The sequence below is a fragment of the Rhodovarius crocodyli genome (genome assembly GCF_004005855.1).
In the GTDB taxonomy this organism is placed as follows: Bacteria; Pseudomonadota; Alphaproteobacteria; order Acetobacterales; family Acetobacteraceae; genus Rhodovarius; species Rhodovarius crocodyli.
This window is the reverse complement of the sequence record NZ_SACL01000001.1, coordinates 280,009-503,244: the sequence shown is the minus strand read 5'-3', so window position 1 is coordinate 503,244 and position 223,236 is coordinate 280,009. Positions and strand designations below refer to the sequence as shown.

Here is a 223,236-nt window from a genome sequence, read left to right as displayed (position 1 = left end):
TCACGCTGAAACCCAATCGCTCTAACCCCCGGCTCCGGCAGTTCGGGATGATTCGATGCTCAGGCTACAGGGCGTTTCCCGCCGGTTCGGTGCGGTGCATGCGGTGCAGGATGTCTCGCTGGAAATCCCGGCGGGGCAGATGGTGGGCGTGATCGGCCGTTCGGGCGCGGGCAAGTCCACCATGCTGCGCATGATCAATCGCCTGGCCGAGCCCAGCGCCGGCCGCATCACCTTCGAGGGCCAGGACATCACGGCCCTGAAGGGCCAGGCCCTGCGCGACTGGCGCACCGGCTGCGCCATGATCTTCCAGCAGTTCAACCTGGTGCAGCGGCTGGATGTGCTGACCAATGTGCTGATCGGCCGGCTGAACCACCGCCGCGGCCTGTTCGCGCATCTGTCCAGCCTGTTTGCCCAGTTCAGCGCCGAGGAGCGCGCGGAGGCCCTCTCCACGCTCGACCGTTTCGGTCTGCTGGCCACCGCGCTGCAGCGCGCGGACACGCTGTCGGGCGGCCAGCAGCAGCGCGTCGCGATCTGCCGTGCCCTGATGCAGAAGCCCCGGCTGATCCTGGCCGACGAGCCCATCGCGAGCCTGGATCCGCAGAATGCGCGTCTGGTCATGGACACGCTGCGCCAGGTCAACCGCCAGGATGGGCTGACCGTGCTGGTCAACCTGCATCACCTGGACGTCGCCCGTGCCTATTGCGACCGGCTGGTGGCCATGCAGGCCGGTCGTGTCGTGTTCGACGGCACGCCCTCCGAGCTGAACGCTGCCCGGATCGAGCAGATCTACGGCGTCTCCGAGGCCGAGTTCCACGGCGAGGCCCATGCGCCCGCCGCCGAAGCCCCCGCTTTCCCCGTTCAGGCCGCAGCTGTCGCCTGAACTTCCCAGGAGCAATCCCATGACGATCTCCCGCCGTCTTCTTGGCGCTGGCCTGGCTGGCGCTTCCCTGCTGCCGGGCCTGGCCGCCGCGCAGCAAGCCGCCCAGCCCCGCATGCGCCGCACGGTCGATGCCGATGTCGCGATGCCGCGCGCCGGCCGCCGCGAATGGGCCGCCCAGGTCCAGCAGATCCGCATCGGCCTGCTGGGCGGCGAGAACGAGGCCGACCGCCTCGGCCGCTTCGACGGCTACCGCAAGCTGATCGAGGACACCTTTCAGGTGCCCGTCCGCCTGTTCCCCGCCAGCGACTACGCCGGCGTGCTGCAGGCCTTCTCCGCCAAGCAGATCGAGATGTCCTCGCTCGGCGCCTCCGGCTATGCCGGCGCCTGGCTCGACACCAACGGCGGCCTGGAGCCGATCGTGGTGCCCGAGGAAAATGACGGCTCCGTCGCCTATGTCTCCGTGCTCGTGGTGCGCGCCGACAGCGGCATCGAGAACCTGGAGCAGATGCGCGGCAAGACCCTCGCCTGGGCCGACCCGAACTCCACCTCCGGCTACCTGATCCCGCGCTTCGCGCTGCGCCAGGCCGGCATCGGCGTCGAGAGCGGGCAGTATTTCTCCCGTACCGGCTTCGCCGGCGGGCATGAGCAGGGCGTGGTGGCCGTGCTGCAGCGCCAGTACGACGGTGCGGTGACCTGGGCCTCGGGCCAGGGCGACGTGGCCCAGGGCTACAGCCGCGGCAACCTGCGCGCCATGGTCGACAAGGGCATGCTGAACATGCGCGACCTGCGCATCATCTGGACCTCCTCGCCGATCCCGAACGGCCCGACCGCCGTGCGCACGGACTTGCCGGCCGCCTTCAAGGAGGACATGAAGATGCTCCACCTGGCGATGCCGAAGTCCCACCCGCAGATCTATGAGCAGGTCGAGCGCGGCGGTGGCATGGGCTATCGCGAGGCCACCCACGACATGTTCCAGATGATCGTCGACCTGCGCCGCGAGGAAGCCTCGCAGCGCCGCCGCCGGAGCTGACTTGATGGGCATCGGATACGCGGATTCGGGCGCCATTACCTCGCTTGAGGCCGCGTTCCGTGCCCAGCGTGCGGAGCGTCGGCGCGCAAGCGTCGTCGCCCTGGCGATCCTGGCCGTCTGCCTCGTGGCGGCGGCCTGGGTCAGCGAGTTCTACCCCTCGACCCTGATCGCGGGCGTGCCGCGCATCGGCGAGTATTTTCATCGCATCGCGCCCACCCTGGATTGGCGCCATCTTTTTGGCGGCGTGGATACCGACGGCAGCCTGGCCGCCTGGTTCTATCGCCTGGATTCCTGGGTGCTACTGCTGCTGGAAACGGCGAACATGGCGGCGCTCGGCACGCTGGGCGGTGTGGTGCTGGCCTTGCCGCTGGCTTTTCCCGCCGCGCGCAACCTGGGCGCGCCCAACCCGATCCGCATCGCCTGCCGCCGGCTGCTGGAAGCCATGCGCACGGTGCCTGAGATCGTATTTGCCCTGATCTTCGTCTGGGCCTTCGGCGTCGGCGCACTCGCCGGCATCCTGGCCATCGCGCTGCATACGGCCGGCGCGCTCGGGAAGCTGTTCGCCGATGCGATGGAGAATGTGGAGATGCGCCCGTGGGAGGGCGTGCATGCCTCGGGCGGCAGCTGGTTCCAGGCCTGCCGCTATGCGGTGCTGCCGGCGGCCCTGCCTGACCTGCTTTCCACCAGCCTGCTGCGCTTCGAGATCAACATCCGTTCCGCGAGCGTCATCGGCTTCGTCGGCGCCGGCGGCATCGGCGAGGAGCTCTACCAGGTGATCAGCTTCAACTATTACGAGGAGATCAGCGCCATCGTCGTGCTGCTAATCGTGACCGTCAGCCTGGTGGATCTGCTCTCCGAGAAGCTGCGCCGCCGCGTGATCGAGGCCGTGTCGTGAGCGCCTCTCCTGCGGAAGTCGCTGCCTGGCGCGCGCGCATGCCGGCTGCCTTCGGCCCCAGCCCCACCGGGCGGGCGCTGCGCATTGGCGCGGGTGTCGTGTTCCTGGCCTGGCTGATCTTCTCGCTGTGGCACTTCAACGTGACCCCGCAGCGGCTGTGGAACGGCTTGGGCGGGCTGCTCGTCATCCTGAAGCTGATGATCCCGCCCTCGCCCGGCGAGATGTGGATGGATATCCTGAAGGGGCTGGCCGAGAGCGTGGCCATGGCGTTTCTCGGCACCTTCATCGCCGCGCTGATCGCGGTGCCGCTGAGCTTCCTCGGCGCGCGCAATGTCATGACCAACACGCTGGCGCGCTTTTCGGTGCGTCGGGTGTTCGACGGTTTTCGCGGCGTGGACCAGCTGATCTGGGCGCTGGCCTATGTGCGGGCGGTGGGCCTCGGCCCCCTGGCCGGTGTGCTGGCCATCGCCACGGCCGACATCGCGGTGCTGGCCAAACTCTACGCGGAAGCCATCGAGAACGCCGAGAAGCGCCAAGCAGAGGGCATTGCCGCGGCGGGGGGCTCGCCCAGCCTGATCGTGCGCTTCGGCATCATTCCGCAGGTGCTGCCCGTGATGGTCGGCCACGCCCTGTACTTCATGGAAAGCAACACCCGCAGCGCCAGCATCCTGGGGGTGGTGGGGGCCGGCGGCATCGGGCTGCAGATCGCGGAGCGCATCCGCGTGCGCCATTGGGATGAGGTGGCCTTCATCATCATCATGCTGATCGTGATGGTGGCCGCGATCGACTGGATCTCGGGCAAGCTGCGGCGCCGGCTGATCGGCGGACGGTAGGCTACCGCCCCAGCGCCGCCCGGTTGGCGGCGAAGGCGCGGTCGTATTCGATGACGCGCGCGACCTCTGCCTGGGCTTCCTCGCCATAGAGGCGCCCGATCAGGTGCAGGGTGCCGTCGATGGCCATCGACACGCCGCCCGCCGTGAACGGGCCCGGCCCATCATCCACCAGCTGCGCCGGGCGAGTGCTCGCGCCCATGTCGGCCAGCAGGTCCAGGGGGCTGCGGGCCTCCAGGCCAACGGCCTGGCGCCGCGTGGTGGCGGCGCGTCCGGTCAGCAACCCGGCGGCCCCCAGGATCAGCGCCCCGGTGCAGACACTGGCCAGACGGCCCGCCGGCTGTGAACGCAGGAAGTCCAGCATGACGGGGTTCGAGACTTCACGCTGCCAGCCCGGCCCGCCGGTCACGATCAGGGCGTCATAGTCCGGGACGGCATCGAAGCGGTAATCGGCCTTGACCGTCAGCCCGCCCGCGCAGGCCACCGGCCCCGCACGCTCGGCCACGGCCACAGCCCGTATCCCCGGCAGCACGCGCGACGCCATGCTGATGACCCCGATGGTGCCGCCGATGTCGATGGGCTCCACACCATCATAGAGCAGCACGGCGATCACGGCCGGGTCGTCTCGGTTCAGCATGCAGTGCGACCTTTCGGTTCCGGGGCTGGCTGCGGTAATGGCTGTTTCATGTCGGATATCACGGAAGATCGGCGCGATTCGCCTCACGATATCGAGGCACTGGCCACGGAACTGAGGGAGCGCCGGCGCCGCCAGGGCCTGTCGCTGGAGGCGCTGGCCACGAAATCGGGCGTCAGCCGGTCCATGATCTCCAAGGTGGAGCGGGGGGAGGCAGTGCCCTCCACCGTCGTGCTGTCCCGCCTGGCGGAGGCACTGGGTGCCACTTTCGCGCAATTGATGATGCCGGCGCCCGAGCGGGAGATCCTGGTCATTCCGCGCAACCACCAGCCTGTGCTGCGGGACGAGGTGACGGGCTTCACCCGCCGGGTGCTGTCACCCGTGCTGCCCGGGCGAGGGGTGGATTTCGTGCTGAACACCCTGCCCGCCGGCGCGACTGCGGGCGATTTCTCCGCGCACCGCCCCGGCGTCGAGGAATACATCTACGTCCTGGCCGGCCGGCTGGAGGCGCGCATCGGTGACAATGCGGCCCAGCTTTCCGAAGGCGACAGTCTGTTCTTCGATGCCTCGGTGCCGCATGCCTTCCACAATGCGGGGAAGGTGGAGTGCCGGTACCTGCTGGTCATCGACAGCTCTCGCCGGCGCTGAGGCGGATATCCTTGCGAGTGGATTGCTTTCCACTATAGAAGATTGGGCGACACCCGCGAGGAAACGCCCATGCCCGATACCGCCGTGCCCACCCATATCGAGGGCTTCGAGCACCCCGCAGCGCGCATTGCGGCCGAGGTGGAGGGCGGCGCCCGGGGCTGGAAGGGTGAACTGCTGCACATCCACATCGCCGAGGCCGCGAGCTTCGAGATGGAGGCATTGAGCGAGGCGACCTGCGTGGCCGGCCGCGGCATCGAGGGCGACCGCTACTTCCTCGGCAGCGGCACTTATTCCCCCAAGCCCGATGTGCGGGAGGTGACGCTGATCGAGCAGGAGGCGCTGGACGCGCTTTCCCGCAATGATCCGCCGCTGCAGGACGGCCCCATCACCTTGAAGCCGGAGGAGCATCGCCGCAACCTGACGGTGCGCGGCGTGCCGCTGAACCACCTGGTGGGCCGGCGCTTCCAGGTGGGCGAGGTGATCCTGCGCGGCGGGCGGCTGAACTTCCCCTGCAAGTATCTGGAGGAGCTGCTGGGCTCGCCCGTGTTCCTGCCGCTCTACAACCGTTCCGGCCTCAACTGCTCGATCGAGCACGGCGGGGTGATCCGCCCCGGCGACATCATCCTGCCGCTCGATTGAGCCGATGACCGCCCGCATCATCATGCGCCTGCGCGTGGAGGCCCTGGAGGCCGACACGCCCGAGGTGCTGCGCCTGACGCTGCGCCATCCGCGCAGGCCCCTTCTGCCCGCCTTCACGGCGGGGGCGCATGTGGATGTGCGCCTGCCTGACGGACGTACGCGGCAATATTCCCTGTGCGGCGAACCCGGCGAGGCCGAGACCTGGCAACTGGCGATCAAGCGGGAGGATGCCGGGCGCGGCGTCTCACGCTGGCTGCATGGTGAGGTCACGGCGGGCGGGGATCTGATGGTCTCTGCGCCGCGCAACAACTTTCCGGTGGCCGAAGGCGCCGGCCGGCATGTGCTGGTGGCGGGCGGCATCGGCGTCACGCCGCTGCTGGCCATGGCACGGGTGCTGGCAGCGCGCGGCGAGGCGTTCACGTTGCACTTCTGCGCGCGCTCGGCCGCGCTGGCCCCGCTGCTGGCAGAGGCGCGGGCCGTATGCGGCGACAGGCTGGTCACCTGGTTCGCCGATGAGGGCCGGCGCTTCGACGCCGCGCTGATCGGCCCGGCAGAGGCCGGCGCGCATCTTTATGCCTGCGGACCGGAGCGCCTGACCGAGGCCGTGCTGGACCACGCGCGCGCCGGCGGCTGGGCGGAGGAGAACCTCCACGCGGAGCATTTCCAGGCCACCCCGGACGAGAACTTCAAGGCCGAGCCATTCGAGATAACCCTGGCCTCGACCGGGCAGCGCCTGCTGGTGCCGGCTGACCGCTCGGCACTGGAGGTGCTGCGCGAGGCAGGGCTGTCCATGCCGTCCTCCTGCGAGCTGGGGATCTGCGGCGCCTGCATCTGCGAATATCGCGACGGCATCGTGCTGCACCGTGACAAGGTGCTGCCGGTGGCCGCACGTCAGCACCGCATGACACCCTGCGTCAGCCGTGCCCGGGTGGGTGTGACGCTGGAACTGTGATCTGCACGCTTCGCTGGCGGCTTCTGCCCCCGGCATTGGCAGAAGCGATGAGAAGGCCTCGCAAATCATACCGAGGCGGGAATTTTCGGCGCTGCATCCCCATTAGTGGATATGTTTCCATTCTGGTGGAAGAACCGGGAAGGACCTCCACCGATGCAGCGCAGATCCGTCTTGCAGCAGTCCCTGATGGCAGGTGCCGGGGCCGCCACCCTGGCCAGCCCCGCCCTGGCACAGAGCAACCCCGCCATCCGCTGGCGCATGACCTCCTCCTTCACCCGCGTGCTGGACGTGACCTATGGCGCGGCCGACTATTTCTGCCGCCGGGTGTCTGAGCTGACGGATGGCCAGTTTCAGATCCAGCAATTCGCGGCCGGCGAGATCGTGGGCGGGTTGCAGGCGCTGGACGCGGTGCAGCAGGGATCGGTGGAAGCCGCCGCGACCGGGGCGCTGTTCTTCATCGGCAAGGACCCGACCTTCGCGCTGGCCGCCGCCACCCCCTTCATGCTGAACCCGCGCCAGCAGCACGCCTGGCTGTGGCAGCAGGGCGGCAACGAAATGCTCAATGAGTTCTTCGCCAACTACAATGTCGTGGCCTTCCCCTTCGGCCAGACCGGCAACCAGTGGGGCGGCTGGTTCCGCAACGAGATCCGCACGGTGGAGAACCTGCGCGGCCTGAAGATGCGGGTTGCGGGGCTGGCGGGCAATGTGATGCAGAAGCTCGGTACCGTGCCGCAGCAGATCGCGCCCGGCGATATCTATCCCGCCCTGGAGCGCGGCGTGATCGACGCCGTGGAATACATCGGCCCGCATGACGACGAGAAGCTCGGGCTGAACCGCGTGGCCCGCTACTATTACTATCCGGGCTGGGGTGAGGGCGGCACCGTCTTCCACGGCATGTTCAACAAGGAAAAGTATGAGGCCCTGCCGCGCCTCTACAAAACCGCCATCGCCGTGGCCAGCGAGGCCTCCACCCTGATGATGATGTCGGCCTATGACACCAAGAACCCGGATGCGCTGATGCGTCTATTGGCCTCGGGCACGCAGCTGCGGGCCTTCCCGAACGACGTGCTGGCCGCGCTCTATCGCTCGACGGAGGAGATGTACAACGAGATTTCCGCCACCAACGCCAACTTCAAGAAGATCCTGGAGGCGCAGATCGCGGTGCGTGACCGCAACTACGCCTATCACCAGGTGGCGGACTTCCAGTTCGACGCGATGATGTTGCGGCTGCGGCGGCGTTAGAAGGCCGCGAGCATCTCCGTCACGGCTTCGGTGCTGGCGGCGGTCGGGTTGCCGCCGGCCATCTCGACCGGGCCATAGCCATAGGTGACGAAGATGGCCGGGATGCCGGCCCCGCGCGCGGCCAGCATGTCGTTCATGTGGTCGCCGATCATCACGGCGCGGCCACCCCCGGCGGCGCCCATGGTGTGCAGCAGATGCGCGGGGTCGGGCTTGCGGGTGGGGAAGCTGTCGCCCCCGCCGATGGCGCGGAAATAATGGTCCACCCCGAGGTTCGCCAGCAGGCCGCGCGCCGCCTTCTCCGGCTTGTTGGTGCAGACGGCCATGCGCCAGCCTTCGGCCTGCAGATGTGCCAGCAGTTCAGGGATGCCGGCGAACACCGTGGTCAGCGCGCCGCCTTCCAGGTCCGGGTCCTCCAGGAAGGCTTCCAGGGCCGCTTCCTCGAAGGGGCGGTCGTGGAAGGCGAAACCGCGCTCCAGCAACACGCGCGCGCCGTCACCGATCATGCGGGTCACCTTCGGCAGCGGAATCTCCGCTAGGCCGCGTGCCGTCATCTGGCGGTTCAGGGCGGCGGCCAGGTCCGGGGCGGTGTCCACCAGGGTTCCGTCGAGGTCGAAAACGGCGAGGCGTGTCATGGGCCGGCACCCTAGTGGCGCTGCCTGTGGGCGCCAAGCGGGGGCGGGCAGCACCGCGTAACCTTTATTCATCGCCGCCAGGGTTGCAGCGGCACGGTCGCCTGAGGCACCCATGGGCCATGGCAGCCGCTGTGATCCTGGCCGCGGGGATGGGCACCCGCATGAAATCCTCCCTGCCCAAGGCGATGCACCCGCTGGGCGGAAGGCCGATGCTGACGCATCTGCTGGCCGCCGTGTCGGCGGTGTTCGACCGCGTTATCGTGGTCGTCGGCCCGGGGATGGAGGCGCTGGCCAAGCTGGCGGCCCCCCACGCGACCGTGGTGCAGGAAGAACGCCTGGGCACCGCCCATGCCGCGCGCATGGCCGCCCCCTTGCTCGCTGGCTACGCCGGCGATGTCGCGGTGCTGTATGCCGACAACCCGCTGATTTCCGAGGCGACGCTGAAGCGCCTAGTTGCGGCCCGGCAGGAAGCGGGGCTTGCCATGCTCGCCATGCGTCCGGCGGACCCGGCCAAATACGGGCGCGTCGTAACCGATGCGGCCGGGGACGTGCAGCGCATCGTCGAATGGAAGGACGCGACGGAGGCCGAGCGTGCCATCGGCCTGTGCAATGCCGGCGTGATCTGCGCCGAAGGCCCGCTGATGCTGCGCTGGCTTGACGCGGTGACGAACGACAACGCGGCCGGCGAGTATTACCTGACCGATGTGGTGGCCCTGGCGGCCGCGCAATCGCGTTGCGTGGCGGTGGAAGCGCCCGAGGCGGAGCTGGCCGGCATCAACAGCCGGGCGGAACTCGCGGCGTCCGAGGCTCGGCTGCAGGGGCAGTGGCGCAGCGCCGCGCTGGATGCCGGCGTCACGCTGCTGGCGCCCGAGACGGTGTTCTTCAGCCACGACACCGTCATCGCGAATGACGTGCTGGTTGAGCAGAACGTGGTGTTCGGCCCCGGCGTGCGGGTGGAATCCGGGGCGGTGATCCGCGCTTTCAGCCATCTGGAAGGCTGCGTGGTGCGCGGCGGGGCCATCATCGGCCCCTATGCCCGGCTGCGCCCCGGTGCCGATGTGGGTGAGGGCGCGCATGTCGGCAATTTCGTGGAGCTCAAGGCCACGACGCTGGGTGCGGGGGCCAAGGCCAACCACCTGACCTATCTGGGCGATGCCAGCATCGGCCCGGGCAGCAACATCGGCGCGGGGACCATCACCTGCAACTATGACGGGGTGAACAAGCACCGCACCGAGATCGGGGCAGGTTCCTTCATTGGCAGCAACACGGCGCTGGTCGCACCTGTGAAGGTGGGGGACCGCGCCCTGGTCGCCGCTGGATCAACCATTACCGAGGATGTGCCCGCGGACACGCTGGCCCTGGCGCGGGGGCGCCAGACCAACAAGCCCGGCCGCGGCTTCAGGGGAAAGAAGAAGTGATGCGAATGATCAGCCAGCCGTCCGATCGCCGGAGCGCCCAGGGGCGCGTAGGCGTGAATCGGCCGGGAGCTGCGTCCGATCGCCGGAGCGCCCAGGGGCGCGTAGGCGTGAATCGGCCGGGAGCTGCGTCCGATCGCCGGAGCGCCCAGGGGCGCGTAGGCGTGAATCGGCCGGCGCGCCCGGAGGGCGCCGTTTAATGTGCGGGATCGTAGGGGTTATCGGCGGCACCACCCTGGCCGCGCCGCGTCTGTTGGACGCGCTGCGGCGCCTGGAGTACCGCGGCTATGACAGCGCAGGCATCGCCACCCTGGTCGACGGCAAGATCGACCGCCGCCGGGCCGAGGGTAAGCTGGACCGGCTGGCCGGCGTGCTGCAGACGAACCCGCTGCCGGGCATGACCGGCATCGGCCACACGCGCTGGGCCACCCATGGCGGCCCGACCGAGCGCAACGCCCACCCGCACGCCACCGCCCGCGTCGCCGCCGTGCATAACGGCATCATCGAGAATTTCGCCGAATTGCGCGCGGAGCTTGAGGCCGCCGGCCAGGTCTTCCAGTCCGACACGGACACGGAGACCGTGGTGCAGTTGCTGGACCTGCTGCTGGCCCAGGGCATGGCGCCCGAGGCCGCGGCCCATGCCGCTCTGAAGCGCCTGCACGGCGCCTTCGCCATGGCCTTTCTGTTCGCCGACCACCCGGACCTGCTGATCGTGGCCCGCCACGGGCCCGCGCTCGCGGTCGGTCACGGAGAGGGCGAGATGTATGTCGGCAATGACGCGCTGGCGCTCGCCCCGCTGACGCGGCGGATCACCTATCTCGAAGACGGCGATTGGGCCGTGATCACGCCGACGGGCGTGCGCTTCATGGACATGGCGGGCCGAGAGGTCCGCCGCCAGGAAAAGCCCACCCATGTGTCGGGCGCGCTGACCGGCAAGGGCAACCACCGGCACTTCATGGAGAAGGAACTCCATGAACACCCCGCCGTGCTGGGCGACACGCTGCGGCAGTATCTGGAGCCGTCTTCGCGCAGCGTGGCGCTGCCGGAACTGCCGTTTGACGCCGCCGCCATCCCCAGCCTGACCATTTCGGCCTGCGGAAGCGCCTTCCTGGCGGGGCAGGTCGGCAAATACTGGATCGAGCAATATGCCCGCGTGCCGGTCGAGGCCGATGTGGCCAGCGAATGGCGCTATCGCGACCCGCCGCTGCCCAAGGGCGGGGCCGCCATCCTGGTCAGCCAGTCGGGCGAGACGGCCGACACGCTGGCCGCGCTGAAGCTGCTGAAGGAACGCGGCCAGACCACCCTTTCGGTCGTGAACGTGCCCGAAAGCAGCATGGCGCGGCTGGCGGATGCCGCGCTGCTGACGGTGGCGGGGCCTGAGATCGGTGTCGCCTCCACCAAGGCGTTCACGGCGCAGTTGATGGTGCTGGCGTGCCTCGCGCTCGGCATGGGGCGCGCGCGCGGCACCATCGACGACGCGACCGCCGCCACCCTGACCGCCGCGCTGCTGGAAGTGCCTGAGCACGCGGCCGAGATCCTGGAGCGCGACCAGGAAATCCAGGCCCTGGCGGTGGAAGTGGCCAAGGCGCGGGACGTGCTGTTCCTCGGCCGGGGCGCGCTGTTCCCCATCGCCATGGAAGGCGCGCTGAAGCTGAAGGAAATCAGCTACATCCACGCTGAGGGTTACGCCGCCGGCGAGATGAAGCACGGCCCCATCGCGCTGATCGACCAGGCGGTGCCCGTCATCGCGCTCGCGCCCTCGGGCCCGCTGTTCGAAAAGACGGTCAGCAACCTGCAGGAAGCCGCCGCGCGCGGCGGGCGCATCATGGCCTTTACCGATGCCATCGGCGCGCCGGTGCTGCGCGGCTTTGCCGAGCATGTGGTGGAGCTGCCGGTGGTGGACGCCTTCGCCGCCCCCATCCTGCACGCCATCCCGGTGCAGCTGCTGGCCTATCATGTCGCGGTGCTGAAGGGCACGGATGTGGACCAGCCGCGCAATCTGGCGAAAAGCGTGACGGTGGAATGATCACCCCGGCCGAATGGCCGCGCGACCTCGATCTGGTGCGCGGCCTGTTCCGGGAATACGCGGCCGGGCTCGGCTTCGACCTGGGTTTCCAGGGCTTCGAGGAAGACCTGGCGGCCCTGCCCGGCAAATACGCCCCGCCGCATGGCCAGGTGCTGCTGGCCTGGGCGGATGGTGAGGCTGTGGGGATCGTCGCGCTGCGGCCCGTCGAAGGCACGACCGGCGAGGTAAAGCGACTTTACGTGCGCGGCACCGCCCGTGGCGGCCGCTGGGGCCGGCGGCTGATGGAAGCGCTGATCGAGCAGGCCCGCGCCCTCGGCTACACACGGCTGTGCCTGGATACCCGGCCGATGATGGCCTCGGCCGTCGCGCTGTACCGTGACCTCGGCTTCACCCCGACTGAGCCCTATGTGTTCAACCCGTATCCGGACGTGATCTATCTCGGTCGCGACTTGTGACGCCGGGCACATGGGGGCAACCTGCCGGCCAAACCGGAGGACCCTCCATGGGCTATGCCATCCTGGCGCGCGACGGCGCCGACCCTTCCCTGCGCATGAACGCCCGCGACCGGCATCTCGCGGTATTGCAGAGCTGGTGCGCCGACGGGCGCATGGCCTTCGGCGCGCCCATCTTCGACAAGGATTGGAAGGTCGCCGGCAGCCTGATGATCCTGAACGTGCCCGATGAGACGCATGTGAAGGAGTACATCAGCGAGGAGCCCTTCGCGCGTGAGGGCGTCTGGACCGGCTTCGACGTGTTTCCCTATGCCATCGCCTCGCTGCCCTACCGGCCGTTGCCGCAGCCGGGCGCGCCGGTTTCCGCCAGCCGCACGCACACGGTCTCCATCGGCTGGGATGCCGATGATGCCGAGGCCCCGGCGCGCCGTGCCAAGGCCCGCCCCCCGCATTTCGAGCGCGTGACCCAGGCCGCGCGTGACGGTATCATTACCATCGGTGGGGCCATCCTGGACGGCCAGGGCAAGATGCGCGGCTCCATCGCCGTCACGGCCCATGCCTCCGATGCCGAGGCCGAGGCCTGGTGGGCCGAGGACCCCTATATCAAGGATGGCGTCTGGTCGCGGGTGGAACGCTGGGGCACCCGGCTGGTCGGCCTGCCCTACAAGCCGCTTCCCGGCGCCGAGTAGCCCTTGCGCGCGGCGCCGCGCTGCCCCATGCCGTGCCCATGACGACGGCGAATGATCTGGTGGCGCGCGGCGCGCAGCGCCACAAGCAGGGCAAGCTGATGGAGGCCGAGAGCCTGTATCGACGCGCCCTGAAGCTGAACCCCAATCAGCCCGATGCGCACAACCTGCTGAGTGTCGCCCTGCGCTCACGCGGGGCGCTGGAGGAAGCACTGGCTGCCTCCGCCCGCGCCGTGGCGCTGGCGCCGGGGCATCCGCTGATGCTGGCCAACCACGGCGCCGCGCTGGCCGAGGCCGGGCGCCTGCCCGAAGCCATCAGCGCCATGCAGCAATGCCTGGCCGCCGCCCCCGGCGATGCCGTCACCTGGCGCAATCTGGGCCAGGCACTCGCCGCCGCCGGGCGTGCCGCCGATGCGGTCGGCCCCTTGACCACCGCCACCCAGATCGCCCCCACCATGGCCGAGGCCTGGCTGGGCCTGGCCCATGCCCAGTCCGAGGCCGGCAACCCCTCGGCGGCGCATCCCGCCGCGGTTCGCGCCCTGGAACTGGCCGGGCGCGACAAGAGCCTGGCAGAGCAGGCGCGCTTCCTGCTGGCCGCCCTCGGTGGTGGCGAGGCGCCGGACCGTGCGCCTGCGGCCTATGTGCGCCAGCTGTTCGATGCCTTTGCACCGCGCTTCGATGCGGAGCTGGAAGGTAATCTGGAATACCGCACGCCCGCGCTGCTGGCCCAGGCCATGCTCGCGGCCGGTGTGCCGGCGGATGGCTCTGCGGCTGTTCTGGACCTGGGCTGCGGCACCGGCTTGTCCGGTGTGGCGCTGGCCCCCTTCGCCCGGCGCATGGAAGGGGTGGACCTGTCACCACGCATGCTGGATGCGGCCCGCGCCCGGGGCCTCTATGCGGCCCTGCATGAGATGGACCTGCTGGCCTTCCTGCCGCGCAAGCCTGCGGCGTGGGACGTGATCGCGGCAGCGGATGTGCTGAACTACCTGGGTGATCTGGGCCCTGTGCTCGGCGCGATGCGGGCCGCGCTTCGCCCCGGCGGCATCATCGCCTTCAGCCTGGAGACGGGTGAGGCCGTGCCGTATGAGCTGGGCCAGGGCATGCGCTATCGCCACAACGCCGCCCATGTGCGCGCCCTGGCCGAAGCCGTGGGCCTGACGCCGCGGGCCGAGAGCGAGGTGACGCTGCGCATGGAACGCGGCAAGCCTGTCGCCGGCACGCTATTGGTTCTGGGCTAGTTCCTCGGGGGTCGCCGCCACGCGGCGGCTGCGCAGCCGGGCGGAGAAGCCGGGCGAAGACGTCATCACACAGAAGGGGACGGCCAGCACAAGCCCCAACGCCCAGGGTGCCAGCCATGGCCAGGCCGCCACGGGCACCAGCGCGAAGCACAGCGCCCCGAACAGCGTATGCGGCCACAGCAGCCGCGCGGCATCGCCCCAGCCCACGCCGCGGTCGGCGCGGTTCTGCGGCGCCCAGCCGCGCAGCCGCCTGAAGGGCAGCACCGCCAGGAACAGGGCCTTGTTGAAGGTGCTGACGGGGTCCAGCAGGGTGGTGAACAGCAGCTCCGCCGCCGCCCCGCGCAGAAAGCGCGCCCGCCCGCCATACCGGGCGGCCAGGCCCGGCTTCAGCAGCACCTCGGCATAGCCGCAGAGTTTCGGTGCGTGGATACAGGCCCAGCAGCCGGCCATGGCGGCGGCGAGCCAGGCGCTGTCTGTGCCCAGTCCGCCGCCGGTCGCGGCGTTCAGCACGGCGAAGAGCAGGGCCAGCGTCCAGAGCGGGGTGCCCGCGAACAGAAGAATGGCCTGCACCAGCTGCCAGCGACCGAGGGCGGTCAGCCGGGGCAGCTTCAGCAATGCCCAGTACTGCATATTGCCGGCACCCCAGCGCATGTCGCGCGCCATGAATTCGGGCAGGGCGGGCGGGTTGCCTTCCATGCTGCCGTCCTCGATCGGCAGGGCCATCACCTTCCAGCCCGCATGGGTCAGGCGGGTGGCCTCCACCTGGTCGTGGCTCAAAATGGGGCTGCCGTCGGGCAGGGGTTCCAGCCGCGCGTGCTGCCGGAAGGGCGCGATGCGGATGATGGCGTTGTGGCCCCAATAGGGGCCCTGGTCAGCCTGCCACCACGCCTGGCCGGTGGCCCAGGCCCTCATGCCCGCCCGCATGCCGAACTGGAACAGGCGCGGAAAGGCCGCGCTGGCCGGGCGGCCCACGATCAGCTGCTGGACGATGGCCAGTTTTGTATCCGCCTCCATGATCGCGACCAGCCGCAGCACGGCCTCGGCCGACATCTCGCTGTCGGCATCCAGGCAGATCATGAACTCGGCCTCTCCGGCGTGATGGTCCAGGAACTCCATCACATTGCCGGCCTTGAAGCCGCTGTTGTCGGCACGGCGGCGATAGCGCGCGCCGGGAATGGTGCGGATGGCCGCTTCCTCGGCGATGGCGGTCGCTGTGTCGCGGGTGTCGGACAGGAACCACAGGGTGAACCGCGCCTCGGCGCCGGCTTCCGCCAGGCCGCAGACCAGGCGCCGCAGCGGGGGCAGCACCTCCGCCATGTCCTCGTTGCGGATGCAGACGGCGATGGCGGTATGCGCGCGCGGCAGGCCGGGCGCGGTGTGGGCAAGCGCGGGAAGGACCGCGCGTGCCGGATCCCGCGCGCCCAGCAGCAGCGCAAGGCCGATCAGCGCATTGGCGCCGCAGAGCGCGGTCCACGGCGCGGTGCCGGCAAAGGCGATGAGCGTCAGCCATTCGAACGTCGTCACGCCGCCCGGCGCCACGGCGCAGGCCGCCAGCGCCACCAGCACGGTCGCCAGCACCATCACCAGAACGAAGAACACGGCGCGTCGCACAGCCAGCATGGCCCCGACATAATGCCTTCCATGCATGATTGCGATTGCCTGGGTGACAAATCCCGCCCGAGGTTGCATGACATCAGGCAGAGGAAATCCAAGAAGGTATGTCTATGTCAGGGAGCCACAGCACTTTGCCGCCCGACATCGACCCGAACTCGGTCGATGCCGCTACAGCGGAACGCCTTACGGAGCTGATCGAGAGCGAGGAAGGCGTCACCAACAAGTACACGGGGTGGCTCGGCTATACGTCGGTCGGTATCGCGGTGGCGATGTCGTTGTTCCATCTCTGGGCGGCCTGGGACATCGTGCCCACCACCACGCTGCGCTTCGCGCATGTGGGCTTCACCCTCGTCCTCGGCTTCCTGCTGTTTCCGGCCGCGCGGCGGTTCCGTCACCGCTTCATGCCTTGGGACTGGGCGCTGATCGCGGCGGGTGCCTATGTCACCTGGTATCTCATTTCCGGCGGCGATGACCTGCAGGACCGGGTGATCTTCCCCGAGCCCATGGACATCGTCGTGGGCTGGCTGCTGATCGCCCTGGTGCTGGAGGCCGCGCGGCGCGCCACCGGCTGGGTGATGCCCGTGGTCTCCATCTGCTTCATCCTCTACGCTTTCTTCGGCAATCACCTGCCGGCGCCTTGGACGCATCGGGGCTATGACGCGGAACGCCTGGTGCCGCATCTATCCATCACGCTGGAAGGCATCTTCGGCTCCGCGGTGGACGTCTCGGCCACGCTGATCATCCTGTTCACCATCTATGGGGCGATCCTGTCGGCCTCGGGCGCGGGCAAGTACTTCGTGGATTTCAGCTTCGCGGCGACGGGCGGCAAGCCGTCCTCGGCGGGGCGGACCGTGGTGCTGTCGGCCTTCCTGCTGGGCGGGCCCTCGGGCTCCGGCGTGGCCACCACCGTCACGATCGGCACCGTGGCCTGGCCGATGATGCGGCAGGTGGGCTATCGCGCCGATGACGCGGGCGGCCTTCTGGCGGCTGGTGGTCTTGGTGCCATCATCTCGCCGCCGATCATGGGCGCGGCTGCCTTCCTGATCGCTGAATACCTCAAGATCAGCTATCTTGAGGTGCTGCTGATGGCGACGGTGCCGACGGTGCTGTACTACGCCGGGCTGCTGTTCATGGTTGAGCTGGACCAGCGCCGGATCGCGGCGCGCGGGGGCAACCCCAACGCGGCCAAGGGCATGGTGGTCGAGAGCGTGGGCGCCATGTTCCGCCGCGGCTGGTACCACTTCACGAGCCTGGTCGCGATCATCGGCTTCATGGCGATCGGCTATTCCGCCACGCTGTCCGTGCTTTACGCCATGCTTCTGGCGGTCGCGCTCTCCTTCCTGTCGAAGGAGCATGCGCTGTGGCCCCGCAAGCTGATCAAGACGCTGGCCGACGGCGCCTATCAGTCCATCGGCATCGCGGCCACCTGCGCCTCGGCGGGCATCATCGTGGGCTGCATCACGCTGACCGGGCTCGGGCTCAAGTTCAGCGACATCGCCATCCAGGCGGCCGGTGGCTCACTGGTCATCACGGCCATCTATACGGCGCTGATCGTTTGGGTGGTGGGCCTCGCGGTGCCGGTGACGGCCAGCTACATCATCTGCGCCGTCGTGGCGGCGCCGGCGCTGATCAAGCTGGGCGTGCCGGACTACGCGGCGCATATGTTCGTCTTCTACTATGCGGTGCTCAGCGAGGTTTCGCCCCCCACGGCGCTCAGCCCCTTCGCGGCGGCGGCGATCACGGGGGCGGGGCCCTACCGCACCACGCTGATGGCCTGGAAGTACACGCTGCCGGCCTTCGTGCTGCCCTTCATCTTCGTGACCGATCCGGACGGCGTGGGCCTGCTGTTGCGCCCGACGGAAGGCATGGGCTGGGGCGACGTGGCCTGGCAGATCTTCCTGGCGACTGCCGGCCTGGCGGCGCTGGCCGCCGCCGCGCAGGGCTTCGCCCGGCATATCCTGGCCGGGTGGGAGCGCGGGGTGCTGACCCTGGTGGGTCTGCTGCTGCTGTTCCCCGCCCTGTTCGAGGCGGTACTGAGCCTGCCGCACCCGCATTGGTGGGGTGTTCTGGCCGGGGCAGTCTTCATGGCCTGGCAGATCAAGCGGCCTGAGCCGCGCTTTGCCTAGCGGAACACACTGAGCAACCGGGCCAGCGGGGAGACCCGCGGTGCCGGCGGCGGGGCCGGCTCAGGCGCCGGCCTCGCCCGCCATTCGCCGTAGCACATGCCGATCGCCTCATAGAGGCGCAGATACACGGCCCTGTCGAAGTGCAGGTAGATGTCGGCGTTCACCTCCGCGATGTCGCGGATCAGGGCGCCGGCCTCGATGAAGACCACATTGGCGCGCCCGGCGCCGGCCGCCCGAAACGCATCGTTCAAGGCCCGTTGCGGCGCCACTTCCGTTTCCTGGCCGTTGCCCAGGTTAAGCCGATGGTTGGGCAGGATCACCACCAGCAACGCCCCCTTGGGGACGGCATCCAGGATGGCCTCGTAATGCGGGCGGAAGGCCTCGACGTCACCGAACGGGATCTGGTCGAACTCCGCCGCCAGCAGGCCGGTGATGGAGGCGTGCAGCGCCGCCCGTTCGGGCGTGCGGTTCGGGTGATCGGGCTGCAGGACATCGCGCAATCCGATGGGGCAGCTGAAGCCGCTCTGCCGGTGCCGATACGCCGCCAGCGCCGCATCGGCCGCCGGGCTGAACACGATCAGCGTTCCGGGCGGGCAGGGCGCCAGTGTTCGGGATTGGTAGAAGTCGTCCGTCATGCCCAGCCGATGCGCCAGGTCGCGCTCGCCTTCGCTCAGGCCCTTCAGCGCATAGCTCAACATCATGCTGTGGTTGCGGTGCAGATAAAGGGCGGGTTCCGGTGTCACGACCTCCATCGCGACGCTCTCGGCCTCCGCGCGGAAGAAGTGCTCCAGCACCTCCAGCTCACAGCCGCCGCGAATGCGGACCTGGCCGAAACGTCGCTCGGCGGCGCCTGGGGCATCCGCCTCGCCGGGCTGATTGATCCAGTCCACCGGTGAGCCGGGGTCGGACAGCACGTCACCCACCACATGCAGTTGCGGCCGGCCGAGCAACTCATAGACCCATTGCTCCACCCCCATGCCGAGCGTGCGGCAGGAGAAGCAGAAATGCCGCAGGCGCGGCTGGCCCCAGGTTACGAGCCCCTCCAGCAGGAAGAAGCCGACCAGCCCGTAATCGCCATAGCGGTCCTGCGCGGACACCAGACCGGCGCGCGCATAGTAGCGGCCGGCCTGCTCACGCAGCGCGGTGCGGGCGGCCGCCGCGTCGTCCGGCAGGCGTTCCTTGGTGAAGTTCAGCTGGTTGGTGCGGTTCACCAGTTCCACCGCGCGATCAATGTACGGTTCGATGTCATGGACCAGCGTGACGCGGATATGGCTGCGGCGCAGGAAGTCCCGGCTGTCGACGGTCTGGCGCATCTCGTGCTGCTTCTGCTCCAGCAGGCGATACTGGTTCAGGCGTGTCAGCGCGCGGTCGTCCTTCCCGCGAAAGCCTGGGTCGGCGAGGAAGTCCGCGATCATCGTCTCATCAGCGACCTGGATGCCGGGAAGCGCATCGGCCACCGCTGCACGATTGCCGGGATGGTCGTCCACGAACAGCACGGTGGCGGGGCGCAGCTGGGCCGCTTCCACGATTTCCGCCACGCGTTCGGGCTTCGGGCGCCAGTCGACGCTGGGGAAGACGAAATAATCCCACAACTCATGCTTTCGCATGATGTCGCGGACAGGTTCCATGTCGTTGCGTGAGCAGATGGAACTGATGATTCCGCGCTCGGCCAGGGTCTTGACCAGGGCGGCGTGATCCTCACGCCAGGCGATGCCGCCCTCGGTCAGGGTGCCGTCCCAGAAGGTTTCGTCGAGATCCCAGATGACGAGCCGCACATCTTGGAACATGGATCGCCACCTCGCCCCGGCCTGCTGCGGCTCATCATGGGCGGAAGCGGACGGCGCGACAAACAGGCGGATGAGTGACGTTGCCGTGTGCTTCGTCTGCCTCCGCCGGGATGCAGGGGCGCGGATGTCGCATCTGGTCTGATGGCGCATGCTGGCGTATCCATTCGGGGATGCGTTTCCCGATCCCTGCCGTGACGATGCTGGCCGTCCTGGTCGCGATGCCTGCCGCGCTGCCCGCCTGGGCGCAGAACCGCCCCGCGCAGCCCAGACCACTCGGTACCTATCAGAGCTGGACCGCCGCGACCCACACGGAAAACGGCCAGAAGATCTGCTTCGCCTTCACGCGGGCGACGCGTGCCGAGGGCGTTCCCGGCCGCAATGCCCAGAACGTCACGCTGATGGTCACCCACCGCCCCCAGGGCCGGGACCAGGTGGCCATCCGCAACGGCTACACCCATGGGCGCGGGGCCGAGGCCCGGCTGATCGTCGGCCAGACCGACCTGCCCGCCTATACCAGCCGCGACAGCGCCTTCCTGCGCGACGGTCGCGCGGCGACGACGGCCATGCGCAGCGGCCGCGAGGCCATGCTGCGCGCCCCCGGCCCGAACGGGCGCGGTCAGGCGCAGGACCTGTTCCCGCTTGCCGGTTTCTCGGCGGCCTATGACGCCATCAGCCGCGAATGCCCGGCGTCTCCTGCCCCCGCCCCCGCTGCCCCAGCCCGCAGATGAGCATCGCCGCCCCCCACCCGCAGGGCCACAAGGCCTTTCCCGCTGCACCGCGCCCGCTCTCGCCCGAGGCGCTGCTGAACGAGGAGGAGCGCGGCCGCATCCTGGCGAAATCCGCGCTGTTTGCCCCGCCCGAGGCAACGCTGCCCGACGGCCGCAAGGACCTAGTGGGGCTGTCGCGTGAGGAACTGGCCGCCGAGATGGTGGCCATGGGCGAGAAGGCGTTCCGCGCCAAGCAACTGTGGCACTGGATCTACCACCAGGGTGAGCGCGATTTCTCGCGCATGTCCAACATCGCCCGCCCCTTCCAGCAGAAGCTGGCGGAGCGTTTCGTCATCGGCCGCCCCGATGTGGGGACCGAGCAGACCAGCACCGACGGCACCCGTAAGTGGCTGTTCAAGTTCCGCGACACCCAGCAGGTCGAGACGGTCTACATCCCCGACGACGATCGCGGGTCGGTCTGCATCTCGACCCAGGTGGGCTGCACGCTTTCCTGTTCCTTCTGCCACACCGGCACGCAGAAGCTGGTGCGCAACCTGGGCGCGGCCGAGATCGTCGGCCAGTTCATGGCCGCGCGCGACAGCTACGGCGAATGGCCCACCCCCACCGGCGGCGAGGATGAGGACGGTAGGCGCCTGTCCAACATCGTCGTCATGGGCATGGGCGAGCCGCTGTATAATTACGAGGCCGTCCGCAAGGCCCTGATCATCATCATGGACCATGAGGGCATCGCGCTGTCGCGCCGGCGGATCACGCTGTCGACCTCGGGCGTCGTGCCGGTGATGGACATCTGCGGGCAGGAGTTGGGCGTGAACCTGGCGGTGTCGCTGCACGCCGTGCGCAACGACCTGCGCGACATACTGGTCCCGCTGAACCGCAAATACCCGATCGATGAATTGCTGGCGGCCTGCCGTCGCTATCCCGGCGTGTCGAACGCGCGGCGCATCACCTTCGAATACGTGATGCTGCGGGGCGTGAACGACAGCGCGGCCGAGGCGCGTGAATTGGCCCGGCTGCTCAAGGGCATCCCCGCCAAGGTGAACCTGATCCCGTTCAACCCGTGGCCGGGCAGCGACTATCAGACGAGCCGCCCGGAGCAGATCCGCGAATTCTCGGAGATCCTGCTCGCGGCCGGCATCTCCTGCCCGGTGCGGCGCCCGCGCGGGCGTGACATCCTGGCCGCCTGCGGTCAGCTCAAGACCGAGTCCGAGAGGGCGCGGAGGGCGTGAGCGCAGCGCCCCGGGTCAACATCTGGCTGATCGCGCTGGCGGGCTTTGCCTCCGGCATCGGGATGCGGATGGTGGACCCGTTGCTGCCCATGATCGCGGGCGATTTCGGGGTACAGACCAGCCAGGCCGCCATCCTGATCGCGGCCTTCCAGCTGACCTATGGCGGCAGCCAGCTCGGCACCGGGCTGATCGGGGACCGCTTCGGCAAGTTGCGCCTGGCCGCGATCTCGCTGCTGGCTTTCGGCATCGTCTCCATCCTGGGTGAATTCGCCGGCGGGCTGAATGAGCTGGTGTGGATGCGCATGATCGCGGGCCTCGCTTCGGGCGCGATCATCCCCATGCTGATGGCGCATATCGGCGACACGGTGCCGTATAATGAGCGGCAGGCGGTGCTGGGCCAGTTCCTGATGGGCAATGTCATGGCCCAGCTGCTGGGCGGGCCGATGTCGGGGCTGATCGGCGAGCATTTCGGCTGGCGCGGCACCTTCATCTGCTTCGGCGCCTTCACCGCCTCCATCGGGCTGGTGCTGATGGCGCTGCTCGGGCGGTCCATGCTGGCGCCCATGGGCACGGGCGGGGCCGGGGGCTTCGCGGGCTATGCCCGTCTGCTGAAAAGCCCGTTTGCGCGCCGCCTGATGCTGGCCGCGGCGCTGGACGGCGCGCTGCTGATGGGGGGTGCCTTCCCCTTCATCCCCTCCTTCCTCATTGAGGACTTCCACCTCTCGGCGGCCTGGGCGGGGCTGATCGTGGCCAGCTTCGGGCTGGGGGCCATGATCTACTCGCGCATGGCGCGGCGCCTGGTGGGGCGGCTGGGCGAGTCCAACCTCCTGGTCATGGGCGGGCTCGGCCTGGCGATCTGCCTGTTCATCACGGCGGCTGCCCCGCATTGGGGCGTGATCCTGGTGGCCGAGATCGCCTCGGGCTTCCTGTTCTATTCCTTCCATGGCGTTCTGCAGGCGCGCGGTACCGAGGCGCTGCCCGATTCCCGCGCGACCAGCATGGCGGCCTTCGCCATGTCGCTGTTCCTGGGGCAATCGCTGGGCGCGCTGGTCTTTGCCGGGGTGATGGCGATGGCCGGTTATCGCGCCGCCTTTGCGCTCGCAGGGCTCGGGATGGTTGCGGTGGCGTTCTGGTGCCGCCAGGCGCCGGTGCGCGAAGCCGCCTGACGTAAAAAATACCCGCGCTTTCCGCTCCAGAGGCCGCCAGGCGCGCATTCCTGTTGCGGTAACGGAATGACAGCAGTCATCGAGTTCGACAATCGCTGTCATAGGTTAAGAAATATCCGTTAAGTCTTGCCTAGCGTCACGTCATAGCGAAGATGCCGCCGGTCTTCCGGGCGGCGTTCGAATCCACCCGGCATCAATTTCAGCGTCCGGGACGTTCATCATGGTCAGCACCCCATTCCTGCCGACGGATCCTCTGTATCTGTACGCATGGCACCTCAAGAACGTCGGCGGTGCGGACCAGGGTAACGGCGTGGCGGGGGTGGACATCCGCGCCGAGCAGGCCTGGATGCGCTATACCGGCAAGAATGTGCTGGTCGCCGTGCTGGATGACGGCGTGGAGGCCAGCCACCCGGATCTGGCCGCCAACATGTGGACACGGCCGGGCAGCATCGCCACCCCCAGTGACCCGAACCTGGCAAACGGCCTGCCGGTCAGCAGCGGGCGCGACGCGGCGGGCGACAATCACGGCACCTCGGTCGCCGGCGTCATCGCCGGTGTCGCGAACAACGGCATCGGCGGGGTGGGCGTCGCCCCGGATGCCCAGATCGTCTCCTACCGCATACTGGGCGAGGAGCCGGCCGACACGGACAAGGCCTTCCTGCAGGCCCTGGCGGACGGCGTGCAGGTGCTGAACAACTCCTGGGGTGCCACCGCGGGGATGGTGCTGAACACCGCCGACCTGTTCGCGGCGATTCGGGTGGTGACGGAGGGGCGCGCCGGGCTGGGCGCGGTGATCGTGAAGTCCGCGGGCAATTCGCGCACCATCATGCTCGAGGATCAGCCGGCCCCGGCCGACGCCAACCTCGATATCGTCGCCGCCTCCCATGCCTCGATCGTCGTGGCCGCGCTCGACAACACCGGGGTCATTTCCAGCTACTCGACACCTGGCGCGAATGTCTTCGTCTCGGCCTTCGGCGGCCCGGGCGACAGCGAACTGACGGCCAGGAACAGCATCGTCTCGACCGACCGGGCGGGGCCCGTGAACGGGTATAGCGATGGCGACTACACGGGCTTCAACGGCACCTCCGCCGCCGCGCCGATCGTGTCTGGCGTCGTGGCGCTGATGCTGGAAGCCAATGCGCGGCTCGGCTATCGGGACGTGCAGGAGATCCTGGCCTATACCGCGCGCCAGACCGACTACAATGCGGGCATCGGCGCGGACGCTTCCATGAGCCGCACGCCCTGGCTGACCAACACAGCCACCAACGCGAATGGCGGCGGGCTGAACTTCAGCCGCGACTATGGGTTCGGCATCGTCGATGCCGGGGCGGCGGTGCGCCTGGCCGAAACCTGGACCCTGCAGCGGACCGAGACGAACTACATCACGACTGCGCTGGGGCCGGTCTCCACGCCCTCCGGCACCAGCATCACGGCGGGTGGGCTGCCCGCCGCGCAGACCCTGACGCTGACCTTCAACGCGACGGCGCCGGTCGGGGCCTCCACCGGCTTCCGCATCAATTCCGTCGAGCTGGGGCTTGAGCTGTCCACGCTGAAAGCCGCCGATATCAGCCTGGTTTTGACCTCGCCGGGCGGCACCAGCGTGACGATGCTGCTGGCCAACAGCGGCCTGCTCTATGCGCAGCTGGCCGAGGATGTGGCCGACCCGACGCGGCCGGTCGCCTGGGAAAGCAACGGCTGGCTGTTCTCCTCGCCGGCCTTCTGGGGGGAGAGCGGCGTCGGCGAGTGGCAGCTGGTCATCACCGCCGCCGCCGGCGCGCAGGCCGCCAGCTTCACCGGCGCCGAGCTGAAGCTGCTGGGCGACGGTGCCGCGCAGGATGCGGCGTCGAAGATGCAGGTGTTCACCGATGATTTCGCGCGGCTCGCGGGGCTGGACGCCAGCCGCGCCATCCTGGGCCGCTTCGGTGAAACGGGGCTGAACGCGGCGGGTCTCAGCACCGCCGTCACCATCGACCTGGGCGCGCTGGACGGCAACCAGACCCTGCCTTCCTACATCGGCTCCCAGGCGGTCACCTTCTCTGGCAGCACCATCACCGACGCCTGGGGCGGCGCGGGCAACGACATGCTGATCGGCAGCGGCGCGGCGAACCGCCTGTTCGGCGGCTGGGGCGACGACTACATCCACGGTGGTGCCGGCGACGACGCGCTGGATGGCGGCATCGGGCATGACACGCTGCTGGGCGGCACCGGCGACGATACCCTGACCGGCGGGGAAGGCGACGACCTGCTCATCGGCGGCACCGGGCACGACACGCTGGTCGGCGGCAGCGGCAACGACACCTACGCGCTGGATGACGCCGATACGGTGGTCGAGGCCGCCGATGGCGGCACGGACACCGCCTATGTCGCCTTCAATGACTGGGTGGCCGCAGCCCATGTCGAGATCCTGTACCTCGCCATCCTGGCCACGCGGCTGACCGGCAATGACACCGGCGCCATTCTGGTGGCCAACCCCACCATCGCCAGCACGCTGACGGGGGGCATCGGCCATGATGTGCTGTGGGGCGGCAGCGCGGATGACGTGCTGAACGGCGGGGGTGGTGACGACGTGCTGATCGGCGGTGCGGGGGCCGACACCATGACCGGCGGCACCGGTGACGACACCTATGTCGTCGACGACATCGGCGACCGCGTGATCGAGGAAGCGGGCGGCGGCAATGATACCGCCTTCGTCACCGTCAACGGCTTCACGCTGGGTGCTGGTATCGAGCTGACCTACCTGTACGGCGCGACCAGCATCACCGGCAGCGCCAGCGACGAGGTGATCGTCGCCGACGCCGTGCTGGGCGGCACGTTGCATGGCGGCGGCGGCCAAGACGTGCTCTGGGGCCAGGCCGGCAACGACAACCTGTTCGGTGACGAGGGCAACGACATCCTGCGCGGCGGCGCCGGCGATGACGTGCTGAATGGCGGGGCGGGCAACGACCAGCTGGTGGGCGGCACCGGGGCGGATACCTTCGTGTTCAGCGCCGGCCATGATGAGCTGTTCGACTTCAGCCGGGCCGAAGGCGACCTGATCAGCGTAGGCGCGCGCGGCGTGACGGGCCTGGAGGGCATGTCCATTCAGGTCATCGGCGGGAACACGGTGATCCTCATCGGTGAGGACCGGATGGATGTGTATGGGGTGACGAACCTGGCCGCCCAGGACTTCATGTTCGCCGCGTAGCCGCCCACCCCTGGCCGATCCGGCCTTCGCGCCTCATATTGCCCCTCGAACGAATGCACTCTCTCGTATCGAGGGGCCCCAATGAGCCAGACCAATATCCCTGTGACGGTGCTGACCGGTTATCTCGGCGCCGGCAAGACGACGCTGCTGAACCGCATCCTCTCGGAGGATCACGGCAAGAAGTACGCCGTGGTGATCAACGAGTTCGGTGAACTCGGCGTGGACAACGACCTCGTGGTGGATGCCGACGAGGAAGTGTTCGAGATGAACAACGGCTGCATCTGCTGCACCGTGCGCGGTGACCTGATCCGCATCATCAACGGCCTTGTGAAGCGCAAGGGCCAGCTGGACGGCATCATCGTCGAGACGACGGGCCTCGCGGACCCCGCGCCGGTGGCGCAGACCTTCTTCGCCGACGACGATGTGAAGAAGGCCGCCCATCTGGACAGCATCGTGACCGTGGCGGACGCCAAGAACCTGATCGCGCGGCTGGGTGACAGCAGTGAGGCCGAGGAGCAGATCGCCTTTGCCGACCTGATCATCCTGAACAAGATGGATCTGGTGACGCCGGAGGAGGCCGCCGAGGTCGAGCGCCGCATCCGCGCCATCAACCCTTGGGCCGAGCTGCGCCACAGCGTGAAGTCCGACGTGCCGGTCACGGCCGTGCTGGGCCGCGAGAGCTTCAACCTGGAGAAGGTGCTGGAGCGCGAGCCGGAGTTCCTGAACGGCGAGGACCACCACAGCCACGACAGCGAGGTGATGAGCATCTCTCTGTCCACCGACAAGCCGCTGGACCCGGAGCGTTTCAACGCCTGGATCGGGCAGGTGCTGGCGGTGAAGGGGCAGGACCTGCTGCGCACCAAGGGCATCCTCTCCTACCAGGGTGAGGACCGGGTGTTCGCCTTCCAGGCCGTGCACATGCTGGCCGACGGTGACTTCATCCGCGACTGGAAGGAAGGCGAGCCGCGCGTCAGCCGTATCGTCTTCATTGGCCGCGACCTGAACCGCCCGAAGCTGCGCAAGGGTTTCGAGAGCTGCACGGCCGAGGCCGCGACCGCGGCCTATGAGAGCGAGCTGGCGCGCTGGAGCCCGGAGGCTTGAGCACCACCACGCAACCCGAGTTCCTGATCGACAGCCGCGGCACGACGCGCGAAACCGATGCCTATGTGGTGGGCCTCGGTTTCTGCCGGGCCACCGGTACGTTGGGCGCGGGGCTGGGTGACGGCACGGTGCGGATCGGCACCGACCTCGTCACCCATCAGGCGCATGAAGGCGCGGTCCTGGCCTTCTGCCCGGATGCCAAGGCCGGCTTCCTGACCGGCGGCGACGATGGCCGGCTGGTATCCACCGCCGCCGAGGCGGTGACGCTGGCGAAATACGGTTCCCGCTGGGTGGACCAGGTGGCGGCCCACCCGGACGGGCTGCGTGCGGCCAGCGTGGGCAAGGCCCTGCATCTGCTGGACGGCAAGGGCGAGGCGCTGAAAAGCCTGAACCACCCGTCCTCCGTCGCCGGTATCGCCTTCGATGCCAAGGGCAAGCGCGTGGTGGCCAGCCATTACAATGGTGCCTCCGTCTGGTTCGTGAACGCGAAGGAAGACAAGCCGCGCTTCCTGGAATGGAAGGGCAGCCACGGCCTGGTGCGCTTCAGCCCCGACGGCACTCATGTGGTGACGGCCATGCAGGAGAACGCGCTGCACGGCTGGCGCCTGGCCGATGGCCAGCACATGCGTATGTCCGGCTACCCCACCAAGACGCGCAGCATGGAGTTCACCGCCAAGGGCCGCTGGCTGGCGACGGCGGGTGCCGAATCCATCGTGATGTGGCCCTTCTTCGGCGGCGGGCCGATGGGCAAGCCGCCCACGGAGCTGGCGGGCGGGGACGGCGTGTTCTGCTCGGCGCTCGCGTGCCATCCGCAGCATGAGGTCGTGGCGGCCGGTTTCGATGACGGGCTGGTGCTGATCGCGGAGATCGGTTCGGGCAAGGTGCTGCCCGTGGCGCCGCCCTCGGAATCTCCGGTCTCGGCCATTGCATGGAATGCATCCGGCAACATGTTGGCCTTCGGAACCGAAAAGGGATTGATCGGATGGCTGGACTTCTCGGCGCGGTGAAGCTGCTGGAAACCTCGCGGATGCGGATGCCCTCGATCGGGCTCGGCACCTGGCCCATGAAGGGCGCGGAATGCGAGGCGGCGGTCGAAGGCGCGCTGGGGCTCGGCTATCGCCACCTGGATACGGCCGAGATGTACGGCAATGAGGTGGAGGTGGGGCGCGGCCTCAAGGCCTCCGGCCTCAAGCGTGAGGAGGTGTTCCTCACGACCAAGGGCTGGTGGGACAAGTCCACCGGCCCCGCGCTGCGGGCGGCGGCCGAGGCAAGCCTGGACCGGCTGTCGACCCCTTATCTGGACCTGTACCTGATCCATTGGCCCTCGCCGCAGATGGATCTGCCTGGGCTGCTGGAGGCGCTGGCGAAGCTGCAGCAGGATGGTCTGGCCAAGGCCGTGGGCGTGGCGAACTTCCCCGCCGGGCTGCTGTCGCGCGCGCTGGCGCTCGGCATCGCGCCCATCGCCTGCGACCAGGTGGAACACCACGCGCTGTTGAGCCAGGAGAAGCTGCTGAAGGTCTGCGCCGCGCATGACGTGGTGCTGACCAGCTACACCCCGCTCGGCAAGGGGCGCGTGGGTGAGCATCCGGTGGTGGCCGGCATCGCGGCGCGGCTGGGCGTCATGCCGGGCCAGGTCGCGCTGGCCTATGCGCTGGCCCAGGGGCCGCGCCACGGGGCGCAGGTTTCCGTGATTCCGAAGGCAGCCGGTACCGCCCGGCAGACGGAAAACCTGGGGGCCGCCGGCGTGTTTCTGTCGGAGGCCGACCTGGCCGCCATCGATGCCCTGCCCAAGGACCAGCGGATGGTGAACCCGGACTTCCGGCCAAACTGGAATGACTGAACGTCTTCCAGCCGTCGCCTGAACCCGCTTGCGCGGCTACCCCTCCCCAGGGCATTAGCCGCGCAGGCACACGGAACAAGGAATGCACCATGGCCGACATGGATGACGACGACACCCCCGACCTCGGCGTGCCGCTGGAAGTCGTCGCTACCATCGCGGAGCTGCTGACCGCGCTGGAAGAAGACGACGACGAGGAGCTCGACCTCGACGATGACGAGGACGAGGAGGCCGATGAGGGCGGCGATGACGCTGACGATGAGCTGACGCCCGAACTCGTCGAGGAAATCATCAACGAGCTGACCGAGGACGAGCAGGCGGCCCTGGTGGCGCTGGCCCTGATCGGCCGCGGCGACCATGAGGCCGAGGAGTGGGAGAACGCGGTGAAGGCCGCCGCCGCCCGCAACCGCAAGTCCGATCCCGCCCAGTATCTGCTGGGTCTGGAAGGCGCCGGTGAGCTGCTGGAGGAAGGGCTTTCCGCCTTCGGCATCAGCATCGAGGATATCGAACGGTGAAAGGCTTGAACGGCGGGCGCCCTGGCCCCATCCTGGCGCCCATGCGCGCCCTGCCGTTCCTGCTGATGCTTCTCATGCCCGGGCTGGCCCCGGTGGGTGCATCTGCCCAGGCCTGGCCGAATGACGGCGGGCTCGGGCGTGACAGCTTTCGTGGCGCCGTCGGCGCCTTCGATCGTTTCGCGGCGGACGACAACCCCCGCACCTCGGGCGAGGAAGCCCGGGAAGCGGTGGGCGGCATTCTCGGCGCCGCCCGTGAGTGGGTTGAGCGCCAGACCGACAAGATCGGTGAGCGCGACCGCGACGTCGCGCCTTATTTCAACCTCCGCCGGGACTGGGAAGGCGACCTGATTCGTCGCCGTTGATCGACATGCGTGTTCTGCTTGCCATTCCTGTGGTGCTGCTGGCTGCCTGCAGCGACACCGCGCCGCCGCCCGCCAGCGCCCTGGTCGGCGCGCCGCCACCGCCGCCGTCTCGCTTCGACGGTGTGTGGTCCGGCACCATGACGCGCGTCTATGCCGACCAGCGTGCAAGCTGCGGCCCCGAATCCTTCCCCATGACCATGACGATCGCGCAGGGCCGCGCCCGCGCGGGGCTGCCGGGGCAGGGGCCCGCGGGCGGCACCGTGCTGGCCGACAACACCATGATCCTGCGCGGCAATCTGGACGCGTCGGAGCGCGCCCCGGGCCGCTTCAACGACAACACCTTCTCCGCCCGCTACCAGACGCGTATCTGCGCCTGGGAAATGCGGCTGACCCGTAGCGGCGCGCCCGGCTGATCAAGGATCACGATGACCGAAGCCCTTTCCTCCGAAGCGCTGGACCAGCTGTTCCGCACCGCGCGCACCCAGAACAAGTGGCAGGACAAGCCTGTCAGCGATGAGCAGATCCAGGAGCTGTATGAGCTTCTGAAATGGGGCCCGACCAGCGCCAACAGCAGCCCCGCGCGCTTCGTGTTCATCCGCACGCCGGAAGCCAAGGCCAAGCTGAAGCAGGCCCTGTCCGCCGGCAACATCGAGAAGACGATGACGGCCCCCGTGACCGTGATCGTCGCCCATGACCCCAAATTCTACGACCAGCTGCCGGGGCTGTTCCCGCATGTGGATGCCAAGCCCTGGTTCAGCGGCAACTACACGCTGGCCGAGCAGACCGCCTTCCGCAACGGCAGCCTGCAAGGCGCCTATCTGATGTTGGCGGCCCGCGCCATGGGCCTGGATGTGGGCGCCATGAGCGGCTTCGATTCGGCGAAGGTCGAGGAGGTTTTCCTCTCCGAGACCGGCTGGAAGGCGAATTTCCTGGTGAACCTGGGCTATGGCGACGCCGAGGGCGTGCAGGAGCGCCTGCCGCGCCTCGGCTTCTACGAAGCCTGCCAGATGGTCTGAGGCCGGCGGGTCAGGTGACCCGCTGAAGGTCTTCCGGCGTCATGCCCGGCGGCACGATGGTCATCGGCACCTTGAGCCGGTTGGCGTGCCGCCCCGTCAAGGCAGAGATCAGTGGGCCCGGCCCGCTGCCGCCGCTGGCAGCCGCCAGCACCAGGATCGACATGCGTGGATCCTCGCCCAGCAGCTTCAACAGTTCCTCGCGCGCATCGCCCTCGCGGATCAGGATGATCGGCAGGCCGCCGGTGATCTCATTCACCTGGGCCGCCAGGCCGTTCATCAGCTGTTCCGCCTCGGCCCGGCGTTCCTCGGCCATCAGCGCGCCGATGCCGGCCCATTCGGTCTGCCCTGCCGGTTCCAGCACGCGCAGCAGCGCGACATGGCCGCCCGAATGCTTCACGCGCAGGCAGGCGTATTGCAGCGCCACCGCGCGCTCTGGGCTGTCATCCACCACCACCAGGAAGACGCGATTCCTGCGGGCCTCGTTTTCGGGCACTCAACCTCTCCGGAACAACACGCTGCCGAGCCAGCCGGCGACGGCCGCCAGCAGCACGCACATCACACCGTAGAGCAAGGGGCGCTCTCGCGAAACATCCGCGATGGTGGCGGCCGTGCCGACGCGCTCGACGGCGAAGGCGAGTTCCTGATGCGCGATGACCTGCTGGTTCCGCACCAGCATCACCTCCACCCCATAGCGCCCGGCGGGAACCGTGGCCGGCAGCGGCAGGCGCACATAGAACAGGCGGTTGCCCTCCACGCGCACGGGCGCGCTGTCCTCGAGCCAGAGCTGCTGCTCGCGATGCAGTTCCTCCAGGGCCTCTCGGAAGTTGCCGCTGCTGGCGCCGCTGCGCTGGAACTCCAGCGCATCCAGCCCGATGCCGTAGCGCCTGCGTAGATCCTCCGGCAGCACGTGCCAGGCAGGCATGGTCCCGGCCACGCCGTAGAAGCCGGGCACGTTCTCGAACCGCGTCGACGGTCCGTTGAACCACATGCCCAGCACACGCACCTTCCGGCGCACCGTCACGGCATCGGTCGGGCCGCGCACCACCACCACGATGTCCCCGCCATCCAGGCCGAGCGGCACCGCAGAGGTGCCGAAGACGAAGATCGAGGAGCCGGAGAAGGTGGTCGAGATCTCGGCCGAGGCTTGGCTGAGATGGGCGATCAGGGGTGATTCCGGAGCGGCGGCGGGGCGCGCGGCGGCCAGGGGCGGGTCGAGCGGCAGCACCACCCGAGGCTCGCCCGGCGGCGTCTGGGCGGCGACCGGCAGCGCCCAGAACAGCATGAGGGCGAGAAGCAGCCGCCTCATTTGTCGAAGCTGAGGCTGAACAGGCGGTCCGGTGCCTCGACCAGGCCCCAGCCCAGCAGAAGGGCCACGGCGAGCACGAGCAGGCCCAGCAGGAAGCGGGTTTCCTCGCCCCGCAGGCGCCCGCCCAGCGCCGCGCCGAACTGCGCGCCCACCACGCCGCCGATCAGCAGCAGCAGCGTCAGCACGATGTCCACCGACCCCATCTGCACCGAGGCCAGGACCGTGACGCCGGCCGTGACGCACACGATCTGGAACAGGGAGGTGCCGATGACCACCGAGGTCGGCATGCCGATCAGGTAGATCATGGCCGGGACCAGCATGAAGCCGCCGCCCACGCCCATCACGGCCGAAAGCAGGCCGATGACGACACCGACCAGCGCCGGCGGAATGACCGAGATGAACAGGCGCGACTTGCGGAAGCGCAGCTTCAGCGGCAGGCCGTGCATCCAGAAATGCTGGTGCAGGCGGCGCGGCACGCTGGCACGGCGGCGCAGGATGGCGCGCACGCTTTCCATCACCATCAGGCTGCCCAGGCTGCCCAGCACCACGATGTAGAAGATGGCGACGACCGCATCGACCAGGCCCAGCGTGCGCAGCCAGGCGAAGAACTGGGTGCCGATGGCGCTGCCGATCAGGCCGCCCACCACCAGCACGATGCCCATCACCCAGTCGACATTGCCGCGCCGCCATTGGGCGATCAGGCCAGAGACGGAGGCACCCAGCACCTGGTTGGCGCCCGAGGCCACGGCGACCGGCGCGGGCACGCCCAGAAGCAGCAGGGAAGGGGTGAGGAGGAAGCCGCCGCCGACGCCGAACAGCCCCGACAGCCAGCCCACGCCGAAGCCGATGCCCATCAGAAGAAAGGCATTCACGCTCATTTCGGCGATGGGCAGATAGACCTGCATCGCTAACCGGCTCCGGCACACTCGGGTGGTTTGTTATGCGCCCATCATTGCGGCGCGATAAGGGCAGCGGGTGCCGAAAATTCATATGGGATACCGGAAGACTTGCACGGGCGGGGCGGCTTGCGCTTGATGCAGGCATGGTTTCGTTCAACGTCGCGCGTCGCGCTGCCCTGGGGCTGCTGGCCTCTCCCTTCCTGGCGCCTGCGCGGGCCGAGGCGGCGCATCGCCTCAGCCTGCTGCACATGAACGACTTCCACAGCCGGCATGAGCCGATCAGCGCCAGCAGCACGGCCTGTGTCGAGGGCCGGCCCTGCTACGGCGGCGCGGCCAGGCTGGCCACCGCCATCCGCCAGGGGCGGGAGGCCGCGACGGCCGAAGGCCGCGCACCCATCCTGCTCGACGCCGGCGACCAGTTCATGGGCAGCCTGTTCTACACGCGCTACCGCGGCGAGGCCGAGGCGAGGGTGCAGGCCCTGCTGCGCCCCGCCGCCATGACCACGGGCAACCACGAATTCGACAACGGGCCCGAAACCCTGGCGCGCTATGTCGATCGGGTCAGCCACCCGGTGCTGGCCGCGAATATCGACGCCAGCACCGAACCCGCGCTGGCCGGCAAGCTGCGCGCCGGCATCACGACCATGCTGGGCGGGATGCGGCTGGTGGTGGTGGGGCTGGCCACGCCCGAGACACCGGGCCTCTCCTCTCCGGGGCCCAACCTGCACTTCCTGGACCCGGCCGAGACCATGGACCGCGCGGTGTTCGAGGCCCGCCGGCAAGGGCCCTGCGTGGTGGTCGCGCTCAGCCATCTGGGCCTGACCAACGACCGCCGCCTGGCGGATGACGTGCAGGGCATCGACGTCATCATCGGCGGGCACAGCCACTCCCTGCTGGCGAACGGGCTGGCGGGGGCGGAAGGGCCTTACCCCGTCGAGCAGCACGGCGCGCGTATCCTCCAGGCCGGTTGCCATGGGCGGTATCTGGGCCGGCTGGACCTGGACGTGGCGGCCGACGGCAGCATCGCGGCGACGCATGGCGTGATGCGCGAACTGACGAGCGATATTCCGCAGGACCCGCAGGTGGCCGCGCTGGTGGCCGAACTGGCGGCACCGCTGGAGGAATGGCGCCGCCGCCCCGTGGCACGGCTGCCCGGTGAGCTTTCGCTGGCGCGCTGCCGCCTGGAGGCCTGCGAACTGGGCATCCTGACCGCGGAGGCGGTCCGCCAGGCCGTGCCTCATGCGCAGATCGGCTGGATGAACGGCGGCGGCATGCGCGCGGGCCTGCCGGGCGGCACCGTCACCTGGGGCGATGTGCTGACCATGCTGCCGTTCCAGAACACGGTCGCGCGCATGGTGCTGCGCGGGCATGTGGTGAAGGACGCGCTGGAATCCGGCCTATCACGCCTGCCCGACCCCGACGGGCGTTTTCCGCAGGTGTCCGGTCTGCGCTATCGGCTGGTGGCCGAGGCGCCAATCGGCCAGCGCGCCCAGGAGGTGGAAGTGCGCGAGGACGGGCGGTGGCGGCCGCTGGAGATGGAGCGCGCCTATGTGGTCGCGACCAATGACTTCAGCCGCAAGGGTGGCGACGGCTACACCATGTTCCGCGACCAGGCGCTGGAGGCCTATGACCAGGGCCCCGCGGTAGAAGACGCGATGGTGGAGCAATTGGGGCGGTAATTCGCCGTGGCGGCTAAACGCGTTCCTGTTCCTCTATCGGAACGGAATTGTCTTGCTCGCGGCTTCGTGAAGTAGGCATGCTGGAATGGCATACGGGAAGGCTGGCCGATGCCGCTCAGTCCGATCACGGCTTATGTCCTGGAGGGCTTCGTGAAGAAGCTGATCAGCTTCAGCGAGGCCGCATTCTTCATGCCCGTCGCCAAGCCCATTCTGCGTGAGGATGATATCGTCTTCGACAAGGCCCATCCGAAATCGGCCGGGCAGCTTGCCTCCTGGAAAGGTGCGACTTTCGGCATGGTCCGCGCTGGAGGCACCCGAGCGCATCAGGGCTGGGATTTCTTCGCGATGAGCGGCACGCCTTGTTACGCAGTCTCCGGCGGCATCGTGACGAAGGTTTATGAGTCAACCGACTACGGGAATGTACTGGTCATCAGATTGCTGGGACTGAAGCAGTATTCCGGCGAGATCTACGCGGCCTATGCGCATCTGTCGAATGTCTGCGTGGGAACAGGAGACTTCGTGCGTGGAGGGCAGGAGGTGGCGGAAACGGGATTAAGCGGCAATGCCGGCAAGTATCCCCGCTACCCGCATCTGCACTTCGAGTTCCGTACGACTCCCCGCCCTGGGAAGGGTTTGGGCGGGCGCGTTGATCCGGCCACCATCTTCGGTGACCCCCAGAGCTTTCGCCCGAGCCGCTTTATCGGGGATGCGGTGCCGGAAAACATCGCCCGTGCCGCCGGCACCGGCTGAGCATCTTCGCCAAGGCGCCAATAGCAGTAGGCGCCGATCAGGGCTCGGTCAGCTCGTTCAGCGGGGAGTCGAAGCGGGCCGACAGCCCTTCCGGCGCATATTCCAGGCTGACGCCGCCATTGCCGACCAGACCCATCTGAATGAGCGCGGAGCCGAAGCCCTCCTGGGCCGGCGGCTGGGTCGGCGGCCCGTTGCGTTCCCGCCAGGAGAGACGGAAGCGCTCGCCTTCGATCGCCCATTCCAGCGCGACCGTCCCGTGACGGGTCGACAGCGCGCCGTGCTTGATGGCGTTGGTGCTCAGTTCGTGCAGCAGCATCGTCATCGACATGGCGGCGCGCGGCGCCAGCGTGACGGCCGGGCCCTTGAGCGTGACGCGCCCCTGCAGGCTCAGCGCGCGCAGCATGCGGCGCACGACATCCAGGATGCAGGCGCCCTGCCAGCTTTGCTGCAGCAATTCATCATGGGCACCGCCGAGTGCGACCAGGCGCTTCTCCAGCGCCTCCACCTGGGTGCGGGGTTCCACCGTGGCCAGCGTCTGCCGCACCAGGGCCTGCACCATGGCAAGCGTGTTCTTCAGCCGGTGGCTGAGTTCCTGGTTCAGCACGCGGCGGGCCGCGTCGCCGCGCAGCCGAGCGATGGTGGTGTGGATGCGCTCGGCCACGCCGCGCGCGAAGCCGATTTCCTCGCCCGTCCAGTCGCGTGGCGCGGAATCATGCACGAACAGGATTCCCACCAGCTCCCCACGCAGGCTGACGGGCACGTTCAGCTTGGAACGGATGCCGAAGCGCCGGTAGCGGGCGAGCTTGTCGGCAAGAAACTCCTCCTCCTCCACATCCGGCACGGTCAGCACCTCGCCGGCACGCATGCGGGCCAGACGGTCGGCGATGACCTCCAGCGCGGGTTCACCATGCATGCCGGGGTGGCCGGGCGCGTTCCAGTCGTGGTGGATGATGAAGGCGCCGCCGACCAGATCAGCCTCGGCATAGCCGGCGCGGGCGGCACCCAGCGTGGTGCCCAAAGCCTCACCGGCGGCGGCCAGCACTTCGGTTTCGGTCTCGGCCTGGTGCAGGGCGTCGCCCAGCCGCACCAGCGCGCGCAGGCGCAACTCGGCCAGCTTGCGTTCCGTGATATCCTGCACGGCGCCGAACATCCGAACGGGCCGCCCTGAGCCGTCGCGGGTGAATTCGGCCCGGCGTGAAATCCAGCGCAGGGCGCCGTCATCGGGGCGGCGGATGCGGTATTCCGTGTCCAGACTTGCGCTGCCGTCGGCGCGGGTGTGGGTGCTGGAACGGTCCCCGGTGTGCTGGGGCAGCACGATGGGTTCGATCCGCGCGGCGCTCCAGCCGCGGCCGGGCTCAATGCCGAAGATGCGGCAGAACTCGTCCGACACGATCATCGCGCCGGTCGCCACTTCCATCTCGAAGGTGCCGATGCGCCCGGCCTCCTGGGCCAGGCGGGCGCGGGCCACATCCTCGCGCAGGGTGTGGCTGTCGCGCGCGCGGGCCAGGGAGGCAGCGCCGAGGCGCCGGGCTTCCTCGAAGCGCCAGCTGCTTTCGTGCATGCGCCGCCGCATGTCGATCAGCGACATGGCCTGGTCCGCCAGAAGGCGCAGCATGCGGGCCTGTTCGTCCGACAGGCCCTGCGGCCGCGGTGTGGTGTCGATGACGCAGAGCATGCCCAGCGCGTGGCCGCCCGCGGTGCGCAGCGGCGCGCCGGCGTAGAACCGCATATGCGGTTCCTCCGTCACCAACGTATTGGTGGCAGTGCGCGGGTCCTGCGTCAGGTCGGTGATGATCAGCAGGTCGTCCTGCCGCAGCCCGTGGGTGCAGACGGACTGCGCGATGGGCGTCTCGGGCACCATGATGCCCAGCTTGGCCTTGAACCACTGCCGGTCATGCTCGACCAGGCTGACGAGGGAGATCGGGGCCAGGCACAGGGCGGCTGCCAGCTCGACGATCGCGTCGAAGGCCGGGTCGGGTGCGCTGTCGAGAATGTCGTAGGAGAGAAGTTCGGCAAGACGCGCCTCTTCGTCGTCCTGGGAGTCCTTGGGCATGAAGGGCATGTCTACCGGCTGAAAGACGGAGACGTACGCTCCGCAGCATGACAATGCGCGAGCGAGCGTCAGGTTGCGAGGAAAATCAGAAGTTTCTGGGCCGGGAAGGGCGGTGGAGCGGGCGATGGGAATCGAACCCACGACATTCAGCTTGGGAAGCTGACGTTCTACCTCTGAACTACGCCCGCGCGGGAAGCCGTGTCCGCCTTCCCGCCGGTTGTGGCACGGGTTTCCCGAGGCGGCAAGACCGCGCCGGGCTGCGGCTGCGGGGGCTGGGCGCGGAACAAGGCCTGATCCGTGGCATCGGCACTTCCTCCTGATCCGGGGAGTAAGACAATGGCGCGGGAGGGCAGGTCAACGATGTCCGATCCCGCGGACGGACCGCTGATGGTGGGGCGGTAATATGGGCGCTCATCATATGCCGAGGTCATCTTCCTCGGGGTGCCGGCTTCACGAACCGTCTGCTTCGGTCATCGGGCCGCGCATCCCGTGATCGTCGTCATGAAGAAGGATGACCATCCGTGACCTTTGGCCCGCGCGGGCTTGAGCGCATTTAAGGTGCCCGGAAATAGAAAAGCCCCGGAGAAGCTTTCGCCTCTCCGGGGCCGGTATGCCGCGCCGGCGCCAGGGATCAGTCCTGGTTGCGGACGCCCATGAACTGCAGCATCAGCTGGAACAGGTTCACGAAGTTCAGGTACAGGCCCAGCGCGTCCATGACGGAACGCTTCGCGGCCTCATCCGTGCCCTCGGCGTAGCTGTACTCGACGTAGTCGGCCTTGATGCGCTGCGTGTCGTAGGCGGTCAGGCCACAGAACACGACCACGCCGATGATCGACACGGCGAAGGCGAGCGCGGGGCTGGCCAGCCAGATGTTGATCAGCGTGGCGATGATGATGCCGAACAGGCCCATCATCATGATGCTGCCCATGCGGGTCAGGTCCGACTTGGTGGTGTAGCCCCACAGGCTCATCGCCGCGAACATGCCGGAGGTGGCGAAGAAGGTGCTTGCCACGCTGGTCTTCGTGTAGACCACGAAGATGTTGGACATGCTGGCGCCCATGGCGGCCGCGAACAGCCAGAACAGCGCCTGCGCCGTCGTCTTGTTCATGCGGTTGATGCCGAAGCTCAGCACCAGCACGAAGGCGAGCGGCGCGAAGACGGCGGCCCAGCCCAGGATGGTCGGCGCCACGCCGATGCCGCGCGGGGTGCGCACCACGGTGTAGAACAGCTGGGCGACCTCGGGGATGGAGGCGATCGCGTAGGCAACGATGGCGGTCAGCAGCAGGCCGCTGGCCATCCAGTTGTATACGCGCAGCATATAGCTCCGCAGCCCGGCGTCGATGCTGGCTGCGTCGGCGGCGGAGGCGCGGCCCCAGCCAGGAGCGGCGCCGTAGCGGTAGTCGGGTTGAAGAGCCATGGCTCTCGATCTTCCTTATCCAGACGGGGATTCAGCCCCGGTTCAGGTCCATTATATGGAGAACCTGTAATGAGAATCAACGCCGATTAATCGCGATGCATCGAAGCGCCGCTGTAAGCCAGACCCAGATGCGCGTTTTGCCGCTTGTTCTCAAGCGTCGCGGTCGGATTTCCCGCTGAGGTTGAGCCGGAAATCCTACGGCCTGATGAGATGCTGCTCATTCGTTGCGCAGCAGAGGCGCCGGTTTGACCCGCAACGCCAGCGCGGTCCCGGCATAGCCGAAGGCGAGGGTGAGGCCGAGGCACAGCAGCACGGTGGTGCCGAGCACGCCGGGCAGGAACACCCAGTCCTGCCGCATCACGAAACGCACCACCCCCCAGGCGGCGGCGGTGCCGGCCAGTGCGGCCAGCAACCCGGCCACGACGCCCAGCACCCCGAACTCCACCAGGAAGGCATGGCGGATCTGGGCGCGGGTGGCGCCCACGGTCTTGAGCACCACGGCCTCTCGCACGCGGCGGCGTTGGCCGGCCGCGACCGCGCCGCCCAGCACCAGCATGCCGGCCAGCAGCGTGACGCTGCCCACCGCCGTCAACGCGCCGCCCAGACGGCCCAGCAGGCCGGCCACCGCCTCCAGCGCATCACGCACGCGCACGCCCGAGACATTGGGCAGGGCGTCCGTCACGGTCCGCAGCAGGGAGACATCGCGCGCCGGATCGTTGCGGACGGTGGCGATGTGGGTGTGGGGGGCTGCCTCCAGCAGCCCCGGCGAGGCGACCATGGTGAAGTTCAGGCCCAGCCCCCGCCAATCCACCTGGCGCAGGTTCGCGACCTGCAGCGTCACGTCGCGGCCCAGCACATTCACCACCACGGTGCCGCCCACGCCCAGGCCCCAGCCCCGCGCCACCACCGCATCGAAGGAGACGAGCGGCGTGCCGCGATAGTCGGGCGCCCACCATTCGCCCTCCACCAGGCGGGTATTGGCCGGCATGGGGCCGGTATAGGTCAGGCCCCGGTCGCCGTTCAGCGCCCAGGCGGTCTCGGGCGTGGCGCGCACCTGGTCGGCCGGCACGCCGTTCACCGAGACGATGCGCGCGCGCAGGGAGGGCACCCGGCGGATCTCGGTCACGCTCGGCTCGCGGCGGACCAGCCCTTCGAACTGCTCCACCTGGCTGGGCTGGATGTCGATGAAGAAGAAGTTGGGGGCGGCGGCCGGCATCTCGTCGGAAATGGCGGCGCGCAGATTGCCCTGGATCTGCCCGATGGCGGCCAGGGTGGTCAGCCCGATGCCCAGCGCGATGACCATGATGGGCGTGGGCGCGCCGGGCCGATGCAGGTTCGCGAGGCCCATGCGCCAGGCGGCGGTGCGCGGCCGGGGCAGGGCGGTGACACCCCGCATCAGCGCCCAGCCGCTGGCCCTGAACAGCGCCAGCGCGGCGGCGGCGCCCAGGCAGAACCACAGGGCGAAGGCCCGTTGCTCCGCGGTGGCGACCACCAGCCAGACCAGGGCGGCCACCAGCGCCAGGTTCAGCGCCACCAGCCACCAGCGCGGCCAGCCCTTGGCCTCCAGGCTCGCGCCCTCACGGAACAGGGCCGCACCCGGCACTTCCCGCGCGCGCCCGAGCGGCCACAGCGAGAAGGTGAGCGCCGTCAGCAACCCGTAGAGCGAGGCGAGCAGCAGCGGCTCCGGATAGGGCCGCAGAGAGGGCGGCACCGGCAGCACGCCGGACAGCGCCCAGGCGGCCAGCGCCGTCAGCCCCCAGCCGGCGACCAGCCCGATCACGATGCCCAGCACCGCGAGCGCCAGCATCTGCCACAGATAGGTGGCGAAGATCAGCCCGGCGGGGGCGCCCATGCAGCGCAGGGTGGCGATGGTGCGTGCCCGGCTGTCGAGCCAGGCGCGCACCCCGGTGGCGACCCCAATGCCGCCCACCAGCAGGGCCGTCAGCCCGGCCAGCGTCAGGAAGCTGGCGGCGCGGTCCAGGAAGCGGTTCACGCCCGGCTCCGCCTGGCTGGCCAGGCGCAGGCGCCATGGCGCACCGGGGAAGGCCGCGCGCAGGTCACGGGTGAAGGCGGCGGCATCGGCGCCCGGCGGCAGGCGGAAGCGGATCTCGTGGTTGATCAGGCTGCCGGGCTGGGCCAGGCCGCTGGCCGGCAGATCGGCCAGCGACATCATGGCGCGCGGGCCGAAAATGGTGGGGGAGGCGACCTTGTCCGGTTCCTCGGCGATCACGGCGGCCAGGCGCAGCCGGGCCTCGCCCACGCGCATTTCCTGGCCCAGCTGCAGGCCCAGGCGCTCCATCACGGCCGGTTCCACGGCCAGCGTGCCCGGGGCGATATTGCCTGCCGGCTCCAGCGCCAGCGCGCCATAGAGCGGATAGGCGTCATCCACCAGTTTCAGCTCGACCAGCGTGCGCTCGCCCGAGGGCGCGATGAGCATCGCGCGCGTCATCAGCACATGAGAAGGCCGGGCGCCCCGTGCCGTGGCCCAGGCGATCACATCCTGGGGCACCGGCTGGTAGCCGCCGCGGATCTCGAAATCGCCGCCCAGGATGCGGGCGCCATCGGCCTGCATGCCGGCCTGGATGCCGGCGCGAAGCGACCCTACGGCGGCGATGGCGGCCACGCCCAGCGCCAGGCAGGCCAGCACCACCCGCAGGCCGCGCGTGCCGCCGCGCAGTTCCCGCCCCGCGAGCTTCAGGCCCAGAAGCCAGTTCTTCATGCGGGCAGCACCGCCTGCTCGGTCAGGATGCCGTCTTGCATGTGGAACTGCCGGTCGCAGCGCGCGGCCAGGGCCGGGTCATGCGTGATCAGCACCAGGGTGGTGCCGTGGCGCTCCCGCAGGCCGAACAGCAGTTCCATGACATGCTGGCCGGTGGCGCGGTCCAGATTGCCGGTGGGCTCGTCGGCCAGGATCAGGCTGGGCGTGGCGACGAAGGCGCGGGCAACGGCCACGCGCTGCTGCTCGCCGCCCGAGAGCTGGCCCGGGTAATGATGCACCCGATGGCCCAGGCCCACGGAGGTCAAGGCGGCCTCGGCCTTGGCGAAGGCGCCGTCGTCGCCCGCGAATTCCAGCGGCATCGCGACGTTCTCCAGCGCGGTCATGGTCGGCACCAGGTGAAAGGACTGGAAGACGATGCCCACTTCCTCACGCCGGAAGCGGGCCAGCGCATCCTCATCCATGCCGGCCAGGGCGTGGCCCGCCACGGACAGCGTGCCGCCGCTCGGCTTGTCGAGCCCGGCCAGAAGCATCAGCAGGGACGTCTTGCCGGAGCCGGAGGGGCCCACGATGCCCACAACCTCACCGCGTCCGACCTGCATGCCGACACCTTTCAAGATGTTGACGCGGCCGGCCGGGCCCGCCACCTCAAAGGTCAGGTCATGCGCCTGGATGACCGGAGCCACGGCGGAAGGGTCGGATTGCACGATGTCCATGAGGACAGGATATGGGCGGCGCGTTGCGCTGCAAAAGGTCGTGATCGGTTTCTCTGTGTTTCCGCTGGCGGTTTCCGCCCAAGGGACAGGCCAGGAGCCCGTCAGGCTGCTGGCATTGGGTGACAGCCTGACCGCCGGCTATGGCCTGCCTCCCGGCCAGGGCTTCGTGCCGCGGCTGCAGGCCGCGCTGGCCGCCAAGGGCCGCCAGGTGAGGGTGCTGGACGGCGGCGTGTCGGGCGATACGAGCGCGGGCGGGCTCGCGCGGGTCGAATGGTCGCTGGCCGAGAACCCGCAGGCCGTGATCCTGGAACTGGGCGCGAATGACGGGCTGCGGGGGCTGCCGCCGGCCTCCACGCGGCAGAACCTGGCCGGCATCCTGTACAAGCTGGCCGCCCGCAACCTGCCGGTGCTGCTGGCCGGCATGCTGGCCCCGCCGAACCTCGGCGCCGATTACGGCCGTGAATTCAACGCGATCTATCCGGAGCTGGCCGCCGCCCGACCGGGCACGATGCTGTATCCGTTCTTTCTGGAAGGCGTCGCGGGCAATCCGGCGCTGAACCAGGCCGACGGCATTCACCCCAACCAGCAGGGGGTGGGGATCGTTGTGGATGGCATATTGCCCCATGTGGAGCGGCTGCTGGACCGGGTGGCGCGGTAGGACCACTCAATAACTTTGCTTGAACCCTTCCCACCCTGCACCGCACAATCGGGCTGCGAATCGGGTTAAGGAGGCTGCCATGCCACTGCGACTGTTCGTCGCCCTCTCCCTACCGGATCAGCTCCGTGAGGAACTGTCCGCCATCGCCACGGGCATCTCGGGCGCGAAGTGGATCCGCCCCGCCAACTACCACCTGACACTGCGCTTCATCGGCGAGGTCCAGAACTGGCAGGCCGAGGAGATCGACGAGGCGCTGGCCGGCATCCGTGCCCGGGGTTTCGAGCTTTCCCTGCATGGCCTGGGCCTGTTCGAGCGGCTGGGCCGGCCGAGCACCCTGTGGGTGGGGGCCGAACGCAATGACAGCCTGACCCATCTGCAGAACAAGATAGAGACGGCGCTGCGCCGCGCGGGCCTTTCGGCCGAGCGCAGGCGCTTTGCCCCGCACGTCTCGCTGGCAAGGGTGGAGCAGGCCGACCCCGGCAAGGTCGTCTCCTATCTGCAGACGCACAACCTGTTCCGCGCCCGGCCGGTGGAGGTGGAGAGCTTCACGCTGTTCTCCTCGCTGCTGGGCAAGGAATGCGCGACCTATGTGCCCGAGGTCGACTATGAGTTGGCGCAGCGGAGGGAGCTTCCCGAACGGCCCGCCCGGCTGATCCCGCCGCATCCATACGCCTTCGCCGGTTGAGCGCCCCGCCGCATCCCGCTAACAAGGCGGAATGAGGCGCACCCCGCTCCCTCTCGCGCGGCTGCTGGCACTGGTGCTTCTGCTCCAGGCCGTGCTGGCGCCTGCGCTGTGCATCGGGGCGATCAACGCCAACACGCTGCATGGCGTGATCTGCGGGCCTGACAGTTCCGGCCGCAGCATCTCCATCGCGCTGGGCGACCCTGACGACGCGGCCCAGGCGATGCACGGCTTCTGCCCGCTCTGCGCCGCGCTGCCCGCCGTGGCGGACCTGCCGGCGCCCGTGCTGCCGCGCCCGGCCTGGATCCGCCTGGGCATCGCCTGGGTGGCTGCCCCGGCCCATGCGCTGCCGGCGCAGGCGCGCGCCCCCCCGGCCCAACCCAGGGCCCCACCTTCCATCGGCTGAACACCGCTCACCGCGCGATCGCCGCCCTTTCCGGGGTGGGCGGCGCGCCAGTTCAGTCCTGTTGGAAACGCACACACCATGTCCATGCTCAAGCGCGCGCTGCTGGCCGCGCCACTGCCATTCGCGCTGGCTTCCGGCGCTTTCGCCCAGACCGCCATTCCCGCGCTGGAAGTCACCGCCCCCGCCCCCAGCCTGACGAACTATGGCGCGGTGGAGGACAACACCACCGCCCGGCTGCGCCTGTGGTCCAGCCCTGGCAACAACACCGTGGTTCCCGCGCAGGAATTCCAGGAGATCGCCGGCGGGACCGGCGTGCGGGAAATCTTCGAGAATACGCCGGGCGTGTTTGCCCAACCGAAATGGGGGCAGGATTCGCGCATCTCGATCCGCGGCTCGGGCCTGGCCCGCAACAACCACATCCGGGGCATCCGCTTCTATCAGGACGGCATTCCGCTCAACCAGGCCGATGGCAGCGGCGACCTGGCGGAGATCGACCCCCTCGCCTACCAGCGGGCCGAGGTCTATCGCGGCGGCAATGCCTTCTGGCTGGGCGCGAACACGCTGGGCGGCGCGGTCAATTTCGTGACCAACACCGGGTCCTCGGCGCGCGGCTTCTCGGCGCGGGCAGAGGGCGGCAGCTACGGGTTCGCGCGCGGGCAACTGGCCTATGGCGGCGTGTTCGGGCCGGTGGATGCCTATGTCAGCTATACCAACGCCTACGATGACGGGTTCCGCCGGCACAGCTCCGGCCAGCAGCGGCGGCTGAACGCCAATGTGCTGTACCGCTGGAACGATCAGGTCGAGACACGGGTTGTCTTCGGCTACAACAACATCTGGCAGGAAATCCCCGGCGCGGTGTCGCGTCAGGCAGCGCTGCGGGCGCCGAAGCGGCCGCTGGCGAACAATGAGGCGCTCAACTACCAGCGCAATGTCGAAAGCTACCGCTTCGGCACCATCACCTCGATCCGCCCGGCCGAGGGCGTGCGCTTCGAGGTCGGCGCCAGCCTGGTCGACCGCCACCTGAACCATCCGATCTTCCAGGTGCTGGACAACCACACGGTGGATTGGGTGCTGTTCGCGCGCGGCGCGGTCGAGACCTCCATCCTCGGCCTGCGCAACGTCACCACCTTCGGCGTGAACTACACCGAGGGCACGATCAACGACCGCCGCTTCGTCAATGTCTATGGCAGTCGCGGCGCGCAGACCTATGCCGCCGAGAACAGCGCCCGCACGGCGGACGGCTTCTTCGAGAACACGCTATATGTGCTGCCGAACCTGGGCCTGGTGGCCGGGCTGCAGGCCGGTTCCGCCTATCGCTCCAGCCGCAACCTGCTGACGCCGGCTTCCAGCGGCTCGGGCAACTGGGATTGGGTGAACCCGCGTTTCGGCGTGCTGTACCAGATCACGCCGCAGGCCCAGGCCTATGCCAACGTCACCTGGTCCACCGAGGCACCGACCATCACCGACCTGACCGGCATCCTGCCGCTGGGCGGCGGCTTCTCGGGCCTCAAGGCGCAGCGGGCGGCGACGGTGGAGCTGGGCTCGCGCGGCAGCTACGGCGCCGTCAACTGGGAGGTGGCGGCCTATCACTCCTGGCTGCGGGATGAGATCCAGCTGCTGGCGGGCCCGACCTCCGGCAGCAGCTACGCGCAGAATGCCGGGCGCACCATCCATCGCGGCATCGAGCTGGGGCTGGGCGCCACGCTGGGGCGCGGCGTGCTGAGCGAGAACGACACGCTGTCCGGCCGCGTGACCTACACCTACAGCGATTTCCAGTTCGACGGCGACCGGACCTACCGCAACAACCAGCTGCCGGGCGTGCCGCGCCACGTGCTGCGCGGTGAGCTGCGCTATCGCCATGCCAGCGGCTTCTGGATCGCGCCGAACGTCGATGTGGTGCCGGAGGGCTTCTACGCCGACAACGCCAACACCCTGCGCAGCAATCCCTATGCGCTGTTCGGCCTGCGGGCCGGGGCGGATCTGCTCGACGGCCGGGTGGGGGTATTCCTCGATGCCCGCAACCTGGGCGACCGCCGCTACATCTCCTCCGCCTCCGTCACCACGCTGGCATCACCCACATCCGCGCTGTTCGAGGCCGGCTATGGCCGGACCATCTATGCCGGCGTGCAGGTAAGGTACTGAACCATGTGGAAATATCTTCTTCCCCTGATCGTCGCCCTGCCGGCGCAGGCCCATGTCGTGATGGATGCGGCGGAACTGCCCGCCGCGACCTACCAGCGCATCGCCTTCCGCGTGGGCCACGGCTGCGCGGGGGCCGCGACCACGGGCATCGAGATCCGCCTTCCCGAGGGCGTGGTGCAGGCCCGGCCCATGGTGAAGCCGGGCTGGACCATCGCCATCACGACCCGCGCGCTGGAACGCCCGACCTCGACCGGCCACGGCCTGACGCGTGAGGCGCCGGCCACCATCACCTGGCAGGGCGGCCCGCTGCCCGATGCCCATTACGACGAGTTCGTGCTGATGATCCGCACGCCTGACGCGCCGGGCGCCAGCCTGGCCTTTCCGGTCGTGCAGCTGTGCGAGGGCGGCGCCCGCCATGACTGGGTGGAACCCGCCGGCAGCCGCAGCCCCGCCCCCATCCTGCGGATAGGAAACCGCCCATGAAGCGCCTGCCCATGAAGCGTCTGCTGGCCCTGGCCCTGCTGCTCTCCGTCCCGGCCGCCGCCTGCGACCCGGAGGAGATGGACCGTGCCATGACCGAGGTCTGCGCCGCCGGAATCTCGGCCGCGCAGGAGGCGCTGGACGCCGCCACCCCCCATGCCCGAGAGGGGGAGATGGCGCCCATGACCGCCCGGCTGCATGATCTGCGCCAGCAATGCGCCGCCGGTGACCCCATGAAGGCCGCCGCCGACACCGTCCGCCTGGCCCGTGCCGCCGCCCGTATCGAGGCCCGCGGCGACCGCCCGGCCAATGCCAGTTTCTGAAAGGACCACACCATGACCACTCGCCGCCTGCTGCTGGGCGCCACCTTGCTGGCCCCCCTCGCCGCCCAGGCTCAGACCCCCGCCGTGACGGTGGAAAGCCCCTGGACCCGCGCCGCGCGCGCGGGCGGGCAGGGCGCGGGCTTCCTGACCCTGCGCAGCGCCGCCGGTGACCGCCTGCTCTCCGCTTCCTCGCCCGCCGCGAACCGGGTGGAACTGCACACCCACATGCGCGACGGGGACGTGATGCGCATGCGCCCGGTGGAGAACATCGAGCTGCCGGCCGGCACCGCCGTGACTCTGCAGCCGGGCGGGAACCACCTGATGTTCATCGGGCTGAAGCAGCCCTTCGAGCAGGGCGCCCAGGTGCCGGTGACGCTGGTGTTCGAGCGCGCGGGCAGCATCACCGTGCAATTGCCGGTGCAGGGGGCGGGCGCGCGGCACAGCCACTGAGCCGCGCGAAAGTGGAGGGATTTCCATCCGGCGGTTGCGCCCGCCGCCGGGAAAGGCCAATTCTTCCAGCATGAAACGCCGTGCCCTGCTCGCGACACCCCTGGTTGCCCCGTTGGCTGCCCCGTTGGCCACCCCAGCCCTGGCGCAGGGCGGGACGGCACCACGGCGGGTGCACGCGATCTCCCTGCAGGGTGACCCGGCCCTGCCTGCGGACTTCCCGCACTGGCCCTGGGTGAACCCCGCGGCGCCCTCGGGCGGCGATGTCACCTTCGGGGCCGTGGGCAGCTTCGACAGCTTCAACCCCTATATCCTGCGCGGCGCGCCGGCGGCGGGTTCCAGCCTGCTCTACGACACGCTCACCTCCTCCTCCCAGGATGAGGCCAGCACGGAATACGCCCATCTGGCCGCCGTGATCGAGCTGCCGGCCGACGGGCTGGGCGTGACCTATGAGCTGCGGCCCGAGGCTCGCTGGCATGATGGCCGCGCCATCACCGCCGCCGATGTCGTCTGGACCTTCGAGACGCTGGTGCGCCAGGGCCGGCCCTTCTACCGCGCCTATTGGGGCGATGTGGAATCGGTGCGCGCCGAGGGCGAGCGCCGCGTGGTCTACCGCTTCAAGAACAACGAGAACCGCGAGCTGGCCCAGGTGCTGGGCCAGATGCCCGTGCTGCCGAAGCACTGGTGGGAGGGCCGCGATTTCGCCCGCCCGCTGACGGAAATCCCGCTCGGCAGCGGCCCCTACCGGCTGGAGCGTTTCGAAAGCGGCCGTTCCGTCACCTATCGGCGCGTCGACGACTATTGGGCGCGCAACCTGGGCACGGCGAAGGGGCTCAACAACTTCGCCTCCATGCGGTTCGAGTATTTCCGCGACAGCACCGTGGCCTTTGAGGCCTTCAAGGCCGGCCAGGTGGACGCACGGCGCGAGAACGTGGCCCGCGACTGGGCCACGGGCTACGATTTCCCGGCCATGCGCCGGGGCCTTGTGAAGCGCGAGGCGATCCGCCACGAGATCCCGACCGGCATGCAGTCCTTCTCCTTCAACAACCGCCGGCCCATCTTCCAGGATGTGCGCGTGCGTGAGGCGCTGGTGCAGGTCTTCGACTTCGAATGGCTGAACGCCAACATCTTCTTCGGCAGCTACGCCCGCACCACCAGCTATTTCTCGAACAGCGAACTGGCCTCGAGCGGCGTGCCCGAGGGGCGTGAGCTTGAGATCCTGGCGCCCTTCCGCGCGCAACTGCCGGAGCGCCTGTTCACCGAACCCTTCCGCGTGCCGGTCACCGACGGTTCCGGCAACAACCGCGAGGGGCTGCGCCGTGCGCTGGACCTGCTGCGCCAGGCGGGCTGGACGGTGCGCGACCGCAAGCTGGTGAATGCCCAGGGCCAGCAGTTCCGCTTCGAGATCCTGCTGGACAGCCCCACCTTCGAGCGCGTGGCCCTGCCCTTCGTGCAATGGCTGCAGCGCCTGGGCATCGAGGCCAGCGTGCGCACGGTGGACCCCGCGCAGTACCGCGTGCGGATCGACGCCTTCGACTTCGACATGACCGTGGACGTGATGGGCCAGTCCCTGTCGCCGGGCAACGAGCAGCGGGACTATTTCAGCTGCGGCAAGGCCAATGAGCACGGCAGCCAGAACATTCCGGGCATCTGCACCCCCGTGATCGACGCGCTGGTGGAACAGGTGATCAACGCCCCCAGCCGCGAGGAGCTGCTGGTGCGCACCCATGCGCTGGACCGCGTGCTGCTGTGGGGCCACTACGTCATTCCCAACTGGCACAGCCGCGAGTTCCTGCTGGCCTGGTGGGACCGCTTCGGCAAGCCGGAGCGCAACCCGCGCTACGGGCTGGGCTTCCCGTCCGCCTGGTGGGTCGATGCGGCCAAGGACAGGGCGCTGCAGGAAGCCCGGCGGTAATTCCGGGTGGGCGCCTATCTCCTTCGCCGGCTGGCCCTGCTGGTCCCGACACTGTTCGGGATCATCCTGATCAATTTCGCGGTCGCGCAATTCGCGCCGGGCGGGCCTGTGGAACAGGCCATCCAGGAGCTGCGCGGCCAGGGCCAGACCATGGGCCGGCTGACCGGCGAGGGCGGGGGCGAGGTGCGGCGCCCGACCGGCAACAACGAGAACAGCGGCTATCGCGGCGCCCGGGGCCTGGACCCCGCCGTGATCCGCGAGATCGAGCGCACCTTCGGCTTCGACAAGCCTGCCCATGTGCGCTTCTGGGAGATGCTGAAGGGCTATCTGCGCTTCGACCTGGGCCGCTCGCTGTTCCGGGACCGCCCGGTCTGGGACCTGGTGTGGGAGAAGATGCCGGTCTCCATCTCACTGGGGCTGTGGTCCACGCTCATCATCTATCTGGTGTCCATCCCGCTCGGCATCCGCAAGGCGGTGCATGATGGGTCGAAGTTCGATCTCTGGACTTCGGCGGTGGTGCTGGTGGGCTATGCCATTCCGGGCTTCCTGTTCGCGGTGCTGCTGGTCGTGCTGTTCGCCGGCGGCAGCTTCTTCCAGTGGTTTCCGCTGCGCGGGCTGTTGAGCTCCGGCGCCGAGGACTGGCCCTGGTGGCAGCAGGCGCTGGACTATGCCTGGCACATGGTGCTGCCCACCGTGGCGCTGGTGATCGGCGGCTTCGCGGGGCTGACCATGCTGACCAAGAACTCCTTCATGGAGGAGATCGGCAAGCAGTATGTCCAGACCGCCCGCGCCAAGGGCGCGACGGAACACCGCGTGCTGTACGGCCATGTGTTCCGCAACGCGATGCTGATCATCATCGCGGGCTTTCCCGCGGCCTTCATCGGCATCCTGTTCACCGGCGCGCTGCTGGTGGAGATCATCTTCTCGCTGGACGGCCTCGGCCTGCTGGGCTTCGAGGCGGCGATCCGGCGCGATTATCCGCTGATGTTCGGCACGCTGTATTTCTTCACGCTCATGGGGCTGCTGATGCAGATCGTCAGCGACTTCACCTACACGCTGGTGGACCCGCGTATAGATTTCGAAGGGCGGCGCTGAATGATTTTGTGGCCCCAACCCGACGGCAGCACCCTGGCCACCCCGCAGCCCGCCCATGCCGTGATGGCGGGCGCGCTGATGGCGAACCTGGCCGAACGGCCGGAACCCTTCTCCCATGTCGTGAACGCCGCCGTGCAGCACGATGTCGCCTGGCAGGGCTGGGAACAGGCGCCGCAATTCGATGCCTCGACCGGGCTGCCGCGCGCCTTCAACGCCGTGCCCGGCTTCCAGCACGTGCCGATGTGGGAGAACGGGGTGCGCCTCGCCCTGGCCAATTGGGGGCTGTGGGCGGGGCTGCTGGTCCTGCGCCATGGCAGCCACATCTACCGCATGGGCATCCTGCGTGACCCCAGCCCGGAATCGACGGCGGCCCTGCTGGGCTACATCGCGCGCGAAAGCGTCTGGGGCGCCGAGATCATGCAGAAGCTGGGCGTGACGGAGGAGCAGGTGGCGCCCCTGTCGCTGAACCTGGCCATGGTGGATGCGATCGCGCTCGGCCTGTGCTGGGGCAAGCAGAGCTTCCCCTGCGGCGGGCCGACCCTGACGCGCGTGTCGCCCTTCCATGCCGTGCTGGACCCCTGGCCGCTGGCGGTGCCCGAATTCACCGTCTCCTGCGAGGCGCTGCGCCTGCGCGGCCCCTATGCCGATGCCGAGGCGATGCGGGCGGCGTTGGCGGATGCCCCGCGTGAGACCCTCAGCTTCCGGCTGACGCCCGCATGACGCTTTCCCCGCTGACGCGCCGCCGCCTGCAGAACTTCCGCGCCAACCGGCGGGGCTGGTGGTCCATGTGGATCTTCCTGGCGCTGTTCGCCGTGACACTCTGCGCCGAGGTGGTGGCCAATGACCGCCCGCTGGTCGCGCGGGTCGACGGCAACTGGCTGTTCCCGGTCGCGGTGAACTATGCCGAGAGCGACGTCCTGCCCGACGGCCTGCCCACCGATGCGGACTGGCATGACCCCGAGCTGCAGCGCCAGGTGGCGGAGCACGGCTGGGCGCTGTGGCCGCCCATTCGGTATTCCTACGCGACGGTGGTTCGGGACCTGGGGCGCCCGGCGCCGAGCCCGCCCAGCGCCCGCAACTGGCTGGGCACGGACGACCAGGCGCGTGATGTCGCGGCCCGGGTGATCTACGGCTTCCGCATCTCGGTGCTGTTCGGCTTCACGCTCACCATCATCGCCAGCGCCATCGGCATCGCGGCGGGCGCCGTCCAGGGCTATTACGGCGGCACGACGGATCTGCTGTTCCAGCGCTTCATCGAGATCTGGTCCGGCATGCCGCAGCTGTTCCTGCTGATCATCCTGTCCAGCGTGATCCAGCCGGGGTTCTGGACGCTGCTGGTCTTCCTGCTGATCTTTTCGTGGATGAGCCTGACCGGGGTGGTCCGCGCGGAGTTCCTGCGCGGGCGCAACCTGGACTATGTGCGCGCGGCCCGGGCGCTGGGCGTGGGGGACCGTTCCATCATGTTCCGCCACATCCTGCCCAACGCCATGGTGGCCACGCTGACCTTCCTGCCCTTCACGCTGTCCGGCTCCGTCACGGCGCTGGCCTCGTTGGACTTTCTGGGCTTCGGCCTGCCGCCGGGGTCGCCCTCGCTGGGTGAGCTGCTGAACCAGGGCAAGAACAACCTGCAGGCGCCCTGGCTGGCCTTCACCGGCTTCGTGGTGCTGGGCGGCGTGCTGTCCCTGCTGACCTTCGTGGGCGAGGCCGTGCGTGACGCCTTCGACCCCCGCAAGACAGGAGGGCTGTGATGACCCTGCTCTCGGTCGAGAACCTCTCCGTCGCTTTTCGCGGCCGCACCGTGGTGGAGGGCGTCTCCTTCACCGTCGAACCCGGTGAGGTGGTGGCGCTGGTCGGCGAATCCGGTTCGGGCAAATCCGTCACCGCGCTGTCCTGCCTGGGCCTGCTGCCGCAAGGCGGCAGCAACCCGCAGGGGCGCATCACCCTGGATGGGGTGGAGGTGCTGAAGGCCGATGGGGCCGCCCTGCGCCGCCTGCGCGGCGGCGTGGCCGGCATGGTGTTCCAGGAACCCATGACCAGCCTGAACCCGCTGCACAGCATCGGCCGCCAGGTCTCCGAAGCCATCACCTTGCATCGCGATGTCTCCGGCGCCGCGCTGGAGGCCGAGGTGAAGGCCGCCCTGACCCGCGCGGGCCTGCCGCAGCTGACGGACCGCCTCGGCGCCTTTCCGCACCAGCTGTCTGGCGGGCAGCGGCAGCGGGTGATGATCGCGGCGGCGCTGGCCAACAACCCGCGCCTGCTGATCGCGGATGAGCCTACCACGGCGCTGGACGTGACCATCCAGGCGCAGATCCTGGCCCTGCTGAAGCAGCTCAAATCCGAGCTGAACATGGCCATGCTGCTCATCACCCATGACCTGGGCATCGTCCGCCGCCAGGCCGACCGGGTGGTGGTGATGAAAGATGGCCGCGTGGTGGAGCAGGGCGTTGTCGCCGAGGTCTTCGCCAACCCGCAGCACCCCTATACCCGCATGCTGCTGGCCACTGAGCCCAGCGGCCGCCCGGAGCCGGTGCCCGCCGACGCCCCCGTGGTGATGCAGGCACGCGAGGTGGCGGTGCATTTCCCCATCAAGCGCGGGCTGCTGCGCCGGGTGGTGGGGCATGTGAAGGCGGTGGACGGCGTCTCGCTCGACCTGCGCGCCGGCGAGACACTCGGCATCGTGGGCGAATCGGGCAGCGGCAAGACCACGCTGGGCCTGGCGCTGCTGCGGCTGGAGGACAGCACCGGCGCCATCACGCTGGAGGGGCGCCAGACCCAGGGCCTGTCGCGCGCGGAGCTGCGCCCGCTGCGCTCACGCATGCAGATCGTGTTCCAGGACCCCTATGGCAGCCTGTCCCCCCGCATGTCCGCCGGGGAGATCATCGGCGAGGGGCTGGCCGTGCATGAGCCCGGCCTGTCGGCGGCGGCGCGCGAGGCCCGCGTGGTCGAGGCGCTGCGTGAGGTCGGCCTCTCACCCGAGATGGTGCATCGCTACCCGCATGAGTTCTCGGGCGGGCAGCGCCAGCGTATCGCCATCGCCCGCGCCCTGGTGCTGAAGCCGCGCCTGCTGGTGCTGGATGAACCCACCTCGGCGCTGGATGTCTCGGTGCAGGCGCAGGTGGTGGAACTGCTGCGCGGGCTGCAGGCGAAGCATGGGCTGGCCTATCTGTTCATCTCCCATGACCTGCGCGTGGTGCGCGCCATGGCGCACCGGATCATGGTGATGAAGGACGGGCGCATGGTGGAGGAAGGCGAGGCCGTGGCGCTGACCGCGACCCCGCGTGAGGAATATACCCAGCGCCTGATGCAGGCCGCTTTCCTCTAACGCCGCACGATCACGGCGACGGGCCCGCCGCCATCCGGCCCCTGGTGTTCCGCGCCGCCCGAGACGAACAGCTCCGTCCGGCCCACCGCCGCCGCGATCACGCCGCCCACCAGCGCGCGGGCATGGCGGGTGGCGTTGATGTCGCTGTCGTCGTTCATGATGTGGCGCGCGCCGCGGATGCGGCCGGTGGTGCTGGGTTCGGCCTTGGCCAGCACCGCCACCGCCTGTGCCTGCTGTGCCTCGGAAAGCTGGCCGGGGGCGCCGAGCCCGGCGGCGGCCAGCGCGCGCTGCACGGCGGGGAAGTCGATGCCATCCGCCATCACGTCATGGGCGATCGCCAAATCCCCGCCCCAGCCCGGGGCCATGCCCATCACCACCACCTCGTTCCGTGTCAGCTCCACCCCGGCCGAGGCGCTGGCGACGCCGGAGAACAGCGACCAGTCCTCACCCACCACGGCGTCCGACAGTGCGGCCTCGTCCACCTCGCCCAGCGCCAGCGCCACGCCCAGCGCCGAGGCACCGCGCGACAGGCCCATGGAGGCATAGGTGTCGGTGGTGGCCACGCTCTGCCCGCGCGCCGCGGCATCGGCCATGCGCTCATTGGTCAGCAGGGGGCATTTGACCTGCACATAATGGGCCCGGGTGATGCCGGCCTGGGCGATGGCCGCGCGCACGGCGGCAGCCGTCTCCCGGATCTGGGGCATGCGGCCCAGCTCCTCGGGCAGGAAGTCGCGGGTGAAGGCGCTGGCGATGGCCAGGGCGCCGCCCGGCGCGGGGGCCGCTGCCTCACCCACCGCGAACACGATCCAGTGTGGGGAAAGCCCGCCCTCCGTGCCGCCGGACATGACCAGGGCGACGTCGGCCGTGACCCCATGCCTGTGCAGCATCATCTCCAGCGACTGCACGGCGTAGGCGCGGGTGAAGTCGTTCACGCAGCCGTTGCCCTCGGTCTTGGCCAGGATGGCTACAACCTGGGCGGGAATCGCAGCCCCCGCCTCGAACAGTGCCTCGATGCCCGAGACATCGCCCGGATGGCGCATCGGCACACGGAAAACCTGGGCTGCGGGCACGGTCATGGGGCTCTCCTTCAATGATCACGCGGCTTTGCGGGTTTGTGGCACCAGCCATGTGGTTGCCCAAGGCCCATTGCGCCGCTACTAGAACCGCGCGCACCCGAGAGAGTGATGAATTTGGCCGCCTCCGACATCCCCTCTGACAACAGCGCCGCTCTGGCGGCCCAGGCCGTGCTGCTGGCCCGACCCGTGACCGAGGAACGCCGCATGGCCGATGCCATCCGGGTACTCGCCATGGATGCGGTCGAGAAAGCCAAGTCCGGCCACCCCGGCATGCCGATGGGCATGGCCGATGCCGCCACCGCCCTGTTCACGAAGGCCCTGAAGTTCGACGCCGCCGACCCGCGCTGGCCCGACCGGGACCGCTTCGTGCTGTCGGCCGGCCATGGGTCCATGCTGCTGTATTCCCTGCTGCACCTGACCGGCCATGCCGGCATGGGCATCGAGGACATCAAGAACTTCCGCCAGCTGCACAGCCCGACCGCCGGCCACCCCGAGTTCGGGGAGCACCCGGCCATTGAGATGACGACCGGCCCGCTGGGCCAGGGCATCTCCACCGCCGTGGGCATGGCGATGGCCGAGCGCATGCTGGCCGCGCGCTTCGGCAAGTCTCTGGTGGACCACCGCACCTGGGTCATCGCCTCCGACGGTGACCTGCAGGAAGGCATCAGCCACGAGGCCGCGTCGCTGGCGGGCCACTACAAGCTGAACAAGCTGTGCGTGCTGTGGGACGACAACCACATCTCGATCGACGGCGACACCGCCGTCTCCTTCACCGAGGACGTGCTGAAGCGCTTCCAGGCCTATGGCTGGGCGGTGAAGCGCATCGACGGGCATAACCCCGAGGAACTGGCCGGCGCGCTCGGCTGGGCGCAGCGCAGCAGCAAGCCCAGCATCATCGCCTGCCGCACCATCATCGGCTTCGCCGCGCCGAAGAAGGCCGGTACCGCCGGCAGCCATGGCGCGCCGCTGGGTGCCGAGGAAATCGCGGGCGTGCGCACGGCGCTGGGCTGGAACCACCCGCCCTTCGAGATCCCGGAGGGTATCAAGGCCCTGTGGGAGCAGGCCGGCAGCCGTGGCAGCGGCACCCGCCGTTCCTGGCTGAAGCGCCTGGCCAAGCACCCGATGCGCGCGGAGTTCGAGCGCGCCATGGCCGGCAAGCTGCCGGACAACTGGCAGGAGGCGCTGACCGCCCACCGCCAGAAGCTGGCCGAGACCAAGCCCAAGCTCGCCACCCGCGTGGCCAGCCAGCAGGCCCTGACCGCCCTGGTGCCGAACGTGCCGGAGATGGTGGGCGGTTCCGCCGACCTCACCGGTTCCAACAACACGGACGTGAAGGGCATCCCGCCCGTGCGTCCGGGCGATTTTTCCGGCCGCTATGTCCATTGGGGCGTGCGCGAGCACGGCATGGCCGCCGCGATGAACGGCATGGCGCTGCATGGCGGCATCATCCCGTATTCCGGCACCTTCCTGATCTTCTCGGATTACCTCCGTCCCTCCCTGCGCCTGGCGGCGCTGATGGGCACGCGGGTGATCCATGTCGGCACGCATGACAGCATCGGCCTGGGCGAGGATGGGCCGACCCACCAGCCCGTCGAGATCCTGCCCGCCCTGCGCGCCATTCCGAACCTGCATGTGTTCCGCCCGGCGGATGCCATGGAGACGGCCGAGTGCTGGGAACTGGCGCTGCGCCGCGCGGATGGCCCGTCCATCATGGCGCTGTCCCGCCAGGGCCTGCCGGCGTTGCGCGACGATGCCGGTGAGAACCGCTCCGCCCGCGGCGGCTATGTGCTGGCCGAGGCTTCGGGCCCGCGCCGCGCCACGCTGATCGCGACCGGCAGCGAGGTCTCGCTGGCCATGACCGCCCGCGCGACGCTGGAGGCCGAGGGCATTCCGACCGCCGTCGTCTCTCTGCCCTGCTGGGAGCTGTTCAACGCCCAGGCGCCCGAATACCGCGCCGAGGTGCTGGGCACCGCGCTGCGCGTCGGCATCGAGGCAGCTCTCGGCTTCGGCTGGGACAGCCTGCTGGGCCCCGATGGCGTGTTCATCGGCATGACCGGCTTCGGTGCCTCGGCCCCGGCCGAGACCCTGTACGAGCATTTCGGAATTACCCCCGCCGCGGTGGTCGCGGCGGTACAGAAACGACTCTGAGGAGAGACGGACTATGGCTGTGAAGGTTGCCATCAACGGCTTCGGCCGCATCGGTCGTCTGGTGCTGCGCGCGATGATCGAAAGCGGCCGCACCGATGTGGAATGCGTGGCCATCAACGATCTCGGCTCGGTCGAGGCGAATGCCCATCTGTTCAAGTATGACAGCGTTCACGGCCGCTTCGACGGCGAGGTGAAGGTCGAAGGCCAGACCATCACCATCACCCGCAACGGCCGCACCTATGGCCCAATCACCGTCAGCGCCCAGCGCGATCCGTCCCAGGTGCCGTTCCAGGGCGTGGACGTGGCGATGGAGTGCACGGGCATCTTCACCAGCCAGGAGAAGGCCGGCCAGCTGATCAAGGCCGGCGCCCGCAAGGTGCTGATCTCCGCCCCCGGCGACGATGCCGACGCGACCATCGTGTACGGCGTGAACCACAAGACGCTGACGGCGGACATGAAGATCGTGTCCAACGCGTCCTGCACCACCAACTGCCTGGCGCCGGTCGCGCATGTGCTGCACAGCAAGTGGGGCATCCTGCGCGGCTACATGGTCACCATCCATGCCTATACGGGTGACCAGAACACGGTGGACACCCTGCACAAGGACCTGCGCCGCGCCCGCGCCGCCGCCGTGTCCATGATCCCGACCAGCACCGGTGCGGCGAAGGCCGTGGGCCTGGTGCTGCCGGAGCTGAAGGGCAAGCTGGACGGCACCGCCATCCGCGTGCCGACGCCGAACGTGTCGCTGGTGTCGCTGGACGTGAACCTGGCGGTCGACGGCGTGACCAAGGAACAGGTGAACGCCGCGATGAAGGAGGCCTCCGAGGGCTACCTGAAGGGCATCCTGGGCTACGAGACCGAGCAGCTGGTGTCGATCGACTTCAACGGCAACACGCATTCCTCGACCTTCGACGCCACCCAGACCCAGAGCCTGGACGGCGGCAAGCTGATCCGCGTGATGAGCTGGTACGACAACGAGTGGGGCTTCTCGAACCGCATGTCCGACACGGCGGCGCTGTTCGGCAGCCTGTAAGACGGAAGGGGGCGGAAACGCCCCCTTTTCTTTTGGGGGGACTGGCGATGCGCCTGGGCCTGCTGCTCGTTTTGGTGCCCGTGGCGGCCTTGGCGCAGGGCACCCCCGAGAGCACCTCTGAACGGGGTGCCGCCACCTTCGTCACCCATTGCGTGCGCCATGCCGGGCGTCCGGACACGCTGCGGGACATGCTGGCCCGCACCGGCATCCGCCCGGTTCCGCCGGAATACGCCCAGCGCCTTTGGCGCGGCGTCATGCCGCCCACCGTCTACAATGTCTCCGTTCCCGATGCGGGCATGATCCTGGCGGTGGAGGAGAACGGCATCTGCACCCTGATCGTGCCGCGCGCCGATGCGGGCGCGGTCATCACCCAGCTCGAGGCACGGCTGCGCGAGGCGAACATCCGCTTCCAGATCGGAACGGTGGGCAACAGCCCGCATGTGCGGTCCCAGCAATTCCTGCTGGAGGCCGGGCGGCCTTACAGCGCGGTGGTCAACGGCAACACCGCGGGGCAATTGCAGACCATCCTGCAGCTGACGCCGCGGGCTACGCCTGCCCCGCAGGCACCGCGCGATCGCGCGACCTAGCCACCGCTGGCAGCCCCCCGGCGCGAATGCTACTGCCTTCTCACCAAGAAAATCCTCATTCCCGGATGGAAGAACCCATGGCCTTCAAGACCATCGATGCCCTGAACGCCCAAGGCGCGCGCGTGCTGCTGCGCGCCGACCTGAACCTGCCCGTGCGCGACGGTCGCATTACCGACCTGACCCGTATCGAGCGCCTGGCGCCGACCATTCGGGAATTGGTGGGCAAGGGCGCCAAGGTCATCGTGTGCAGCCACTTCGACCGCCCCAAGGGCCAGCGCGTGCCCGAGATGTCGCTGAAGCCCATGGCCACCGCTCTGTCCGAAGTGCTGGGCCAGCCCGTCGCCTTCGCCGATGACTGCGTGGGCCCGGATGCCGAGGCCGCCGTCGCCGCCATGAAGGACGGCGATGTGCTGGTGCTGGAGAACACCCGCTTCCATAAGGGCGAGGAAAAGAACGACCCGGCCCTGGCGCAGGGCCTGGCCAAGCTGGCCGATGCCTTCGTGAACGACGCGTTCTCGGCCGCCCACCGCGCCCATGCCAGCACCGAGGGTGTGGCCCGCATCCTGCCCGCCTATGCCGGCCGGCTGATGCAGGCCGAGCTGGAGGCGCTGGATGCGGCCCTCGGCAGCCCGCAGCGCCCGGTGGCGGCCATCGTGGGCGGTGCCAAGGTCTCCACCAAGCTGGACCTGCTGGGGAACCTGTCCGCCAAGGTGGATGTGCTGATCATCGGCGGTGCGATGGCCAACACCTTCCTGGCCGCGCAGGGTGCCGATGTCGGCAAGTCCCTGCAGGAAGCCGAGATGCACGACACCGCGCGCGAGATCCTGGAAAAGGCCAAGGCGCGCGGCTGCGAGGTGATCCTGCCGGTGGACCTGGTGGCCGCTGCCGAGTTCAAGGCGAATGCCGCCAACACCGTGGTGCCCGCCAACGCCGTGCCCGCCGGGCAGATGGCCCTCGATGTCGGCCCGGCCTCGGTCGCGGCGGTCATCGCCAAGCTGGCCGAGTGCAAGACGCTGGTGTGGAACGGCCCCTTCGGCGCCTTCGAGATCGAGCCCTTCGACAAGGCGACCGTCACGGTCGCGCAGGAAGTGGCGAAGCTGACCGAGGCCGGCAAGCTGGCCAGCATCGGCGGCGGCGGCGACACCGTCTCCGCCCTGCGCCATGCGGGTGTGGCCGAGCGCATGACCTATGTGTCGGCCGCCGGCGGTGCCTTCCTGGAGTGGCTGGAAGGCAAGGAACTGCCGGGCGTGGCCGCGCTGAACGCCTGAAGTACCGGGGGCGCTTGCGCCCCCAACCCCACCCACGCACAATGGCCGGGTCACCACGGGGAGCCCGAGACAGGGCTGAGAGGCGAGTGTTACCTCGCGACCCGCGGAACCTGATCCGGTTGATACCGGCGTAGGGATGGGGACGCAGCGGCCGCCACGATCCGCCCCTCCTGTCGTCGTCGTTGGGAGGGAAGCGCGCATGCTGCGCCGTTCGATTCTGGGGGCCGCGCTCGCTGCCCCCGCTGCCTGGGGCCAGACCGTGGGCCCGCGCCAGCGCACCTTGCGCTTCATGCCGCAATCCTCGCTGGCCGTGCTGGACCCGATCTTCAACCCCAGCACCATCATCACCACCCACGGCTATTGCGTGTTCGACACGCTGTATGGCGCCGACCGCGCGCTGCGCGCCCACCCGCAGATGGCCGAGGGCCATACGGTGGAGGATGGCGGCCGGCGCGTGACCATCACGCTGCGCGACGGCCTGCGCTGGCATGATGGCGAACCGGTGCGCGCCGCCGATTGCGTGGCCAGCATCCGCCGCTGGGCCAGCCGCGACGGCTTCGGCGGTGTGCTGATGCGGGTGACGGAGGAGTTGAGCGCCACCGGCGACCGCACTATCCAGTTCCGCCTGCGCCGGCCCTTTCCCGCGCTGTTCGATGCGCTGGCCAAGCCCGGGGCCTCACCCTGCTTCATGATGCCGGAACGCTTCGCTAGCACGCCCGGCGACCGCGCGCTGGGGCCGGATGCGATGATCGGCAGCGGCCCCTGGCGCTTCCAGCCCGCCGAATATGTGCAGGGCAGCCGGTCCGTCTATCTGCGCAACGAGGACTACAAGCCGCGCGACGAGCCCGCCGATGCGGCCAGCGGCGGCAAGCGCGTGCATTTCGACCGGCTGGAGCTGGTCTGGATCCCGGATGGCGGCACCGCCGCCGCCGCCCTGCGCACCGGCGAGATCGACTGGATCGAGTACCCGCTGCCTGACCTGGTGCCGGTGCTGGAGCGCGATCGCGGCACTCGCACCCAGATCTATGATCCCAACGGGTTCCTCGGCTTCCTGCGCTTCAACCATCTGCACGCGCCGTTCAACGATGTGCGGGTGCGCCGCGCCATCCGCGACGTGATCGTGCAGCCGGACTTCATGCAGGCGGTGGCGCTGCCGCAGGACTGGCAGGAATGCCATTCCATGTTCCCCTGCGGCCTGCCGGGTGCGATGGAGTTCCCGCCCGCGCCCCGTGGTGACGCCGCCATGGACCGCGCCCGCGCGGCGCTGCGGGAGGCCGGCTACAACGGCGAGCCCATCATCCACATCAACCCCACCGACTTCCCGGCCGTGACCCAGCAGGGGCGCATCACGGTGGAGCTGATGCGCCGGTTGGGGGTGAACATCCAGCCGGTCGAGAGCGACTGGCCCAGCATCCTGGCCCGGCGCGCGAACCGGGCCCCCGGGCCGCAGGGCGGCTGGAACCTGCACAACACCAACGCGCCCGCCGCCACCATCGCCAACCCGGCCGTCAGCTGGGTGATCCGCATGAACGGCGCCAATGCCTGGCCCGGCTGGCCGGAGGATTCAGGGGTGGAGGAGCAGGTCCAGGCCTGGATCGACGCACCGGATGCCGCCGGCCAGGCCCAGGCCATGCAGCGTTTGCAGGAACTGGCGTGGGAGGCGGTGCCCATCGCGCCGACCGGCTTGTTCCGCCTGCGCACGGCCTTCCGCCGCGAATTGCAGGACGTGCTGCAGGGGCCGAACCCCTTCGTGTGGAATCTGAGGCGCGCCTAGGGTCCACGCCCATCCCGGACCTGAATGGGCGTGGACTCTACTCCGCGCGCCCGCGGCTTCTCATGATCTCGGCAAAGCCGAACAGCAGCAGCAACTGGCCGGTCACCATTTCGATGGCCGCCAGGATGCGGATGCCGTCATCCACCGGCATGATGTCGCCGTAGCCCACCGTTGTCAGCGTGACGACGGAGAAGTGCAGCGCCTCGGAAAAGTCGATGCGCGCCATCACGTCGTGGGAGCGGAACAGCGGCTCACGCGAGAGCCCGTCCGCGATGCGGTAGAAGCAGCCGAAGGCCACTGCCATCATGGTGAACAGGCTGACATAGGTGGCCATCGGCACCATCAGGAAGCGCAGGCGGCGCGCGACCAGCGTCAGGATGGCGGCCACATCCACCAGCAGCCGCACCACATCGCGCACCGACACGATGGAAATCAGCGAGATCACGCCCATCGCCAGGAACAGCGTCGCGGTCTGCACCTGCGGGCTCTCGCGGTTGAAGGGCGAGGACAGCGACAGCACCCCCACCACGCCGCACAGCACGAACCAGCGCAGGAAGCGCGGCAGATGGGTGATGTCGGCCTCGTTCAATCCCTCGGAGGCGATCTGTCGCAGCGAACTGCGCCAGTACAGGCAGGCGCTCAGAAAGGCGGCGACGGGCATGACGAAGCCCACCGGCCGTGCCCAGGGCAGGGCATCGGGAAAGGCGCTGCGGCCGATCACGACATAAAGGCACATGTACACGGCCAACCCGTTGGCCACGCCCAGGGCGAACAGCATGCCCTGGGGGAACACGACATACAGCGCGAGCACGGTGGCAGCGGCCACGCCGAGCGCCGCCACGCTGAACAGCCAGCCCTGGTCGCCGGCGGCGGCCGCCACCAGCAGCATCAGCGATGCCGTCACCGCCCCGTTCATCAGGGCGGTGCGGCGGTGCTTCCGGCGAAGGTGGTGGCCTTCAGCCACCTGTGCCGACGTCGGCCTTGGGCGGCAGCGCGGCCGCACCCGGAATGGCGGCGATGCCCGTGATCTCGACCTTCCAGTCGGGGTTCACCAGCGGCGCCTGGATGGTCATGCGGGCCGGCTTGTTGGCCTTGTCCATCCAGCGGTCCCAGGCGGCGTTCATCTTGGGGGCGTCCTTGATGTCGGCCAGCACGCAGGTGATGGACAGCAGCTGGGACTTGTCGGTGCCGGCATCGGCCAGCAGCACGTCGATCTGCGCCAGGATGTCGGCGGTCTGGCCTTCGGTATCCAGCGTCGCGTCGTCGGCCACCTGGCCGGCCAGGTACAGCACGCCGTTATGGGCGACGGCGCCGGACAGGCGGGGTTCCTCGGCGTAGCGCGTGATGGTCATGCAGGGCAGTCCTTTCATTGGTCCCGTCCGGTGTAGGGCAGGGGGCGGGACTGCCGCCAGGGGTAAGCGCATGAAAAAGGCCGCCGCGCCAGGAGCGCGACGGCCTTCAAAAGCGGCAGAACGCCCGGCTGGTCAGCCGAACCTGCCCGCGGCCTTCAGCCGACGATCTCGGAGCCCGCGAAGAAGTACGCGATCTCGATCGCGGCGTTCTCCAGGCTGTCGGAGCCGTGCACGGAGTTGGCTTCGATGCTCTCGGCGAACAGCTTGCGCACGGTGCCCTCGGCGGCGTTCGCCGGGTTGGTGGCGCCCATCAGCTCACGGTGGTGGGCCACGGCGTTCTCACCCTCGAGAACCTGCACCACCACGGGGCCGGAGATCATGAAGGACACCAGGTCCTTGAAGAACGGACGCTCCTTGTGGACGCCGTAGAAGGTCTCGGCCATCGCCTGGCTCATCTGGATGCGCTTCTGGGCGACGATGCGCAGGCCGGCCTTCTCGTACACGGCGTTGATGGCGCCGGTCAGGTTGCGGCGGGTCGCGTCGGGCTTCAGGATGCTGAAGGTCTGCTCGGTGGCCATGGGAAAGTCCTCGGGTTTTCGCGCGGGGGCATAGCCGCATGGCGGGTTTTGGGCAAGTGCGCCCGGCGTGAAACCCCTATTGCGCCTCGAAATTCACGCGTGCCAGCAGTTGCGTGCCGCGCGCTTCCTCCTGCCGGATGGCGGCATCGAAGGCCGCGGCGTCCTCGTCCACCGGCTCGAAGGCGAGCGCCGCGAGGCGCTGCATCACGTCGGGCTCGCGCATGCCCTCGGCGAGCGCGCGGTTCATCCGGGTGACGATGGCGGGCGGCATGCCCTTGGGGCCCCAGATGCCGTACCAGGAATGGAAGACGAAATCCGGCATGCCGGCTTCGGCCATGGTCGGGATCTCGGGCGCGGCCGGAATGCGGCGCTCATTCGTGATGGCCAGGCCGCGCAACTGCCCGCCGCGCACCATGGGCAGCGGCGCCAGCACGGGGTCGAACATCAGCGAGACATTGCCCGCCGCCACATCCGTCAGCCCCGCCGAGGAACTGCGCTGCGGCACCATCAGGATGTCCGCCCGCGCCGCCTGACCGAAGGCGATGGCCGCCAGATGCCCGGCCGAGCCCAGGGAGGAGGTGGTGAAGGTCCAGTCCCGCGCATTGGCATGGGCGGCGGCCGCGACCTCGGCCACGGTGCGCTGCGGCTTGCGCGGGTCCACCACGAACAGCAGCGGCCCCTTGGCGGTGCGGGCGATTGGGGCGAAATCGTTCAGCGGGTCGAAGGGGATGTTCCGCAGCACCCGGTGCAGCACGGCATGGATGGAGGCGGAGGCCATGATGGTCAGCCCATCCGGCTGCGACTGGATCAGCGCCATGCCGCCCACCACGCCGTTGCCGCCGGCGCGGTTCTCGACCACCACGGTCTGGCCCAGCTTTTCCTGCAGTTTCTGGGCGGCGATGCGGGACAGCGCATCGGTGGCCCCACCCGGGGGGAAGGGCACGATCATGCGGATGGGCCGCATGGATTGCGCCGTCACGATGCCGGGTGCGGCCAGCAGCCCGGCGGAAATGACGGCGCGCCGGCGCATCAGCGCGCGATCACCTCGCGGTTGCCGTAGCTTTCCTGCGGCACGCCGCGCTCCAGCGACATGTGGCTGTGCACACCCACCCAGCCCTCGCCGGTCTTGAGCAGGATGATGCTGGCGCGGCCGGGCCGGTCGAAGGGCGTGCCGTCCTGGTTATAGCCGGTGCTGTCCCACGGGGTGATGGCGACGGCCATCTGCCCGTCCGGGCTGGCCAGCACGCGGGTCTGGTCATGGATGAAGGTGAAGCCCGAGGTCTTGGGCCACACGCTGTCCCACTGGCGGTCGCGCCAGTCCCACAGGCCTTCCAGCACGCGCTTGTGGGTGCCGAAGGCCAGGGCCTGCTCGTGCCAGAAGGGATAGGCGCTCTTGTAGTCCACCTTCTGGACGCAGGCCGCGAAGGCGTCGAGCCAGGCGAGGATCTCGTCGCGCAGTTCGGGGCTGGCTTCGGGCAGGGCGGGAATCGTCACGTGGGTAAGCTCCGGCTAATCGATACGGCAAAGCTACGGTGCCCCCCTTGCGGTGTGCAAGCGACCGGGCAGCATGGGCAAAGGCTTATCCGGAGAAACCCATGTCAGACCGCCCCCGCGTCATTCTCGTCACCGGCGCTGCTTCCGGCATCGGGGCCGCGTGCTGCCGCGCGCTGGCCGGGCCCGGCACGGCCTTCCTGGTGCATACCCGCAAGAACGAGGAAGGCGCGGCCCGCACGGCCGCTGCCATTGAGGAACGCGGCGGCCGGGCCGTGACCGCCCTGGGCGACATCGGCGCGCCCGACGTGCCGGCGCGGCTGGTGGAGCAGGCGGTCGCGACCTTCGGCGGGCTGGATGTGGTGGTGGCCAATGCGGGCTTCGCGGACCGCACGCCGCTGATGGCGCTGGAGGATGAGGTGATCACCCGCAGCCTGGATACCATCCTGTGGGGCTTCATCCGGCTGGCCAAGGCGGCGGCGCCCGCGCTGGCTGCGAGCGAGAACGGGCGGCTGATCGCCATATCCTCCTTCGTGGCGCATGTGTTCCGGCCGGATGTGACGACATTCCCGGCGACCGCCGCCGCCAAGGGCGCGCTGGAGGCCACGCTGCGCGCCGTCGCCATCGAGCTGGCGCCGGCCGGCACCACGGTGAATGCGGTGGCCCCCGGCTTCACCCAGAAGGACCCTGGCACCCACACCGCCATGACGGCCGAACAGTGGAAGGCGATCGCCGCCAAGATCCCGATGGGCCGCATCGGCACGCCGGAGGACGTGGCGCAGGCGGTGGCCTATTTCGCCTCGCCCGGCGCGGCCTATGTCACCGGGCAGCTGCTGCACGTCAGCGGCGGGCTCGTGGCCTAGTTCAGCGGAACCAGGCGCCGGACTTCACCGCCCCCGCGATGGTGGTGCCATACACCACCAGCGCCAGGGCCAGCATGGTGTAGAGCAGCGCGATGGAGCCGGTGGCCTGGATCGCGATCCAGCCGCCGCCCAGCGCGATGGCCAGGCGGATGAACCCCGCCGTCAGCGGCCAGAACAGCTTGCCCGCCCCCTGCGAGGCGAAATACAGCGTCAGCCCCAGCCCGAAGAAGCCATAGGCCGGGCCCACGATGCGCAGGTACTGCGCGCCGGCCGCCAGCATCGCGGGCTCATCGCTGAACAGGCGCAGCCACAGCTCGGGCCGGATGGCGGCGGCCAGGCCCAGTGTCTCGGTGATGAGGAAGGCGATGCCCCCGCCGGTCAGGGCGATGCGCAGCGCGCGGTCGCGCTGCCCGGCGCCGATATTGGTACCGACCAGGGCCACCAGCGGCGCGCCGATGCCGAAGCTGAGCGGCACCAGCAGGTATTCCAGCCGGGCCCCGGTGCCGAAGCCGGCGATGGCGCCCGCGCCGCCCGTCATGGCCACCAGCCCGGTGGCGCCGCCGATCGTGATGTTGGTCAGCACCGAGGTGATGGCCGAGAAGGCGCCGATGCGCAGGATGGCCTTCAGCGGCGCCCAGCGCAGCCGCACCCAGCGGAACCGCGCCACATTGCGCCCGGACAGGATGTACCAGGCCATGGCGATGGTGCCGCCCACGAAGAACAGGATCAGCGCCACGCCGCCGCCCGCGATGCCCATGGCCGGGATGGGCCCCCAGCCGAAGATCAGCAGCGGCGACAGCGGCACCAGGAACACCACGCCCACGCAGATGACCGTGGCCGGAAATGCCATGTTGCCGGTGCCGCGGATGACGCTGGCCAGCCCGTTCATCAGCCAGACGAAGATGACCCCGCTGAACACGGTGTTCGAGTAGACCATGGCGGCGCGCAGTTCCTCGCCCTCGCCGCCCATGGCGCGATAGATATCCTCGCCGAACAGCAGGAACAGGGCGGAGAAGAACAGCCCCAGCACCAGGCTGATGAAGCCCGCATGCAGCACCAGCGCATCGGCGTCGTCCCGCCTGCCGGCGCCCAGCGCGCGCGCGACGGCGGCGGAGATGCCGCCCCCCATCGCCCCGCCGGAGATCATGGTCATCAGCATCACGGCCGGAAAGGTCAGGGCCATGCCCGCCAGCGCGTCGGTGCCGAGATGGGAAACCCACCAGGTCTCGATCAGCCCGGTGGAGGCCTGGGCGAGCATGATGAGGATGTTGGGCCAGGCCATGCGCAGCAGCAGCGGCACGATGGGTGCTTCGAGCAGGCGGCGGGTGCGCAGGTCGGTCGAGAGGGTGGTGGCGCTCATGCCCCCATGATCGGGCGGGGCGTGCCTGGCCGGAATGACGCAGACGCCTCATTTCCGGACAAATAGGGGCATATGCCTCTAATTCTCGGGCGCGCCATCCATCAGGAAATCGCGGTCCGCGCGCAGCGTCTCCTCCAGGAAGCGCACGGTTTCCCGCACGCGAGGCACCCAGGCAAGATCCTCATGCACCGCCAGGTAGATCGGGCGTTCAGCGCGGATCTGCGGCTTCAGCACCGGCACCAGCCGCGGGTCGGATTCCCCGGCGAAGGAGGGCAGCAGCACCAGCCCCGCGCCATTCGCCGCGGCCGTGGCCTGCGCGTACATCGAGGAGGACCGGAACGCCACGCGCGGCGCCGGCACGGCGTCCAGCAGCCAGTGGACCTCCGGGATCTGGACCAGGTCCTCGACGTAATCGACGAAGCTGTGTTCGGCCAGCGCTGCCGGCGTTTCCGGGGTGCCGTGCTCGGCCAGATAGGAGGGCGCGGCATAGAGGAACAGCCCGAAGCCGCCCACCTGCCGGATGGTCAGCTTCGGCCCGCGCACCGGCGCGAAGGAGAGGCTGATGTCGGCCTCGCGCTTGGTCAGGTTATACAGGGCGGGGCTGGTCACGATCTCGACCATCAGCCCCGGATGGCGGCGGGCCAGGCGCGGCAGCCGGCGGGCGAGATACTGGGCCGCGATGCCTTCCATGCTGGCGACCCGCACGCGGCCCTGCACGCCCGCGGAGGCATCATCCCGGCCATCGGTCATCGCCAGGGCCTGGGCTTCCATGGCCTCCGCATGCGGCAGCAGGCCACGCCCGGCCTCGGTCAGTGAAAACCCCTCGGCCGAGCGGTCGAACAGCTTGAGGTCGAGCGACTTCTCCAGCTCGGCCACGCGGCGGCTGACGGTGGTGTGGTCCACGCGCAAGCGGCGCGCGGCAGGGGCCAGCCGGCCCTGGCGCGCCAGTTCCAGGAAGAAGGGCAGGGTGCTCCAGTCGAGCTGTCGCGGCATGGTCCGGTCTGCTCCCGCATCGCAGGGCGATCCGTCCAACACCGCGCAGCGCCGGTCAAGCGGCCTGTTCGGGCGGCGGCGGGGCTTCCGGCGCCAGGTCCTGGAAGCGGATCGGCGGGCGGGGCGTGCGGTCCACCGTCAGGCGGAAGATGTCGAAGCGGTTGTAGTAGCCGACGACATCGTGGAACTGCTTGGGCTCCACGCAATCGGCCAGGTTCATCTCGACGAACAGCAGCCCCTCGTCGCGCTGGCTCTGGCCGATCTGCCGGCCATCGGGGCCGATGGCCAGGCTGACGGCGCGGGGCGTGCCCTCGATCACCCGCGCGGCCTCGGGCGAAAGCGCGGCCAGCGCCCGGGCGGCCGGTGCGTCGAGGTAGGAGGAAGCGACCAGCGTGAAGCATTTCGCCTCGAAGGAATGCGCGCCGCAGCGGATGCGGATGGCTTCCTCGATGTCGTAGGCGGCGGCTTCGCCCGGCATGCGGGTGGGCCAGATGGGGGGGAAGGAAGCCAGGTGCAGCTGCTCGCCCTCGGCCATCAGCGCGAAGCGGGCCAGCGGGTTGGTGTTCTCGCCGCAGATCAGCGCGCCGATGCGGCCGATGGGGGTCTGCGTCACGCGCAGGCCCTCGGCATCGCCGGGCGCCCAGACCAGCTTCTCGTAATAGGTCGGCACCAGCTTGCGGCGGTGGTTCAGCACCGTGCCGTCGGGGCCGATCAGCATGTTGCTGTTCCACAGGCAGCCGAGCGATGCCTCCGTCGCCTCACTGAAACCCACCGAGACATGCACGCCATGCCGCCGCGCGGCCTTGCGCAGGCTGTCGAGCTCGGGCCCGTCGGCGCGGATGGATTGCGCGGCGAAACGGGCGAAATGCTCATGCGTCAGGATGGGGGCGGCCAGCGCCGTCCAGGCCGGGAAGCCCGGGATGTAGCTTTCAGGGAACATCACCAGCTGGGCACCTGCCCGCGCGGCCTCGGCCACGGCATCGCAGGCCTTGGCGGCGGTGGCGGCCGCATCCATCCACACGGGGGCGAGATGCGCGGCTGCGACCTTGATATGGGGCAGGGACATGTGGGGCTCCTGAAGCGTCGGCGCATCATGCGGGGGGGCAGGGGCGGGGCGGCACCCCGAATTCCTGCAACACCCGCTGCGCGATTTCGGGATTCCCGCGATGGGGGCCGGGCGGCTAGCAATGGCCATCGACCCGGAAAACCGGGCGGCTTTTCAGGGAAACGCCGGCGCGCGGCCGGCATAACGGGTGCGACCATCGCCCCAACAACGAGGCACGCGCATGACCATTTCGAGGCGCCACCTTCTCGCCGCCGGGGCCGGCACGCTGCTGGCGACGCCCGCCCTCGCCGCCTGGCCTGAGCGGTCGATCCGCATCATCTCCCCCTATAACGCCGGGGGGGTGAACGACATCCTGGCGCGCGGGCTTTCGGTCCCCATGTCCGGCATCCTGAAGCAGTCCGTGGTGGTGGAGAACCGCGCGGGTGCGGGTGGCGGCATCGGCGCGGCGGTGGCCGCGCGCTCGGCGCCCGATGGCTACACGGCCTTCCTGGCCAATGTGGACACCCAGGCCATCAACCAGTTCATCTACCGCAACCTGCCCTATGACCCGGAGAAGGATTTCGCCCCGGTCACGCTGGTCACGACCATTCCCTTCGCCATCGTGGTCGGGCCGTCCAAGCCGCAGATCCGTGACCTGCCGGGGCTGATCGCGGCGGCCAAGGCCGATCCCAACGGGCTTTCCTTCGGCAGCTGGGGCGTGGGCAGCACCTCTCACCTGGCCTTCGAGCGCGTGGCGCGCCATGTCGGCATGGAGCTGCTGCATGTGCCCTTCACCGGCCAGGCGCCGGCCATGCAGGCCGTGATGGCATCCCAGGTGGATGTGATGGCCGTGCCCGGCGGCGGTGCGGAGGCCATGGCCCGCGACGGCCAGACCCGCATCCTGGCGGTGGTGGAGGCCGAGCGCCTGGCGCTGCTGCCGAATGTGCCGACGGTGAAGGAGTTCGGCGTCGACCTGAACATCGGCCTGTGGCAGGCGCTGTACATGCCGGCCCGCACGCCGCAGCCCGTGGTCGCGCAGTTCCGCGAGGCCGCGCATGAGGCGATGCAGTCCACGGGCTTCCAGGAAGTGCTGCGCGGCCAGGCCGCCAAGGCCGAGCCCACCACCCCCGAGGGCCTGACCGAGCTGGAGCGGCGCGAACGCCCGGCCTGGAGCGCGATCGTGCGCCAGCTGGGCGTGCGGATCGAGTAGGGCACCCAGTATCACGGCTTCGTGAGTATGGGTTCGGATCGGGGGCACGCGCCCCTACCTGCGGGGGATGCGCTTTCAGTCCTTTTCCCTCTCGCGCCGGGGGGCCGTGTTCCTCGGTGCGGCGCTCGCTTCCCCCGCCATTCCATCCCGTGCGCAGGAGGCCGACGCGCTGGCGCCGGTTTCCGCCTCTCGCATCGCGGCGATCTCGGATGGGGATTTCCTCGCCTCGACCTTCACCGATGGGGTGCTGCCGCCTTTCGGCGCCCATCGTGACCTGCTGACCCTGTTCACCCGCAGCGGCCAGGGCTTCACCCGCGCCGCGCTCGAAGTTTCCAACTCAGCCACCGCCGGGCCGGATACCATGGCCGCGTCGCCCGACGGGCAGACCCTCTATGTGGTGGACCGGCTGGAGCGCGCGACTCCGGAGGCGACCCGGGTCACCGAGCTGGCTCCGGGCCGGACGCTGACCACCATCCGCCCGGAGCCCAGCAGCGCCCTGGTCGCGACGCGCGCGGTGCCGCCGGGCTCAGAGGCGGTGGCGGCGAGCCCGGATGGCGCCTGGCTGGCCGTCGTGGGAAATGGCGCGGAGCAGGCCACCCTGGCCCTTCTGCCGGTGGGAGACGGACCACCGGGCGAGGCGGTCGTCTATGGCCATGCCGCCCTGGGCTTTGCTGCGGCCGATGAAGGGCCGCGCGGCGGCGTGACGCTGACCGGCGTGCAGTGGTTGCCGGACGCCAAGGCCCTGGCCCTGACCGACGCGGGCGGCAAGCGCCTGGGCTTCTTCCGCTTCGACGGGGGCACGCTGACGCCCTGGGGCGGGCTGGTGGCCACGGGCGGCGGCCCGCTGACCGGTCGTTTCGTGCCGGGTGGGCGGTTCTACGTCACGGCCGAGGGGCCGGGCCGGGGCGTGCTGGGCGTCATGCAGATGGCTGAGGATGGCCGGCACCGGCGGATCGCGGAGGTGCCCGCCGATATGGCCCCGCGCGGCCTGGCGGTCAGCCGCGACGGCCGCCTGCTGGCCATGGTGCATGTGCGGGGCACGGCCGAGGCCTCGGTCAGCCTGCTGGCCTTCGACCCGGAGAGCGGCGAATGCCGCAAGCTGCAGGAAGCCCCGCTGGAGGGGCTGCTGCCGGCGGGTGCCGCCTTCGACGCCACCGGCAGCCACCTGCTGGTGACGCTGTTTCAGGGCAATGGCGACCAGGGCGCCTTGGCCGTGTTCCGTACCGCGCAGCAGCAGCTCGTCCCCGCCGGGCGGGTGCCGCTGCCGCATGGCGCACACCATGTGGTGGTGTGCGCCTGAGGGCGCGCCCTCAGTTGCCCAGCCGCGCGAAATCCGCGTTCAGCGTGGCCAGCGCGCCGTCGATGCGTTCGCGACGCTCCCTGATCCAGCCTTCCTGGGCTGCCAGGGCCTGGCCGGTGGCCGCGATCATGCGGGCCATTTCGGCCGGCTGCGGCCCGCCCGCCGTGCGGCGGTTGCGCACGATGGCCACGGGGTCCAGCGCGGCGCGGAACTCGGCCTCGCTCAGCGGCAGGCTGCCTTCCTGGTGCATTTCGTGGCGCACCGTCTCGGCATAGATCCGCTGCGCCTCGGCATAGGGGAAGTCGCTGGGGCGGATGTCATGCGCGCGGGCATAATCCACGATGCCGGAGGCGAAGTGATGCCCGACGCGGAACGGCAGGCGATGGTCGCGCATCAGGATATCCGCCACCTCCTGCGATGCGGTCCAGTCGAGGTTCAGCTCCTCCAGCGCGCGCTCGGGGCTGATGACCATGGCGTTCAGCACCCGGTCGAAGCCGTCCAGCATCCGCACGGCGGCCGAGGTCATGGCGACATTGTCGCTGGTCACCTTGGGGTCGTTCATGCCGGGGGTGATGTTGTGCGCCATGATGGAGCGGCCCACGCCCAGCGACAGCACGCGCGATGCCTCCGTGCGGACGTTGATCAGCAGGCCCGGGTTGCGCTTCTGCGGCATGGCCGAGGAGACATAGGTGTTGCCGTCGCCCTCACGCAGCAGGATCCACGGCCGGGGCTGGGAATACTGCGTCATCACGTCCTCGATGAAGGCGCCTATGTGCAGGGCCATGCTGCCGGTCAGCGCGCCGATCTCGACCGGGATCTCTGACGACAGGATCTGCGCGGCGTCATAGGCGTTGTCGACGGTGGCGGGGAAACCCAGGTAGCGCGCCATGCGGTCGCGGTTCAGCGGCCAGCTGGTGCCGTTCAGCACCGTGGTGCCCATGGGCGAGTGATCCAGCCGCGCGAAGGCCTGGCGCAGGCGCTCCGCATCGCGCTCGAACCCCGCCAGGTGGCCCAGCAGGTAATGGCCATAGCTGTTGGGCTGGGCCGCAACGCCGTTGGTGTAGTTGGGCACCACGGTCGCGGCGTGCTGCTCGGCCAGCCGCAGGATGGTGGCGTTGACCCGCCGCAGGGAGGTGGCGATGCGCAGCATCTCGTCGCGCAGGATGGCGGCGCGGACGGTGGCCAGCATGTCCTGGCTGGAACGACCGGCATGCAGCAGCGTGGCCTCGACGCCCGCGGCCTCGATCAGCAGCGGCTCGAAGGTGATGACCAGGTTGGGGCGGGGGCCGCCGGGGCGGTTGCCGGCGTCGAGGACCGTGCGCAGCCCGGCCGCGATTCGCGGCGCGACGGCGCGGTCGAGCAGGCCTTCCTCGGTGTTGATGACGGCGCTCGCCTTGTTGATCTCACCCAGCCAGAAGAACTCGTCCCGGCGCTGGGCGGCGGGGGCGGCATTCGGGTTCTGGGCATAGGCAGGCAGGGAACAGGCACACATCAGCAAGGCTCCGATGCTTCGACGCAAGATGGACATGTTCAACTCCCTTGGCTTTGCTGTGGTGATAGGAGTTTCCCCGCCCGGCGGCGAGTCCGCCCTGAAGGAGCAGCATGGCCCACCACACCCTCAAAGCCTCACCACAGACCGTGCGCGCGGGCGTGTTCAGCGCGGAATTTCCCCCGGTGCTGCACATCGCCTCGGGCGACACGGTGGCGGTGCAATGCGTCTCCGGCCGCGCCGCTGTGCTGCCGCCGCCCGACAGCGGGCTGACCATCCCGCCCGAGCTGACGGCGATCATCGAGGCGAATGCGGGGCTCAAGAGCGGGCATCTGCTGACCGGGCCCATCGCGATCGACGGCGCGGAGCCAGGCGACACGCTGGAGATCCGCATCGACAGCATCGAGCCTGGTGCCGACTGGGGCTACAACATGATCGCGCCCCTGGCCGGCACGCTGCCCGAGGATTTTCCCGACTTCCACCTGATGCACATCCCGGTGGACCAGGCGCGCCGCACCTGCCGCATGCCCTGGGGCACGGAACTGCCGCTCGCGCCCTTCTTCGGGGTGATGGGCGTGGCGCCCCCGCCGCGCTTCGGGGTGATCGCCTCCAAGGAGCCGCGCATCCATGGCGGCAACATGGACAACAAGGAACTACAGGCCGGCAGCACCCTGTTCCTGCCGGTGCATGTGCCCGGCGCGAATTTCTCGGTGGGTGACGGCCACGGCATCCAGGGCGACGGCGAGGTGTGCGTGACCGCGCTGGAAATGTGCCTGGACGGGCGCTTCGCCTTCATCCTGCATAAGGGCCAGAAGCTGGAGGTGCCGCGCGCCGAGACGCCCACGCACTACATCAGCATGGGCATGAACGAGGACCTGGACCAGGCGATGAAGCAGGCCCTGCGGGAGATGATCGCCTTCATCTGCGCGCGCACGAACCTGTCGCGGGAGCAGGCCTACAGCTTCTGCTCCATGGCCGTGGATTTCCACGTGACGCAGACCGTGAACGGCGAGAAGGGCGTGCACGGCATGCTGAAGAAGGGCCTGCTGTTCTGAGGCAGGGCAGGCGGGGAGATCGCGCCCCCCGCCGCCATCCGTCAGGCCGGCAGCATGCCGACGGCGCGATAGACCGCCGGCAGGTCGCGCATGGTCGTCTCGACATGGCGGGTATAGGCCGCCGTGCCGCGGGTGAAGGGGCCGAGGTTCAGCCGGTTCAGCAGCACCAGATGCTCCGGGTCCTCGGCGGCCTTCAGGAAGGCGGCCTCGAACAGCGCGGTCAGGGCCGGGTTCATGCCGTGCGGCGCGATGAAGCCGCAGGGCAGGTCGGTGACGACATCGAAGCCCTGCTCGCGTGCCGTGGGCACGCCGGGCCAGCGGGGGAAGCGGCTCTCGGCCGCGATGCCCAGGCAGCGGAAGGTGCCGCCGTCGATCACGCCCGCCAGCGCGCCCAGCGCGTCGTAGACGAGGTCCACGTCACGGGCCATCACGGCGTTGATCATCTGCCCGCCGCCCGCGAAGGGCACGAACAGGAACTTGCTGTCGGTGCGGTGTTCCAGCACACGCAGGCCGAAGGGCGGGTTGGCGGGGGTGCCGCCGCCGGCGACCGAGACCGTCTCGGGCCGCGCCTTCGCGCGTGCCACCAGATCCGCCATGTCCTTGATCGGGCTGTCGTTCAGCACGGCCCAGCCGAAGTTCAGCGTGCCGGTGGTGGCGATATAGGTGAAGTCCTTCACCGGGTCGTACTGCACGGGCTGGGTGATGGCGATGCGCACCGAGGCATCGGTGATGCCGGCGATCACCGCCCCATCCGGGCGCTGGGCCTTCAGCCAGGCCATGGCCACGGCGCCCGAGGCACCGGCGCGGTTCTCCACCACGATGGACTGGCCCAGATGCTTCGCCACGATGGGCGCGATGCCGCGCAGATAAGTGTCGGTCGTCCCGCCCGGCGCCCAGGGGCAGACGAGACGGATCGCACGGTCCGGCAGCAGGGATTGCGCGCCGGCCGCCAGGGCGGGCAGGGCAAGGCCGGTGGACAGCAGCAGGCGACGCTTCATGCGGGGGCTCCTTGGGCGGCGAGTTCGGCGCAGGTGACGAAACGGGCGCCGTGCACATCCCGCGCGCGGTCCAGCAGGCGCAGCAGCACGGGCAGGCGGGCCTCCCGCGCCAGGCCGATGTCGGCGCGCGGGTGCAGGGTCAGGCAGGCATAGCCGGCGGCGGGCAGCAGGGCGTCCAGCTCCTCGACCAGGAAGGCTTCGGCGCGGGACTGGGTCAGTCGGCGGCGGAAATGCGTGGCGTCGCAGAGCCCCTCGGAGAAGGGCAGGGCCATCATGCCGGGCCCGCCGTCTGGCGTGAGGTCATAGGGCGCGTCGTCATCCACCGCGCTGGCCTCATACCGGTAGCCGAGGCGCTGGAGGGTGGGGATGGTCGCGGCCGACAGCGTGCCGGTGGGCGCGCGGAAGCCTACGGGCGCGCGGCCGGCGCGCGCCGTCAGCGCGGCGTGCATTTCCTCCAGCAGCGCCTTTTCCTCGGCGGGCGGGAGGGACATGTGGTCCTCGAAGGCGCGGCCATGGGCCGCGATCTCGTGTCCTTCGGCCACGCAGCGGTCGAACAGTGCGGGGGCCTGGGCCAGCTCATAGCTCGGCCAGAAGAAGGTCGCCTTGATCTCCAGCGCCTTGAATATGTCCATCAGCCGGGCGAGGCCGCGGTGATAGGCGTATTTCCCATGGGCGAAGCGGCCGAACAGCGCGGAGGGCGGTTCCACCGCCGCCTCGGGGCCCAGGCCGTGGACGTTGACGGTGACGGCGAGGACGCGGCTCATCGGGCCCACTCCTGCGGTTGGGCGAGGCAATGCCGCGCGAGGTCCTTCAAGGTGCAGAAATGCACGCCGGGCAGGCGCCGGGCTTCCGCCAGGAAGGCGTCCACCACCGCGGCCCGGGCCGGAATGCCCGAACCGAAGCCTGAACGCGGGTGATAGGTCAGGTGCAGGTAGCCCGCGCCGGCATGGATGGCGTGCAGCTCCTGGATCCAGTTCTCCAGCACCTCCGCGGCGAGCGCCTGGCCCTCGCGATAGGCCGGCACGTCGTCCAGGGAGACGGTGTTGTTGGGCAGGACGATCATCTGGTCGCTGACCGTATCGCCCACGGTCGCGAGATAGGGGGTGTCGTCGTCCTTCTCGGAGGCGTCGTAGATGTAGCCGAGGCGGCGCAGCGTGGGCAGCGTCAGGGCGGATTTCCGGCCCGAGGGCGAGCACCAGCCCACCGGTGCCTCGCCCACGCAATCCGACAGGATGTTGTGGGTACGCTCCAGCAGCTCGGGCTCTGCATCGCCCAGGTCCCAGCCCTCATGCACATAGCCGTGGGCCGCGATCTCATGGCCGGCGGCGTGGACCTCGCGCATCAGGCCGGGTGCGATCTCGGCATCGTAGCCGCACATGAAGAAGGTGGCGGGAACGCCGTGCCGGGCGAGGATGTCCAGATGGCGCGGGATGCCGCGCTTGATGGAGTAGCGCCCCCGGCTGTGGATGCCGAGCGGCACCTGCTTGCGGCCCACTTCCAGGGCGGGGCCGTCCATATGGACGGTGACGCTGACGACGCAGCGGGCGCCATCGGGCCAAACGGGCTTCGGCGCGGCCAGGCCGCGCAGCAGGTCTTCGCGCATGACGCGAAAGCTGCACTTTAGTTGCGCAAAGTGCAATAGGCTTCAGGTGGCGAGGCGCCGCCCGTTCCAGGGCAGGGCCGCGGTGCCGGCCAGGTGGCGGTACATGCGCTCCGCCGCCTCGGCCCTGTCGCCGGCCTCCAGCGCATCCAGGATGCCGATGTGCTCGCTGGCGGAAACCCGCACCCGTTCCTCGCCGCGCTGCCAGTCGTAATTGGAGAAGCGCCGCAACTGGTTCTGCTGCTCGATCGCCTGCAGCACGAAACGATTGCCGGAGGCCTCGGCCAGGCCGGCGTGAAAGGCGGCGTTGGTCTCGAAGAAGGCGACCGGGTCGGTGGCGCCCCATCGGCGTGAGAGAAAGCCCTCATGCTTCTCACGCATCATCCGCGCCCAGCCGGACGGCAGCGCGAAGGCGGGCTCCAGCATGGCCGGGGGTTCCAGCATCAGGCGGAAGCGATAGGAAGCCGCGCGGTCCTCGGGCGAGGAATAGCCCGCCGCGAAGCGCCAGCCATGGCCCCTGTTGCGCGTCACGGCCCCGAGTTCCGACAGGCGCCGCAGCGCATCGGCCACCACGGCGCGGCCCAGCTCATAGCGCGCCTGCAACTGCCGTTCGGAGACCTCGTCCTCCAGCTCTCCCATCCGGCGGTCGCGGGCCAGGCGCATGATGAAGGCATCGATGGCGTCCCCCTCGGCCTCGCCGCCCAGCCTTGCGGGGTCGAAGCCCGGGTCGCGCAGCAGCAGGTGGCGGCCGTCGCTTTCGACCACGCCCAGCGCCTCCAGCAGCGCCATGGCGCCGGCGACCGGCGTGCGGGAAACGCCCAGTTCCTTCGCCAGGGCCAGCCGCGACAGCCGCGCGCCGGGTGCCGCGCCCAGGCTTTGCCAGCGCCGCAGCATGTCGCGCGCCAGGCTGCGGTGCAGGGCGGGTGTGTCGTGAATCGAGGGCTTGGCCATGAATTGCTCTGTGTGCCACCATAATGCAGCAGAAGCCAGGAGTTTGCCATGACCAGCGCCGCCGCCGAACCCTTTCCCCTTCTCGAACTCAGCGGCGCGCCTGAGGCGCGCGGGCGCCTGTACGGCCGGATGGCCAAGGACCGGGTGCACAAGTCGCTCGGCCATTACGGTGCGCAGCTGAAGGGCAACGGGCTGACGCCCGAAGGCGTGCGCGGCATGGCCCGCGCCTTCATCCCCCGCATCGAGGCCTTCGACGCCGATTACGTGGCCGAGATGCGCGGCATCGCCGCGGGCGCCGATGTCGACCTGGCCGACATCGTGCTGGTGAACTGCCGGACCGAGGTGCTGCAACTGGCCAAGCGCGCCGCCCAGCCCGCCGACCCCGATGGCTGCACCGGCGCCATCATCATGCCCGAGGCGAGCGCCGATGGTGAGCTGATCCATGGCCAGAACTGGGACTGGAAAAGCGAATGCGCCGAGACCGGCGTGGTGCTGCGCATCCGCCGTGAGGACGGCCCGGACATCCTGACCTTCGTGGAGGCCGGCGGCCTGGCCCGCTGCGGCCTGAACGGCGCCGGCGTGGCCGTGACGGCCAACTATCTGGAGAGCGACCGCGATTATAAGCAGGAGGGCATCCCGCTCTCCCTGCTCCGGCGAAAGATCCTGGAGCAGGAGCAGGTCGCGCTGGCCTTCCGCGCCATCTACTGCACGCCGAAATCGGCCTCCAACAACCTGATGCTGAGCCAGGCCTCCGGTTTCGGCATCGACGTGGAATGCGCGCCGGACGAGAGCTTCCCGCTGGAACCCGAGCGCGGCCTGCTGGTGCATTCCAACCACTGGCTGTCGCCGGTGGCGCTGGGCAAGCTGAAGGACATGGGCCTGATGGGCACGCCTGACAGCATCTATCGCGCCGCCCGCGTGCGCGCCGCGCTGGAGGCGAAGATCGGCAAGCTCACGATCGACGACATGCGCGAGGCCTTCTTCGACGATTGGCAGAGCCCCTGGAGCGTGTGCCGCCCGCCGCGCATGAATCTGGGCGGGAATCTATCGGCCACGGTCGCGATGATTCTGATGAAGCCGGGCCAGGGGCTGATGGAGATCGCGCCGCTGCCCGCGCTGAACCGCGAATTCACCCGCTACGAGTTGAACCCGGGCGCCCTGAAGGCCGCGGCGGAATAAGGAAAAAGGCCGGCGAAAGCCGGCTTTTTCATGAGCGGGAGAGGGGAGAGAACCTGGTGGAGCTGAGCGGGATCGAACCGCTGGCCTCGTCATTGCGAACGACGCGCTCTCCCAACTGAGCTACAGCCCCGTCCAGGTGGGGCGCTGTTTGCCCTCGGCGGCGGGGGAAGTCAAGCGGGGGGTCTGTGCTTGCTTGCGGGGCGCCCAATCCCTAGTTTCCGCACGCCGCCAACAGGAGCCCCGCCGCCAGATGCTGCTCAACGCCGTGTTCTTCCTGCTGCATGCCGTGCTGCAGCTGGCCTCCTGGGCCATCATCATCGCGGCGATCATCTCGCTGCTGATCGCGTTCAACATCCTGGACACGCGCAACCGCATGGTCTGGTCGATCGCGGATTTCTTTCACCGCCTGACCGAGCCGCTGCTGCGCCCGGTGCGCAACCGCATCCCGAATTTCGGCAACATCGATATCTCGCCCATCGTGGTGCTGCTGCTGATCCAGGCGCTGACCATCCTGCTGGCCGCGATCCAGACCAAGATGATCACCAACGGGCTGTATTTCTGATGAGCGCGCGGATCATCGACGGCAAGGCCGTCGCGGCAGAGCTGCGCGCCGGGCTGAAGGCGCGGATCGCGGGGCTTTCCTTCGCGCCGGGCCTGGTGGTGGTGCGCGTGGGCGACGACCCGGCCAGCGGCGTCTATGTCCGCAACAAGGACAAGGCGGCGAAGGAGGCGGGCTTCGCCTCCCGCACCATCCACCTGCCTGAGGACACGACCCAGGCCGCCCTGCTGGCGCAGATCGCGGAGCTGAACGCGGACCCGGCGGTGGACGGCATCCTGGTGCAGCTGCCGCTGCCCGGCCACATCGACACCCAGGCGGCCATCAATGCCGTGGCGCCCGAGAAGGACGTGGACGGCTTCCATCCGGTCAACGCCGGCAAGCTGGCCTCCGGCCAGCCGGGGCTGGTGCCCTGCACGCCGCGCGGCGTGATGCATCTGCTGAAGGGCACGGAGCTACGCGGGGCGCGCGCCGTGGTGCTGGGCCGCAGCCAGATCGTGGGCCGGCCGATGGCGCAGCTGCTGCTGGCCGCCGACTGCACCGTGACCATCGCCCATTCCCGCACCCGTGACCTCGCGGCCGAATGCGCCCGCGCCGACGTGCTGGTGGCGGCCGTCGGCCGGCCGGAGATGGTGCGCGGCGACTGGGTCAAGCCCGGTGCCACGGTGATCGACGTGGGCATCAACCGGCTGCCCGACGGCAGGCTGGTGGGCGATGTGGCCTTCGCCGAGGCCGCGGAACGTGCCGCCGCCATCACCCCCGTGCCGGGCGGCGTCGGTCCCATGACCATCGCCTGCCTGCTGGAAAACACGCTGGACGCCGCGATCGCCCGTCGATGACCGACAGTATCCCCGCCACCTGGGCCGCCGCCCGGGAGTGGCTGTTCGATGATGCCCTGCCCCTGTGGTTCACCGCCGGCCGCCACCCTGAGCATGGCGGCTTTGTGGACCTGCTGGACGATAGCGGCGCCCCCCTGCGCGGGCCGCGCCGCAGCTTCGTGCAGGCGCGCATGGCTTATACCGCCGTCGAGGCGGGGCGGCTGGGCTGGACCGGCCCCTGGCGTGAGCATGCCGAGGCGGGTCTCTCGCTGCTGCGCGGCCCCTGCCGCCATCCGGACGGCGGCGTCGTCCATCGCCTGACCGACGACGCCCGGGTGGATAAGGCGGACCGCGACCTCTACGACCAGGCCTTCACCGCTTTCGCGCTGGCCGAATGCTCGGGCCCGCTTGGCCGCCCGGAACTGCTGGCCGAGGCGCGGGCGATGCTGGAATGGCTGGAGAGCGCGTGGTCCCGGCCGCCGTCGGGCCTGTGGGAGGGTGAGCTGCTGCCGCAGCCGCCGCGCCGGCAGAACCCCTACATGCATCTTCTGGAGGCCACGGTGGCCATCGCCCGGGCCTCGGGCGGTGCCGCGCAGGATGTCGCCCGCGCCAACCGCTGGGCCGCCTTCGCGCGGGACACGCTGTTCGACCTCGAAGCCGGTGCCCTGCCCGAATATTTCGCGATGGACTGGTCCCCCGCCCCAGGCGAGGACGGCCTGATCACCGAGCCCGGCCATCAGTTCGAATGGGCCTGGCTGCTGTGCCGGCTGCGCGATGTGGGCGGGGACGACCACACGGACCTGGCGCAATGCATCTGGCGGCACGGCCTGGCGCACGGCATCTGCGCCACGCGCGGCGTGGCGGTGGATTCGGTGCTGATTGACGGCACGATGCATTCGGCCAAGGCCCGCCTGTGGCCCCAGACCGAGCGCCTGAAGGCCGCCGTGGCGATGCATGAGCTGGGCGAGGCCGAAGGCACGGCCGAAATCCCCCGCGCCTATGCGGGGCTGGCGAAGTACTTTGAAAAACCGCCGCGCGGCAGCCTGTACGACCGGCTGCTGCCCGACGGCAGCTTCGTCGAGGAGCCCGCGCGCAGCAGCTCCATGTATCACATCATCTGCGCGATAGCGGAGCTGCGGCGGCTGGTTTAACCCAGCAGGCCGTTGGCGCGGCGGGTCAGTTCCTGGGTCAGCCGGCCGGCGCCGCCGTCCCGGATCAGGCCCGCGAATTCGCTGCGGCGGCTGGCCAGCTCGCTGATCGTGCCGGTCAGGTACACATCGACCACACGGCTGTTGCGCACCAGATAGCTCAGGATCACGGGGTCCTGGTTGCCGGTGCGGTTCAGCGTGGTGCGCACCAGCTGGTCGCCGTTCGGCAGGGTCTGGGTGCCCTGGGTGGTGAAGGTCTCGCCGGCGAAGCCGTCGAAGCGCGCGGCATAGGTCGCGATTGACCAGCGGGAGAATGCCTCGGTCAGCGCCTGCTGGTCGGCGGCGGAAAAGCTGGTCCAGGACGGGCCGACCGCGATCCGGGTCATGGCGTTCAGGTCGAAGACCTGGCTCATCACCGGCGCCAGGCGGTCATACCGCCCGCGCGCGCCCAGCCGCTGCGCGTTGCGCATGATGTCGAGCAACGTGGTGTGGAATCCCTCGATCAGCGCAGCCGGCCCCTGCTGAGCGGCCGCCGGGCCGGCCAGTGCCGGGAATGCGAGGAACGGGATGCCCGCAAGGGCGATGCGTCGCGTGAACATGGACAAAAATATAGCAATGGCATTGTGGCGAATCGAGGGTGGACCGCACTGCTTCGGCGCGCGACAAGGCAGCCATGCAGGAAAGCTTTACCACGCTGCTGACGGGGGGCACCGGGTTCCTGGGCTGTTCCGTGGCGCGCGCGCTGGTGGCGCGGGGGCACCGCGTCGTGGTGCTGGCCCGGCCGGAAACCCCCCAGAAGGTGCTGGAGGGCGTGCCCGTCGCCTTCGCCCCTGGTGACCTGACGGACCATCGCTCCCTCTCGCAGGCGCTTCAGGGATGCGATGCGGTGGTGCATTGCGCCGCCGACTACCGCATCTTTGTGCCGGACCCCGCGCGGATGTTCGCGGTGAATGTGGCGGGCACCGAGGCCCTGATGCGTGCCGCCCTGCGGGCGGGCGTGCGGCGGGTGGCCCATGTCTCCTCCGTCGCCACGCTGAAGCCGCGCCGCGACGGCGTGCCGGCCACCGAGGCCGATGCCGCCCGGCCCGAGGAAGCCATCGGCCCCTACAAGCGCAGCAAGACCGAGGCCGAGCGCCTGGTCGAGCGCATGGTGCTGGAGGAGGGGCTGCCGGCGACCATCGTGAACCCCTCCACGCCCATCGGCCCGCGCGACCGCCGGCCCACTCCTACCGGGCGCATCATCCTGGAGGCGATGCGCGGCCGCATGCCGGCCTATGTCGAGACCGGGCTGAACATCGTCCATGTCGAGGACTGTGCCGCCGGTGTCGTCACCGCGCTGGAACGCGGTGCGATCGGGGAACGCCATATCCTGGGCGGCCAGGACGTGACCCTGGCGGCGCTGCTGGGCCATATCGCCGCGCTGAAGGGCCGCCGCGCGCCCTTCCGCCTGCCGCGCGCGCCGCTCTACCCCATGGCCTGGGTGGCGGAGCAATGGGGCCGGCTGGCGGGCACCGAGCCCATGCTGACGCTGGACGGGCTGCGCATGGCCGAGACCCGCATGTTCTTCTCCGCCGCCAAGGCGCGGGACGTGCTGGGCTTCGCGGCCCGCCCCTGGCAGCAGGCGGTGGAGGACGCGATGGCCTGGTTCGAGGCGGAGGACATGCGGTGATCTGGGTTGCCGCTGCCTCGCTGGTCTCCTGGCTCGTGCTGCTGTTCGGGCGCGGCTGGTTCTGGACCGGGCGCGACGATGACAGCACGGTGCCGCCCGGCCCCGCGCATTGGCCGGATGTGACGGTCATCATCCCCGCCCGCGACGAGGCCCCCAGCATCGCCGCCACCGTGCGTTCGGTACTGGCGCAGGATTATCCGGGGCGGATCCGCCTGTTCGTGGTGGATGACCGTTCCAGCGACGGCACCGGCGACATCGCCCGCGCGGCGGGTGACGAGCGCCTGACGGTGGTCGAGGGGCAGGGCAGGGCGGAAGGCTGGACCGGCAAGCTGTGGGCCCTGCAACAGGGGCTGAACGCCGCCAGGCCCACCACCCCCTATATCCTGTTCACCGACGCCGACATCACCCATGCGCCGGACAGCCTGCGCTGCCTGGTGGCGCGCGCACAGGCCGGCGGGCTGGTGTTGACCAGCCTGATGGCCAAGCTGCGCTGCGAGAGCAATGCCGAGCGCTGGTTCATCCCGGCCTTCATCTATTTCTTCCAGATGCTGTATCCCTTCCGCTGGGCCAATAATCCGCGCGCCCGCACGGCCGCCGCCGCCGGGGGCTGCGTGCTGCTGAAGCGCGAGGCCTTCGAGCGCGCGGGCGGGCTGGAGAGCATCCGCGGCGCGATGATCGACGACTGCACCCTGGCGGGAGTGATGAAGCGCCAGGGCCCCACCTGGCTCGGCCTGACCGAGCGCGTGCATTCCCTGCGCGCCTGCGAGACGGTGGAGCCCATCCGCAAGATGGTGGCGCGCACCGCCTATGCGCAGCTGCGCTACAACCCGTTCCTGCTGGTGGGCATGCTGGCGGCGCTGACGCTGGTGTTCCTGGCGCCGCCGGCGCTGACCATCGTCGGCCATGGCTGGACGCAGATCCTGGCGGTGACCGCCTGGCTGGGCATGGCATATTCCTATGCGCCCACCCTGCGCCGCTACGGCCAGCCCGCCTGGCGAGGGCTTGGCCTGCCGGTCGTGGCGGCCTACTACATGGTCTTCACGCTGGACAGCGCCATCGCCGAATATCGCGGGCGCGGCGGCATGTGGAAGGGTGAGGCAGCACCAAGGCGTTCATGAGCGCGGGGCGTTCGTGAAACGCCGGCCACCTCGCCCGTTTTGGCTTCAAAACACCCTGCTGCGGGCCTAGGAAGGGCGTTGTAGGGCGTTCTCTCAAGGGATTTGGGTTTTGTCGGGACTGCATGAGCTGGCCGTGGCGGAAGCGCCTCGCGGCAAGATTCTGGATACCGCCATCGCCAACGCGCGTGAGGCACTGCTGAGCCATCAGAATGCCGATGGGCATTGGGTGTTCGAGCTGGAGGCGGATGCCACCATCCCCGCCGAATACGTCATGCTGCAACGCTTCTTCGGCAAGCGTGACGAGGCGCGGGAGGCCGCGATCCGCCGCTATCTGCGCCGGCTGCAGGAACAGGAGGCGCCCACCGCCCAGGGCGGCTGGCCGCTGTTCCATGACGGCGCGCTGGATATCTCCTGCTCGGTGAAGGCGTATTTCGCGCTGCGCCTGATCGGTGACGCGCCGGACGCGGCGCATATGGTCCGCGCGCGTGATGCCATCCTGGCCAAGGGTGGGGCCGCCCGCAGCAACGTGTTCACCCGCGGCACGCTGGCGCTGTTCGGCATGGTGCCCTGGCGCGCCGTGCCCGTGATCCCGCCCGAGATCATGCTGCTGCCCAGCTGGTTCCCGTTCCATATCGGCAAGATCAGCTATTGGGCACGCACCGTCGTGGTGCCACTGACGGTGGTGAATGCCCGCCGCCCCAAGCCGCTGGAACCGATCGGCTTCGACCTGCGGGAACTGTTCGTGCAGCCGCCCGAGGAAGTGCGCGAATGGCCCGGCGGCGCCCATCAGCAGGAGCCCTGGGCCACGCTGTTCCGCGCCCTGGACTGGGCGCTGCAGCGTGCCCAGCGCCTGTTTCCCCGCACCCATCGCGCCCGCGCCGAGGCCGCCTGCGAGGGCTTCGTGACCGAGCGCCTGAACGGCGAGGACGGTCTGGGCGCCATCTATCCCGCCATGGCCAATGCCATCTGGATGTACCACTGCCTGGGCGTCCCCGACACGGACCCCCGCGTCGTCACCGCCTGGGCCGCCATCGAGAAGCTGGTCTGCGAGCGGACGGACGGCGAGGTGTATGTGCAGCCCTGCCTGTCCCCCATCTGGGACACGGCGCTGGCCAGCCACGCCCTGCTGGAGGTCGGCGGCGAGGAGGCCGCTTCCTCGGTCAAGCGCGGGCTGGACTGGCTGGTGGAGCGCGAGATCACCGATGTGGTGGGCGACTGGGCCTGGCAGCGCCCGGATCTGGCGCCGGGCGGCTGGGCCTTCCAGTACGCCAATGCGCATTATCCGGATGTGGACGACACCGCCGTGGTGGCGCTGGCCATGGACCGCTATCGCCGCGAGCACGGCCCGATCGGCGAGCAGATGGACGCCTCCGTCACGCGGGCCCGCAACTGGGTGGTGGGCATGCAGTCCAAGGGTGGCGGCTGGGGCGCCTTCGACGCCGACAACAACTACCACTACCTGAACAACATCCCCTTCGCCGATCACGGCGCCCTGCTGGACCCACCGACGGTCGACGTGACCGGCCGCTGCCTGGCGATGCTGGCGCAGCTGGAGGAAAACGGCACCAAGCCCGCGCGTGAGGCCGTGGACTATGTCCTGGCCGAGCAGGAGGCCGACGGCGCCTGGTACGGCCGCTGGGGCGTCAACTACGTCTATGGCACCTGGTCGGCGCTGACGGCGCTTAACGCGGCCGGCGTCTCGCACCAGCACCCCTCCATGCGTCGCGCGGTCGCCTGGCTGGAAGGCCGCCAGAACGCCGACGGCGGCTGGGGCGAGGATGGCGATACCTATCCCGGCAAGGGCGGCACCCGACCTGATGAACTGAGCCGGCCGGGCGTCAGCACTTCCTCCCAGACCGCCTGGGCGCTGCTGGCGCTGATGGCCGCCGGCGAGGTGGACAGCGCCGCTGTCGCGCGTGGCGCCCGCTGGCTGCTGGAACACCAGAACGCCGAGGGCGAGTGGGACGAGGACGACTACACGGGCACGGGTTTCCCGCGCGTGTTCTACCTGCGCTATCACGGCTATCGCCGGATCTTCCCGCTCTGGGCGCTGGCGCGGCTGCGGAACCTGCAGAACGGCAACAGCCGCACCGTCTCGGTGGGTCTGTAACGAAAAGCCGCAACCCTTTCGTTACAGCGGTGTTTTCTCTGCACGAGCCCGGAATGGACCGGGCGGGAAACAGGGAAAACACCGATGCGCGCGATCCGTCTGGCGCTTATTCCGATGATCCTCATGGCGGGCCTCACGGCCTGCAACCAGGACAACCGTACCTTCGGTGAGCGCGTGCGCGACACCGTGGACCCGCCGAGCGGCCCGGTGGAGCGCGCCGGTCGCGCCGTGGACCGCGCCGTGGACCGCGTGGCCCCGAACTGAGATGGAGCCCGGCCCGCCGGCCCCCACCGGGGGCCGGGCTTTTTTCTAGTCCATCGGGCTAGTCCATAGGGGCGCGACGCTGCTTTTTCGTCGCGGAATCGCGGGCCTTGCTCGCAAGTCGCCGTTCCTGGCTGCCCTTGGTGGGTTTGGTCGGCCGGCGCTTCGGCGGGGGCGGCTTCGCGGCTTCCCTCAGCAGTTCCAGCAATCTCTCCAGAGCATCTTCCCGGTTGCGTTCCCGCGTGCGGAAACGCTGCGCGGTGATGATCAGCACGCCATCCTTGGTCATGCGGCTGCCCGCGAGCGCGATGGCGCGCGGGCGCACGTCATCCGGGATGCTGGCGCTGGTGCCCAGGGGAAAGCGCAGCTGCACCGCGGTTTCCACCTTGTTGACGTTCTGCCCGCCCGGGCCCGAGGCGCGGAGGAAATCCTCCTCGATCTCGCGCTCGTCCAGCGTGATGCGGCGTGTGACCTGGATCATGGGGCGATTAACGGCACATTCGGCGATTCGTCTTTCAGCGCGACGCCGGTTTCCCCCAATTCCATCGCGGCGCGCACCAGCCAGGCCAGTTTCGGCGCGGCCTCGGCGGGCGGCATGCCCTCGGGGCGGATGTTGCTGATGCAGTTGCGCTCCGCGTCGGTGCGGCCGATGCGCGGCGCCCAGGTCAGGTAGCAGCCGAGGGAATCCGTGGCCGACAGGCCCGGCCGCTCACCGATCAGCACCGCGACGGCGGCCGCGCCCAGCGCCTCGCCCACCGCATCGCCCAGCGCCACGCGGGCCTGTTCGGCCACCACCACCGGGCCGAGCGGCAGCCCCAGCAAGGGCGCGACGGCCCGGATCAGCGCCGGGGCATGCGCCTGCACGCCGGTCGCGCACAGCCCATCCGCGACCAGGAACACCAGGCTGCCGGGCGCCGCGTGGCCTGCCAGCATCGCCGCGTCCTCAGGGTGGAGTTTCCGGCCCAGATCCGGGCGCAGCAGGTATTCGCGCCGGTCGCGCGCCTGGCTGCGCACGCGCAGCACGGGGCCGGGAAGGGCCGCCACCAGCGCCTGCGTATCCAGCAGCGACCACACCGCGTCGCGCGCCGCCGCATGCGCCGCGTTGAAGGCCAGCTGCGCGCCGCTGGGCTGTGCCGTGCCCACGCGCCCCAGCCCGACGCGGGCCGAGGTGAAGCGGCGAAGGCTGCTCGGCAGCATCAGGAAAGCCCGATCAGCGCGGGCGAGAGTGCGGCGGGGATCGCCTCCGTGGCCCCGATCCCCACGCGCTCCATCCAGGCCTCGAACTCAGGCGCGGGGCGCTTGCCGAGTGCCGCCCGCGCATACAGCCCGTCATGGAAGGAGGTGGACTGATAGGCCAGCATCACGTCATCCGCGCCCGGAATGCCCATGATGTAGGTCACGCCCGCGACCCCCAGGCAGGTCAGCAGCGTGTCCATGTCGTCCTGATCGGCCTCGGCGTGGTTGGTGTAGCAAACGTCCACCCCCATCGGCAGGCCGAGCAGCTTGCCGCAGAAATGGTCCTCCATGCCGGCGCGCAGGATCTGCTTGCCGTCGAACAGGTATTCGGGGCCGATGAAGCCCACCACCGTGTTGACCAGCAGCGGCGCGTATTGCCGGGCGACGGCATAGGCGCGGGCCTCGATCGTCTGCTGGTCCACCCCGTGATGCGCATCGGCCGACAGAGCGCTGCCCTGGCCGGTTTCGAAATACATCACGTTCTCGCCGCGCTTCTGGGCGCGGGCGGCGTCATGCGCCTCGGCCAGCAGGGCGAGGGAGACGCCGAAGCTCTCATTCACCCCCTGCGTGCCGCCGATCGACTGGAACACCAGGTCGACCGGGGAGCCGCGTTCCATGGCCAACAGGGTGGTCGTGACGTGGGACAGCACGCAGCATTGGGTCGGGATGTCGAAGCGCGCCCGCACCTCGTCCAGCATGGACAGCAGGCGCTGCACCGTCTCGATATTGTCGGTGGCGGGGTTCACGCCGATCACGGCGTCACCCGCGCCCATCATCAGCCCGTCCAATACGCTGGCGGCCACCCCGCGCGCGTCGTCGGTCGGGTGGTTGGGCTGCAGGCGGATGGAGAGCCGGCCCGGCAGGCCGATGGTGTTGCGGAAGCGCGTGATGACCCGGCATTTCTGCGAAACCTGCACCAGGTCGCTGATGCGCATGATCTTGGAGACGGCGGCCACCATCTCGGGCGTCAGGCCCGGCGCCAGGGCCGTCAGGGCGGCGGTATCGGCCTCGGCCAGCAGCCAGTCGCGGAAGCCGCCGACCGTGAGGTGCGCGACGGGCGCGAAGGCCGCCGTGTCGTGGCTGTCCAGGATCAGCCGCGTGACGTCATCGGCCTCATAGGGCAGCACGGCCTCGTGCAGGAAATGCCGCAGCGGCAGGTCGGCCAGCGCATACTGGGCTGCCACGCGTTCTGCCGCGCTGGCGGCCGCGACACCCGCCAGCGCATCGCCCGACCGGAACGGCGTGGCACGCGCCATCAGCGCGCGCAGGTCGTCGAACACGTATCGCGTGCCGCCCAATGTGTGCGCGAATGCCATGCCGGCATCCTGCATGGTCTGGACAAGCCACGCCAGCGGCCCGAAGCTGTCCGGACAAGCAAGACCGGGGGAAATGGTGAGCACGACGGCAAGTGCGGCCACCGATTGGCCAGAAACCATCTATTCGCTGCTGAAGCAGTACAAGGTGCGCCAGGTGGCGCTGGTGCCCGATGCCGGGCACTCCCGCCTCATCAAGCGCTGCATCGCCGACAACGACATGGATGTCGTGACGCTCACCACCGAGGAAGAGGGCGTGGCGATGATGCTCGGCGGCTGGCTGGGCGGGGCGCGCGGCGTGCTGCTGATGCAGTCCTCCGGCGTCGGCAACTGCATCAACATGCTGAGCCTGGGTGCCCTGCACCGCACGCCCATGCCCATGCTGGTGACGATGCGCGGCGACTACGGCGAGTTCAACCCGGCCCAGGTGCCGATGGGCCAGGCCACCCAGACCGTGCTGGAGGCCATGGGCACGCTGGTGAACCGCGCCGACAAGGCCGAGGACATCGGTGCCGCCGTCGAGGCCACGCTGAAGTTCGCCTACAACACCTATCGCCCCACCGCGACCCTGATCGGGCAGCGGATCATCGGCGCCAAGACCTTCGGGAAGGACTGAGCGGATGCAGACGGAAAGCGGCAAGCTGCACCGCCGCGCGCTGGTGGGCGCGGTGCTGGAGGGGCGGGGCGATCTCGCGGTGGTGGCGGGGCTTGGTGCCCCTGCCTGGGACATCACGGCGGTGGGCGACACGCCGCTGAACCTGCCCCTGTGGGGCGGCATGGGCGGGGCTGCGATGATCGGCCTCGGCATCGCGCTGGCGCAGCCCGACCGGCCCGTGCTGGTCATCACGGGCGATGGCGAAATGCTGATGGGTGTCGGCGCGCTGGCCACCATCGCGGTGAAGGCGCCCAAGAACCTGACCATCCTGGTGCTGGACAACGAGCATTACGGTGAGACCGGCATGCAGGAGACGGCGACGCGCCACGGCGTGGACCTGGCCGCCATGGCCGCCGGCGCCGGCATCAAGAACCCCCTGCGCATCAACACCGCCGAGGACGTGCCGGCGCTGAAGGCCGCGATCCACGCCAAGGCGGGGCTGACCTTCGCGCTCGCCAAGATCGACGCGGCCTCCCTGCCGCTGGTGCTGCCCCCGCGTGAGGGTGCCGTGCTGCAGGCGCGGATGCGCGAAGCCATGCTCGGCCCCCAGGCCGCTTACGAATAAGGAACCCCGATGCCCCATATCGTTCTGCTGCGCGGCGTCCATCAGGACGCCATCGCCCGCATCGAGGCCGAGCCCGGCTTCACCTGGGAAGCCGTGAACCCCGATGACCGGGGCGCGCTGGAAAAGGCCATGTCCAAGGGCGACGCCATCATCGTGCGCGCCACGCCCATCAATGAGGACTTCCTCTCGATCTCGCCCAAGCTGTCCATCGTGGCCCGCCATGGCGTGGGCTATGACGCGGTGGACGTGCCGCAGCTGACCAAGCGCGGCATTCCGCTGACGGTCACGGCCCTGGCCAACGCCCTGTCGGTGGCTGAACACGCCCTGGCACTGATGCTGAGCCTGGCGAAGCAGCTGCCCACCTTCGACACCAACACCCGCGCCGGCAAATGGACCAACACCGACGTGCCCACCTGCTGGGACCTGGCGGGGCAGAAGGTGCTGATCGTGGGCTTCGGCCGCATCGGCGGCAAGGTCGCCCGGCTGTGCAGCGCCTTCGACATGGAGGTGCTGATCCATGACCCCTATGTCGCGCGCAACACCATCCTGGGGCAGGGCTACACGCCCGTGAAGCTCGACGAAGGCCTGGCGCAGGCGGATTGGGTGACCGTCCACTGCCCGTCCAACAACGAGACGCGCGGCATGGTGAACAGCGCCTTCCTGGGCGGCATGAAGAAGGGCGCGCGCTTCATCAACACCGCCCGCGGCACGCTGGTCGAGGAACAGGCGCTGGCCGATGCGCTCAGCTCCGGCCATATCGCCGGCGCCGGGGTAGACGTGTTCTGGGATGAACCTGTGAGCCAGGGCAACAAGCTGCTGCACGCGCCGAACATGATCGTGACGCCGCATAGTGCCGCCGCGACCGTACAGTGCATGCGCCGCATGGGTATTTCCTGCGTCGAAAGCATTGTGGGCCATTTCAAGGGTGATCTGGACCCGGATATGGTCATCAATCGCGAAGTGCTGAAGCGGAACGATTGAAGCACCTTCTTTTTCTGTAGAAGGAGAAGCAAAAAGACTTTTGTCAGTTTGGGTATTTTGGAATTGGCAAAAGTTTTTTGGTTCTTTTTTCCAAAAAAGAACAAGGATTACATGATGCCCGAAGCCCCGCTCGTCTCGACCAATCCCCTCCTGCTCCTGGCGGCCCATGCCGCCACCGTGCAGCCGCCGCGCCATGCGGTGCGGCGCGCCATGGTGGACTGGTTCGCCTGCCTGGTGCCCGGCGCGCGCAACGCGCCCGGCACGCTGATGGCGGCGGCGCTGGCGGGGGAGCGGGGCGCGGGCCGGGCCCGCTGCTACATCGATAACGAGGTGTCGGGCATCCGCCACGCCGCGCTGCTGAACGCCGTGGCCAGCCACACGGTGGAATTCGACGACATCCACCGCGATTCCGGCCACCACCCGGGCAGCGTCACCATCGCCGCCGCGCTGGCGGCCGCGCAGCATCACGGCGCCAGCCTGGAGACGCTGCATCGCGCGATTACGGCGGGCTACGAGGTCGCGTGCCGCATCGGCATGGCGGTCACGCCCAGCCATTACCGCAACTGGCACACCACCGGCACCGTCGGCACCATGGGCGCGGCGGCGGCGGTGGCGGTCATCCTGGGCTGCGACGAGCAGAAGATCGCCCATGCCATCGCGCTGTCCGCCACCATGGCCGGCGGGTTGCAGCAGGCATTCCGGGGCGACGGCATGTCCAAGCCCCTGCACCCCGGCCATGCCGCCGAGGCCGGCACGTTGGCCGCCATGTCGGCCGCCGCCGGCATGACGGGCGCGCTGGACGTGCTGCATGGCCCGGTGGGCTTCGCTGCCGCCACCAGCGACAGCACGGGCCGTTGGGATGTGGCGCTGGCCGGCCTGGACGGCACGCCGCTGATCGACAGCATCACCTTCAAGAACCACGGCTGCTGCGGGCACATCTTCCCGGCGCTGGATGCCGTGACCACGCTGCGCGCGGAACACGGCTTCGGCCCGGATGACGTGAAGCGCATCCACATCGGCGGCTACTCCGCCACCAAGGATGTCACCGACCGCCCCGACGCCCGCACCGAGCAGGAGTGCCGGTTCTCCGCGCAGTACTGCATGGGCGCGCTGCTGGTGCTGGGCGGCGTGCGGCTAGCGGCCTTCACGCCGGACAATCTGGTGAACCCGGCCATCCGCGCCATCATGCCGCGCGTCAGCGTCAGCCTCAGCCCCGACCTGGCCAGCGCCTATCCGCGCCAGCGCGCGGCGCGGGTCGAGGTGGAGCTGACCGACGGCCGGGTGCTGAGCCACTACCAGCCCACCCGCAAGGGCGACCCCGACATGCCGCTGACGGATGAGGAACTGTCCCAGAAGTTCCGGGAGCTGGTGGTGCCGGTGGTCGGGCAAGCCTCAGCCGAGGCGCTGTTGAACCGGCTGTGGCACGACGACGTCCTGCCCGATTAGTGCCCCGATTAGTGCATTGTGGCCAAATCTTGACAAAATCTGTCAGGAACTAGGCAACCAAATGCGTATCTTCCTCATTGTGCTTGATAAGCACAGGCAAAACGCCGGCATGAAAGGGAGTTACGCAGATGCCCATGGAAAGCGCCCTGCTCCTGAAGAACTTCAACGGCCACCCGGTCAGCGCGCAGGGGACCGACACGCACTCGGTCCGTATCCGCGTCGGTGACGGCTACAGGATGCTGCCGCTGGAGCAGTGGGAGCGGCTGCCGGCCTGGTGCGCCCAGACCGGCGCGGGCCATATGGCGGCCCGCGCCGAGTAGCCTATTCGGGCTGCACGCCCAGCTGGCGCAGGATCTCGCGATAGGCCTCGTATTCCGACTGCACGAAGGCCGCGAATTCACGGCGCGGCACATAGCGCACGACCATGCGCGCATTGCGCGCCACCCGCGTCACCGCCTCCTGCCGCATGCCGTCGCGGCATAGTTCCTCCAGCCGGTTCAGCACATTCTCAGGCGTGCCGGCGGGGGCATAGATGCCCACCTGGCTGAACTGCAGCGCGTCGATGCCTTGTTCACGCATCGTCGGCACATCGGGGAAGTCCGGGTGCCGGTTCTCGCTGAACACGCCCAGCAGCCGCATGCGCCCCGACAGGATGAACTCGCTGGCCGAGGACACCACGGTGGTGGAGAAATCCAGCCGCCCGGCCAGGGTCTCGTTCAGATGCGGCGGATCGCCGCGGAAGGGCAGGTGGGTGAACTCCACCCCGGTCGCCTTCGAGACGCGCCACACACCCAGGAAGGGCAGGCTGTTGGGGCCCGCGCTGCCGAAGGTCAGGTTGCGCTGGCGCCCCGCGGCCACCAGCTCCGCCATGCTGCGGATCGGGCTGTCGGCGCGCACGACCACGCCGATGATGTTCTCATGCGTGCCGCAGACCGGCGCGAAGTTGGCGGGCGAGATGCCCAGGTTGCGCACCATGTGCGGCTGCACGGTGATGGCGGTCATGGGCGTCAGCGCGAGCGTCCGGCCGTCGGGCGGGCTGGCGGCCAGCGCCCGCATGCCCACCACCCCCGAGCCGCCGTCGCGGTTGACCACCACGGTGCTGGCGCCGGTCTGGCTGTGCCAGTACTCGCCCAGCATGCGCATCATCACGTCCGTGCTGCCGGGCGAATAAGGGCTGATGAGGGTGATGGGGCTTTCGGGCCGCCATTCCTGCGCCATGGCGGGAGATGCCGCCAGCAGCGCCGCGAGGATCAACCGGCGCATGCGCCTCACTCCTCGATGATGGCCACGGCGCGGACCCAGCCGGCCGAGGCGCGATGGATCTTCACCGGGAAGGCGGCGACCATGAAGCCGGTGCTGGGGATGGCATCCAGGTTCGACAGTTTCTCGATGTGGGAGTAGCCGATCTCCCGCCCCGCGCGGTGGCCTTCCCAGATGATGGAGGGGTCGCCGCCCTGCTCGATGCGGCGCTTGGTGGCAGAGAAGGGGGCGTCCCAGCTCCAGCCATCGGTGCCGACCAGGCGCACGCCGCGTTCCAGCAGCCACAGGGTGGCGGGCTTGCCCATGCCGCAGCCGGCGTCGATGTAGTCATCCTCGCCATAGCGGCTGCCGGCACGGGTGTTCACCACCACGATGTCCAGCGGCTTCAGCTGGTGGCCGATCCGGGTCAGCTCCTCCTCGACCTCATGCGGCTGCACGACATGGCCGTCCGGCTTGTGGCGGAAATCCAGCTTCACGCCGGGGTTGAAGCACCATTCCAGCGGCACCTCGTCGATCCGCAGGGACGGGCGGCCGCCGGGGATCAGGGCCTCATCCTGGCGCGAGAAATAGTGGTACGGCGCGTCCATATGCGTGCCGTTATGGGTCGAGAGGTCGATGCGCTCGACGGCGGCGTATTCGCCCTCGGGCAGGGCGGCGACCGGCACGCCCATGTAGTCGGCCATCTTCGGCGCGGTCATGTGGTGATCCATGTACTGGATCTTGGGCTCGGAACCCGGCGGGTCGGACTTGATGCCGGATTTCAGGGCGCAGGAAATGTCGATGATGCGGCGCATGGCGGGCCTCAGGTCACGGATGCATGGGCGGGAATGACCTCGCCGCGGCATTCGCCGAAGCCGATGGTCGTGGCGCCGGGGGCGCCGGCTTGGGCGGTGAAGACCACCTCGTCGCCATCCTCCAGGAAGCGGCGGGTCTCGCCGTTCGGGAACTGCATGGGGCCGCGCAGCAGCAACTCTGCGATGCAGGCCTCCTGGCCGTCCTTGGGGCCGGACACGGTGCCGGAACCCAGCAGATCCCCCGGCAGCAGGTTGCAGCCGTTGGAGGTGTGGTGCGCCACCATCTGCGCCGGCGTCCAGGACATGGGCGCGAAGGGCGTGTCGGTGACGATATGCGGCGCCGCACCCGCTGCGCGCAGTTTCGGCGTCAGGATGGCGGCGCGCATCTGCAGGTTCAGCGCGTCGGGCCGGGTGCTGGTCAGATGCGCGGGGCAGGGCGGATCGCCGTCCTCACGCGCGGGCTGGGCCACCATGAAGGGCTCCATGGCGGCGGCGGTGATGACCCAGGGCGAGACGGCGGTCATCACGCTCTTGCCCAGGAAGGGGCCGAGCGGGGGCATCTCGTAACGCTGCACGTCGCGCACGGACCAGTCGTTCAGCAGGCCGAAGCCGAACAGCCGGCTGTCGGCCAGCGAGATCGGGGTGGGGGAGCCCAGCTCGTTCTCGCCGGCGATCCAGACGGCCAGTTCCAGCTCGAAATCCATTGCCTCGGTGGGGGCGAAGACCACGCCGTCGCCCTTCGGGTACTGGCCCCAGGGGCGGCGCAGCGGCGTGCCGGAAACCCGCACGGAGCTGGCGCGCGAATGATAGGCCACCGGCAGGTGGTGGAAGGCCGGCGGCAGCGGGTTGTTGGCATCCCGCTTCACGCCCAGCCGGTAGCAGTGCGGGCGGCTGGCCATGAAATCCGAGAAGTTCCGGACAGTGGTGGGCAGGTGCATCGCCACGCCGGACATCGGGTGCAGCAGGGCGGGCAGCGGCTCCGCGCCCTCGGCCAGCAGGGCGGAGACGGCGGCGCGGATCTCCAGCGCGGCGTCGCGGCCCAAGGCCATCAGCCCGTTCAGGGTGGGGGCGGCGGCGGCCTCGGCGGCGGCGCCCTTCAGCTTGCCGGCGGCGACGGCGGCGGCCACGTCCAGCACCTGGTCGCCGATGGCGATACCGCCGCGCGGAGCGGAGCCGGCGGGGCTGAACACGCCATGCGGCAGGTTCTGGATGGGAAAGTCGCAGCCGGGCGCGTTCGCGCCCTGGACCCAGCTTTTCAGGCCGGGCGCATGGGTGGCGTCAATGGGCACTTGGTTTCCTCCTGCGGTCGAGAATGCGACTCTTGATCGAGATTGCAAGAGGAAATATATTTTTTCCAGATGCTCGACGATGCACCCAACACGCTGACCGAAGCCGCCCATGCGCGCCTGCGCGGGGCCATACTGGGCGGCGCCCTGGCGCCGGATGAGAAGCTGCGGCTGAAGGCGCTGTCGGAGCGATTCGGCATCGGCGCCACGCCGCTGCGCGAGGCATTGTCGCGCTTGGCGGCCGAAGGGCTGGTGGTGGCCGAGGGCCAGCGCGGCTTCTCCGTGCCGCCCATCACGCGGGAGAACCTGCTCGACATCACCCGCAGCCGCCAGTTCACCGAGGCCGAGGCCCTGCGCCAGGCCATGCAGCTGGGCGATGCGGCGTGGGAGGACGAGATCGTCGCCAGCTATCACCTGCTGCGGCGGGAACTTGAGCGGCGCGAGCCCACCGAGACCTGGCTCGATGCCTATGAGGCCAAGCACCACCGTTTCCACCGCGCGCTGATCGCCGCCTGTCCGCTGAACGCGCTGAAGGGCTTCTGCGAGGCGCTGTACGGGCAGACCATGCGCTATCGCCGCGTGCTGACCGGGGCCGGGCTGCTCACGCGTTCTGTGGATGCCCACCATGTGCTGATGGAAAAGGTCCTGGCCCGCGCACCCGATGCACCGGCGGAACTGGCTGCCCATATCGGTACCACGGCCGAGGCGGTTCTGGCCGTGCTGGAAGCCGGGGGATAGGAGCCTCCGGAGGAGGTGTCATGGCGACTGATCCCTATGAGGTGCTGGGGGTTCCGAAGACGGCGACGGACAAGCAGATCCGCTCCGCCTTCGTGAAGCTGGCGAAGAAAAGCCACCCCGACCTGAACCCCGGCGACAAGCAGGCCGAAGAACGCTTCAAGGCGATCAATGCGGCGAACGACCTGCTTTCGGACCCCGAGAAGCGGGCGCGGTTCGACCGTGGCGAGATTGATGCCTCGGGCCAGGAAAAGGCGCCTGAGCCGCCGCCCGGCTGGGGCCGCTATCGCCAGCATGCCGAAAGCCCGCAGGGCGGCTTCTACGGCAGCAGCGGCTTCGCGGATGAAGGCGACCTGGGCGACATCATCGAGGAAATGCTGCGCGCGCAAGGGCGCGGGGGCAGGAGGTCGCGCGCCGGGCAGGATTACCAGTACCGGTTGACGGTGCCCTTTCTGGACGCCGTGCGCGGCGGCACCCAGCGGCTGAACCTGCCCGAGGGCGGGAACCTGGATGTGCGGATCCCGGTGGGCCTTGAAAGCGGCCAGACCCTGCGCCTGCGGGCCAAGGGCGCGCCCGGAGACCCGCCCGGCGATGCGCTGATCGAGGTGGAGGTGGCCCCGCACCCGTATTTCCGGCGCGAGGGCAATGACATCCTGTGCGACCTGCCGGTGACGGTGGCCGAGGCGATGCTGGGCGGGAAGATCACTGTGCCGACCATCGGCGGGACGGTGGCGATGAACATCCCGGCGGGCTCGGAAACCGGCACGCGGCTGCGGCTGCGCGGCCGGGGCGTGCCGGCGCATGGCGGGGCGGCCGCCGGCGATGCCTATGTGGTGCTGAAGCTGGTGCTGGGCGGGCCTGATCCGTCGCTGGAGAAATTCCTGCGCGAGCGCCAGGACGCCCCCGCCCATAACCCGCGCGCGGGCATGGAGGACGCGGCATGATCACGCTGGAAACCGTTGTAGTGCGGGTAAAGGGCCTGCAGCCCCGCCAGGTCGAGGCCTGGATCGAGCAGGACCTGGTGCGGCCCGCGGGCAGGCCGGGTGCCTGGCGCTTCCGGGAAATCGACGTCGAGCGGCTGCGGCTGATCCAGGAACTGCGTCGCGACATGGCGTTGCAGGAGGAAGCGTTGCCGGTGGTGCTGAACCTGCTGGACCAGCTGTACGACACGCGCCGCCGGCTTAGGCGGTTGTGCGATGCCGTGGACCGGGTGGCCCCGCAGGATATGCGCGAGGCCCTGTCCCGGCTGCTGAAGAACTGAGGGTGGCGGGGGCGTGGCCCCCGCCCGCCTTCAGATCCTGCCCATCAGCAGCAGCACGATCACGATCAGGACGATGATGCCGAGGCCGCCCGAGGGGTAGGGACCCCAGCCGCGGCTGTACGGCCAGCTCGGCAGCGCGCCGATCAGCAGAACAATAAGGACGATCAACAGGATGGTGCTCATGGCGGCCTCCGTGGGGATGTTGCATCACCAACACGGATCCCGGCCCGGGGTTGCGCTGACATCGTAGCAACCCCACCCTCCCGTCACATGACAGGCGCCGCGCGCCAGCCTATCGTCCCTGAAACGGAGGGAACAACCATGCTCGATACCGTAACCAATCTTGCGCTGAAGGACCCCAAGCTCCTTCGCCAGGCCAACTACATCAACGGCGCCTGGGTGCAGGCGAAAAGCGGCAAGACGCTGACCGTGCGCAACCCCGCCACCGGTGAGGTCGTGGGCCAGGTGCCCGCGCTTTCCGCCGCCGAGACGCGGGAGGCCATCGAGGCCGCCAATGCCGCCTTCCCGGCCTGGCGCAAGCTGCTGGCCAAGGAGCGCAGCGCGATCCTGATGAAGCTGGCCGCCCTGATGCATGAGAATGCGGACGATTTGGCCGCCATCATGACCGCCGAGCAGGGCAAGCCGCTGGCCGAGGCCAAGGGCGAGGTCATCTATTCCGCCAGCTTCCTCGAATGGTTCGCCGAGGAAGGCAAGCGCATCTACGGCGACACCATCCCGCAGAACGCCCAGGGCCGCCGCATCCTGGTGACGAAGGAGCCGATCGGCGTGTTCGCGGCCATCACGCCGTGGAACTTCCCCTCCGCGATGATCACCCGCAAGGCTGGCCCGGCCTGGGCCGTGGGCTGCACCGGCGTGATCCGCCCGGCCAGCCAGACGCCGTTCAGCGCCCTGGCGCTCGCGGAACTCGCCGAGCGCGCGGGCATGCCCAAGGGCGTGTGCAACGTCATCACCGGCCCCTCCGGCGAGACGGGCGGCGAGCTGACGGGCAACCCGCTCGTGCGCAAGCTGTCCTTTACCGGCAGCACCGAGGTCGGCCGCATCCTGCTGAAGCAGTGCGCCGACACCATCAAGAAGACCAGCATGGAGCTGGGCGGCAACGCGCCCTTCCTGGTGTTCGACGATGCCGATCTGGACGAGGCGGTGAAGGGTGCGATGGCCTCCAAGTATCGCAACACCGGACAGACCTGCGTCTGCGCCAACCGCCTGCTGGTGCAGGACGGCGTGTATGACGCCTTCGCCGCCAAGCTGAAGGCGGCCGTCGAGCAGCTGAAGGTGGGCAACGGCATGGAGCCGGGCGTGACCCAGGGGCCGCTGATCAACGCCGATGCCGTCGCCAAGGTCGAGGAGCACATCGCCGAGGCGCAGAGCCACGGCGCGAAGGTGCTGACCGGCGGCAAGCGGCATGAGAAGGGCGGCAACTTCTTCCAGCCGACCATCCTGACCGACGTGCCGAAGGAAGCCCTGATCTTCCGCGAGGAGACCTTCGGCCCCGTGGCGCCGCTGATCCGCTTCAAGACGGATGAGGAAGGTGTCGCGATGGCCAATGACAGCGAGTTCGGCCTGGCGGCGTATTTCTACGCCCGCGACGTCGGCCGCATCTTCCGCGTGGCGGAGGCGCTGGAGGCCGGCATCATCGGCATCAATGAGGGGCTGATCTCGACCGCTGAAGCGCCCTTCGGCGGCGTGAAGCAGTCGGGCCTCGGCCGCGAGGGCAGCAAGTACGGCGTCGAGGACTATCTGGAGATCAAGTACCTGGCCCTGGGCGGGCTGGGCTGAACCGGATGGGCCCCGGCGGGAACGCCGGGGCCCTTTTCGTATTACACCTTGGCCTTCAGCAGGTCCCGGATCTCCTCCAGCAGGACCTCGCTCTTGTTCGGCTTGGAGGGCTTGGCGTCCTCGCGCACCTTCAGCTTGGTCAGCACCTTGATCATCCAGAAGACGGCGAAGCCCACGATCAGGAACTTGATGATCGCATTGATGAACTTGCCGACCGCGAGCACGGCGGCGCCGCCCTGGCGCGTCAGCTCCAGGCTGGGCTTGCGCTCACCCGACAGCACGACGAACACGTTCGAGAAATCGATGCCGCCGATCAGCAGGCCGATGACGGGGTTCAGCAGATCCTCCACGGCGGAGGTGACGATGGCGGTGAAAGCCGCGCCGATGACGATACCGACCGCGAGGTCGATGACGTTGCCGCGCAGGATGAAGGCCTTGAACTCCTTGATCCAGGCCGGTTCGCTCAGGCCAAGGCGGGAGGTCGGCGGGGTGTCGCTGGGCATGACGTGCTCCTTCTCTCGTTGCACCAGCTAACCGGATGCCTTGCGCGTCGCGCAACCCCGGCGCGACAGTGCGCCCATGATCGGCAGCCACATCACCTTCCTCTACGCCGAAAATCCGGCGCCCTGCTGGGACTTCTACGAAGGGGTGCTGGGGCTTGCCCTCGCCCGCGACCAGGGGCGGGTCAGGATCTACGCCATGCCGGGCGGCGGCTATCTGGGCGTCTGCCAGGCCCGCGCGCCGCGCCTCGCGCCCATGGAGCGCCAGGAGGGTTCCGTGATGCTGACCCTGGTGGTGGATGACGTGCCCGCCTGGCACGCGCGGCTGGCCGCGCACGGCCCCTCGCCGGTCATGCTGTCCGAGGCGTTCCGCATCGAGCACTTCTTCCTGCAGGATCCGGCGGGCCATGTGGTCGAGGTTCAGCGCTTCCTGGAACCGCTGCCCTAGCCCGCATCCCCACGCCCCTGCCGCAGCCGGAGACGGACCGAGATGTCGAACGAAGCGCCCCCCATTCCCGAATACCGAACGCCCCGGCTCTGCCTGCTCCCGCTGACGCTCGACGATGCCGCCGGGCTGCATCGCGCCTATGGCGATGCCGCGGCGATGCGCTTCTGGGATGCGCCGCCCAGCCCGGATCTCGCGGAGACCGCGCGGCGGATCGGCCAGTCGCTCGGGGCAAGCCCCGTGTGGCACGCCTGCTGGGCCGTGATGCAGGACGGCCGCTTCCTCGGCATGGTGAACTACCACGCAAGGCAGCCCTGGAACCGGCGGCTGGCCGTCGGCTGGATCCTGGTGCCTGAGGCCCAGGGCCATGGCTACATGCAGGAGGCGATGGCCGCGCTGATCGACCATTGCTTCGAGGTGCTGGAGGCACATCGCATCGAGGCGGAAATCGAGCCTGAGAACGCCCGCTCCCTCGCGCTCGCCCGTCGGCTGGGGTTCAGCCGCGAGGGGCTGCTGCGGGACAGGCTGCAGGTGGGCGGCACGCCGCGCTCGATCGAGATGTGGGCGCTGCTTCGGCCGGACCGGGTGGCGGCGTTACCCTAGCAGGCCGGACAGCACCCGCGCGGTGTAGTCCACCACCGGGATCACGCGGCCGTAGTTGATGCGGGTCGGGCCGATTACGCCGATGGCGCCCAACACCTTTTCCTTGCGCTCGCCCGCCGCTCCCCTGGGCCCGCCCATGATGGGGGCGACCACCATCGACAGGCCGGCCGAGCTGAACAGCGCATTCTCCGCGCCGATGAAGATCTGCACGCCCTGGCCGCGCTGCGCCATCTCGACCAGGCGCAGGGTGGCCTCCTGGGCCTCCAGCCGCTCGAACAGGGTCTGGATTTCCTGCACGCGGGCCAGATGGTCGAGGTTTTCCAGCAGCCGCGCCTGGCCGCGCAGGATCAGGTTGCCGCTGCCCTTGCCCGCGCCGCCGGCCAGCGTGCCCAGCCCCGATTCCACCACCTGGTTGGTCAGCGCATCCAGCGCGGTGCGGTTGGCGGCGATTTCCTCGCCCACCAGCGCGCGCAGCTGTTCCAGCGTGTGGCCGGTCAGGCGCGCGTTCAGGTAGTTGCCGGCCTGGACCAGGGCGCTGGGCGGCAGGCCGGGCGGCGTCTCGATGACGCGGTTCTCCACCTGGCCATCGGCACCCACCAGCACCACCAGCGCGCGGCCCGGGCCGAGGGCCACGAACTCCACATGCCGCACCGCGGCCTCGGATTTCGGGGCCACCACCATGCCGGCGGCACCCGCAAGGCCCGAGAGCATCTGGCTCGCCTCGGCCAGCGTGTCCTGCAGGGAACGGCCATGGGCCGCGCAGCGGGCGGCGATCGCCTCGCGCTCCTGCTCGGTCAGGTCGCCGAATTCCAGCAGCCCGTCCACGAACAGGCGCAGGCCGCGTTCCGTCGGCAGCCGCCCGGCCGAGGTATGGGGGGCATAGATCAGCCCCGCTTCCTCCAGGTCGGACATCACGTTGCGAATCGAGGCGGGGGACAGGCCGAGCGGCAGGCGGCGCGACAGGGTGCGGCTGCCCACCGGCTCACCGGTCTGGACATACAGCTCCACCAGCTCCCGCAATATCAAGGTGCTGCGGTTGTCGAGGAAGGAGCCGGCGGGGCTGCCCATCATCGGCCCCGCATCGGCCCGGAGGCGGGGCGTGTGCATGGCACAAATGTAGGTAGCTTCGGGCCCTTCATGCAAACGCCATGTGCGAATAAGCATGCGCGGCACGCCGGAGGGCTATGCAGCGCCGCCCGCTGGGTTAGCGTGCAGGCCATCGTCGAGGGAGACACAAGCCTATGGACCGTCGTGCCATCCTTGCCGCACCCGCGCTTCTGCCAGCCATGACCGCCCTGATGGGCCGGTCAGCGCAAGCCCAGGCGCCCCAGATCGTCACCGAGGAGTTCATGGTGCCGACGGGAGATGCCGGCATCGAGCTGTTCCTGCGCAACAAGCGCCCCGAAACCATGACCCGGTTCACGCCCGGCCGCACCCTGCTGATGGTGCACGGCGCGACCTATCCGGCCAGCACCGCCTTCGACCTGCCGCTCGGCGGCCTGTCCTGGATGGACTATATCGCCGGCCGGGGCTTCGACGTGTGGATCCTGGATCTGCGCGGCTATGGCCGCTCGACCCGCCCGCCCGAGATGTCGCAGCCGCCGGAGGCGAACCCGCCGCTGGTGCGCGGGGAGCAGGCGGTGGCCGACATCGCCGCCGCCAGCCGCTTCATCCGTGAGAAGCGCTCGCTGCAGAAGTTCCAGCACATGGGCTATTCCTGGGGCACGGCGCTGATGGGCCGCTTCGCCGCGGAGAACCCGAACCTGGTCGAGCGCCTGACCCTCTACGCGCCGGTGTGGCTGCGCCAATCGGCGTCGCTCGCCGATCCGGGCGGGGAGCTCGGTGCCTATCGCTGGGTGACGCAGGCCCAGGCCCGCGCCCGCCGTGGCCAGGGCGTGCCCGAGGCGGCGCGTGCCGGGCTGGTTCCGGCCGGCTGGTTCGAGCATTGGGCCGGCGTGACCTGGGCGACCGACCCGGAGGGGCTGCGCCGCATCCCCAACGCGATCCGCGCCCCCAACGGCAGCGTGGCTGACGGGCGTGAGTTCTGGGCCGCCGGCCGCCCCTTCTACGAGCCCGAGAAGATCACCGCGCCCACCCTGCTGGTGCTGGGCGAATGGGACCAGGACACGCCCCCCTACATGGCGCAGACCCTGTTTCCGCTGCTGACCCGCAGCCCGGGCAAGCGGCTGGTGATGCTGGGCGAGGGCACGCATTCCATGTGGATGGAGCGCAATCGCGGCGCGCTGTACCAGGCAATCCAGGTGTTCCTGGAAGAAGCGCCGGCCGGCTGACGGGAGTATCGGACGCGGCAAGTACCGGGCGGCATGTCACGCCCAGCTTGACCGAAATCGGATACATCTCTGCATCCGGCCTTGTGCGCGGCACCGTAAGAACACGGTGCCGCCACGATTGGGGGCGCCAATCAAAGACGGGCGCGTAACGAACCGCCCGCCAATAAAACGGAGGATGCCACTCATGTTTCGTCGATTCGCGATCCGTCACGCAGCCCTGGCGGCGGTGGCCGCCTGTGCCGTGGCGCTTCCTGCGGCAGCGCAGTCCAGCAACCCGGACTTCCGCCTGAACAACAACAGCGGCCAGACGGTGAACGAGGTCTATGTCTCGTCCTCGTCCGACCAGAACTGGGGCCGCGACCGGCTGGGCCAGAATGTTCTGCCGCCGGGCCAGTCGATCGTGATCTCGCTGCCGGCGGGGCAGTGCGTGAACGATCTGCGTATCGTCTTCGCCAACGGCCGCGCGCAGGAGCGCCGGCAGGTGAACACCTGCAACCTGACGGACATCAACGTTCAGTGAGGTTGCGGCTTTTGAACGGCGTCACCCGATCGGGCGATGCCGTTCGGGGCTATTTCGCCTAAGCACCAATGATAAATCCAACACTAGGGATGCCAACATGATCCGTCGCTCCATCCTGGCCGGCCTGGCCATCGCCGGTTTCGCGCTGCCCGCGGCCGCGCAGTCCACCGACCCCAGCTTCCGCGTCAACAACCGCGGCGCGATGCAGATCAATGAGATCTATGTCTCGTCCTCGGCCGACCCCAACTGGGGCCAGGATCTCCTGGGCGCCAACGTGCTGCCGGTCGGCAATGCCTTCCTGATCCAGCTGCCGCAGGGCCAGTGCGTCAATGACATCCGCATCGTCTGGGCGAACGGCCAGCCGCAGGAGCGCCGCCAGGTGAACACCTGCAACCTGACGGACATCGCCTTCCCGTAAGGCGGTGGGGCGGGGCTTGCCCCGCCCTTCCATCAGCCGAAGGCGTATTCGCGCACGGGGCCGCGGTTGTCGGCCACTTCGCGGATGATCTTGCGCCGGACGGCGGGTTCGAAGGCCTCGAAGCCCTCGGCCACCATCACGAAGGCCCCGGGGCCGCCGATCACGCGTTCCTGGTAATACTCGTCCAGCGGCTGCATCTGCATCAGGCCCGGCGGCGGCGGAGAGCGGTCGAGCACCGCGAGGCCGTTCAGGATGATGCCCTTTTCCAGCGCCTCGCCGCGAGAGAGCCCGATGTCGCGGCCGGAATTGTTCACGCCGTCACCCGAGATGTCGACCACGCGGCGCGTGCCCTCATAGCCCTGGCCGAACAGGTTGGCGGCATAGTCGATGGCGCCCGAGATCGAGGTGTAGAGGTGAACCCGGCGCGGCGCGTTGTCGATCGCCTGGGCGAAGCGCTCGCAATCCGCGGCGGAACCCAGGCGCATCCAGGGCACCAGGTGTTCCTGGATGTTCCAGTCGCTCCAGGTGAAGAAGGTGCACGCGATGGCGCCGACGGGCCCGCCGACGAAGGCCTCGATCATGCGCGGGTCGCGGAAGGCGGCGGCATAGCCGTTGAACTGCATCTCCTGCTCCTCGGCATCGACGGAGCGGGAAACATCAACGGCCAGGATCAGCTCGACATCCACGGGCTCCGGCGCCGAGACGACGGCGCGGGCAGGGCGAGCGGACAACAGGGCTGGGGCTGCCAGCAAGGCGGAACCAGCGAGAAAACTACGACGGCGCATACGAGCCCCTTTTCAGTCACGGCCCGTGCGGCATTCACCCCCAAAACAAGGCGGGAAGCTGCGTGGTGCCATGACGGCGACACGACAGGTTTCCTGCCCTAGCGGCTTCATATGGCTGTAACGCTTCGGACGCAAGGCATTTTTTATTGCGGTGCAGCATAAAGGGAATGGGATGTTCCGAGACATGCCGCGGCGTGCTTTGCGGCTTCCGGAACTGGTAAGTTCCGGTGCATTACTGGATACGGAATGTCGCAAAGCAGGAGGCTAGGGCGCGATGCAGCGGGAAATAGCCAATGTGGCCGCCAGCTGCGCCCTGCAGGGCTTCCGCTACATGGCGTTTCCACCCGTGACCTTCGAGGCCCCGGCCATGGAGCCCGAGCCGCCTGCGGAACCGGTCATCGTCGCCGATGCGCCGGTGGAGGAAGCGCCGGCGCTTGAGCTTCCCTTCCCGACCGCGGCCGAGGAAGCCGCCGAACGGGCCGGCCGTGCAGAGCCGGTGCTGGAATGGCCGCCCCAGGCGGCGGCCGACCCGGCCCCACCCCCGGCCTCACCCCCGCCCGCGCCGCTGCCGGTAGCGCCCATCCCCGTCCTGCCCGCGCCGGTCGTGGCTGCGGCCCCGCCGCCCCAGCCCCAGCCCCCACAGCCGGCCCCCCGCCCCGCACGCGACTTCGCGCTGCTCGACGACATCTCCGCCGAGATCCGGCGCCATCAGAACGGATGACTATCGGATGCCTTTGATCGCCGTGGCCTCTCCCAAGGGGGGCGTAGGCAAGACCACCCTGACAGCGCATCTCGCGGCCCTTCTCGCCGCCAAGGGCTACAGGGTGCTGGCCATGGACCTGGACCCGCAGAACGCCCTGCGTCTGCACCTGGGCGTATCCATCCGCGACGAGGGCGGCTTCCTGGCGCATCTGTCGGAGCGCGGAAACTGGCGCCAATCCCTGCGCCACACCGATTTCGGCGTGCAGCTGCTGCCCTATGGCGCTGCCGACCCGGCCGAGGTGCTGGATATCCAGACCGCCCTGGCCCAGGACCCCGGCCTGCTGGCCGAGCCGGTGCGCGAGATGCTGAAGGACCCCGAACTGCTGGTGCTGGTGGACAGCCCGCCCGGGCCCAGCGCCGCGCTCGCCTCGCTGTATCCGCTGATCGACCACATGCTGGTGGTGCTGCTGGCCGATGGCGGCAGCGCCAGCCTGATGCCGCAGATCGTCTCCGGCCGGTTCATGGGGCGCGGCAGCCTGATCGAGCGCCTGGCCGAGAAATCCATGGTCGTGATCAACCAGTTCGAGCGGGGCGCGCCCCTGCCGGAGGCGGTGCTCGACCTCGCGACCAAGACGCTGGGGCACCGGCTGCTGGGCGTCGTCGCGCGGGATGCCGCCGTGATGGAGGCCCTGGCCAGCAAGCGCCTGCTGACGGAGGGCGGCCGCGGCGCCGCCGAGGACATGGCCGTGCTGGCCGATGCCTTCATCCGCCGCACCCAGCTGCGCCGCCCCGGCGAAAGGCGCAGCGGTGGCTTCTCCGCCCTGAACGAATGGGGGGCATGAGGCCTTGATCCATCCGCTCTCCCTGTTCCAGCTGATCAAGAAGTGGGGGGCGGTGGCGCTGGGCCTCGTCCTGGCGCTGGCCTTCGTCACCCTGCCGATGGAGGCGGAGGGCCAGGCCTGGCTGACGCTGGCCGGCATCGCCGTGTTCCTGGTGCTGAACCGCTATGCCTCCCGCAAGGTGGGCATGGTGCTGGTCTTCGTCTCCATCATGGTCACCAGCCGCTACCTCTACTGGCGCCTGACCGAGACGCTGGAGTTCGAGACCGCGCTGCAGACCTTCCTGGGCGGCGGGCTTTTCGTCGCGGAGCTGTATGCCGGCATCCTGATGGCGCTGAGCTATATCCAGACCAGCTGGCCGCTGAACCGCAAGCCGGTGCCCCTGCCGGCCGACCCCGCGCTGTGGCCCACGGTGGACGTCTATGTGCCCACCTATAACGAGAGCCTGGACCTGGTGCGCCCCACCGTGCTGGCCGCCATGAACATGGACTACCCGCGCGACAAGATGAACGTCTGGATCCTGGATGACGGCCGCCGTCCGGAGTTCCGCCAGTTCGCGCAGGAGGCAGGCTGCGGCTACATCATCCGCCCCGACAACAAGGGGGCCAAGGCCGGCAACCTGAACCACGCGATGGAGCACACGAACGGCGAGTTCATCGCCATCTTCGACTGCGACCACGCGCCCACCCGCGCCTTCCTGCAGTTCACCCTGGGCTGGTTCCTGCGCGACCGGCGCATCGGCATCGTCCAGACGCCGCACCATTTCTACAGCCCCGATCCCTTCGAGCGTAACCTGGCCCGCAAGCGCCCGGTGCCGAATGAGGGCCTGCTGTTCTACGGCACCATCCAGCAGGGCAACGACCTGTGGAACGCTGCCTTCTTCTGCGGCTCCTGCGCCGTGCTGCGGCGGACCGCGCTGGAGCAGGTGGGCGGCGTGCCCCACACCACCGTGACCGAGGACTGCCACTGCGCGCTGAAGATGCAGCAGCTGGGCTGGCACACCGCCTATCTGCGGGTGCCGCTGGCGGCGGGCTTGGCGACGGAGCGCCTGGCGCTGCACATCGGCCAGCGCATGCGATGGGCGCGTGGCATGATCCAGATCATGCGGCTGGAGAACACGCTGTTCGCCAAGAACCTGAAATGGATGCAGCGATTCTGCTACTTCATCGCGGGTTTCGGCTTCCTGTTCGCCTTGCCGCGGCTGATCTTCCTCACCTCGCCGCTCGCCTTCCTGTTCTTCGGCGAAAGCGTGATCGCGGCGAGCCCGCTGGCCATCATGGCCTATGCCGGCAGCCACCTGTTCCATGCGGTGGCCACCACGGCACGGCTGAACGGCCGGCACCGGCACAGCTTCTGGTCCGAGATCTATGAGGCCTCGCTGGCCGTGCCGCTGGTGCCCGTCACGCTGCTGACCCTGTGGGACCCCCGCAAGGGCAAGTTCAACGTGACCGACAAGGGCGGCGTGCTGGAAGCGGGCTACCTGGACTTCAAGGCCGTGGCGCCGAACCTGGTGCTGCTGGTGCTGGTGTTCGCGGGCTTCTGCATCGGCGTCTACGGCACCATCGTGTCCGACACCAACAGCCTGGATTTCCGCGCCTATCTGCTGAACACCATCTGGGCGGGCATGTGCCTCATTCCGCTCGGCGCCAGCGTGGCGGTGGGGCGAGAGCGCGAGCAGATGCGCATCCGCCACCGCGTCGATACCGAGATCCCGGCGACCATCATCCGCGCCGACGGCCGGGTGGTGAAGGGCGCCTGCGACAACCTCTCCCTGTCGGGCATGTCCATGGCGCTGACCGCCGCCGCCGGGCTCGAGGACGATGAGAAGCTGGAAGTCGCGCTGGAAGTGACGGGCGAGGTGATCCCCCTGAAGGCGCATGTCGTGCGCACCGTGGAGCATATGCTGTATCTGGAATTCGAGCTCGACGGCGTGGCCGACGAGGCCGCCGTCGCCCGCGCCTTCTTCGGCCGCCCCGATGCCTGGCTGCATTGGGACGACTGGCCCGAGGACCGGCCGCTGCGCTCCCTGGCGAATGTGGTGCTGGCCACGGCCGATGCCGCCGTGCGGCGCTATCGCTTCGGCATCGTCACCAAGGCGCCGCGCCCTGCGGCCGTCACGGCGGCCGCACCCCAGGCCCCGGTGCGCGTGACCGACGTCGTCCAGCCCCGCCGCGCCGGGCAGATCGCGGCCGCCCTGGCCCTGGCGCTGCTGGCGGCGCCCGCCGCGGCACAGGTGCCGGCACCTGCCGCCGGCCCGGTCGTCGTGCCGGCGGACCCCGGCGCCGTGCCGCCCGCCCTGGCCGTGCCCGCCCCGCCGCGCGCGGCCAACGCGCCCGAGACATTGCCCGAAGGCGCGCGTATCGTGACGCGCACCCTGCGTGAGCTCGGCCTTTCCGGCCCCATGCAGCTGCGCGGCATCGCGGACCTGCAGGGCGTGCTGTTCGGCCTGCGCGCCGATGAGGTGGTGACCGATGCGCGGCTGACGGTGAATGGCGGGGTCTCGGCCCGGCTGATCCCGGACCGCAGCCAGATCGCCATCTCCCTGAACGAGCAGTTCGTGGGCAACATCCCGGTTGAGCCCGCGCGCCAGGGCTTCGGGCCGCTGGAGTTCCCGCTGGACCCGCTGTTCTTCGCCGAGGTCAACCGCCTGAACTTCCGCTTCAGCGGCCAGTACACCGCGGAGTGCAACGACCCGCTCTCGGGCCTGCTCTATGCCACCGTGTCCGACCTTTCGACGGTGCGCATGCGCATCGAGCGCATTCCGCCGACACGCGACCTGGCCCGCCTGCCGGAGCCGCTGTTCGACCGGCGCGTGCTGCGCGGCTCACTGACGCTGCCGGTCGTGATCCCGGAATCCACCGGCCCGGCCGGGCTGCGGGCCGCCGGCATCGCCGCCAGCTGGTTCGCGGTGCAGGCCGATTACCGCGGCGCCCGCTTCCCGGTGGAGCGCGTCATTCCGCCGCGCGGCGATGCCGTGGTGCTGGCGGCCGGCGCTGATACGGTGCCGGGTGTCACGCTGCCGCGCTTCGAGGGGCCGACGCTGGCCCTGGTGGCCCACCCGCAGGACCAGTTCGGCACGCTGCTGGTCATCGGCGGGCGGACCGAGGCCGAGGTGGCGACCGCCGCCCTGGCGCTCGTCGCCTCCCGCCAGGCCCTGGCCGGGGAGGTGGCGCGCGTCGCCGCCCCGCAGCTGGCCGCGCGCCAGCCCTATGACGCGCCGCGCTGGCTGCGCACGGACCAGCCCATCCGCATCGGCGCCGTCGTCCCGCGTGAGGAGTTGACGGCCCATGGCTACCAGCCCGGGCCGCTGCGCCTGCCGCTGCGCACGGCGCCCGACCTGTACACCTGGCGCGGGCGGGGCTTTCCGGCCCGCATCGGCTTCATCGCGCCGCAGGGGCCGGTGATCGATGTCGCGACCTCGCGGCTGGATGCCGCCGTTTCCGGCACCTATCTGCGCAGCTTTACCCTGGCCGAGCCGCCGGGGGTGATGAGCTGGGTGATGGACACGCTGCACACCCAGCTGGGGCTGGGCAGCGAGATGCGGCGCGGCCGCTTCGCCATCCCGCCCTATCTGCTGCTGGGCCAGGACGAGCTGCAGCTGCGCTTCGACATGCGCCCGATGAACCGGGGCGAATGCGCCGCCGTGCCGGGCGACATCCAGGCCTCGATCGACCCCGAGAGCACCATCGACCTGACCGGCGCGCATCGCTTCGCGCGCATGCCGAACCTGGGCTACTTCGCCTCCTCCGGCTTCCCGTTCACCCGCATGGCGGACCTGTCGGGCACCGCCGTGGTGCTGCCTGAGCGGCCGAATGTGGTCGAGACCCAGGCCTATCTGGACATGGTCGGCTGGCTGTCCGCCATCACGGGCCTGCCCGCGACGGGCGTGCAGGTTGCCCCGCCCACCGGCCTGCGCAGCCTGGGCGACCGTGACCTGCTGGTGATCGGCACGCTGTCGCGCCAGCCCACGCTCGGCACGCTGCTGCGCGACAGCCCGGTGCGCCAGGACGGGGACCGCATCACCCTGGCCCTGCCGGACACCATGCAGCACCTGCGCAACGTGCTGTGGGACGCGCCGAGTGCCGCCGACCGCAGCCGTGCCGCCGCCGCCGTGAACGAGGCGGGCGGCGAAGGCATGGGCGTGCTGCTGGGCGCGCAGAGCGCGCTCGCCTCCGGCCGCAGCGTCGTCGTGGTCAGCGGCGCGACGCCGGCTGCCATCGGCGGCGTGGTCTCGGCCCTGCGCGACCCGACGCTGCTGCCCAGCATCCGGGGCGATACCGTCCTGCTCGCGGGCGGCCGGGCAGAGGCCTATACGGTGGCCGATCCCTACTGGGTGGGGCGGCTGCCCTGGTATCTGTGGGCCCAGCATTGGGCGGGGCAGAATCCGCTGCGGGCGCTGATCATTCTGTTCCTTGGTGGGGCTTTGATAGGAATTCCCGCGTATTGGAGCCTGCGGCGTCGCGCACTTTCGCGGTTGCGGGCGCGGGATCAGGCGTGACATGACTAACGGCGACGACAGGAACGGCTCGATGCACGGGGAATTTCCGATTGCTCCGGGGGGAGCAGCGGGAAGGCAGCGTGCCGCCGGTCGCCGAGGGGACCAAGGGTAATGAGGGGAATTCTGCATTTCGGGCCGCTGATGGGCGGGGCGCTGGGCCTGGTGGTGGGGGTCACCACCGGTCATCGCGCCGAAGCCCAGCCGGCCACGACGGAGCAGGCGGCGCCGGCGGCGACGTCCGGCCCGGTCGTCATCCTGATCCGGCAGGCGGAACGCTGGCTGGCGCAGAACCGCGCCGACCTGGCCGCCAGCGCGATCGAGCGCGCGCTGTCGGCCGAGCCGCGCAACACCCAGGCCCTGGCGGTCGCGGCCCGCGTCGCGGCCCTTCAGGAAAACCGCGCCGCCGCCGCCGCCTATGAGGCGCGGCTGCGGGAGGCAGGCGCTTCACCCGAACTGCGCGCCCAGGCCGAGAGCGCCGTGCGCGGCGCCTCCATCGACCGCAACGTGATCGAGCAGGCCCGCGCCTTGGCGCGTGAGGGCCGCAATGACGAGGCTGTGCAGCGTTATCGTGCCGCCTTCGGCCAGGCCGGGCCCATCGAGCCCTACACCCAGGAATACTACGCGGTGCTGTCGGGCACGACCTCGGGCCGGGGCGAGGCCACGCAGGGCCTGCAGCGCCTGGCCGAGGCGCCCAATGCCGGCGCCCGCGCCAGGCTGGCCTTCGCCCAGAACCTGACCTTCAACGCGACGTCCCGCGCGGAGGGCATCCGCCGCCTGTCCCAACTGGTCGACAGCCCGGAGGTGGGCACCGAGGCCCGTGCCGCCTGGCGGCAGGCGCTGGTGTGGTCCGCGAGCGATCCGGCCATGGCGCCGCAGCTGGACGCCTACATGCGGCGCTTCCCGGATGACGCCGAGATCCGCAACGCGCGCGCCGCCGTGCCGGCCCCCGCCGCGCCCGACCCGGGCTTCGCCTCCCGGCGAGAGGGGTTCGAGCGGCTGGAGGGCGGCAGCCTGCGCGACGCGACCCGTCAGTTCGAGGCGGCACTCGCCGCCAACCCGAACGACGCCGACGCGCTGGGCGGCATGGGCATCGTGCGCCTGCGTGAGGGCAAGCCCGCCGAGGCCCGCACCCTGCTGGAGCGCGCCATCGCCCTTGCGCCCGACCGCGCCCGCAACTGGCAGGGCGCGCTGGACGGCGCTTCCTATGGGCTGGAACTGGCCCAGGGGCGGGCGGCGCTGCGCGCGAACCGGCTGGATGAGGCCGACAACCTGCTGCGCACCGCCCTGCGGCGAGAGGTGCAGGACCGCACCGATGCCGAATCGGCGCTGGGTGAACTGCTGCTGCGGCGGAACGACCCGGCGGCGGCGGAGCAGCGGTTCCGTGCCGCGCTGGCGCGCCGTCCGGGCTTTCCGCCCGCCCAGCAGGGGTTGAACCAGGCATTGCGTGCCCAGGGCCGTGCGCCCGAGGGGCCGGTGCGGTCCGTGGCCGCGCCATCCGCGGGCCCTGCCGATGCCGGCGGTGTCGCCCCCACGGGCGGTGAGGCCGGGCGCCTGCGCGCCGAGGCCGCGCGGCTGGACGACCCGGGCGTTTCCGCCGCCCTGCTGCGCCAGGCCAGCGAGATGGCGCCCACCGATCCCTGGATCAAGCTGGATCTGGCCCGCGCCCTGCGCCGCCAGGGCCGCGGCACCGAGGCGCGCCAGCTGGTCGAGGACCAGGCCAACCGCTCTGCCCGGCGCGACGATTTCTATGCCGCCGCCTTGCTGGCCGACGAGGACGACCGCCCCGCCGATGCCGAGGCCTGGCTGGCGCGCATCCCCCCGGCCAGCCGGACGGCGGACATGTCCCGGCTCTCGGCGCGGCTGCGCGCGAATACCGAGGTGCAACGCGCCGTGGCCCAGCTCGGCAGCCGGGCCGGCACCGCCAATGGCCGCACCCAGCTGCTGACGCTGGCCGCCCGGCCCGATCCCTCCGGCGGCACGGGTGCTGCGGTGATCCGCGCCCTGGGCAATGCGGGTGACCGCGTGGGCGCCGGTGAGGCCGCCCGTGTGGCCGAGGCCGCCAACCGCAATGCCGGTGCCTCCATGCGGCTGGCCCTGGCCGGCGCGCTGCTCAGTGCCGGGCTTGAGAACGAGGCCGCGGCGCTGGCCGATTCCGCCGAGGGCTCCAACCCCACCGCGGACCAGCGGCGCGATATCGTCAGCATCCGCCAGGGCATCGCGATCCGCTCCTCCGACCGGCTGAACCAGGAAGGGCGCCAGGCCCAGGCCTTCGAGGCGCTGCGCCCCGTGCTGGAACGCGACGCCGAGAACCCCGGCGCGCAGCTGGCCCTGGCCCGGCTGTATCAGGGGGCGCGGCAGCCCGCCGAATCCCTGCGCATCGCGGAAGGCGTGCTGGCCCGCAACCCGCGCGACATCTCCGCCCGGCAGGGCGCGATCGACGCGGCCATCGCCCTGCGCGACCGCGCGCGCGCCGAGCGCCTGCTCTCCGAGGCGCAGGAACTGTCGCCCCGTGATTCCCGCGTGACGCTGATGGAGGCCCGGGTGGCGCGCGCCTTCAACCAGGAAAGCCGCGCCCTGCGCGCGCTGGAACTGGCCGGGCAGCAGCGCCAGGCGGAGCTGGGCCGGCCGACCGGCACGGTGCTGGGCGGCGGCACCCCCGGCACGGCATCCCAGGGGTTGCAGAACCCCTTCGCCAGTGCCGCGACGCCCTTGCAGCAGATCAGCGCCGCCCCTGCCTCCAACGACCCCGTCCAGCGCGAGATCGCGCAGGAAGTGGCCTCGATGCAGCAGGCGGTGGCGGCGCAATGGACGGCCTCGGCCGGTATCCGGCAGCGTTCGGGCCAGTCGGGGCTGGACCGGTTGCTGGAGATCTCGGCCCCGGTCAGTGCCGAGATCACGCCGGGCGGTATCGGCGGGCGCCTGACCGCCACCGTCACGGGCGTGTCGCTGCAGGCCGGCAACCTGCCGGTGGCGCGCCGCACGCAGGATGGGTTCGGTTCCAACGCCGCCTATGGCAGCAGCCAGTCGCCGCGCAGCAGCGCCTCGGGCGCGATGCTGGGCATCGCCTATCAGCTGGGCGACCATTTCCGGATGGATATCGGGTCGAGCCCGCTCGGCTTCGCCTATGGCACGCAGGTGCTGGGCGGGATCGAGTTCGCGCCGCAGTTGGGCAATGTGCGCCTGCGCGTGACGGGTGAGCGGCGGTCCGTGACGGACAGCATGCTGTCCTGGGCCGGCCAGCGCGACGCCATCCAGGGCCGCCATTGGGGCCAGGTGGTGCGCAGCGGCGGCCGCGCGCAGATCGAGGTGCCGGTGCGCGAGGGCTATGTCTACGCGGGCGGCGGCTACAGCATCTATGAAGGCGAGGGCGTCGCCGACAACAACCGCTTCGAGGCGGGGGCGGGCTTCAGCTATCCCTTCATCCGCGGGCCCGAGGGCACGCTGACCGGCGGGCTCGATCTCGTCTATTTCGGCTTCGAGCGGAACCTGCGCTTCTTCAGCCTGGGCCATGGCGGCTACTACAGCCCGCAGAGCTTCGCGGCGCTGAACCTGCCGGTGGACTACCGCAGCAACCTGGGTGACCTCCGTTACCGCATCGGCGCCACGGTGGGCTATGCGGCCTGGCGCGAGAACTCCTCGCCCATCTTCCCGACGGACCCGACGCTGCAGGGGCTGGTTGAGGCGCGGGCCCGCACCGACAGCACGGTGCTGACGCGCTATGCGGGGCAGAGCCGGCAGAACTTCATCGGCAATCTGCGGGCCGATCTGGACTATCCCATCACCAGCGGCATCAACGTCGGCGCCAGCGTGCGCTACGACAAATCCGCGAACTGGGACGAGACGCGGGTGATGATGCGCCTCAACGGGCGGTTCTGAGGGGGGCATGGCCCCCCTTCGGGGTCACTCGGCCGCGATGTTGTTCTCGCGCACCAGCCGGGCCATCAGGTCCCGCTGCTCGGTCACGAAGCGGGTGAAGGTGGCGGGGTCGCTGCCCAGGCCGATGGCGCCCAGCGCACCCAGGCGGTCCTTCACGCGCGGGTCGTCCAGGGCGGTCTTGGCCGCCTGGTAGATCGCCTGCACGGCGGGCGCGGGCAGGCCGGCGGGGCCATACAGGCCGTTCCACTCGTTCAACTCGTAGCCGGGGTAGCCGCTCTCGGCGATGGTCGGCACATCGGGCACGGAGGACACGCGCGTGGCCGAGGTCACGGCCAGCGCCTTCACACGGCGGTTGCGGATCAGCTCCACTGAGTAGGGCACCGTGCCCAGGGTGAAGGACAGCGCACCGGCCAGCAGGTCCGGCAGGGCGGCGGAGCCGCCGCGATAGGGCACATGCGTCGCCTGCACCCCGGCGCGGGCCAGCATCAGCACGGTGGCCATGTGCGGCGCGGTGGCGTTGCCGGCCGAGCCATAGGGCAGGCCGGGCTCACGCTTCAGCATGTCGATCAGCTCGGCCAGGGTGTTGGCGGGCGAACTCGCCGGCACCAGCACGATCATCGGGATCACCGAGACCTGGCTGATGTAGGAAAACGCGGTGCGGTAGTCGAAGGGCAGGTCCCGCAGCACGGCCGGGTTCACCACATGGGCCGAGGCATCGCACATCAGGGTGTGGCCGTCCGGGGCGGCCTTCGCAACCTCCCCGGCGCCGATGGAGCCGCCCGCGCCGGGCCGGTTCTCGACCACGAAGGGCTGGCCCAGGATCTCGCTCATGGGCTGGGCCAGCAGGCGGGCCAGCGTGTCGGCACCGCCACCCGGGGTATAGGGCGCGATGAGGCGCACGGGGCGCGTCGGGCGCCAGGCCGGCTGGGCGGTGGCGGCGACAGGCGCGGCGGCCAGGCCGGCCAGCAGGGCACGGCGGGAAAGCTGGTTCATGGTGTCCTCCAGGACAGGGGCGTGGGGGCCCCCGATGTTGGGCGCCGGTCGGCGCCATGCTGCATGTGCGAAGTTATCGGAAGCCGAACAGCGCCTTGGGCGTGTCGACCAGGATGGTGCGGCGCTGGGCCGGATCCGGGACCCATTCCGCCAGATCGGCCAGGCAGCCGGCATAGCTGCGGCCTTCCTCATGCGAGATCCAGGGCCAGTCGCTGGCCCAGAGCAGGTGCCCGGCGCCGCCGGCGGCCAGCATGGCCTGGGCCAGCACGGCGGGGTCCTGCCCGCCCAGGCGGTAGGGGGCCGAGAGCTTCACCCAGCATCGGCCGGTCTCCAGCGCCGCCAGAACGGCGCGGAAGCCCGGGCAGTTCACGCCCAGCGCCGGGTCGGGGGCGGCGAAATGGTCCAGCACGATGTCCACGCCGCTGTCCAGCGCATGGGGCAGCAAGGTCGGCAGCAGGGGGCCTTCGAGGAAGATCTCCAGATGCAGCCCGGCCTCACGCGCGGCGGCGAACAGGGCGCGGTATTCGGGGCTGCCCGCGTCGGGGCGCGCCGCCTTCTTCGTCCAGTTCAGGCGGATGCCCGCGATGCCCTGTGCCTTCAGCGCGGCCAACTCGCCCACCGTCGCGCCGGGGGCCACATTGGCGGTGCCGCGCAGGCGGGTGGGGAATTTGGCCAGCGCCTCCAGCAGCACGGAATTGTCGAAGCCATAGAAGCTGGGCGCGGTCAGCACGCCGTAGCCCAGCCCATGGGCGTCGAGGATCGCGATGAACTCCTCGGGCTCCACATCGCGGGCGGGTTCGGAATGGCGCTCGGCGGACAGGGCAAGGCCCCGGCGCATGACGTGCGCGTGCGTATCGACGCCGCCCATTCCGGCGGTGGACGTTTCTGGCATCTGGCTTCTCCTGCCGCGCAGGCTAGGGCAATCGGTTTTTCCTGATCAAACTGGAAATTCCGGCAGGGTTTGATAGGTATTTCCGATGCCGCGCTACACCCTCGCCCAGTTGGAAGCCGTGACCTGGATTGCCCGCCTGGGCAGTTTCCATGCGGCGGCGGCGCAGCTGGGCATCACCCAGCCCTCCATCAGCCAGCGTGTTCGGGAGCTGGAGATGGCGCTGGGCCATGCCGTGTTCCGGCGCGGCGGCGGCGCGGCCCAGCTGACGGAGGCGGGCGAGACGGTGCTGCGCTATGCCGAGCGCGGGCTGGACATGCTGCATGAGATGGAGCGGCGCCTGTCCTCCGGCGATCCGCTGACCGGCACGCTGAGGCTCGGCGCCAGCAATGCGGTGGCGCTGTCGTGCCTGCCGGCCATCCTGGCGGCGCTGGAGGCACGCTATCCCCGGCTGGGCGTGGCCTTGCAGGTGCAGAACAGCTCCCGCCTGGCGCGCATGCTGGATGCGCGGGAGCTGGACGTGGCCTTCATGGCGGAGGAGGTGGTGGAGCGCCATGTCCGCATGCGGCGGGTGGCGCTGTGCGACGTGGTCTGGATGGGCAGCCCCGCCAAGCCCCTGCCGCAGGAGACCCTGCGCCCGGCGGACCTGCTGGGCACGCGGCTGATCACCCTGCCCTCGCCATCCCCGCTGGATGCCATCACCCAGGAATGGTTCGCGCAGGAGGGGCTGCGCATGCCCGAAGTCGCCACCTGCAACGACATGGCGACCGTGCTGCGGCTGATCGCTGGCGGGGTGGGGATGGGCATCGTGCCGCTGGGCACCGCCGGCTACGAGTTGCAGGCGGGGCTTGTGCGCCCCTATCGCGCGCGGCCGGAGCTGCGGCCGCTGGTCATCTGCGCCGCGCACCAGGACAGCGTGCGCGGCCCGGGGCTGGACGCGGTCCTGGCGATCGGCGAGCAGATGATCGGCCGCAGCCCCTATTTCCGGCGCGCCGATCCAGGGTGATCAGTCCAGCGTGATGTTGCGGCTGCGGATGATGCCGGACCAGCGGTTGCGCTCCGCCTCGATCATCTGCCCCAGCGCCGCCTCGTCCCGAACCGGCTGGATCACCAGGCCCAGCGTGCCGAAACGCTCGTGGAAGGCGCTGTCACGCTGCACGGCGGCCAGCCCGTCGCGCAGCTTGTCAGTGATGGGCTTGGGCACCGAGCGGGGTGCGGCCACGCCGAACCATGTGCCCGCCTCATAGCCCGGGAAGCCCTGTTCCGCGATGGTGGGCGTGTCGCGCAGGGCGGGCACGCGCTCCTTCGTCGTCACGGCCAGGCAGCGCAGCCGGCCGGACTGGATGAAGGGCAGGGAGGTGAGGATGACGTCGAACATCACCTGCACATCGCCTGCCATCAGGGCCGTCAGCGCCGGGGTGCTGCCGGGATAGACCACATTGGTCAGTTCCACCCCGGCGGCGATGCTGAACATCTCGGCCGCCAGGTGGATGGGGTTGCCGATGCCGACGGAGGCGGAATTGACCCCGCCGCGCTTGGCGAGTGCGACGAATTCCTGAAGGTTCTGCGCCGGCAGGCTGGGCGGCACGACCATGGCCAAGGGCGTGTCCACCAGCGCGGCCAGCAGCGTCAGGTCCTGGTCGGGGTTATAGGGCAGGCGGCGGTACAGCATGGGGTTGATGACCATGCTGGCGCCGGAGGCCATGAGCAGCGTGTAGCCGTCGCCCTGCGCCTGGGCCACGGCCTGGCTGCCGATAATGGTGTTGGCGCCGGGGCGGTTCTCGACCACCACGGTCTGGCCGATCTCGCGGCCCACGCGCTCGGCCACGAAGCGGCCCAGCAGGTCGGTGGTGCCGCCGGGCGCATAGGGCACGACGAGGCGGATGGGGCGGCTCGGCCAGTTGTCCTGGGCCAGGGCCGGGGTCGCCAGGGCGGCGGCGGCCACCCCCAGCGCAATGCGGCGAGTGATCATGGTGTTTCCCTTTTTTTATCGTTGGGCGCGGTCTGCGGCGTCGCGTTCGCGGATGCGCGCGCGCGCTGCGGTCCATTCCTCATCGCCCCAGCCGAGATACTCGGTGAAATAGGCACCGTTCGCCAGCCAGTCGCCGCCATCCAGCGCGACCGTCTGGCCGTTGATCCAGCCGCTGGAGGGGGCGAGCAGGAAGGCGGCCAGGTCGCCGATCTCCTCCAGCGAGCCCACGCGGCCGAGCGGGTTGCGGGTGGCCATCTGGTCCTCTCGCCGGTCGCCGGGGCGCAGGCGGGAGCCCGCGCCCTCGGTCGGGATCACGCCGGGGGCGATGCCGTTCAGCCGGATGCCGTGGCGGCCCCATTCGACCGCCAGCGACTTCGTCATCGCATCCACCCCGGCCTTGGACATGGCGGAGGGCACCACGAAGGGCGAGCCGGTCCAGACCCAGGTGACGACGATGGACAGCACCGCGCCGCCCGTCTTCTCCGCGATCCAGCGGCGGCCCACGGCGTTGGTCACGTTGAAAGTGCCGTGGAACACGATGTCCGCGATGGCGCGGAAGGCGCGGTGGGAGAGGTCCTCCGTGCGGCTGACGAAATTGCCGGCGGCGTTGTTGATCAGGCGGGTATAGGGGCGGCCGGCGGCCCAGCTTTCGGCCACGGCAGCGTCGATGGCATCGGCATCGCGGATGTCCACCGCGCGCCAGAAGCAGCCGGGGCCCATCTCGGCCGCGGCCTGTTCCAGCACGGGGCCGCGGCGGCCCCAGATCTCGACGGTGGCGCCCAGCGCCAGCAGGCGTTCGGCCATGGCACGGCCGAGGCCCGTGCCGCCGCCGGTCACCAGCACATGCTGGCCCGCGAACAGATCGCTGCGGAACATTCCCGCTTCCTTCCCTAACTTTGAAGCAAAGCTGCACCAACCCGCCTGCATCGACAATTCATTGGTTTGTCACCAGTATGTTGCGATGAACGGGACAATGGACCTGAACCTGGTCCGCCTCTTCGTGGAAATCGTGGAGGCCCAGGGGCTTGCCGAGGCCGCGCGGCGGCTAGGCACCTCGCGGTCCGCCGTCAGCCGCGGCTTGCAGCAGCTGGAGCGCAGCCTGGGCACGCAGCTGCTGCGCCGGACGACGCGGCGGGTGGAGCTGAGCTCCGCCGGCATCGCCTTCCTGGAACACGCCAACAACATGCTGCGGGAGGCCGAGGCGGCCTGGGCCAGCGTGGAGGGGCTGGGCCGCACCCTGCGCGGGCATCTGCGCATCAGCGTGCCCACCGGGCTGGGGCGGATGCTGCTGGGCCCGGCCTTGCTGGATTTCGCCAAGGCGCACCCGCAGGTGACGCTGAGCGTGGCCTTCAACAACCGCGTGCCCGATCTGCAGGGCGCGCCGCTGGATGTGGCGGTGCGTATCATCGCGGACCCGCCGGATGACCAGGTGGCGAGGCTGCTGGGGCAGGTGGCCTGGAAGCTGTGCGCAGCACCGGAATACCTGGCCGGCCGCCGGATCGAGCGGCCCGAGGATCTGCTGGAGCACCACCTGGTCGCCCCGCCGCCGATGGACAGCCGGCGCTATACGCTGGCGCTCTCGGGCGGTGCGCCGGTCGCGCTGGTGCCGCGCATCGCGTCTGAGGACTTCAATTTCCTGCTCTCGGCGCTGGTCGCAGGGGCAGGGTTCGGCGCCCTGCCGCATTACGCCGTGGCGGGGGCGCTGGCGCGCGGTGAACTGGTGGAACTGCTGCCCGGCCACGCGCTGCTGCGCCTGCCGGACCGCATCATCGCCCTGACCGCCCCCAACCGCTATCGGCCTGCCGCCCTGCGCGCGCTGCTCGATTGGCTGGCCGAGGCAGTGAACCCCGCGCCGGTCGGGGGAACCATGTGACACATGCGGTTCCAACAGAGGCCGCTTTCGCGCATATGGGGCCGCCCATGACCCTGACCGCCGCCGATTTCGACTATCCGCTGCCGGATGACCGCATCGCCCAGCACCCCGCCCGCCCGCGCGACGCGGCGCTGCTGCTGGATGCGCGCGCGCCCGCGCTGGTGGATCGCGGCGTGCTGGACCTGCCCGCCCTGCTGGAGCCGGGCGACCTGCTGGTGGTGAACGACACCCGCGTGATCCCGGCGCGCCTGACCGCCCGGCGCGGCCAGGCCCGCGTCGAGATCATGCTGAACCGCGCCGAGGGGAACGGCATCTGGCATGCGCTGGTGCGCAACGCCCGCCGCCTGAAGGCCGGAGACACCGTGGAGATCGAGGGCGCCCCCATCACCGCCCGCGTGGTGGAAGACCCGGCCGAGGGCGCGGTGCGTCTCGACTTCGGCCCGGATGAGGCCGCGCTGGCCGCGGCCCTGGACCAGGCCGGCGAGATTCCCCTGCCGCCCTATATCCAGCGCGCCGCCGGCCCCGAGGACGAGGCCGATTACCAGACGCTGTTCGCCGATCGCCCGGGCGCGGTCGCGGCCCCCACGGCCAGCCTTCACTTCACGCCCCGGTTGATCGAGGCGCTGGAGGCTCGCGGCGTGCGCCGCGCCACCCTGACCCTGCATGTCGGCGCCGGCACCTTCCTGCCGCTGCGCGGCGACAACCCGGCCGAGCACAAGATGCATGCCGAATGGGGGCAGATCACGCCCGAGACCGCCGCGCTGATCAACGAGACCCGCGCCCGGGGCCGGCGCATCGTGGCCGTGGGCACCACCGTGCTGCGCCTGCTGGAAACGGCGGCGACCGGGGATATCGCGCAGCCCGTGCGGCCCTTCGACGGGCTGACCAGCATCTTCCTGCTGCCCGGCCATCGCTTCACCACCGCCGACCTGCTGATGACCAATTTCCATCTGCCGAAATCCACGCTGATGATGCTGGTGGCGGGTTTCGCGGGCCTCGATCACATGCGCGCCGTCTATGCGCATGCGCTGGCGGGGCCGTACCGCTTCACCTCCTACGGCGATTCCTCGCTCTGGGCCCGCGCATGACCCTCTCTTACAGCCTCACCGCCACCGATGGCGCCGCCCGTGCCGGCACGCTGCACACCGCGCATGGAGAGGTGCAGACGCCCGTCTTCATGCCGGTCGGCACCGCGGGCACGGTGAAGGGCATGACGGCGGATGCCGTGCGCAGCACCGGCGCGCGCATCGTCCTCGGCAACACCTATCACCTGATGCTGCGCCCGGGGGCGGAGCGCGTGGCGCGCCTGGGCGGGCTGCACAGGATGATGGACTGGCAGGGCCCGATCCTGACCGATTCCGGCGGCTTTCAGGTCATGAGCCTGTCGGCGCTGCGGAAGATGGACAAGGACGGCGTGACCTTCCAGTCGCACATCGACGGCTCCAAACACCGGCTGACGCCGGAGCGCTCCATCGAGATCCAGCACCTGCTGGACGCCGACATCACCATGAGCTTCGACGAATGCACGCCCCACCCGGCGACGCATGAGGTGGCCGCGAAATCCATGCGACTGTCCATGGCCTGGGCCGAGCGCGGCCGCCGCGCCTTCGTCCCGCGTGAGGGCTATGGTCTGTTCGGCATCGTCCAGGGCAGCACCTATGCCGATCTGCGCGCCGAGAGCGTGAAGGCGCTGACCGATATCGGCTTCGAGGGCTATGCCGTGGGCGGGCTCGCGGTGGGTGAGGGCCAGGAGGCGATGTTCGCCACGCTGGACGTGACCACCCCCCTGATGCCGCAGGACAAGCCGCGCTACCTGATGGGCGTCGGCACGCCGGACGACATCATCGGCGCCGTCGCGCGCGGCATCGACATGTTCGACTGCGTGATCCCCACGCGCTCCGGCCGGATGGGCCGCGCCTATACCAGCCAGGGCGTGCTGAACATGCGCAACGCCCGGCATTGCGACGACGGCAGCGCGCTGGACCCGGCCTGCGACTGCCCCGCCTGCACGCGCCACAGCCGCGCCTATATCCATCACCTGATCAAGTCGCAGGAGATGCTGGGGCCGATCCTGCTGACCTGGCACAACATCCGCTACTATCAGCAACTGATGGCGCGGCTGCGCGCGGCGATCCTGGCGGGCCGCTTCGCCGAGGAAGCCGCCGCCATCCGCGCCGGCTGGAGCACACCCGCATGAGCAAGAAATCGACCGCGACCGAGACCGAGGGCCTCACCCAGCTCGGCCACGCCACCAGCCTGCCGGCCAGCCCCGACCAGGCGGTGCTGGAGCGCGTGCCCAATCCGCATCCGGACCAATCCTACTGCATCCGCTTCGCGGCGCCGGAGTTCACCAGCCTGTGCCCGCTGACCGGCCAGCCGGATTTCGCGCATCTGGTTATCGACTACGTGCCGCGCAAATGGATCGTGGAGAGCAAGTCGCTCAAGCTCTACCTCGGTTCCTTCCGCAACCACGGGTCGTTCCATGAGGCCTGCACGATGGATATCGGGCTGCGCATCAAGGAGCTGCTGTCGCCGCGCTGGCTGCGGATCGGCGGCTACTGGTATCCGCGCGGCGGCATGCCCATCGACGTGTTCTGGCAGACGGGCGAGCCGCCGAAGGGCGTGTGGATCCCCGAGCAGGGCGTCCCCGGCTATCGCGGCCGGGGCTGAGCCTCAGCAGGCGAAGGTCAGCGCCCGCACCGCGAAGGGGCCGGTGCCTTCGACCGGTGCCAGGTTGCGCTGCTGCATGTTGTAGCTGCGGTTCTGCCACACCACGCGCAGGTCGTTGTCCGACCAGGTCGTGCTGTCATCGGCATTGGTCGCGTAGATGTAGAAGGGCATCTGCGTGTTGTGCTGCAGCCAGCTGCCATCGGCCAGGAACAGGTTCTGGTTGCTGCGGGCGGGCAGGTTGAACCAGCCGAAGGTCTGGCGGTTGCCGTTCTCCGGCACGGCGCTGACCAGCAGAGAGAGCCGCTGCGGGCATTCATTGACCACCACGACGGCGGCCATCTGTTGGGCGTGGCCGGTGGTGGCCAGCACCGTTGCCGAGGCGAGCAGGGCGGCTGCGATCATGCGCATTGTGGCGGTCCTCCGCGGCCCCTGCTGTGCAGGCAGCCGACATTGTTGTTTCTCAGACCTTTACGGCAGCCATTCTACGCCGGGCAATCGTTCATTTGAATGGTTGCCGGGCCGGTGCGCCGCGCAGCATGGCTGCCCTACGCTACAAGCCGGTGACATTCGGTGCATATTCCAACGCTGGCGATTGCCCTCCCCGCCACCTGCCGCCAATTACGGCTCGTTTGTCGGAAGGACTTCGATGGAATACTCGCGCCGCTTCAAGTTCCTGGTCTGCGCCCCCGCCTTCGACGAGAGCGACCTCGAAGGGGCGCGGCTGCGCGACATCATCCAGGAGATCGAGCAGGACGGCTATCAGGTCGCCCGCGCCCGCCGGGATGACGACGCCGAGCTGGTGGTCCGCACCGATGCCGCCATCGGCTGCGTGGTGGTGGATTGGGGCAAGAAGGGGCTGCAGGGCAAATCCGCGGCCCTGATCTCGCTGATCCGCAAGCGCGGCCTCGAAGTGCCGATCATCGTGCTGGTCCGCCGCCACCGGCTGCAGGACATCCCGGTGGAGGTGCTGGACGATGTGGACGGCTACATCTTCCTCGCGGAAGAAACGCCCGACTTCATCGCCAAGAACCTGATCAGCCGGCTGCGCCAGTATGCCGACTCGTTGAAGACGCCCTTCTTCGGGCGCCTGGTGGACTATGCCGAGGAAGGCAACCAGCTCTGGACCTGCCCGGGCCATAATGGCGGCGTGTTCTACCGCCGCAGCCCGATCGGCCGCATCTTCGTCGAGCATCTGGGCGAGGCGGTGTTCCGCGACGACCTGGACAATTCCGTGCTCCAGCTGGGTGACCTGCTGACGCATGAAGGGCCGGCGCTCGCCGCCGAGCGGGAAGCGGCCAAGATCTTCGGCGCGGAGCGCACCTATTTCGTCCTCAACGGCACTTCCTCGTCCAACAAGATCGTCCTGCAGGCCCTGCTGGCCGAGGGCGACCTGGTGCTGTTCGACCGCAACAACCACAAGGCCGCCAACCACGGCGCACTGATCCTGGGCGGCGCCATCCCGGTCTTCATCGAAACCGACCGCAACCCGCACGGGCTTATCGGCCCCATGTTCGCCGATGCGCTGGACGAGCAGCGTCTGCGCCAGTCCATCCGCGACAACCCGCTGATCGAGGACAAGTCGCTGGCCGACCGGCCGCGCCCCTTCCGCTGCGCCGTGATCGAACAGTGCACCTATGACGGCACGATCTACTCCGCCGAGGAGATCCTGGCCCGCATCGGCCACCTGTGTGACTACATCCTGTTCGACGAGGCCTGGGCGGGCTTCATGAAGTTCCACCCGCTGTTCAAGGGCCGCTTCGGCATGGGGCTGAAGCTGGACGAGAACAGCCCGGGCATCTTCGTCACGCAGTCCACCCACAAGCAGCTGGCCAGCTTCTCCCAGGCCAGCCAGATCCATGTGCGCGACAGCCATCTCAAGGGCCAGCGGCGGCAGCTGAACCACCACCGCTTCAACGAGATGTTCCTGCTGCACGCCTCGACCAGCCCGTTCTATCCGCTGTTCGCCTCGCTGGACGTCGGCGCGCAGATGATGAAGGGCAAGTCGGGCGAGGTGCTGTGGGACGACACCATTCGCCTGGGCATCGAGCTGCGGAAGAAGCTGCGCGCCATCAAGCGTGAGATCGGCGAGAAGGAGCGCGACCCCGCGCGCCACTGGTTCTTCGAGCCCTTCGTGCCCGAGCAGGTGGACAACACCCCCTGGGAGGACGTGCCGACCGACCGGCTGGCGAGCGACCCCAACTGCTGGGAGATCAAGGCCGGGGACCGCTGGCACGGCTTCCATGGCGTGCCGCAGGGCTTTGCCATGACGGACCCCAACAAGCTGACGTTGCTGACGCCCGGCTTCAACCGCGCGACGGGCGAATATGCCGACCACGGCATTCCCGCCCCGGTGGTGGCCGAATATCTGCGCCAGAACCGCATCGTGCCGGAGAAGAACGACCTCAACAGCCTGCTGTTCCTGCTGACGCCGGGCGTGGAGAGCAGCAAGGCCGGCACGCTGCTGTCGCACCTCGTCACCTTCAAGAAGCTGCATGACGAGAACGCGCTGCTGGAGGACGTGATCCCGACCTTCGTGAACAAGCGCCCGGCCCGCTACGCCAAGCGCCGCCTGCGTGATCTCTGCGCGGAGATGCACAGCTTCTACCGCTCGATGAACACATCGGACCTGCAGCGCCGGCAGTTCCGTGCGGAGCACCTGCCCGAGATGGCCGTGGCCCCGCATGAGGCGGTGCAGGAGATGGTGCGCAACAAGGTGGATTTCCTGCCGCTGGACCAGCTGCGCGGGCGGGTGGCGGCCACGCTGTGGGTGGTCTATCCGCCCGGCATCGCCACCATCATCCCCGGCGAACGCCTGACCGAGGCCAGCCAGCCCATGATCGACTACCTGAAGGTGTTCGAACGCGGCGCGAACCTGTTCCCGGGCTTCGAGAACGAGATCCAGGGCGTGTACCGCGAGGTCCAGCCGGACGGATCGGTGCGCTTCTGCACCTATGTGTTGAGCGAGTAAGACGCGACTCGGCGCCGGGCTGGAATGAAAAAGGAACACGCGGCCGGCCCGGCTTCTCAATCTCCTGATGAATCAATGTAATGATCCGAGTCGCGAGAACGAATCGCTGACATGTGTCATGAAGGGCGTGCAACCACAGTTTGTGTTGCGCGTTATGGGCCGGGCACAAACGCGTTCCGGATTCGTCCGGTGGGCGGCCCGAGTCGCGTAGGGGAGAGATGAATGGCCGGTGCGGTGCGGGAGGATATTCCCTGGTGGTCCTGGGTGGTTCCGGCCGCGGGACTGCTGCTGGTGCTTCTGGGGGTTCAGGGCCTCTCGATCTTCGGCATCGCGCTGGTCGTGGCGCTGTTCACCAGCGTCTTCGCGGCGGTCCTGCATGCCGAGGTCGTCGCCGCCCGCGTGGGTGAGCCCTATGGCACGCTGGTGCTGGCCATCGCCATCACGGTGATCGAGACGGGGCTGATCCTGGCCCTGATGTCGGGCGGCGGGCAGCCGACGCTGCTGCGCGATTCCGTCTTCGCCTCCGTCATCATCTGCCTGAACGGGCTGATGGGCCTGGCCCTGGTGCTGGGCGGGGCGCGGCACTTCGAGCAGGGTTTCGCGGCCCGCGGCGCCACCGCCTTCCTGTCCGTCGTCATCACCATCGCGACCATGACGCTGGTGCTGCCGAACCACACGCGCTCCACCGACGGGGCGCTGTTCAATTCGTCGCAGCTGCTGATGGTGGCCCTGATGTCGGTGGGGCTCTACGCCGTGTTCCTGTTCGTGATGACGGTCAGGCACCGCAATGACTTCCTGCACGGCCACGGCATCGATCCGGCGGGGGACCCGCCCTCCAACCGGCGCAGCGCCATCGCCTTCGGGCTCATGTGCGTCTCCCTGCTCGCGGTGGTGCTGCTGGCCAAGAAGCTGGCGCCGGCGCTGGAGGCAGGGGTGGCGGCGATCGGCGCGCCCGATACGGTGGTGGGCGTGGTGGTGGCGCTGCTGGTGCTGATGCCCGAGGGCGTGTCGGCCATCCGCGCCGCCGCCCGCAACCAGGTGCAGATGGCGCTGAACCTGGTGCTGGGCTCGGCCCTGGCCTGTATCGGCCTGACCATCCCGGTGGTGGCGGCCGTGGCGCTGTGGAACGGCGAGGGGCTGGTGCTGGGCCTGGACCCCGCGAACACCGTCATCCTGGCGCTGACCTTCGTGGTCAGCATCCTGACCCTGGCCCATGGGCGCACCACCTTGCTGCAAGGCGCGGTGCACCTGATGATCCTGGCCGGCTTCCTCATGCTGAGTTTCATGCCATGACCGCTACCAACCCGACCGATGCCGAGATCGCCGCCCTGCTGGCGCGCCGCCCGCGCGTGGCGCTGGTGGGCGCGAGCCCGAAGCCCGAGCGCGCCAGCAACAGCGTCATGCGCTTCCTGCTGTCGCGCGGGATGGAGGTGGTGCCGGTGAATCCCGGCCTTGCCGGCCAGCAGATCCATGGCCAGACGGTGGTGGCGACCCTGGCCGATGCCGGCGCGCTGGACATGGTGGACGTGTTCCGCCGCAGCGAGGAAGCGGGCGCGGTGGTGGATGAGGCCGCGGCGCTGGGCGCCAAGGCCGTGTGGCTGCAGCTGGACATCGTGGACGAGGCCGCCGCCGCCCGTGCCCGCGCCCAGGGCGTGATGGTGGTGCAGGACCGCTGCCCCGCCATCGAGTGGCCGCGCCTGGGTGTTCGCTAAGGCGTCTTCTGGCCCCGCATGAAGTCCAGGATGTGCCCGACCGTGGCGGCGGGCTGCTCCTGCTGCACCCAATGGCCTGCCCCGGGCACCAGGTGGCAGCCGCGCAGGTCGGCGCAGGCCTTGCCCTGCATCGCCTCCAGGTCGCCGGGCTTCTGGTACACGCCCCAGTCGCTGGCACCGGCGATATAGCAGGCGGGCACCTCGATCCGCCGCCCGGCGAACAGCCGCATCTCGGCCGCCACCAGCCCGCTGGTGGTGCAGCGATAGGATTGCAGGCCCCCCTGGAAGCCGGTGCGGCCGTATTCCATGGCGTAGACGGCCAGATCCGCCTCGCTCAGCCAATGATTGGCGGCGATCTGCGCGGGGCCGGGCATTTCCGCCGCCACGGTCTCCGCCATGCCCAGCTCCAGCGGCATGATGTAGTAGGTGGGCATCTTCGCGAGCTCGGACGCTTCCCAGCCGGCCAGGCGATAGGGGCGGTTCGCGGCCCAATCCGCGCTTTTGTGGTGATAATAGGCGCGGATGAAGGCCGGCAGGCCCTGGGCGGCCCGCCACATGTTCGCGTTTGCCTCCCGCGTCGAATAATACCACTGGTAGTGCTTGCGGGGCGGGTCCAGCGCCGCGAGCGCCGCGTTCATGCCGCCCGAGGCCAGGCCCGCCGCCGCTTCGGGCGCGCGCTGCTCGCCGACCGGCCAGGGGCGGGGGCCGCCATAGGGCGCGCTCATCAGCACCACGGAGCGGAAGACGTCGGGCCGTGACAGCGCGCAATTGCCCGCGACCGGCGACCCGAAATCATGGCCGATGACGGCCGCTACCTCCGAATGGCCGAGCGCGGCCACCAGGGCCAGCGCGTCGCGCACATAGTTCAGCGGCCCGAAGCTCTGGATCTCGCCGTCGAACTCAGCGACCCATCCGGTGGTGCGGCCATAGCCGCGCTGGTCGGGCGCCACGACGTGATAGCCGGCCTCGGCCAGGGGCAGCATGACGTGGCGCCAGGAGAAGGCGAGCTCAGGAAAGCCGTGCAGCAGAAGCAACAGAGGCCGGCCCTGCTCCCCGGCTTCGAGCAGATGCATGTCCAGCCCGTTGACGTGGCGCAGGATGCGCGTGCGGATGCCGCGGGGCAGATGCCCGGGATCGAGTGGCTCGGTCATGGTTTCCTCCGTTGCGGCCATCCTAGCCGCCCGTCACCGCCCGGCTAGAGCGGCGGTCGCCCCGATGGTGCCGCGCCCGCGCGGCGTCACGCCGAAGGCGGTGCGATAGGCGGCGCCGAAGGCGGGCGCGCTGGCATAGCCCACGCGCGCCGCGACGCGGGCGGGCGGCATGCCCTCCGCCAGCAGGGCCGAGGCCTCCGCCAGCCGCAGCGCCTGTCGCCATCCGGCGAAGGAAAGCCCGGTGTCGCGCAGGAACAGCCGCGCCAGGGTGCGGCCGCTGGCGCCTACCGCCTCGCCCCATTGTTCCAGGGTGCGGTCGTCGGCGGGGTTGGCGCGCAGGGTCTCGGCCAGGCGGCGCAGGCGGGCGTCGCGGGGTGCGGGCACGCCCAGCGGCAGGGCCACGGCGCCCGCGATCTCGTCCAGGATCAGGGCGGCCAGATGCGCGCCGCGCCCGGCTTCGTCCCATTCCAGCGGCATGGCGCAGGCGGCCAGGATCAGTTCCCGCAACAGCGGCGGCACCGGGAAGGCGGTGGGGGCGGCGGGGCCGACACGGGCCGCGTCCTCGCGCAGGAACAGCGCGCGCATGGCGACCGCGCCTGCCATCCGCACCCGATGCGCCCAACCCGCGGGCATCCACAGCGCGCGGCCGGCCGGCACCACATAGTCGGTGGTCTCGGTCTCCACCCGCATGGCGCCCTGGGTGGCATACAGCAACTGCGCCTTGGCATGGTGGTGCAGGCCGGTGTCATGCCCGCGTGCGTAGTCATGCGAATACCCGGCCAGTGGCCGGTTCACCGCATCCTGTTGGATGTCCCGCCGAGGGGCGATAGACGGTGCAGCCTGTCCGGCTGGCGACAGGGTTTGTCCGGACGACGCCATGCGGACAGGCTATACCATCCGGCAGAGAGGATAAACGCTCATGTCAGCCGTCACCCGCCAGGTGGTGTTCATCAACGCCGCCCACACCATCACCCATTACGCCCTGCTGGTGCTGGCCACGGCCAGCCTGGCCATGGTCTATCAGCAGCCCGACCTGTTCGGCGCCGATTATGGCCCCGTCATCACCATCGGGACGGGCATGTTCGTGGTCTATGGCATGCTGGCGCTGCCCATGGGCTGGCTGCAGGCGCGGCTGGGGCGCAAGGCGCTGATGACGTCCTTCTTCCTCGGCGCCGGGCTGTTCATGATCCTGGCCGGGCTGTGCACCAGCCCGCTGCTGCTGGGCCTGTGCCTGGGCGGGATGGGCGCGTTCCTCGCGATCTATCACCCGATCGGCACGGCCATCATCGCCGAATGCGGTGGTGACAGGGTGGGCCGCGCCATGGGCATCAACGGCGCCTTCGGCAATATCGGCGTGGCGCTGGCCCCGCTGGTCACGGGCGTGATCGCGGCGCAGTTCGGCTGGCGCTGGGCCTTCATCACGCCGGGCGTCCTCTGCATGGCCATCGGCGTGCTGTATGCGCGGGAACCCGCCTTCGACGGCACCCGCCTGCCGGGCGCCAAGCCCTTTCCGGTGATCCCGGCCCCCATCGTGCGCCGCGCCGTGGTGGTGCTGCTGGCGCTGGGGGCCACCAGCGGTCTGGTGTTCAACGCCTTCACCCTGCTGCTGCCCAAGCTGATCGAGGAACGCGTCGCGACCTCACCCGATCTGCTGCCGATGATCGCCTTCCTGGCCTTCGCGGCCACCATCTGCGGCGGCATCACCCAGTTCACCGTGGGCAGCATGATCGACCGCCGCACGCTGAAGGGCGTGTTCATGCCGCTGGCCATGATGCTGGTGCCGGGGCTGCTGCTGCTGTCCTTCCTGGATGGCTGGCTGGTGCTGCCGGTCTCCGCCATGGTCGCCGCCGCCATCTTCGGCCAGGTCACGGTGAATGAGACGATGATGGCGCGCTATATCGCGCCGCCCCTGCGGGCGAAGCTGTATTCCATCCGTTTCACCATCGGCTTCCTGGGCGCCTCGCTCGCCTCGCCGCTGATCGGCACGCTGCATCAATGGACCGGCAGCCTGGCCATGACGCTGGTGGTGCTGGGGTGCCTGGGCATGATCACGCTGGTCTGCGCGCTGGCCTTCCCGAACCGGGAGGAGGAGCTGAAGCCGGAGCTGTGGGCACGCCTCGCCGCGCCGGCCGAGTAGAGGTCAGGCCCGTTTCGGCGTGTGCCCCACCCACACGCCCAGCGCCAGCAGGCACAGCCCGGACGCGATCAGGCACGGCACATAGCCGATGGCCGAGGCGCCGAGCCCGGTCAGGGCCGCGCCCAGGCTCTGCCCGCTGAAGAAGCCGAAGGCATGCAGCGCGATGGCCGACCCGCGCGAGGTGGGCGCCAGTTCCAGCACCCGCACCTGCAACGTGTTGTGCATCAGGAAGAAGCCGAGGCCGAGCGCGAGGCCGGAGGCCACGAACAGCGGCGTGCTGGGCGCGAGCGCAAAGCCCACCAGCGCCAGGAAGCCCATCAGCCCGCCCAGCCGCACCATCCAGGCCTGGCCCAGATAGCGCAGCAGCCAGGTCACGATCAGCCCGTAGAAGAAGCCGCCGGCGCCGAAGCAGGACAGCGCCAGCCCCGCCTCCTGCGTGCCGCCCAGCCCGCGGCTTTGCAGGATGGGCGCCAGATGCGGGAAGGCACCGAAGATCAGCGCGCCTTCCAGCGCCACGGCGGGATACAGCACGCGCGCCTGCGGCAGCCGCAGGATGGTGGCATAGCGCCGCATCGCCTCGCCGGGCCGGAAGGGCTGCATGGGCTCCGCCGGGGCCCGCCTGCGCGCCATGAACATGATGATGACGGCCGTGAAGGTCAGCCCGGCGCACAGCAGCAGCACCCCGCGCCAGCCCAGCAGGGGCTCCAGTATGGCCGAGGTGATGCCGCCGCCGATCTGGCCGCAGATGGTGAACATCAGCAGCCGGCTGATTGCGACCTGGCGCTTGGCGGCGGGCACCTCGTCGCCGAACACCGCCAGCGTCAGCGGCATGGTGCCGCCGGCGGCGGCACCCGACAGCGCGCGCATCAGCAGCAGCGGCAGGAAGGCGGGCGAGATGGCGCAGCCCAGCACCATCAGCGCCACCAGGAACTGGCACAGCAGGATGATGCGCTTCTTGCCCAGCGCATCGCCGATCGGCCCCAGGAAGGGCTGCACCAGCGCATAGGGCAGGGCGAAGGCCGAGCCGAGCAGCGCCACCGTCGCCTCCGGCACCAGGAACTCGCGGGAGATGGCCAGCACCAGCGGGTCCGTCGCGCGCGCCACCATCGAGGCCGCGAAGGCCGAGATGGCGAAGACGGCGATCAGCTTGCGGATGCGCCGGTCCTCGGCACGGGCGTCGTCGATATCGGCCATGGCGGAAGTCTGGACCGGTGCTGCGGCGCGGCAAAGCCGCGGGACCGCATGGCAGGGGGCGCGCCGACCCCGGCTTGCCTCAATCGAAGGCGATCTCGATCGGCTGCAAATCGCCGAAGCACACCAGCACCTGGTCGGCCTGCTTCGCGGGCAGCATGCCCGTCGCACTGCCGGTGCTGATCGTCTCACCGGCATGCAGGCCGACATGGCCCGCGATCCATTCCAGCGGCGCCAGCGGGTGGCCCATCACATCCGCGCCGGTGCCGGTGCGGCGCTCCCGCCCGTTCACCAGCACGCGCACGGGCATGGCGGCCAGGTCGGTGCCGGGCGGGATCTCGGGGCCGAACACATATCGCCCATTCGCGCAGCCATCCGCGATGACGGCGGCGGGGGCGGGCAGGGCGGCCATGGGGAAGCGGCATTCGGCCACCTCCACCCCCGCCTGGATGCGGGCGATGTGGGGGATGATGTCGGCCAGCTTCGTGCCGCGCGGGATGTCCTGCGCGAGGGTGACGAAGAACTCCGCTTCCACCAGCGGGTCCAGCAGCTCCGCATGGCGCAGGCGGGCCGGGCTGGTCACCATGAAGCGGCGGAAGCTGCGGCCGCGGATGGGCTCGGCCATGCGCAGCCGGGCCTGCATCTCGGGCGTGGTGGCCGCGATCTTCCAGCCCAGCGGCTCCCACCCCAGCCGCCGCGTCACTTCGTCCTGGATGGCGTAGGGGTCGGCGGGCGGCTCAACCGCGCGGGTGATCTGGCGGCCCTCGACCCGGGCCGCCAGCAGGGTTTCGACCAGGCTCATGCCGCGGCGCGGGCCAGCACGGCGTCTTCCAGCGCGGCGTCGGCGCCGGCCGCCAGCGGGTCCTTCGGCAGCAGGCGGTGGCGCAGCACCAGCTCCGCCAGGGCGCTGCGCGCGGGGCAGGACAGGCGCGCGCCCTCCCAACGCAGCATCGCGGCGGAGGTGATGTTGTAGAGCGCGGTCGCTGCCGTGCGGGCCAGCGCCGGGTTGCCCAGCGCCTGTTCCATCAGCCCCTGCACCCGCGCCAGCACCGCCTGGAACTGCGGCGCGTCATTGCCCAGCAGCGCCGAGGCATGGGCCAGCAGCGGCGCCAGCGCGTCCTCGCGTTCGGCCGCGCGCAGCACGTCCAGCGCCACGATGTTGCTGGTGCCTTCCCAGATGCTGCCCAGATGGCTGTCGCGCAGCAGCCGGGCATCGGGGAATTCCTCGATGTAGCCGCAGCCGCCGCGCACCTCCATCGCATCGCCGGTCACGCGCCGGGCGTCGCGGCAGGCGCGGAACTTGATCAGCGGCGTCAGGATGCGCAGCAGCTTGCGGGCGTTCCCGTCGCCCGCGTCGCTGCGCCGCATCGCCTCGGCGGTCTGGAACATCATGCTGCGGGCCTGCTCGGCCGGCATGATCAGCTTCACCAGCTGGCGGCGCATCAGCGGCATCTCGACCAGCCGCTTGCCGAAGGCCTGGCGGCGGCTCGCGATGAACAGCGCCTCGGCGCAGGCGCGGCGCATCATGCCCGCCGCCCGCACCCCGTTGGACAGGCGGGAGGAATTGACCATGTCCGCCATCTGCTTGAAGCCGGCCTCGGGCTCCCCGATCAGCCAGGCGGTGGCGCCTTCCAGCTTCACCTCGCCCGAGGCCATGGAGCGCGTGCCCAGCTTGTCCTTCAGGCGGATGATCCGATAGGCGTTCTTCGTGCCGTCCGGCAGATGGCGCGGCAGCAGGAACAGCGACACGCCGCGCAGCCCCGGCGCATCGCCGCGCCGGGCGAGGACCAGCGCCACCTCGGCATCGGCGTTGGAGCAGAACCACTTGTCGCCCGAGAGCTTCCAGGTGCCGGCCTCCGCCGGTTCGGCCACCACGGCGGTGTTGGCGATGTCGCTGCCCGCGCCCTGCTCGGTCATGAACATGGCGCCCTGGCTCAGCGCATCCATGTCCGTGCTGGTCAGGGCGGGCAGATAGCGCGCGACGAGCTCCGGGCTGCCGAACTTCCGCAGCGTGCGGGAGAGGCTGTCGGTCATGTTGACCGGGCACATCAGCCCGAATTCCGAATGGCAGAAGTAATAGGTCAGCGCGTATTTTGCGGCGGGCGGCAGGGGCTCCGCCCAGCCCAGCACACCGCCCCGGTGGCTCATCGCCGCGAAGCCGTAATCGCCGAAGGCGCGCTTCTCCATCGCGCGATAGGCGGGGTGGTAGTCGATCCGCTCGTCTTCCTCACCGCGCCTGTCACGGTGCAGCAGCACGGGCTGGTGGTGGTCGGCGGCATGCGCCTCCTCATCCAGCGCGCCGCCCACCAGGGCGCCCAGCGCCGTGAAATGCGGCTCCAGATGCGCATAGAGGTCGGCGGGCAGATACAGCCCGGCGAGCGCCGCACCCCAGGGGTCGGCGTGAAAGAAGTTCAAGCCGCGGGAATCGGGAACGGCGGCGGCGCCCTTGGGTGCGATGTGCATTCCCGCAACAGGCACAGCCCCGCGCATCCGACGCAATCGAGTTTATCGCAGCCCATTTTGAGAAAAACTCAACCGTTCCATGTTCGTCATAAGGCCTCGGCGGGCAAACTTTGTGCATGTCATTACGAGTTTTTATGGAACGTTTGCATGCCTGGGTGTTTATTACGGGGAAAACAAATTAAGCCCGTCATGCCGTCTCTCAATGCCCTTCGTGCCTTCGAGGCCGCGGCCCGCCACCGGTCGATCACCCGTGCCGCCGATGAGCTCGCCGTCACGCCCGGTGCCGTCAGCCGCCAGGTGAAGGAGGTGGAGGCCATCCTCGGCGTGACGCTGCTGGACCGGCGGACCGACGGCCTGCACCCCACCGTCGCCGGTGCCATCCTGGCCGAGGCCATGGGCCATGGGCTCGCCGCGATCCGCGAGGGGCTGGCCGCGGTGCGCACCGGGCGCCGGCGCCTGTCGGTGGGGGCGTATTCCGCCTTCGCGCATAAATGGCTGATCCCGCGCTGGGCGGGCTTCGCGGATGCGCATCCGGATGTCGAGCTGGCCCTGACCACCACCCACAACGCGGCCGACCTGCGCCCGGAACGCTTCGACGTGACCATCTTCGTCACCGACAAGGGCAGCTGGCCCGGCCATGACCTGCATCGACTGCTGCCGATCGAGACGACGCCGGTCTGCGCCCCGGGCGAGGTGGCTGGCTGGCCGGAGGCACGGCTTCTGCACGCCCGCCCGCGCCCGCAGGACTGGCCGCGCTGGCTGGCGGATGCCGGGATCGAGGGCGTCGACGTGCAGGAGGGGCCGGTGTTCGAGAGCATCACCCTGGCCGCCGAGGCCGCCGCCAAGGGGCTCGGTATGGCCATGGGCATCCGGTCCCTGCTGACGGAGGAACTGTCCAGCGGGCGGCTGGTGGCGCCGTTCAACCATGTGCGGGTGTCGCGCGGGGGCTTCGTGCTGGCCGTGCCGACGTCTCGCGTTCAGGAGCCGGCGATCGCCGCCTTCACCGCATGGGCGCTGGCCGAGGCGGGCATGGCCTGACCACTGGACAAGGGCTGTTCGCGGTCGCAGCATCGGCCCAACGCCCGAGAAGGTCATCATGTCCAGGATCGACGCCCAGGCCAGGATGATCCTGGCCGGCACTGCATTCACCCTTTCCATCGCCATGGGGCTGCGCCAGTCCATCGGGCTGTTCATGCCGGATGTGACGCGTGAACTGGGCATCTCCGTTTCCGACTTCACCCTGGCGATCGCGATGCAGAACCTGGCCTGGGGGCTGGGGCAGCCGGTGGTGGGCGCGCTGGTGCCCCGCATCGGCTTCCGGCCCATCCTGGTGGGCACGGCGGCGCTGTATGTGCTGGGCATGGTGTGCTTCGCGCTGTCCCAGGGGCAGCTGGGCGTCATGATGGGCGCGGGCATCCTGATGGGCCTGTCGCTGGCGGGCACGGCGTCGGCCATGGCGATGGCGGTCGCCTCCCGCCCCGTGCCGCTGGCGGTGCGCAGCACGGTGCTGGGCGTGGTCTCGGCCGCGGGGTCGCTGGGCGCGATGATCGCGGCACCCATCGGGCAGGGGCTGCTGCAGGGCTATGGCTGGCGGGCGGGCGTGTGGGGTTTCGCGGCGCTGGCGGCGCTGATGATCCCGGCGGCCTTCATGGCGTCCCGGGTGGACCGCGTCACGGTCTCGACCGCCGCGCGAGACGCTGAGCGCAACGGGCGTGAGGTGCTGCGCGAGGCGATGCGCAACCCGCGCTACCTGACCATGGTCTTCGCCTATTCGGTATGCGGCCTGCAGCTGGTGTTCCTGACGACGCACCTGCCCAGCTACCTGGTGCTGTGTGGCATGGACCCCATGCTGGGCGCCAAGGCGCTGGCCACCATCGGCGCCTTCAACGTGCTGGGCAGCCTGGCGGCGGGCTGGGCCGGGCAGCGGGCGTCCAAGCCGCTGATGCTGGGCTGCATCTACACCGCGCGCTCACTGGTGCTGCTGTGGTATTTCGCCACCCCGCCCTCACCCGAGGCCACGCTGGTCTTCGCGGCCTTCATGGGCTTCCTGTGGCTGGGGGTCGCGCCGCTGCTGGCGGGCGCGGTGGGTGAGATGTACGGGCTGCGCTGGCAGCCGATGCTGCAGGGCATCGCCTTCATGTCGCATCAGGTGGGCAGCTTCCTGGGCGCCTTCGGCGGCGGGCTGCTGTTCGACTGGCTGGGCAACTACACGCTGGCGGTGCAGCTGGGCGTGGGCATGGGGCTGTTCGCGGGCATCATGCAGATCGGATTTTCCGGCGCCTGGCCGGGCAGGCGACGGGAAAGGCTCGCCTGAAAGGTTGGCCTGAGGCTGCAACCCCCGCTGGCATTTCCCCGCGCCTGGGCGTAAAGCCCCCCTCATGCAGCCGGCATTCCCCCGCAAGGCCGAAATTTCGCGCGATACGGCCGAGACGCGCATCCGCGCCCGCATTGACCTGGACGGTACCGGCAAGGCCGAGATCGCCACGGGCATCGGCTTCCTGGACCACATGCTGCACGCCCTGGCGCGCCACAGCCTGATCGACATGGCCATCGAGGCCGATGGCGACCTGCACATCGACTTCCACCACACGACCGAGGATGTGGGCATCGTGCTGGGCCAGGCCGTGCGCGCCGCGCTGGGCGACAAGCGCGGCATCCGCCGCTATGGCCAGTGCCTGCTGCCGATGGACGAGGCGCTGGCCGAATGCGCGCTCGACATCTCGGGCCGGCCGTTCCTGCACTGGCAGGTGCCGTTCAACGCGCCCAAGGTGGGCGGCATGGACACCGAGCTGTTCGAGGAATTCTTCCACGCCTTCGCCATGCAGTCCGGCATCACCCTGCACATGATGCTGCGGCACGGCCGCAACACCCACCATGTGGCCGAGGCCTGCTTCAAGGCGCTGGCGCGGGCGCTGCGCATGGCCGTCGAGCAGGACCCCCGCACCCCGGGCGCCGTGCCCTCGACCAAGGGCGTGCTGGAGGCGTGATGCGCTCCTTCCTGCTGCATCTGCCGCCCGCGTCCTCCGGCCGGCCCGCCCTGCTGCTGGCGGAACGCTTTTCCTGGTTCGGGCTGCTGTTCGGGCCATTCTGGCTGCTGCGCCACCGGCTGTGGTGGCAGGCGGTGGTGGCCATCGTGCTGATGGTGGCGCTGCCCTGGCCCGCCATTCCGGCGCTGCATCTGCTGGTCGGCCTGCTGGGCGCGGACCTGCGCGCCAGTGCCCTGCGCCGGCGCGGCTGGAAGCTGGAGGCCGTGGTCGTCGCGCGTGACGAAGCCATGGCGCTGCGCCGCCTGCTGGCCGTGCGGCCCGGTCTGGCCGGGACTTTCGCGCCATGAGGCTCGCCGTCGTCGATCCGGGATCAGGCAACCTCGCCTCCGTGCATCGCGCGGTGGAGCGTGCGGCGGAGATGGCGGGCGCGGCCGTGCAGGTGACGGTCACGCGTGATCCCGCCGATGTGGCGGCCGCCGACCGCGTGGTGCTGCCGGGGCAGGGCGCCTTCGCCGCCTGCCGGCACGGGCTGGATGCCCTGCCGGGCATGGAGGCCGCGCTGAACGAGCATATCGGCCCGCGCGCGCGGCCGCTGCTGGGCATCTGCGTCGGCATGCAGCTGTTCGCCGAGCGCGGGCTGGAGCACGGCGTGACGCCGGGCCTGGCCTGGCTGCCCGGCGAGGTCGCGCCGATGGACCCGCGTGGGCCCGACGGCAAGCCGCTGCCGCTGCCGCAGATGGGCTGGAACCGGCTGGACATCAGCCAGGACCACGCGCTGTTCGCGGGCCTGGCGCCCGACGCCCATGCCTATTTCGTGCATTCCTATGCCTGGAGCGGCGGAAGGCCCGAGGATCTGCTGGCCACCACGGATTACGGCGGGCCCGTCACGGCGGTGGTGGGGCGGGCGAACATCGCCGGCACCCAGTTCCATGTCGAGAAAAGCGGGCTGACCGGGCTGACCATCCTGGCCAATTTCCTCACCTGGTCGCCATGAGGGACGGGCTGCCGCATCAGACGGCGGTGGATCGTTGCGATAGCCTCACCGCCCAGGACATCGCCGACCTCGCCGAGGCCACCAACGCCGCGATCATCGAGGGTGGCGGCTTCGGCTGGCTGGAACCCCAGCCGGCCGAGGTGCTGGAACGCCATTTCCGCGGCGTGCTGGCCGCGCCCGACCGTGACCTGTTCCTGGCGCGGCTGGACGGCCGGGTGGTGGGCAGCGCCCAGCTGGTGCGCCCGCCCCGCAACAATGAGGCCCAGGCGGCCACCGCCCAGCTTACCCACGCCTATATCGCGCCCTATGCGCGCGGCCACGGCCTGGCGCGCGGGCTGATCACGCATGCCGAGGATTGGGCGCGGGCCAACGGCATCTGGGTGCTGAACCTGGACGTGCGGTCGAGCCAGGCCGCCGCCATCCAGATCTTCGAGGGGCTGGGCTATCGCCGCTGGGGCACGCATCCGGCCTATGCCCGGGTGCGGGGCCAGCTGGTGGCCGGCTTCTATTACTATAAGGCGCTGGTCGATGCCGCCCGGCTGCGGAGGGGGAAGCACATGTTCACGCTGTATCCGGCGATCGACCTCAAGGGCGGGCAGGTGGTGCGGCTGAAGCGCGGCGAGATGGCCGACGCCACCGTCTATGGCACGGACCCCGGCGCGCAGGCGGCCGCCTTCGCCACCCAGGGCTTCTCCTGGGTGCATGTGGTGGACCTGGACGGCGCCTTCGCCGGCAAGCCCGCGAATGTCGAGGCCGTGCGCTCCATCCTGGCCGCGGCCCCCATGCCCGTGCAGCTGGGCGGCGGCATCCGTTCCATGGAAACGGCCGAGGCCTGGATCGAGGCCGGCGTCGCCCGCATCATCCTGGGCAGCGTCGCCGTGAAGGACCCCGATTTCGTGCGGGAGGCCTGCCGCGCCTTTCCCGGCAAGGTCGCGCTGGGAATCGACGCGCGCGGCGGCATGGTCGCGACCGAGGGCTGGGCGGAGGTGAGCGACATTCCCGCCATCGAGCTGGCCCATCGCTTCGAGGATGCCGGCGCGGCCGCCATCATCTTCACCGACATCGACCGGGACGGGATGCTGGGCGGGAGCAACGTGGCGGCGACGCGAGCCATGGCGGGTGCCGTGGGCGTGCCGGTGATCGCCTCGGGCGGGGTTTCCTCGCTGGAGGAGATCGCGGAGCTGCGGGCTGCGCCCGAGGGAATCGCGGGCGCGATTCTCGGCCGCGCCCTGTATGACGGCCGGCTGTTGCCGGCCGAGGCCCTGGCGGCCGCGCGCGGCGCCTGAACTTCATGCCCTGTTGAGGCGGGCGGCGCGGCGAAAAGCCGCGCCGAACGTCGCCGCATGCCCGCTTCTGTCGGTTGTGTCGTGCGGCTCTGTGGCAAACTCGCCACAGTGTCTCAGGGATGTCGCGCTGAGGCCACATCGGCAGTTGCTCAAACAATAGCCAGACGACAATAGTGTCGCCGGACCCGGGTGTAGCCTTCTGGCTGTGCGTTGGGGGGCACTGCCAGGTATCGGCCTCGCCGATATCGGGGTGGGTCAAGGGAAGTGGTCGGGCAACCGGCCTTTGAGGAGGTTTTTTCATGCGTAAGATCCTGCTGGGCACGACCGCCGTCGTCTCCGCGGCCTTCGGCGCCGCGGTGGTGACCCCCGCCGCCGCTCAGGAAGCGCCGACCGTGCGCCTCGGTGGCTCCATCCAGGCCTACTACGGCTATCACAACTCCACCGGTCAGCAGAACGACCCGGGCACCAACACCCTGAGCCCGGGCGTCCAGGGTGGCGGCGCCAACCCGGTCGCGGCTGGCAACAGCATTGCCCGCCTGGGCAAGCATGACATCGTGACGATCCCGGCCATCAACATCCAGGTCAACGGCAAGCTCGCCAACGGCCTGACCTATGGTGGCGTGATCGAGATCGGCTTCAACAGCATGGAAGGCCGTCAGGTCCAGGAGACGCGCGCGTCTGTTGGCCGTGGCACCGCCGCCGTTGACGAAGCCTACATCTTCCTGGCGCACCCGCGCTTCGGTCAGGTCCGCTTCGGTGACGAAGACGGCCCGATGGGCGGCCTGATGACCTCCGGCTGGGTGACCGGCTTCGGCACGGGCGGCGTGTTCGGCGTGTGGGAAAACTTCCAGAACCGTCAGGCTGGTAACCGCACCCAGACCGCTCCGGGCGGCATCGGCGACAGCTCCAAGATCGTGTATCTGTCCCCGCAGTTCTTCGGCTTCGACTTCGGTGCCTCCTACGCCCCGAACTACGGCGTGATGGGCCAGACGGGCTGCCCGAACAACGTGATCAGCGGCTACTGCGATCGCGCCTATGCGTTCCGTGGCGCCACCTCCGTGGCCATCCCGGCCGCCGGCCCCGAGTTCGCTGCCCGCCGCAACGAGTACCAGGTTGCCCTGCGCTACCGCGGTTCGTTCTCCGGCGTGGGCGTGTCCGCCACCGCTGGCTACATCGGCTCCGGCGCTGCTCTGGACATGACCGATGCCGGTCGCCAGGTCCGCACCCTGAACGACCTGAACATCTGGCAGATCGGCGCGCAGGCCTCCTACCAGGGCCTGACCGTTGGTGCCGCCTACCAGCGTGGTGACTTCAACTTCTTCTGGGGCAACACCGTTCGCGGTGACCGTTCCGGTGAGCAGCTGACCGTCGGCGCGGCCTACACCGCTGGCCCGATCACCGTCGGTGCCAACATGTACTCCGCCCTGGTGGCCGGCTCCACGGGCCGTTCCTTCAGCGCCACGACCGGCCTGATCACCAACTCCCCGCGCGGCATGCAGCGCCGTTGGGGCATGGGTCTCGGCGCCAACTACCGTCTGGCCCCGGGCCTGGACCTGATCGCCGAGTACGTGTTCCACTCGATCCGTCAGCAGAACGTGGACCTCGACTCCGGCCGCGCCGGCGTGCAGGGCCGCGCGTTCAGCAACACCTTCATCGTCGGCTCGCGCCTGGCCTTCTGAGCCAAGCCGAACCTACGGTTCAAAGTGTTACGGGGGCGGCAGGGAAACCTGCCGCCCCTTCTCTTTTGGCTGAACAGCGGCTAAACGGGGCGAATGATCCGTTCGGCTTCCGCCCTCGCCCTCATCCTCCTCGCCACCGGCTGCAGCAGCGGCGGGAGCCGCTTTGTGGAAAACGAGGAATACGGCACGAACAATCAGCGTGAGCTGATCCTGCGGCAGACCGGCGCCAGCTCGCGTGATGCCGGCTTCGTCCTGTTCGGCACCGATCGTGGCCGTGACGCGCGTGAGGCCCTGGCGGCCTCCGGCGGCACCGGTGTGGCCGTGAACGCCTATCTGTGGCGCGCGACGCTTGAGACGCTGAGCTTCATGCCGCTCGCCAGCGCCGATCCGGCCGGCGGCGTCATCATCACCGACTGGTACACGCCCCCCAGCAGCCAGGAAGAACGCTTCAAGGTCACGGCCTATGTGCTGACCCGTCAGCTGCGTTCCGATGGCGTGCGCGTGCAGGTGTTCCGCCAGACCATGCGCAACGGCCAGTGGGTGGATTCGCCCGCCGCCAGCTCCACCGGCGGCGAGATGGAAGACCGCGTCCTCGCCCGCGCCCGGGAACTGCGCAGCCAGACGGCCGCCGCCGGCCGCTGAGCCTTAAACCGTCGGAAGCCGGTGGAAGCCCGGCTCCGTCGGCGCCTCGGCGAAGCTTTCCTCGATATTGCTCACCCGCGCGGCGGGCGGACCACGACGGCACGCCAGCAGCACGGCGGCCACGGCGGGTTCCGGCCCTGCCAGCAGCGCCTCTACCCGGCCATCGGCCCGGTTGCGCACCCAGCCTGCCAGGCCTTCCGCGCCCGCGGTGCGCACCAGCCAGTCACGATAGCCCACCCCCTGCACGCGGCCGGAGATGAGCAGGTGCCGCGCCTTCATGGCCGCAGCAGGGCCAGCAGGCGGCCTGCCTCCAGCACCTCGGCGCCGATTCGGGTGCGCCTTGCCTCGGTCTCCGGGTCGGCGCCCCAGAATTCCTCCTGGTAGCGCTCATCCACGGTCGAGAGGCGGTGCGCTTCCTCGGGCGTGAGTGCGTCGCGCACCACCGCCAGGCTCAGCACCAGGCTGCCGAGGGCCGGCACCAGCACGCCCAGTGCCGCCAGCTGCTCCGGCTCCAGCGCGGCCACGGCCTTCAGCAGCGCGACGCGGGCTGCCTCGGGCTGCTCCACATGGATAATGCCGGTGGCGGTGACCAGCCTGGCCCCGAGCACCTCGGCGCTCCATTCCAGCCAGGGGTCCCATTCGGTGGCCTGGATGGCGGCCAGCCGATGATCGTCGGCGCGGTAGCACAGCAGGTCGGTGCCGCCATAGGCAGCCAGGCCTTCGACCATGGGCGCCGGATCGGGGGCGATGCGTTCCGCCGCCGTGCCGACCAGGCGGGTCAGGGGGATGTGGTGCATCCCGAACTCGCCGCCCTTGCTGCCGCCGGCCGCACGCCATTCCTCGGCCACGGCATCCGCCAGCCGCCGGGAGCGAGGACGGATGGGCGCGCCGCCGGGCAGGCGCACGGGTCGGCCATCGAGCAGAACGGCCAGGCCTTCCTCGGCCTCGGCGACCGTCACGTCATCCCAGAAGCGTTTCATCGACGCAGAAATCCTCTCAGCAGATCCTGTACCTGGGGAACGCGCTGCTGCTGTTGCTGGGGGGCGGCCTGGGCCGGCTGGTCGGCCGGGGCCTGGCTGGCGGGGACGGTGCCCGCGCGACCGCCGCGTGCCACCGGCAGCGCCTGCGCGCAACCCGGCATCGCCACCGCGCCCGCCTGCGCCGCGCCGCCCAGCAACTGCCCGGCGATGCCGCCCAGCTGCTGGCCGAGCTGGCTGGTGACCGCGCTGCCCACCATGGCCGAAGAATCGAGGCGCGGGTTCAGGATGGTGCCGCTGACAGGCACCGGCGCGCGAACGCGCAGCCCGCCGGACAGGCCCGGCACCGGCAGGCGCAGGTCGGTGTTCAGCCGCATCGCCACCGCTTCGTCCCGCAGGCTGACCTGGCCTTGGCCCGCCACCTTGCCCAGCGCGAAGTCCAGGAAGAACGCGCGGCTTTCGGCGATGCCCGCCACCACGTCGAAGCGCAGCGCCAGGCAGGCCACGCCGATATCCTGCGGGATGGCGCCGCGGGCGGCTTCCGGCAGGGCATGGGCGAAGCTGCTGGAGCGGATGTTGCCGTTGATCACCGCAAGGCCGACATGGCCCACGGCGCCCGCCGCGATCTCACGGCTGGTGCGGCCCGACCCACGCAGCTCGACATCGATATCCGCATGGCCCGTCACCGGGGCGGGAATGCCGAAGCTGCCGAGCAGGGGAGCGATTTCCACCGCATCGGAACGAACGGAGACCTGCACGGCCGGCACGGCCTCGGCGCCATCGGCCGCGACGCGCAGCGCCAGCCTGCCGCCCGGCAGGGTGAGGCCCAGCGGGTCGATCCGCAGGCGGCCGTCAGCCAGGTTCAGCGCACCGCGCACGTCACGATAGTCACGCCCGCCATGGCGCAGCGTGCCGATGGTGAAGCGCAGCTCGGCGCGGCCCAGCTTCAGGAAGGACAGATCCACCGGCATGTTCGGAATGATCCGGCCGTCATTGGCGGCAGGCGCGGGCGCGGGCGCGGGTGCCGGTGCCGGCGCGGGCCGCCCGGCCGCCGGGGCGGGCGCGAGCGAGGCGCGGATCGCATCCACATCCACCCGCGTCAGCGCCAGTTCACCCTGCACGCCGGGCACCGGGCCGCGCAGCAGGGTCAGCTCACCCTGGCCCGCCGCGCCCGGGCCTTCCAGGCGCAGATTTGTCAGGCGGGCGCCCTCGGCGAACATGGCCCCCCGCTCGGACAGCCGGGCAGAGAAGGTGCCGTGCCCTTGCGACTCCAGGCGGATGTCGATCGCGACCCCTTCACCGGTCAGCGGCTTCGCCACCTGGCCACTGATGGTCAGGCGCTGGCCCATATGCTGGCCCGTGAGGTTCACGGGAAGCGCGCCGCCGGCCAATGCCGGGGCCAGCGGTCCCGCCTGGCCGGAAACGCTGAAATCCTGCCCGTCGCGCATGCCGGCGATGGAGACGCGAAGCGGCTGATCGAGCGCCGGCATCGCGATCTCGACGCGGCCGAGCTCGATGCCCGGCGCCGGCTGGGCGGAGGCGATGTTCAGCGTCAGCCCCTCGGGCCGGGGCGTGCCCAGCCCGCTGCCGGTCACGCGCCCGCGCAGCGTCAGGCCGTTGACCGGGGGCAGGGCCGTGCCGGCGATGGCCGACAGGCGCCGCAAGTCGGGGATGTCGGCCTCGACGTCCAGGCGATAATCCTGCAGCCCGCGCGGCTCCCGCATCTCGCCACGCAGGTTCAGCTTGGCGCCGGCGGCCTCGACCCGGCCGGTGATCGGCCAGGCGCCGCCGGGCTGGCCCATCACGCGTGCGAGGGACCCGCCGGTGAAGGCGAAGCTGACGGGCTCGGCACCCCAGCGCATATCGCCCTCGGCGGACAGGTTGCCGCTGCCGGAGAACAGCAGCCGTTGCAGCCCCACCCCGCCCTCGGGCGCGCCGGGGAACAGCAGGGAGGCATCGCGCACCTCGATGGTGCCGATCTCGATGGGCGCGGTACGGGCGCGTTCGGCCTGCGGGGTGCTGGGCGCCTCGGCGGTGCCGGCGGGGGCCGCGGCCTCACCCTGGCCGAAGCGCCAGTTGGGCACGCCGTTCACCGCCTCCAGCACGATCTCGGGGCGTTCCAGCACCAGCCGGTGCAGCGCGATCCGCCCGGAGATCAGCGGCAGCAGCTGCATCGACAGTTCGGCCCGGCCGACCGAGACCATGTTCTGGCGGCTGCCGCCGGGCAGGTTCGCCAGGGATGCGTCGCGCACCTCCACCTGGGGCGTCAGCCCAAGGCTGAGCTTCATGGCGCCGATGGTGGCGCGCCTGCCGGTCGCGGCCTCGATGGCGGCGACGATACGCGGCCGATAGCTCTCGATATCCAGCGTGGCCAGGAACACGGCGACGCCGCCCACGACCAGCACCAGCAGCGCGGCAAAGCCCAGGAGGATGCGCTTGATCATGCTTCAGCGCCTCCAGCGCGGCTTGGCTGGGACCGGGTTCGGGAAGTCGAAGAAGCGGAAGGTCTCCAGCATGTGCGGCGGCAGCCCGGCCGCGACCTCCAGCATGCCGCCCTCGGGGTGCGGGATGGACAGGGCGCGGGAATGCAGGTGCAGCTCATGCGGCAGTTCCTCCAGATGCGCATCCTCGCCGCCATATTTGCCGTCGCCGAGGATCGGGCATTTCAGGGCCTCGGCGGCATGAACGCGCAGCTGGTGGGTTCGGCCGGTCATCGGGCGCATTTCCAGCAGCGCCACACGGCGGCGGGCGACTTCCAGCGTGTCGTAGTCGGTGATGGCGAACTGGCCGGCCTTGTCGGCGGGCTGGGCGACGACGGTGCGCTCCCCGCGCGCGCCGCCCTCACGCTTCAGCGGCAGGTTGATGCGGCCGCCCTGGATTTCGGGCTGGCCCACCACCACGGCCCAATAGGTCTTCTTCGCGTCCCGGCCACGGAAGGAATTGGCGAGTGCCGCCGCCGCCTGCGCCGTGCGGCCCAGGACCAGCACGCCGGAAGTGTCCTTGTCCAGCCGGTGCACCAGGCGCGGGCGCTCATCCTCATGCGCCAGCGCATCCAGCAGGCCATCGACATGGCGCGTGATGCCGGGGCCGCCCTGCACCGGCAGCCCATGCGGCTTGTTCAGCACGATCACGCTGGCATCCCGGTACAGCACCAGGGATTCCATGAAGGCCTGGTCTTCCTCGCTGACGCGCGGGCGGATCGGGGCGGGGGCGGTCGGCATGGGCGGCACGCGCACGTCCTGGCCGGTTTCCAGCCTGGTATTGGCCTCGGCCCGTGCGCCGTCGACGCGGATCTGGCCGCTGCGCAGCATCTTCTGGAGCGCGCCCTGTGTCAGGGCGGGATAGTGCCGGCGGAACCAGCGATCGAGCCGGATGCCCGCGTCGCCGGACTGGACGGTAATGTTCTGGACAGTCATGCCCCATCATACCCGGTTTCTGGGCGGGCGCGCATGCGCCGCGCGGATATCACTTGCGCGAGAGGCGCCCCACGGGCAAGCGTGCCGCAATGGAGGATAACATGACGTTCATTTCCCGCCGCGCGCTGTTAGCGGCGCCTGCGCTGCTTGCCGCACCCGCCATGGCCCAGGGCTGGGCGCCGACCCGGTCCATCCGCATGATCGCCCCCTATTCCCCTGGTGGCGGCGTGGACACCACGGCGCGGCTGCTGGCCGGGCCCATGGGGGCGGCGCTGGGCCAGGCGGTGGCGGTTGATAACCGTGCGGGCGCCGGCGGGTCCCTGGGGGCCGCGGAACTGGCGCGTTCTCCGGCCGACGGCCACACCATCATGGTCGATGCCATGGCGCATACCGTGAACCCGGCGCTGATCCGCAACCTGCCCTTCGACTACTCCACCGCCTTCACCCCCATCAGCCAGATCGTGGTGCTGCCGCAGATCATGATCGCGCCGGTATCGGCGCCGGGGCGCACGCTTCAGGAATACATCGCACATCTGAAGACGCTGCCGGCGGGCACGCCCTATGGTTCCTCGGGCAATGCGACGGCAGCGCATCTGGCCGCCGCCCTGCTGTGCCAGCGCGCCGGGCTGCGGATGGAACATGTGCCCTATCGTGGCGGCACCGCGGCCATCCCGGATGTGATCGCGGGCAATGTGGCCTTCGTGTTCGGCACTGTCTCCTCCTCGCTGCAGCTGGTGCGGGAGGGGCGGGTGAAGGCCTTCGCCGTGAGCACCGCGCGTCGCATCGCCTCCCTGCCTGACGTGCCGACCGTCGCGGAGCAGGGCTTCCCCGGCTATGAGCTGAATGAGTGGAACGGCCTGTATGCGCCGGCCGGCCTGCCCGAGGCAGCCACCGCGCGCATCTACCAGGCCATGCAGGCGGCGCTGGCCGACAGCGCGGTGAAGGCCCGGCTGGAGGCGCTGGGCGCCATGCCGGTCGGCACGCCGCCCGCCGAATTCGCCCGCTATGTCGTCGAGCAGCGGACGGCCATGGCCCAGCTGGTGCGAGAGGCCGGGATCGAAGCCGGCTAAACCGCCGTCAGGCAATCCAGCCGCTTCAGGTAGTCCATGTTCAGCTCCACCCCCAGCCCCGGCCGGCTGGGCAGGGGCATGCGGCCGTTCCTGACCTGCTTCTCGTAAGGGGCGTCCACCAGGTCCAGGCGGTCATCCTCCGGCCAGACCGGGAAGATCTCCTGGATCAGGAAGTTGGTGATCGAGAAGGACAAATGCAGGCAGGCGGCGGTGGAGATCGGCCCGCCGCAGTTGTGCGGCTGGATGTACACGCCATGCGCCGCCGCCAGCGCCGCGATGGCGCGCACCCCGGTGAAACCGCCCGCGATGCCCATGTCCGGCTGCGCGACCGACAGCGCCCGCAGCTCGAAGAAGCGGCGGAACTCGATGGGCGTGCACAGCCGTTCGCCGCCCGCGATGGCCAGGCCGCAGCCCTCGGCCACCTGGCGGGCCGCCTCGGCGTCCTCGGCGTCGGCCACTTCCTCCATGAACAGCGGGTTGGTGTGGGCGATGCGCTTGCCGAAGCGGATGGCGTCCATCGGCCAGATATTGCCGTGCAGCTCGACCAGGATGTCGATGTCGGGGCCTACCGCCTCGCGCACCGCCTCCACCCGGGCGGCGGCCAGGTTCTCCAGCGGGCGTTCCAGCCGGCGGTTGGGGTGGGCGGACTTGCCGGCGGCATCCAGCTTCATCGGATCGAACTTCATGGCGTCGAAGCCGCGCGCCACCACGTCCCGCGCGGCCTCGGCATAGGCCTCGGGCGTCGTGCGGCTGCGGTACCAGCCGTTGCAGTACAGGCGCAGCTCGTCGCGGCAGGCGCCGCCCAGCAGTACATGCACGGGTTGGCTCATGGCCTTGCCCTTGATGTCCCACAGCGCCTCGTCGATCGCGCTGACCGCCGCGCCGAAGATGGGGCCCGGCACATGGCCCCAGAAGGTCTTGCGGCGCATGGCGTCGAAGATCGCCTCCGTGCGCATCGGGTCGCGGCCGATGACATGGGCGCGCGCCAGCTCCAGCACGATCTGCGCGGCGCCGCTGCCGCCGGCGCCATAGGCCAGGCCGATCTCGCCCGCGCCGCTGATGCCTTCGTCGGTCTCGATCCGCACCAGCAGCACGGCGTGGGCCGCACCCTCCTTCATCGCGGTCATGGGCGCGCGATAGACGCTGACATTGGTGATCTTCATGGATGGATCCTTCAGCGCATGCGGGCGTAGGCGGCCTGGAAGCCGCGGAACATCTCGTCCACGGCGGCTTCCAGCGGCGCGCCGTGGATGCCGTCGGCCAGGAAGGCATCCTCATTGGCCGAGGCCTGGAATTCGGGGGAGAGCACGGCCTCCCGGAACAGGGAAATCAGCCCCTGCTGCACCGGCGCGGGCACACCCGCCGGGCCGACGAGATAGGTCATCTGCACCATCTTGCCGTGCGGGAAGACATTGATGCCGCGCTCGGCCGTGGTGGGCACGTCGGGCATCTGCCGCAGGCGTTCGTCGGCGAACTGCACGATCGGGCGCAACTCCCCGCTGCGGATCTGGCCGAACACGTCGGCGGGCTTCACCAGGCCGACGCCCAGATGCCCGCCCATCAGCTCATTGGCGATGCGCGAGGCGCCCGAATAGGCGACGTAGATGTACTCGCCCCCGATCGACTGGACGAAGGCATTGAGGTTCAGGTGGCCGAGCGAGCCCTCCGCCCCGGCCGCGGCGGCCGAGAAGGAGCCGCGCGCGGCCCGGATCGCCGCGATCAAATCGTCCAGCGTGCGGATCGGGCTGTTGTTGCCCACCACCAGGATCGCGGGGTCCTGCGAGATGCGGACCAGGTTGGTGAACTGGTTCAGCCGCAGCGGCACCTCGCCGCTGGCGACCAGCGAGAGCAGCCCGCCCGAGGCGAAGCCCAGCGTGCGGCCATCGGGCGGGGAGAGCGCCACGCGGTTCAGCGCGATGGTGGAGCCCCCGCCCGGCACGTTGTCGATCACCAGCCGATGGCCGCGCCGTTCCAGCAGCGGTTGCAGGCGGCGGGCCAGCAGGTCGGTGGCGCCGCCGGCCGCGAAGCCGACATAGAGCCGGATTTCCACCGGCACGTTCGGCACCGCCGCGCGCGTGACGGCAGGCATCGCGAGCGCTGCGCCCGCGACGATGAAGTGGCGTCGTTCCATGTTTCCTCCAAAGCGCCTTGCCCTCTTGCCGGGGCCGGTGCGCTGTTCAGACAGCCAGGCGGGCCGCGTCCTCCTGTGCTTCCAGGGCGGCCACCAGATCGTCCCGTGCCTCACGCAGGTGCCGCGCGGACAGGGTTCGGGCGGTTTCGGCGTCACGCGCGGCCAGGGCGTCGATCAGCGCGTGGTGGTCGACGCTGACGGTGGCCAGGCGGCCTGGGCCATAGCCGAAGCGCGAGCGGAACGCCTTGATCAGCCCGGAATGCACGTCGATCAGGCGCAGCGCCTCGTCATTGCCGGGCACGGCCAGGATGATGCGGTGGAAATCGCGGTTGAGCGCGGAGGCCGCCTGGTGGTCGTCGCGCGCGGCGGCCTGGTCGAACTGCCGCTGCATCACGCGCAGCGCCGCCAGGGTGGGGGCATCGATCAGCAATGCCGCCTCGGCGGTCAGCATGCATTCCAGCGCCTCCCGGATCGCGAAGATCTGGCCCAGGAAGCGGGCATCCATGCGGCGGACGGTGGCGCCGCGATTGGGCAGCAGCACCACCAGCCCCTCGCCCTGAAGCTGTTGCAGGGCTTCGCGCACGGGCATCTGGCTCAGGCCGTGGCGGGCCGCGATCTCCGCGATCTTGAGGCGGCTGCCGGGGGCGAGCGCGCCGGAGAGGATCTCGTTGCGCAGCAGCTCATGCAGGCGCTGGTAGACGGTGCTGCCGAAAGGCAGCTGTGAGGGCTCGGTGCTGTCCACGCCGCCAGCTTTGGTCGATCAGCCGATAGAGTCAATCATCGATTTGATCAAATCTGGAAAGCGCCGCCTCACACCATGGGCTGGTTGAGCATGTCCCTGTCGATCCGCTCCGCTGCCCCTTCCACCGCAACCGTCAGGCCGGGTTCCGCGTAATAGACCCCCCGCACATGCAGGCAGTGCGCCAGGCAGCGCAGGAAGGCGTCGGCCAGCGCAGGGTCGGGCAGGGGTGATGTCCAGAAATCCCGCAGCCGGCCCAGATGCGACAGGCCCTGGATGCGGTAGATCGCCTCCCCCTGCGCATGCACCCGCTGGCCGAGCTGCAACGCGCGGATGCCCACCGTGCTGTTCACCGTTATCACGCCTTGGCTCGCGACGATCAGGTCATCCAGCCGGCCTGTCCCGAAATAATGCACGCGCCCGGCCACCCCATGGCGGGCCGCGATGCGCCCGATGCGGAAGCGCCAGCGCTTCAGCCCGGGGTCGAGCGGGTGAACCTTGACGATCAGGTGGCTGTCGGCCGGGGCGCCCTGCGCGAAGGCCTGGATGGCTTCCTCGATCGGCGTGTCCATGTCCGGATAGGGGCTGTAGGCACGGATGGAGTAGTCGGTCTCCATCTGCATCGCATAGATCCAGAAGGGCGCGCTGGACGGGAAGGCCTGCAGCACGCTGCGGGCGCGGCGGCCTTCTAGCTTCCGCATCAGCAGATGCCAGCCGGTGGCGATGTAGGTCGGGATCGGGTGGAACTTCAGGAAGCGCTCGAAATGCGGAAACGGCCAGGGTGCCATGTTCGCCAGGTGGAACAGCATGTCCCAGCGGGCCTGGGTGGGGAAATCATCCTGGTAGCGCGTGGTCCAGTCCACGGGCGGCAGCTCGCGCGCCAGTTCCATGATGGCGGCGGGATCACGCGGGAAGTGGCTGTCCCGGTTCATGCCGTCGCGTTCCAGGATGATCCAGTCGGGGCGGATGTAGCCGAAATCCGTCACGGCCACCTGGATGCCGCGCTGCCGGGCGGCCGCGATGGCGATGCGGTGATAGGGCCGCTGCTCACCCAGCAGCAGGATGTCCGTGATGCGCTCCCGGTCCAGGTAGTCCGCGATGAAGCCCGGCCAGTCCCGCAGGCGCCCGGCATAATCCGTGGCGGGGCCGGGCCAGAAGATGCGGTCGCCCAGGCAGACATTGATCCGGCTGACGATGTGGCCGCGCGCCGCCAGCGCCTGCCCCAGCCGCCAGAAGAAGGGTGAGATCGGCCCCTGCAGGAACAGGATGCGGCGTTCGGTCATGGTGCTACCAGCCGCGGGCCGGGGCGCGCAGGGCGCGCCAGGCATCGGCCGCGCGCGTCAGCCGCACGCCTCGGGACCGGGCGCGCCGCAGCGCCGCGCGGTCCGGGAAGGGGCAGTAGGGCAGCAGCGGCCCCGTCTCCGCGGCAGGCACGGGAAGGCGTGCCAGCGCCTGTTCCAGCAGCGGCAGGGCGGCCAGGTGCAGGCGGCGTGCGGCCTCGCCGGCGCTGGTGCCGGGGGGCAGCGGCACGGCCTTCTGGGCGACCACGGCGCCCGCATCGATGCGCGGCGCCAGCACATGGACGGACACGCCCGTGTCGCCGTCGCACAGCGCATGGAAGGTGGGAATGGGGCCGCGGTGGCGGGGCAGCAGCGAGGGATGCACGTTCAGCCCGCCGAGCGGCGTCAGTGCCAGGGTCTGCGGCGACAGGATCTGGTCGAAGTGGAAGCACAGGATCAGATCCGCCCCGCTGTCGCGGATGGCGGCAGCCGTATCGGCGCCGTTCACATCGCGCACCCAGCGCGTGGGGATGCGATGCGCGCGGCACAGGTCCGAGAGCCGGCCCTGGCGCCGCAACAGCCCGGGCAGCGAGAAGTTCACCGCCAGATATGGCAGGAAGCCCAGCCCGGATCGGCGCAGGTGGCGTGCCATCTGCCCGGCCATGCCGCCCATGGCGGGGCGGTGCGGATCGCTGATGCCGACCATGGCGATGCGCGCCGGGTCGGCCGCGACGAAGGCATGCACCGCCTCCGCGCTCGCCAGGCTCTCCAGGGTGAGGAGGGCTAGGCGCACGCGGCCGACAGCGCCTCCAGCGTGCGGATGATGTCGGCCTCCTCGTGCTCGGCGCTGATGAAGAAGCGCAGGCGGGCGCCGCCCTCGGGCACGATGGGGTACAGCACGGGCTGCACGTTCACCCCCGCCTCGAACAGCGCGGCGGAGACGCGGCCCGCCTTGATGGAGGACCCCAGCACCACCGGCACGATGCCGAGCCCCGCGGAGGCGCCGACATCGAAGCCGCGCCGGCGCGCCTCGTCCCGGAACAGGGTGGCCATGCGCTGCAGCTTCTCCACCCGCCAGGGCTCGGCCTGCATGATGCGCAGGCTTTCCAGCGAGGCGGCGGCGACGGCGGGCGGCATGCCGACCGAATAGACGAAGCCCGGGGCGGAATGCTTCAGGATGTCGATCAGCATGGCATTGCCCGCGATATAGCCGCCGCAGCCCGACAGCGCCTTGGACAGCGTGCCCATCCAGATATCGACGCGCTTCGGGTCGACGCCCTGCTGTTCGGCGATGCCGTGGCCGGTGGCGCCCAGCACGCCCAGCGCATGCGCCTCATCCACCATCAGCCAGGCGTCATGCGCCTCGGCCATCTCCACGAAGCGGGCCAGGTCCGGCATGTCGCCGTCCATGGAGTAGTGGCCCTCGATATAGATCAGCGCCCGCGTGTGGCGGCGGCGCTGGGAGGCGAGCTCGCGTTCCGCCGCGCGCCAGTCATTGTGCGGGAAGGCCACGCGCCGCGCGCCCGACAGGCGCATGCCCTCGGAGGCGGAGTTGTGCGCCAGCGTGTCGTGCACGATCAGGTCGCGCGGGCCGAGCAGGTTGCCGATGACCGTGACGTTGGTGGCATGGCCCGACACGAAGGTCAGCGCGGCCTCCACGCCGTAATGCGCGGCTAGCGCCGCCTCCAGCTCGGCATGGGCCGGGCGCTCACCGGAGGCGATGCGCGAGGCGGAGGCCGAGACACCGTAGCGGTCGATCGCGGCCTTGGCGGCGGCGGTGACGCGCGGGTCCCCGTTCAGGCCCAGGTAGTTGTAGCTGGAGAAATTGATCAGATCCCGGTTGCCGATGCGGCTGTGGCCGCCGGCCACCCCCTCATGCGCGCGGAAGAAGGGGTTCGGGATCTCCATCTGCTCGGCGCCGGCGCGCACCATGGCGATGTCGCGCGCGGCGGGCAGGGTGGAGAAGTCGCGGCCGGGTGAGGCATTGCCGCGCGGCGTCTCCTTGCGCGCGATGCGGGACAGGAGAGCGGCCCTGGCGGCGGCGGAAAGACCGGATGGCTTCAGTGACATGCGACTGCGGTTATGAGCGGCGCCGCGTCGTGCGTCATCAGTCTAATTTTCTGATTCTGGTCAAAATGCCCGGATCAGATCATCCAGCCCAGCGCCTTGATCGCGACCAGCGCCAGCGCGCCCAGCACGACGGTGGCAAACACGTTGCCCAGCACGCAGGCCAGGATGCCCCAGCCCGTGACCCGGCTGTCGTTCTCGACCACGCCCAGCGCCATGACGATGTTGCCGAAGGCCGGCGGGCCGTTGGTGCCGGGGCCGGGCAGGATCAGCATCAGCGCGGTATAGACCGTGAGCCAGCCCACCACCTTGTCGGCCAGGGGGCCGGTGAAGGGGCCCGGACGCGGCTTCACGAAGTTTTCGATGCGGGTGATCCACTTCGAGCCGCCATCGGAAAGACGCAGCAGGTCGCTGCGCTTGATGGACTGCCGGGCGATGAAGCCGGGCAGCTTGGGCACGCGCCGGCCCAGCCCCATCTGCAGGCCCAGGATCAGCATGGGCAGGCCGAAGACGCTGGCCATGCCGGGCAGCAGGGAAGGAAGGCAAAGCAACAGGATAAGCAGGCCGAAGGCGCGGTCACCGAAGGCATCCGCCATGTCGCCCAGGGTAATGCGCTCGCCAGGGAAGCGGTCCGCCACCTCTCGCACGATGCGGGAGATCGGGGCGGATTCATGCTCGGACGCATGCGTATCATCAGGCCCCGTCGGCGTGCCGTGGGGTGTTGTCATACCGTCCATACCAGGCGTTTCGCCCCTTTTTCAAACGAACGTGAAGCACTCCTCAGATGGTGATGAACGATCGTGCCACCCAGGTCCAGCGGCATTTTTATGGCGCGGCCCGAATCAGCCGCCCATGGCGGGGGGCGGACTTGCCCGGCAGGGGCAATCCCGGCAGAGAGATGTCAGGGAGGAGCTGCCCCTTATGTCCATCGACCTCGAAATCGCCCGCAAGGCCACCCTTCGGCCCATCGCCGCCATCGCGTCCCGCGCCGGGATAGACGAGGAGGCCCTGGAGCCGCACGGGAAATACAAGGCCAAGATCGGGCTGGATTTCGTGGCGGCGGCCCGCGCGCAGCGCCCGCGCGGCAAGCTGGTGCTGGTCACGGGCATCAACCCCACCCCCGCCGGCGAGGGCAAGACCACCACCACCGTGGGCCTGTCCGATGCGCTGAACGGGCTCGGCACCCGCACCATGGTGTGCCTGCGTGAGCCCTCGCTCGGCCCGTGCTTCGGGGTGAAGGGCGGTGCCACGGGCGGCGGCCATGCCCAGGTGGTGCCGATGGAGGACATTAACCTCCATTTCACCGGCGACTTCCACGCCATCACCAGCGCGCACAACCTGCTGGCCGCGATGCTGGATAACCACATCTATTGGGGCAACTCGCTCGGCATCGACACCAGGCGCATCGCCTGGCGCCGCGTGATGGACATGAACGACCGCGCGCTGCGAGGTATCGTGTCCTCGCTGGGGGGTGTGAAGAACGGTTTCCCGCGCGAGGACGGCTTCGACATCACCGTGGCCTCCGAGGTCATGGCGATCCTGTGTCTGGCCGACGACATGCTGGACCTGGAGGCGCGGCTGGGCCGCATCATCGTGGGGTACCGCCGCGACGGCTCGGCGGTCACGGCCAAGGATCTGAAGGCCGACGGCGCCATGGCGGTGCTGCTGCGGGACGCACTCTCCCCTAACCTGGTCCAGACGCTGGAGGGCAACCCGGCCCTGGTGCATGGTGGGCCCTTCGCCAACATCGCCCATGGCTGCAACAGCGTGATGGCCACCAAGCTGGGCCTGGCGCTGTCCGATGTGGTGGTGACGGAGGCCGGCTTCGGCGCCGACCTGGGCGCCGAGAAGTTCCTGGACATCAAGTGCCGGCTTGCCGGCCTCGCCCCCGATGCGGTCGTGATCGTGGCCACCATCCGTGCGCTGAAGATGCATGGCGGCGTGAAGAAGGCCGAGCTGGGGCGTGAGGATGTGGACGCCGTGCGCCGCGGCATGACCAACCTGGCCCGCCATATCGAGAACATCCGCAAATTCGGCATCAAGCCGGTGGTGGCGCTGAACCACTTCACCTCCGACACCGCGGCCGAGGAGCAGGCGGTGATGGAGGCGGTGACGGCGCTAGGCACGGATGCCGTGGTGTGCCGCCATTGGGGCGAGGGCGGCAAGGGCGCGGAGGGCCTGGCCAAGCTGGTGCAGCAGCGCCTGGCCGCCGGCGACGCCGCCTTCAAGCCGATCTACGCCGACGAGCTGCCGCTGGCCGACAAGGTGCGCACCATCGCGCGTGAGATCTACCACGCGGACGACATCGTGCTGGGTGCCGGCGTTGCCGAGAAGCTCGCGCGCTTCGAGGCGCAGGGCTTCGGCCATCTGCCGGTCTGCATCGCCAAGACGCAATACAGCTTCAGCGCGGACCCCACTTTGCTGGGCGCGCCGAGCGGCCACACCCTGCCGGTGCGCGACGTGCGGCTGGCGGCGGGGGCCGGCTTCGTGGTGGCGATCGCGGGCGAGGTGATGACCATGCCCGGCCTGCCCAAGGTGCCCGCCGCCGAGCAGATCCGGCTGGATGAGGCCGGGATGATCGAGGGGCTGTTCTGATGGCCGGGGAGCCGGTGAAGGGGCCGGCTTCCTATTTTCCATCGATCGAGAAGAAGTACGGCAAGCCCATCGCCGAATGGATCGCGCTGGTGCGCAGCCGGATGCCGGCGAAGCACATGGAGCTGGTCGCCATGCTCAAGAATGAGCACGGCATGGGGCATGGCCATGCCAATGCGGTCGTGGCCTATACGCTGGCGGACTGATCGATCGCGGCCTGGGCGTGGATCGCCGTGGTGTCGAACTGCGGCACCGTGCTGTCCTCCGGCTTCACCAGCAGCATGATCTCGGTGCAGCCCAGGATCAGCGCCTGTGCGCCGCGCTCCACCAGCCGGGCCATGACCTGGCGATAGGCCTCACGCGACGCCTCCGTCACGATGCCGGCCACCAGCTCCTCATAGATGATGCGATGGACGGTGGCGCGGTCCTCCTCGCCGGGGATCAGGACATCCAGCCCGTGCTGCGCCATCAGCCGGCCCTTGTAGAAATCCTGTTCCATGGTGAAGGCGGTGCCGAGCAGGCCCACGCGGGTAAAGCCCGCGGCCTTGATGCGTTCTGCCGTCGGGTCCGCGATGTGGATCAGCGGGATGTTCACCGCGCGCTGCACTTCCTCCGCCATCCGGTGCATGGTGTTGGTGCAGATCAGCAGCACATCCGCGCCGCCGCCCTCCAGCAGCAGGGCTGCATCGACCATGCGGGCCGTCAGCGCCTCCCAGTCGCCGCGATGCTGCAACTCCTCGATCTCGGCGAAATTGAAGGACCACATCAGGATCTGTGCCGAGGCGGTGGGGCCCAGCCGGTCGCGCACGCCCTGGTTGATGATGCGGTAGTATTCGGCGGAGCTTTCCCAGCTCATGCCGCCGATCAGGCCGATGGTCTTCATAATCCTCCCAGCCAGCGGCGCTTGCCGCCCTTCACATGGGCCTCACCCAGGCGGCGGGCCGTGTCGGCATCGCGGGCGCGGATGGCATCCACCATCGCCCGGTGCTCGGCATTGCTGTCGCGCATGTTGGCTGTCGAGGCCAGGGTGCGGCGTCGTGTCAGCAGCGATTCCTTGACGAGCGACCGGTAGAGCCCGGCGGTGCGGGCGTGGCCCGCGAGATCCAGCATGGCCTCATGAAAATCGAGGTTCTGGCGGTAATAGGCATCGGCAGTGCCGGCCTCGATGGCGGCGTCCATCTCCGCCACGCGCGCGTCCAGCGCGGCCAGCCCGGCATCAGTGATGCGTTCGGCCAGCAGCGCGCAGGTGAAACCCTGCAACAGGGCGCGGGCGTCATACAGCTCCGCTTCCTCCTGCGCCTCCAGCCGCCGCACCGCCATGCCGCGATGCGCCCCGCCCGAGACGACCAGCCCCTCACGCTCCAGCGCGCGCAGGGCCTCGCGCAGCGGCCCGCGCGAGGTACCGAGCCTGTCAGCCAGCGCCTGCTCGTGCAGGCGCTCACCCGGCGGCAGGGTGCCGTCCAGGATCATCGCCTCCAGCCGCGCGGTGATCTGCGGGGCGAGGGCTCGGGCCAGCCTGTCGGGTGCGTGCTCCACCGGGGCAGGAAGCATGGGGCGGGCGGTTCGGTCAACACATTGTTGACAACATGCCGACATGGCCGCACCTTCCGCCGCGGAAACGCGCAAGCCCGTAAGGAGACGCCATGCTGCCGCTCGCCAAATTCAAGGTGCTCGACCTGACCCGGGTGCGCGCCGGCCCCACCGCCGTGCGGCAGTTCGCCGATTGGGGCGCGGATGTCATCAAGATCGAGATGCCGCCCGAACTGGCCGAAGGCGAAGGTCTGGGCGGCCCGCGTGAGGGCAGCGACTTCCAGAACCTGCACCGCAACAAGCGCGGCCTGACGCTGAACCTGAAATCGCCCGAAGGCGTGGCCGTGCTGAAGAAGCTGGCCGAGACCGCCGATGTGGTGGTCGAGAACTTCCGCCCCGACGTGAAGACGCGCCTCGGCATCGACTACGCCGCGCTGTCCGCCGTGAACCCGCGCCTGGTCTACACTTCGATCTCGGGTTTCGGGCAGGACGGCCCCTATGCCAAGCGTCCGGGCTTCGACCAGATCGCCCAGGGCATGGGCGGGCTGATGTCCATCACGGGTGAGCCCGGCCGTGGCCCCATGCGCGTGGGCATCCCGGTGGCTGACCTCTGTGCCGGCATCTTCGCCGCCATGGGCACCATGGTGGCATTGCTGGAGCGCGAGCAGACCGGCCGCGGCCAGTGGGTGCAGACCAGCCTGCTGCAGGCCCAGGCCTTCATGCTGGATTTCCAGGCGGCCCGCTGGCTGATGAACGGCGAGATCCCCAAGAGCGCGGGCAACGACCACCCGACCTCGATCCCGACCGGCGTGTTCACCACCAGCGACGGCGCGATCAACATCGCGACGACCGGCGGGGCCATCTGGGGCCGCTTCGTGGAAGCCATGGGCCATAAGGAATGGTCCGAGGACCCGCGCTTCGCCACGGGCGGCGACCGCAGCAAGAACCGTCACGCGCTGAACGCGCTGATCGACGAGGCGACCCGCACCAACACCACGGCGTATTGGGTGGAGACGCTGAACGCCAAGGGCGTGCCCTGCGGGCCCATCAACAACATGCAGCAGCTGTTCGAGGACGTGCAGGTGAACCACCTGGGCATCGTCAAGCAGCTGGACGGCATCAAGTATCTCGGCCAGCCCTTCGTGCTGTCGGCCAATGACAGCCCGGTCACGCGCCATCCGCCCAAGGTGGGTGAGCACAGCGACCAGATCCTGGCCGAGGCCGGCTACAGCGCCGAACAGATCGCAGAATTCCGCAAGAACCAGGTGGTGTGAGAATGGACCTCGGTACCGACAAGATGCTGGCGAAGGTGGAGGGCGGCATCGCCCGCCTCACCTTCAACAACCCTGAGAAGCGCAACGCCGTCTCGATGGAGATGTGGCAGGCGGCCGAGAAGGCCGTGACCGCCTTCGCCGCCGATCCCTCCGTGCGCGTGCTGGTGCTGGACGGGGCAGGGGGCAAGGCCTTCGTCTCGGGCGCCGATATCTCGAAGTTCGAGAGCGAGCGTCAGGGCGAGGAAGCCGTCGCCGCCTATCAGGCGCAGACCAAGCGCGTCTATGACGCCATCGCGTCCTTCCCCAAGCCCACCATCGCGCAGATCGAGGGCTTCTGCATCGGCGGCGGCACGGCGCTCGCCGTGTGCTGCGACATGCGCATCTGCGAGGAAGGCAGCAATTTCGGCGTGCCGGCGGCCAAGCTCGGCCTGGGCTACCCGATCGAGGGCATCCGCCGCCTGGTGGACATCGTCGGCATCTCCTTCGCGAAGGAGGTGTTCTACACCGCCCGTCGCTTCACCGCCGCCGAGGCCGCGAGCATGGGCCTGGTGAACCGCGTGGTGCCGAAGGCGGAACTGGCGGCCTATGTGGCCGACTATGCCGCCACCATCGCGGGCAACGCGCCGCTGACCATCGCCGCAGTGAAGTTCATCGCCAATGAGGCAGTGAAGGACCGCGGTGCCGCCGATGAGGCGACCTGCGACACGATGGTGAAGGCGTGCTTCGCCAGCGCCGACTACGTGGAAGGCCGCAAGGCGTTCCTGGAGAAGCGCGCGCCCAACTTCCAGGGCAAGTAAAAAAGAAGCCGGGGCAGGTTTCCCCGCCCCGGCTCTCCGTTGCGCGGAAGCGCCCGGATCAGGTCAGCTTGGCCAGGCCGATGTCGTAGATCACGTGGCCCGTGGTCTTCGCGTTGAACTTGCTGTCGATGTTCAGGTATTCGCTGTCGATCTTGCCGAAGTTCAGGCTGATGCTCTCGCTGGGGCGGTCGCCGCCGGAGGAGATCGAGTAGCCGGACAGCAGGCAGTCATCCAGGATGTACTTCTGGAAGGCGACGTGCTTGCCGCTGTTGTCGGTCTGGGTGAACTCGATCTTCACCTTCACGGCCTTGCCGCCGATCGCTTCCTTCAGCAGCAGCGGGGAGGCGATGTCGAAGCTCTTGGTCAGCACGATCTCGCTGACGGACGGCGCCGTCGCTTCGCGCTTGGAGCCACCGCCCACGCCCATGCTGATGCCGCGGCCCACGCCGAACTGGAACGAGTTGACCTCGATCCACTCCTTGTGGGTGAGCTGCGTGGTCTCGCCCTTGATGTCACCGTACTTCAGGAAAATAGCCATGTGTTCTACTCCGCTCGCCGCGCCTCGTGTCCGACCAAGGCCCGCGGCGGGCTACTGGCCGGTGTTGCACCGATGACGGGTTGCCCCGTCTGTCCCCCTGGCGGTCGGCCCCTGTTCCGGCGCCGCGCAGGGTAGTCGTCACGCCATTGCCGCTCAGGCGATGGCGAAATCAAAGCCGCCGGCGTCGTTCAGCTCGACCTTCACGCTCGTGATGGTCTTGCCCTCGGCCAGCAGTTCCAGCACGCGGCCGGCCAGTTGCGGCAGCAGCGTGTTGTTCAGGATGTTCTCGATGTTGCGCGCGCCGCTCTCGACCTCGCGGCAGCGCTCGACGATCGCGTCCGTCACGGCGGGGTCCACCGTGAAGTCGGCGTCGTAGTTTTCCCGCAGGCGGCGGCCGATGCTGCGCAGCTTCAGCCCGATGATCTGCTTCAGGATGTTGTCCGCCAGCGGGTAGTAGATGACGGTGTTCACACGGCCCAGGAAGGCCGGCTTGAACCACTTCAGCAGGTCGGGGCGCAGCGCCTCGCGCAGCTGCTCGGGGTCCGGCGCGGTCTCGGGGTCGGCGCACAGCTTGGCGATCGTGTCCGTGCCCGCGTTGGAGGTCATGATGATGACGCTGTTCTTGAAGTCGATGTCACGACCTTCGCCATCCTTCATGTTGCCCTTGTCGAAGACCTGGTAGAACACGTCCTGGACGGCAGGATGCGCCTTCTCCATTTCGTCGAGCAAAATGACGGAATAAGGGCGACGACGAACCGCCTCGGTCAGCACGCCGCCCTCGCCATAGCCGACATAGCCCGGGGGCGAGCCCATCAGCAGCGCGACCTTATGTTCTTCCTTGAACTCGCTCATGTTGATGGTGGTCAGGTTCTGCTCACCGCCATAGAGCAGGTCGGCCAGCGCCAGCGCGGTTTCGGTCTTGCCGACGCCCGAGGTGCCGGCCAGCATGAACACGCCGATGGGCTTGCGCGGGTCCGCGAGGCCCGCGCGGCTGGTGCGGATCGCCTTGGCGATGGCTTCCAGCGCATGGTCCTGGCCCACGACGCGCTCGTTCAACTTCTCGTGCAGCTTCTGGATGGTGCGCATCTCGTCGCCGCCCATCCGGCCCAGCGGAATGCCGGTCCAGGTGGCCACCACCTCGGCCACCGCCTGGCCGTCGACCACCGGATGCACCAGCGGTTCCTCGCCCTGCAGGCCGTGCAGCTCGGCCGTGACATCGGCGAGTTCCGCCAGCAGCCCGACCGTGTCCGCGCCTTCCTCGGGCTTCTCGAGCTTGCCGCGCAGCTCGTGGATCTTCTCGACCAGGGACTTTTCCTTGTCCCACCGCTCCTCGAGGCCGGTCAGCTCGGTGCGGTTGATCTCCTCCTCGGCCTTCAGGGCCGCGGTGCGCTTGGCATGGTCGCCGCCGGTCGCGGCCTCGCGGCCGATGGCGCCGAGCTCCGTCTCGATCAGCGCGAGGCGGCGCATGCGGTCCTCGATCGGCGCCGGGATGGCCGCCTGGGACATGGAGACACGGGCGCAGGCGGTATCCAGCAGCGACACGCCCTTGTCCGGCAGCTGCCGGGCGGGGATGTAGCGGGCGGAAAGCCGAACGGCCTCCGTCACGGCCTCATCCAGGATGCGGACGTTGTGGTGCTTCTCCAGCACCGGCACCAGGCCGCGCAGCATGGCCGAGGCCAGGCCCAGGGAGGGCTCCTCGACCTTCACCACCTGGAAGCGGCGGGTCAGCGCCGCGTCCTTCTCGAAGTACTTCTTGTATTCCGCCCAGGTGGTGGCGGCGATGCTGCGCAGCTCACCGCGCGCCAGCGCGGGCTTCAGCAGGTTCGCCGCATCGTTCTGGCCGGCGGTGCCGCCGGCGCCGATCAGCGTGTGCGCCTCGTCGATGAACAGCACCACGGGCTGGGGCGATGCCTTGGCGCCGTCGATCACGCCCTTCAGGCGATTCTCGAACTCACCCTTCACGCTGGCACCGGCCTGGAGCATGCCCAGGTCCAGCGCCATCAGCTTCACCTTCTTCAGCGCATCGGGCACGTCGCCGGCCGCGATGCGCAGGGCCAGGCCCTCGACCACCGCGGTTTTGCCCACGCCGGCCTCACCGGTCAGGATCGGGTTGTTCTGGCGGCGGCGGGTCAGGATGTCGACCATCTGCCGGATTTCCGAGTCGCGGCCGAGAATCGGGTCGATCTTGCCGTTGCGCGCCTGGGCCGTGAGGTCGGTGCAGAACTGCTCCAGCGGGCCGGCCTGGGCGGGCTGGATGGTGGGGTCGGCGGGGGCGCCGGCGGCACCCGGCTGGGCGGCGGCCTGGCCCTGGGCCGCTTCCTCGCTGCCCTCGGTCAGCGTCGCCAGGTTCTTGCGCAGCGCATCGGCCGGGATGGCCGTCAGGCTGGGCGCGCTGTCCTTGGCGATGCGCTGCAGGCTTTCATCGGCCAGCAGGGCCGCCAGCATGTGGCCGGAGCGGATCTTGCCCTGGTTGGCCTCAAGGCTCGTGATCAGCCAGGCTTCCTTCAGCCAGGCCACGATGTCGGGCGACAGCGACGGCGCGCGGGAGTTGCCGGTCTTGAGCCGGTCCAGCGCCTTGGTCAGTTCCGCCACCACGCGGGCCGCGTCGATGCCGGCATTGCGCAGGATGACCGAGACGTCGGAACCCGCATGCTCGATCAGCCGCACCAGCAGGTGCTCGACCTCCACATTGTAGTGGGTGCGGGAAAGGGTGAGGCCGGCCGCGGCTTCGAGCTGGCGGCGGGCCAGCTCGGTCATGCGTCCGACAAGCGATTTCAAGTCCACGGCGACCATAAGCGGCGTAACCTCCTGCACTGCTGCGACGCGCCCGAGAGAGGCGGGAAAAGCGTCGGCACATGGCTTCCCTGACCAGAGCATTGCCCGCGGTTCACCGTCTGGCAATTTGGTTCGTTCTAGCCTTGCACCACGATAGCTAGAAGAAAGCGTTAATGAGGCTCCAGTACCTCGTCAATCAATTATCCGGGAACAAATTCATTGCTAAGCAACATGAATGATAAGGGTTCATTAGTTGCGACGATGCAGAACTCCCCGGTTGTGATAAGGTAAGTTGCAACTCTTGTTAGGGCGACCACGAAGCTCCATGATGACGACCGGCACGTCTCCTGCAGAATCCATCGTTCGTGCCGCACGGGAGGGCTGTGGCGCCGCATGAACGACGTTCTGGACCTTGAGGCGCTGCTGGCGCCGTTGGATGGCGAGAGCCCCAGTGGCACCGATCTGCGGGAGGATTTCAATCCGACCGCTCCCTATCGCGCCCTTAGGGACGCTCGATCGGCCGCGCAGGCCGATGATCGGGCGCGTCGTTCCGCCGACGAACCGGATACCAGCGCCTCCCCCCTCTGGCGCGAGGTCGTGCGCATCGCGACCGAGACCCTGGCCAGTGTTTCCAAGGACTTGGAGGTTGCCTGCTGGCTGACGGAGGCGCTGGTGCGCCAGCACGGGCTGGCCGGGCTGCTGACGGGCGCGCATCTGCTCGACGGGCTGCTGGAACGCTATGGCGACGACGCCTGGCCCCGCCCGGATGAGGAAGACGGCCAGAGCTACCGCGCCTCTCTGCTGGAGGGGCTGTCGGGCGCCGACAAGGACGGGGTGCTGATCCAGCCCCTTCAGTCCATTCAGCTTTTCATGCGCCCGACCGGCATGCCCTTCCTGCTCTATGAGCACGAGGCCGCCCTCGCCGCCGCCGCCCTGCCTGACCCCGAGAAGCGCCAGGCGCGTTATGAGCGCGGCGTGGTGCCGCTGGAGCGGCTGGAGGCCGAGGCGCACAGCGCGCGCGCCTCGATCGGCCAGACGCGGGTCGAGGTCGAGGAGGCGATGGCTGCCTGGCGGGCGCTGGATGACCGCGCAGAGGCGATGTTCGGCGCCTTCGCCCCGTCACTGCGCCGCGTGTCCGAGGCGCTGGGTCGTGCCCTTTCCTTCGCGGAACAATACGGCGATGCGGCGGCCCCGGCCCCCGTCTCGGTGCCCGAGGACGCGGCCGCGGCCGCCGCGCCGGTCATGGGCGCCGCCCCGGCCATGGCCGGCGGCGGCATGGTGCTGGGCGGCGTGCAGGCCTCCATCGCCAATCGCGACCAGGCGCTGAAGCAGCTGGAGCAGATCGCCGAGTTTTTCGCGAGCACGGAGCCGCATTCTTTTCTTGCCTATACTTTGAAAGAGGCAGTCCGCCGCGGCCGCATGTCCCTGCCTGAGCTGCTGGGCGAAGTCCTGGCGGATGAGACGGTGCGCTACGCCATGCTCTCGGCCCTGGGTATCAAGGCCGAGAACTTCCAGGAGACACCGGCGGAGGAGGGCGGCGATGGCTATAGCTGATTCCACTCGCTCCCATTGCCGTGAACGATCGGCGCTGTCGTTGACGCCCAATTTGCGGCGCCCCTACAGTCCGCTCCCGGTTCCCAAGGGTTTTTCGGCGTGCGTCGGCGGTGCTCGCCGCTTCCGCGCGTCTCATCGCAACGGCGCTTCCCACGACCAGTTCGGGACGCTGGCGCATTCCATCGCAACGACCATCGTTGGGGAGAAGTCATGTCTGATATCTATGGCAAGCTGACGCGCGTTCGGAAGCCGCGCGTCCATATCACCTACGATGTGGAGGTGGGTGACGCGAAGATCGAACGCGAGCTTCCCTTCGTCATGGGCGTGATGGGCGATTTCGCGGGCGACAACGCCGCGGCCCAGAAGCCCCTGAAGGACCGCAAGTTCACCCAGATCGACCGCGACAACTTCAACGACGTGATGAAGCAGATCGCGCCGACCCTGTCCTATCGCGTCGAGAACACGCTGGCCGGCGACGGCAGCGAGATGGCGGTGAACCTGAAGTTCAACAGCCTGGATGATTTCGAGCCGACCAAGGTGGTCCAGCAGGTGGAACCGCTGAAGGCGCTGCTGGAAACGCGCGAGAAGCTGCGCGACCTGCTGAGCAAGGCTGACAACTCCACCCAGCTCGAGGAGCTGCTGGAGGACATCCTGAAGGACAACAACAAGCTGGCCGCGCTCTCCTCCGAGCTCGGCATCAACAAGCCGGAGGCCTGATCCCATGAGCGGCACCCAGTCCCAGCCTGCCGGCGCCTCGGCGACGACGACCGAGGAAGGCGGCCTCTCCTTCCTGGAGCAGGTCATCGGCGCCACCCGCCAGACCGAGCGCGACCGCGCCTCGGAGCTGGTGAAGGCGCTGACCGAGGAAGCGATGAAGGGCACCATCACCTTCAACCGCAACCTGACGCAGACCATCAACAAGGCGATTGAGCAGATCGACATCCAGCTGTCCAAGCAGCTGAACGCGATCATGCATCATGAGAAGTTCACCAAGCTCGAAGGCAGCTGGCGTGGGCTTTCCTACCTGATCCAGAACAGCGAGACGGGCGAAGGCCTGAAGATCCGCCTGCTGCAGGTCTCCAAGCGCGAGCTGAACCGCGACCTGACCCGCGCGGTGGAGTTCGACCAGTCGAACCTGTTCAAGAAGATCTACGAGGCCGAGTTCGGCATGCCCGGCGGCACGCCCTATGGCGCGCTGATCGGCGACTATGAGTGGACCAACCACCCCGAGGATGTGGAGACGCTGAAGCTCGTCAGCCAGGCGGCTGCCGCGTCCTTCGCGCCCTTCATCTCGGCCGCCGGTGCGGGCATGTTCGGCTTCAAGGACTACCAGGAGCTGGCCAACCCCCGCGACCTGTCCAAGATCTTCGAGACGGCCGAATACACCTCCTGGCGCGCGTTCCGCGATACCGAGGAAAGCCGCTTCGTCACCCTCGTGCTGCCCCGCACCCTGGCGCGCCTGCCCTATGGCCAGGCCACCAAGCCGGTCGAGGAGTTCGGCTATGAGGAGGCGCCCGCCAATGCCGACGGCACGGCCCGCGCGATGGAACACAGCGACTATTGCTGGATGAACGCGGCCTATGTGCATGCGGCCCGCCTGACCGACGCCTTCGCCCAGTATGGCTGGTGCACCGCCATCCGCGGCGCCGAGGGCGGCGGCAAGGTGAGCGGCCTGCCGACCCACGTCTTCAAGTCCGACGACGGCGATTCGGACACCAAGTGCCCGACCGAGATCGCCATCACCGACCGCCGTGAGGCCGAGCTGTCGCACAACGGCTTCCTGCCGCTCTGCCACTACAAGAACACCGACTACTCCGTGTTCTTCGGCGCGCAGACCACGCAGAAGCCCAAGAAGTACGACCGCCCGGACGCGACCTCCAACGCCGCGATCTCCGCCCGCCTGCCCTACATCATGGCGACCAGCCGCTTCGCCCACTTCCTGAAGGTGATGGCGCGCGACTGGGTGGGCCGGTTCATGGAGGCCACGGACGTCGAGGCCGAGCTGAACCGCTGGATCCAGAACTACGTGAACCCGATGGAGGGTGCCGGCCAGGAGGCGCGTGCGAAGTACCCGCTGCGCGCCGCCCGCGTCGACGTGAAGGAAATCCCGGGCAAGCCCGGCTCCTACAACGCCGTGGCCTACCTGCAGCCCTGGCTGCAGATGGAGGAACTGACCACCTCCATGCGCATGGTCGCGCGTATCCCTGAGAAGGCCTGATGTCGATGCGCATTGATGGGCCTGCATCAATGCGCGGCATCATGCTGGGCGGCGCCTTCTATCGCCGCTCCTCCATGGATTGGACCGAGTATGCGAGGCAGCTTCGCCGCATGGGCGAGGCTGCCTTTCTCGTTCTCTGGTTCGGTGAGGCGCGGCTGCGCGCCATCCTGGCCGGGCCGGATGCGCTGGAGGTCCTGCAGGAGGCCATCGACCGCGACATCGTGGCGATCGACGCGCTGATGGCGCGCCAGCTGGACCAGGTGCTGCACGAGGACAAGCTGCGCAAGCTGGAGGGCGCCTGGCGCGGCCTGTTCTGGCTGGTGGACGGCTTCGTGCAGGACAAGCTGACCAAGGTGCGCATCCTGAACGCCCGGCGGCGGGAGGTGGAGCGCGACTTCCAGCGCGCCAGCGAATTCGACCAGTCGGCGCTGTTCCGCATCATCCACGAACAGGAATTCGGCATGCCGGGCGGCGAGCCCTACGGCATGCTGGTGGTGGACTACGAGGTCCATCCCTCACCCAGCGCGACCGAGCCCGTGGACGACGTGCCGCTGCTGGAGCGCCTGTCGGAGGTGGCGGCCGCCTCCTTCTGCCCGGTGGTGCTGCCGGTCTCGCCGGAGTTCTTCGGCCTGGACAGCTATCACGAGGCCCGGCCCATCACCGCCTTCAGCGCGCTGTTCCGGGGCCCCGAGAAGCAGCGCTGGGCGCGGCTGGCGCAGCGGGATGAGACCCGCTTCGTGGGGCTGGTGCTGCCGCGCACGCTGGGCCGGCGCCGCTGGTCCGCCGACGGCACCCGCGCGGACCGTTTCCGCTATGCCGAGGATGCGGGCCGCGCCGACCAGCGCGTCTGGACCAGCGCGGTCTATTCCTTCGCCTCCGTCGCCGCGCGCAGCTTTGCCCGCTATCACTGGCCCGCCGATGTGCGCGGTGCCGAACCCGGCTGGGATGCGATGGGCGGGGTGGTGGAGACCCTGCCGCATGAACGCTTCCGCGCCGACCCGCCCGGCCCCCCGCCGCGCCCGCCGCTCGAAGTCAGCCTGACCGACGAGCAGGAGCGCGAGGCCTCCGACGCCGGGCTCATCGCCTTCTGCGGGCTTGAAGGGCTGCCGGAGGCGAGCTTCGGCGCCGTGCCGTCCATCCATCGCCCGCCGCGCATGACGACGGAGCTGGCCAATGCCAACCAGCGCCTGTCGGCCCAGTTCAACAGCATGCTCTGCGTCTCCCGCTTCGCGCATGTGGTGAAGCTGATGGGACGCGACATGGTGGGTGGCTTCCTGACGCCGGAGGATGTGGAAACCCGCCTCCAGGCCTGGCTGAACAGCCATATCAGCGGGCTTGCGGGCGGCGGCGACGTCGCCTCCCGCTATCCCCTGCGCGATGCGCGGGTGGAGGTGCGGGAGCTGATCGGCAAGCCCGGCGTCTATGGCTGCACCGTGGTGCTGCAGCCGCATTACCAGCTCGACGATGTGGGGGCCTCCTTCCGGCTGCTCACCGAACTCACCGGCCCGCGCGAAGCGGCCTGACGACAGGAAACGATCATGTCCCAAGACCCCGTGGGCGATGCCTTCAAGAATGGCGACCTGGCCGGCGCCATCGCCGCCGCCACCGCGCTGGTGAAGGCCAACCCGATGGATTTCGACGCCCGCTGGCTGATGGCGGAGATGCTGCTGATCGACGGCCAGGCCGAGCGCGCGGACCGCATGCTGGACGCCGTGATCAGCGAGCAGCCGATCCCGACCGTGCTGGATTTCCGCACCGTGCTGCGGGCGGAGGTGATCCGCCAGCAGGTGTGGCTGGAAGGCCGCGCGCCGAAGTTCCAGGGCGATGACGCGACCCCCGCCCAGCAGGCCGCCCTGCGCGCCGCCGTGCTGGCCCGCACCGGCAATGCCGAGGAAGCCGAGGCCGCCGCCGTCGAGGCCGAGGAGGCGCGCCCCGCCATCCCCGGCACTGCGGAGCTGGTCGACGGCCGCACCATCGAGTTCGGCGATTTCCGCGACGGCGACGACATCTTCGGCCCGATGATCGAGGTGCTGACCACCTCTGCCACCCATATCCTGGTGCCGGTGGAGCGCATCGCCAGCCTGGAGTTCGACGCGCCCAAGCGCCCGCGTGACCTGGTGTGGCGCCGCGCCGCCATCAACCTGAAGGACAGCACCGAGGGCGTGGTCTACCTGCCCGCCATCTACGCCTGCGCGCCCGATGCCCCCGCCGATGTGAAGCTGGGCCGCGAGACGAGCTGGAGCGAGGGGCCGGGCCCGGTGCGCGGCATCGGCCAGCGCGTGTTCCTGATCGGCGAGGAAGACGTGGCCATCAGCGAACTGAAGGCACTGCACTTCAAGTAAGACCATGAGCGACCGCCCCTCCAACCGCAACGCCGCGCACTGGATCCGCCTGCCCCTGCTGGACAGGCTGATCGCGGATGCCGATGACGACAGCGCCATGCCCCGCTCCCCCCAGGAGGCGGTGGAGGCGCTGCGCAAGGCCGTGCGGCGGGATCTGGAGGCGCTGCTCAACGCGCGCCGGCGGCGCTGGCCGCTGCCGGAAACGGCGCCGGAGCTGATCACCTCGCCGCTGAACTACGGCATCCCCGACGCGACCTCCGGCAGCTATGCCCTGCAGGAGAAGCGCGAGGCACTGGCCGCCGAGGTCGAGGCGACGATCCGGCGCTATGAACCCCGGTTGCGCGGGGTGAAGGTGCGGATCGACGATTCGGGCGGTGACCTGGAAAGGCGCCTGAAGCTGCGCGTCGATGCCGTGCTGCGCAGCGACCCGGTGCCGGAGCCGGTGAGTTTCGAGACGGTGATCGAGGCCGTCTCCCATGAAGTGCGGGTGGCGGATCAGGGATGAGCGAGAGCCTTCTCCCCTTCTACAATCGGGAACTGGCGGCGCTGCGGCGCCTGGCGGGTGAATTCGCCGCGGCCTCGGGCAAGGCGGCGGGCCGGCTGCGCATCACCGCCGACGGCACGGTGGACGACCCGCATGTGGAGCGCCTGCTGGAAGGCGTGGCTTTCATGGCCGGGCGGGTGCAGCAGCGGCTTGAGGACGAGCTGCCCGAGATTACCGACGCGCTGCTGGAGCTGCTGTCGCCGCATCTGCTGGCCCCGGTGCCCAGCATGGCGACGGTGCAGCTGGAGCCGAAGCGGGAATCGCGCGGCCCGGCCCTGGCCAAGCGCGGCACCCCGGTCGAGACCGACCCGGTGCGCGGGGAGGCCATCCGCTACATCACCTGCCACGATGTCACGCTGTGGCCCGTCACGATCAGCGCCGTCAGGCTGATGGGCCAGCCGCTGGCCGCCCCCGCCAGCCCGCGCGTGCAGGGCGCGCTGTCCTGCCTGCGCATCACGCTGAACACCTCGGTGCCGGACCTGCTGTTCGCGCAGGTGGGGCTCGACACGCTGCGCCTGCATCTGCGCGGCACCGGCATGGTGGGCCATGCCCTGCACGAGCTGCTGTGCACCGCCTGCATCGGCATGGCGCTGGCCGATGGGCCGAACGACCCCGACGCCACCTTCCTGCCCGCCGACAAGCTGAAGCCCGTGGGCTTCGAGCGGCACGAGGCGGCGCTGCCCTGGCCCAACCGCGCCTTCGACGGCCACCGGCTGCTGACCGAGTATTTCGCCCACCCCGAGAAGTTCCTCTATGTCGAGCTCTCGGGGCTGGAGGCGCGCACGCTGCGCCACGCCTCCAACACCATCGACCTGTTCGTCTATCTGAACCGCTCGATGCCCGAGCTGGAGCGGATGCTGGAGCGCGACAACGTGGCGCTGCACTGCACGCCGGTGGTCAACCTGTTCACCCAGCGCTGCGAGCCCATCGCGCTGGACGGCAGCCAGACCGACTGGCTGGTCATCCCCGACGCCCGCCGGCCCGAGGGGCTGGAGCTGCACTCCATCCTGAACATCCGCGAAAGCCGGCCGGACGGCGCGCGCCGCCATGTGCTGCCCTTCCAGCGGCTGATGCGGGAAGGCGAGGCCGAGGGCGACGCGGCCCCTATGCAGTGGGTGGGGCTGCGCGGCCCGGCGCCCCTGCCGCTGACGGGCACCGAGATGCGGCTGATGCTGCGCGACGAACGGTTCGACCCGCAGGCGCCGGCCGACGGCGTGCTGACCATCACCGCGCTGTGCACCAACCGCGACCTGCCCGCGCTGCTGCCCTTCGGCGGCGGGCAGCCGCGCCTGAGCATCGCGGACGCGACCTGCCCGGCGCAATCCGCCAGCTGCCTGTCGGCACCCACCCCGACGCTGCGCCCGCGCCTGCAGGAACGCGGCGCCTGGCGGCTCGTCTCGCACCTGGCGCTGAACCACTTGGGTGTCACGGGCGGCCAGGACGGGGCGCTGGCCCTGCGGGAGATGATGCGCCTGCATGACCTGCGGGATACGCCCGAAAGCCGCGCCGCCATGTCCGGGCTGATCGCGGCCGAGGCATCGCCCGGCGTGGCGCGGCTGCCGGGCCAGCGCCCGGGCAGCTTCGTGCGCGGGCTTGAGGTGAAGCTGACCTTCGATCAGCAGGCCTGGCCCAGCCATGGGCTTTACCTGATGGGCTGCGTGCTGGAACGCTTCCTGGCGCTGCAGGTCTCGATCAACGGCTATGTCCGGTGCTCGGCCGTGCTGCGCGGGCGCGGCACGGTGCAGGCGCGCTGGCCGGCGCGCAGCGGCACCAGGGTGCTGCTGTGAACCCTGACGACGACATCGACCCCGATGCGACGATGATGGCGCCGCGCCGGGTGGCCCCGCCGCCGGTACCGGTGCCCGCACCTGTCCCCGAGCCGCAGCCCGAGCCCGAGCCCGAGCCCGATCCCGTGGCGGCGGCACCCGCGCCCGCGGCCCCGCCCGAGCCCGCCCCCCCGCCCGCGCCCAGCCCGCGTGAGCTGCTGCGCAAGGAGCCCCAGCGCTTCGACCTGGACCAGGCGGCCTTCGTCGCCGGCTTCTCGGCGGGGCGGGATGTGGTGGCGCTGCCTTACAGCGCGCCCGCCAACCTCTCCCTGCCGCTGGCCGAGGTCAGCGGTTTCGACGACGCCTCGGGCCGCATCACCACGCCGTTGTTCGGCATGATCGGCCCGGCCGGCACGCTGCCGCGCCACTACACCGCCACCGCCGGCGCGCAGCTGCGCCGCCGCCAGGACGCGCTGCCGAAGTTCCTGGAGCTGCTGTCCCGCCGCTTCACCGGCATGTGGGTGCGCGCGGGCGCCAAGTACCGCCCGGCGCGCGACCCGGTGCCTGCCGAGCGCGCGCTGGATGCGGCCATCGGCATGCTCACGGGCGGGCTGTCGGGGCGGGTTTCCGCGGCACCCTCCGTGCTGCGCTATCACGCGGGCAACCTCTCGGCCCGCACCCGCAGCGCCGAGCGCCTGCGCGCCATGCTGGAGGAGGAGATCGGCCGCCCGGTCGAGATCGTGGAATTCGCCGGCGGCTGGCTGCGCCTGCCCGAGGCCGAGCAGACGCGCCTGGGGGCCGCGCATTCCACGCTCGGCATGGACATGGCCATCGGCGCGCGCGTGTGGGAACCGCAGTCCCGCTTCATCGTCCGCGTGGGCCCCATCGGCCGCGCGCTGTTCGACCGCCTGCTTCCGGGTGAGCCGCTGCATGCGCGGCTGTGCTCCATGATCCGCCTGTTCGTGGGCCCGGAGCAGGATTTCGCGCTGAACCCCATCCTGTCACCCGATGCGCTGCCCGAACCGGTGCTGAGCGGGGCGGCGGGCATGCGGCTCGGCCTTACTTCCTGGATGGGCCAGACGGCGCCCCGCACCCAGCCGGTGCGCGACGCCATGCTGCGCCCGCCCCCATTCTGAGGAAATGTCATGACGGCCTGGAGCCAGGGCTACATCGCTGAAAGCCCCTATACCTTCTCCTACCAGGCGGGGCTCGCGCCCACGCAGCTGCAGGCGGTCTGCGCCCTGATGGGCGTGAAGTGGCAGATCCGTCCGGACCTGGTGATGGTCGATATCGGCTGCGGCCGCGGCCTGACGGTGAACACGCTGGCCGCCGCCAACCCCGGCTGGACGGTGGTGGGGCTGGACTACAACCCCTCCCACATCGCGGAGGCCGCCTCGATCGCCGAGCGCTGCCGCATCCCGAACGCGGTGTTCGTGGAGGCCGATCTCTCGACCATGACGGATGAGGAGATCGACCGCCTGCCGCCGATCGACGTGGCCACGCTGCACGGCGTCTGGACCTGGGTGGGCGACCCGGTGCGCGAGGGCATCATGCGGCTGCTGTCGCGCCGGCTGAAGCCGGGCGGGCTGGTCTATGCCGGCTACAACGCGCTGCCGGGCTTCGGGTCCGATGCGGCGCTGCAGCGGCTGTTCCGCCATGCGGCGGCGCTGCACCAGGGCGGCACCAACGCGAAGGTCGAGGCCGCGACCGACCTGGCCAGGCGCCTGCTGGAAACCACCCCGGCCTATCTGCCGCGCACGCCCCTGCTGGATGCGATGGTGAAGGACGATGACCGGCTGAACCCGTCCTATCTGGCGCATGAACTGCTGACGGAGCACTGGCGCCCGGTCTTCTTCGAGGACATCGCCAAGGCCTTCGGTGCCGCCAAGCTGGATTTCGTGGGCAGCGTGACGCTGAGCGAGAACATCCCGGACACGCTGTTCACCCCGGCCCAGCGCGCGATCTATGAGACGACGCCCCCCGGCGCGATGCGCGAGTTGCTGAAGGACCTCTGCGTGCCCCGGCCCTTCCGCCGCGACGTGTTCGTGCGCGGCATGGTCCGCACCGACGCGGATGCCGCGCTGGACGACATCGTGCTGGCCGCGACCATGGAGCCCGGCCAGGAGCCGCCGAAGGTGAAGGTCAATGTCGGCGAGGCCGAGATGGGCGAGGCGATGTGGACCCCCATGGCGGCCGCCCTGCGCCAGGGCCCCTGCCGGCTGGGTGATCTGCGCGGCCTGGCCCCCGGCAAGCCGCCCAACCCCGGTGAGCTGATCATGATGCTGACCGGCGCGGGCCACGCCCAGCCGGTCCAGCGCCCCTCCGGCCCCACCGAGCAGACGGCGGCGCTGAACCGGCTGCTGGCGAAGGAATATGTGGCGGAAGGGCGCGGCGGGTCGCAGCTGTGCATGGCCTCGCCCGTGGCCGGTTCCGGCATCGCCTGCACCTGGCTGGAACTGGCGGTGGCCGTGCAGCCCGAGAGCGAGGGCCGCGAGATGCCCGACACGGTGGCCCTCGCGCGCCGCATCCTGGGCCCGCTGAACGAGGAAGCGGCCGAGGAGGCCAGCGGCGTGATCCAGCGCATGCTGATCGAGCGCCGGCCGGTCTGGCGCCGCTTCGGCATCATCGGGGACTGAGCGGGTGCGGGAGGGACACGCAAAGGTGATGGCCCTTCATCATCGGCATGGAGGATGGCCAAACCCTGGTAGGATTTGCTTTTTCAGGGGCATCCGGTCTCCACTACCGGCAGCTGAATACAGCCGCGGAGGAAAACAGCCTTGTCTGGCACCGTAAGCGTCACCCAGTCGGAACGGATGCTGGAGATCTCCTCGCCCCTCGGCAAGGACGCCCTGATTCTCAGGCGCCTGTCGGTGGAGGAGGAGATCGGCCAGCCCTTCGTCATCACGGCCGAGGTGCTTTCCCAGGACATGGGGATCCAGCCCGGCGCGCTGGTGGGCAAGCCCATCACCTGCACCGTCACGCGTGAACATCTCCCGGCCCGGCATTTCCACGGCATCGTGCGCAGCTTCGCGCGGCAGGCCGCCATCGGCCGCGGCTATGCGGCCTATATGCTGGTGGCGGTGCCGCGCATGTGGCAGCTCGCTCGCACCTCTGACTGCCGGATCTTCCAGCAGAAGTCGGTGAAGGACATCTGCACGGCCATCTTCGGCGAGCATGACGTGGCGCCCGTGACCTGGCGGGGCGGCGTGCCCACCCAGCCGCGCAACTACTGCGTCCAGTTCAACGAGACGGACCTGGATTTCACTCGCCGCATCCTCGAGGAGATCGGCTGCGGCTTCTATTTCGAGCACAAGGCGGGCGACCACACGCTGAACATCTGCGGGGCGAATTCCGACTATCCGCTGGTCCCGGGCGAGGCGCAGGTGGTTCGTTCCGATCACGGGCTGACCGGGTCGCTGACCGCGTGGCAGCCGGAATCCTCGCTGCAGCCGGGCAAGGTGGCCACCGTCGACTTCGACCAGCTGAAGCCCAGCTCCCTGCTGCGCACCCAGGCCGCGACCCTGCTCAACAGCCCGGGCGCCTCGGGGTTCGAGATGTTCTCCTGGCCGGGCGGCCAAGCGATGCAGCCGGAGGGCGACCTGTCCAAGCTGCACATGGAAGGCTTCGAGGCGCAGGCCGATGTCGCGACCGCCCAGGGCACGGACCCCACGCTGTTCGCCGGCGGCCGGGTGAAGGTCAAGAGCGGCATCGAGGGCTCCACCGCCACCTGGCTGGTGACCAAGGCCACCCATTCGGCCTTCGACGAGACCCAGCTCGCGGGGGGCGGCAGTGCCGGCTACCAGTCCAGCCTGCGGCTGATCTCGGCCGAGCGCGTGTGGCGGCCCGCGGTGGTGCGGCCGCGCCCGATGATGCCGGGCATCTTCAGCGGCATCGTCACGGGCCCCGCCGGAGAGGAGATCCACTGCGACAAGTACGGCCGCGTGAAGGTCCATTTCCTGTGGGACCGCGCCGGCAAGAAGGACGACACGTCCTCCTGCTGGGTGCGCGTCATGCAGTCCGTCGCGGGCAAATGGGGCGGCAGCTGGCAGTTGCCGCGCGTGGGCGACGAGGTGATGGTCGCCTTCATGGACGGCGACCCGGACCGCCCGGTCGTGATCGGCAGCGTCTATAACGACGAGGGCATGCAATCCATGGCCCTGCCCGCCAACAAGACCCAGACCTGGATGCGCACGCGCTCCAGCAAGGGCGGCGGGGCGAGCAACTACAACGAGGTCCGCTTCGAGGATAAGAAGGGCAACGAGGACTTCATCGTTCAGGCCGAAAAGGACAAGAACGAGCTCGTCAAGAACAACCGGACCGAGACGGTCAAGAAGGACCACACGGAAGCCATCGGCAACCACTTCACCAGCACGGTGGAGCAGAACCGCAAGGTGACCGTGAGCAAGGGCGATGACAGCCTGACCGTGAAGATGGGCAACGAGACCCGCACGGTCGAGCTGGGCAACATCAAGGAGCAGGCCAAGCTCGGCAAGATCGAGATCGAGGCCATGCAGTCGATCACGCTGACCTGCGGGCAGAGCAAGATCCACATGACGCCCGTCAGCATCTCGATCGAATCCATGCAGATCGACGTGAAGGCGCAGCTGATGCTCAACAGCCAGGGGTTGCTGGCCACCCACAAGGCGGACGCGCTGATGACCATCCAGGGCGGCCTGGTGATGATCAACTGACATGAACACGCCAACGAACAAATTGACGGTCGCGCTGGAGCCACTTCTGCCGCGGCTGGAGCTGGACCCCGAGGGCATGGCGCTGCTGACCGGCCTGCCCGACGCAGCGACGGGCGTGACCACGCTGGTGGAGGCCGGGCGCCTGCCGGAGGCGCTGCGGCTGATCGCGCACGCGATGCCCAAGCGCGAGGCCGTGTGGTGGGGCTGCATGTGCAGCCGCGCCATGCCGGGGCCGCAGAACCTGGCGGTGGACACCGCCGCCCTGCTGGCCGCCGAGGCCTGGGTGCGCAAGCCCGAGGAAGGGCTGCGCCGCGCGGCGATGGAGGCAGCGCAGAAGGGCGGCTTCCGCAGCCCGGAGGCCTGGGCCGCCGTCGGCGCCTTCTGGTCCGGCGGCAGCATGTCGCCCGAGGGCCAGCCGGTGGTCCCGCCCGGCGAACATCTGACGGGCGTGGCCGTGGTGGGGGCCGTGCTGCTGGCCGCCCTTCGGCACAGCCCTGAGAAGGCCGATGAACGCTATCGGCGTTTCCTCGCCTCGGCGCAGGATATCGCGGCCGGCGGCGCGGGCCGCCTGGACGTGGAGCCGCCGCCCGCGGCCTGAACGCGGGCTGTCAGTAGCCCGGACGCGGCACGCCGCGCCGGGGTTGGAGGTTGAGTATGGTGCTGGTTCTTTCCGTGGTGCGTTGCCCCGATCACGCCCTTCCCGAACAGCGGCAGCTGCGGGGTGGCGAATGCGTGCTGGGGCGCGGCAGCCAGGCGGACTGGCAGTTCGATGACCGCGACAGCATGCTGTCCCGCAAGCACTGCGTCATCGAGTTCGCGGCGGGCGGGTGGCAGCTGCGCGACACTTCCTCCAACGGCACCTTCGTGAACGGCGCGGCGGAGCCGGTGGGGCAGGGCGCGCCGCGCCCGTTGTTCGACGGCGACCGCATCCGCCTCGGCGCCTGGGAGATCGAATGCCGGGTGACGGAGGACAGCCACGCCTCCATCCCCACCTTGCAGCCGGGCAGCAACTGGGGCGACCCGATGGCGGAACCGCTGCACCGCCCGCTGGTGGCGCCGGTGACGCATGGCCCCAGCCATGGGCTGGGCAATTTCCCTGAGGACCACAACCGCGGCCCGCTGCTGCCCGATGACCTGGACCTGGGCTTCGACGGCCCGCGCGGTGGCAGCATGCCGGACCACACGCCGAGCATTCATGATTCGCTGCGCGTGCCCCAGGCCCGCACGCCGGACCTGATCCCGGAGGATTGGGACAAGCTGCTGGACGGGCTTTCGCCCGGCAACACCCCCCCGGCACCCGACCCCTTCGCCAGGCCCTTCGCGGCGCCGGCCGATCCCTTCGCGCCCCCGGCACCTCCGCCGCCGCCCCCGCCCTCGCAGGTGCTGCCCCCACAGGCGCCGCCCGCCGAGCCCTTCCCGCCGGCGGCCGCCGCCTTTCCGCCCGATCCCTTTCCAGCCGATCCGTTTCCAGCCGATCCCTTTCCGCCCCGCGCGCCTGAGGCGCTGTCGGAGCAGCCGTTTCCCCCATTCGACCCGCCCGCGATGCCGCCCCCGGCCGCGCAGGAACCGCCGCCCTTCGATCCACCGCCGCCGGAACCTGCGCCCTCCGTCTTCGCGGAACCCGAACGCGACCTGCCGCGCCCGCCGCCGGTGCCCGTGGCCAGCGTGGCGCCCGCGCCGGCCCCCGGCGGGCTGGACGGCGCCCTGGCCCTGGTGCTGGAGGCAGCGGGCCTGCCCCCCGCCGCCCCGGGCACCGATGCGGCCGAGCAGCTGCGCCGCTTCGGCGCCGGGCTTGCCGCCGCCATCGCCGGGGTGCGTGCCCTGCTGATCGCGCGTGACGATGTGCGGCGTGAGTTCCGCATCGAGCAGACCATGATGCGCGCCGCCGGCAACAACCCGGTGCGCTTCGCCGCCACCGACCAGGCGGCGCTGGCCGGCGTGCTGTCGCCGCGCGGGGCAGGGGCCGATGCGATCGGGCAGACCTTCTCCGACCTCACGCGGCATCAGATCGCGAGCATCGCGGCCACGCAATCGGCCGCGCGCGCCATGCTGGAGAAGCTGGCCCCCGGCCCGCTGGAGGAGCAGGTGGGCAGCGGCGGCATCATGCCCGGCGCGCGGGAGAAGAAGCTGTGGGAAGCGTATCGCAAGCTTCACGAACAGGTCACGGACCAGTTCGACGATGACTTCGACAGTGCCTTCGGCCGGGCCTTCGCCAAGGCCTATGAGGAAACACTGCGCGGGGGCGGGCGATGATCGCCTTCATCATGGATTCAGGCGAAGCAGCCAATCGGGGTTCCGGGTTAATGGTGGCGGTAAGCGGGGAGTGGCTGCATGGCGTGGCATGACAAGGTGGTCTGGCAGGAGGGCATGTTCCTCCGCGCGCAGCATTTCCAGCAGCAGGACCGCTACCTCGAACATTTCGTGCAGGACCGGGCGGCGCCGCTGCACCCCCACCCCTGGGGCGTGACCGAGATCGCGCTGGACCGTGACCTGCTGGCGGCGGGGAAGTTCTCGCTGTCCTCCATCGCGGGCGTGATGCTGGACGGCACGCCCTTCTCCATCCCCGGCACGACCGACCTGCCGGAGCCGCTCGATCTGCCGGAAGGCACGCGCAACCAGGTGGTCTACCTGTGCCTGCCGCTGAAGAAGCCGGACGGCATGGAGGTCGCGGCGAACGAGACCGAGGACGCGATGACCGCGCGCTACTCCCTCTCGGGCCATACCGCCTATGACACGCATTCGGACCCGTCGCTGTCGGCGGAGCTGGCCGTGGGCCGCCCCCGCCTGCGCTACATGCTGGAACGCCAGGAACGCGCGGCCTACGCCTGCCTGGGCCTGGCACGCGTGACGGAGGTGCAGGCCGACCGCCGCGTGCTGGTGGATGAGCAGTTCATCCCGCCCGCGCTGCGGGTTTCGGCCACCACGCCGCTGTCCAATGTGCTGGCCGAGATCGTGGGCCTGCTGGGCCAGCGGGCCGAGGCCTTGGCTGCGCGCATCCTTCAGCCCGGCTCACGCGGGGTGGGTGAGGTTGCGGACTTCCTGCTTCTGCAATCCATCAACCGCTGGTCGCCGCTGCTGGCGCACCATGCCGATGCCGGCAATCTGCACCCGGAGACGCTGTTCAAGGATTTCGTGCAGCTGGCCGGGGAGCTTTCGACCTTCACCTCCCCCGACAAGCGCGCGGCCTCCTACCCGGCCTATCGGCACGATGACCTGCAGCGTTCCTTCGCGCCGGTCATCGCGGATCTGCGTCGAAGCCTGGCGACGATGATCGACAGCAACGCCTTCGAGATCCCGTTGCAGGAACGCGCCTATGGCGTGCGCGTCGGCCCCATCACCGACCGCAGCCTGCTGCGCGCCAGCCAGTTCGTGCTGACCGTGATGGCCGATGTGCCGAACGAGCATCTGCGCCGGAACTTCCCCAACCAGGTGCGCATCGGCGCGGTGGAGCACATCCGGGAATTGGTGCAGGTGGCGCTGCCCGGCATCGTGGTGCGCCCCCTGCCGGTCGCGCCCCGGCAGATCCCGTTCCACGCGGGTGCCGTCTATTTCGAGCTCGATCGCGGGTCGCCGCACTGGCAGCACATGCAGAATGCCGGCGCCTTCGCGATCCACGTCTCGGGTGACTTCCCCAACCTCCGTCTCAGCCTGTGGGCGATCCGCGCATGAGCGACAATCCCTTCGACGAGGAAGGCGACGCCGACAAGACCGTCGTCGGCCGCCAGGGCATCCCGGCCAGGGACCCGGGGCAGGGCCTTCACAGCATGGGCACGCCGCCGCCCCGGCCCATGGCCCAGCAGCCCATGGCGCCGCCGCCGCCGTCAGGCCCCGCCCCGCGCCTGGGCGGCGAAGCCGGGCTGGTGCCGCTGGTCGGCATCGTGCCGCTGGCCGCCGCCGCCGCTCCCTTGCTCGAAATCCTCTCGCGTCTGGTGCAGGCCGGTCCCAACGCCAGCATCAACGCGAATGAGCTGCGGGAGCGCACCATGCGCGCCCTGCGCCAGTTCGAGGCCGATGCCACGGGCGTCGGCGCCACCGCCGAGGACATCCGCGCCGCCCATTACGTGATCTGCGCCGCGCTGGACGACGTGGTGCTGGGCACAAACTGGGGTGCCACCTCAGCCTGGGCCTCGCATTCGCTGGTCTCGACCCTGCATGGCGAGGTGCGCTCCGGTGAGCGCGTGTTCGACCTGCTGGGCAACATGCAGAAGGACCCCGGCCGCTTCCGTGGCGCGCTGGAGGTGATGTACCTGGCCATCTCTCTGGGGCTGCAGGGCAAATACCGGCTGATGCAGCGCGGCCCGGCCGAGCTGGAGCGCGTGCGCGAAGGCCTTTACGAGCTGCTGCGCCAGCTGCGCGGCGAGTATGAGCGCGAGTTGTCCCCCCGCTGGCGCGGCGTGGATGCGCCGCATCGCGGGCCGTCCCGCCAGGTGCCGGGCTGGGTCGGCCTGGTGCTGGCCGCCTTCCTGCTGGGTGGCGGCTGGTATTACGTGGCCTCCTCGCTCAGCGCCTCCTCCGAGGATCTGTACGAGCGCATGGCGGCGCTGCCTCCCGGGGCGCTGCCCGCCATCGACCGCAGCGCGCCGCCGGTGCCGCCCGCGCCACCCCCGCCGCCGCCTCCGCCCCCGCCCAACACCCCGCCGCGCCCCGATGCGCTGGCCACCATGCGCCAGTTCCTGGCCCCCGAGATCCAGCAGAACCTGGTCACGGTCGAGGGCGACGCCCAGCGCATCCTGGTGCGCATCAAGGGCGCGGGCATGTTCCCCTCGGCCTCCGCCACGCTGGACCCGCGCTTCCATGACCTGATGCGCCGCATCGGCGAGGCGCTGAAGATCGAGCCGGGCCGGGTGCAGGTGCTGGGCCATTCGGACAACCAGCCGATCCGCTCCGCCCGCTTCCCGACCAATTTCGCGCTGTCGCAGGCGCGCGCGGAGGCGGCGATGGCCATGATCGTGGCGGCCAACGGCCAGCCGCAACGCTTCACCGCCCAGGGCAAGGCGGACAGCGACCCGGTGGCGAGCAACGCCACCGCCGAGGGCCGGGAACAGAACCGGCGCATCGAAGTCGTCCTGCTGCGTGAGGCCCGGTGACATGCGTGCGTTCGTGACCATTCCCGCCCTGGCCTCGCTGGTCGCCGTCATCCTGATCGGCGTGCTCCTGTGGCTGTTCCTGCCGCTGCTGGGCGAGGCCTTCGACGCCATCTGGCTGCGCGCCGTCATCATCGCGGTGCCGGTCGTGCTGTGGGTGCTGATCTTCTTCCTCATCGGCCGCCGGCGCGAGAAGCGCGACGACGCGCTGGTGGAGGCCGTCGCCACGGCCGAACCCAACCGCAAGGAAGAGGCCTCGGCCGAGGAGGAGGCGCAGCTGCGCCAGCGCCTGACCGAGGCGCTGGGCAAGCTGAAGAACGTCGCCGGCAAGAAGGGCAGCTACCTGTATGACCAGCCCTGGTACGTCATCATCGGCCCGCCGGGCTCGGGCAAGACGACGGCGCTGGCCAATTCCGGCCTGGAATTCCCGCTGACGGAGCACAAGCTCTCAGGCGTGGGCGGCACCCGCTTCTGCGACTGGTGGCTGACCGAGCGCGCGGTGCTGATCGACACCGCCGGCCGCTACACCACCCAGGATAGTGACGCGGAGGCTGACAAGGCCGGCTGGGAACGCTTCCTGGACCTGCTGCGCAACAACCGGCCGCGCCAGCCGCTGAACGGTATCCTGGTCGCCTTCGGCATGGACATGCTGTCCCGCCTGGGTGAGGCCGAGCGGCAGGAGCACGCGCGCACCATCCGCCGCCGCATCAAGGAGCTGGAGACGAAGCTCGGCCAGCGGCTGCCGGTATATTTCCTGGTGACCAAGGCCGACCTGCTGCCCGGCTTCACCGAGTATTTCGAGGATCTGGACAAGAACCAGCGCGAGCAGGTCTGGGGCTTCACCTTCCCCATGACCAATACGCCCGAGGGGCCCGTGATGGGCTTCGAGGCGGAGTTCACCGCGCTGATCGAGCGCCTGATCGCCCGCATGCCGGACCGGCTGCAGACCGAGCGCGGCCCCACCCAGCGCGCGGCGCTGGCGGGCTTCCCGGGGCAGTTCGCCTCGGTGCAGGAATCGCTGAACGCCTTCGCGAAGCTGGCCTTCGGCGGTTCCCGCATGGAACCCGCGCCGATGCTGCGCGGCGTCTACTTCACCTCCGGCACGCAGGAGGGCAATCCGCTCGACCGCCTGGCCGGGGCGATGAGCCGCGGCTTCGGTGTGGAGGCGCGCACCGCCACCCGCGTGGTGGCGCAGAAGGGGCGCGCCTATTTCATCGGCGGGCTGCTGAAGAACGTCATCTTCAACGAGGCCCGGCTGGCCGCGACCGACCGTGGCCGGGAGCGCCAGTGGCTGATGCTGCGCCTGGCCTGCTGGCTGGTGGCGCTGCTGGTGCTGCTGGGCGGCGGCGCCTGGGGCTGGACGGCCCTGAATGCCGAGAAGCAGCGTGCCGAGCGCCTGGCCGCCGCCGTTGGCCAGGCCGAGCAGGCGAGCCGCGCCACCCCGCTCGACCGCGTGCAGACCCCCGACCTGGCCGGCGTGCTGGCCTATCTGGAGACCACCCGCGCCCTGCCGCCCGCCGTGGGCGAGGACAGCGGCGCGCTGGGCTTCAACCAGCAGGAAATCCTGCATGCCGGCGCCGATGATGCCTATCGCCGCGCGCTGGACCGCGTGCTGCTGCCGCGCCTGCTGGCCCGGCTGGAGGTGCAGATCCGCGAGGGGCTGCAACGGCCGGACTTCCTGTATGAGGCCGTGCGCGTCTACCTGATGCTCGGCCGCCAGGGGCCGATGGACAAGGCGCTGGTGCGCGAGTGGTTCGTGCTGGACTGGCAATCGGCCTTCCCGGGCGCGGTGAACCAGCCGGGCCGGGACGCGCTGGCCCGCCATCTGGATGCGATGCTGGAGGGCTCGCTGCCGTCCTATCCGCTGGACGGCGCGCTGGTGGATTCGGCGCGGCGCATCTTCTCCCGCCTGCCGCAGGCGCAGCGCAGCTGGGCCAGGCTGCGCGCCATGCCCAACAGCGCGCCGGGCTGGAACCCCGCCCAGGCGCTGGGCCCCGCAGGGCAGCGGTATTTCGTGCGTCCCTCCGGCCGCGCGATGACCGAGGGCGTGCCGGGCCTCTACACCATCGAGGGGCTGTATTCGGGCGTGCTGGCGAACCTGCCGCAGGCCGTGCGTGAGGCCGCGAGCGAGGCCTGGGTGCTGGGCCCCGAGGCGCTGGTGGCCCAGGCCGCCGACCCGCGCCAGCTGGAGCGCGACATCCTCGGCCTCTACGCCCAGGAGTATATCCGCGCCTGGGAAGCCGTGCTGACCGACCTGGTGCTGCCGCCCTTCCCGAACCTGAACGCGGCTGCCGAGGGGCTGAACCTGCTCGGCGCGCCGAATTCGCCGATGAAGGAGCTGCTGCGCAGCGTGGCGCGCCAGCTGTCGGTGGGCACCGCGCCCGAGGGCACGGCCGCCGCCGCCGCCCAGGGTGCCGCCGGTGCCGCGGCTGCCGCGGCCCAGGGTGCGGCCGGCCGTCTGCAACAGGCCCTCGGCGTGACGGCGGCCAACCCGGCCGCGACCGTCGCGCAGCGGGTGGAGACCCATTTCCAGGCCATCCGCGACGCCGCGGGCCAGCCGATGGACGTGATCCTGCCCATCCTGAATGACCTGTATGTGCAGGTCGCGCGTCTGGCCAACGCGCCCCCGGGCACGGTGCTGCCGCCGGCGGCGGGGCTCGACCCCGGCCAGCGCCTGCTGGCCGAGGCGCAGCGCCAGCCCCAGCCGCTGCAGGGCTGGTTGCAGGCGATGGCGCAGTCGGTGAACCGCGTGCGTGCCGGTGGCGCGGCGGCGGCCATCGCGGCGGCCGGCGGGGCCGCCATGGGCCCGCTGTGCCGGGGGCTCGAGACGCGCTTCCCGTTCCGCCGTACCCGCACCGCCACCGACATGCCGTCCGATGACTTCGTGCGGCTGTTCGCGCCGGGCGGGGTGATGGACAGCTTCTTCGCCCAGCATGTGCGCCCCTATGCCGACACCACCCAGCGCCCCTGGCGCCCGGTGGCGACGGACGGGCTGCCGCCGCCGATCTCGCAGAACGACCTGATCCAGTTCCAGCGCGCGCAGGCGATCCGCGACGCCTTCTTCCCCTCGGGCACGGCCAGCGGCTTCCGCTTCCAGCTGATCCCGCAGGGGCTGGGGGTGGGCGCCACGGCTGCCACGCTGGAATCCATGGGCGTGCGCAATGCCCTGACCCCGGGCGGCGGCGGGCGGCCGATCGAGATGATCTTCCCCGCCCTGCATCCGGTGACGCTCACCTTCGATCCGGCCTCCTCGGCGGGGGATCTCGCCTATGATGGTGCGTGGTCGACGCTGAAGCTGGTCTTCCTGGGGCGGCTGGTCGCCACCCCGGCGCCGGACCGCTTCCGCCTGACCATCATCCAGGGCGACCGGGTGGCGGAGTTCACCGTGCAGGCCAGCAGCAGCCAGAACCCCTTCGCCCTGCGGGAGCTGAACGAGTTCCGCTGCCCCACCCTGCAGCCCCCCTCACCGTGATGAGCGGGGCGGTGGGCCTGTTCGGCAAGCTGCCGGCGCACGGGGATTTCGTGCGGCGCAACCTGCCGCGCGACTTCATCGCCGGCTGGGATGCCTGGCTCAGCGAGGGGATCCTGGCGCTGGACGGCGCGCTGGTGCCGGACAGCTGGCGCTTCCGCCTCAGCCCCGGGGAATGCGGCGCCGCCGCCGTCGCGGGGGTCGTGATCCCCAGCGAGGATATGGTGGGGCGGCGTTTTCCCATCACCTTCGCGGTCGCGCTGGAGCCTGACGGGGCTGGCCCCGCGGAGGGCTGGTTCGACGCGCTGGAGGCGGTTCCCCTTCACGGGTCGGCCGACGAGGTTCTGGCGCTGCTGCCCGCGATCATTCCGGGCGATGCCTGCCCGCTGGGCCTGTGGCGCCCGGGCCAGGGTCCCCATGCCTTCGCCGGCGGCTATGCCGCCCTGGCGCCGACAGACGAAACCGCCGCCGAGAGCTAGGTCCATGCCCGAGCCCCCGATCAGCAGCGCTGCCACCGACAAAGGAATGGTCCGCAAGCGCAATGAGGACCAGGTGATCTGCCGCCCGGACATCGGGCTGTGGGCGGTGGCGGACGGCGCGGGTGGGCACGGCTCGGGCGATGTCGCCAGCGCCGCCATCGCCGAGGCGCTGGGCGCCATCCCGCCCGGCCTGACGGCCGCCGAGATGCTGGCCCAGCTGCGGCTGCGCCTGTCCGCCGTGCATCAGGAACTGACCGAGCAGGCGGCGGCGCGGGAGCAGGGCGGCACCATCGCCAGCACCGTGGTCGTGCTGCTGATCCGTGGCGAGCATTACGCGGCGCTCTGGGCCGGGGACAGCCGGGCCTATCTGCTGCGCGGCGGCATGCTGCTGCGCGTCACGCGCGACCATTCCCTGGTGCAGGAAATGGTCGATGCCGGCACCATCACGGCCGAGGAAGCCGAGCATCACCCGCGCGGCAACATCATCACCCGCGCGGTGGGTGGCGGCGATGAGCTGGAACTGGACAAGGTGGTGGGCAGGGTGGAGCCGGGCGACCGCTTCCTGCTGTGCAGCGACGGCCTGTTCAAGGACCTGCCTGAGGCCGAGATCGCCGCCCTGCTGTCCGCCGGGCGGGACGCCGCGGCGCTGATCGCGGCCGCCAATGCCGCCGGCGCGCGCGACAATGTCAGCGCCGTGGTCCTGGCGGTCTGAGATGCATCGTTACCGCCCCGGGGCTTGCCGAAGTGGCGGAATGCGCTCACCTCGGCTGTCATGAGCACCATGCCCTCGCCCGAGGCGATTTCCGACGAGATCCTGCGCCAGACCCAGGCCTGCGGGCAGGGGCGCAGCATCTGCCCCAGCGAGGTCGCGCGCGCCCTGAACCCGCGCGATGAGCCCGACACCTGGCAGCGCCTGATGACGCCGGTGCGCCAGGCCGCCGTGAAGCTGGCGGAGCAGGGGCAGATCAGCATCCTGCGCAAGGGCAAGCCGGTGCCGGTCGAGGAAGTGCGCGGGGTGATCAGGCTGTCCTTGCCGCGCGGGCCCGCCGCGGGCGAGGGGCAGTAGAACTGGCGATGCCGGGCGCGCGGCGTTAGGCTTCGGAACCGGCAGCAGAGGAGGCCAGCGCGAGATGTTCCGCCTGCTCGGCCTGCGTGGCCGCCAGAGCCAGAAAGCACCGGAATTCGGGTGCGACTGGACCGTGCCCGCCCTGCCTGAAACCGCCGCATGGCCGGAGGCGGACCTCACGCTCGAATGCAGCGTGACCCCGCTGTGGCCCTCCACGGAACCGCCGGCCGAACTCGCGGTGGGCTGGTTCGCAACCGAGGACGCGGACCCGTCGGGGCCGCGCATCGCCGAAGGCCGCCTGGCCACATTGCCCCATGATGCCGTGCGCCGGCCCTTCACGCTGCCGCTCGGCGCCATCGCCCAGTCTGTGCCGAGCCGGCCGGCCACCATCTGGGTGGACCTGCTGCAGGAAATGGCCTTCTGGTTCCAGCATCGCGGCGGGGTGCCCCTGCGCTTCGACCTGGAGCGGCCGGGCCGGGATTTCCAGGATTGGGTCCGGCTGGCGCAGCCCCGGCCCCTGGCGGAGCTGCTATGGAGCGCCCGCTGGCTCAACCTCTCCGGCCCGCTGGCGGCGGCCCGGGAACGGGCGGCGCTGGTGCCCCCGCTGGCAGCCCCCGCCGAGCACGCGCCGCAGCCGCGCCCCAGCCCCATCGCGGCCCTGCGCGCCGCCGAGGATCCGGTGGCCGCCCTGGTGCGGCTGGCCGGCGGCTCCGCGCCGCTGGGCCAGCAGCCGGGCGGGCAGGAGGTGGGGCACCGCATGGCCGCCGTCATGGCGGGCACGGCGCGGTGGGAGAACATCCCCGGCCGGGATAACCCCTATTTCCAGCATGTGCGCCTGCGGCATCCGGGCACCAACGCCCCGCTCACGGCCGCGATCCAGGATGCGCTGAGCTGCGTGCCGGCCAGGCTGCTGCCGGAACTGCTGGAAAGCCGTGATGAACTGCGCCGCTGGTGGCTGTTCGATGTGGTGCTGCCGCGCGGCCTGCCGCTTTCCGCCCTCCCTCGGGAGGACCTGCATTGGTGGCAGCAGCCGGTCGAGGATGCGGGCCGCCTGCCGGTCAGCCGTTTCGCCATGGCGCGCGACCGGGAACGCCGCCTGATCTCTCGCGATGAGGAACCCCGCCAGGACGACGATGCGGGCCGGCTGGCCCTGCTGTTCCGCCATGTGCTGCATGATGGGCACGACACCCACGCCATGGCGCTGACGGGCCGCGACAGCCTGGGCGTGCTGCAATCCGAGCTGACGGTGGACGGGCAGAGCGTCACGCTGTTCCAGGCCCTGGTCGCGCTGGCCGACAGCCCGGGCGGGACTGGGTTCGCGGCGGCGCATGGCGGCTTCGGCCTGTCCCTGCGGCAGGCCGCCCGCCTCATCGCCGAGGAACTGCCCCCGCTCTCCGTCCTGTTGCCTGAGGTGCCGAGCCTGCCGGTGCCGTTGACGGTGGTGGGCCATTACAATTCATCCGGCGTGGGCGAGAACTTCCGGATGATGGCCAATTCCCTGGACCGCTCCGGCATCGCCACGCGAATGTTCGACGCGGGCGGGCAGGCGGTGGCCCTCGATGGGCGGGAGACGCTCGTCTCCCTCACGCAGCGGCCGAGGGAGGAGGTGGGCGCGCTTGCCTACCCGCGTGAGGCCACCACGCTGTTCATGATCAACCCCGAGAATATCGGGCTGGTCGCGGCCAACCCGGCCTTCGGGGCCACCATGGCGCGCCGCCGGGTGGGGTTCTTCCTGTCGGAGGCGCAGTCGCTGATGCCGGCCCAGGTCGCCGTCTGCGACACGATGGACGAGATCTGGACCCCTTCGAGCTTCGTGCGCGATATCTATGCGGCCCATACCGCCCGGCCGGTGCGTTGCGTCGGCAAGGCGCTGCAATGGCCGGACACGACGCCGGACCCCTATCACCGCTTCATGCCGGGGCGGCGCAACCGCTTCGTGTTCCTCACCAGCTTCGACCCCAATTCCTGGCTGCGGCGCAAGAACCCCACCGCGGTGGTGGCCGCCTTCATGCAGGCCTTCCCCCCGCAGGAGAAGGACGTGGCGCTGGTGGTGAAGGTGCCGGGCCTGCCGCGCAACCACCCCGGCGACCCCTATGGCGAATGGGCGCTGATCGAGGAGGCGGTGGCGCGCGACCCGCGCATCATCCTGCGGGAGGAATACGCGAGCTTCCTCGACTACCTCGGTTATATCGCGCATGCGGATTGCGTGGTCTCGGCCCATCGCAGCGAGGGCTTCGGCTATCTCTGCGCCCAGGCGCACCACTATCGCACGCCGCTGATCGCCACCGGCTATTCCGGCAACATGGATTTCTGCACGCCCGAGAACACCTGGCTGATCGAGCACGACATGGTGCCGGTGGGCGAGGGCGAGTTCCTGCCCGGCACGCGCGGCGATTGGGCCGATGTGCGGGTGCCGCACCTGGCCCAGCTGATGCGTGACGCGGCCAGCCAGCGTGAGCGCGCGATCGCCATGGCGCGCGCCGGCCGCGACATGGTCCAGAAACTCTACGCGCCCGAGCATTTCGACCGCGTGATCAAGGAGCTGCTTCAGGCGTGATCAAGGTGCTGAAGGATGCCGCGGCCCTCGCCGCCCCCTATTTCAAGGGGGAGGACAAGGTCAGGGGCTGGCTGCTGCTGCTCGCCGTCGTGGCGCTGAACCTGACCCTGGTGGGGGCGAGCGTGCTGCTCTCCTACTGGAACCGGGAGTTCTTCAACGTGCTGCAGGCCCGCGATGCCGAGGCCTTCTGGCAGTTGCTGTTCAGCTGGCGCACGACGGAGGGCGGCACGATGCCGGGCTTCGTCGGCATCGCGGTCATCTATATCCTGATCGCGGTGTATCAGCTGTATCTGCGCCAGGCGCTGCAGATCCGCTGGCGCGCCTGGATGACGGAAAAGCAGATGGCGCGCTGGCTGGCCGACCGCGCCTACTACCGCATCGCGCTGACCATGCCCGGCACCGACAACCCGGACCAGCGCATCGCGGAGGACATCCGCCTGTTCGTGGACACCACCCTGACGCTGGGCCTCGGCCTCATGCGTTCCGTCGTGTCGCTGTTCAGCTTCATCCTGGTGCTGTGGGCGCTGTCCGGCCCGCTGGAGGTCTGGGGCATCTCCATCCCCGGCTACATGGTGTGGGTGGCGCTGGCCTATGCCGTGGTGGGCACCTGGTTCGCGCATCTGATCGGGCGGCGGCTGGTACGGCTGAACTTCACGCAGCAGAAGGTGGAGGCCGATTTCCGCTTCGCCCTGATGCGCCTGCGGGAGAATGTGGAGGCCGTGGCCCTTTCCGCCGGCGAGCGGGACGAGCATGCCTCCCTGCTCACGCGGTTCCGCGCCCTGATAGGCAACTGGTGGGAGATCATGGTCGCCACCAAGCGGCTGACCTTCTTCACCGCCGGCTACACCCAGGTGGCCATCGTGTTCCCGATCGTCGTGGCCTCGCCCGGCTATTTCGCCGGGCGCATGCAGCTGGGTGAGCTGACCCAGACCTCGGGCGCCTTCGGAGAGGTGCAGGGCGCGCTGTCCTGGATCGTGGACAACTACTCCAACCTGACCGAATGGGGTGCGACGGTCGAACGACTGACCACCTTCTCCCGCGCCATCGACGAAGCCGCGGCCGCCGAGGCGACCGGCGTGCGCAGCCTGCATGAGGGCGGCGCGCTGGAGCTGCGTGACCTCTCCATCTCCCTGCCCGGCGGGCGGGTGCTGCTGGAGCCCACGGACCTGACCATCAACCCCGGCGAGCATGTGCTGCTGGCCGGCGCTTCGGGCAGCGGCAAGTCCACGCTGCTGCGGGCCATCGCGGGCATCTGGCCCTTCGGCACCGGCAGCGCCGCGCTGCCGAAGGGCGCGCGGGCGATGTTCCTGCCGCAGCGGGCCTATCTGCCGCTGGGCACGCTGCGCCATGCCCTGTGCTATCCCACCGCCGAGGCGGGCTGCGACGAGGCGGAACTGCTGCGCGTGCTGGAGGCCGTGGGCCTCGGCCACCTGCGGGACCGGCTGGATGCGGAGGACGCCTGGGCCCAGCGCCTGTCCGGCGGTGAGCAGCAGCGCGTGGCCCTGGCCAGGGCGTTGCTGCAGAAGCCCGACTGGCTGTTCCTGGACGAGGCGACGGCCAGCCTGGACCCCGAAAGCGAGGGGCATCTCTATCGCCTATTGAAGCAGGAGCTGCCCGGCACCACCGTTGTCAGCATCGCTCACCGGGAAAGCCTGGCGCAGTATCACGAGAGGCGGATCAGGTTGGCGGAACGGCGGCTGGCGGAAAGCTGAGGCCGGGCACGGGAACTTTCGGGCCGCCGGGGATTTAGGTTTCACATGGATGGAACTGAGGCGATGCCGCGAAAGATACTCCTGACGATGACCCTGGCCCTGCTGCCGCTGGTCGGCTGCGGCGTGGCACCACCGCCGGGCTCCAACGCCCGGCTGCCATCGGACGCGACCCAGGGCGCGGGCGACCCGACAAGGGCCGCCATCCTCGGCAGCGCCTATGCCTTCGGCAACAACACCGGCGGCCCGGCCGCCCTGGCCCGTGCCGCCGCCAACATGGAGTTCCTGGCGGCCACGCTGCCCTATGACCCGCGCTACAGCTTCATGGGCAGTGAGATGATGACGCTGCCGGCGGCGCAGAGCGAGCTGCGCCAGACCCTGCTGATCGCGAGCGACGCCGACCCGCAGCTGGTGATCGACGGGCTGTACGGCGTGTCGCGTGCGCTGCGGGCGGAGAATCCGCGCGCGGCGGCCGATGTGCTGCCGCCCAGGGCCTTCCCGCAGGCGGAGGTGACGGTGCAGCGCCTGGCCGCGATGCCGCCCCTTCCGGCGACGGCGGCCGCGGCCTCCGCCCTGGAACAGGGGCTGAGGCGGCAGGAGAATGAGCGCCTGCGCGGCGGGATACGCGGCCGGTTCTAAGCCGGTTTGTGCGGGTCGTCCGCCGGCAGGATGTCCCGCACATAGTCCCGTGACTTCCAGGCAGGCGCCACGCCAGGGTCGAGATAGGCCGAGGGCGTGCCGGTGCCCAGGTCCGGGATATAGCGCGGGCAGTTGGGGAAGATGTCGGTGGCGGTGACGCGCACCTGCTTGCCCGTGACCTGCGCCTGGCCCCGCACACGCAGCCTGAGCGACGCGCCGTCGAAACGCATGAACAGCAGCGCGCAGCTGGGGTTCACCGCCAGGTTGCCCAGGGTCAGGTACATGGAGTTGCCGTCCAGCTCCTCCCACTCCAGCGTCGCGGGGCCCGTGACGCGCACGAAGCCGGGCGCGCCGCCCTTGAAGCTGACATCCATCCGCCCCTCCGCGCCGCTGGCGATGAAGAAGAAGGGCGCGGCATGGATCAGGGCGATGTCGTCATCCCAGAAGGCCTCGTGCCGGCGGTGCTTCTCCAGCGCATCGGCCACGCGGCGGCCGTCGAACGCGTCCTGGAGGGCCCGGTTGCCGGGGTGATAGAGGCGGGACGGATCCTCCATCAGAACCCCACCCGGTCCCCGCCCTTCAGCGCCAGGATCTGCCGTGCCTCGTCGGGCGTCGCGATGGTGTGGCCCAGTTCCTCCAGGATACGGCGGATCTTGGCCACCTGCTGGGCATTGCTGGTGGCGGGCTGGCCCGGGCCGATCCAGAGCGAATCCTCAAGCCCCACGCGGACATTGCCGCCCAGGATGCCGGCCATGGTGGTGAAGGCCATCTGGTGCCGCCCGGCCGCCAGCACGGACCACACATACTGGTCGCCGAACAGCCGGTCCGCGGTTTCCTTCATGAAGTTGAGGTTGCGGATATCGGCGCCGAGCCCGCCCAGGATGCCGAAGATGGACTGCACGAACAGCGGCCCCTCCACCACCTTGCGGTCCAGCATATGGGCCAGGTTGTACAGGTGGCCGATGTCGTAGCATTCGAACTCGAAGCGCGTGCCGTGGCCCTTGCCCAGCCGTTCCACCACCTGCTCCACATCCGCGAAGGTGTTGCGGAAGATGAAGTTGGTGGTGTTTTCGAGGTAGGGCTTCTCCCAGGCGAACTTCCATTCCTTCACCCGCGCGGCGCTGGGCGCGATGTTGAAGTTCATGCTGCCCATGTTCAGGCTCGCCATCTCCGGGCTGGCGCGCAGGGCGCCGGCGATGCGCTCGTCCAGCGTCATGCCGAGGCCCCCGCCGGTGGTGATGTTCACCACGGCGTTGGTGTTCTGCTTGATGCGCGGCAGGAACTGCATGAACACCTCGGGGTCGGGTGTCGGGCGGCCGTCGATCGGGTCGCGCGCATGCAGGTGGATGATGGCGGCCCCGGCCTCGGCGGCCGCGATGGACTGTTCGGCGATCTGCTCGGGGGTGATGGGCAGGTGCTCGCTCATGCTGGGGGTGTGGATGCCCCCGGTGATGGCGCAGCTGATGATGATCTTGGCCATGCTTCTCTCCCGTTTCCGGGATCATGGCCGGGGTTCAGGGCTCGAGCAACAACAGCCCGAGCCCGGTCACGCCGAAGGGATGATAGGCCGACAGCAGCGGCGAGACGCGCTCGGGCAGGGCGCCGCGCATGACCAGCCACATCATGCTCTCCAGCCCCTCGGAGCCGGCGCCGGCCTCGTAGTCGGCCAGGCTGCGGGCAGCGAGGCTTGCGGGGTCATCCACCATGCGGGCCAGGAAATCGCGGTCCCAGTCCTGGGCGATGTGGCCGGCGGTCGGGCCGTCCAGCGCATGGGACAGGCCGCCGGTGCCGACGACCAGCACGCGCATGTCCTCGGGCAATTCGGCGATGGCCTCGCGCAGCGCCCGGCCCAGGGCGAACAGGCGCGCCGGGCGGGGCATGGGCGCGCGCAGCGTGTTGACCACGATGGGCACCACCGGGGCGGCCCAGGGCTCACCCACCAGCCGCAGCGGCCCGGCGGCGCCGTGGTCGAAGGCCAGCTCCTGGCACAGGGTCAGGTCGAAGTCGCGTTCCAGCAGGGCGGCGGCCAGTTGCGCCGCTGCCGGGTGGCCGGGCACGGGCGGGAAGGGCAGCCAGGCCCCGCCCTCCGGCGCCAGGGGGTATTCGGGGGCGACACCCATCGCCAGGGTCGGATAGGCGTCGAAGAAGAAGTGGTTCAGGTGGTCGTTGAACACCACCACGATCAGGTCCGGCGCTGCCTGCCTCACCCATTCCCGCACCCGGGCCAGGGGCTGGAAGAAGCCCTGCCATTCGGGCTTTTCCGCGTGGCCGTTGTCATGCGCGAAGATGGCGGCGGGGGAATGGCTGATGCCGATGCCGCCGATGATGCGCGCCATTCAGCGCGGCTCCCGGAAGCTCTGGATCACGCGCGGCAGCGGGACGCCCAGCGCGCCGCCGAGCTTCGCCAGCGCATAGATGCTGGCGCCCATGGCCGAGAGGCCCGGCCAGTCACGCGCCTGGATGGCGGCCAGTTCCCGCGGCGCCAGCCCGGCCGTCGCCAGATAGCCGGCCTCATCGGCTTTCAGCCGGGCGCGTTCCTCGGGCAGGCGCAGCCGGTGGCCCAGGCGGTTGACGGCCCAGCCGCGTCGCGCGGCGTCCAGGTCATACATCCGGTACCTCGCGTTCCAGGGCCTCCAGCCAGGCATCGGCCAGCCCATCGGAGGGCGCGCGCCAGTCGCCGCGCGGGGAGAGCGACCCGCCCGAGGAGATCTTCGGCGCATTGGGCACGGCGCTGCGCTTGAACTGGCTCTGCCCGAAGAAGCGGCGCAGGAAGATCCGCAGCCAGTGCTTGATGGTGGGCAGGTCATAGGCGTGGCGGTCCGCGCCCTCGATGCCGCGCGGCCAGGCGCCGCGCGCGGCATCGCCCCAGGCCGATTGCGCCAGGAACGCCACCTTGCCCGGCGAAAACCCCCAGCGCAGGGTCTGGAACAGGTGGAAATCCTGCAGCTCATAAGGGCCGATGATGGCCTGGGTGGACTGGATCACGCCATCGGCGCCGGGGGGCACCAGCTCGGGGCTGATCTCGGTGCCCAGGATGGCTTCCAGCGTGGCGCCCACATCCGCGTCATAGATGCCGGCCCCGATCACCCAGCGTATCATGTGCTGGATCAGCGTCTTGGGCAGGGAGGCATTGACGTTGTAGTGCGACATGTGGTCGCCCACGCCATAGGTGCACCAGCCGAGCGCGAGTTCCGACAGGTCGCCCGTGCCGACCACCAGCCCGCCGGAATGGTTGGCCAGCCTGAACAGATAATCGGTGCGCAGCCCAGCCTGCACGTTCTCGAAGGTGACGTCGTACTGGTTATGCCCCTCGGAGTAGGGGTGGTTGAGGTCCTTCAGCAGCTGGGTCGCCAGCGGCTTGATGTCCACCTCGCGCGCATCCACGCCCAGCCCCCGCATCAGCGCCCAGGCGGAGGTCTTGGTGCCGTCGCTGGTCGCGAAGCCCGGCAGGGTCACGCCGATGATGTTGGAACGCGGCAGGCCCAGGCGGTCCATGGTGCGCGCCGCCACGATCAGCGCCTGGGTGGAATCGAGCCCCCCCGACACGCCGATCACCAGCTTCTTCAGCCCCGTGGAGCGCAGCCGGGTCATCAGCCCCGTCACCTGGATGTTCCAGGTCTCGTAGCAATCCTGGTCCAGCTTTTCCGGGCGCGCGGGAACATAGGGGAAGCGCGCGATCTCGCGCTTCAGCGGCAGGGGGCCGCCGGGCGGGTCCAGCCGGAAGGGGATGCGGCGGAAGGCGAGGTCCTCGCCCAGCCCCGCGTCGCGGAAACTGCCGATGCGGCGGCGCTCCTGCGCCAGCTTCTCGACATCGATGTCCACCACCAGCATCTCGGCCTCATCCGAGAAGCGGGCGCCCTCGCCCAGCAATTCGCCGTATTCGAAGGCGGAGAGCTGGCCGTCCCAGGCCAGGTCGGTGGTGGATTCGCCCATGCCGGCGGCGGTGTACAGATACGCCGAGATGGTGCTGCGGGACTGCGCGTCGGCCAGCGCGCGCCGGTCCTCCGCCTTGCCCACCGTGACCGGGCTGCCCGACAGGTTGCAGAGGATGGTGGCCCCTGCCAGCGCCCCGCGCGAGGAAGGCGGGATGGGCGTCCAGAGATCCTCGCAGATCTCGATATGCACCACCGCGTCCGGGTTGTCCTCGGCGGGCAGGATGATGTCGGTGCCGAAGGGGACGGTCTGGCCGGCGATCGTGATCTCATCCGCCGTGGCGGTCATGGCCGGGGCGATCTGCCGCTTCTCATAGAATTCGCGGTAGTTGGGCAGGTAGGTCTTGGGGATGGCGGCGAGGATATGTCCGCCCTGGATCGCCACCGCGCAGTTGAACACGCCCGGGCCCTGGCGCAGCGGCGCGCCCAGGATCAGCAGGGCAGGGATGTCGCGGCTGGCCTCCGCGATCGTGGCGAGCCCGGCCTCCACCGCATCCAGCAGGGTGGTCTGCAGCAGCAGGTCCTCGATGGAATAGCCGCACAGCCCCATTTCCGGGAACAGCACCAGCCGGGCGCCCTGGGCCGCGGCCCCGCGCGCCATGTCGATGCTGGCGCGCGCATTGGCGGCCGGATGCGCCAGCGCCATCACCGGCGCGCAGAGCGCGGCCCGGACGAAGCCGTGGCGGTACAGATTGTCGAAGGGCAGGCTCATGATGGAGCAGAGTCGGGTGTCCCGCCGCCCCGGTCAATCACCAGCGTATCGAATCCTCGGTGGTGTCCACGATGAAGGGGAAGCGGCGTCCCTTCACATGCAGGGACACGCTGGTGGAGACACTTCCCCGCGCGTTCCAGCTTTTGCCGTTGCCCGGGCGCATGTCCCGGCGCGGGAAGACATGCCGCGCGGGGGCGCCGAACAGCGGCAGCGTCTCGACCACCAGGGTCTGCCGGTCGCCCAGCACGCGGTACACGTAATGGCGGCGGAAGGCGTCCAGCAGCAGGATCACGACGGCCAGCATGCCGGCGACGCCCAGGAAGCTCTCGCGGTCATTGCCGCGGTCGCTGTCGGTCACATGGATCAGCCCCGCGCCGCCGATCAGCCCCAGCATCACGATGATAAAGCCCAGGCACAGCCAGCGCAGCCGCCAGCCGCGGCTGTTCCTGTAGATGATGCGTTCCATGGCATGCAGCTACCGCCATGCCGGCCGCAAGGAAATCACCCGCTTTGATGGGATGGTGCCGGAAACGAAACGGCCCGGAGCGTCTCCGCGCCGGGCCGCCGGGCGACAGGCCTGCCGGGAATTGGCCGCCGCCCCGTTCCTGTCCCCGCCTTGCCGAAGGCCCTGAGGCGGGAGCTGGTGAAGGGAAGACTGCGCGCATCGGCCCTGCAACGAGATGGGCCGGGGATGAAGGCTTTGCCATCTGCCGGCCGGCCGTCAGCCGAAGGCGCGCGGGTCCCGGATGGGCTTGGCATAGCCCCAGTTGCCGCTGCCGGGCGGGTCTTCCTTCAGGTGCCCGGCCTCAAGCTGAACCACGTCCAGCGCGAATTTTCCCCAATCCGTATCATCCCAGCGCACGACCAGGTGCGGACCGTCAGGGGTGAAGACCAGGTCGCCGACGAACAGCCCGCCCGGCCCTTCGCGGTCCAACCGGCACTGCACCGTCTGGACGGCGCCCTCCCAAGGACGGCCTTTCCACTCCTGCCCCATGCGTCAGCTGATCTTTCCGGTTACGTCCGCTACACCTTTCACCGAGAACAAGGTCAGGCCAAGCCCCAATTTCGCTGCGCTGCACCCGGCCGGTCCGGTGCCGGTCGGGGGTGGTCAAAGCCGGGGCATGCGGCATCATCCCCCTCAAGAGAGTTGAGGGACGTCGACATCACATGATCATCCGCAAGCTGGGGGGCGCGATCGGCGCCGAAATCCTGGACGTGACGCTGTCCGGTGACATGCCGCAGGCCGAGGTGGACGCGATCCGCGCCGCCTGGCTGGAGCACGGCGTGGTGTTCTTCCGTGACCAGGATCTGCCGCCCGCGCAGTTCGCCGCCGTGGCGCGGCGCTTCGGCCAGGCGGTGGAATACCCCTTCGTGAAGGGCATCGAGGGCTTCCCCGAGATCATCGAGGTGAAGAAGCTGCCGCATGAGAAGGTGAATTTCGGCGGTGTGTGGCACACCGACACCGCCTATCTGGACCAGCCGCCCATGGCCACCATGCTGGTCGCGCGAGAGGTGCCTGAGGCCGGGGGCGACACGCTGTTCGCTTCGCTGCGGCATGCCTGGGAAGGGCTGTCGCCCGCCATGCAGGCCGTGCTGCGGCCGCTGCGCGCGCACAACACCTCCGCCAAGGCCGATGTCAGCAAGACGCGCGAGGACCGGCTGAAGGACAGCGGCCGCGAGGAAGCCCGCAAGAGCTACGACGCGCTGCACCCGGTGGCCCGCACCCACCCCGAGACGGGGCGGACGGCGCTGTACGTGAATGCCGGCCACACGGCCCGATTCGAGGGGATGACGGAGGAGGAAAGCACCCCGCTGCTCGACTATCTGTACCGCCACAGCGTGCGGCCCGAATACACCTGCCGCTTCCGCTGGGCGCCGGGCAGCGTGGCCCTGTGGGACAACCGCTGCTGCCTGCATTACCCGCTGAACGATTATCATGGCCACCTGCGGCTGATGCACCGCATCACCCTGGCCGGCGATACGCCGGCCTGAGGAAGCTGCGGGCCGAGCAATCCGGCCGCAACATGGCTTTCATGTCAGCCAACCGGGTGATGTGACGCCCGTTAACCTATATTATCCCGTATCGTCGTCATCGGCCCCCGGGATCAACCGGGGGTTGTCAGTCCAGCGTGAAGATCATGCCGCCAGCCCAGAGCCCCGTCGCCCGCCGCCTGTCCCTCCTTCCGTCCAGGCGCCGCGCGCTTCTCGCCGGGCTTCTGGTGGTGCCGGCGGTGCCGCTGATCGGCTGCGGCAGCCAGGCCGTGGCCCAGCGCGGCAGCGTGCTGCCCGACTTCGCGGACCTCGCGGAGCGCGTGCTGCCCGCCGTCGTGAACATCGCGGTGCAGAGCGAGACCACGACCGTGCCGCCCGAGTTCCGCGGCACCCCCTTCGAGCGGTATTTCCGCGGCAGGCGGGAACGCACGCAGGGTGCCGGCAGCGGCTTCGTGATCGACCCCACCGGCTACATCGTCACCAACAACCATGTCGTGGGCTCCGCCACCCGCGTCACCGTCTCGCTGCAGAACGGCACCGAGATGCCCGCCCGCGTCGTCGGCACGGATGAGCTGATGGACCTGGCGGTGCTGAAGGTGGAGCCGCGCCAGCCGCTGCCGGCCGTGCCCTGGGGTTCCTCGGGCGCCATGCGCGTGGGCCAGTGGGTGCTGGCGGCGGGCAACCCCTTCGGGCTGGGCGGCACCGTCACCTCCGGCATCGTCTCCGCCCGTGGGCGAGAGATCGGGGCAGGGCCCTTCGACGACTTCATCCAGACCGATGCCGCCATCAACCCCGGCAACTCCGGCGGCCCGCTGTTCAACCAGGCGGGCGAGGTGATCGGCATCTCGACCGCCATCTACTCGCCTTCCGGCGCCTCGGCCGGCATCGGTTTCGCGACGCCTTCCGACCTGGCGCGGCCGGTGGTGGAGCAACTGCGCCGCGACGGGCGAGTCGATCGCGGCTGGCTCGGCGTCTCGGTGCAGGACCTGGTGCCGGAGGACCCGCGCGCCGGGCGCCGCGCCGTGCTGGTCACTGATGTGGTGCGCAACGGCCCCGCAGCCCGCGGCGGCCTGCGCGCCGGCGACGTGGTGCTGGCCGTGAACGGTGAACGCACCGAAAGCTCCCGCGTGCTGGTGCGCTATGTCGCGGCCCTGCCGCCCGGCCAATCCGTGCGCCTTTCGGTGCAGCGGGACGGCCGCAGCGTCGAAACTTCCATCCAGGTCGGCCGTCGGCCCCCCGGTCCGGGCTGATCGAGCGGATTTTGCTTGCGACGCATGGGCTTGAGGGTCAAAGCGAGATCGTTACAGTCGAGTTAGTTCAAGACGAGGACTCGGATGCGCATCCTGTTGGTTGAAGACGATGCCGAGGTGGCGCGCTTCGTGAAGAAGGGTCTTCAGGAAGCCGGCCATACGGTCGAGCATGCCGGCAACGGCCGTGACGGGCTGTTCCTGGCCGCGTCCGAGCAATTCGACATGCTGGTGCTGGACCGCATGCTGCCAGGCGGCGTCGACGGCGTGCGCATCGTCGAGACCCTGCGCGGGCAGGGCAACCGCACCCCTGTGCTGTTCCTCTCCGCGCTCGGCGCGGTGGATGAGCGCGTGAAGGGCCTGAAGGCCGGCGGCGACGACTACCTGGTGAAGCCCTTCGCCTTCGCCGAGCTGCTGGCCCGCGTCGAGGCCCTGTCCCGCCGCCCGACCGTCGATGCCCCCGCCACCAAGCTGCGCGTGGCCGATCTGGAGCTGGACCTGCTGTCGCGCACCGTTACGCGTTCTGGTCGTAAGATCGACGTGCAGCCGCGTGAGTTCCGCCTGCTGGAGCACCTGATGCGCCACGCCGGCCAGGTCGTGACCCGCACCATGCTGCTGGAGAAGGTGTGGGACTATCACTTCGACCCGCAGACCAACGTCATCGACGTCCATGTCTCCCGCCTGCGGCAGAAGCTGGACAAGGGCTTCGACAAGCCGCTGATCCATACCGTGCGCAACGCGGGCTACATGATCCGCGCGGAACCCTGAGCAGGCAGTGCCGGTCGATTCCCCCCAGGGGCGCATCCTGCCCTATCGGGGGGCTGCCCCGCCGAGCCTGACGCAAAGCGCGGGTTTCCGGTTCGCCGCCTTCTTCACCGTCATGTTCCTGGTGGCGGCGGTCGTGCTCGTCTCCGTCATGTGGTGGGCCACGGCCGGCGCGCTCGACCGCCAGCTGGTGGCGGCCATCCGGGCCGATGCCGTGGCGCTGACGGAACGCTGGCGCGAGGGCGGGCAGCTGGCGCTGCAGGATGCGATCCAGGAACGCATCGCGCTCGATATCTCCAACGAGACCATCTACCTGCTGCTGAGCGAGAGTGGCGAGCGGCTTGCCGGCAACATGGAAGCCTGGCCTGACGAGGCCAATTCCGACGAAAGCTTCCTGCGCATCCGCATCATGCATGACGGCATCCCCACCGATGCCCGGCTGCTGCGGCGTGACCTGCCGGGCATGCGGATGCTGGTGGGCCGCGACGAAAGCGAGCGCCTGCAGCTGCGCCTGACCCTGACGGAGGGCGTGGCCTGGTCGCTCGGGGCCTCGCTGATCGTGGCGCTGCTGGGCGCCTCCATCATCCGGCGGATCATCGACCGCCGGCTGGAACCCACCTTCCGCACCGCGCTGGGCATCGCGGGCGGTGACCTGACGCGCCGCGTGCCGCTGACCGGGCAGGGCGACGAGTTCGACCGGCTGGGCGAGAGCATGAACACGATGCTCGACCGGATCGAATCACTCATGCAGGGGGTGAAAGGCGTCTCGGATGCCATCGCGCACGACCTGCGGACGCCCATCGCCCGGGCGCGGGCCAAGCTCGAGGAAAGTTTAATCGCGGCCCGGGATGCTGACGACCTGCGGGCGGCGATGGAGCAGGGCATCCAGGATCTGGACGGTATCAGCCGCATCTTCCAGGCCCTGCTGCGCATCACGGAGGTGGAGGCCGGGGCGCGGCGCGCGGCCTTCGCCCCCTTCGACCTGGTCGAGACGCTGCGCGACGTGGCCGACTTCTACGACGCCGCGGCCGAGATGCGGGAGCAGCGCCTGGAGACCGACCTGCCGGACACGCTGCCCATGGTGGGCGACCGCGACCTGATGATGCAGGCCACCGCCAACCTGTTGGATAACGCCGTGAAATTCACCCCGCCCGGCGGCGTGCTGCGCCTGTCGGCCCGCCGCGAGGAGGATGGGGTGCTGGAGGTCATCGTCAGCGACAGCGGGCCGGGCCTGTCGCTTCAGGACCGTGCCCGGGCCGGCGTGCGCTTCTTCCGGGCAGAGCCGTCGCGCGCCACGCCGGGCTATGGGCTGGGCCTGTCGCTGGTCCGGGCGGTGGCGCAATTGCACGGCGGCGTTGTGCGGCTGGAGGACGCGATTCCGGGGGCATCGCCGCCCGGGCTCAGCGTCCGCATCATTGTCCGCAGCGGAAATTAACGCTTGCAACGCCCAAACGGCGTCATCAAAATAAACATATGCTTCTCAATAAGGCACTGAGCGCGGCTTTGATGGCAGCGATTGTCATCGGCAGTTTCCCTGCCGCCGCGCAGCGCAACCGCGTCGATAACCGGCCGAGTGCCACTGACGGCGCCTTCATGGGCGGCGGCATCGTGGTGCCGGAATCCGTGGTGGTGGCCACGCCGGCCCCGGCGCGCCCCCGGCTGGAGGCGGCACCCGTGCCCAACGCCCGCATCCAGGCCCCGCGTGAGGCCCCGCGCGCCGACGTTGCCCAGGTGCAGCCCACCTTCATCGCGCCGCGCCTGCCCGGCCGCGGCCATGCGCAGGAAACCGGCTCCCCCGGGGACCTTCAGGACCGGCTGTTCCGGCCTGCCCCCGGCGCGCAGGTCCGCATCCCCGTCATCTGGTGATCACTCGACCCTGAGCGCGCCCATCAGTGCCAGGGCCGCCTCGGGGTCCTGTGCCAGCGCCAGGCGCCTTCCGGCCAGCAGCGCATAGCGCGCCAGCAGCGATTTCCGCCGGGCCGGCGCCAGCGGGTGATGCGGCGCTTCCCTGACCAGCGCCGCCTCAGGCCCATCCGCCACGATCAGCCCGACATCGGTCGGCAGCGCCTCAGGCGGGAAATCCAGGTCCACCGCGAAGTACAGCCGGTCGCACCAGGCGCGGTATTCCGGCCATTTGCGGTCGGTCTGGAAGTCCCGCAGGCCTGATTTGCTCTCGATCACCAGGAATTCGCCGGCAGGCGTCAGCACCCACAGGTCAGCCCGGCGGCCGTCGGGCAGGGGCGCCTCGGCCACCGGCGCCCAGCCGTGCAGCAGGCACAGCCGCGCCGCCGCCCGGCAGACCGGCGTCACAGCGCGTCGATCGCGCGCGCCAGCTTCACGTCCCTGGCCGACAGGCCGCCCGCGTCATGGGTGCTGAGCGTGATCTGGACCTTGTTCCAGACATTCCGCCAGTCCGGGTGATGGTCCTGCGCCTGGGCCAGCAGCGCCACCTTGGCCATGAAGCCCCAGGCCTGGACGAAATCCTCGAAGGTGAAATCGCGGCGGATGGCGTCCTCGCCCTCCACCATGCTCCAGCCGGGCAGGGTGGAGGCCAGCTCCGCCCGTTCCGCCGTGTTCAGCTTCTGCACCATGGGGCGCCTCCGCTATGATGTGTTGATGCGTCATACCACCGCCCCCACCGTCGAGGACATCGTGGCCCTGGCCGAAGAAGCCTTCGCCGCCATGCCTGAAGAACTGCGCGCGCCTGTGAAGGGTTGCGCCATCGTGGTCGAGGAAGCCGCCGACGACGAGACACTCGCCGCCATGGGGATGGAATCCCCCTGGGAGCTGACGGGCCTGTATCGCGGCACGCCGCTCACGCAGAAATCCGTGCTCGACGTCCAGACCCAGCCCGACACGATCTTCCTGTACCGGGAGGCGATCCTGCTGGAATGGATCGACACCGGGGAGGATCTGTTCCGCCTCGTCCGCAACGTGCTGATCCATGAGATCGGCCACCATTTCGGCTTGTCGGACGAGGATATCGAGCGGCTGGAGGCCTAGCTGCGCACCCGCCGCACCGCGTCCAGCCAGGCAGCGTGCCGGGCGGCGGCGTCGGTCCCGCTGCGCGGGGTGAAGCGGCGCTCCAGCCGCCAATGGGTGGGCGCTTCCTCCGGCCCCGGCAGCAGCCCCGCCTGAAGGCCGGCCAGCCAGGCGGCACCCAGGGCGGTGGTCTCGGTCACGGTAGGGCGGTCCACGATGGCGCCGGTGATGTCGGCCAGCTGCTGCATGGTCCAGTCGCTGTTGGCCATGCCGCCATCGACGCGGATGGTGGTGATGGGCCCCCCGGTATCGGCCCGCATGGCGGCCAGCAGGTCCTCGGTCTGGAAGGCCACGGCCTCCAGCGCCGCGCGGCAGATCTCGGCCCGGCCGGCGCCCCGCGTCAGGCCGAGGATGGCCGCCCGCGCCCCGGCATCCCACCACGGCGCGCCCAGCCCGGTGAAGGCCGGCACCAGATGCACCTGCTGCGCCGGGTCGGCCTGGGCGGCCAGCTCTGTGGCCTCGGCGGCGGAGGCGATGATGCCCAGGCCATCCCGCAGCCACTGCACCGTGCTGCCGGCGTTGAAGATCGCCCCTTCCAGCGCATAGGCGCGCTTGCCGCCCAGCTGCCAGGCCAGCGTCGTCAGCAGCCGGTGGCGGGACATGACGGGCTGATCGCCCGTGACCAGCAGGGCGAAGCAGCCGGTGCCGTAGGTGGATTTCATCATGCCCGGCGCGAAGCAGGCCTGGCCCAGTGTGGCCGCATGCTGGTCGCCCGCCATGCCGCGGATGGGCAGGGGCCGGCCCAGCGCCGTGGTCTCGCCGAATTCCGCCGCGCAATCCCGCACCTCGGGCAATATGGTGCGCGGGATGGCGAACAGGCGCAGCAGCTCCTCGTCCCACTCGCCGGTGTGGATGTTCCACAACAGGGTGCGGCAGGCATTGGTGGCGTCGGTGGCGTGGACGCGGCCTTCGGTCAGGCGGAACAGCAGGAAGCTGTCGATGGTGCCGAAGCACAGGCGCCCGGCCTCGGCATCCGCGCGGGCGCCGGGCACATTGTCCAGCAGCCAGGCCAGCTTGCCGGCGCTGAAATAGGGATCGGGCAGCAGGCCGGTGCGCTCCGTCACCATCCCGGCGGGCAGGCGGGCGCAGAAATCGGCCGTGCGGCGGTCCTGCCAGACGATGGCGCGGTGCACGGGCTGGCCGGTGTCGCGCCGCCACAGCACCGTCGTCTCGCGCTGGTTCGTGATGCCGATGCCCGCGATGGGGCGCTGCGCGGCGGCGGCGGCCTGGCGCATCACCTCCAGCGCATGGGCCAGGATCTGCTCGGCGTCGTGCTCCACCCAGCCGGGTGAGGGGAAATGCTGCGGCAGTTCCCGCTGCGCCACCGCGACAGGCGCAAGCCCGGCATCGAACAGGATCGCGCGTGTGGAGGTCGTGCCCTGGTCCAGTGCAAGCAGCATGTTCCGCCCCGTCATTTCGGGCCAGTGAAGCACTTGGCACGGCCCTGGGCGAGATGCAGGCTGCCCCCAAGCAGGGAGATATGGGCATGCCCATCAGCAACAGCATCGCCGCCCTCGCCCCCGAAGTGGGCGAATGGCGCCGCACCATCCACGCCAACCCGGAGCTGGGCTTCCAGGAGCACAAGACGAGCGACCTGGTGGCCGCCAAGCTGGCGGAGTGGGGCATCGAGGTGCACCGGAACATCGCGGGCACGGGCCTGGTGGGCGTGCTGCGCAACGGCAGCGGCCCCAGCATCGGCCTGCGCGCGGACATGGACTGCCTGCCGATGACGGAGGAGACGGGCTTGCCCCATGCCTCCACCACGCCGGGCCGCATGCATGCCTGCGGCCATGACGGGCACACCGCCATCCTTCTGGGCGCGGCCAAGCACCTGGCCGAGACCAAGAACTTCACCGGCACGGTGAACTTCATCTTCCAGCCCGCCGAGGAAGGCGGCGGCGGTGCCAAGGTGATGATCGAGGAAGGCCTGTTCGACCGCTTCCCCTGCGACAGCGTCTATGGCCTGCACAACGACCCCAGCCTGGCGCTGGGCGAGGTGAAATGCGTCTCCGGCCCCATCATGGCCTCGGCCGACGGCGTGATCTTCCGCATCACCGGGCGGGGCGGCCATGCGGCGCGGCCGCACAACGCCATCGACCCGGTGGTGGTGGGCAGCCAGCTGGTGGTGGCGATCCAGTCCATCGTCTCCCGTGGGGTGGACCCGCTGGAATCGGCCGTGATCAGCCTGTGCATGTTCCATGCCGGCACGGCGCGCAACGTGATCCCGGAAACCGCCGAGATCGGCGGCACCATCCGCACCCTGAGCGCCGCCACGCGTGACCTGGTGGAGGCGAAGATCAGGCGCATCGCCGCCGCCGTGGCCGACCAGTACGATGCCGTGATCGAGGTGGATTACCAGCGCGGCTACCCCGTCACGGTTAACCACGCGGCCGAGAGCGAGAAGGCCGCCCGTGCCGCCACCAAGGTGCTGGGCGCGGCCGCCGTCCATACCCAGGTGCGGCCGGTGATGGGCGCCGAGGATTTCTCCTACATGCTGGAAAAGCGGCCGGGCTGCTATTTCAAGCTGGGGCAGAAGGCGGCGGACGGTAAGGGCGCGGTGCCGGTGCACCATCCGAAATACGACTTCAACGACGACGCGATCCCGTATGGCATCGAGGTGTTCAGCGCGATCGTGGAGCAGGAGCTGAAGGCCTAGGCCTTCACTTCGCCCGGGCGGCGATGACCCCGCCGCCCGCCACCAGCGCCATGGCCAGCAGCAGCCGGCCGTCCAGCGCGGCTTCCCCCCACAGCGCCAGCAGCACGGTGGAGGCCACAGGCACCGCATAGCCCAGCGTGCCCAGCAGGCGCGGGTCCCCGCGCTTCATGCCGATATCCCACAGGAAGAACGCCGCCCCCACCGGCCCCGCGCCCAGCAGGGCGATGGCCAGCCATTGCCGGGCATCGGGCCACACCCAGCTTTCGAACAGGGCGTGGGCCGCCAGGCCCAGCACGGCTGAAGCCAGGCAGAAGCCCGCGACTGCCTCGGTCGGCACCTCGGCCAGTCTGCGGGCCAGCACGGAATACAGCGCCCAGGTGAAGGCGCAGCCCAATGCCAGGGCGAAGCCGGCCCAGGCATCGGGCGCGAAATGCGCGCCGCCGGCCAGCAGCACCAGGCTGCCGGCGAAGCCCATCGCCACGCCCAGCAGCCGCCACGGCCCCAGCCGCATGCCCAGTATGGGCGCCGAGAGCAGCACGATCAGCAGCGGCCACAGATAGTTCAGCAGATTGGCCTCGGCCGGCGGTGCCCAGGCCAGGGCCGCGAAATACAGCGCGTGATAGCCGAACAGCCCGCCCACCCCATGGGCCCAGGCGATGGGCGGCTGGCGCAGCGCCGAAAGTCCGCCGCGCGCCAGCGCCCAGGCCAGGCCCAGCGTGCCGCCCACCGCGAAGCCCATCGCCGTCAGCTGCAGCGGCGGGATGCCCGCCGCCGCGCGCGCCAGCACGGCCAGGAAGGCCCACAACAGCAGGGCGCCGCCCCCGGCCAGGGTGGCGGCGTTCACGAACGGCATCCGGCGATCATGCGGCGCATAGGCGCAGCAGCGCGGCGCGGCGGCAAGAGGGAGCAACTTCACGCGCGCGGCAGGGTTTCCGCCACAGTCTTGTCGGTATTGCGGGCTTTCCTTCCCGCATACGGCATTCGAACCATGAAGGCGCTCGGCAGGCCTGTTATGGTGGCCCGAGCGTGAGGAGACAGCCATGCGAAACCAATTGGCCCGTTGCACCGCCCTGACCGGAACATTGCTGACGGGCACGGTGCTGGCCTTCGCGCTGGCCATGCCGGCCCAGGCACAGGTCGACCGCCGCACGCAGGAAATGATCGAGAGCCTGCAGCGCCGCCCCATCGGCCCAGGCACGATCGACGATGATTCCGCGCGCGGCATGGTGCGGCCGGGCGGCGAGAGCACGACCCCGGCGCCGAGCGTCCCGACCCTGACGCCCGCGCCCTCCGTGCCGACGCTGACGCCGGCCCCGCAGGCCCAGGCGCCGCAGCCTCCGGTGCCTCCGCCGCCGCCCTCCGGCCAGGCGCGCCCGGACCCCCCCCCGCCCACGCTTGCCCCGCCGCCGCCCCCGCCGATGGCGGCACCCGGGCCCGAATCCTCGCCGCCCGCCTTCGGGCAGCCGAGGCCGGAGCCGGTGCCCCCCATGGCACGGCCGCGCCCCGAGCCGGCCCCGATGGCGCCCCCGCCGCCCCAGGCGTTCAGCCCGCAGCCGGCACCGCCCCCACCGCCGCCCGTCAGCGTGAAGCCCGGCGCGCCCGTGCGCCCCGTGCCGCCCCCGCCGCCGCCCGGCGGCATGGCGGTGACCACGGCGCCCGCCGATGTGCCCGCCATCAGCCTGCAGGTGAACTTCGCCACCGGCTCCGCCAGGCTGGAGCCGAACGCGGTGGAGGATCTGGCGCGGCTGGGCATGGCGCTGAACTCGCCGCAGCTGCGCGCCTTCCGCTTCCGCATCGAAGGCCACACCGACACGGCGGGCGATGCCTTCGCCAACCAGGTGCTGTCGGAGCGCCGGGCCGGTGCCGTGCGTGACTTCCTGGTGGCACGGGCTGGCGTCGCGGCCTTCAGGCTGCAGGTGGTGGGGCTGGGTGAAAGCCAGCTGCTGATCCCGACCCCGGACGAGATGCCCGAGCGTCGGAACCGCCGCGTGCAGATCCTCAACCTCGGCCCTTGATCCCGCGCGCGGCCTGGCTGGCGGGCGGGGCGGCAGGCCTCGCCCTGGTGGCGGGCCTCGCCTGGCTCGCCTGGCCACGGGCGCGCGTGCTGCCGCCGGTGCCCCACGCGGCCTCGCCGCACGGCTCCCCACCGGCCCCCGCCGGCCAGCCTTCAGCCCCCGCTGCCCTGTTCGTGCCGGTGCTGACGCCCATCGTGCGGGCCGATGCCGCGGCCATCGCGGCGGCGGCGGCGGGCGCCGAGCCCGGCATCTTCCAGCTCGCCGGCCATCCCCGCGTGTTCATCCTGGATTTTCCGGGACTGGCCGAGCAGGCGGCGGCCATGAACCGCGTGGCTGCCCTGCTGGAGAAGGCCGGCGCCCCGCGCGACCGCGTGCTGAGCATGCCCGAGCTGGAGCAGCTGATCGCCGCCAGCAACACCACGGCCGAGGAATTCTATGTCGGCCACAACTATCTGCTGGCGGACATCCGGCGCTTCATCGACCTGGCCCGGCAGGGCGGGCAGGTGCTGACCCAGGCCGAGCAGCGCCTGGCCGGCATGGTGGAGGCCATCGCCGCCGCCGCCCCTGGGCCAGAGCCGGTGGCGGTGCTGACCATCCCCAACCTCGGCCCCCGCATGGATGCCGCCACCCGCGCCGCCGTGCTGGGGCATGAGCTGGGGCACGGGGTCTATTTCACCAATTCCGGCTATGCCCGCCATGTTCATCGCCTCTGGCATGGAAGTTTCACCGAGGCCGAGCGCGCCGCCTTCCGGCGCTTTCTTGGCAGCGTGGGCTATGATGCGCAGAATGAGGAATTGATGATCAATGAGATGCAGGCCTATCTGCTGTTCACGCGGGACGCGCGTTTCTTCGCGCCGGCCATGGTGGACATGGCGGAGGCCCGCGCCGAGGAGTTGCGCGCCATGATGCGACAGGGGCTGCAGGAGCCATGACCGCACCGACCGGCATTCCGGCCGGGCTGCCCGCCCGCTATCGCGTCGAGAGCGAGCTGGGCGTGGGCGCCATGGGCCGGGTGGTCGCGGCCTTCGACGCCACGATCCGCCGCCGCGTCGCCATCAAGATCATGAACGCGCCGCCGGCGAATGACCGGATCGGCCAGGAATCCTTCCAGCGCTTCCGGCGCGAGGCCCAGGCCGCGGGCGGGCTCAAGCACCCCGGCGTCGTCGCCATCTATGACTTCGGTGAGGACGCCGAGGCCGCCTGGATGGTGATGGAGCTGGTCGAGGGCGGCACCCTGCGCGACCTGCTGGACCGGCAGTATCAGTTCGGCCTGCCCGAGACGCAGCGCATCATCACCGAGGTGCTGGACGCGTTGGCCTTCTGCCATGAGCAGGGGGTGGTCCACCGCGACATCAAGCCCGCGAACATCATGCTGACGCGGGCGGACCCGCCCGGCCGGGTCAAGATCGCGGATTTCGGCATCGCGCACCTGAAGCCCGACCAGCAGGACGGCGACGCCGACCTGACCACGGTGGGCGAAAGCCAGCTCGGCACGCCCAGCTACATGTCGCCGGAACAGTTCCGCGGCGATGCCGCGGACCGGCGATCGGACATCTGGGCCACCGGCGTGGTGCTGTACCAGATGCTGACGGGCAAGAAGCCCTTCCCGGGCGGCTATGCCGCCGTGCAGTACAAGGTGCTGCACGAGGATCCGGTGCCGCCCAGCCGCGAGGCCCCCTCGACCCCGCCCGGCCTCGATGCCGTCATCGCCCGCGCCCTGGCCAAGGATGCGGCCGCCCGGTTTCCCGACGCGCGAGAGTTCGCCGCCGCCCTGGCTGCCGCCGTGGCGGCCCCGGTCGCCGCCGCCCCCGCCACGGAGGTGTTCCGCTCCTCCGAGCCGCAGGTGGTGGGGTCCGTCGGGGATGGTGCCAGGCGCATCATCACGGCGCCCAAGCCCGGCACGCCCGCACCCGCCGCGCCGAAGGGCGGTGGCGGAAAGGGCGCCTTGCTGGCCGGTGTGGCGGCGGTGCTGCTGCTGGCCGGTGGCGGCGGTGCCTGGTGGTTCCTGGGCCGCACCCCGGCCTCGGCCCCCGAGCAGCCGCCCGCGCCGCCCATCCGCATCGAGCCGACCCGGCCGGAGCCCGCCAGGCCCGAGCCCCCGAGGCCGGATCCCCCGAGGCCTGAACCGCCCCGCCCCGAGCCCGTGCGCCCCGAGCCGCCCCGCCCTGAGCCCGTGCGCCCCGAGCCTGGCCGGCCGGACACGCCGGGCACCGATGCGCAGCAGTCGCCCGCCGGCCGCCCGGACCCGCGTGAGGCCGCGATCGACGCCGCGATGCGCGGGATGGAGATCCATCTCTCCTGCGGGTGGATGCAGGGCAGCCGCACCGGCACGCGGGTGCGGCTGACGGGCGTGAGCCTGCCGCAGGAACTGTCCACCGTGCACAACAGCCTGGCCGTCGCGGGCGCCACGCTGGACAGCGCGGTGGAGGTGATCGAGCCGCAATACTGCCCGCTGGTGCGCAGCCTGCGCCCCGTGCTGGTCGCCCCGGGCGGCCGGCCGGATGTCGAGCCCCGTGCCCGCCGCGTGCAGGACGGTGACCGGCTGACGCTGAGCATCACGGGCCCCGAGGCCGGCGGCGTGGTGAACCTGTGGTTCGTCATGCATGACGGCAAGGCGCTGCGGCTGCTGACGGATATGCGCATGGCCCCGGGCCAGCGTGCGGCCATGAGCGAGACCGCGCCCAACTTCCCCTGGGTGATCGGCCCGCCCTATGGGCTGGAAATGGTCATGATGGTGGTGACCGAGCAGCCGCTGTTCACCGAGCAGCGGCCTTTCGAGGAAAGCATCGACCAGCTTTCGGCGGCACTGGGCCCGGCGCTGCAGGCGGCGCGGGCGCGCAACGGCCGGGTCTCCGCGCGTGTGACCACGGTGGAGACGCTGGCGCGCTGATCAGCCGATGGTGGCGCCGGCCTGGCCCAGGCCGGGCCAGTCCGCCGTGATGTCGCCGGTGCCGACGGGCGCCGATCTGCCGGCCAGCACCAGCACCACCACGGCCCCCGCCGGCAGGCCGCCTGCGCGGCGCGTGGCGTGGGCCGCCCGCAGCAGCAGCGGCTCCAGCTCCAACTCCAGTGCGGCCGCCTCTCCGCCCAGCGCGCATGCCGTGGGCAGCACGACCGGCCCCGCCGCGCCCGCCACCACATGGCCCAGCCCCAGCAGGTCCGCCACCAGGGCTGCCTCGTCGGGCGGCCCGTCCTGGAAGCGGCTGGCCGACAGATCGAGCCCCGGGTGCAGGGCGGAAAACACGGGTGCGCCCTCTCCGTCAGGGTCCAGCGCCTCGGCCAGCACGCCGATCAGGGCCGGGGCCGCCATGCCATGGGGCAGGGCGCCCAGCGGCAGCGTGACGCCCGAGGTGACGAGCCGCGCCGGCGGCAGCGGGCCCAGCAGCCCGGCCTCCGTGACCCGCACGCCGCAGATCGGCAGGGACAGCAGGCCCGTCAGCTCCGCCGCCATGTCCTCTGCCGCAGGCAGGTCGGCAGGCAGCAGCCCGGCTGGGGGCATCGCCACCGGAATGCCGCTTTCCCAGGCTTCCGCCAGGGCGTTGGGCAGGCTTGTAATCGTCAACAGTGCCGTCATGTCATGCAGAGTACAGGCATTGTCACCTGCACGCATACCTGCCCTGCCTGTACTTGACGACCTGCCCAGTTCACGGGCATTTGAGAAGACGATGAGCGCATCTTCGCAAGCGCCTCTGTGGGCTCAGGCGGAGGCCGAGTCCGGCCAGGCCGCCAACCAACCGCCCGTTCGGGTGCAGTATCCGCTCGAATCCTCGGCGGGGCATCTGCTGCGCCGGGCGCTGCAGCGACATCAGTCTCTGTTCCAGGAATGTGCCGTCGGCCTGGCGCTGACGGCGCCGCAATTCGCGGCACTCAGCAAGCTGGCGGAGCTGGGCGCCACCACGCAGAACCGGCTGGGCAGGCTGGTGGCGATGGACCCCGCGACGGTGCAGGGCGTGGCGCGCCGGCTGGTGCTGCGTGGCCTGGTCCGCACCGACAAGGACCCGATGGACAAGCGCACCCTGGTGCTGGCCATCACCGCCGAAGGTGAGCGCGTGGTGAACGAGGCACGCCGCGCCGGCGCCGGCGCCAACGCCACCCTGCTGTCCGGGCTGACGCCCGAGGAACAGCAGGCCCTTGTAGGCCTGCTGCGCAAGGTCACGGCGACGCCGGAGGAATAGCCCACGCCCTGGGTCACCCCACGGTGGTGACGTTCATCGGTGCCTGGTGCCAGGCGAAGCCCTGGCCTTCCTTCGTGACATGCCCCAGCCCCGGCCAAGGGAAGTGGTAGGAAATCATGGCGTGCCCGTCGGTCGCCACGCGGTCCAGCATGCGGGTGCGCGTGCGGGCCGACAGCGCCGGGTCGGTGTCATAGGCGAATTCCCACATCGGCCGGCGCAGCAGCAGCACATGGTGATGCGCAAGGTCGCCCGAGTTGATCATCGTGCGGCCCTGGCTGGTGATGGCATAGACATGGTGGCCCAGCGTGTGGCCGGGGGCGAACAGCGCGGTCACGCCCGGCACCACCTCCTGCTCATCGCGCACCATCACCAGCCGGTCACGATAGGCGTTCAGGTTCTTGGTCGCGCCGTCGATGAAGGCGCCCATGAATTCCGGGCCGCGCTTGTTGTTGGCATCGGTCCAGTAGCGCAGATCCACCTCACTGAGGGCCACCTGCGCGTTGGGGAAGTTGCGGCGGCCCTGGGCGTCGACCAGCGCCCAGCAATGGTCGCAATGCGGGTGGGTCAGCACCACCATGTCGATCGCGGCCGGGTCGATGCCCGCGGCCCGCAGATTGGCCAGCAGCTTGCCGGTGGTGGGGCCGAACATCTGGCTGGCGGGGCCCATGCTGTCGCCCATGCCGGTGTCGAACAGGATCAGCTGCCGGCCGGTGTTCAGCACCAGGCAGTTCTGCTCCAGCAGCACGTTGTCGGGGCGCAGGAAGGCGCTTTCGAGAAGCTGGCGCGCCTCGCCGGGCGGGGAGGTGGGGAAGCCGCCGGCGGGCTCGCCCAGCGGCAGCGTGCCGTCGGAGACGACGGTGGCCTCGAAATCGCCCCAGCGGAACCGATACCAGCCGGGGGCAGGGGTGTTGGCGAAGGGGGCGGCGGCCTGGGCCGCGAGCGGCAGCATGGCGCCCGCGCCCAGAAGGGCACGACGGTTGATCATGTCACGTCTCCTCTCGCGCCGTCTTTGCGGCGCTGAGGGGAGTGAAGCGTGTGGCGTCAGGGGAGTGCAAGTGACGGTTGCGTGGGGCGCCGCCAGGGGCTTTGCCCTCGAACCCCCAGCCAGGGGCGCTGCCCCCGGCACCCCCGCCAGGAGATAATATCTCCTGGACCTGATAATGGTTTGGTGCCCTATCTTCGTAGGTGAGGCGTCAATTTTTATTATAAATATCAACGTTTTAAGTGTTCGGCGCCAACTCCCCGGGGTCCAGGGCCGCTACGGTCCTGGCGGGGTTCCAAGGGGCGGCGCCCCTTGGTGGGGGCCGGGGTTAAACCCCCGCCTTAAGCCCCCGCCTCCAGCAGCACCTCCAGCACCGCATCGCCATACTTATCCAGCTTGCTCGTCCCCACCCCGGGCACGCCCGCCAGCCCATCCAGGCTGCGCGGCTTGCGATACGCGATCTCGGCCAGGGTCTTGTCCTGGAAGATGACATAGGCCGGCACGCCCTGGTTGCGCGCCTCGTCCCGCCGCCACTGGCGCAGCGCGTCGAACACCGGGTCCTCGCCGCGCTCGGGTGCCGAGCTTTCGCGCGGCGTGCTCGCCTTGCTCACCGTATCGGCGCGCAGCATCAGCTGGGTTTCGCCCTTCAGGATGGGCCGCGCCTGGTCGGTCGGCAGCAGTTCCCCGTGGTTTTCCACCGCCACGTCCAGCGCCCCGCGTGAGACGAGCTGCCGCGCCACCCCGCGCCAGGTATGGTCCGGCAGATCCTTGCCGACGCCGAAGGTGGGCAGCTGGTCATGGCCGTGCTGGGCGATCTTGTCCGTCATGCGGCCGCGCAGCACGTCGATGATGTGCCCCAGCCCGAAACGCTGCCCGGTGCGCAGCACGGCCGAGAGCATCTTCTGCGCCGCCACGGTGCCGTTCCACATCTTGGGGGGCGTGGCGCAGGCGTCGCAGGCGCCGCAATCCTCCTCCAGATCCTCGCCGAAGCAGCGCAGCAGGGCGCGGCGGCGGCAGGTGGCGGATTCCGCGATGCTGACGATGGCTTCCAGCCGCCCGCGCTCGATGCGCTTCTGCTCGTCGCTGGCGGGGGATTCCTGGATGCGATGGCGGCCGAGGGCGATGTCGCCCGGGCCGTACAGCAGCAGCGCCTGGGCCGGCAGGCCGTCGCGGCCGGCGCGGCCGATCTCCTGGTACCAGCTCTCGGGGCTTTTCGGCAGGTCGGTATGGGCCACCCAGCGCACGTCCGGCCGGTCGATGCCCATGCCGAAGGCGATGGTGGCGCACATGATCACGGCATCCCCGCGCGCGAAGCGATGATGCGCCTCGCGCTTGGCGCTGGCCTCCATGCCGGCATGGAAGGCCATGGCGTCATGCCCGTCCTGCTTCAGCCAGGCGGCGGTGTCCTCGGTCTTGCGGCGGGACCCGCAATAGATGATGCCGGCGCCGCGCCCGTCCGAGGCGCGCTTGATGAAGGCGCGCAGCTGGGCGCGCTCGGTCTCGCGCGGCTCCGCGGTGATGAAGATGTTGGGGCGGTCGAAGCCGCCGCGAAACACCGGCGCATCGGCCAGCACCAGCTGGCGGCGGATGTCGTCCACCGTGCGCTCATCGGCCGTGGCCGTCAGGGCCAGGCGCGGCACCAGCGGGAAGCGTTCGGCCAGCACCGTCAGGCCGCGATATTCGGGGCGGAAATGGTGGCCCCACTGGCTGACGCAATGCGCCTCATCGATCGCGAACAGGCTGACCTCGCGCCGGGCCAGATTGTCCAGCGTGCCGTCCATCACCAGGCGTTCCGGCGAGACATAGAGGATGCGCAGCTCCCCGCGCGCCATGGCGCGGCGGATCTCGAAGCGTTCTTCCTCGTCCAGGTCGGAATGCAGGGCGGCGGCGGCAACACCCTGCTGGCGCAGGGCGGCCACCTGGTCTTCCATCAGCGCGATCAGCGGCGAGACGACGACCGCCAGCCCAGGCAGGCACAGGGCCGGCACCTGGTAGCACAGCGACTTGCCGCCGCCGGTCGGCATCAGCACCAGGCCGCTGCCGCCCTCCATCACATGCGCGACGATCCCGGCCTGAAGGCCGCGAAAGCCCTCATGGCCGAAGACCCGGCGCAAGACCTCCGCCGGGTTCTCCATCAGTTATTCGCCGAAGCGGATTTCCACGCGGCGGGATTCCAGCTCGACCAGGTCGAAGGAGACGGGGCCGCGCGCCTGGATGGCGATGCGCTCCGGCGCCACGCCCAGCTCACGCAGCTTGGCGGCGACGGCGTTGGCGCGCTGCTGAGAGAGCTGCTGGTTGTAGGCCTGGCCGCCGGTGGGGCCGGCGAAGCCCATCACCAGGACGCGGCTGGTCGGATAGCGCGCGGCGGTGGCGGCGGCGCCGCGCAGGTTCTCCATGGCGCTGTCCGGGATGTCGGCGCTGAAGCCCTCGAAGAAGACGATGGCCGGGGGCTGGCTGCTGGGGCCGCCGATGAAGCCGGTAATGGCCTCACAGCCCGGGAGAGCGAGAGCCAGGGGAGCCAGCAGAAGGTGGCGGCGGTTCATTTGCGCGATTCTCCCAGGGGGGAAAGGTGAGAATTTCCGGATGAACTATAGGCGGTGGGGCGTCAACGGGATGGGGGTGAAGCGTGTGTCATCTGTTCTCAGAACCCGCCAAGCACGGCAATGGTTGTCCCGATCTGGATGAGGTTCGCGATGACCGAGGCCTTGTGCAGCCGGCGGAAGCGGCGCTCGGCATTCGCGTCCCCCGCCTCTGACTGGTCACGCAGCGCATTGATGCGCGGCGTCAGCGCCTGGCGCAGCCAGAAGGCGACGAAGGCCACCCCCGCCATCAGGGCCGAGGCCATGCCCGACATGGGCATCAGCGCAATGGCCGCCGCGATCGCGGTGCCGATGATGTAGAGGTAGTAGAGCGGGAAAATGGCCCGGATGAAGGTCTTGGCGTGCTCTGGCGGCAGGCGCGAGAAGGTGAGCGGCGCCACGCAGAACGAAAAAAAGGCCATGCCGCCCAGGCAGAGCGACACGGCCAGCAACGCGATGAAGAACAGGATTCCCATGCGCCTCAGTGTGGCGCATGGGGGCCCGCCCGTCGATCAGTAACGGTAGGCTTCGGCCTTGAAGGGGCCGGCGGTGGTCACGCCGATGTAGTCGGCCTGGGCGGTGCTCAGCTTGGTCAGCTTCGCGCCCACCTTCTCCAGGTGCAGGAAGGCCACCTTCTCGTCCAGGTGCTTGGGCAGCACATAGACCTTGTTCTCGTACTTGCCCGGGTTCATCCACAGTTCCAGCTGCGCGAGCGTCTGGTTGGTGAAGGAGGCGGACATCACGAAGCTGGGGTGGCCCATGGCATTGCCCAGGTTCACCAGCCGGCCCTCGGAGAGCAGGATGATGCGGTTGCCGGCGGGGAACTCGATCTCGTCCACCTGCGGCTTGATGTTGGTCCACTTGAAGTTGCGCAGACCGGCGACCTGGATCTCACTGTCGAAGTGGCCGATGTTGCACACGATCGCGCGGTTCTTCATCGCGCGCATGTGCTCGACGGTGATGACGTCGATGTTGCCGGTGGCGGTGACGAAGATGTCGGCCTTCGGCGCGGCATCGTCCATGGTCACCACGTCATAGCCTTCCATCGAGGCCTGCAGCGCGCAGATCGGGTCGACTTCGGTCACCATCACGCGGCAGCCGGCGTTGCGCAGCGAGGCGGCGGAACCCTTGCCCACATCGCCATAGCCGCACACCACGGCGACCTTGCCGGCCATCATGACGTCGGTGCCGCGGCGGATGGCGTCCACCAGGCTCTCACGGCAGCCATACAGGTTGTCGAACTTGGACTTGGTGACGCTGTCGTTCACGTTGATGGCCGGGAACAGCAGCTTGCCTTCCTTGGCCATGGAGTACAGGCGGTGCACGCCCGTGGTCGTCTCCTCGGACACGCCCTTGATGGAGGCGGCGAGCTTCGCGAACCAGCCCGGCTTCTGGACCAGCAGCTTCTTGATCAGCGCGAAGAAGACGGTCTCTTCCTCATTGGTGGCGCCGTCCAGGAAGGCGGTGTCGCCCTTCTCGGCGCGCAGGCCGTAATGGACCAGCAGCGTCATGTCGCCGCCGTCGTCCAGCAGCATGTTCGGCTCGCCGCCATCGGCCCATTCCAGGGTCTTCTGCACATAGTCCCAGTATTCCGGCAGCGTCTCGCCCTTGATGGCGAAGACGGGCACGCCGGCCTCGGCGATGGCGGCGGCCGCGTGGTCCTGGGTGGAGAAGATGTTGCAGGAGGACCAGCGCACATCGGCGCCGAGCGCCACCAGCGTCTCGATCAGCACGGCGGTCTGGATGGTCATGTGCAGGCAGCCGGCGATGCGCGCGCCCTTCAGGGGCTGGCTGGCACCGAATTCGGCGCGGGTCGCCATCAGGCCGGGCATTTCGTCCTCGGCCATCTCGATTTCCTTGCGGCCCCAGCCGGCAAGGGAGAGGTCCTTCACGATGTATTCGCTGGCGAGGGGCATGATGGCGGCTCCGTTTGCTGGATGTGCGGGGGCGGTAGCATGCGGCGCAGCGGCATGCAATCACCCATAAGGATATCTTTATGTGTTATGAACGCAGGGCTAACGGCGGCCGGGCGGGTCGCGGCTGAGCCGCCGCGCGGCCAGCGCGTCCTCATAGGCAGCCCAGCGGGCGGCCTGCTGCTCGCCAAGCTCTCTCAGGTACACCCATGTGTAGATGCCGCTGTCGTGCAGGTCGTCGAAGACGATGCGCACGGCGTAATGGCCCACCGGCTCCATGCGGATGATGCCGACATGGCGGCGGCCGCCCACGATGGTCTTCTGGCCGGGCCCATGGCCCTGCACCTCGGCCGAGGGGCTTTCGACGCGCAGGTATTCGGCGGGCAGGGCGAAATGCGCCCCGCCGGGGAACTCCACCTCCAGGACCCGCGCCTCGCGGCGATAGCGCAGGGCGGTGGGGGCGTCGGTCATCAGCCTTCGAGCTTGCGCGCCTCGCCGGGCAGCATGATGGGAATGCCGTCGCGGACCGGATAGGCGAGGCCCGCCTGCTCGCTGACCAGCTCATTCGTCGCGCGGTCGTAGCGCAGCGGGCCCTTGGTCACGGGGCAGACCAGGATCTCCAGCAGCTTGGGGTCCAATGGTGCGGAGTTGGCATCGGAATGGCTCATGCGCGCGGTGTAGCAGGAAAGGGGCGGGGCCGCACAGGGGCGGGGGAAAGCCCGTACATAACGCTCAGGTAATAATGCTGCCACGTGACTTCTAAAAAATAGGATTAATGGTTAGTTTTGGTATAACGAAAAGTTGAAACCAGATGTATGGTCTCGCAGGAATCGCGTCGCATGCCGGCGCGTGCCTTGCCGTGCAGGATGAGGAAGTCAGCATGAGGAATCGTCATTCCGGCCTGGGGATGATCGCGGGGGCCATCCTGGCCTGCGCTTCGGTGGTGCCCGCCGCTGCTGACACGCTTGAGGATCTGGGCTTCACCAACGGCCTGGTGCTGCAGGGTTCCCGCTCCACGCAGGAAGTCTATTTCCCCATGCCGGCCAACCCGGTGCGGCCGGAGCTGCGGGTGGACGTGAACCCCAGCCCGTTGCTGGACCAGCTTTCCTCGATCCAGGTCCTGGCCAACGACTTCCCGGTGGCCTCCATCCCGCTGCGGGATGGGCCGGGCACCCACAACATTCCCATCCCGCCGGCGCTCGCGCGGTATGACTACCTGCGCATCCGCTTCGCCGCCGACCAGGCGCTGCAGCGTGAGGTGCTGTGCTTCGACAACGACACCCCCGCGGTCTGGAGCCATATCCTGCCCGCCACCCGGCTGACGGTGGATGCCGACGGCGAGGAAGGCGTGGGCGTGGTGTGGCGCCGCCTGACGGGCACCGTGCCCATCGCCCTGCCTTCCAACCCCAGCATGCAGGATGTCGAGGCCGCGCTCGGCCTCGCCGTCTCCCTCATCAGCCGTGGCGCCAAGCCCGTGATGGTGGGCCCCGGTGACGCGAGCGCCCGCATCGTGATCGGGCGCGGCAGCGCGCCGCTCTCGGTCGAGGCCATGCCCGACGGCAATGCTCGCCTGCGCGTGGCCGACACCGCCGCCGCCCGTGCGCTGACCGAGGCCGCCGGCGCCATGCGCGTCATTCCCGCCGTGGCGGGCGTGGGCGCGCCCACCTCCCTGGCCGCCACCTCTGATCGCGTGACCTTCGCCGATCTCGGCGTCGGGCTCTCCGAAGTGCAGATCTTCAGCGAGGGCACCTTCGAGGTCGAGATCCCGTTCAACAACCTGCCGCCCGGCCGCCGCCCCACCGCCATCCGCCTGTTCGGCCGCGGCCCGGTGATGCCGCCCAACAACGCCATGAGCGTGACCATGCGGGTGGGCCAGCGCGTGGTCTGGAGCGAGACCTACCGCGAACTGGTGATGATGAACGGGGTGCTGATCCCGCTGCCCGAGGAATTCATCCAGCACCGCATGTCGATCCGCCTGCGCTTCGCGCGCATCGGCTTCCGCCCGGCCTGCGACAGCAGCTTCCTGTTCGCCATGAGCCCGTCGAGCGAGGTGATCCTGGGCGACGGCTATCCGCGCCCCACCGACTTCAACGGCTTCTACGTCTCCTCCGACCGGCCGGCGCTGGTGCGGGTGGATGTGCCGGCGCATGAGGCGGTGGCGAGCATCCCCGCCATGGCCACCATCCTGAGCCGTGCGGGCGCCCGTGCCCACGCCATCGAGGTTTCGGCCGGCGCGCGGCTCGACCGGCCCTTCCTGTTGCTGTCCCGCACCGCGCCGTCGGAGCTGAACGCCCGCGCGCTGCTGCGCCCGGATCTGGGCCGCGTGGTGCTGCAGGATGAGCGCAACGGCGCGCGTGCCGAGATCTCGCCCGCCGCCGGGCTGTCGGTGGTGCAGGTGGCCGAGGCCGGGGGCATCCCGGGCCTGTGGTTCTCCCCGGGGTCCGAGCGCAGCCTGACCACCCCTGCCGTGCTGTCCACCGGCAATGTGGCGGTGCTGGACGGCTCGCGCATTCCTGCCTCCTTCGACACGCGCCGCCAGCAGGTGAGCGTTGAGGAGGCCCGCATGATCGAGACGCGCGGCGCGCTGTCCTTCCTTTCCCAGTGGCGGACTGAGCTGTTCATCGCCGGCTGGGTGCTGCTGACCGTCCTGGTGTTGCTGGCCGTGCTGCGCATGCGCCGGAAGAAAGGGTGAAGCCTAGATGTCCCAGGCTCTTCCGCTGGAGGAAGCCACCCTCGCGCAGCTGATGCTGCGCGGGCGGCTGGACCAGGATGCGCTGGCCCGCGCGCGCGACAATGCGTCGAACTGGCGCACCTCGATCGGTGAGGCGCTGGTCGCCGATGGTGCCGTCAGCCCGCGCGACTGGGCGCTGGCGACCGCCGCCGGCACCGGCCTGCCGCTGGCGGACCTGACGGTGGAACCGCCCGATGCCTCCCTGCTGGATGCGAGCGACCGCGAGCAGTACCTGGCGCTGGGCCTGGTGCCGTGGAAGCGCGCCGGCAACGGTGCGCTGATCCTGGCCGCCCAACGCCCCGGCGCGCCGGATGTGATCGAATGGGCGTCCCGCCGTTATCCGCATGACCGTCTGGGCTGGGCCGTCACGGCCAAGTTCGACATCCTGTGGGCGCTGCAGAAGCGCTTCGACCAGCTGGCCGACCAGGAGGCGCGCGAGGCGCTGCATATCGCGACCCCCGAGCTGTCCGCCAAGAAGGTGCTGACGGTGCCGCAGGCCATCTGGGCCTGGGCCGCGGTCTCGCTGTTCATCCTGGGGCTGATCCTGGCGCCGACCGGCACCATGATCGGCCTGTCGGCGGCGGTGACCGTCTTCTACCTGCTGTGCTTCGGCTTCCGCTTCCTGCTGACCTGGAAGGGCAGCCACCACAGCGTGGATGAAAGCGTGACGCCCGAGGAAATCGCCGCCCTGCGCGCCGAGGACCTGCCGACCTATACGGTGCTGGTGCCCATGTACAAGGAGGCGGAGGTCCTGCCGATCCTGGTGCATTCCATGCGCCGGATGGACTATCCGCTGGCCAAGCTGGACGTGAAGCTGGTGCTGGAGGCCGATGACGTCGAGACCATCGAGGCCGCCAAGGCGCTGAAGGCCGAGGGCATCTTCGAGATCGTCCGCGTGCCCACCAGCTATCCCAAGACCAAGCCCAAGGCCTGCAACTACGCCCTGCGCTTCGCGCGCGGCGAATACATCGTGGTGTTCGACGCCGAGGACATCCCCGAGCCCGACCAGCTGAAGAAGGCGGTCGCGATGTTCAAGCGCAGCGCGGACAACGTGGCCTGCATCCAGGCGCGGCTGAACTACTTCAACCGCCGCGAGAACTTCCTGACGCGGATGTTCACGCTCGAATATTCCAACTGGTTCGACTACCTGCTGCCGGGGCTGCACGCGCTCAAGATCCCCATTCCGCTGGGGGGCACCTCCAACCACTTCCGCACCTCCGTGCTGCGCGCGGCCGGCGCCTGGGACCCCTACAACGTCACGGAGGACGCCGACCTCGGCGTGCGCCTGACGCAGCAGGGCTATCAGGTGGCGGTGATGAACAGCACCACCTTCGAGGAAGCGAACGGCGTGCCGCGCAGCTGGATCAACCAGCGCAGCCGCTGGATCAAGGGCTACATGCAGACCTGGCTGGTGCACATGCGCCGGCCGATCCAGCTGTACCGGCGCCTGGGCGGCGTGGGCTTCTGGGGCTTCCACTTCTTCATCGGCTTCCCGGTGCTGACGGCCGTGCTGAACCCGCTGCTGTGGCTGACCACGCTGGTGGGGCTGGTGTTCGGCTCCGACATCGTGTCGCCGCTGTTCCCGGCGCCGATCATCTACTTCGCCATCCTGAACCTGGTCGTGGGCAACGCGATGTATGTCTACATGACCATGGTGGCGGCGGCGAAGCGCGGCTGGTTCAGCCTGATGCCCTGGGCGCTGATCGCGCCGGTCTATTGGGTCATGCACTCCATCGCCGCCTACAAGGCGCTGTGGCAGCTGATCGTGAAGCCGCATTTCTGGGAGAAGACCCAGCACGGCACCAGCAAGATCACGCAGACCCAGCTGGCGGGCATCGCCCAATCCGGCATCGCCCAGCAGGGCTCGCCGTGAACGGGCGC

211 protein-coding genes, 2 tRNA genes and 1 riboswitch (1 of these 214 only partly in view) are annotated in these 223,236 nt (G+C 69.8%); of the genes, 131 read left to right on the top strand and 82 right to left on the bottom strand.

The genetic code is table 11. The features are described 5' to 3' along the window. The first annotated feature begins 55 nt into the window (after positions 1-55). The 4 genes from phnC to phnE (EOD42_RS02360) are packed head-to-tail and all read left to right on the top strand — an operon-like array spanning position 56 to position 3,638. A complete protein-coding gene (phnC, locus tag EOD42_RS02375) occupies positions 56-880 on the top strand; it encodes a phosphonate ABC transporter ATP-binding protein (protein ID WP_127785544.1) in 825 nt (274 codons plus the stop codon). 19 nt (positions 881-899) lie between these two features. Beyond that, positions 900-1,910: a phosphate/phosphite/phosphonate ABC transporter substrate-binding protein gene (gene phnD, locus EOD42_RS02370; protein ID WP_127785542.1), complete on the top strand. Its 1,011-nt coding sequence runs from the start codon at positions 900-902 to the stop codon at positions 1,908-1,910. A gap of 4 nt (positions 1,911-1,914) precedes the next feature. Continuing rightward, the gene (gene phnE, locus EOD42_RS02365) at positions 1,915-2,805 is read left to right on the top strand and encodes a phosphonate ABC transporter, permease protein PhnE (protein ID WP_127785540.1); all 891 of its coding nucleotides are present in this window, start codon (positions 1,915-1,917) and stop codon (positions 2,803-2,805) included. Continuing rightward, positions 2,802-3,638, top strand: a complete 837-nt coding sequence (gene phnE / locus EOD42_RS02360) for a phosphonate ABC transporter, permease protein PhnE (RefSeq protein ID WP_240654793.1) — start codon at positions 2,802-2,804, stop codon at positions 3,636-3,638. Before phnE (EOD42_RS02365) ends, phnE (EOD42_RS02360) begins: the two co-directional genes overlap by 4 nt. A gap of 1 nt (position 3,639) precedes the next feature. On the opposite strand, the gene EOD42_RS02355 is transcribed toward phnE (EOD42_RS02360), so the two are convergent. Next, entirely contained in the window at positions 3,640-4,272 is a 633-nt protein-coding gene (locus tag EOD42_RS02355; RefSeq protein WP_127785538.1) for a DJ-1/PfpI family protein, read from the bottom strand. Positions 4,273-4,320: 48 nt separating this feature from the next. Here EOD42_RS02355 and EOD42_RS02350 point away from each other — a divergent pair, with 48 nt between their 5' ends. The 4 genes from EOD42_RS02350 to EOD42_RS02335 all read left to right on the top strand — a co-directional run bounded on the left by EOD42_RS02350 (position 4,321) and on the right by EOD42_RS02335 (position 7,750). After that, positions 4,321-4,917 (top strand): helix-turn-helix domain-containing protein, encoded by a 597-nt coding sequence (locus EOD42_RS02350; RefSeq protein ID WP_127785536.1) that lies wholly within the window; start codon positions 4,321-4,323, stop codon positions 4,915-4,917. A 69-nt stretch (positions 4,918-4,986) separates the two neighbouring features. Then, positions 4,987-5,556: an MOSC domain-containing protein gene (locus EOD42_RS02345; protein ID WP_127785534.1), complete on the top strand. Its 570-nt coding sequence runs from the start codon at positions 4,987-4,989 to the stop codon at positions 5,554-5,556. Between the two features lie 4 nt (positions 5,557-5,560). Next, a complete protein-coding gene (locus EOD42_RS02340; protein WP_127785532.1) occupies positions 5,561-6,508 on the top strand; it encodes a PDR/VanB family oxidoreductase in 948 nt (315 codons plus the stop codon). A 153-nt stretch (positions 6,509-6,661) separates the two neighbouring features. Further along, positions 6,662-7,750, top strand: a complete 1,089-nt coding sequence (locus EOD42_RS02335) for a TRAP transporter substrate-binding protein (protein ID WP_127785530.1) — start codon at positions 6,662-6,664, stop codon at positions 7,748-7,750. On the opposite strand, the gene EOD42_RS02330 is transcribed toward EOD42_RS02335, so the two are convergent. Then, positions 7,747-8,382 carry an HAD-IA family hydrolase gene (locus EOD42_RS02330; RefSeq protein ID WP_127785528.1) on the bottom strand — a complete coding sequence of 212 codons (636 nt, stop codon included), beginning with the start codon at positions 8,380-8,382 and terminating at the stop codon, positions 7,747-7,749. The two genes, EOD42_RS02335 and EOD42_RS02330, sit on opposite strands and share 4 nt — an antisense overlap. A gap of 119 nt (positions 8,383-8,501) precedes the next feature. On the opposite strand from EOD42_RS02330, the gene glmU reads away from it, so the two are divergent. The 5 genes from glmU to EOD42_RS02305 all read left to right on the top strand — a co-directional run bounded on the left by glmU (position 8,502) and on the right by EOD42_RS02305 (position 14,199). Continuing rightward, positions 8,502-9,800, top strand: coding sequence for a bifunctional UDP-N-acetylglucosamine diphosphorylase/glucosamine-1-phosphate N-acetyltransferase GlmU (gene glmU / locus EOD42_RS02325; RefSeq protein WP_127785526.1), 1,299 nt, complete (start codon positions 8,502-8,504; stop codon positions 9,798-9,800). 196 nt (positions 9,801-9,996) lie between these two features. Then, positions 9,997-11,823, top strand: coding sequence for a glutamine--fructose-6-phosphate transaminase (isomerizing) (glmS, locus tag EOD42_RS02320; protein WP_127785524.1), 1,827 nt, complete (start codon positions 9,997-9,999; stop codon positions 11,821-11,823). Then, on the top strand, positions 11,820-12,278 hold the full coding sequence (locus tag EOD42_RS02315) for a GNAT family N-acetyltransferase (RefSeq protein WP_127785522.1): 459 nt from the start codon (positions 11,820-11,822) through the stop codon (positions 12,276-12,278). The genes glmS and EOD42_RS02315 overlap by 4 nt, the downstream gene beginning before the upstream one ends. Before the next feature lie 47 nt (positions 12,279-12,325). Next, positions 12,326-12,964, top strand: coding sequence for a YciI family protein (locus tag EOD42_RS02310; protein WP_127785520.1), 639 nt, complete (start codon positions 12,326-12,328; stop codon positions 12,962-12,964). 38 nt (positions 12,965-13,002) lie between these two features. Next, a complete protein-coding gene (locus EOD42_RS02305) occupies positions 13,003-14,199 on the top strand; it encodes a tetratricopeptide repeat protein (RefSeq protein WP_240654790.1) in 1,197 nt (398 codons plus the stop codon). On the opposite strand, the gene mdoH is transcribed toward EOD42_RS02305, so the two are convergent. After that, complete coding sequence (mdoH, locus tag EOD42_RS02300; protein WP_240654788.1) at positions 14,182-15,819, bottom strand: glucans biosynthesis glucosyltransferase MdoH; 1,638 nt, start codon at positions 15,817-15,819, stop codon at positions 14,182-14,184. The genes EOD42_RS02305 and mdoH overlap by 18 nt on opposite strands. A 104-nt stretch (positions 15,820-15,923) precedes the next feature. Between mdoH and EOD42_RS02295 the strand changes: the two genes are divergently transcribed. After that, complete coding sequence (locus tag EOD42_RS02295; protein ID WP_127785517.1) at positions 15,924-17,939, top strand: TRAP transporter permease; 2,016 nt, start codon at positions 15,924-15,926, stop codon at positions 17,937-17,939. Here the strand turns inward: EOD42_RS02295 and EOD42_RS02290 are convergent. Then, positions 17,936-19,726 (bottom strand): HAD-IIIC family phosphatase, encoded by a 1,791-nt coding sequence (locus tag EOD42_RS02290; protein WP_164867744.1) that lies wholly within the window; start codon positions 19,724-19,726, stop codon positions 17,936-17,938. The two genes, EOD42_RS02295 and EOD42_RS02290, sit on opposite strands and share 4 nt — an antisense overlap. Positions 19,727-19,896: 170 nt before the next feature. Here EOD42_RS02290 and EOD42_RS02285 point away from each other — a divergent pair, with 170 nt between their 5' ends. The 11 genes from EOD42_RS02285 to EOD42_RS02235 all read left to right on the top strand — a co-directional run bounded on the left by EOD42_RS02285 (position 19,897) and on the right by EOD42_RS02235 (position 30,861). Then, the gene (locus EOD42_RS02285; RefSeq protein ID WP_127785513.1) at positions 19,897-20,454 is read left to right on the top strand and encodes an invasion associated locus B family protein; all 558 of its coding nucleotides are present in this window, start codon (positions 19,897-19,899) and stop codon (positions 20,452-20,454) included. Then, positions 20,451-21,680, top strand: coding sequence for a 23S rRNA (adenine(2503)-C(2))-methyltransferase RlmN (rlmN, locus tag EOD42_RS02280; RefSeq protein ID WP_127785512.1), 1,230 nt, complete (start codon positions 20,451-20,453; stop codon positions 21,678-21,680). The genes EOD42_RS02285 and rlmN overlap by 4 nt, the downstream gene beginning before the upstream one ends. Then, positions 21,677-22,846, top strand: coding sequence for an MFS transporter (locus tag EOD42_RS02275; RefSeq protein ID WP_127785510.1), 1,170 nt, complete (start codon positions 21,677-21,679; stop codon positions 22,844-22,846). Before rlmN ends, EOD42_RS02275 begins: the two co-directional genes overlap by 4 nt. Before the next feature lie 220 nt (positions 22,847-23,066). Beyond that, complete coding sequence (locus EOD42_RS02270; protein ID WP_127785508.1) at positions 23,067-26,030, top strand: S8 family serine peptidase; 2,964 nt, start codon at positions 23,067-23,069, stop codon at positions 26,028-26,030. 81 nt (positions 26,031-26,111) lie between these two features. Continuing rightward, positions 26,112-27,131 carry a CobW family GTP-binding protein gene (locus EOD42_RS02265; RefSeq protein ID WP_127785507.1) on the top strand — a complete coding sequence of 340 codons (1,020 nt, stop codon included), beginning with the start codon at positions 26,112-26,114 and terminating at the stop codon, positions 27,129-27,131. Next, positions 27,128-28,138 (top strand): WD40 repeat domain-containing protein, encoded by a 1,011-nt coding sequence (locus EOD42_RS02260; RefSeq protein ID WP_127785505.1) that lies wholly within the window; start codon positions 27,128-27,130, stop codon positions 28,136-28,138. The genes EOD42_RS02265 and EOD42_RS02260 overlap by 4 nt, the downstream gene beginning before the upstream one ends. Next, a complete protein-coding gene (locus EOD42_RS02255; RefSeq protein ID WP_127785503.1) occupies positions 28,114-28,971 on the top strand; it encodes an aldo/keto reductase in 858 nt (285 codons plus the stop codon). Before EOD42_RS02260 ends, EOD42_RS02255 begins: the two co-directional genes overlap by 25 nt. Before the next feature lie 89 nt (positions 28,972-29,060). Then, a complete protein-coding gene (locus EOD42_RS02250; protein ID WP_127785501.1) occupies positions 29,061-29,483 on the top strand; it encodes a DUF3775 domain-containing protein in 423 nt (140 codons plus the stop codon). Beyond that, entirely contained in the window at positions 29,480-29,845 is a 366-nt protein-coding gene (locus EOD42_RS02245) for a hypothetical protein (RefSeq protein ID WP_127785499.1), read from the top strand. The genes EOD42_RS02250 and EOD42_RS02245 overlap by 4 nt, the downstream gene beginning before the upstream one ends. Before the next feature lie 5 nt (positions 29,846-29,850). Next, positions 29,851-30,258 carry a hypothetical protein gene (locus EOD42_RS02240; protein ID WP_127785497.1) on the top strand — a complete coding sequence of 136 codons (408 nt, stop codon included), beginning with the start codon at positions 29,851-29,853 and terminating at the stop codon, positions 30,256-30,258. 12 nt (positions 30,259-30,270) lie between these two features. Continuing rightward, the gene (locus tag EOD42_RS02235; protein ID WP_127785495.1) at positions 30,271-30,861 is read left to right on the top strand and encodes a malonic semialdehyde reductase; all 591 of its coding nucleotides are present in this window, start codon (positions 30,271-30,273) and stop codon (positions 30,859-30,861) included. A gap of 10 nt (positions 30,862-30,871) precedes the next feature. Here the strand turns inward: EOD42_RS02235 and EOD42_RS02230 are convergent, their stop codons facing one another. Genes EOD42_RS02230 through EOD42_RS02220 form a run of 3 tightly spaced genes read right to left on the bottom strand, consistent with a single transcriptional unit; the run spans position 30,872 to position 33,072 of the window. Next, a complete protein-coding gene (locus EOD42_RS02230) occupies positions 30,872-31,354 on the bottom strand; it encodes a universal stress protein (RefSeq protein WP_127785493.1) in 483 nt (160 codons plus the stop codon). Further along, positions 31,355-32,167 carry a TIGR02186 family protein gene (locus tag EOD42_RS02225; protein ID WP_127785491.1) on the bottom strand — a complete coding sequence of 271 codons (813 nt, stop codon included), beginning with the start codon at positions 32,165-32,167 and terminating at the stop codon, positions 31,355-31,357. Next, the gene (locus EOD42_RS02220) at positions 32,164-33,072 is read right to left on the bottom strand and encodes a sulfite exporter TauE/SafE family protein (protein ID WP_127785489.1); all 909 of its coding nucleotides are present in this window, start codon (positions 33,070-33,072) and stop codon (positions 32,164-32,166) included. The genes EOD42_RS02225 and EOD42_RS02220 overlap by 4 nt, the downstream gene beginning before the upstream one ends. A gap of 137 nt (positions 33,073-33,209) precedes the next feature. Here EOD42_RS02220 and EOD42_RS02215 point away from each other — a divergent pair, with 137 nt between their 5' ends. After that, complete coding sequence (locus EOD42_RS02215) at positions 33,210-34,745, top strand: bifunctional metallophosphatase/5'-nucleotidase (RefSeq protein ID WP_127785488.1); 1,536 nt, start codon at positions 33,210-33,212, stop codon at positions 34,743-34,745. A gap of 150 nt (positions 34,746-34,895) precedes the next feature. Then, complete coding sequence (locus EOD42_RS02210) at positions 34,896-35,495, top strand: M23 family metallopeptidase (RefSeq protein WP_164867743.1); 600 nt, start codon at positions 34,896-34,898, stop codon at positions 35,493-35,495. Positions 35,496-35,532: 37 nt separating this feature from the next. On the opposite strand, the gene EOD42_RS02205 is transcribed toward EOD42_RS02210, so the two are convergent. The 5 genes from EOD42_RS02205 to EOD42_RS02185 form a co-directional block, all read right to left on the bottom strand. Beyond that, positions 35,533-37,548, bottom strand: coding sequence for a GAF domain-containing protein (locus EOD42_RS02205; protein WP_164867742.1), 2,016 nt, complete (start codon positions 37,546-37,548; stop codon positions 35,533-35,535). A 113-nt stretch (positions 37,549-37,661) separates the two neighbouring features. Continuing rightward, a tRNA-Gly gene (locus EOD42_RS02200) sits at positions 37,662-37,736 on the bottom strand. 443 nt (positions 37,737-38,179) lie between these two features. After that, on the bottom strand, positions 38,180-38,965 hold the full coding sequence (locus tag EOD42_RS02195; RefSeq protein ID WP_127785482.1) for a Bax inhibitor-1/YccA family protein: 786 nt from the start codon (positions 38,963-38,965) through the stop codon (positions 38,180-38,182). Positions 38,966-39,182: 217 nt separating this feature from the next. After that, a complete protein-coding gene (locus EOD42_RS02190) occupies positions 39,183-41,684 on the bottom strand; it encodes an ABC transporter permease (RefSeq protein WP_127785480.1) in 2,502 nt (833 codons plus the stop codon). After that, on the bottom strand, positions 41,681-42,397 hold the full coding sequence (locus EOD42_RS02185; protein ID WP_127785478.1) for an ABC transporter ATP-binding protein: 717 nt from the start codon (positions 42,395-42,397) through the stop codon (positions 41,681-41,683). The genes EOD42_RS02190 and EOD42_RS02185 overlap by 4 nt, the downstream gene beginning before the upstream one ends. A 40-nt stretch (positions 42,398-42,437) precedes the next feature. Here EOD42_RS02185 and EOD42_RS02180 point away from each other — a divergent pair, with 40 nt between their 5' ends. From EOD42_RS02180 to EOD42_RS02125, 12 genes are all read left to right on the top strand, one after another. Then, a complete protein-coding gene (locus tag EOD42_RS02180) occupies positions 42,438-43,055 on the top strand; it encodes an arylesterase (RefSeq protein WP_240654785.1) in 618 nt (205 codons plus the stop codon). A gap of 79 nt (positions 43,056-43,134) precedes the next feature. Beyond that, on the top strand, positions 43,135-43,740 hold the full coding sequence (gene thpR / locus EOD42_RS02175) for an RNA 2',3'-cyclic phosphodiesterase (RefSeq protein WP_206020218.1): 606 nt from the start codon (positions 43,135-43,137) through the stop codon (positions 43,738-43,740). A 31-nt stretch (positions 43,741-43,771) separates the two neighbouring features. Next, a complete protein-coding gene (locus EOD42_RS02170) occupies positions 43,772-44,143 on the top strand; it encodes a DUF2946 family protein (protein ID WP_127785474.1) in 372 nt (123 codons plus the stop codon). Between the two features lie 78 nt (positions 44,144-44,221). After that, entirely contained in the window at positions 44,222-46,285 is a 2,064-nt protein-coding gene (locus EOD42_RS02165; protein WP_127785472.1) for a TonB-dependent receptor family protein, read from the top strand. A 3-nt stretch (positions 46,286-46,288) separates the two neighbouring features. Next, positions 46,289-46,768: a YcnI family copper-binding membrane protein gene (locus EOD42_RS02160; RefSeq protein ID WP_127785470.1), complete on the top strand. Its 480-nt coding sequence runs from the start codon at positions 46,289-46,291 to the stop codon at positions 46,766-46,768. Continuing rightward, the gene (locus tag EOD42_RS02155; protein WP_127785468.1) at positions 46,765-47,088 is read left to right on the top strand and encodes a hypothetical protein; all 324 of its coding nucleotides are present in this window, start codon (positions 46,765-46,767) and stop codon (positions 47,086-47,088) included. The genes EOD42_RS02160 and EOD42_RS02155 overlap by 4 nt, the downstream gene beginning before the upstream one ends. Positions 47,089-47,100: 12 nt before the next feature. Beyond that, the gene (locus tag EOD42_RS02150) at positions 47,101-47,538 is read left to right on the top strand and encodes a copper chaperone PCu(A)C (RefSeq protein ID WP_127785466.1); all 438 of its coding nucleotides are present in this window, start codon (positions 47,101-47,103) and stop codon (positions 47,536-47,538) included. A 70-nt stretch (positions 47,539-47,608) separates the two neighbouring features. After that, on the top strand, positions 47,609-49,450 hold the full coding sequence (locus EOD42_RS02145; protein ID WP_127785464.1) for an extracellular solute-binding protein: 1,842 nt from the start codon (positions 47,609-47,611) through the stop codon (positions 49,448-49,450). A gap of 6 nt (positions 49,451-49,456) precedes the next feature. Continuing rightward, entirely contained in the window at positions 49,457-50,545 is a 1,089-nt protein-coding gene (locus EOD42_RS02140; protein ID WP_127785462.1) for a microcin C ABC transporter permease YejB, read from the top strand. Beyond that, entirely contained in the window at positions 50,546-51,265 is a 720-nt protein-coding gene (locus EOD42_RS02135) for a DUF3891 family protein (protein WP_127785460.1), read from the top strand. Continuing rightward, positions 51,262-52,293, top strand: a complete 1,032-nt coding sequence (locus EOD42_RS02130; protein ID WP_127785458.1) for an ABC transporter permease — start codon at positions 51,262-51,264, stop codon at positions 52,291-52,293. The genes EOD42_RS02135 and EOD42_RS02130 overlap by 4 nt, the downstream gene beginning before the upstream one ends. Beyond that, positions 52,293-53,867, top strand: a complete 1,575-nt coding sequence (locus EOD42_RS02125; protein ID WP_127785456.1) for an ABC transporter ATP-binding protein — start codon at positions 52,293-52,295, stop codon at positions 53,865-53,867. The genes EOD42_RS02130 and EOD42_RS02125 overlap by 1 nt, the downstream gene beginning before the upstream one ends. Here EOD42_RS02125 and atzD read toward each other — a convergent pair. After that, positions 53,864-54,943 (bottom strand): cyanuric acid amidohydrolase, encoded by a 1,080-nt coding sequence (atzD, locus tag EOD42_RS02120; protein ID WP_127785454.1) that lies wholly within the window; start codon positions 54,941-54,943, stop codon positions 53,864-53,866. The two genes, EOD42_RS02125 and atzD, sit on opposite strands and share 4 nt — an antisense overlap. Before the next feature lie 108 nt (positions 54,944-55,051). On the opposite strand from atzD, the gene tkt reads away from it, so the two are divergent. The 5 genes from tkt to EOD42_RS02095 all read left to right on the top strand — a co-directional run bounded on the left by tkt (position 55,052) and on the right by EOD42_RS02095 (position 61,753). Continuing rightward, positions 55,052-57,091, top strand: a complete 2,040-nt coding sequence (gene tkt, locus EOD42_RS02115) for a transketolase (RefSeq protein WP_240654782.1) — start codon at positions 55,052-55,054, stop codon at positions 57,089-57,091. Positions 57,092-57,104: 13 nt separating this feature from the next. Next, positions 57,105-58,124, top strand: a complete 1,020-nt coding sequence (gene gap, locus EOD42_RS02110) for a type I glyceraldehyde-3-phosphate dehydrogenase (protein ID WP_127785453.1) — start codon at positions 57,105-57,107, stop codon at positions 58,122-58,124. A 47-nt stretch (positions 58,125-58,171) separates the two neighbouring features. Further along, entirely contained in the window at positions 58,172-58,711 is a 540-nt protein-coding gene (locus EOD42_RS02105) for an NMCC_0638 family (lipo)protein (protein ID WP_127785451.1), read from the top strand. Between the two features lie 77 nt (positions 58,712-58,788). Beyond that, a complete protein-coding gene (locus EOD42_RS02100; RefSeq protein ID WP_127785449.1) occupies positions 58,789-59,979 on the top strand; it encodes a phosphoglycerate kinase in 1,191 nt (396 codons plus the stop codon). A gap of 46 nt (positions 59,980-60,025) precedes the next feature. Then, a riboswitch (TPP riboswitch) is annotated at positions 60,026-60,133 on the top strand. A gap of 45 nt (positions 60,134-60,178) precedes the next feature. Further along, the gene (locus EOD42_RS02095; RefSeq protein ID WP_127785447.1) at positions 60,179-61,753 is read left to right on the top strand and encodes an ABC transporter substrate-binding protein; all 1,575 of its coding nucleotides are present in this window, start codon (positions 60,179-60,181) and stop codon (positions 61,751-61,753) included. 37 nt (positions 61,754-61,790) lie between these two features. Here the strand turns inward: EOD42_RS02095 and EOD42_RS02090 are convergent, their stop codons facing one another. The 5 genes from EOD42_RS02090 to EOD42_RS02070 form a co-directional block, all read right to left on the bottom strand. Next, the gene (locus EOD42_RS02090; protein WP_127785445.1) at positions 61,791-62,717 is read right to left on the bottom strand and encodes a potassium channel family protein; all 927 of its coding nucleotides are present in this window, start codon (positions 62,715-62,717) and stop codon (positions 61,791-61,793) included. After that, positions 62,710-63,105: a RidA family protein gene (locus tag EOD42_RS02085; protein ID WP_127785443.1), complete on the bottom strand. Its 396-nt coding sequence runs from the start codon at positions 63,103-63,105 to the stop codon at positions 62,710-62,712. Before EOD42_RS02085 ends, EOD42_RS02090 begins: the two co-directional genes overlap by 8 nt. 155 nt (positions 63,106-63,260) lie before the next feature. Continuing rightward, a complete protein-coding gene (gene ndk, locus EOD42_RS02080; RefSeq protein ID WP_127785441.1) occupies positions 63,261-63,683 on the bottom strand; it encodes a nucleoside-diphosphate kinase in 423 nt (140 codons plus the stop codon). Positions 63,684-63,759: 76 nt separating this feature from the next. Beyond that, positions 63,760-64,713 (bottom strand): Bug family tripartite tricarboxylate transporter substrate binding protein, encoded by a 954-nt coding sequence (locus EOD42_RS02075; protein WP_127785439.1) that lies wholly within the window; start codon positions 64,711-64,713, stop codon positions 63,760-63,762. Continuing rightward, positions 64,713-65,177: a YybH family protein gene (locus tag EOD42_RS02070; protein ID WP_206020217.1), complete on the bottom strand. Its 465-nt coding sequence runs from the start codon at positions 65,175-65,177 to the stop codon at positions 64,713-64,715. The genes EOD42_RS02075 and EOD42_RS02070 overlap by 1 nt, the downstream gene beginning before the upstream one ends. Before the next feature lie 101 nt (positions 65,178-65,278). Here EOD42_RS02070 and EOD42_RS02065 point away from each other — a divergent pair, with 101 nt between their 5' ends. Then, complete coding sequence (locus tag EOD42_RS02065) at positions 65,279-66,037, top strand: SDR family NAD(P)-dependent oxidoreductase (protein WP_127785437.1); 759 nt, start codon at positions 65,279-65,281, stop codon at positions 66,035-66,037. 1 nt (position 66,038) lies between these two features. On the opposite strand, the gene EOD42_RS02060 is transcribed toward EOD42_RS02065, so the two are convergent. From EOD42_RS02060 to EOD42_RS02050, 3 genes are all read right to left on the bottom strand, one after another. After that, positions 66,039-67,397 (bottom strand): MATE family efflux transporter, encoded by a 1,359-nt coding sequence (locus EOD42_RS02060; RefSeq protein WP_127785435.1) that lies wholly within the window; start codon positions 67,395-67,397, stop codon positions 66,039-66,041. Between the two features lie 78 nt (positions 67,398-67,475). Continuing rightward, positions 67,476-68,390: a LysR family transcriptional regulator gene (locus tag EOD42_RS02055; protein WP_127785433.1), complete on the bottom strand. Its 915-nt coding sequence runs from the start codon at positions 68,388-68,390 to the stop codon at positions 67,476-67,478. 55 nt (positions 68,391-68,445) lie between these two features. Further along, a complete protein-coding gene (locus EOD42_RS02050; RefSeq protein ID WP_127785431.1) occupies positions 68,446-69,456 on the bottom strand; it encodes a carbon-nitrogen hydrolase family protein in 1,011 nt (336 codons plus the stop codon). A gap of 220 nt (positions 69,457-69,676) precedes the next feature. Here EOD42_RS02050 and EOD42_RS02045 point away from each other — a divergent pair, with 220 nt between their 5' ends. After that, complete coding sequence (locus EOD42_RS02045; RefSeq protein ID WP_127785429.1) at positions 69,677-70,645, top strand: Bug family tripartite tricarboxylate transporter substrate binding protein; 969 nt, start codon at positions 69,677-69,679, stop codon at positions 70,643-70,645. 67 nt (positions 70,646-70,712) lie between these two features. Continuing rightward, a complete protein-coding gene (locus tag EOD42_RS02040; protein ID WP_127785427.1) occupies positions 70,713-71,945 on the top strand; it encodes a lactonase family protein in 1,233 nt (410 codons plus the stop codon). Positions 71,946-71,955: 10 nt separating this feature from the next. Here EOD42_RS02040 and EOD42_RS02035 read toward each other — a convergent pair whose 3' ends face one another. After that, complete coding sequence (locus EOD42_RS02035; protein WP_240654779.1) at positions 71,956-73,437, bottom strand: lyase family protein; 1,482 nt, start codon at positions 73,435-73,437, stop codon at positions 71,956-71,958. 110 nt (positions 73,438-73,547) lie between these two features. Between EOD42_RS02035 and EOD42_RS02030 the strand changes: the two genes are divergently transcribed. Beyond that, the gene (locus EOD42_RS02030) at positions 73,548-74,489 is read left to right on the top strand and encodes an acetamidase/formamidase family protein (protein WP_127785422.1); all 942 of its coding nucleotides are present in this window, start codon (positions 73,548-73,550) and stop codon (positions 74,487-74,489) included. Between the two features lie 41 nt (positions 74,490-74,530). On the opposite strand, the gene EOD42_RS02025 is transcribed toward EOD42_RS02030, so the two are convergent. The 4 genes from EOD42_RS02025 to EOD42_RS02010 are packed head-to-tail and all read right to left on the bottom strand — an operon-like array spanning position 74,531 to position 78,038. Next, positions 74,531-75,487, bottom strand: a complete 957-nt coding sequence (locus EOD42_RS02025; protein ID WP_127785420.1) for a tripartite tricarboxylate transporter substrate binding protein — start codon at positions 75,485-75,487, stop codon at positions 74,531-74,533. Next, a complete protein-coding gene (locus EOD42_RS02020; RefSeq protein ID WP_127785418.1) occupies positions 75,484-76,251 on the bottom strand; it encodes a polysaccharide deacetylase family protein in 768 nt (255 codons plus the stop codon). Before EOD42_RS02020 ends, EOD42_RS02025 begins: the two co-directional genes overlap by 4 nt. Then, the gene (locus tag EOD42_RS02015) at positions 76,248-77,090 is read right to left on the bottom strand and encodes a polysaccharide deacetylase family protein (RefSeq protein WP_127785416.1); all 843 of its coding nucleotides are present in this window, start codon (positions 77,088-77,090) and stop codon (positions 76,248-76,250) included. The genes EOD42_RS02020 and EOD42_RS02015 overlap by 4 nt, the downstream gene beginning before the upstream one ends. A 42-nt stretch (positions 77,091-77,132) precedes the next feature. Next, the gene (locus tag EOD42_RS02010) at positions 77,133-78,038 is read right to left on the bottom strand and encodes a GntR family transcriptional regulator (RefSeq protein ID WP_164867741.1); all 906 of its coding nucleotides are present in this window, start codon (positions 78,036-78,038) and stop codon (positions 77,133-77,135) included. Positions 78,039-78,086: 48 nt separating this feature from the next. Here EOD42_RS02010 and EOD42_RS02005 point away from each other — a divergent pair, with 48 nt between their 5' ends. Beyond that, positions 78,087-79,217, top strand: a complete 1,131-nt coding sequence (locus EOD42_RS02005; protein ID WP_127785412.1) for a C45 family autoproteolytic acyltransferase/hydolase — start codon at positions 78,087-78,089, stop codon at positions 79,215-79,217. Positions 79,218-79,271: 54 nt separating this feature from the next. On the opposite strand, the gene EOD42_RS02000 is transcribed toward EOD42_RS02005, so the two are convergent. Next, positions 79,272-79,347, bottom strand: a tRNA-Ala gene (locus tag EOD42_RS02000). Positions 79,348-79,467: 120 nt separating this feature from the next. On the opposite strand from EOD42_RS02000, the gene EOD42_RS01995 reads away from it, so the two are divergent. From EOD42_RS01995 to EOD42_RS01985, 3 genes are read left to right on the top strand one after another with little or no spacing between them, the layout of a single operon-like run. Then, entirely contained in the window at positions 79,468-79,779 is a 312-nt protein-coding gene (locus tag EOD42_RS01995) for a YggT family protein (RefSeq protein WP_127785410.1), read from the top strand. Then, positions 79,779-80,612 (top strand): bifunctional methylenetetrahydrofolate dehydrogenase/methenyltetrahydrofolate cyclohydrolase FolD, encoded by an 834-nt coding sequence (folD, locus tag EOD42_RS01990; RefSeq protein ID WP_127785408.1) that lies wholly within the window; start codon positions 79,779-79,781, stop codon positions 80,610-80,612. Before EOD42_RS01995 ends, folD begins: the two co-directional genes overlap by 1 nt. Further along, positions 80,609-81,742: an AGE family epimerase/isomerase gene (locus EOD42_RS01985; RefSeq protein ID WP_127785406.1), complete on the top strand. Its 1,134-nt coding sequence runs from the start codon at positions 80,609-80,611 to the stop codon at positions 81,740-81,742. The genes folD and EOD42_RS01985 overlap by 4 nt, the downstream gene beginning before the upstream one ends. Here EOD42_RS01985 and EOD42_RS01980 read toward each other — a convergent pair. Further along, complete coding sequence (locus EOD42_RS01980) at positions 81,739-82,338, bottom strand: ABC transporter substrate-binding protein (protein WP_127785404.1); 600 nt, start codon at positions 82,336-82,338, stop codon at positions 81,739-81,741. The two genes, EOD42_RS01985 and EOD42_RS01980, sit on opposite strands and share 4 nt — an antisense overlap. 38 nt (positions 82,339-82,376) lie before the next feature. Between EOD42_RS01980 and hpnA the strand changes: the two genes are divergently transcribed. The 4 genes from hpnA to EOD42_RS01960 all read left to right on the top strand — a co-directional run bounded on the left by hpnA (position 82,377) and on the right by EOD42_RS01960 (position 86,900). Further along, a complete protein-coding gene (gene hpnA / locus EOD42_RS01975; protein ID WP_338069625.1) occupies positions 82,377-83,408 on the top strand; it encodes a hopanoid-associated sugar epimerase in 1,032 nt (343 codons plus the stop codon). Next, on the top strand, positions 83,405-84,526 hold the full coding sequence (locus EOD42_RS01970) for a glycosyltransferase (protein ID WP_206020216.1): 1,122 nt from the start codon (positions 83,405-83,407) through the stop codon (positions 84,524-84,526). The genes hpnA and EOD42_RS01970 overlap by 4 nt, the downstream gene beginning before the upstream one ends. A gap of 133 nt (positions 84,527-84,659) precedes the next feature. Beyond that, the gene (gene shc / locus EOD42_RS01965; RefSeq protein WP_240654776.1) at positions 84,660-86,636 is read left to right on the top strand and encodes a squalene--hopene cyclase; all 1,977 of its coding nucleotides are present in this window, start codon (positions 84,660-84,662) and stop codon (positions 86,634-86,636) included. A gap of 84 nt (positions 86,637-86,720) precedes the next feature. Then, complete coding sequence (locus EOD42_RS01960) at positions 86,721-86,900, top strand: hypothetical protein (RefSeq protein WP_127785402.1); 180 nt, start codon at positions 86,721-86,723, stop codon at positions 86,898-86,900. A gap of 58 nt (positions 86,901-86,958) precedes the next feature. On the opposite strand, the gene arfB is transcribed toward EOD42_RS01960, so the two are convergent. From arfB to EOD42_RS01945, 3 genes are read right to left on the bottom strand one after another with little or no spacing between them, the layout of a single operon-like run. Beyond that, on the bottom strand, positions 86,959-87,378 hold the full coding sequence (arfB, locus tag EOD42_RS01955) for an alternative ribosome rescue aminoacyl-tRNA hydrolase ArfB (protein ID WP_127785400.1): 420 nt from the start codon (positions 87,376-87,378) through the stop codon (positions 86,959-86,961). Further along, complete coding sequence (eutC, locus tag EOD42_RS01950; protein WP_127785398.1) at positions 87,375-88,094, bottom strand: ethanolamine ammonia-lyase subunit EutC; 720 nt, start codon at positions 88,092-88,094, stop codon at positions 87,375-87,377. The genes arfB and eutC overlap by 4 nt, the downstream gene beginning before the upstream one ends. Then, entirely contained in the window at positions 88,094-89,449 is a 1,356-nt protein-coding gene (locus tag EOD42_RS01945) for an ethanolamine ammonia-lyase subunit EutB (RefSeq protein ID WP_127785396.1), read from the bottom strand. Before EOD42_RS01945 ends, eutC begins: the two co-directional genes overlap by 1 nt. A gap of 73 nt (positions 89,450-89,522) precedes the next feature. Between EOD42_RS01945 and EOD42_RS01940 the strand changes: the two genes are divergently transcribed. The 5 genes from EOD42_RS01940 to EOD42_RS01920 all read left to right on the top strand — a co-directional run bounded on the left by EOD42_RS01940 (position 89,523) and on the right by EOD42_RS01920 (position 93,413). After that, the gene (locus EOD42_RS01940) at positions 89,523-90,062 is read left to right on the top strand and encodes a thiamine pyrophosphate-binding protein (RefSeq protein ID WP_127785394.1); all 540 of its coding nucleotides are present in this window, start codon (positions 89,523-89,525) and stop codon (positions 90,060-90,062) included. 4 nt (positions 90,063-90,066) lie between these two features. Beyond that, positions 90,067-90,666 carry a thiamine pyrophosphate-dependent enzyme gene (locus EOD42_RS01935; protein ID WP_127785392.1) on the top strand — a complete coding sequence of 200 codons (600 nt, stop codon included), beginning with the start codon at positions 90,067-90,069 and terminating at the stop codon, positions 90,664-90,666. Between the two features lie 9 nt (positions 90,667-90,675). Then, entirely contained in the window at positions 90,676-91,647 is a 972-nt protein-coding gene (locus EOD42_RS01930) for a hydroxyacid dehydrogenase (RefSeq protein WP_127785390.1), read from the top strand. A 111-nt stretch (positions 91,648-91,758) separates the two neighbouring features. Then, positions 91,759-93,093 carry an MmgE/PrpD family protein gene (locus tag EOD42_RS01925; RefSeq protein WP_240654773.1) on the top strand — a complete coding sequence of 445 codons (1,335 nt, stop codon included), beginning with the start codon at positions 91,759-91,761 and terminating at the stop codon, positions 93,091-93,093. A gap of 128 nt (positions 93,094-93,221) precedes the next feature. After that, a complete protein-coding gene (locus EOD42_RS01920; RefSeq protein WP_127785388.1) occupies positions 93,222-93,413 on the top strand; it encodes a hypothetical protein in 192 nt (63 codons plus the stop codon). A gap of 1 nt (position 93,414) precedes the next feature. Here the strand turns inward: EOD42_RS01920 and EOD42_RS01915 are convergent, their stop codons facing one another. From EOD42_RS01915 to fahA, 3 genes are read right to left on the bottom strand one after another with little or no spacing between them, the layout of a single operon-like run. After that, positions 93,415-94,356 carry a tripartite tricarboxylate transporter substrate binding protein gene (locus EOD42_RS01915; RefSeq protein ID WP_127785386.1) on the bottom strand — a complete coding sequence of 314 codons (942 nt, stop codon included), beginning with the start codon at positions 94,354-94,356 and terminating at the stop codon, positions 93,415-93,417. A gap of 5 nt (positions 94,357-94,361) precedes the next feature. After that, the gene (locus EOD42_RS01910) at positions 94,362-95,147 is read right to left on the bottom strand and encodes a cyclase family protein (RefSeq protein WP_127785384.1); all 786 of its coding nucleotides are present in this window, start codon (positions 95,145-95,147) and stop codon (positions 94,362-94,364) included. Between the two features lie 8 nt (positions 95,148-95,155). Further along, positions 95,156-96,436: a fumarylacetoacetase gene (gene fahA / locus EOD42_RS01905; RefSeq protein ID WP_240654771.1), complete on the bottom strand. Its 1,281-nt coding sequence runs from the start codon at positions 96,434-96,436 to the stop codon at positions 95,156-95,158. A gap of 69 nt (positions 96,437-96,505) precedes the next feature. On the opposite strand from fahA, the gene EOD42_RS01900 reads away from it, so the two are divergent. The 3 genes from EOD42_RS01900 to EOD42_RS01890 are packed head-to-tail and all read left to right on the top strand — an operon-like array spanning position 96,506 to position 98,429. Further along, positions 96,506-97,171 carry a GntR family transcriptional regulator gene (locus EOD42_RS01900; protein WP_127785380.1) on the top strand — a complete coding sequence of 222 codons (666 nt, stop codon included), beginning with the start codon at positions 96,506-96,508 and terminating at the stop codon, positions 97,169-97,171. A 20-nt stretch (positions 97,172-97,191) separates the two neighbouring features. Further along, on the top strand, positions 97,192-98,112 hold the full coding sequence (locus tag EOD42_RS01895) for a DnaJ C-terminal domain-containing protein (protein WP_127785378.1): 921 nt from the start codon (positions 97,192-97,194) through the stop codon (positions 98,110-98,112). Continuing rightward, positions 98,109-98,429 carry a chaperone modulator CbpM gene (locus EOD42_RS01890; protein ID WP_127785376.1) on the top strand — a complete coding sequence of 107 codons (321 nt, stop codon included), beginning with the start codon at positions 98,109-98,111 and terminating at the stop codon, positions 98,427-98,429. Before EOD42_RS01895 ends, EOD42_RS01890 begins: the two co-directional genes overlap by 4 nt. 30 nt (positions 98,430-98,459) lie before the next feature. On the opposite strand, the gene EOD42_RS01885 is transcribed toward EOD42_RS01890, so the two are convergent. Continuing rightward, the gene (locus EOD42_RS01885) at positions 98,460-98,612 is read right to left on the bottom strand and encodes a DUF3309 family protein (RefSeq protein ID WP_127785374.1); all 153 of its coding nucleotides are present in this window, start codon (positions 98,610-98,612) and stop codon (positions 98,460-98,462) included. Positions 98,613-98,750: 138 nt separating this feature from the next. On the opposite strand from EOD42_RS01885, the gene EOD42_RS01880 reads away from it, so the two are divergent. Beyond that, entirely contained in the window at positions 98,751-100,226 is a 1,476-nt protein-coding gene (locus tag EOD42_RS01880) for an NAD-dependent succinate-semialdehyde dehydrogenase (protein WP_127785372.1), read from the top strand. 41 nt (positions 100,227-100,267) lie between these two features. Here EOD42_RS01880 and mscL read toward each other — a convergent pair whose 3' ends face one another. Next, on the bottom strand, positions 100,268-100,729 hold the full coding sequence (gene mscL / locus EOD42_RS01875) for a large conductance mechanosensitive channel protein MscL (RefSeq protein ID WP_127785370.1): 462 nt from the start codon (positions 100,727-100,729) through the stop codon (positions 100,268-100,270). Between the two features lie 76 nt (positions 100,730-100,805). Between mscL and EOD42_RS01870 the strand changes: the two genes are divergently transcribed. Both EOD42_RS01870 and EOD42_RS01865 read left to right on the top strand, forming a co-directional pair. Then, positions 100,806-101,174 (top strand): VOC family protein, encoded by a 369-nt coding sequence (locus EOD42_RS01870; protein WP_127785368.1) that lies wholly within the window; start codon positions 100,806-100,808, stop codon positions 101,172-101,174. A 42-nt stretch (positions 101,175-101,216) separates the two neighbouring features. Further along, complete coding sequence (locus EOD42_RS01865; RefSeq protein ID WP_127785366.1) at positions 101,217-101,774, top strand: GNAT family N-acetyltransferase; 558 nt, start codon at positions 101,217-101,219, stop codon at positions 101,772-101,774. On the opposite strand, the gene hrcA is transcribed toward EOD42_RS01865, so the two are convergent. Then, a complete protein-coding gene (hrcA, locus tag EOD42_RS01860) occupies positions 101,766-102,881 on the bottom strand; it encodes a heat-inducible transcriptional repressor HrcA (RefSeq protein WP_127785364.1) in 1,116 nt (371 codons plus the stop codon). The genes EOD42_RS01865 and hrcA overlap by 9 nt on opposite strands. Positions 102,882-103,015: 134 nt before the next feature. Between hrcA and EOD42_RS01855 the strand changes: the two genes are divergently transcribed. The 3 genes from EOD42_RS01855 to EOD42_RS01845 all read left to right on the top strand — a co-directional run bounded on the left by EOD42_RS01855 (position 103,016) and on the right by EOD42_RS01845 (position 105,003). Next, positions 103,016-104,065, top strand: a complete 1,050-nt coding sequence (locus EOD42_RS01855; RefSeq protein WP_127785362.1) for an alpha/beta hydrolase — start codon at positions 103,016-103,018, stop codon at positions 104,063-104,065. A gap of 184 nt (positions 104,066-104,249) precedes the next feature. Beyond that, positions 104,250-104,585 (top strand): hypothetical protein, encoded by a 336-nt coding sequence (locus EOD42_RS01850; RefSeq protein ID WP_127785360.1) that lies wholly within the window; start codon positions 104,250-104,252, stop codon positions 104,583-104,585. A 97-nt stretch (positions 104,586-104,682) separates the two neighbouring features. Continuing rightward, the gene (locus EOD42_RS01845) at positions 104,683-105,003 is read left to right on the top strand and encodes a hypothetical protein (protein ID WP_127785358.1); all 321 of its coding nucleotides are present in this window, start codon (positions 104,683-104,685) and stop codon (positions 105,001-105,003) included. A 32-nt stretch (positions 105,004-105,035) separates the two neighbouring features. Here EOD42_RS01845 and EOD42_RS01840 read toward each other — a convergent pair whose 3' ends face one another. Further along, positions 105,036-105,734 (bottom strand): DUF1194 domain-containing protein, encoded by a 699-nt coding sequence (locus tag EOD42_RS01840; RefSeq protein WP_240654769.1) that lies wholly within the window; start codon positions 105,732-105,734, stop codon positions 105,036-105,038. Positions 105,735-106,062: 328 nt separating this feature from the next. Between EOD42_RS01840 and EOD42_RS01835 the strand changes: the two genes are divergently transcribed. The 4 genes from EOD42_RS01835 (at position 106,063) to EOD42_RS01820 (ending at position 115,703) form a co-directional block, all read left to right on the top strand. Beyond that, positions 106,063-106,509: a hypothetical protein gene (locus EOD42_RS01835; protein ID WP_127785354.1), complete on the top strand. Its 447-nt coding sequence runs from the start codon at positions 106,063-106,065 to the stop codon at positions 106,507-106,509. Positions 106,510-106,516: 7 nt separating this feature from the next. Then, a complete protein-coding gene (locus EOD42_RS01830) occupies positions 106,517-107,332 on the top strand; it encodes a cellulose synthase operon protein YhjQ/BcsQ (RefSeq protein WP_127785352.1) in 816 nt (271 codons plus the stop codon). Positions 107,333-107,336: 4 nt separating this feature from the next. Further along, positions 107,337-111,827 (top strand): UDP-forming cellulose synthase catalytic subunit, encoded by a 4,491-nt coding sequence (gene bcsA / locus EOD42_RS01825; RefSeq protein WP_127785350.1) that lies wholly within the window; start codon positions 107,337-107,339, stop codon positions 111,825-111,827. A 111-nt stretch (positions 111,828-111,938) separates the two neighbouring features. Continuing rightward, the gene (locus EOD42_RS01820; protein WP_127785348.1) at positions 111,939-115,703 is read left to right on the top strand and encodes a cellulose synthase subunit BcsC-related outer membrane protein; all 3,765 of its coding nucleotides are present in this window, start codon (positions 111,939-111,941) and stop codon (positions 115,701-115,703) included. A 24-nt stretch (positions 115,704-115,727) separates the two neighbouring features. On the opposite strand, the gene EOD42_RS01815 is transcribed toward EOD42_RS01820, so the two are convergent. Next, a complete protein-coding gene (locus tag EOD42_RS01815; RefSeq protein WP_127785346.1) occupies positions 115,728-116,696 on the bottom strand; it encodes a tripartite tricarboxylate transporter substrate binding protein in 969 nt (322 codons plus the stop codon). A 73-nt stretch (positions 116,697-116,769) separates the two neighbouring features. Then, positions 116,770-117,588 carry an amidohydrolase family protein gene (locus tag EOD42_RS01810; RefSeq protein WP_127785345.1) on the bottom strand — a complete coding sequence of 273 codons (819 nt, stop codon included), beginning with the start codon at positions 117,586-117,588 and terminating at the stop codon, positions 116,770-116,772. Between the two features lie 85 nt (positions 117,589-117,673). Here EOD42_RS01810 and EOD42_RS01805 point away from each other — a divergent pair, with 85 nt between their 5' ends. After that, positions 117,674-118,591: a LysR family transcriptional regulator gene (locus EOD42_RS01805; RefSeq protein WP_127785344.1), complete on the top strand. Its 918-nt coding sequence runs from the start codon at positions 117,674-117,676 to the stop codon at positions 118,589-118,591. On the opposite strand, the gene EOD42_RS01800 is transcribed toward EOD42_RS01805, so the two are convergent. Together EOD42_RS01800 and EOD42_RS01795 are read right to left on the bottom strand one after the other, a co-directional pair. Continuing rightward, entirely contained in the window at positions 118,592-119,557 is a 966-nt protein-coding gene (locus EOD42_RS01800; RefSeq protein ID WP_127785343.1) for a Bug family tripartite tricarboxylate transporter substrate binding protein, read from the bottom strand. A 15-nt stretch (positions 119,558-119,572) separates the two neighbouring features. Next, complete coding sequence (locus EOD42_RS01795; RefSeq protein ID WP_127785342.1) at positions 119,573-120,433, bottom strand: SDR family oxidoreductase; 861 nt, start codon at positions 120,431-120,433, stop codon at positions 119,573-119,575. An 85-nt stretch (positions 120,434-120,518) separates the two neighbouring features. On the opposite strand from EOD42_RS01795, the gene EOD42_RS01790 reads away from it, so the two are divergent. The 4 genes from EOD42_RS01790 to queF are packed head-to-tail and all read left to right on the top strand — an operon-like array spanning position 120,519 to position 124,100. Continuing rightward, entirely contained in the window at positions 120,519-121,430 is a 912-nt protein-coding gene (locus EOD42_RS01790) for a LysR family transcriptional regulator (protein WP_164867739.1), read from the top strand. 47 nt (positions 121,431-121,477) lie between these two features. Further along, complete coding sequence (gene queA, locus EOD42_RS01785; protein ID WP_127785340.1) at positions 121,478-122,518, top strand: tRNA preQ1(34) S-adenosylmethionine ribosyltransferase-isomerase QueA; 1,041 nt, start codon at positions 121,478-121,480, stop codon at positions 122,516-122,518. Then, positions 122,515-123,627, top strand: coding sequence for a tRNA guanosine(34) transglycosylase Tgt (gene tgt, locus EOD42_RS01780; RefSeq protein ID WP_127785339.1), 1,113 nt, complete (start codon positions 122,515-122,517; stop codon positions 123,625-123,627). The genes queA and tgt overlap by 4 nt, the downstream gene beginning before the upstream one ends. After that, positions 123,624-124,100, top strand: coding sequence for a preQ(1) synthase (gene queF, locus EOD42_RS01775; protein WP_127785338.1), 477 nt, complete (start codon positions 123,624-123,626; stop codon positions 124,098-124,100). The genes tgt and queF overlap by 4 nt, the downstream gene beginning before the upstream one ends. A 3-nt stretch (positions 124,101-124,103) precedes the next feature. Here queF and EOD42_RS01770 read toward each other — a convergent pair whose 3' ends face one another. Further along, on the bottom strand, positions 124,104-124,508 hold the full coding sequence (locus EOD42_RS01770) for a hypothetical protein (protein WP_127785337.1): 405 nt from the start codon (positions 124,506-124,508) through the stop codon (positions 124,104-124,106). Between the two features lie 238 nt (positions 124,509-124,746). Here EOD42_RS01770 and speC point away from each other — a divergent pair, with 238 nt between their 5' ends. The 3 genes from speC to EOD42_RS01755 all read left to right on the top strand — a co-directional run bounded on the left by speC (position 124,747) and on the right by EOD42_RS01755 (position 128,780). Then, entirely contained in the window at positions 124,747-127,068 is a 2,322-nt protein-coding gene (gene speC / locus EOD42_RS01765; protein WP_127785336.1) for an ornithine decarboxylase, read from the top strand. Positions 127,069-127,290: 222 nt separating this feature from the next. Then, complete coding sequence (locus tag EOD42_RS01760; protein ID WP_127785335.1) at positions 127,291-128,361, top strand: calcium:proton antiporter; 1,071 nt, start codon at positions 127,291-127,293, stop codon at positions 128,359-128,361. Then, positions 128,358-128,780 carry a CoA-binding protein gene (locus tag EOD42_RS01755; RefSeq protein ID WP_127785334.1) on the top strand — a complete coding sequence of 141 codons (423 nt, stop codon included), beginning with the start codon at positions 128,358-128,360 and terminating at the stop codon, positions 128,778-128,780. The genes EOD42_RS01760 and EOD42_RS01755 overlap by 4 nt, the downstream gene beginning before the upstream one ends. On the opposite strand, the gene EOD42_RS01750 is transcribed toward EOD42_RS01755, so the two are convergent. Then, positions 128,777-129,931 carry an alpha/beta fold hydrolase gene (locus EOD42_RS01750; protein ID WP_127785333.1) on the bottom strand — a complete coding sequence of 385 codons (1,155 nt, stop codon included), beginning with the start codon at positions 129,929-129,931 and terminating at the stop codon, positions 128,777-128,779. The genes EOD42_RS01755 and EOD42_RS01750 overlap by 4 nt on opposite strands. 33 nt (positions 129,932-129,964) lie before the next feature. Beyond that, complete coding sequence (locus tag EOD42_RS01745; RefSeq protein ID WP_240654766.1) at positions 129,965-130,726, bottom strand: AraC family transcriptional regulator; 762 nt, start codon at positions 130,724-130,726, stop codon at positions 129,965-129,967. A gap of 124 nt (positions 130,727-130,850) precedes the next feature. Between EOD42_RS01745 and EOD42_RS01740 the strand changes: the two genes are divergently transcribed. Beyond that, the gene (locus tag EOD42_RS01740) at positions 130,851-132,068 is read left to right on the top strand and encodes an MFS transporter (protein ID WP_127785331.1); all 1,218 of its coding nucleotides are present in this window, start codon (positions 130,851-130,853) and stop codon (positions 132,066-132,068) included. Positions 132,069-132,071: 3 nt separating this feature from the next. Here EOD42_RS01740 and EOD42_RS01735 read toward each other — a convergent pair whose 3' ends face one another. The 3 genes from EOD42_RS01735 to EOD42_RS01725 all read right to left on the bottom strand — a co-directional run bounded on the left by EOD42_RS01735 (position 132,072) and on the right by EOD42_RS01725 (position 135,674). After that, the gene (locus tag EOD42_RS01735) at positions 132,072-133,262 is read right to left on the bottom strand and encodes an MFS transporter (RefSeq protein ID WP_164867738.1); all 1,191 of its coding nucleotides are present in this window, start codon (positions 133,260-133,262) and stop codon (positions 132,072-132,074) included. 79 nt (positions 133,263-133,341) lie between these two features. Then, positions 133,342-134,061 (bottom strand): 2-keto-4-pentenoate hydratase, encoded by a 720-nt coding sequence (locus EOD42_RS01730; RefSeq protein WP_127785329.1) that lies wholly within the window; start codon positions 134,059-134,061, stop codon positions 133,342-133,344. Next, the gene (locus tag EOD42_RS01725; RefSeq protein WP_206020215.1) at positions 134,058-135,674 is read right to left on the bottom strand and encodes an acyl-CoA dehydrogenase family protein; all 1,617 of its coding nucleotides are present in this window, start codon (positions 135,672-135,674) and stop codon (positions 134,058-134,060) included. Before EOD42_RS01725 ends, EOD42_RS01730 begins: the two co-directional genes overlap by 4 nt. Before the next feature lie 237 nt (positions 135,675-135,911). Between EOD42_RS01725 and EOD42_RS01720 the strand changes: the two genes are divergently transcribed. From EOD42_RS01720 to EOD42_RS01685, 8 genes are all read left to right on the top strand, one after another. Beyond that, positions 135,912-136,760: a LysR substrate-binding domain-containing protein gene (locus EOD42_RS01720; RefSeq protein ID WP_164867737.1), complete on the top strand. Its 849-nt coding sequence runs from the start codon at positions 135,912-135,914 to the stop codon at positions 136,758-136,760. Between the two features lie 58 nt (positions 136,761-136,818). Continuing rightward, the gene (locus EOD42_RS01715) at positions 136,819-138,036 is read left to right on the top strand and encodes an MFS transporter (RefSeq protein WP_127785326.1); all 1,218 of its coding nucleotides are present in this window, start codon (positions 136,819-136,821) and stop codon (positions 138,034-138,036) included. A 64-nt stretch (positions 138,037-138,100) separates the two neighbouring features. Then, positions 138,101-138,709, top strand: coding sequence for an imidazoleglycerol-phosphate dehydratase HisB (gene hisB / locus EOD42_RS01710; RefSeq protein WP_127785325.1), 609 nt, complete (start codon positions 138,101-138,103; stop codon positions 138,707-138,709). Next, a complete protein-coding gene (locus EOD42_RS01705) occupies positions 138,709-139,056 on the top strand; it encodes a DUF2628 domain-containing protein (protein WP_127785324.1) in 348 nt (115 codons plus the stop codon). The genes hisB and EOD42_RS01705 overlap by 1 nt, the downstream gene beginning before the upstream one ends. Beyond that, positions 139,053-139,703, top strand: a complete 651-nt coding sequence (hisH, locus tag EOD42_RS01700) for an imidazole glycerol phosphate synthase subunit HisH (RefSeq protein ID WP_127785323.1) — start codon at positions 139,053-139,055, stop codon at positions 139,701-139,703. Before EOD42_RS01705 ends, hisH begins: the two co-directional genes overlap by 4 nt. After that, positions 139,700-140,989, top strand: coding sequence for a 1-(5-phosphoribosyl)-5-[(5-phosphoribosylamino)methylideneamino]imidazole-4-carboxamide isomerase (hisA, locus tag EOD42_RS01695; RefSeq protein ID WP_127785322.1), 1,290 nt, complete (start codon positions 139,700-139,702; stop codon positions 140,987-140,989). The genes hisH and hisA overlap by 4 nt, the downstream gene beginning before the upstream one ends. Positions 140,990-141,288: 299 nt before the next feature. Then, entirely contained in the window at positions 141,289-142,668 is a 1,380-nt protein-coding gene (locus tag EOD42_RS01690) for a porin (protein WP_127785321.1), read from the top strand. A 93-nt stretch (positions 142,669-142,761) separates the two neighbouring features. Next, positions 142,762-143,310 carry a DUF3576 domain-containing protein gene (locus EOD42_RS01685; protein ID WP_127785320.1) on the top strand — a complete coding sequence of 183 codons (549 nt, stop codon included), beginning with the start codon at positions 142,762-142,764 and terminating at the stop codon, positions 143,308-143,310. 3 nt (positions 143,311-143,313) lie between these two features. On the opposite strand, the gene EOD42_RS01680 is transcribed toward EOD42_RS01685, so the two are convergent. Genes EOD42_RS01680 through EOD42_RS01665 form a run of 4 tightly spaced genes read right to left on the bottom strand, consistent with a single transcriptional unit; the run spans position 143,314 to position 147,703 of the window. Next, positions 143,314-143,589: an acylphosphatase gene (locus tag EOD42_RS01680; protein ID WP_127785319.1), complete on the bottom strand. Its 276-nt coding sequence runs from the start codon at positions 143,587-143,589 to the stop codon at positions 143,314-143,316. Further along, positions 143,586-144,290, bottom strand: a complete 705-nt coding sequence (locus tag EOD42_RS01675; protein WP_127785318.1) for an ATP12 family chaperone protein — start codon at positions 144,288-144,290, stop codon at positions 143,586-143,588. Before EOD42_RS01675 ends, EOD42_RS01680 begins: the two co-directional genes overlap by 4 nt. Beyond that, the gene (locus EOD42_RS01670) at positions 144,287-146,731 is read right to left on the bottom strand and encodes an AsmA family protein (protein ID WP_127785317.1); all 2,445 of its coding nucleotides are present in this window, start codon (positions 146,729-146,731) and stop codon (positions 144,287-144,289) included. The genes EOD42_RS01675 and EOD42_RS01670 overlap by 4 nt, the downstream gene beginning before the upstream one ends. Before the next feature lie 3 nt (positions 146,732-146,734). Further along, positions 146,735-147,703, bottom strand: a complete 969-nt coding sequence (locus EOD42_RS01665; RefSeq protein ID WP_127785316.1) for an RluA family pseudouridine synthase — start codon at positions 147,701-147,703, stop codon at positions 146,735-146,737. A 101-nt stretch (positions 147,704-147,804) separates the two neighbouring features. Here EOD42_RS01665 and EOD42_RS01660 point away from each other — a divergent pair, with 101 nt between their 5' ends. After that, a complete protein-coding gene (locus tag EOD42_RS01660) occupies positions 147,805-148,773 on the top strand; it encodes a Bug family tripartite tricarboxylate transporter substrate binding protein (protein ID WP_127785315.1) in 969 nt (322 codons plus the stop codon). On the opposite strand, the gene EOD42_RS01655 is transcribed toward EOD42_RS01660, so the two are convergent. The 7 genes from EOD42_RS01655 to EOD42_RS01625 form a co-directional block, all read right to left on the bottom strand. Further along, on the bottom strand, positions 148,770-149,936 hold the full coding sequence (locus tag EOD42_RS01655) for a mandelate racemase/muconate lactonizing enzyme family protein (protein ID WP_127785314.1): 1,167 nt from the start codon (positions 149,934-149,936) through the stop codon (positions 148,770-148,772). The genes EOD42_RS01660 and EOD42_RS01655 overlap by 4 nt on opposite strands. An 11-nt stretch (positions 149,937-149,947) precedes the next feature. Further along, positions 149,948-150,904 (bottom strand): Bug family tripartite tricarboxylate transporter substrate binding protein, encoded by a 957-nt coding sequence (locus EOD42_RS01650; RefSeq protein WP_127785313.1) that lies wholly within the window; start codon positions 150,902-150,904, stop codon positions 149,948-149,950. A 46-nt stretch (positions 150,905-150,950) separates the two neighbouring features. Continuing rightward, entirely contained in the window at positions 150,951-151,646 is a 696-nt protein-coding gene (locus EOD42_RS01645; RefSeq protein WP_127785312.1) for a GntR family transcriptional regulator, read from the bottom strand. A 68-nt stretch (positions 151,647-151,714) separates the two neighbouring features. Next, positions 151,715-152,926: a capsule biosynthesis protein gene (locus EOD42_RS01640; RefSeq protein WP_164867735.1), complete on the bottom strand. Its 1,212-nt coding sequence runs from the start codon at positions 152,924-152,926 to the stop codon at positions 151,715-151,717. 4 nt (positions 152,927-152,930) lie between these two features. Continuing rightward, positions 152,931-153,716, bottom strand: coding sequence for a formyltransferase family protein (locus tag EOD42_RS01635; RefSeq protein WP_127785310.1), 786 nt, complete (start codon positions 153,714-153,716; stop codon positions 152,931-152,933). Beyond that, positions 153,707-154,993: an aminotransferase class I/II-fold pyridoxal phosphate-dependent enzyme gene (locus tag EOD42_RS01630; protein WP_127785309.1), complete on the bottom strand. Its 1,287-nt coding sequence runs from the start codon at positions 154,991-154,993 to the stop codon at positions 153,707-153,709. The genes EOD42_RS01635 and EOD42_RS01630 overlap by 10 nt, the downstream gene beginning before the upstream one ends. Before the next feature lie 74 nt (positions 154,994-155,067). Further along, positions 155,068-155,727, bottom strand: coding sequence for an exopolysaccharide biosynthesis protein (locus EOD42_RS01625; protein WP_240654764.1), 660 nt, complete (start codon positions 155,725-155,727; stop codon positions 155,068-155,070). Positions 155,728-155,911: 184 nt separating this feature from the next. On the opposite strand from EOD42_RS01625, the gene EOD42_RS01620 reads away from it, so the two are divergent. Together EOD42_RS01620 and EOD42_RS01615 are read left to right on the top strand one after the other, a co-directional pair. Continuing rightward, positions 155,912-157,585, top strand: coding sequence for a formate--tetrahydrofolate ligase (locus tag EOD42_RS01620; RefSeq protein ID WP_127785308.1), 1,674 nt, complete (start codon positions 155,912-155,914; stop codon positions 157,583-157,585). Then, complete coding sequence (locus EOD42_RS01615) at positions 157,585-157,788, top strand: DUF4287 domain-containing protein (RefSeq protein WP_127785307.1); 204 nt, start codon at positions 157,585-157,587, stop codon at positions 157,786-157,788. Before EOD42_RS01620 ends, EOD42_RS01615 begins: the two co-directional genes overlap by 1 nt. Here the strand turns inward: EOD42_RS01615 and EOD42_RS01610 are convergent. Both EOD42_RS01610 and EOD42_RS01605 read right to left on the bottom strand, forming a co-directional pair. After that, on the bottom strand, positions 157,770-158,465 hold the full coding sequence (locus tag EOD42_RS01610; RefSeq protein ID WP_127785306.1) for an aspartate/glutamate racemase family protein: 696 nt from the start codon (positions 158,463-158,465) through the stop codon (positions 157,770-157,772). The two genes, EOD42_RS01615 and EOD42_RS01610, sit on opposite strands and share 19 nt — an antisense overlap. Beyond that, positions 158,462-159,133, bottom strand: a complete 672-nt coding sequence (locus EOD42_RS01605; RefSeq protein WP_164867734.1) for a GntR family transcriptional regulator — start codon at positions 159,131-159,133, stop codon at positions 158,462-158,464. Before EOD42_RS01605 ends, EOD42_RS01610 begins: the two co-directional genes overlap by 4 nt. Before the next feature lie 92 nt (positions 159,134-159,225). Between EOD42_RS01605 and EOD42_RS01600 the strand changes: the two genes are divergently transcribed. Together EOD42_RS01600 and EOD42_RS01595 are read left to right on the top strand one after the other, a co-directional pair. Next, positions 159,226-160,386, top strand: a complete 1,161-nt coding sequence (locus tag EOD42_RS01600) for a CaiB/BaiF CoA transferase family protein (protein WP_127785304.1) — start codon at positions 159,226-159,228, stop codon at positions 160,384-160,386. Positions 160,387-160,388: 2 nt separating this feature from the next. Next, positions 160,389-161,183, top strand: coding sequence for an enoyl-CoA hydratase (locus tag EOD42_RS01595; RefSeq protein ID WP_127785303.1), 795 nt, complete (start codon positions 160,389-160,391; stop codon positions 161,181-161,183). Between the two features lie 58 nt (positions 161,184-161,241). On the opposite strand, the gene EOD42_RS01590 is transcribed toward EOD42_RS01595, so the two are convergent. Together EOD42_RS01590 and tssH are read right to left on the bottom strand one after the other, a co-directional pair. Further along, on the bottom strand, positions 161,242-161,721 hold the full coding sequence (locus EOD42_RS01590) for an Hcp family type VI secretion system effector (RefSeq protein WP_127785302.1): 480 nt from the start codon (positions 161,719-161,721) through the stop codon (positions 161,242-161,244). A gap of 153 nt (positions 161,722-161,874) precedes the next feature. After that, positions 161,875-164,478, bottom strand: coding sequence for a type VI secretion system ATPase TssH (gene tssH / locus EOD42_RS01585; RefSeq protein WP_456307883.1), 2,604 nt, complete (start codon positions 164,476-164,478; stop codon positions 161,875-161,877). Between the two features lie 411 nt (positions 164,479-164,889). Between tssH and tssA the strand changes: the two genes are divergently transcribed. The 21 genes from tssA (at position 164,890) to EOD42_RS01475 (ending at position 192,614) form a co-directional block, all read left to right on the top strand. Further along, positions 164,890-166,050, top strand: coding sequence for a type VI secretion system protein TssA (tssA, locus tag EOD42_RS01580; RefSeq protein WP_127785300.1), 1,161 nt, complete (start codon positions 164,890-164,892; stop codon positions 166,048-166,050). Between the two features lie 210 nt (positions 166,051-166,260). Then, positions 166,261-166,767 carry a type VI secretion system contractile sheath small subunit gene (gene tssB, locus EOD42_RS01575; RefSeq protein WP_127785299.1) on the top strand — a complete coding sequence of 169 codons (507 nt, stop codon included), beginning with the start codon at positions 166,261-166,263 and terminating at the stop codon, positions 166,765-166,767. A gap of 4 nt (positions 166,768-166,771) precedes the next feature. Then, positions 166,772-168,268 carry a type VI secretion system contractile sheath large subunit gene (gene tssC / locus EOD42_RS01570; RefSeq protein WP_127785298.1) on the top strand — a complete coding sequence of 499 codons (1,497 nt, stop codon included), beginning with the start codon at positions 166,772-166,774 and terminating at the stop codon, positions 168,266-168,268. After that, positions 168,268-169,791 (top strand): type VI secretion system contractile sheath large subunit, encoded by a 1,524-nt coding sequence (gene tssC, locus EOD42_RS01565; protein ID WP_127785297.1) that lies wholly within the window; start codon positions 168,268-168,270, stop codon positions 169,789-169,791. Before tssC (EOD42_RS01570) ends, tssC (EOD42_RS01565) begins: the two co-directional genes overlap by 1 nt. Before the next feature lie 15 nt (positions 169,792-169,806). After that, positions 169,807-170,610, top strand: coding sequence for a type VI secretion system accessory protein TagJ (locus EOD42_RS01560; RefSeq protein ID WP_127785296.1), 804 nt, complete (start codon positions 169,807-169,809; stop codon positions 170,608-170,610). 4 nt (positions 170,611-170,614) lie between these two features. After that, positions 170,615-171,115, top strand: a complete 501-nt coding sequence (gene tssE, locus EOD42_RS01555; RefSeq protein ID WP_127785295.1) for a type VI secretion system baseplate subunit TssE — start codon at positions 170,615-170,617, stop codon at positions 171,113-171,115. Beyond that, positions 171,112-172,941 carry a type VI secretion system baseplate subunit TssF gene (gene tssF / locus EOD42_RS01550; RefSeq protein WP_127785294.1) on the top strand — a complete coding sequence of 610 codons (1,830 nt, stop codon included), beginning with the start codon at positions 171,112-171,114 and terminating at the stop codon, positions 172,939-172,941. The genes tssE and tssF overlap by 4 nt, the downstream gene beginning before the upstream one ends. Continuing rightward, complete coding sequence (gene tssG / locus EOD42_RS01540) at positions 172,938-174,056, top strand: type VI secretion system baseplate subunit TssG (RefSeq protein ID WP_164867733.1); 1,119 nt, start codon at positions 172,938-172,940, stop codon at positions 174,054-174,056. Before tssF ends, tssG begins: the two co-directional genes overlap by 4 nt. Before the next feature lie 9 nt (positions 174,057-174,065). Next, a complete protein-coding gene (locus tag EOD42_RS01535; RefSeq protein WP_127785291.1) occupies positions 174,066-175,556 on the top strand; it encodes a class I SAM-dependent methyltransferase in 1,491 nt (496 codons plus the stop codon). A gap of 141 nt (positions 175,557-175,697) precedes the next feature. Next, positions 175,698-177,611, top strand: a complete 1,914-nt coding sequence (locus EOD42_RS01530; RefSeq protein WP_127785290.1) for a type VI secretion system Vgr family protein — start codon at positions 175,698-175,700, stop codon at positions 177,609-177,611. Position 177,612: 1 nt separating this feature from the next. Next, a complete protein-coding gene (locus EOD42_RS01525; protein WP_127785289.1) occupies positions 177,613-178,209 on the top strand; it encodes a DUF6931 family protein in 597 nt (198 codons plus the stop codon). A gap of 56 nt (positions 178,210-178,265) precedes the next feature. Then, positions 178,266-179,864 carry a type VI secretion system-associated FHA domain protein TagH gene (gene tagH, locus EOD42_RS01520; RefSeq protein WP_127785288.1) on the top strand — a complete coding sequence of 533 codons (1,599 nt, stop codon included), beginning with the start codon at positions 178,266-178,268 and terminating at the stop codon, positions 179,862-179,864. Positions 179,865-179,942: 78 nt separating this feature from the next. Beyond that, positions 179,943-181,280, top strand: a complete 1,338-nt coding sequence (gene tssK / locus EOD42_RS01515; RefSeq protein ID WP_127785287.1) for a type VI secretion system baseplate subunit TssK — start codon at positions 179,943-179,945, stop codon at positions 181,278-181,280. Further along, positions 181,277-182,698, top strand: a complete 1,422-nt coding sequence (gene tssL / locus EOD42_RS01510) for a type VI secretion system protein TssL, long form (RefSeq protein ID WP_127785286.1) — start codon at positions 181,277-181,279, stop codon at positions 182,696-182,698. Before tssK ends, tssL begins: the two co-directional genes overlap by 4 nt. Position 182,699: 1 nt before the next feature. Beyond that, positions 182,700-186,167 (top strand): type VI secretion system membrane subunit TssM, encoded by a 3,468-nt coding sequence (gene tssM / locus EOD42_RS01505; RefSeq protein WP_127785285.1) that lies wholly within the window; start codon positions 182,700-182,702, stop codon positions 186,165-186,167. Further along, positions 186,167-186,643 (top strand): type VI secretion system-associated protein TagF, encoded by a 477-nt coding sequence (tagF, locus tag EOD42_RS01500; protein ID WP_127785284.1) that lies wholly within the window; start codon positions 186,167-186,169, stop codon positions 186,641-186,643. Before tssM ends, tagF begins: the two co-directional genes overlap by 1 nt. A 4-nt stretch (positions 186,644-186,647) precedes the next feature. Beyond that, entirely contained in the window at positions 186,648-187,355 is a 708-nt protein-coding gene (locus EOD42_RS01495) for a PP2C family protein-serine/threonine phosphatase (protein WP_127785283.1), read from the top strand. A 60-nt stretch (positions 187,356-187,415) separates the two neighbouring features. Then, the gene (locus EOD42_RS01490; protein WP_127785282.1) at positions 187,416-187,709 is read left to right on the top strand and encodes a DUF3253 domain-containing protein; all 294 of its coding nucleotides are present in this window, start codon (positions 187,416-187,418) and stop codon (positions 187,707-187,709) included. 64 nt (positions 187,710-187,773) lie between these two features. Beyond that, the gene (locus EOD42_RS01485; RefSeq protein WP_127785281.1) at positions 187,774-190,266 is read left to right on the top strand and encodes a glycosyltransferase family 1 protein; all 2,493 of its coding nucleotides are present in this window, start codon (positions 187,774-187,776) and stop codon (positions 190,264-190,266) included. Then, positions 190,263-191,978: an ABC transporter ATP-binding protein/permease gene (locus EOD42_RS01480; protein ID WP_127785280.1), complete on the top strand. Its 1,716-nt coding sequence runs from the start codon at positions 190,263-190,265 to the stop codon at positions 191,976-191,978. The genes EOD42_RS01485 and EOD42_RS01480 overlap by 4 nt, the downstream gene beginning before the upstream one ends. An 87-nt stretch (positions 191,979-192,065) precedes the next feature. Next, positions 192,066-192,614, top strand: a complete 549-nt coding sequence (locus EOD42_RS01475; RefSeq protein WP_127785279.1) for a hypothetical protein — start codon at positions 192,066-192,068, stop codon at positions 192,612-192,614. Here EOD42_RS01475 and EOD42_RS01470 read toward each other — a convergent pair. The 7 genes from EOD42_RS01470 to EOD42_RS01440 all read right to left on the bottom strand — a co-directional run bounded on the left by EOD42_RS01470 (position 192,611) and on the right by EOD42_RS01440 (position 198,192). Then, positions 192,611-193,168 (bottom strand): pyridoxamine 5'-phosphate oxidase family protein, encoded by a 558-nt coding sequence (locus tag EOD42_RS01470; RefSeq protein WP_127785278.1) that lies wholly within the window; start codon positions 193,166-193,168, stop codon positions 192,611-192,613. The two genes, EOD42_RS01475 and EOD42_RS01470, sit on opposite strands and share 4 nt — an antisense overlap. Next, positions 193,168-194,094: a BKACE family enzyme gene (locus EOD42_RS01465; RefSeq protein ID WP_127785277.1), complete on the bottom strand. Its 927-nt coding sequence runs from the start codon at positions 194,092-194,094 to the stop codon at positions 193,168-193,170. The genes EOD42_RS01470 and EOD42_RS01465 overlap by 1 nt, the downstream gene beginning before the upstream one ends. Before the next feature lie 34 nt (positions 194,095-194,128). Further along, positions 194,129-194,950, bottom strand: coding sequence for a DODA-type extradiol aromatic ring-opening family dioxygenase (locus EOD42_RS01460; protein ID WP_127785276.1), 822 nt, complete (start codon positions 194,948-194,950; stop codon positions 194,129-194,131). After that, the gene (locus tag EOD42_RS01455) at positions 194,951-195,223 is read right to left on the bottom strand and encodes a hypothetical protein (RefSeq protein ID WP_164867732.1); all 273 of its coding nucleotides are present in this window, start codon (positions 195,221-195,223) and stop codon (positions 194,951-194,953) included. It lies immediately after the preceding gene. Then, positions 195,216-197,258 (bottom strand): NAD(+) synthase, encoded by a 2,043-nt coding sequence (locus tag EOD42_RS01450; protein WP_127785274.1) that lies wholly within the window; start codon positions 197,256-197,258, stop codon positions 195,216-195,218. Before EOD42_RS01450 ends, EOD42_RS01455 begins: the two co-directional genes overlap by 8 nt. A 37-nt stretch (positions 197,259-197,295) precedes the next feature. Beyond that, positions 197,296-197,724 carry a TMEM70/TMEM186/TMEM223 family protein gene (locus tag EOD42_RS01445; protein WP_127785273.1) on the bottom strand — a complete coding sequence of 143 codons (429 nt, stop codon included), beginning with the start codon at positions 197,722-197,724 and terminating at the stop codon, positions 197,296-197,298. Positions 197,725-197,979: 255 nt separating this feature from the next. Then, a complete protein-coding gene (locus EOD42_RS01440; protein WP_127785272.1) occupies positions 197,980-198,192 on the bottom strand; it encodes a hypothetical protein in 213 nt (70 codons plus the stop codon). Positions 198,193-198,425: 233 nt separating this feature from the next. On the opposite strand from EOD42_RS01440, the gene EOD42_RS01435 reads away from it, so the two are divergent. From EOD42_RS01435 to EOD42_RS01415, 5 genes are all read left to right on the top strand, one after another. Continuing rightward, complete coding sequence (locus EOD42_RS01435) at positions 198,426-199,250, top strand: TauD/TfdA dioxygenase family protein (RefSeq protein WP_127785271.1); 825 nt, start codon at positions 198,426-198,428, stop codon at positions 199,248-199,250. Between the two features lie 146 nt (positions 199,251-199,396). Next, on the top strand, positions 199,397-200,500 hold the full coding sequence (locus EOD42_RS01430; protein ID WP_127785270.1) for a S1C family serine protease: 1,104 nt from the start codon (positions 199,397-199,399) through the stop codon (positions 200,498-200,500). An 84-nt stretch (positions 200,501-200,584) separates the two neighbouring features. Next, on the top strand, positions 200,585-201,265 hold the full coding sequence (locus EOD42_RS01425; RefSeq protein ID WP_127785269.1) for a winged helix-turn-helix domain-containing protein: 681 nt from the start codon (positions 200,585-200,587) through the stop codon (positions 201,263-201,265). A 7-nt stretch (positions 201,266-201,272) separates the two neighbouring features. Further along, a complete protein-coding gene (locus tag EOD42_RS01420; RefSeq protein ID WP_240654761.1) occupies positions 201,273-202,697 on the top strand; it encodes a sensor histidine kinase in 1,425 nt (474 codons plus the stop codon). 71 nt (positions 202,698-202,768) lie between these two features. Continuing rightward, a complete protein-coding gene (locus tag EOD42_RS01415) occupies positions 202,769-203,128 on the top strand; it encodes a hypothetical protein (RefSeq protein ID WP_127785268.1) in 360 nt (119 codons plus the stop codon). Here the strand turns inward: EOD42_RS01415 and EOD42_RS01410 are convergent, their stop codons facing one another. Both EOD42_RS01410 and EOD42_RS01405 read right to left on the bottom strand, forming a co-directional pair. Further along, complete coding sequence (locus EOD42_RS01410; protein ID WP_127785267.1) at positions 203,129-203,572, bottom strand: MmcB family DNA repair protein; 444 nt, start codon at positions 203,570-203,572, stop codon at positions 203,129-203,131. It lies immediately after the preceding gene. Beyond that, on the bottom strand, positions 203,569-203,853 hold the full coding sequence (locus EOD42_RS01405; protein WP_127785266.1) for a 4a-hydroxytetrahydrobiopterin dehydratase: 285 nt from the start codon (positions 203,851-203,853) through the stop codon (positions 203,569-203,571). The genes EOD42_RS01410 and EOD42_RS01405 overlap by 4 nt, the downstream gene beginning before the upstream one ends. Positions 203,854-203,878: 25 nt before the next feature. Here EOD42_RS01405 and EOD42_RS01400 point away from each other — a divergent pair, with 25 nt between their 5' ends. Continuing rightward, on the top strand, positions 203,879-204,265 hold the full coding sequence (locus EOD42_RS01400) for a metallopeptidase family protein (RefSeq protein ID WP_127785265.1): 387 nt from the start codon (positions 203,879-203,881) through the stop codon (positions 204,263-204,265). On the opposite strand, the gene glpK is transcribed toward EOD42_RS01400, so the two are convergent. Next, positions 204,262-205,719, bottom strand: a complete 1,458-nt coding sequence (gene glpK / locus EOD42_RS01395; RefSeq protein ID WP_127786537.1) for a glycerol kinase GlpK — start codon at positions 205,717-205,719, stop codon at positions 204,262-204,264. The genes EOD42_RS01400 and glpK overlap by 4 nt on opposite strands. Positions 205,720-205,790: 71 nt before the next feature. On the opposite strand from glpK, the gene EOD42_RS01390 reads away from it, so the two are divergent. Then, entirely contained in the window at positions 205,791-206,960 is a 1,170-nt protein-coding gene (locus EOD42_RS01390; protein WP_127785264.1) for a M20 aminoacylase family protein, read from the top strand. Positions 206,961-206,964: 4 nt separating this feature from the next. Here EOD42_RS01390 and yddG read toward each other — a convergent pair whose 3' ends face one another. Next, positions 206,965-207,876, bottom strand: a complete 912-nt coding sequence (gene yddG / locus EOD42_RS01385; protein WP_240654756.1) for an aromatic amino acid exporter YddG — start codon at positions 207,874-207,876, stop codon at positions 206,965-206,967. A 124-nt stretch (positions 207,877-208,000) separates the two neighbouring features. On the opposite strand from yddG, the gene EOD42_RS01380 reads away from it, so the two are divergent. Genes EOD42_RS01380 through EOD42_RS01370 form a run of 3 tightly spaced genes read left to right on the top strand, consistent with a single transcriptional unit; the run spans position 208,001 to position 211,865 of the window. Continuing rightward, complete coding sequence (locus tag EOD42_RS01380; RefSeq protein WP_127785262.1) at positions 208,001-208,975, top strand: OmpA family protein; 975 nt, start codon at positions 208,001-208,003, stop codon at positions 208,973-208,975. Next, a complete protein-coding gene (locus tag EOD42_RS01375; protein WP_127785261.1) occupies positions 208,972-209,907 on the top strand; it encodes a hypothetical protein in 936 nt (311 codons plus the stop codon). The genes EOD42_RS01380 and EOD42_RS01375 overlap by 4 nt, the downstream gene beginning before the upstream one ends. Then, positions 209,904-211,865 carry a serine/threonine-protein kinase gene (locus EOD42_RS01370; RefSeq protein ID WP_127785260.1) on the top strand — a complete coding sequence of 654 codons (1,962 nt, stop codon included), beginning with the start codon at positions 209,904-209,906 and terminating at the stop codon, positions 211,863-211,865. Before EOD42_RS01375 ends, EOD42_RS01370 begins: the two co-directional genes overlap by 4 nt. Here EOD42_RS01370 and EOD42_RS25755 read toward each other — a convergent pair whose 3' ends face one another. Continuing rightward, positions 211,866-212,549, bottom strand: a complete 684-nt coding sequence (locus tag EOD42_RS25755) for a hypothetical protein (protein WP_164867731.1) — start codon at positions 212,547-212,549, stop codon at positions 211,866-211,868. Positions 212,550-212,640: 91 nt separating this feature from the next. Here EOD42_RS25755 and EOD42_RS25750 point away from each other — a divergent pair, with 91 nt between their 5' ends. Next, positions 212,641-213,150, top strand: a complete 510-nt coding sequence (locus EOD42_RS25750) for a MarR family winged helix-turn-helix transcriptional regulator (RefSeq protein WP_164867730.1) — start codon at positions 212,641-212,643, stop codon at positions 213,148-213,150. 13 nt (positions 213,151-213,163) lie between these two features. Here the strand turns inward: EOD42_RS25750 and EOD42_RS01355 are convergent, their stop codons facing one another. From EOD42_RS01355 to EOD42_RS01325, 7 genes are all read right to left on the bottom strand, one after another. Next, on the bottom strand, positions 213,164-214,135 hold the full coding sequence (locus EOD42_RS01355; RefSeq protein ID WP_127785257.1) for an MBL fold metallo-hydrolase: 972 nt from the start codon (positions 214,133-214,135) through the stop codon (positions 213,164-213,166). 338 nt (positions 214,136-214,473) lie between these two features. Continuing rightward, entirely contained in the window at positions 214,474-216,267 is a 1,794-nt protein-coding gene (recQ, locus tag EOD42_RS01350; protein ID WP_127785256.1) for a DNA helicase RecQ, read from the bottom strand. A 3-nt stretch (positions 216,268-216,270) separates the two neighbouring features. Next, the gene (locus EOD42_RS01345) at positions 216,271-216,675 is read right to left on the bottom strand and encodes an OmpA family protein (RefSeq protein ID WP_127785255.1); all 405 of its coding nucleotides are present in this window, start codon (positions 216,673-216,675) and stop codon (positions 216,271-216,273) included. A 98-nt stretch (positions 216,676-216,773) separates the two neighbouring features. Beyond that, entirely contained in the window at positions 216,774-217,187 is a 414-nt protein-coding gene (locus EOD42_RS01340) for a DUF4149 domain-containing protein (RefSeq protein WP_127785254.1), read from the bottom strand. A 36-nt stretch (positions 217,188-217,223) separates the two neighbouring features. Further along, positions 217,224-218,627, bottom strand: a complete 1,404-nt coding sequence (ahcY, locus tag EOD42_RS01335; RefSeq protein WP_127785253.1) for an adenosylhomocysteinase — start codon at positions 218,625-218,627, stop codon at positions 217,224-217,226. Positions 218,628-218,726: 99 nt separating this feature from the next. Then, on the bottom strand, positions 218,727-219,095 hold the full coding sequence (locus EOD42_RS01330) for a gamma-butyrobetaine hydroxylase-like domain-containing protein (protein WP_127785252.1): 369 nt from the start codon (positions 219,093-219,095) through the stop codon (positions 218,727-218,729). After that, on the bottom strand, positions 219,095-219,292 hold the full coding sequence (locus EOD42_RS01325) for a Trm112 family protein (RefSeq protein WP_127785251.1): 198 nt from the start codon (positions 219,290-219,292) through the stop codon (positions 219,095-219,097). Before EOD42_RS01325 ends, EOD42_RS01330 begins: the two co-directional genes overlap by 1 nt. 212 nt (positions 219,293-219,504) lie before the next feature. Between EOD42_RS01325 and EOD42_RS01320 the strand changes: the two genes are divergently transcribed. The 3 genes in view from EOD42_RS01320 to EOD42_RS01310 are tightly spaced (at most 7 nt apart) and all read left to right on the top strand, a layout consistent with a single transcriptional unit that may run on beyond the window. Next, positions 219,505-221,316 carry a cellulose biosynthesis cyclic di-GMP-binding regulatory protein BcsB gene (locus tag EOD42_RS01320; protein WP_164867729.1) on the top strand — a complete coding sequence of 604 codons (1,812 nt, stop codon included), beginning with the start codon at positions 219,505-219,507 and terminating at the stop codon, positions 221,314-221,316. A 7-nt stretch (positions 221,317-221,323) separates the two neighbouring features. Beyond that, positions 221,324-223,228 (top strand): glycosyltransferase, encoded by a 1,905-nt coding sequence (locus EOD42_RS01315; RefSeq protein ID WP_127785249.1) that lies wholly within the window; start codon positions 221,324-221,326, stop codon positions 223,226-223,228. Next, a protein-coding gene (locus EOD42_RS01310; RefSeq protein ID WP_127785248.1) for a hypothetical protein crosses the window boundary here: on the top strand, positions 223,225-223,236 show its 5' end (the start). Its footprint extends 1,152 nt past the window's final position; the window shows 12 of its 1,164 coding nt (coding positions 1-12); its start codon is at positions 223,225-223,227; the stop codon falls past the right edge of the window. The genes EOD42_RS01315 and EOD42_RS01310 overlap by 4 nt, the downstream gene beginning before the upstream one ends.

What these genes read in the sequence shown, in the direction of transcription:
- phnC (WP_127785544.1), top strand. Translation starts at nt 56, where the DNA reads ATGCTCAGGCTACAGGGCGTTTCCCGCCGGTTCGGTGCGGTGCATGCG.
- phnD (WP_127785542.1), top strand. Translation starts at nt 900, where the DNA reads ATGACGATCTCCCGCCGTCTTCTTGGCGCTGGCCTGGCTGGCGCTTCC.
- phnE (WP_127785540.1), top strand. Translation starts at nt 1,915, where the DNA reads ATGGGCATCGGATACGCGGATTCGGGCGCCATTACCTCGCTTGAGGCC.
- EOD42_RS02355 (WP_127785538.1), bottom strand. Translation starts at nt 4,272, where the DNA reads ATGCTGAACCGAGACGACCCGGCCGTGATCGCCGTGCTGCTCTATGAT.
- EOD42_RS02350 (WP_127785536.1), top strand. Translation starts at nt 4,321, where the DNA reads ATGTCGGATATCACGGAAGATCGGCGCGATTCGCCTCACGATATCGAG.
- EOD42_RS02345 (WP_127785534.1), top strand. Translation starts at nt 4,987, where the DNA reads ATGCCCGATACCGCCGTGCCCACCCATATCGAGGGCTTCGAGCACCCC.
- EOD42_RS02340 (WP_127785532.1), top strand. Translation starts at nt 5,561, where the DNA reads ATGACCGCCCGCATCATCATGCGCCTGCGCGTGGAGGCCCTGGAGGCC.
- EOD42_RS02335 (WP_127785530.1), top strand. Translation starts at nt 6,662, where the DNA reads ATGCAGCGCAGATCCGTCTTGCAGCAGTCCCTGATGGCAGGTGCCGGG.
- EOD42_RS02330 (WP_127785528.1), bottom strand. Translation starts at nt 8,382, where the DNA reads ATGACACGCCTCGCCGTTTTCGACCTCGACGGAACCCTGGTGGACACC.
- glmU (WP_127785526.1), top strand. Translation starts at nt 8,502, where the DNA reads ATGGCAGCCGCTGTGATCCTGGCCGCGGGGATGGGCACCCGCATGAAA.
- glmS (WP_127785524.1), top strand. Translation starts at nt 9,997, where the DNA reads ATGTGCGGGATCGTAGGGGTTATCGGCGGCACCACCCTGGCCGCGCCG.
- EOD42_RS02315 (WP_127785522.1), top strand. Translation starts at nt 11,820, where the DNA reads ATGATCACCCCGGCCGAATGGCCGCGCGACCTCGATCTGGTGCGCGGC.
- EOD42_RS02310 (WP_127785520.1), top strand. Translation starts at nt 12,326, where the DNA reads ATGGGCTATGCCATCCTGGCGCGCGACGGCGCCGACCCTTCCCTGCGC.
- EOD42_RS02305 (WP_240654790.1), top strand. Translation starts at nt 13,003, where the DNA reads ATGACGACGGCGAATGATCTGGTGGCGCGCGGCGCGCAGCGCCACAAG.
- mdoH (WP_240654788.1), bottom strand. Translation starts at nt 15,819, where the DNA reads ATGCTGGCTGTGCGACGCGCCGTGTTCTTCGTTCTGGTGATGGTGCTG.
- EOD42_RS02295 (WP_127785517.1), top strand. Translation starts at nt 15,924, where the DNA reads ATGTCAGGGAGCCACAGCACTTTGCCGCCCGACATCGACCCGAACTCG.
- EOD42_RS02290 (WP_164867744.1), bottom strand. Translation starts at nt 19,726, where the DNA reads ATGTTCCAAGATGTGCGGCTCGTCATCTGGGATCTCGACGAAACCTTC.
- EOD42_RS02285 (WP_127785513.1), top strand. Translation starts at nt 19,897, where the DNA reads ATGCGTTTCCCGATCCCTGCCGTGACGATGCTGGCCGTCCTGGTCGCG.
- rlmN (WP_127785512.1), top strand. Translation starts at nt 20,451, where the DNA reads ATGAGCATCGCCGCCCCCCACCCGCAGGGCCACAAGGCCTTTCCCGCT.
- EOD42_RS02270 (WP_127785508.1), top strand. Translation starts at nt 23,067, where the DNA reads ATGGTCAGCACCCCATTCCTGCCGACGGATCCTCTGTATCTGTACGCA.
- EOD42_RS02265 (WP_127785507.1), top strand. Translation starts at nt 26,112, where the DNA reads ATGAGCCAGACCAATATCCCTGTGACGGTGCTGACCGGTTATCTCGGC.
- EOD42_RS02255 (WP_127785503.1), top strand. Translation starts at nt 28,114, where the DNA reads ATGGCTGGACTTCTCGGCGCGGTGAAGCTGCTGGAAACCTCGCGGATG.
- EOD42_RS02250 (WP_127785501.1), top strand. Translation starts at nt 29,061, where the DNA reads ATGGCCGACATGGATGACGACGACACCCCCGACCTCGGCGTGCCGCTG.
- EOD42_RS02240 (WP_127785497.1), top strand. Translation starts at nt 29,851, where the DNA reads ATGCGTGTTCTGCTTGCCATTCCTGTGGTGCTGCTGGCTGCCTGCAGC.
- EOD42_RS02235 (WP_127785495.1), top strand. Translation starts at nt 30,271, where the DNA reads ATGACCGAAGCCCTTTCCTCCGAAGCGCTGGACCAGCTGTTCCGCACC.
- EOD42_RS02225 (WP_127785491.1), bottom strand. Translation starts at nt 32,167, where the DNA reads ATGAGGCGGCTGCTTCTCGCCCTCATGCTGTTCTGGGCGCTGCCGGTC.
- EOD42_RS02220 (WP_127785489.1), bottom strand. Translation starts at nt 33,072, where the DNA reads ATGCAGGTCTATCTGCCCATCGCCGAAATGAGCGTGAATGCCTTTCTT.
- EOD42_RS02215 (WP_127785488.1), top strand. Translation starts at nt 33,210, where the DNA reads ATGGTTTCGTTCAACGTCGCGCGTCGCGCTGCCCTGGGGCTGCTGGCC.
- EOD42_RS02205 (WP_164867742.1), bottom strand. Translation starts at nt 37,548, where the DNA reads ATGCCCAAGGACTCCCAGGACGACGAAGAGGCGCGTCTTGCCGAACTT.
- EOD42_RS02195 (WP_127785482.1), bottom strand. Translation starts at nt 38,965, where the DNA reads ATGGCTCTTCAACCCGACTACCGCTACGGCGCCGCTCCTGGCTGGGGC.
- EOD42_RS02190 (WP_127785480.1), bottom strand. Translation starts at nt 41,684, where the DNA reads ATGAAGAACTGGCTTCTGGGCCTGAAGCTCGCGGGGCGGGAACTGCGC.
- EOD42_RS02185 (WP_127785478.1), bottom strand. Translation starts at nt 42,397, where the DNA reads ATGGACATCGTGCAATCCGACCCTTCCGCCGTGGCTCCGGTCATCCAG.
- thpR (WP_206020218.1), top strand. Translation starts at nt 43,135, where the DNA reads ATGCCACTGCGACTGTTCGTCGCCCTCTCCCTACCGGATCAGCTCCGT.
- EOD42_RS02170 (WP_127785474.1), top strand. Translation starts at nt 43,772, where the DNA reads ATGAGGCGCACCCCGCTCCCTCTCGCGCGGCTGCTGGCACTGGTGCTT.
- EOD42_RS02165 (WP_127785472.1), top strand. Translation starts at nt 44,222, where the DNA reads ATGTCCATGCTCAAGCGCGCGCTGCTGGCCGCGCCACTGCCATTCGCG.
- EOD42_RS02160 (WP_127785470.1), top strand. Translation starts at nt 46,289, where the DNA reads ATGTGGAAATATCTTCTTCCCCTGATCGTCGCCCTGCCGGCGCAGGCC.
- EOD42_RS02155 (WP_127785468.1), top strand. Translation starts at nt 46,765, where the DNA reads ATGAAGCGCCTGCCCATGAAGCGTCTGCTGGCCCTGGCCCTGCTGCTC.
- EOD42_RS02150 (WP_127785466.1), top strand. Translation starts at nt 47,101, where the DNA reads ATGACCACTCGCCGCCTGCTGCTGGGCGCCACCTTGCTGGCCCCCCTC.
- EOD42_RS02145 (WP_127785464.1), top strand. Translation starts at nt 47,609, where the DNA reads ATGAAACGCCGTGCCCTGCTCGCGACACCCCTGGTTGCCCCGTTGGCT.
- EOD42_RS02135 (WP_127785460.1), top strand. Translation starts at nt 50,546, where the DNA reads ATGATTTTGTGGCCCCAACCCGACGGCAGCACCCTGGCCACCCCGCAG.
- EOD42_RS02130 (WP_127785458.1), top strand. Translation starts at nt 51,262, where the DNA reads ATGACGCTTTCCCCGCTGACGCGCCGCCGCCTGCAGAACTTCCGCGCC.
- EOD42_RS02125 (WP_127785456.1), top strand. Translation starts at nt 52,293, where the DNA reads ATGACCCTGCTCTCGGTCGAGAACCTCTCCGTCGCTTTTCGCGGCCGC.
- atzD (WP_127785454.1), bottom strand. Translation starts at nt 54,943, where the DNA reads ATGACCGTGCCCGCAGCCCAGGTTTTCCGTGTGCCGATGCGCCATCCG.
- tkt (WP_240654782.1), top strand. Translation starts at nt 55,052, where the DNA reads ATGAATTTGGCCGCCTCCGACATCCCCTCTGACAACAGCGCCGCTCTG.
- gap (WP_127785453.1), top strand. Translation starts at nt 57,105, where the DNA reads ATGGCTGTGAAGGTTGCCATCAACGGCTTCGGCCGCATCGGTCGTCTG.
- EOD42_RS02105 (WP_127785451.1), top strand. Translation starts at nt 58,172, where the DNA reads ATGCGCCTGGGCCTGCTGCTCGTTTTGGTGCCCGTGGCGGCCTTGGCG.
- EOD42_RS02100 (WP_127785449.1), top strand. Translation starts at nt 58,789, where the DNA reads ATGGCCTTCAAGACCATCGATGCCCTGAACGCCCAAGGCGCGCGCGTG.
- EOD42_RS02095 (WP_127785447.1), top strand. Translation starts at nt 60,179, where the DNA reads ATGCTGCGCCGTTCGATTCTGGGGGCCGCGCTCGCTGCCCCCGCTGCC.
- EOD42_RS02085 (WP_127785443.1), bottom strand. Translation starts at nt 63,105, where the DNA reads ATGACCATCACGCGCTACGCCGAGGAACCCCGCCTGTCCGGCGCCGTC.
- ndk (WP_127785441.1), bottom strand. Translation starts at nt 63,683, where the DNA reads ATGGCCACCGAGCAGACCTTCAGCATCCTGAAGCCCGACGCGACCCGC.
- EOD42_RS02075 (WP_127785439.1), bottom strand. Translation starts at nt 64,713, where the DNA reads ATGCGCCGGCGCGCCGTCATTTCCGCCGGGCTGCTGGCCGCACCCGGC.
- EOD42_RS02065 (WP_127785437.1), top strand. Translation starts at nt 65,279, where the DNA reads ATGTCAGACCGCCCCCGCGTCATTCTCGTCACCGGCGCTGCTTCCGGC.
- EOD42_RS02060 (WP_127785435.1), bottom strand. Translation starts at nt 67,397, where the DNA reads ATGAGCGCCACCACCCTCTCGACCGACCTGCGCACCCGCCGCCTGCTC.
- EOD42_RS02055 (WP_127785433.1), bottom strand. Translation starts at nt 68,390, where the DNA reads ATGCCGCGACAGCTCGACTGGAGCACCCTGCCCTTCTTCCTGGAACTG.
- EOD42_RS02050 (WP_127785431.1), bottom strand. Translation starts at nt 69,456, where the DNA reads ATGTCCCTGCCCCATATCAAGGTCGCAGCCGCGCATCTCGCCCCCGTG.
- EOD42_RS02045 (WP_127785429.1), top strand. Translation starts at nt 69,677, where the DNA reads ATGACCATTTCGAGGCGCCACCTTCTCGCCGCCGGGGCCGGCACGCTG.
- EOD42_RS02040 (WP_127785427.1), top strand. Translation starts at nt 70,713, where the DNA reads ATGCGCTTTCAGTCCTTTTCCCTCTCGCGCCGGGGGGCCGTGTTCCTC.
- EOD42_RS02035 (WP_240654779.1), bottom strand. Translation starts at nt 73,437, where the DNA reads ATGTGTGCCTGTTCCCTGCCTGCCTATGCCCAGAACCCGAATGCCGCC.
- EOD42_RS02030 (WP_127785422.1), top strand. Translation starts at nt 73,548, where the DNA reads ATGGCCCACCACACCCTCAAAGCCTCACCACAGACCGTGCGCGCGGGC.
- EOD42_RS02025 (WP_127785420.1), bottom strand. Translation starts at nt 75,487, where the DNA reads ATGAAGCGTCGCCTGCTGCTGTCCACCGGCCTTGCCCTGCCCGCCCTG.
- EOD42_RS02020 (WP_127785418.1), bottom strand. Translation starts at nt 76,251, where the DNA reads ATGAGCCGCGTCCTCGCCGTCACCGTCAACGTCCACGGCCTGGGCCCC.
- EOD42_RS02015 (WP_127785416.1), bottom strand. Translation starts at nt 77,090, where the DNA reads ATGCGCGAAGACCTGCTGCGCGGCCTGGCCGCGCCGAAGCCCGTTTGG.
- EOD42_RS02010 (WP_164867741.1), bottom strand. Translation starts at nt 78,038, where the DNA reads ATGGCCAAGCCCTCGATTCACGACACACCCGCCCTGCACCGCAGCCTG.
- EOD42_RS02005 (WP_127785412.1), top strand. Translation starts at nt 78,087, where the DNA reads ATGACCAGCGCCGCCGCCGAACCCTTTCCCCTTCTCGAACTCAGCGGC.
- EOD42_RS01995 (WP_127785410.1), top strand. Translation starts at nt 79,468, where the DNA reads ATGCTGCTCAACGCCGTGTTCTTCCTGCTGCATGCCGTGCTGCAGCTG.
- folD (WP_127785408.1), top strand. Translation starts at nt 79,779, where the DNA reads ATGAGCGCGCGGATCATCGACGGCAAGGCCGTCGCGGCAGAGCTGCGC.
- EOD42_RS01985 (WP_127785406.1), top strand. Translation starts at nt 80,609, where the DNA reads ATGACCGACAGTATCCCCGCCACCTGGGCCGCCGCCCGGGAGTGGCTG.
- EOD42_RS01980 (WP_127785404.1), bottom strand. Translation starts at nt 82,338, where the DNA reads ATGTTCACGCGACGCATCGCCCTTGCGGGCATCCCGTTCCTCGCATTC.
- EOD42_RS01960 (WP_127785402.1), top strand. Translation starts at nt 86,721, where the DNA reads ATGCGCGCGATCCGTCTGGCGCTTATTCCGATGATCCTCATGGCGGGC.
- arfB (WP_127785400.1), bottom strand. Translation starts at nt 87,378, where the DNA reads ATGATCCAGGTCACACGCCGCATCACGCTGGACGAGCGCGAGATCGAG.
- eutC (WP_127785398.1), bottom strand. Translation starts at nt 88,094, where the DNA reads ATGCTGCCGAGCAGCCTTCGCCGCTTCACCTCGGCCCGCGTCGGGCTG.
- EOD42_RS01945 (WP_127785396.1), bottom strand. Translation starts at nt 89,449, where the DNA reads ATGGCATTCGCGCACACATTGGGCGGCACGCGATACGTGTTCGACGAC.
- EOD42_RS01940 (WP_127785394.1), top strand. Translation starts at nt 89,523, where the DNA reads ATGGTGAGCACGACGGCAAGTGCGGCCACCGATTGGCCAGAAACCATC.
- EOD42_RS01935 (WP_127785392.1), top strand. Translation starts at nt 90,067, where the DNA reads ATGCAGACGGAAAGCGGCAAGCTGCACCGCCGCGCGCTGGTGGGCGCG.
- EOD42_RS01930 (WP_127785390.1), top strand. Translation starts at nt 90,676, where the DNA reads ATGCCCCATATCGTTCTGCTGCGCGGCGTCCATCAGGACGCCATCGCC.
- EOD42_RS01925 (WP_240654773.1), top strand. Translation starts at nt 91,759, where the DNA reads ATGATGCCCGAAGCCCCGCTCGTCTCGACCAATCCCCTCCTGCTCCTG.
- EOD42_RS01920 (WP_127785388.1), top strand. Translation starts at nt 93,222, where the DNA reads ATGCCCATGGAAAGCGCCCTGCTCCTGAAGAACTTCAACGGCCACCCG.
- EOD42_RS01915 (WP_127785386.1), bottom strand. Translation starts at nt 94,356, where the DNA reads ATGCGCCGGTTGATCCTCGCGGCGCTGCTGGCGGCATCTCCCGCCATG.
- EOD42_RS01910 (WP_127785384.1), bottom strand. Translation starts at nt 95,147, where the DNA reads ATGCGCCGCATCATCGACATTTCCTGCGCCCTGAAATCCGGCATCAAG.
- EOD42_RS01900 (WP_127785380.1), top strand. Translation starts at nt 96,506, where the DNA reads ATGCTCGACGATGCACCCAACACGCTGACCGAAGCCGCCCATGCGCGC.
- EOD42_RS01895 (WP_127785378.1), top strand. Translation starts at nt 97,192, where the DNA reads ATGGCGACTGATCCCTATGAGGTGCTGGGGGTTCCGAAGACGGCGACG.
- EOD42_RS01890 (WP_127785376.1), top strand. Translation starts at nt 98,109, where the DNA reads ATGATCACGCTGGAAACCGTTGTAGTGCGGGTAAAGGGCCTGCAGCCC.
- EOD42_RS01885 (WP_127785374.1), bottom strand. Translation starts at nt 98,612, where the DNA reads ATGAGCACCATCCTGTTGATCGTCCTTATTGTTCTGCTGATCGGCGCG.
- EOD42_RS01880 (WP_127785372.1), top strand. Translation starts at nt 98,751, where the DNA reads ATGCTCGATACCGTAACCAATCTTGCGCTGAAGGACCCCAAGCTCCTT.
- mscL (WP_127785370.1), bottom strand. Translation starts at nt 100,729, where the DNA reads ATGCCCAGCGACACCCCGCCGACCTCCCGCCTTGGCCTGAGCGAACCG.
- EOD42_RS01870 (WP_127785368.1), top strand. Translation starts at nt 100,806, where the DNA reads ATGATCGGCAGCCACATCACCTTCCTCTACGCCGAAAATCCGGCGCCC.
- EOD42_RS01865 (WP_127785366.1), top strand. Translation starts at nt 101,217, where the DNA reads ATGTCGAACGAAGCGCCCCCCATTCCCGAATACCGAACGCCCCGGCTC.
- hrcA (WP_127785364.1), bottom strand. Translation starts at nt 102,881, where the DNA reads ATGCACACGCCCCGCCTCCGGGCCGATGCGGGGCCGATGATGGGCAGC.
- EOD42_RS01855 (WP_127785362.1), top strand. Translation starts at nt 103,016, where the DNA reads ATGGACCGTCGTGCCATCCTTGCCGCACCCGCGCTTCTGCCAGCCATG.
- EOD42_RS01850 (WP_127785360.1), top strand. Translation starts at nt 104,250, where the DNA reads ATGTTTCGTCGATTCGCGATCCGTCACGCAGCCCTGGCGGCGGTGGCC.
- EOD42_RS01845 (WP_127785358.1), top strand. Translation starts at nt 104,683, where the DNA reads ATGATCCGTCGCTCCATCCTGGCCGGCCTGGCCATCGCCGGTTTCGCG.
- EOD42_RS01835 (WP_127785354.1), top strand. Translation starts at nt 106,063, where the DNA reads ATGCAGCGGGAAATAGCCAATGTGGCCGCCAGCTGCGCCCTGCAGGGC.
- EOD42_RS01830 (WP_127785352.1), top strand. Translation starts at nt 106,517, where the DNA reads ATGCCTTTGATCGCCGTGGCCTCTCCCAAGGGGGGCGTAGGCAAGACC.
- EOD42_RS01820 (WP_127785348.1), top strand. Translation starts at nt 111,939, where the DNA reads ATGAGGGGAATTCTGCATTTCGGGCCGCTGATGGGCGGGGCGCTGGGC.
- EOD42_RS01815 (WP_127785346.1), bottom strand. Translation starts at nt 116,696, where the DNA reads ATGAACCAGCTTTCCCGCCGTGCCCTGCTGGCCGGCCTGGCCGCCGCG.
- EOD42_RS01810 (WP_127785345.1), bottom strand. Translation starts at nt 117,588, where the DNA reads ATGCCAGAAACGTCCACCGCCGGAATGGGCGGCGTCGATACGCACGCG.
- EOD42_RS01805 (WP_127785344.1), top strand. Translation starts at nt 117,674, where the DNA reads ATGCCGCGCTACACCCTCGCCCAGTTGGAAGCCGTGACCTGGATTGCC.
- EOD42_RS01800 (WP_127785343.1), bottom strand. Translation starts at nt 119,557, where the DNA reads ATGATCACTCGCCGCATTGCGCTGGGGGTGGCCGCCGCCGCCCTGGCG.
- EOD42_RS01795 (WP_127785342.1), bottom strand. Translation starts at nt 120,433, where the DNA reads ATGTTCCGCAGCGATCTGTTCGCGGGCCAGCATGTGCTGGTGACCGGC.
- EOD42_RS01790 (WP_164867739.1), top strand. Translation starts at nt 120,519, where the DNA reads ATGAACGGGACAATGGACCTGAACCTGGTCCGCCTCTTCGTGGAAATC.
- queA (WP_127785340.1), top strand. Translation starts at nt 121,478, where the DNA reads ATGACCCTGACCGCCGCCGATTTCGACTATCCGCTGCCGGATGACCGC.
- tgt (WP_127785339.1), top strand. Translation starts at nt 122,515, where the DNA reads ATGACCCTCTCTTACAGCCTCACCGCCACCGATGGCGCCGCCCGTGCC.
- queF (WP_127785338.1), top strand. Translation starts at nt 123,624, where the DNA reads ATGAGCAAGAAATCGACCGCGACCGAGACCGAGGGCCTCACCCAGCTC.
- EOD42_RS01770 (WP_127785337.1), bottom strand. Translation starts at nt 124,508, where the DNA reads ATGCGCATGATCGCAGCCGCCCTGCTCGCCTCGGCAACGGTGCTGGCC.
- speC (WP_127785336.1), top strand. Translation starts at nt 124,747, where the DNA reads ATGGAATACTCGCGCCGCTTCAAGTTCCTGGTCTGCGCCCCCGCCTTC.
- EOD42_RS01760 (WP_127785335.1), top strand. Translation starts at nt 127,291, where the DNA reads ATGGCCGGTGCGGTGCGGGAGGATATTCCCTGGTGGTCCTGGGTGGTT.
- EOD42_RS01755 (WP_127785334.1), top strand. Translation starts at nt 128,358, where the DNA reads ATGACCGCTACCAACCCGACCGATGCCGAGATCGCCGCCCTGCTGGCG.
- EOD42_RS01750 (WP_127785333.1), bottom strand. Translation starts at nt 129,931, where the DNA reads ATGACCGAGCCACTCGATCCCGGGCATCTGCCCCGCGGCATCCGCACG.
- EOD42_RS01740 (WP_127785331.1), top strand. Translation starts at nt 130,851, where the DNA reads ATGTCAGCCGTCACCCGCCAGGTGGTGTTCATCAACGCCGCCCACACC.
- EOD42_RS01735 (WP_164867738.1), bottom strand. Translation starts at nt 133,262, where the DNA reads ATGGCCGATATCGACGACGCCCGTGCCGAGGACCGGCGCATCCGCAAG.
- EOD42_RS01730 (WP_127785329.1), bottom strand. Translation starts at nt 134,061, where the DNA reads ATGAGCCTGGTCGAAACCCTGCTGGCGGCCCGGGTCGAGGGCCGCCAG.
- EOD42_RS01720 (WP_164867737.1), top strand. Translation starts at nt 135,912, where the DNA reads ATGCCGTCTCTCAATGCCCTTCGTGCCTTCGAGGCCGCGGCCCGCCAC.
- EOD42_RS01715 (WP_127785326.1), top strand. Translation starts at nt 136,819, where the DNA reads ATGTCCAGGATCGACGCCCAGGCCAGGATGATCCTGGCCGGCACTGCA.
- hisB (WP_127785325.1), top strand. Translation starts at nt 138,101, where the DNA reads ATGCAGCCGGCATTCCCCCGCAAGGCCGAAATTTCGCGCGATACGGCC.
- EOD42_RS01705 (WP_127785324.1), top strand. Translation starts at nt 138,709, where the DNA reads ATGCGCTCCTTCCTGCTGCATCTGCCGCCCGCGTCCTCCGGCCGGCCC.
- hisH (WP_127785323.1), top strand. Translation starts at nt 139,053, where the DNA reads ATGAGGCTCGCCGTCGTCGATCCGGGATCAGGCAACCTCGCCTCCGTG.
- hisA (WP_127785322.1), top strand. Translation starts at nt 139,700, where the DNA reads ATGAGGGACGGGCTGCCGCATCAGACGGCGGTGGATCGTTGCGATAGC.
- EOD42_RS01690 (WP_127785321.1), top strand. Translation starts at nt 141,289, where the DNA reads ATGCGTAAGATCCTGCTGGGCACGACCGCCGTCGTCTCCGCGGCCTTC.
- EOD42_RS01685 (WP_127785320.1), top strand. Translation starts at nt 142,762, where the DNA reads ATGATCCGTTCGGCTTCCGCCCTCGCCCTCATCCTCCTCGCCACCGGC.
- EOD42_RS01680 (WP_127785319.1), bottom strand. Translation starts at nt 143,589, where the DNA reads ATGAAGGCGCGGCACCTGCTCATCTCCGGCCGCGTGCAGGGGGTGGGC.
- EOD42_RS01675 (WP_127785318.1), bottom strand. Translation starts at nt 144,290, where the DNA reads ATGAAACGCTTCTGGGATGACGTGACGGTCGCCGAGGCCGAGGAAGGC.
- EOD42_RS01670 (WP_127785317.1), bottom strand. Translation starts at nt 146,731, where the DNA reads ATGATCAAGCGCATCCTCCTGGGCTTTGCCGCGCTGCTGGTGCTGGTC.
- EOD42_RS01665 (WP_127785316.1), bottom strand. Translation starts at nt 147,703, where the DNA reads ATGACTGTCCAGAACATTACCGTCCAGTCCGGCGACGCGGGCATCCGG.
- EOD42_RS01660 (WP_127785315.1), top strand. Translation starts at nt 147,805, where the DNA reads ATGACGTTCATTTCCCGCCGCGCGCTGTTAGCGGCGCCTGCGCTGCTT.
- EOD42_RS01655 (WP_127785314.1), bottom strand. Translation starts at nt 149,936, where the DNA reads ATGAAGATCACCAATGTCAGCGTCTATCGCGCGCCCATGACCGCGATG.
- EOD42_RS01650 (WP_127785313.1), bottom strand. Translation starts at nt 150,904, where the DNA reads ATGGAACGACGCCACTTCATCGTCGCGGGCGCAGCGCTCGCGATGCCT.
- EOD42_RS01640 (WP_164867735.1), bottom strand. Translation starts at nt 152,926, where the DNA reads ATGACCGAACGCCGCATCCTGTTCCTGCAGGGGCCGATCTCACCCTTC.
- EOD42_RS01630 (WP_127785309.1), bottom strand. Translation starts at nt 154,993, where the DNA reads ATGTCACTGAAGCCATCCGGTCTTTCCGCCGCCGCCAGGGCCGCTCTC.
- EOD42_RS01625 (WP_240654764.1), bottom strand. Translation starts at nt 155,727, where the DNA reads ATGGACGGTATGACAACACCCCACGGCACGCCGACGGGGCCTGATGAT.
- EOD42_RS01620 (WP_127785308.1), top strand. Translation starts at nt 155,912, where the DNA reads ATGTCCATCGACCTCGAAATCGCCCGCAAGGCCACCCTTCGGCCCATC.
- EOD42_RS01615 (WP_127785307.1), top strand. Translation starts at nt 157,585, where the DNA reads ATGGCCGGGGAGCCGGTGAAGGGGCCGGCTTCCTATTTTCCATCGATC.
- EOD42_RS01610 (WP_127785306.1), bottom strand. Translation starts at nt 158,465, where the DNA reads ATGAAGACCATCGGCCTGATCGGCGGCATGAGCTGGGAAAGCTCCGCC.
- EOD42_RS01605 (WP_164867734.1), bottom strand. Translation starts at nt 159,133, where the DNA reads ATGCTTCCTGCCCCGGTGGAGCACGCACCCGACAGGCTGGCCCGAGCC.
- EOD42_RS01600 (WP_127785304.1), top strand. Translation starts at nt 159,226, where the DNA reads ATGCTGCCGCTCGCCAAATTCAAGGTGCTCGACCTGACCCGGGTGCGC.
- EOD42_RS01595 (WP_127785303.1), top strand. Translation starts at nt 160,389, where the DNA reads ATGGACCTCGGTACCGACAAGATGCTGGCGAAGGTGGAGGGCGGCATC.
- EOD42_RS01590 (WP_127785302.1), bottom strand. Translation starts at nt 161,721, where the DNA reads ATGGCTATTTTCCTGAAGTACGGTGACATCAAGGGCGAGACCACGCAG.
- tssH (WP_456307883.1), bottom strand. Translation starts at nt 164,478, where the DNA reads ATGACCGAGCTGGCCCGCCGCCAGCTCGAAGCCGCGGCCGGCCTCACC.
- tssA (WP_127785300.1), top strand. Translation starts at nt 164,890, where the DNA reads ATGAACGACGTTCTGGACCTTGAGGCGCTGCTGGCGCCGTTGGATGGC.
- tssB (WP_127785299.1), top strand. Translation starts at nt 166,261, where the DNA reads ATGTCTGATATCTATGGCAAGCTGACGCGCGTTCGGAAGCCGCGCGTC.
- tssC (WP_127785298.1), top strand. Translation starts at nt 166,772, where the DNA reads ATGAGCGGCACCCAGTCCCAGCCTGCCGGCGCCTCGGCGACGACGACC.
- tssC (WP_127785297.1), top strand. Translation starts at nt 168,268, where the DNA reads ATGTCGATGCGCATTGATGGGCCTGCATCAATGCGCGGCATCATGCTG.
- EOD42_RS01560 (WP_127785296.1), top strand. Translation starts at nt 169,807, where the DNA reads ATGTCCCAAGACCCCGTGGGCGATGCCTTCAAGAATGGCGACCTGGCC.
- tssE (WP_127785295.1), top strand. Translation starts at nt 170,615, where the DNA reads ATGAGCGACCGCCCCTCCAACCGCAACGCCGCGCACTGGATCCGCCTG.
- tssF (WP_127785294.1), top strand. Translation starts at nt 171,112, where the DNA reads ATGAGCGAGAGCCTTCTCCCCTTCTACAATCGGGAACTGGCGGCGCTG.
- EOD42_RS01535 (WP_127785291.1), top strand. Translation starts at nt 174,066, where the DNA reads ATGACGGCCTGGAGCCAGGGCTACATCGCTGAAAGCCCCTATACCTTC.
- EOD42_RS01525 (WP_127785289.1), top strand. Translation starts at nt 177,613, where the DNA reads ATGAACACGCCAACGAACAAATTGACGGTCGCGCTGGAGCCACTTCTG.
- tagH (WP_127785288.1), top strand. Translation starts at nt 178,266, where the DNA reads ATGGTGCTGGTTCTTTCCGTGGTGCGTTGCCCCGATCACGCCCTTCCC.
- tssK (WP_127785287.1), top strand. Translation starts at nt 179,943, where the DNA reads ATGGCGTGGCATGACAAGGTGGTCTGGCAGGAGGGCATGTTCCTCCGC.
- tssL (WP_127785286.1), top strand. Translation starts at nt 181,277, where the DNA reads ATGAGCGACAATCCCTTCGACGAGGAAGGCGACGCCGACAAGACCGTC.
- tssM (WP_127785285.1), top strand. Translation starts at nt 182,700, where the DNA reads ATGCGTGCGTTCGTGACCATTCCCGCCCTGGCCTCGCTGGTCGCCGTC.
- tagF (WP_127785284.1), top strand. Translation starts at nt 186,167, where the DNA reads ATGAGCGGGGCGGTGGGCCTGTTCGGCAAGCTGCCGGCGCACGGGGAT.
- EOD42_RS01495 (WP_127785283.1), top strand. Translation starts at nt 186,648, where the DNA reads ATGCCCGAGCCCCCGATCAGCAGCGCTGCCACCGACAAAGGAATGGTC.
- EOD42_RS01490 (WP_127785282.1), top strand. Translation starts at nt 187,416, where the DNA reads ATGAGCACCATGCCCTCGCCCGAGGCGATTTCCGACGAGATCCTGCGC.
- EOD42_RS01485 (WP_127785281.1), top strand. Translation starts at nt 187,774, where the DNA reads ATGTTCCGCCTGCTCGGCCTGCGTGGCCGCCAGAGCCAGAAAGCACCG.
- EOD42_RS01475 (WP_127785279.1), top strand. Translation starts at nt 192,066, where the DNA reads ATGACCCTGGCCCTGCTGCCGCTGGTCGGCTGCGGCGTGGCACCACCG.
- EOD42_RS01470 (WP_127785278.1), bottom strand. Translation starts at nt 193,168, where the DNA reads ATGGAGGATCCGTCCCGCCTCTATCACCCCGGCAACCGGGCCCTCCAG.
- EOD42_RS01465 (WP_127785277.1), bottom strand. Translation starts at nt 194,094, where the DNA reads ATGGCCAAGATCATCATCAGCTGCGCCATCACCGGGGGCATCCACACC.
- EOD42_RS01460 (WP_127785276.1), bottom strand. Translation starts at nt 194,950, where the DNA reads ATGGCGCGCATCATCGGCGGCATCGGCATCAGCCATTCCCCCGCCGCC.
- EOD42_RS01455 (WP_164867732.1), bottom strand. Translation starts at nt 195,223, where the DNA reads ATGTATGACCTGGACGCCGCGCGACGCGGCTGGGCCGTCAACCGCCTG.
- EOD42_RS01450 (WP_127785274.1), bottom strand. Translation starts at nt 197,258, where the DNA reads ATGAGCCTGCCCTTCGACAATCTGTACCGCCACGGCTTCGTCCGGGCC.
- EOD42_RS01445 (WP_127785273.1), bottom strand. Translation starts at nt 197,724, where the DNA reads ATGGAACGCATCATCTACAGGAACAGCCGCGGCTGGCGGCTGCGCTGG.
- EOD42_RS01435 (WP_127785271.1), top strand. Translation starts at nt 198,426, where the DNA reads ATGATCATCCGCAAGCTGGGGGGCGCGATCGGCGCCGAAATCCTGGAC.
- EOD42_RS01430 (WP_127785270.1), top strand. Translation starts at nt 199,397, where the DNA reads ATGCCGCCAGCCCAGAGCCCCGTCGCCCGCCGCCTGTCCCTCCTTCCG.
- EOD42_RS01425 (WP_127785269.1), top strand. Translation starts at nt 200,585, where the DNA reads ATGCGCATCCTGTTGGTTGAAGACGATGCCGAGGTGGCGCGCTTCGTG.
- EOD42_RS01415 (WP_127785268.1), top strand. Translation starts at nt 202,769, where the DNA reads ATGGCAGCGATTGTCATCGGCAGTTTCCCTGCCGCCGCGCAGCGCAAC.
- EOD42_RS01405 (WP_127785266.1), bottom strand. Translation starts at nt 203,853, where the DNA reads ATGGTGCAGAAGCTGAACACGGCGGAACGGGCGGAGCTGGCCTCCACC.
- EOD42_RS01400 (WP_127785265.1), top strand. Translation starts at nt 203,879, where the DNA reads ATGCGTCATACCACCGCCCCCACCGTCGAGGACATCGTGGCCCTGGCC.
- glpK (WP_127786537.1), bottom strand. Translation starts at nt 205,719, where the DNA reads ATGACGGGGCGGAACATGCTGCTTGCACTGGACCAGGGCACGACCTCC.
- EOD42_RS01390 (WP_127785264.1), top strand. Translation starts at nt 205,791, where the DNA reads ATGCCCATCAGCAACAGCATCGCCGCCCTCGCCCCCGAAGTGGGCGAA.
- EOD42_RS01380 (WP_127785262.1), top strand. Translation starts at nt 208,001, where the DNA reads ATGCGAAACCAATTGGCCCGTTGCACCGCCCTGACCGGAACATTGCTG.
- EOD42_RS01370 (WP_127785260.1), top strand. Translation starts at nt 209,904, where the DNA reads ATGACCGCACCGACCGGCATTCCGGCCGGGCTGCCCGCCCGCTATCGC.
- EOD42_RS25755 (WP_164867731.1), bottom strand. Translation starts at nt 212,549, where the DNA reads ATGACGGCACTGTTGACGATTACAAGCCTGCCCAACGCCCTGGCGGAA.
- EOD42_RS25750 (WP_164867730.1), top strand. Translation starts at nt 212,641, where the DNA reads ATGAGCGCATCTTCGCAAGCGCCTCTGTGGGCTCAGGCGGAGGCCGAG.
- EOD42_RS01355 (WP_127785257.1), bottom strand. Translation starts at nt 214,135, where the DNA reads ATGATCAACCGTCGTGCCCTTCTGGGCGCGGGCGCCATGCTGCCGCTC.
- recQ (WP_127785256.1), bottom strand. Translation starts at nt 216,267, where the DNA reads ATGGAGAACCCGGCGGAGGTCTTGCGCCGGGTCTTCGGCCATGAGGGC.
- EOD42_RS01345 (WP_127785255.1), bottom strand. Translation starts at nt 216,675, where the DNA reads ATGAACCGCCGCCACCTTCTGCTGGCTCCCCTGGCTCTCGCTCTCCCG.
- EOD42_RS01340 (WP_127785254.1), bottom strand. Translation starts at nt 217,187, where the DNA reads ATGGGAATCCTGTTCTTCATCGCGTTGCTGGCCGTGTCGCTCTGCCTG.
- ahcY (WP_127785253.1), bottom strand. Translation starts at nt 218,627, where the DNA reads ATGCCCCTCGCCAGCGAATACATCGTGAAGGACCTCTCCCTTGCCGGC.
- EOD42_RS01330 (WP_127785252.1), bottom strand. Translation starts at nt 219,095, where the DNA reads ATGACCGACGCCCCCACCGCCCTGCGCTATCGCCGCGAGGCGCGGGTC.
- EOD42_RS01325 (WP_127785251.1), bottom strand. Translation starts at nt 219,292, where the DNA reads ATGAGCCATTCCGATGCCAACTCCGCACCATTGGACCCCAAGCTGCTG.
- EOD42_RS01320 (WP_164867729.1), top strand. Translation starts at nt 219,505, where the DNA reads ATGAGGAATCGTCATTCCGGCCTGGGGATGATCGCGGGGGCCATCCTG.
- EOD42_RS01315 (WP_127785249.1), top strand. Translation starts at nt 221,324, where the DNA reads ATGTCCCAGGCTCTTCCGCTGGAGGAAGCCACCCTCGCGCAGCTGATG.